The following is a 230,686-nucleotide window of genomic DNA, read 5'->3' on the forward strand; positions in this document are numbered from 1 at the left end:
GGCCGGCGCGGATTACCTGTTCAAGGAAATGACGTTCGCCCCGGCAAGCAACGCCGCGCCGCGCCGGTAAGCTCGGCGTGGTGGCCCAGGCAAGTACCTGATGGCTGCATAGATGATGGAGGTTGGCATGATGATGAGGCGTACCGTGTGGCAGGGACTGTGTTGGTTGGTCTATGTCGTCCTGACCGGCGGCCTTGGACTGGGGCATGAATCTGGTCGCGGAACGCCCGTAGCGCACAACGCGGTGACGGACGCGACCCGCTCCGCGTTGCGCATCACGGCCGATGATCCGCGTTTCTTTCCCCTCTCGGCCATTCGTCCCGGACTGGTGGGCGTTGGCCGGACGGTGTTTCAAGGCGACCGCGTCGAGGAATTTGGCGTTGAAGTGCTTGGGATTTTACCCGGCACGCCTAACCCCAAACAGTCGTTTGTCGTCGCGCGCCTGACCGGCTCAAACGTCGAACGAACGCTGGTCTTTGCCGGCATGAGCGGCAGTCCGGTCTTTATCGAGGGCAAGCTGGTTGGGGCAGTATCAGCGGCCTTTGCCTTTGCCAAGGAGCCGATTGCCCTCATCATGCCGATCGCCCACATGATTGAAGTGTTTGCCGAAAGCGACCAACCATCGCTGGCGCGGCAAACGAATCCCAATGCGCCAATTCCGGTTGACGCGGCGGCAGCGGCCCATCTGCCTGGACTGCGCGACGTTTGGCGGGACGGTGGGGCTTTTCTACCGATTGCGACGCCGCTGGCCGCGGCTGGATTCCCGATGGATGTGCTGACTCCCTTCAGCCCGACCTTCGAGCGGATGGGATTCCGCGTGGTCAGTGGCGGCAGCGCCCCGGCCCAGCCGGCGGCGCTGGGTTCCATTACGCCGGAAACCCTTGCCCCAGGGCGTACGGTATCCGTTGACCTCATGCGTGGCGATTTCGGCCTGAGCGCATCCGGGACGGTGACTTGGCGCGAGGGCGATGACATTCTGGCCTTTGGCCATCCCTTCTTCAGTCCGGGCGGGATTGGTGGCGTCAGTTTCCCGATGTCAGAAGGTGAGGTCGTGACGGTCATTCCCAACGTCGGCAACTCCTTCAAGTTGACGGTTCCCAAAGCCCCGGTCGGCGCGATGACCCAGGATCGGTCGGCCGCTATCCGTGGGCGACTCGGCGTTGCGGCCCCGATGATTCCCGTGACGGTCGAAGTCAAAAGTGCCTTGGGCGCGGCGCGGCGGTATCACTTTGAAATTGTCGAAGATGCCTTCCTCTCGCCCATTCTGGCGAACATCGGCGTTGCCGCCAGCCTGACGACGACCGAACGGAGCATTGGCGAAGCGACACTCCGCGCGGAGGGCCGAATTGAGCTGGACGGCGCCGCGCCCATTCGCTTTGCCCGCTCGATTGCGTCAAATTTCAGTCCGGCGACCGGCGTCGGCATCAGCGTGGCACAACCCCTGGCGACGCTGCTCAACAGTGGACTTGCCCAGGGCAAAGTGCGCGCCATTCATGTCACCGTGACGGCGCGTGACGCACGCCTCAATGCGGCGCTTGAAGGTCTATGGGCGGATCGGCTGCGGGTGCAACGGGGTGAGACCATCCACTTGACCCTCCTGGCGCGCAATGCTTCGGGTCAGACCCTGGTCGAGCGCGTTGCGGTGACCATTCCGGCGGATGCCCGGCCCGGCCCGGTTACGCTGCTGGTTGGCGATGGGCGCGCCATGGACACGCTCGACCCGATGAGCATTGGAAACGCCCAAACCCTCGGACAACTCGCGGCGGCGCTCAATCGCCTGCATCGGCCGGATCGGCTGTACGTTCGGCTGTATCGCAGTGAATCCGGGGCCGTCATCGGCGATGAAGCCATGCCGGCGCTCCCGGCATCCTACTTGGCGACGGTGAGCAGCTCACGCATCCGCACGGAAGGGCGCGCGCTGACGACCCTGACGCTCCTGAAACAGGAACTCCCCCCTGGCGAATGTGATGTGAGCGGTCGCCAGCAGCTCGACCTTGAAATCTTGCCGTAGCCATCCTGGCGCGCTGCGTGGGTTCCCGCCCTTGGGGAGGCGCACCAAAACTGATACGGAGGAAACCATCGGTGTCCACGGCAGCGACTCCGATGATGCGCCAATACCTGGCCATCAAGTCTCAGCACCCCGGCACGCTGCTTTTTTTTCCGGCTGGGCGATTTTTATGAACTGTTCTTTGACGACGCGCACATCGCGTCCCGGGAACTCGACCTTACGCTCACGGCCCGTCACAAGGACACCGCGCAGCCCGTTCCGATGTGTGGCGTGCCGCATCATGCGGCGGCCGGCTACATCGCGCGGTTGGTCGAGCGCGGATACCGCGTCGCCATTTGTGATCAAACCGAAGAAGCCACCGGCAAGACCAAGCTCGTCGAGCGCGCCGTCGTGCGCATCGTCACGCCCGGCACATCCATCGAAGACCAACTCCTGACCGGGGCTGAAAATCGCTTTTTGGCCGCCGTGGCCGGGAGCGCCCAAACCACGGCCGTGGCCTTTCTCGATGTCACGACGGGCGAGTTTTCCGTGACCGAAATCCGTGGGGACGGTCACTTGGCGTCGGGCCTGAATCTGCTGGAGCGACTGGCGCCGCGCGAAGTTCTCGCACCACAGTCCTTTGCCCCGTTGCTGGCCCCGGCCTTTCCAGCGCCCCCGTCCGATGACGCAGCCACGCGCCATCGGGACGCTCAGCCCCCGCGCTTTTCGGCAGTCCTCACGCTGGCCGAAGACTGGCGGTTCGCGGTGGACGCCGGCCAGGCGTTGCTCCTCAACCATTTCGGCGTCTCGTCACTGGCCGGCTTTGGTCTGGAAGGAAAAAGTCACGCAATCGGCGTAGCCGCGGCGGTTTTGCGATACGTCCGCGAAACGCAGATGAATGATGCGCGTCATGTGACGAGTATTACCTGGTTTGAAACGACTGCGACACTTGAGCTGGACACGCTGACGCTCAAAAACCTTGAAGTCGTCGAAGGAACGGCCGGTGGCAAGCATGATTCGCTGTTTGCCACGCTTGACGCGACCGTGACCAACATGGGTGGACGCCTGCTCAGGCAGTGGCTTCTGCGGCCGTCACTTGAGTTGCCGGTTATCGAAGCGCGTCTGGATGCGGTCACTGAGCTGCATCAGAACCCAATGCGGCGCGATGCCTTCCGGCAACGGCTACGGGCGATTCAGGACATCGAGCGATTGGTTGGACGCCTTTCACTCAACGTTGCCACGCCACGGGATGTCGCGGCGCTGCGCGCAAGCTGCGCCCACCTTCCGGCCCTCAAGCAACAGCTTCTGGAATGCTCGGCTTCGCTCCTGCTGACGCTTGGCGAATCGCTCGATGCATGCGCTGACCTGCGCGAACGCATCGAGGCGACCATCGTTGAAACGCCGCCGATCAAAATAGATGAGGGGCAAGTGATTCGGGCCGGCTTCAACGCCGAACTCGATGAGCTGCGCCACATACGGCACGACGCCAGCGGAGCGATGGCGTCCATCGAACAGCGTGAGCGCACGCGCACCGGGATTGCTTCGCTCAAGATTCGTTTCAACAACGTCTTTGGCTACTACATCGAGGTCACGAAAGCGAATCTCAAGCACGTTCCGGCCGACTATGAGCGCAAGCAAACCATCGCCAATGGTGAACGCTACACGACGCCGGAACTCAAGCAGCTCGAAGCGCGACTGCGCGACGCCGAACTGCGGCTGATTGCGCTTGAGACCCAGATTTTTCAGGAACTGCGCGCCTTTCTCGTCGAACATGCGCCACGCCTCCAGGCGGCGGCGCGCGTCGTTGGACTGCTTGACGCGCTGGCCAGCCTGGCCGAGGTTGCTGCCCAGCGGCGCTACGTTCGCCCGGAACTGCACGCCGATGACGAACTGCTGGTTGAAGATGGACGGCATCCGGTTGTTGAAACCAACGTCGCCCGGTTCGTTCCCAACGATGTGCGCCTGAACAACTCGACCGACCGGCTGCTCATCATCACGGGACCGAACATGGGCGGCAAGAGCGTGTATCTGCGCCAGGTTGGTCTCATCGTGTTGATGGCGCACATTGGCTCGTTCGTTCCGGCTCGACGGGCGCGCATTCCGCTGGTGGATCGCATCTTCACCCGGATTGGAGCTGCCGACAACGTGGCCCGTGGGCGCTCGACCTTCATGGTCGAGATGACCGAAACCGCCTACATCTTGAACACCGCAACGCCGCGCAGTCTGGTTTTGCTCGATGAGATTGGACGCGGAACCTCGACCTTCGATGGGCTGTCGCTGGCTTGGGCGGTGTGCGAATACCTCCACGACGACGCGCGGCACTCGGCCAAGACGCTCTTTGCCACGCACTATCACGAGCTTGTTGAACTGGCGCGCGTCCTGCCCGGTGTCTGCAACGTGCAGTTGGCCGTTTCTGAACAAGCCGGCGACATTGTTTTCCTGCACCGTGTCATTCCGGGCAGTGCCAGCAAGTCCTACGGGATTGAGGTTGGGCGACTGGCCGGACTCCCCGCGTCGGTGATTCAGCGCGCCCGCGAAATTTTGAATAACCTCGAAGCCAATGAACTCGACGTGCTCGGCAAGCCGAAACTGGCGCGGCACCTGCCATCCCGCCGGGGCAAAGCGCACCGTGACCAGCCAACCCTGTTTGAAGCGGTCAATGAAACCGTGATTGAAGAACTGCGGGCGTTGGATATTGGCGAGCTGACGCCGGAGATGGCGCTCCTGGTCCTGCGTCGCTTGCGGGAGCGGCTCATGTAGCCTGTCCCTTCAGCCCTGGCGGCCCGGCCCCGAACCCGAAGGTATCAGACACGTCCCAAGTCGGGGATGCTCCAAGCCGGTGGCTTGACAGGCTATGGCCAGGCATCTATGTTGCGCAACTTGACCTTTTATTTTTGAGTAAGGATTCGTCTGATGGCGATTGGTGTCAAGCTCACAACCACCCGCAACAAGAGAAAAGCTGAAGCGAAGGCGGCGGCAGCCCAGGCAGCCCAGGCTGCGGCGACGCCCCCGATGACGCCGGAACGAGAGGCGTTGCTGCGCCCACCGGCTTTTGACCTGTTTCTACAGCGCGTGCGCCAGTCGGTCGAAGAAACCGAGCTGCCGCTGGCCAAAATTGGGCTTGCCATCCTGATTGTGGCCGTCCTCTCCGGCGGGGCCTATTGGTGGTATAGCTACAATCAAGCCAAGGGCGAGCAAGCCTTTGCGGAAGCCCTGGCCCTCTACAACGCCGAGGTCAAAGAGCCACCGAAAGAAGGTGAACCAACCAAGGAAGATGACCCACCAGTCGCGGGCAAGAAAATCTATACGGATGAGAAAACCAAGTACACCGAAGCCGCAACGGCTTTCGACAAAGCCGCTGGCTATGCTTCACAGAGCTTCATGAGCCGTTACTATGCCGCCCTGAGCCGCCTCAAGCTCGATCCGGCCCAGGGCATCAAGGAACTGCGTGACCTTTCCGTCACGCCCGGCGCCGTCGGCCAACTGGCGACGCTGGCCCTGGCTGACGCCGTTGCGGCGGAAGGCAAGATTGACGAGGCAATCGAGCATTACAAGCAACTCCGTGAAAAACGAGAGCAAGCCGGGGCAAACGCTGTTGTCTCGCCAGAAGTCATTGCTTTCGCGCTCGGAAAGCTCTACGAAGCCAAGCAGGACCCAGCGGCAGCGGCTAAAGAGTACATGATCGCCGCCAAATCGCGGAGCGTGGCGCTGATTGGACAACAGGCTTACCAACGATTGGCAGCCATCGATCCAGAGCTGGCCCGCCAGCTTCCCGAACCAAAGCTGGGTGACGACGATTCCTTCTAAGGCGCTCGCCTCAGTGCAGTGCCGCGCACATGTCCAATCTCGTCTGGCGCGTCATCACGGCGCTTGTTGCACTGCCGTTACTGTTTTGGAGCATCTGGCTGCCAACGCCATGGCTCTTCGTAGCCATTGTTGTCCTAGCCACGCTCCTTGGCCTGGTTGAGTACTTTCATCTGGCTGAAAAACTTGGGTTTGTCCCCTTTGTCGTAATCGGTATCTGTGGCGTACTCGGTGTCCATGGCCTGTTTTACCTGCGCGCCATCGAGTTTCTCCCGGCACTGCTGGGACTGCTGCTGGGCGCGGCCATGGTGCAGGGTGTTCTCACCGAACGGGATTTCAAGAAGTCGCTTCCCTCCCATGCCGCAACCCTCCACGGCGTCGTCTATGTCGGCGTCCTGTGCGGCTTTTTGATCGGACTCAAGCGACTTGAGCCGACCGAACTCGGAAGCCGTTTCCTGACCTTCTTCTTCGTGGTCATCATGGCTGGTGACATTACGGCCTACTTTGTTGGTCGCGCGTTTGGCCGCCATAAGCTGGCGCCGCTGGTGAGTCCGGGCAAGACGATTGAGGGCGCAATTGGAAACGTTCTAGGGAGTTTGGCGGCAGCCGCCGTCGTTCACTATTGGTTTTTTCCGGCGCTTCCCCTGGCGCATGCCATTCCCCTGGCCATCGTGATGAACATCATCGGACAAATGGGCGACCTCTATGAATCGCTCCTCAAGCGTGGCGCCGGAGCCAAAGACGCGGCGGCGGTGCTGCCGGGCCATGGCGGGCTGCTCGACCGACTTGACAGTTTGCTCTTCAACGCGCCGGTGCTTTATTACTATGCGCAGTACGGACTGCCGCCCAGCTAGGACTTGGGACGGCGCGTGCCGCTACGACTCTCAGCGTCAGAAGGGCCGGCTCCCAGCGCCAGGTCCCGTGGGTATGCGATGAAACCATCCACCGCCGTGGCACTTGCCATTGCCTGTCTCGTGACCGGCTTCTTCATTGGCTTTGCTTACACCAACAGTCGCAACCGGGAGTTTATTCGGGAGCAAGCCGAAAAAGCCCGGGCTGAAGCCTTTTCAGCAAGTGGTCGTCCGGGTGGAGTTCCGGCCGGCGATTCCCCTGACGACGCCATTCACCGCAACCCGAATGTCGAAACGGCCATTGCGGAAGCCGCCAGCAAGCGAGGTGACTTTGATACCCAGACGAAGCTGGGCTTTTTCCTGGCCGAGAATGGCCGGATTCCCGAAGCGCGTGAGTGCTTTGAAGCCGCCGTCAAGCTTCGCCCCGAAGACTGGCAGGCGCTGGCGATCCTGGGACGGTTGCTTGCGGCAGAGTCCAAGTATCCAGAAGCCATTGCCCGCTTTGAGGCGGCTTACAAGCTCCAGCCCAACAATGGTCAGGTTGTCGTCGGGTTGGCCAATGCGCTCTTTGACGCCAAGCGTTATGAGGACGCCCAGAAGTGGTACGAAAAGGCTCTCACCTTCATGCCCAAGGATGTCAATGTCATTACCGACCTCGGACTGACCTATTACTTCCGACGCCCGCAGCAGTTGGACAAGGCCATGGATTACTTCAAGCAATCACTCAGTATTGACCCGAATCATACGCTGACGATTCAGAACTACGCGGTTGCCTTGCTCGACGCCAATCGCCCGGAAGAAGCCAAGCCGCTCGTCGCCAAGCTCGAACAACTTGCGCCGCAAAACGACATGCTGCCGGCTATCAAGCAACGCCTTGCCCAGGCCAATGTCACCGGAAACATCCCACCGCACTAGCAGGTCAGGCTGAACACTAACGCGGCACGGGCGTTCGCCGAACAATCTCAGCAATCACTTCGTCCGGGGTGATACCGTCAATTTGGGCCTCCGAGCGCAGCACGACCCGGTGGCGCAGCGCGGGCGCAGCGATGGCTTTGACATCATCGGGCGTCACGAAGGTTCGCCCGGCCATAGCGGCCTGCACTTTCGCCGTCAGCAACAGCGCCACGGCCGCCCGCGGACTCGCTCCCCAAGTCAGATTGAGCGCCGCCGGCGGACGAGTGCCCCGCACGATGTCCACGATGTAGCGCCGAATACCTTCCTCCGTCGTCACATCCCGGACGGCCGCGCGGCAGTGGAGGACAACGCTCAAATCCGTTAGGCACTCCAGCGGCACGGCATCGAGCCGGCGCGCGTTGAAGCCCAGGTTCCAGTTGGAAACGACCTGAAGTTCTTCCTCCAGCGATGGATAATCCACAATGATCTTCAGCAAAAACCGGTCAAGCTGAGCTTCAGGCAGCGGATAGGTTCCCTCATACTCAATCGGATTTTGCGTTGCCAGCACCATGAACAGCGGCGACATGCGGTGCGTCTCGCCATCCACCGTCACCTGCCGCTCCTCCATGGCCTCAAGCAAAGCCGCCTGCGTTTTAGGTGGCGTTCGATTGATTTCATCCGCCAGCAGCAAGTCAGTAAAAACCGGCCCCCGGCGAAAGGTAAAAAGCCCGGTCGCGGTGTTATACACATTCGTTCCGGTCACATCCGCCGGCATTAAGTCGGGGGTGAACTGAATCCGGTTGAAGTCCGCGCCAATCACGCGCGCCAGGGTTTTGACAAGCAGGGTCTTGGCCGTCCCAGGCGGACCTTCCAGCAGGACATGTCCTTCGGCAAACAACCCAATCAGAATCTGGTCAATAATGGCATCCTGGCCAACGATGACGAGATGCAGTTGCCGCCGAATGAAATCCGCAACATCCTGCACAGATGGTTCCATAAAACGAGGCTTCCTTTCCAACCGGGTACCGACCTACCTAGTTAACCATCCCGCTAGCGAAGCGTGCCAAGCGTATCAGTGAAATCGAGGTCACTCGTCGGCGTCAGACCAAAGAGGGTTTTGAGTGCTGGTTGCTGGTCGAGCCGCTGCCGAGCTTCGGCCAACAGCCGTTCGGCTTCCTCCACCGTCGCTTTCGTGTCGGCTATCCCACGCAGCGCCTGAGCAAAGCGCAACGCGGATGGCTCATCCCGCTGCGCCAACGCCACGGCGGAAAGCCGTACCAACAACGCTCGCTGTGCGGTCTGTCGCGCCGTTGCAGCCTCGCGGGCAGCAGACTCATACGCAACCGCTGGCGGCGTCCCCACCGGCTGGGTGTAAGCAAAGTTCAACGAAACAGTATCCACGGCACTTTCGGGAGAAAGGACTTGGACATTACTTGCCAGCGCCAATGCCAAAGCGGCTTGATTGGAGGCCAGGGCCGCGCGAATGACGTTCTCACGGTCAGATGAGCGGCTTTCGCGGAGGGCGCGCACATACACCTTTGCCGCTTCACCGGGTCGGTTCGTGCGCTCCAGAAAATTTCCCAAAGCGAGTTGCGCCGTGGTGGCATAGGGTAGCTGGGCGGCCTGCTCGAATGTTTTTTGCGCTTCGGTCGTCCGTCCCAGAGCATCCTGCAAGGTTGCCAGGACAGTCAGGTTTTCCGCGTCAACGGATGTGGATTTGCCAACCCAGGTTTCGCCAACGGATGGCTGTCGGCGCACAATGGCTACTAGCTGTTCCAGGCCGCGGGCGCGTTCTTCCGTGGATAGTCGCCGGTCCAGCGCCACGTCATACAGGTGGGTAGCCGCTGCCGCAATGTCGCCGGTACGCGCCAGCATCCGCGCCAGCTCGATCCGGTTTTCGGCATCGCCCGGAAACCGCTTGTAAAGCTGCTGACGCCACTGGAGGGCCGAAGCATAAGCGCCATACGTTGCCGCCAGCGCAGCGGCGTCACCAAGTGTTTGCGTCTGTGGGTCGCGTGCGACCAGCCGCGTAAGCTGCTGGAGCGCGGCATCCGTTTCCTGACGCATGAACTGGGTTTCGATTCGTCCCAGCGCGGTTGCCAAGCTGCTGTCCTGAACCGATTGCAAGCGATAGTACGTTTCCAAAAAAGCCAGGGCGGCCCCGGCTTGTCCCTCATTCAGTAGCAGGTAGTAGGCATGCCGCGCCCGTTGGCCGGCGTCATCGCTGCTCGGTTCGGCGTCATTAGTGGTTTCCTGCGACTCGGCGACGAAACGTTGCAGTCGTTCGACGGCGGCCGGGAGGCGGTCGCTGCGGATGTCCACCACGGACTGCGCCATCACCAGCCACTCCGGCGCAACCGCGAAATCCTCCGGCTTGGAAACGTAGAGGTCGGGGGGCGCATCCTCACGCATCCGCCCAAACAATGTTTCACGCAGGGTCGCCATGCCCCGCAGTTCCCGTTCAGCCTCGGTATAAGCTTTTGAAGCCACCAACGCCGCCGCCCATGCTTGCTGCACCTGTGATAGTGCGCCGGCCAATGTCTCGCCGTTGAATGAATCTTCAGTGTAAAGCTCGTAGTCGCCGCGCGAGTAAGCATTGAGAATTTGGTTGGCTAGCTGCTCGTTCACCAGCCGGTAACAGGCCGTCCGCATCCGCACCGGCAAGGCATCGGTCAACGTCAGGCGCAGTCCCAGCCGTGTGTCGTCCGGCACCGCCGCGATCACCCGGAGGAACAACGGCACAATGACGGCCTCGGCGGCCGGACGCTCGCGGGCCAACGTGGTTAGCAAGCCCACCAACGGTTCGTAAGCGTCTTCATCCGCGCGCTCACGAAGTTTGCCGATCAGAAACGCTTCGACCGGCGGCAGGGCGTCATTGAGCAGTCCATACCCCGCCATCACCGACAGAAAGGTGAGGTGGGCCTCTAGCGCCCCACGCCGGTTATCAAGTATCCGCCGCCAAGTCCCCAGCGCTGCGGGTTGGTTGCCCATCTCATAGAGCGCCGCGCCTTCGGCGGCGAGGGCTTCTGGGTTTTCCGGCGCCAGCTCACGCGCCAGACGAGCATGCTCAAGGGCTTCTGGGTAACGCTTGCGCGCCCGCAGAAAGTTTGAGAGCGCCGTTTGCGCTTCTGCTGAACGCGGCGCGGCCTCAGTTTCAGCTACCAAAAAACGCAGCGCGTCGGCTGCCCGCGCGTCATCGAGCGTCAACCAGATGCCGTAGTTGCGAGCGGTACGGAACCAGTCCTCGCCAATGACTTCACCCGCCGGATCAGGTTTCCGATTGGCTTGTTCACCAATCGGCCGGAGTCCGAGCACTTGCCGGTACATCGCCTCCACTTCTGGGGACTGGTTGCGGAAGTAGAGTTCGAGCTGCGCCAGCCGCGCCTTTTGCCAGGCAGCCGGTTGTCCGGCATTTTCAATGGCCAACCGCGCCAGCTCTTTTTCGCGCACATAGACGAAAAAGTTGATGACCTGTAACTGATAGGGCGAATAGCTCGCGGCCAGCCGCTGAAGCGCCGCCCGGTCGCCCTGCTGATGAAGTAACTGTAAAAGGCGCGTCACGAGCGGCTGCTCGTCGGAAACCAGTGCCCCGGTGCGTTGTCGGTAATACTGCTCCAGAACGCTTTTCTCAGCCGCCACGTCGCCAACGTTGCGGCAGAAATCGGCGCGCGCCGCAACGAAATCAAAGCTTCCCGGGAAACGGTCACGCGCTTCCTCCTCCGCCAACAGCTTGAGCGCGGCCGTGGTATCCAAGCGCGCCTGATAAAACGCCAGTAACCCACGGAGCGCGTTGACGTAGCCGGGGTCGGTGGCCGACCGACGGGCTGCCTGGGCGGCGTCCTTGGCGCGGATCAGCGCCGTTTCATACGCGCGGTAGAGGGAGGCATTGGCGGCAAGTGCGGTCAGCCGTTGGAAGTCGGGCGAGTTGACCACGGCGCGCATCAGGCGCTGCGCCAGTGCGTTGTCTAGTTCGGCAAGCTGGGCGGCCGTGGCATAGTCACGCACCAGCTTGGGGAAGCGCGCCGGACGAACGGTGGCGTCAAGAAGGTCGCGCCCACGGCTGGTCATCGAGGTTTGCGGCGCTTTGGCCAACGCCGCTGCGAGGGTTTCGAGCTTCCCAAGCGCGGCGACGGCCGATTCACGATACACGACCGTCCGCAGCCAGCGCGTGACATCCTCTTCACCAAAGACTTCTGAACCTGGTGACTTCATGACGCGCCCGAAGCCTTCGTCATAAAAGCCACCGGCTTCAGCCACGAAGCCGGCCGTGAGGAGCGCCTCGGCGGCTGAAAAGTAAACTTGCGCGGACAACTGCTTGCGCTTCGAGAATGACTCCCGCAGGGCAGCGACAGCCTGGTCGGGCTTGCCCTGTTCGAGATACACGTCGGCGGTTGCCGTGGCCCACACTGGGTTTTGCGGATCGAGTTCGGATGCGCGTTTGAGCGTGGCGAGGGCTTCGTCGTAGCGTCCGGCCTGACGGTAAGCGACCGCCAGCGCCTGCCTGAAGTCACCGCGTTGGGGTTCGTTGACAACGGCCCTGGCATATTGCGCCGCCACGCCTCCAAGATCGCCCTGAAACCGATAGATTTCGGCCAGGACGACATTCCAGCGATAGTTGCGATCAGCCTTCGTAGCTAAATCACTGTAGTAGCGGACAAGGCGCTCCAGCAGATTATGCTGCTCGGCGTACTGCAAAGCCGTTCGCAACCGCGCCAAGTCTTCCGGCTCACGGTTGATCAGCTCGATGTGCTGGTCAACCGCCTCGCCATGACGCCCCAGGCGCGTCAAAACGCGGATGTAGCCCCCGCGCAGTTGAGCCTCGTCAGCTCCGGCGGCCAGCGTGGCCAGCCCCTGCTTGTAGAGCGCCGCTAAGTCGGCATCCCGCTTGGTGTCACCCAGCAAGTCGGCGAGTTGGGTGAAGGCTTCGGTATCGGTTGGATTCGCCGCGTACCATTCCCGCAACGTGGCTTCCGCATTCGCCACCTGGCCAGCTTCGCGCTGCCGCTTGGCCAACTGGAGCGTGAGCGTCCGGCGATAATCCCCAACGGCAAGGCTCCGCGATGCCTGGGCCAGCGTCACAGCTTTGTCAATCGCGCCAAGTCGCCCGTAAAAGCTGCCAACCTCCTGCGCCACCCCAAGGTTATTGGGGTAATCGCGGGCAAGGCTGTCGAGCGTCCGCAGGGCATCCTCCCGCTGGTTGCGGTTTTCAAAAAAGGATGCCAGTTGAAGCCGATACTTGATGTTTTCGCGTTCATCACGCGCCAGCGTCACCAGCCGCTCCAGCACCCGACGCTCATCGGCAGCGCGCCCGGCACGGCGAAACTCATCACGAACAACGTCCAGAAATGGAAGTTCCGTACGCTGGGCAGCTTCGCGCGCCAGGAGGTCGAATCCGGCGTCGCGTTGCTCGGACTGCTTCAGGTAGCTGAAGTAACCCAGTACGAGGTCTGGGTTGTTTTGCTTGGCCAGTCGCGCCCGGAAGGTAGCTTCGATGCGGGCGGCGCCATCTTTCCGCCGGGACAAGGTTGCCAGCCGCGCAATGACCTGCTCGCGTTCTGGGCCGGCGGTGGTCAGCGCCGCCACATATTCCGCCAGCGCCAGGTCACGCTGCTGCCGCTCTTCGTAAAGTGCGCCAAGCTGATAGGCGTACAGCGTGTCATCCCGCAGCCGCTCGCGCAGCACGCGGAGTGTCTGAATCGCGTCATCGTAGCGGTAGTAGTCCCAGTACAGTGTGGCCAGCTCAAGGTAAGCCTCTGGATTGCCCGGCGCGCGTTGGATAAGTTGCTCCCAGTAGGCTTTCGCGCCCTCCCAGTCGCCGACCTCGGCCCGGACTTCGCCGGCCAGCGTCGGGAAGCGGCTTTCCGTTGGATAGACTTTGGACAGTCCTGCCCACACGCTGGCGGCTTCATCGCGCGCGGTTGGCAACACTGGCGCCAGCGAGCGCAGTAACGTTGCCAGCCGTTCGCTGTAATAGGCATCCCCAGGGTACTTCGCGGCCAGCTCCCGATAGGCTTCGATGGCTTCCTCATGCCGCGAGAGCCAGAGCGCGGCGTCGGCGGCAAATTGCCGATAGCTCGCGCTGGGTTGTGCCTTGGCCGTTTCGTAGCTCGCAGCCAAACGGTTCTTTTCGGAAAGATAGGCGAGATATTCGTTGCGCAGGGTCGGGTCGGCGAAATAGTACTGCCCGGCCAGCCGCGTCCAGTCCATCATGCGGTTCGTCGCCCGGTAGTAGGTCAGTAACCCGCGCACGAAAAACAAGTTGGTGGGAAAGCGGTCATGGGCAAACCGGAAAAGCTGCAAGTACAACCGCGCGTCGTTGTTGTTTTCGCCAAGTTGAACGTCCGCGAAGAACGCCTGAAGGTAAGCGGCCAGGTCTTCGTCATCGAGCGCGGCGACAAGTTGCTTCGAGTATTCGGCAAACGCAGCCTGGCGCTCGTTCCGCACAAACCACCGCGCCAGGCGATGCCGCCAAGTGTTGTCGCCGAAGCGTTGCACTGCCTGCCGATACGCCCGCAGTTGCTCGTCCACTAGGCTTTGCTGCCCTAGCCACCGCAGCAAACGCTCATACAACCCCTCCTCACGCGGATGCTTTTTGATTTCACCGTAGAGAAAGGCCAGCGTCGGATTGGGGACTGGTTTAGCGGCCGGAGCGCCAGCGGCGGACTCATTGGCGTTTTGGGATTCGGCGGCAAAGCTGGCGATGACGCGCTCCAAAACCGAAGCATAGGTTATGGTTTCTCTTGGCTCGACCGTCCGGCCGAGGTAGTCGCTTGGGTAATCGTAAAACTGGAAGTCGTCCTGGTCGTCGCTCTCGTTGGCGTCGGTTGGGTCATAGATGCGGTAGGAAGACGCCGTCAGCTCAGCCGAGCCGGATGGCAACGCCTCTGGGGTGAACACCCAGCGCCGCGCCGAAACCGGCATCAGTGCCTTTCCACGGGGGTGTTGCGCCGCCAACCGGTCGAGCAGCGCCACCAGTCGTTTGCGCTCGTCTGCTCGTCGCCCCAGCCGCGCTTCGGCTTCCGCCGTCTGCAAGGCAATCTCGGCAGCGTTTGACGCGGTCGGAAAGTCCCGCACAAACGCATCGCCAAGTTTGATGACGGTTTCATATTCGCCCATTGCCGAAAAGGCTTGAAGCAGCCTGGACTGGAGCGCCGGGAGCTGCGCCGACTGAGGGTATTCTGTCTGAAGCGCGGTAAAAAAGCGGTAGGCCAGCGCCCGGTTGAAGTATGCCGTTGCCGAACGGTTTGCCCGATCATATTCACGCGGGATGTTGTTGCCGGCCAGAATGAGCGACAGCACACCGTTGAGAAAGCCCGCGCCCTGGTCAACTTGGGCAATATCGGCGTAAAGCGACAGGTCGCCCGCGCTCAGTGTGACGCCGACATCACCGGCATCGAGCAGCGCGGCGGCCAGTCTGGCCAGCGTTGCCTCCCGCTCCGGCGAACCTGGAGTAGCCCCACCTGTGGCGTGCAGCGAATAGAGAAACCGGGCAGCCAAGTCGTACTGCCCGATGTTCATGCCCATGGTGGCGGCGCGGTCGAGTTCATCGCGTGACCAACCGGTTTGCGCGCGGCGTTTCTCCAGGTCCATCAGGGTCTGGGCCGCGGCTGACAGGTTTCCCTCATAGGCCAGCACATTGAACAACCTGGCAGCCGTATCGAAGTCGGTGGCTCCCTTGCGGAAACGCTCTTGAAGCTGGCGACGGTAAGTTCGGTAGCGACCATATCGCCGGAGGAACTCATACCAATCCCGAACGACCACCCGCGGCCACAGCGGGTCAAAAGCTCGGTCATAGACGGCAATGGCGGCGTCGCGTTCTCCGCGCCTGTCATACAGGCTTGCCCGTCGTTTGAGAAAATAGGCAGCTTCATCGGGATACTTTGGCTGCCACTCGTCAAGCGCGCGGAGCGCGTCATCGAACTTTGACGTTGCCTCCAACCGCTCCAGGTAACGCTTCAGGAAGGTTAGGTCTTCAGGGTATCGCTCGATGAGTTGCCGATAAAAAGCCGTGACATCAATGCCGCGCAGGGCATGGTTTTGCGCCAACGCCGCCAGGCGATCGGCAATGGCCTGGCGCTCGACAGGCGACGGCACGAGCAGCGCCAGACGTTGAAGCGTACGGGCTTCCTCGGCGTAGAGACCGCGTCCATGCTGGAAAGCCGCCAGACGGCGCAGCCCATCGGCTCCTTCAGGACGCAAGTTGGCATAGCGGGTCATCAGTTGGATGGCCTTGGGCGTGTTGCCCAGGTATTCGTTCAGACGCGCGCCATAGCGGAGCAGGCGCACGTCAGCCGGATATTTGGCCTGCAACGCCGCAATGGCCGCTTCGGCTTCCACGAATGGCAGGGGAACAAATGTCGTGCCACCAAAAAACGTCTCGGTGCGGTAGAGCGCATCCCGCAACTCGGCTGGCGTTGCCCGGCTGGCGTCAGTTGTCGGCTGGGCCGCCGGAGTTGTCGGCTGGGCCGCCGGCGGCTTGGACGGAGCTGGCTTTTGTGTGGGCGAACCAGGCGGTTTCGACTGCGCCGCCACCAGCCGGTATGGAGTCGGCCAGTGTGGAGCCGTCAACGTGAAAACCAATGCGGCAAGCGCGAACGCGCGCGCAAAGGGCAAAGGCCGCCAACCGGCTTGCCGAGCGTGACACAAACGATTCATGGGAGGCGCACCCCATTGAGTTAGCAGTCGGGCACCTGCTGAACGCGATGTTGAAAGCACGCCGGTATTTTGCTGGAATGACTTGCGAGAAGCAAAAGAAAAGCGGCGCGCAGTCAACCTGCCGCCGCTCAAGAAGCTTTTCAAGATGGTTGATGGAGACTTTGAAGCCAGCTCTGAGCAAGCTGGTTCAAGAAGCTGGTTGTTCAGGGACGTGGTGGATCGCTGCTGGCCGTTGGCGGCACATCCATCTGGCGCTTGACGATGCCGTTTGGCGTTGGCGTCAACGCAATCCGCTGGTGGCGAAAATCAATCTCGATTCGACAGTGCGTGAGGAAATCCCCGCCTAAAATACCGCTCTGCTCGAAACCAGACGACTCGTTCAACCGGCGCATGTCAATCACCGGCATCCGCACATCTGTTCGCACCAAGTCATAAATGCGGAGAGCATTGACCTGAAGCACCGGCACTTTCTCCGCGGCTCCGGCAGCGCCGACAATCCGCACGCTCTGGTTGGAGAGAATTTTCGATTGCCAGTTGTGGCGTTCAACGACCGACTGATCAACGACCGAGGCGCTCGCTCCCGAATCCAGAATAAAGTTCAGGATTTGCCCGTCATCGAGTTGTGTTTCCAGGCTGATGAGTCCGCTTTCCGTGACGCGGAAAGGCAAGCGCGTTGTTCCCTGGCTAACGGCTGGTTCCGCCCCATCCTTGAGCGTGCCCTCCCGGGGCGCATAGCGCAAGCCTAGCAAGTGCTGTGGATAGTCCAGTGTGATGGCAAAGTCAGATAACGTTGAAAGCCCGATGAACCCGTCCACACGGCTGCCATTTTCTGTGACGCTTTGAATATCTCGAAGATAGACCGGCACCGTGCCCAGCTTGATGGGTCCAATTTCGAGCGACTTGAGCACGCCATACACGATGGGAAACATCCCGTTCCCCCCAACCGCGCGCGCATAGCCACCCGCCGCCACGGAGCGAACACCAATTTTGGCTGCCGTTTCATTGGAAATCACGCAAGAACTGGCACCGGTGTCCAGAACGAAGTTGAACGGGCCCTTGCCATTGATCCGTACGTTGATGTGCGGACGCCGCCCCCGTAACTCGAAGGGAATAAACGCTTCGGCTTTTTCCTGAACGACGTTGATGCGCGACGTTCCAAGGTAGGTATAAAAACGGATGACACCCTCGATGCGTTCCCGGCGCTCGACGTCGGTCTTGGGTGCAAGACGCAGAAAGTTTCGCAAAGATTCGGCCGCAAAGTAGAAATTCTCCAACCGCGAGGCAATGCGGGCGGCAAGCAGGTAATAATCTGGTTCTTCCGGGCTTTCGTTGATGGCCGTGCTGATAAGCTGGGCTGCCAAGGCAAGTTGATTCTCATAGCAAGCCAGCTCGGCAATGCCGGCAATGGCAATCGGATTGTCGCGCTTGATGGCCAAAGCCGCCTTCAGGGACTCAAAACCGTCCCGAAACAAACCGGCCCGAACGAGCGCCAGTCCTGAAAGCGCCAGGGCGTCACTATGCTTCGATGGTAGTTGAAGCAACGGACGCAGTTCTTCATAAGCCGCAGCATGCTGCCGATTCTTGATGAGGACGTAAGCCAACCCGCAGCGAACCGTGGGCGCATTGGCGTCTAGCGCCAACGCTTGGCGGTAGGTCTGCTCCGCCGCTTCAAGCTCGCCGTTCCGCATCAACTTTCGCCCTTGCTTCACCAGGCTATTGACTTGGCTGCTCACTTGGCGTTGCGCACCCGGTGATTCATCTCCGCTCGCCGATGCTGGGTATCCCCAAGCTTGGGGGTTCAGTCCAACCGTGACAAGCGCCAAGCAGAGACTGACTGAGAAACAAACTCGCTTCTCAGTCCTTACCAGCAATCGGGTAGTCAAGAACCGAAGCCGCATGACTTATCCTCCCGTGGGTAAGCAGATGAGACAAATCCGTGCAGGCAAACGCATCACCAGGGGGAAGCGATGGTTTACACACCTAACAAGAGTGGAGAGGGTCAAAGCCGAGGGTGTCGGACGTCGAATGTCTTCTAGCCCAAAAGCCTTAGTGGGCGAAAAAACCTGAGTGGGCGAAAAAAGAAGAGAAACTAATCGTACTACCGGCTACTTTATGTTGCGTGGTGCTACTATAACTCAACTATCTCCTAGGTGCAAAACCTCTGTCAGACAAACCCGCGCCCGAAAATCGTGGCTTTCCTGGTGAGAGAATCTAGGCAGGGCTGAGACGGCATTTCCGGAAACGTGAGCCACCCAACACTTTTATACGAAACAATCCAGACTGCGGCTCAACCGGAATTCTTGTTTACCCACCAAGCTTGGATGGCTACGATGTAACCATCTTACGACGTATTGGGCTGCTCGATACTATCCACCGCTAGCCATGAAAATCATCTGCCCTGAATGTCAAACCGAAGCCGCGCCGGGCATGAAGTTTTGCCGGAACTGCGGCGAGAAATTACCAGAGAACGGGACTCCGTCAGATTCGGCAGCAACCGTCATCGGCACAGCCTTGCCTCCGCCCGACAGTGTCCAGACGGTTGTCAACGCTGCCGTTGCGCCGCCAAAACCGCCACCAGATGCGCTCAAAACCGTGGTCGGGCAGGCAATCACGCCGCCCAACCCCTCGCCAGATGCCCTCAAAACGGTGGTTGGGCAGGCGGTCATGCCACCCAAACCCTCACCAGACGCCCTCAAAACCGTAGTTGGGCAGGCAGTCACGCCGCCCAAACCCTCACCAGATGCCCTCAAAACCGTGGTCGGGCAGGCGGTCACACCGCCTACCCCCGCGCCCGAAGCTCTCAAGGCCGTAGGCGGGGCGTCTGCACCCAGCTCGTTAGGTGAAGCTCCGCAGGCAGTTCGGCCAACGCCGGAAAGCACGTCTGTGGCACATGGGGAGGATTCCGCCGACCGGAGCGGCAATCGTTTCGTTTACTTTATTCTGGTGCTGGCCGTTCTTGGCTTTCTGGCCGGGCTGGCCATATTTCTGACGGTTTATGTCTTTGGTGAAAAGCCCAATCCGGTTCCGGCAGCGACCAAAATCGGCACGGAGATTCTGGATTCCTCCATTACGCGGCTTGAGCTGTGCAGCTTTCGGACACTTCCAAATGAGCCGGATTCGTTTGATGCGCAAACTGTCGCCAATACGTTCCCGCCTGGCATTCGGGCCGTTGCCGTCCGAGTAACCGGACAGCCCCCAGTGAACGGTGATTACCGGATTGTTTGGCGACGACTTGAGTCACCGGCACCGTTGATGGCGCAGTCCATCCAATCCTTCACAGACACGCAACAGGCGGTTCGGTTGCTGTATCAGCCAGACGGCAAGCCACTCCCAGCCGGGAACTATGCGGTTGAAATCCAAGACAGTGACCGCCCGTTGGCGCGCGCCTATTTCACCATTGGCAGCGCAGCCAACCAACCGACATAGGCCTTGTGGAAGACTACCGACTGATTCAGGAGTTCGCCGAGGGGCGCTGACTTGCCGCAGCGCGTAACTCACCGACGGATGAAACGAGAACCCGGCTGGCTGAGTGAAGCAAGAGCAAAACTAGTCCGCTGGCGATAATCAGGTCTGGCCACGCCCGGCCGGTCAGCCACACCAACCCGGCCGCGGCCAGCACGGAGATATTGGCGGCGACGTCATTGCGGGAACACTCCCAAACAGAACTCATATTGATGTCTTCCTGCCGGTGCTGCCAGAGCAACCATAAGCAAGTACCGTTTGCAGCGAGACCAAGCAGGCTGAACAATCCCATCACTTCAAACAGTGGGACGGCCGGAGAGATGAGGCGCTGGACGATTTGCGCCCCAACCCCAACCGCCGCGAGGAAAATCAGGCCGCCCTTGAACAGAGCCACCCAGGCTTTGGCGGTTCGATCCCGCGACACCACATAGAGACTCAGTCCGTAGGTCAGGGCATCCCCCAGATTGTCCAGGCTATCGGCCAACAGGGCGGTCGAGCGCCCGTACAGCGCCGCTCCCGCAATGACACCAAACATCACCGCATTGATGGCGAGTGTGATTTGCAGCGTCCGGCGCTGGCGACCGCGCAGTGTTTCAATGGCGACTTCGTGATTACAGCAGCTTGCCATATCAAGCAAAGGTAATGGTCAGGGTGTCGCCGCTGTAATCGGCCCCAACGGCTTCTTTACTCCGCACTTCCGGCGGCAGCGCAATGTTGCGCTTGAAGTGTCCGATTTCAAGTACAAGCTCGCCAGCTCGGGTCACCAAGTCAAGCCGTTCCAACTCAAGATTGGGCAACTTCAGCTTGAGGGCCGACTGTCCATCCGAACCCGGTTCAAGCGTCATCAGTGGCGCCGGTGCGCTGTGTTCAAGTGGGTCCTGGGTTTTGAAAATCTGCTCGGCCAGAGTGGTGAGCGCCGAAAGACCGATGAGGGCTTCCGCTTGCTCCGGAATCTCGATGACCGGCAGCCCGTCCGCCTTGCGCTTGAGGAGCGCCATGCCTTCCTTCTGGACCGGCGACTGTGCATTGACGCGATTGACAAAGACCCGATCAACCGGACATTCGTAAAGATAGTGATACGTTGCAAGTCGAAAGCCATCCGTCACGGCCAGCGGTTCTGGTTGGGTTACGAGTCGGTGGGAAGTCACCTCTGGATTGACCAGCGCTGCCCGCATTTCGCTCACCCGCTTGCTCACCTCCGGGAGCATGTCCATTGGGTTTCGGCTTGGGAACAGCGCCTGCATGACCGGCGTCGCCAACAGCGACAGGCGGCGGTACCAGGTTTCAACGCTTGAAAGCAACCACTTGAGGCCTTCCGGCCCGGCCAGCAGGGTCATCATCCCGGCCGTCGGTGGCGTATCCACCACGACCACGTCATAGCTTCCCTCGCTGATCGCACGCCAAATTTCGGTCATGGTCGTCAGCTCTTCAAGCGCCGGAAACAGGACGACTTCCTGCACATAAGCCGATTTGCCCGTGCCAATTCCGCGCAAAATCGTGGCGACATAGTCCTGCACCTGCGACCACTGCGCGCGCATTTCCATCATGGCGCTGACTTCGCGCGCATCCAGATTGGGAGCAATCGAGGTTGGGGCGTGCCCGATTGAAGTTCCGATGACATCGCCGAGATTGTGTCCGGCGGTGACGCTCATCAGTAGCGTCTTGTGGCCGCGGGCCGCGCAGGCGAGCGCGGTGGCCACTGACAGCGTGGTTTTCCCGACGCCGCCCTTGCCAAAATACGTCACGATCCGCATAGGTTTTCCTTTGAGAAAAAGACGGTGGTGATCCTTTTCAACGATATGCCGACCAGAGATTGAATGCCACACCAAGGCGCAGCCTAGTGGACTGCCCCACCAGTCGCCCTACGCTTGCCACTGCACGCCAAGCACCGTGACATCATCCCGCTGGGCAGCCTCTTGACGGTACTGCTCAAACGTTTGAACCAACTCGGCTTGCTGAACGGCCGGGGGCAGCGCGGCAAGCCGTTCGAGCAGCGCACGGAAACGATTGGTCCCGAAGTTTCGGGAAGCAAGTACGCCGTTTTGATCCGTGAAGCCATCACTGGCAAGGTAAAAAGCGCGAATGGTGCTGAGTTGGGCTGACCATTCCAAGAAAGCCCGACGTTGTCCGCGCCGGTCGCCACCAATGCTGCGGCGCGTGCCTTTGATTTCCTGCAAAGCGCCATCCATCGGCACGACATACAGCGGGCGGCGCGCTCCGGCAAAGATCAGGCGCGCGGTGCCGTGCTCGATGTAACAAAGGGCGACTTCCATGCCATCGTCGGTTGCCGCCGGGCTGTTTTGCTCCTGCCGCAGGGCGCGGCGAACTGCTAGGTCAAGGCGTTCAAGCAAAAGTCCTGGCGCGGGCGTGTCCACGACCAGCCGGTTGAGCAGGTCAATGCCGATGAGCGCCATGAAGGCTCCGGGAACCCCGTGACCGGTACAGTCACCGACGCCCACATATACGCCGTGGGCGGTGTGGTGAATCCAGTAAAAATCACCACTGACGATGTCACGCGGAAGAAAGAAAACAAATGCCCCACAGCCGCCGATCCGCGCCAGGTCATCGGCTCCCGGCAACAACGCCTGCTGGATGCGTTGCGCGTAGGTCAGGCTGGCGGTGAGTTCGACTTGCTTTTGCTCAAGCGCATCGCGCTGCTGCGCGATCACTGCCGTCCGTTGCCGGACCTTGTCTTCGAGATTGTGGTTTAGGGCATCGAGTTCACCGTACACACGGGCAAAACGGTTAGCCAGCGACAGGGCCATCGAGAGCAAAATCGCTCCCAAACCAACGTGGGCAAGCGAAACCGTGGCATAGAGACCCAGTCGCACGCCCAGGATGTCGTTCAGGCTGCAAGCGACTGAGATCAGGAGTCCGATGCCGATGGTTCGCGCTTCTGGGTTGCCCCGTCTGGCTTCGACAACGACCAGTATCACTGACAGGAGCGGAAACAACAACGCCAACAACACCCGCGGCGTCGAGGTCAAAAGCGAAAACGTCACCCCTGGAATGATGACCACCGTGATGGCTGACAGCGTGAGCAACCACAGGTAAGCCTTGACGAACCACCCCATCTTCCGCCCAAAGAGTGTCCAGAGAAAGCAAGCCTGCGGCACAAGGAAAATAGCTATCGTAAAGCTGTTGAGCCGCCACAGCGTCACGTAATCAATCCACTCCGAAGCCCACCAGCGGGCGCCGGCACCGTACCAGTTGAGACCAAACAGGATGGCAAAGAGACCAAACCAGAAGTATTCCCGCTGTGAACGGCGACGCAAAAAGAAGAGCAAGTGAAAAAACCCGGCCAGCAGAAAAACGAGCGCAAGCACCAAATCACCTACCTGCGCTTGCTTGCGTTCCGCGATGGCCAGGTGGACCGCCTGCCCAACCTGCGTCGCATTTCCGAGCAGAAAAAGCCCGCCCTCAAAACCGCCACCCTGGGGAGTTCGGCGCATACTCGCCGGGAGTTGCCAAAAACGGATGGCAATGACCAGCGGCTGGTCCGGCACGATGACCTCAGCCGGCACGAAGAAGTACTGTGGATGGGGAATGGCAAAAGCATCGGTGGCAGCCCAACGCCCGAAGCGCCCGACCAAGTGACCATTCACAAAGACTTCATAACTTGCCCAGTCCACACCGGCGAGCGCCAACCCCAGCCCGGTGCCCGAACCGGGGGCGGCCGGCGGTAACGGCACGGTTCGGCGGTACCAGGCCACGCCGGCATACCCGCGATAGCCTTGCTTACCCCACGACTGCGCAACGCTGATCTGGGGCCAAGGGATGTCATCCCAGGACGACATTGCCCAACGCAGGTCGTCGCCGGTTTGAAATCGCCACCGTCCATCCAGTGATATTGGTTGCTCTAACCGTAAGCTGCGCGCAAGATGCTCTGGCGAGAACGACTCGAGTGCGAACACGCTGCCCTGTGAAGACAGCCAGCCCAACCAGAGCCAGATCATCCACCGGCCGCAGCGCAACCAATCACCTGAAATCAGACTGTGGTATGTCGAGCGCGCGGTTATCATTGTGAAAGCAAGCTAGCCGGTTGCACACCCGTCTGTAAGCGAGTCAACGCACGGATGCCTTCCCTTGCCGTCGTCATCATTGCCCGGAATGAAGCAGCTCGGTTACCCGCCGCGCTCGACTCGGTGGACTGGGCCGACGAGCGAATCGTTGTGGTGGACGCTTCGACGACAGACGACACGGCTGAGGTCGCGGCTTCACATGGCGCGCGCGCTGTTTTACATCCCTTCACTGGCTACGCGGCTCAACGCAACTTCGGCGACACGCTCACCACTTGCGACTGGGTCTTTTGCCTGGATGCCGATGAGCGGGCAACGCCCCAGCTACGTGACGTTATTGGTCAGGCTTTGCGCGCACCGTCTCCCTATACGGCTTTCACGGTCCGCCGCCGCAATCGTTACCTGGGTCACTGGGTACGACACGGCGGCTGGTATCCAGACCGGCAACTACGTCTTTACCGGCGTGGTGCGGGAGTGTGGCGCGGTGAGTTCATCCATGAATCTTTCAAAGCGGAGGGTTCGGTCGGGCATCTCGATGGGGACATTGACCATGAGGCTATCACTTCCCTTGCCGACCACCAGTCCAAAATGAACCGCTATACCGACCTGGCCGCCCAGGCGCTACGGGCTTCGGGAACGTCCATACCACTCTGGAAGCTGTTGCTTTGGCCACCGGCAACATTTTTCAAAACATACCTCCTGAAGCGCGGCTGCCTCGATGGGTTTGCCGGCTTGTGTATTGCCTGGTTCGCCGCGCACTACGTGTTTCTAAAATATGCCAAAGCGCGGACTCTCGCCGCGCCAAACGACGGTGTACACTCGACTAACGATGCAGCGGGTGAACAGGGGCGCGAAAAACGCCGCTCGCCGGTGCTACACTAGGCACGACCGCCGCCTGCTTGAAAGGGGAAACCGGTATGCCGATTTTATCCGAGTTGGCGCTTCCGACCATGGATGACCTCCCCAGCGAGTTTGAAGGAGAGGAAGCCTTGCCTGACGAGTTTCACGCTTTCCTGGCTTACTTGCTCATCGAGACCTTCCGTCCCCCCAAGTTCCTCCCCGACCGCTACTTCTCGGCACTCGACATGTATCTCTACTACCAGGCGCAGCCGACCTTGCACGGGCTGCGTCCCGACTGGTTTGGCGTCGTGGATGTGCCGCTGCTGCGCGAGGGGCGGCAGCGGACGAGCTTCGTGGTGTGGGAGGAAAAGGCCACGCCGCTCATCATCGTGGAGGCGCTTTCGCCCGGCACGACGCGGAATGACCTTGGCCGGGGGGCGTTGCCGGCGCAGGACAGCCCGACGAAGTGGGAGGTGTATGAGCAGCATTTGAAAGTACCGTACTACGTGACGGTGAATCACCATCGGCGGCCGGCGGAGGTGCGGTTTTTCCGGCACGATGGGGTTGGGTTGCGGGAGGTGACGAGTGGGGAGGGGCGGCTGTGGTTGCCGGAAGCCGGGTTGGGGATCGGGATTTGGCGCGGGCGGTTCAAGCGGCTGGAGGGAGATTGGGTGAGGTTTTACGATGCGGAGGGACGGTGGCTACCGACGGACGAGGAGCGGGCGGCGGCGGAACAGGCGGCAAAGGAGCGCGAACGAGCAGAGAAAGAACTGGCTTGGCGGCAAGCCGAGCAGGAGCGATTGGCGAAGGAAGCGGCTCTAGCGCGCGAGCAACAAGAACGAGCTGAGAAAGAACGCCTGGCGGCGAAGCTCCGCACGCTGGGCATTGACCCAGAAACCCCGTGAATCAAACGCAAGCCCTAAAATCAAGGAGCACTCACCATGCCTGCCTTATCTGAGTTGGCGCTGCCGACCATGGATGACCTCCCCAGCGAGTTTGAAGGAGAGGAAGCCTTGCCCGACGAGTTTCACGCTTTCCTGGCTTACTTGCTCATCGAGACCTTCCGTCCCCCCAAGTTCCTCCCCGACCGCTACTTCTCGGCACTCGACATGTATCTCTACTACCAGGCGCAGCCGACCTTGCACGGGCTGCGTCCCGACTGGTTTGGCGTCGTGGACGTGCCGCTGCTGCGCGATGGGCGGCAGCGGACAAGCTTCGTGGTGTGGGAGGAAAAGGCCACGCCGCTCATCATCGTGGAGGCGCTTTCGCCCGGCACGACGCGGAATGACCTTGGCCGGGGGGCGTTGCCGGCGCAGGACGGCCCGACGAAGTGGGAGGTGTATGAGCGGCATTTGAAAGTACCGTACTACGTGACGGTGAATCATCATCGGCGGCCGGCGGAGGTGCGGTTTTTCCGGCACGATGGGGTTGGGTTGCGGGAGGTGACGAGTGGGGAGGGGCGGCTGTGGCTGCCGGAAGCCGGGTTGGGGATTGGGGTTTGGCGTGGGCGGTTCAAGCGGTTGGAGGGGGACTGGGTGAGGTTTTACGACGCGGAGGGACGGTGGCTACCGACGGACGAGGAGCGGGCGGCGGCGGAGCAGGCGGCAAAGGAACGGGAGCGCGCGGAGAAAGAACGCGAGCGTGCCGAGAAAGAGGCAGCCTGGCGGCAAGCCGAACGGGAGCGCGCCGAGAAAGAGCGTGAGCGTGCCGAGAAAGAGCGTGAGCGTGCCGAGAAGGAACGCCTAGCGGCAAAGCTTCGCGCCCTGGGTGTTGACCCGATGGACTGATGACAGCCAACTGTTCGGAGACATCACTGGCGGGTGCGCCCAGCCGATGAATGGCGGCGCAGCACGGTAAACGTTCCCCGCTCGGAGACCCACACGGTGGAAAAGGCTTCATATCCTTCCGGACGCTGCTGAAGCTTCACGTCCAGCGCATCGCCGCGCCCGACAACCAGCCAGTCCACCGTCGCCGGGATGGACGACGCCAGCCCATGCCAGGACTGGCTGCCTTCGTGAACCACCTGAGCATAAGACAACCCACCTTCGGCAATGACCGACGACAACTCTCCGGCGAAAAGCGCGACCTTGGAAGTGATGGACTGAGACCGTAAAAACTGCGCCAGCGCGTGGCGTTCACGACCAATCGGCGCAAACTGTACCCGGTAGGCTTCTTGAAACACGGAAAGCTGATACACCCCATCCCGTAGCAGCCACACCGACTGCCCTAGGCAAAGCGAGCCGCCCAAGAGCACGACCTTCCATCGCCAATCAGGAAAACGCTGCTGGAGTGCGGCGACACTCACGGCAACCCCAAGTCCAAGTACCGGAAGCGCCCCCAAGCCATAGCGATTGTTCAAAAAGAGCGGATAGATCTGGATATTGCCCGAATACAGGCTGTAGCCAGTAAACAGCGGCGGTAGCGCCAAGAGTGCCAGCACAATCGCTGTCGCCCCCATCCGGCAGCGGTTTTGCGCGACATTGCGGGCTTGTGCGACATTGACGATGACGGTTCCGAAACCAACGAGGCCAAGCGCCGTCGTCATTGGCGTCGCGCAGATGACAACGGTGACGCCCAACACGATTCCAGCATAGAGCGGATGCCCAACGACGAAACTCAAGTAGCTCAACGCCTCCCGGTGGCGCGTGAAGTAGCCACGGGCTGAATAGAGGCCATCGAGGAACTCCAGCGGTCGTCCATAAATCGCCCAGTTATGCCACAACCAATACACGACACCGCTGCCGGCAATCCCCAACCAGACTCCGCCATCCACGAGCCGTAACCAGCCGCGATGTGGCGTTCGCCAGGCCACAATCACGAGACCAGCCGGGAGTAAAACCCAGCCTTCGTAGCGGGTGAGGATGGCCAACAACCCCCAGAAGGCAGCCCTGATGAGCAGGGCGCGCCGCGGCTCGACCATCCAGCGATGCAGATACCAGGCATTCCCAAGCAAAACGGCTAGAAACAGCGGCTCGGTCAGTGGCGTGGTCTGCACGTATAGCAGCGAAGGATTGAGTACGAAAGCCAGCCAACCAACGGCGGCGGCCATTCGGGATTGGGTGAGGTCAGCCGCCAAATGAAAGAGGAACGTGGCCGCAACAACAAAAGAGACCAGTGAAACCAAGCTTCCGGCAAGCCCCGTCCGCCACAGCCGATCGGAGGCTGTCAGCGGCGCGGCCAAGACGTGTGGCAGAGGAAGCCATGGACTCCCCAGTTGGATGTACCGCTCCCACAGGGATGCGCCGGGCGGCGCATCCACCAGTTTGCGGGCAATTGCCAAGTGCGCTTGCCCATCGCCATACAGGTTATGCCACCCAGCAGCATACACCCCAACCAGGGTAAGTCCACCGACGAGCAACGAAGCAAGTGCAATACCCCACGTTGTGTCAGACCGTCCGCTGACGCCGGACACACTCCCAGTCGAAGACCTGCCGGGCACGTACGTTTTCAGTTGCCACGGCCAGTGCCGAGACCAAGTCATCCTCGAACATACTGGGCTGGAACGTTGGGGTTGAGTGTCGGTCACGCCGGACCATGCGCCGCACGGGCTTGGGGGTAGGTGAAGTAGGGGATTTCAACGCATCGGGCACAAACTTAGTCGTCATGATTATTTCCTCCTTACCGACATCGCGCACTGTACGCCACGGCGGTCGTGAGGAAACCACCGCGCGTCAGGGCGCAGAAAAGGGCGATGGGGCAGGTCGCGTGTAAATGGCGGGAATCCTCCGTGAGGCGCAAGAAATGGCGACTGGCTCAATCAGCCGCCCACTATGGTAGGCCGCTCCAACCAAACCGGCAAGCGCTTCAGAGTCGTGGTGGATCAGGAGCCAGCCAGGCGCGGGCCAGACCGCATTGCCGTCTTCTGAACTGATGACTCCAGCAGCCGTGGCACGCTACCTTGACCCTTCATCAGCGTGGTGTTAGCTTCGCCGTCTTTGATGCACGGGGTTGCCGTTAGATTTTTTGGGTTCACGTTTTTGATTTGCAAAGGTTGCTGCGTGTCTTCTGAACTCCGCCAGTCACCACTCGATGCCCTACACCGTTCGCTTGGCGCAAAAATGGTGCCGTTTGCCGGTTGGGTCATGCCGGTTGAGTACGGCGGACTCGTCGGTGAACACCTGGCCGTGCGGATGGCTGTCGGCCTGTTTGATGTCAGCCACATGGGCGAAATTCTTGTTCAGGGACGCGATGCCCTGCGCTTCATCCAGCACACGACCTGCAATGACGCCGCCCGGCTGGTGGATGGTCAAGCACAGTATTCAGGACTTCTAACCGAACAAGGCACGTTCGTGGACGACATTCTCGTGCACCGCTTTGCCGAGGACACCTACTTCCTCTGTGTCAACGCGGCAAATACCACCAAAGACGCGGACTGGCTCACGCGGCAGGCGACCGGGTTTGATGTCAACGTACGTGATGTTAGCGCCGAGTATGCGCAACTCGCCGTGCAGGGCCCCCGCGCCGTCGCCTTGGTGCAGTCGCTGACGGTAGAAGACATCACGAGTCTTGGTTATTACCGATTTCGACGCGACGTCGTCGTGGCCGGCGTGCCAACGCTGGTGGCGCGGACAGGCTACACTGGCGAAGATGGCTTTGAACTGTACTGCGCGCCGGGTGATGCCGCGCGGCTCTGGACGGCCCTGACTGAAGCCGGAAACCCAACGCCCTGCGGACTCGGTGCGCGCAACACGCTCCGTTTGGAAGCGAAAATGGCGCTCTACGGCCATGACATTGATGACACCACGACGCCGCTCGAAGCCGACCTTGGCTGGATGTGCAAACTCAGCAAAGGGGACTTTCTCGGACGTGGCGCCCTTCAGCAACAAAAAGAAAGCGGGCTGACGCGCAAGCTGGTCGGCTTTGAGGTTGAAGACCGCGTTCCAGTGCGCGACGGCTACCCACTGGTCGCCGATGGACAGGAACTGGGGCGCGTCACATCGGGCAGCCCATCCCCGTTTCTCAAGAAAAATATCGGACTGGCGTATCTTCCGATTGACAAAACGGCGGTCGGGACGCAAGTGTTTGCCGTGGTACGTGGACGCGAAGTTCCCTGCCGTATCGTCCCAACTCCTTTTTACGCGCGTCCCAAATAAACACGGCGCGCCAACCATCCTGGCGAGGGTTTTTCATGGCGAACTATCCCGACGACTTGCAATACACCAAAGACCACGAATGGATCCGCATCACGGGTGACACCGGGCGGGTCGGCATTACGTTTTACGCCCAGGAATCACTGGGCGACGTTGTTTATGTGGACCTTCCAAAGGTCGGCACCACGGTCAAGGCCAATGAACCGTTTGGCTCGGTCGAATCGGTCAAGGCCGTGAGCGAGCTGTTCTCCCCAGTTTCTGGCGAAGTTATCGAGATCAACGCCAAACTCGCCGACGCGCCTGAACTCGTCAACTCGTCGCCATACGACGAAGGCTGGATGATTGTCATCAAGCTCTCTCAAACCAGCGAAGTGGACGCGCTACTGAGCGCGGCCGAATACGAAGACTTCATCAACGAGAAATGACGCGCTCCGGCGACCAGCCCACGCCCCCATCGGCTCGTCGCCCATAGCGTCTCCCGTGACCCATGCGCTACATACCCAACGCAACGCCGGACCAGCAGGCGGACATGCTTGCCACGCTTGGCGTGTCCACGATTGATGAACTGTTCCGGGGCATTCCTGACGAACTCAAGCTCAAGCGCCCGTTAAATCTTCCGCCCATGGCGAGCGAGGCGGAACTCACGAGCCTTTTTGAACGGCTGGCCGGGCAAAATAAGCGCCCGCAGGCGTCGTTTCTCGGCGCGGGCGTTTACGATCACGCGCGACCGCTCATCATTGACACGCTCGTGTCCCGGTCGGAGTTTTATACGAGCTACACGCCTTACCAGCCGGAAATCAACCAGGGAACACTCCAGGCGATTTTCGAGTACCAAACCTTCATCTGCCAACTGACCGGGTTGGATGTCTCCAATGCTTCGATGTATGACGGCGCGACCTCGCTGGCCGAAGCCCTGTTGATGGCCGCGCGGCTGACGAACCGCTATCGGGTCGTCCTGTCGGAAGGCATTCATCCCGAATACCGGGCCGTGTGTGAGACCTATGCGCGCCGGGCCGGGATCGAACTGGTCTATGTGCCCTTGGCCGAAGACGGCACGACGGCGTCGGTGGAAGCGCTGGTCAATGATGCGACAGCCTGCGTGGCCCTCCAGTCCCCGAACTTTTTTGGCTGCATCGAGGATGTCGCGCCGGTGGCGGCCGTCGCCAAACGGCATCAGGCGCTCACGGTAGCCACGGTTGCGGAGGCGCTGTCACTTGGTTTGCTGACCCCACCCGGTGAAGCTGGGGCCGATATTGTCGTTGGCGAAGGGCAATCGTTTGGCGTGCCGCCGTCCTTTGGCGGGCCGCACCTTGGTTTTTTTGCGGCTCGTGACAGGTTCGCTCGCCAGATGCCGGGCCGTCTCATCGGACAGGCCTTCGACGCGGAAGGCAACCGGGGTTTTGTCATCACCCTGGCCACGCGCGAGCAGCACATCCGCCGCGAAAAGGCAACCTCAAACATCTGTAGCAACGAAGGCCTCTGCGCGCTGGTTGCCAGCATCTTTCTAGCGACGGTGGGACGGCGCGGCCTACAGGAATTGGCACTGCGCAACCTTCAAAAAACGGCGTACCTGAAGAGCGTTCTCACCACGCTCCCCGGCTTCGGGCTACGCTACGCCGCGCCCGTGTTCAATGAGTTTGTCCTGACGACGCCGGTTCCGGCGGCCCAGATCGTGGATGAATTCCTGGCCGAAGACATCCTGGCCGGACTGCCGCTGTCGCGCTACTTTCCAGAGCGCACCCACGAGCTACTGGTCTGCGCCACCGAAAACACAACCCGCGCAGCCATGGATGACTTCGCCAGGAAGCTGGCGCGCTTCGGTGCTGGCTGACGGCAATGCGAACATTGGACGACCTCATCAAGCCGTCGGTGCGGCGGCTAGCAGCCTACACGCTGACGCCGCACCGCGTCCCTATCAAGCTCAATCAAAACGAAAACCCCTTTGGCGTTCCGTCGGCGATTGTCACGGAGACGCTCCGCCGCATCGCCGGACGGGATTGGGCGCGGTATCCCGACTTTGTCCCAACCGACTTGCAGGCAGTGCTGGCGCACTTTGCCGGCTGGCGGCCAGATGGGGTCGTCGTCGGCAACGGTTCAAACGAGATCATCCAGGCCCTGCTGACGATTTTGGTCAGCCCTGGCGTGGCGGTCATCCTCAGCGAACCCACCTTCACGGTCTATCGCCTCATGGTCGAAGTGCTGGGTGGAACGGTCGTCAACGTCCCTCCACGAGCGGATTTCAGCTACGACGTTCCGGCAATGCTCGATGCCGCGCGCCGCACCCAGGCCGCCGCCATGATTCTTTGCTCACCTAACAACCCAACTGGTGTGACCGTTGCCGAACCGGAGTTGCGGGCGGTGTTGTCCGGTTTCGATGGTCTGGTCATGCTGGATGAGGCCTACCATGAGTTTTGCAACCAGAACTTTGTTCCCTTACTGGCCGACTTTCCACGGCTGGTTGTGCTGCGGACCTTCTCCAAAGCCATGGCGATGGCAGGGGTGCGGATCGGGTACGGGCTGGTCGCGCCTGAACTGGCGGCAGAACTCACCAAAGCCAAGTTGCCCTACAACGTGAACTTCTTTTCTCTGGTCGCCGCGCAGGTCGCTGTCGAGCTATATGATACGGAGCTGCGTCCACTGGTTGAGCAGATTCTCCAGGAACGTGAACGGCTGACGGCGGCCATGTCCGACGTGACGTGGGTCAGGCTGCTCCCGAGTCACGCCAACTTTCACCTGCTGCATACGCCCCAGGTCACCCCGCACCGTCTCTTCGAGGCGCTGCTCGGTCGCGGCATCCTCATTCGCGATGTGAGCCGGTATCCGTTGTTGGGCGAATATGTGCGCTTCAACATCGGAACGCCCGACGAAAACAACGCTTTGCTAGACTTCTTCGCCAGTACCCACCCGGACGACTTCGACGAACGACGCAGGGGTGAGTGACAACCTTGAGCCTTCGCGTGGTAGAAGCCGGGTTCTACGCCACCGTACAGGACACCGGCCGCGCTGGATTTCAGCGCTTGGGCATCCATCGGAGCGGGGTGCTCGACTGGCTGGCCCCGGCGCTCCTCAACACATTGCTGGGCAACCCACTGCGTGCTGCGGTGGTCGAAATGCACTTTCCGGCCCCGCGTCTGCGGTTTGAGCAAGCGGCGGTCTTAGCCATCGGTGGGGCGGACTTTTGCCCGATGCTTGATGGCCGACCGCTGGCCAACTGGCGGCAATATCGTGCTGAACCTGGGCAAACCCTGACTTTCCGCGAACCGCGCCGGGGACGCTGGGCGTACTTGGCCGTTGCCGGTGGACTGGCCACGCCACGTTGGTTGGGAAGCGCCAGCATGACGCCCTTTGCTGGGCTAGTCGGGGTCCTGGGCCGCCCGCTTGAGGCCGGAGACGAGCTACCGCTGCCAACGCTGGCGCGGCTCGGAGACAACCGGCTGGCGTTGTCGCCGACGGTTCTTCCTCGATACACCTCCGATGAAAACTGCCCGATTCGGATTGTGCCAAGCGCGGAATTCCACAATCTCGACGACGCCAGCCAAGCGCGCCTACTGAGCGAAACGTTTGTCGTTGGCGCAGACTCAAACCGTATGGCCACCCGCTTGGAAGGCGTTGTGCTGCGCTTGACCGAACCGATTGAACTAGTGTCTTCGGCCGTTGCGCCGGGCGTGATTCAGCTTCCGCCGGACGGTCGCCCCACAGTGTTGCTGTCCGACGCCCAAACGACCGGGGGTTATCCGCGCATTGCGCACATCATCACGGCCGACCTGCCCGCCTTCGCGCAGCGCCGGCTTGGTCAAACCGTGCGTTTCACGCGCACGACGCAACTCGAAGCCGAACACGCCACCAGCAACCTGCGGCAAACGCTGCGGCGGCTTGCGGCGGCGGTTGCCGTCACCGGTGCAGCACATACAATCCAAAAACCAGCAGGTGCGCCGGCCACAAGATGACGGCCAAGCGCCACTGCATCCGCAGGACGGCATAGTTGTCTGCCAATCCATACAGCCCCACGGGCAGCAGATTGAAGTTTGCCGCCATCGGCGTGCAGAGCGTGCCGCAACTGCCGGCCGTGAGGCCGAGTATGGCAACCAAAGCCGGGTCCAGCCCAAACGGAGCGATGACGAGCGGGATGCCAATGCCGGTCGTGATGACCGAAAAAGCCGCGAAGGAGTTGCCGACCAGCGCCGTGAAAAGCGTCATGCCCAGAAAGTACGCCGCGGCCGCGCCCCAGACGTTGCCGGCTGGCACGACCCGGCCAACGGCATCCGACAGCAGCGCGCCGACACCGGCCGCCGTAAAGAGCAGTCCCAACGACGCCAGAAGTTGCGGCAGCAGGTGCAGCGGGCCAATGGCTTCGGTCAACTCGCATCCGGCGTCAAGCGCCGTCGAAAGGGGAAAGCGTCCGGCCACCAGCGCCACGCCAACGGCGACGACGCCCCCCAGCGCCAAACCAATGACCGCGCCCCGTCCGACATCGCCCCCGGCCAGCGCCGTCAGGCCGGCGACGCCGAAGGTGATCGCCGGAATCGTCAGGACGGGCCACAGCGCGCGGCTTCCTGGCTCTGCCGAGTGGGTGCCTGGCAAGGGCGTTGCCTGCCAGCGAACGCCACCGGCAGCCTCGATGCCGACCAGCCCCACGACCAGCACGCCGTCTATCCAGTAGGGCAGCCACGCCCCGCATCCAAACAAGACGCCCAGCGTGAACCAATAGGCGACGGCCGGCCAGCGGCGGACGCGGCAGCGGTCGAGCGCGATACGAATCGCATAGCTCCACAACAAACCGCCGATGAGCGCAAAGGCGACGTCGAATGTCGCCGGATGGGCAATGACGCGGGCCAGGCGCGACAGACCTTCAGCCATGGCGGTCGGCCTCACCCTCGGCGGACTGGGCGCGACTGAGTCGCCGCTCCAGCCAAAAAAACTGCACGGCCCCCACGCCAAGCGACACGGCGACAATTGGAATCGCACAGAGGGAAAGTTTCACGACATCCACCGGATACCCCGCGCCGCTCATCACGCCGGCGACAAGCAAGCAACCGGCGGACGCCGGAAAGAGGTTTTGACCGAAAAAGTTTCCGTAATTTTCTGCTGCCGCCACGGCCGCCTTGGCGTCAGCTTCACTGGACGCCGTCGGGCGCGGCAAGACGGCCGTTGCCATTGGCGCGACAATCGGACGACCAAAGGTAACATGGCCTTGCAGTCGCAACCCCAGCGCCCCCATGACCACCCGCGCCAGATGAAACCCAACGAGCACCCGCGCCAGTGAAACACTGGCGAGCTGTCCCATGAAGCGCGCCATGGCTGCGTGCAACCCCATGCGTTCAGCGAGACCAATCGCCGGTAATGTCAGCAAATAAAGCGTGATGACCCGATTCTCGACGAAAGCCTTGCCGAGCGTATCCAGCATGCCTGGACGCGCACTGCCAATGAGCGGCATCCCAGCCAGCCAAGCAGTGATGAAGCCGGCGCCGAGGACAACCGGACCGGTCGGCCAGCGCCGCGCCAGACCGACGACCAACATCACGACGCCAAGCAACTTCCAAGCCGGCCAGGCAAGCCATGCGTCCATAGGCGCTGTTTTCAGTTCAGGTCACGAGCAGCGGTCAGTGACCACCACACGAAGGTTTGCCTAAGTTGCTGGCTCTTCCACATACCGCTCAGGAATAAGTTCCCACTTCTCTGGAGAACGCCACAGGCTCGATAGAATCAGTTCGCGCATCAGCATGAATTCCTTGGGTAGCCGGTCGTACAATTTTTCAAATAATTCTTCGTGTGAAAGAATCTCCTGCTTCCAGGCCTCGCGGTCAACTTCCATCAGCTTATTGAACTGTTCCCTGGTTATTTCCAGTCCTGTGAGGTCAATATCCTCGTATCTCGGCATCCATCCCAGCGGAGATTCAAGCGCGGAAGTCTTTCCATTGACTCGGTCAATAATCCACTTTAGGACGCGCATGTTTTCGCCAAAGCCCGGCCACAGAAACTTTCCGTTTTCGTCTTTCCTGAACCAATTGGTGCCAAAAATGCGTGGCGGCACTGGAACGTTTCGCCCAATCTGGAGCCAGTGATTGAAGTAATCACCCATGTGATACCCACAGAAGGGCAGCATCGCAAAGGGATCGCGGCGAACTTGTCCAATTTTGCCAAATGCTGCGGCCGTCATCTCCGAACCAATCGTGGCCGCAAGATATACACCGAAATTCCAGTTCACGGCTTGGTACACGAGCGGGACGTTGCTGGCGCGGCGGCCGCCGAAGATGAAAGCTGAGATGCGTACACCTTTGGGATTTTCCCAGTCCTCGTCAATGGATGGACACTGCGCGGCGGCCACGGTAAATCGCGCGTTTGGGTGAGCAGCAGTTTTGCCGGTTTCTTTGGCTAGTTGTGGCGTCCAGACCTGGCCTTGCCAGTCCAGGCATTCGGCAGGTGGCTCACCGTCCATCCCTTCCCACCAGACATCCCCATCCGGGGTGAGGGCCACATTGGTGAAGATGGTATTCGCCTTGATTGCCTCCATCATGTTCGGGTTCGTCTGATAGGAAGTCCCCGGAGCAACGCCAAAAAACCCGGCTTCGGGATTGATGGCGCGCAGTTCGCCGTTTTCATCGGGTCTAATCCAGGCGATGTCATCCCCGACGGTCGTGACTTTCCACCCATCGAATGTTTTTGGTGGAATCAGCATGGCGAAGTTTGTTTTGCCGCAGGCGCTTGGGAAGGCCGCCGCCACATAATTTTTTGTGCCTTCGGGCGACTCAACCCCCATGATGAGCATGTGTTCGGCCAGCCAGCCTTCATCGCGCCCCATCACCGATGCAATCCGCAGGGCAAAGCATTTTTTGCCAAGCAGCGCATTGCCGCCGTACCCTGATCCATACGACCAGATGACACGTTCTTCAGGAAAATGCACAATGTATTTTTCTTTTGGATTGCACGGCCAGGGCACGTCTTCTCGACCTTCCTGAAGCGGTGCGCCGATACTGTGTAAACACTTCACATATTCGCCAGTTTCGCCCAATATGTCCCAAACAGCTTTGCCCATTCTCGTCATGATTTTCATATTGACGACAACATAGGGCGAGTCAGTTAGCTCAATTCCAATTTGTGAGATTTTTGAGCCAAGTGGTCCCATGCTGAATGGAATTACGTAGAGTGTTCGGCCGCGCATGCACCCATCATAGAGTCTTGTCAGGGTTGCTTTCATTTCTTTTGGATCGACCCAGTTATTTGTCGGGCCAGCATCCTGCCTACGACGGGAGCAAATATAAGTCCGGTCTTCCACGCGGGCCACATCGCTTGGATCCGACCAGGCTAAAAATGAGTTTGGGCGTTTCTCAGGGTTGAGGCGCTTGAATGTGCCGGTACGCACCATCAACTCGCAAAGTTCATCATATTCTTCCTGTGAGCCATCGCAGAATCGCACATTATCAGGCTTACAGAGTTCTACGACTTCACGAAGCCAAATCTTGAAATCGCCATTTCGTACATAGCTTGGAACTTCAACTTGAGACATGACGCTTATCACTACTGATAACTCCTTCTTGGTTTGTTTACCCTAATAATCTATTTCGAGCTAAGCTGCCCGCGGAGGCAGGGTCCGCAAGACCGGGCTGCGATGATGCGCTATGTGCCTCGGCCCGATCTTACAGCGCCTGCCGTAGCGAGTCAGCTTGAGCGAGGGGTTAGGCGTCGCTTCGCGCCTGACGTACTTGTGGAGGAAACTTGCGATGAAGGTTTGGTACGGCATGCCTTCCTCAAGCGCCTTCGCCTGGATGTCTAGAAGGTCCACCGAAGAGAGGCGGATGTTCACGCGCTTATCCTTGATCGCGGATCGCGGTAGCGCGTGCCGCGGCCCGCAGGCGCTGAAGTTCAGCCTTGCCAGTACTGGGCTTGAGCTTGCCGGCTTCGTAGGCTTCGAGGACCTCAAGCTCGTAGGGATCCAACTTAGACATCGTCTGCCTCCTGCGCGATGAAGTCGCGCGTAACTTTCCGGATGGGGATGATTGTCTTCAGGAAGAAGTGGTCATCTCCCTCAACGAAGGGTACCAAGTGGCGTATCCGAAGACTTCCACGACCATGATTTTCTGCCGAGGGTACTTCTTCTGATTCGGATGCGGCACAACATTGAGCAATGCTCCGGCTTTAACGGCAACGGTGACATCTTCAAAGGAGATTCCGCGTTCAGCCTTCAGAAGGTCGTTCTTGTCTGGCGGCCACCTAAACGGCTTCATGGCCAGCATGTTAGCAGAGCGTGTGCCGTTTGTCTTCAACGGCGGTGGGCTGCCAAGACGTGCGCCTTGCAACGCCTGACGCTCGCATTGAGCGGCGGCCGACGAGCGTAGCGAGGAGGGCACCGCAAGCAAGGCGCGCTTGCAGCCGTCCGCTCGAACGCAGGGTTAGAGCGCGGCGATAGAGGACCGCTACTCACGTCGGCGGACCCACGGAACCAGTGTTTGAGGTCGGGGCGCTGCCGGAGCTTACATCTGCCAACTGCTGAATATGCTTTTCGGGGCTTACCGCGTTAAACCTGAGGTGAGTAATGCTTACTTCGATCTCGGGCAATTCAAGTTCCTTCAGGAGCGACTCACGCAGCAGCAGCAATAACGCGCTGGTTGATGCGTAGTTATTCTTGCTCATTTCCTGTGTAAAGGAAACCGCTAAGCGAACCTGTTCGGGCGAACCCAACAACAACTGAATATCTGCTATTGCCGACTCAATATCATTCCAGGTTTCGCGCGGATCCCTAGGATTCGATCCCTTCTCTAGCCTTCTATACGCTTCAAGAAGGTACTTCGTGACCTGCTCTCGCCGTCGATTACCAAGATCTCGCCTTGCGGAAAAGTGATGCGCCACAAACCAGCCTATGACGGCGACGAGTGCCGGCATAGAAAGACTAACTCCGAACTTCCAGTCCCTGTGTGGGGACTCTGACGAATGAGCTCACCGGCGGCAATGGAGCGTAGCGGAAGTGCCGTCCGGTGCAGCGCCTTGTTAGCAAATTTATACTTTCTCCAGAAAATCATCTACCGTTATTCTTGCTTGTTTCAATATATGTGATAATGTTGACCTCTTTATAGGCTTATGTGTCGGAACTGTGATCTTTAAGATTTCATTTCCAAGATGTTTTTGTAGCCTGATATGAGAACCTTTTTGTCTAACTATCACCCACCCATCCCTTTGTAACGTCTTAGCGACCTTGTCATAATTCAGACTTGACTCATATTGCTAACTCTACTTCTTCTATTTGGGGAAGTGCTAAGATATCGTCTTCTACTGATTCTAAATAAAGTTCAATCGCCTCTCGAATATTTTTTAATGCCTCTTCTTTTGTATTACCCTCTGAAATACACCCTGGCAAAGAAGGGACTATGACTGTATATCCTCCTTCTTCACTTGGTTCCAGATATACCTTGATTTTCATACCTTCCTCCTATTTATATTGCTAACCGGTGATTAAAGTACACGATTAAGCTACATCGGTAGTGCATTCGCAAGTTTGCAATGATAAACGGCAAAAACAACCCATATTCAGCCCCTGCCGGTCATCTGAATGTGCAGATATTACCCTCCAGATCACAATTTAGTCAACTTATATCAAGTTTCCCTAAGCCCGGTGGGAGCCTCGGATAACATACAGTTTGCTAAGGATAACAGCAGGGATCCTCAGGAGTAGTTTCCCAAAGGTTAGTCCCAGATTTGATGACGTGCTGAGACCCAAGCAGATCCCATTAGCACGATGGTCCGAATGTCGGAAGTGGGTGCGCTTCTACCTGCATTTCTGTAACAAGTACGAGTACCAACCTGAAGCTCCTGGGCGTGTATCGCCTTTCATTGCCAAGCTGGCTTCTAGGGGACAAACGGTGGAATAAGCGGTCGTGAACAAGCCGGGAGTCTGTCCGGCGCTCATGGAGCAACTGAAAGATGGTGACTCGAATGTTCGCCAAGCAGCCGTCGCGGGTCTCGCGCCCTGTGCGCGTCAACCCGAAATCCTGAGCAGGCCGCTTGGCAACGACAGCAAGAAGGTTCGATAAGACACTCGTACTCGCTTATCGAGTTTTAAGTGGTGGTATCCGGGGCTTGGTCGGCAAGCCGCGCCAACGCGCCCCTGGCATCGCTGAACGGTCGTCAGCTTCTACAGCCTCCCCAAGCGCCGCCGCAGCCACCGCAACCTGCCTTTCTTCCACCGCGTTCCATTGCCAATGCTTGTCTGCGAACCCGAAACCGGTTCACGCCTGCCGCGCTCTGGATGACCCTATCCATCGTAGTACAGCGCCACCACCGGGTACATCGGCAGCCGAGTCGCGTAAGGTAGAACACCAGAACGGTCAGGGGTAAAGTCGGGTCAGCGCAATTCCGGCGTAAAAGTGCTTCAGAATCTGCTCGTGGGTATAGCCTTCAACCGCCAGTCCATACGCGCCGACTTGGCACATGCCGACACCGTGGCCCCAGCCCCGCCCAATAAGGCGGACGCCGGTTAGTTGCCCTGTGGCGTCGCGTTCGTGCTGAATGACAAACAAGGTCTCGCGCACCCCCAGAGCCGAGCGAATTTTGAGGCCGGTGACAACGTTTGCCCCATTGGTTCCACCAATCTGCAACCGCGCGACGCGCCCGGAATCTCCACGCGCCAGCGCCGTCAGCTCACGGATGTCCCCGACGTTGATGCCGACCTTGGCCAGTTGCGCCCGGAGTTCGGCCGCCGTCAGCCGGACATCCCACCAGGAAAACTGCGACGTACGGTCACTGGTCGCGCCATTCATCACCGGCGTTACTTCCAAATAACGCACCCGGTTGTCCTGGTCGGCATAGACACGCACGGTTTCTCCACCAATCAACTCAACGCGCTCAACCGGCAGGCATTCACCACCAAAGTTACGAAACAAGTGAACGTCCGGGGCAAGTGTCCAGCGGTGCTCCTCTTTGCCCTTACCCATTCGCAGCGTGAGCGCCGTGCCGTCGTACGGGCGGGCCGTCCCACTTTGCAGTGACGGCACGCCTCGCCCCACCAGTGAGCGGGCAATGAGGCTCAATGCCACACCGCGCGTCAGCGGTTGGTCGCTCATCGCCAGCCAAGTTGGCGGGAGGATTTGTTCCCGCATAAGGTAAGCGAGCGCCGGTTGGTCTGATGGGCGGAACTGCTCGGCGACCGGCCCGAGCCAGTACCGTGCGTCTTCCGGCGTCACCAGCCGACTCGGTGCTTCTGTACCGTAGAGCGCGGCCATGAGCGCCGGGACAAACCCGCCCAACCGGAGTATGTTGCCGGCCGGGCGTTCAGGTTCGCGGTTCTGCGCCAAGCGCGCTGTCAGGTTGAGCCAAAGCGTTACTTCCCGGACGGTCGCAGGGGCGGTCACATAGTCGCGGCGTGGTGGCTCTGGAAGGGTAAAACCCGCCAGACGCAACAGTATCCATTCCCGTGCCAGTCGTTGTAATGCCGGATCGCGCCAGTGTTCGACAGGACTGGTCGAAGTTACCCAGCGCGCAGTCCGCGCCTGGGGCGCAACCAAAACACTTTTCAAGTAAGGCTGGGGCGAGCCGAAGACGTATTCCGAGCTTTCCGTTCGTCCACCGGATGTTGAAGTGTATAGCGCATCAATCGGCTCGCCTTGGTAAGTGGCCACGATGCCTCGTGTTTCCAGCACAGCGCGGTCAGAGAGCGGATGTTCCGAGCCTCGCCCGCGATAGACCTGCGAGGCGGCCGTCGGGAGCAAGTCATACCCTTCGGCGGCGTACTTGCCACGATTTTTGAGGGCATAGGTGCGGGCGGCAATCGCCTGGGCCTTGAGGGCTTCCAGATGGGAAAACACCGTTGGCGACAGCTCATTCGGCACCACACCGCGTAAGTAGGCTTCAAGCGGCACGACATTGACGACCGTGAGCCGTCCGCGTCGGTTGAGAAAGACTTCAATTCGTCCTCGGTAGGCTTGCCCGGAAAACTTCAGTGGCGCGCGGTCTTCATCCAGCGCGACCAAGGCACAGGCATCAGCATCGCGGAGGAGGGATTCACCGCCTTCGGCAGTCACCCCCAAGCGTGGGGTCAGGGCGCGAGATGGCGCGGCCAGCCCATCGCGGGTGACGACCGGACGGCGAAAACCCGCATCCACGACACTGACCATGAGCGCATCGGCGTCTTCCGGGGCAGCGCAGTCACCCACGAGGACGACATAGGTCTGGTTGCGCGCGTCATAGCGGGTGGTGATGGGCCCGGTAACGCGCTCGCGCAGCCGGTTGGCGGCGGCTTCCGCCTCAGCGCGGTTTTTGAACGAAGCTGCTTCAACGCGGTAGCGTTCTGGGCTTTTCGGCGGACTGACCTCGAGTTGCACAGTTGCCTTGCGCGCGTTGACCGGCACGGCGGTCGCAGTAGCCGGGTCGTAGCGCGCCATCTCACCGTCACAGGTAATGGTCGCAAAATCGGCACTGGTCGCCAGCGCGATCCGAATCTCCGGTTCTGGAACAGACGCCGGTGCGACCGGTGCGGGCGATTCGGGAACCCGCCGCGGACGGGTCACTTGCGCCATCGTGGACAAGCCTCCGATGACCAGCCACAGGACGAGCCAGCCGCCCGCCATCCACGGCTTGGAATGCGACGGCAAATCCACCACCCGACCAACTGAAACGGTGTCCGGCGCGAGCTGAAAACGCGCCGACGACTGCGCACCTAAGCTCATACTGAGAGATTACGTGATACGTGACACCCGATGAAAGCCAAAGCCAGCTCAGGCCCGGCTTGCCACCATCCGCGACCGCGCCACCGGGCTGACCGACACCGTCTCCCCAGAAAGGCACAGCGGCGCTCATCGGGATCAGGCGTTCCCCAAACCGTTGCGCCTCAACCGGCCAGGACGGCCGCAATGGCCGACGTCACCTCGCCGACAGTTATTCGCCGGATGCACTCCGGTTCTGGAAAAGCATGGCACAGCGGGCCGGCGCAGGGGACGCAGGGCAGCCGATGCCGGACGACTTGGTGAGGCGCGTTCGTCCAGGGCGACCAGACCCGGTCATTTGACGAACCAAAGATGACGACCAGCGGGCGCTCAAAGGCTGCGGCGATATGTGCCGGGCCGCTGTCGTTCCCGACGAACAGCGCGCTTCCGGCAATGACGGCCATGGTTTCCGACAACGGCAAGTCGGTCAAAAACACGGCTCCTGGCACCGCTGGGAGGGACTGGCGGATGGCGTTGGCAACGGCTTCTTCACCGGGGCCGACAATGACGACCGGCTGCAACCCACGGCGCGCCAGATGGGCCATCGTCTCGGCAAAATGGCTTGCCGCCCACTGCTTGCTCGGAAAAGCGGCTGCCGGGTGGACAACGGCATAAGGACCGCTGACCCCCGCTTGACGCAGTCGAGCTGCCACGGCCGCCCGCGCTTTTGGCGCGCAGTAGAGCTTCGTCCGGGGAAGTGGCGTCGGGAGCGGCACGCCAACCATCTTCAGCAAGCCAAGTTGCTGTTCGACGCAGTGAATCGTTGGCTTTTGCCAAATTTCGGTTGGCGGGGGCGCAACCTGCGTCAGCAGCCAGCGCGTATTCGGCAAGGCGTAGCCGACCCGCTGCGGGATGCCGGCAAGACGCATCAGCCAGGCGGCGGTCGTGCCGCCGTGGAGGTTGAAGGCAATGTCAAACTTTCCGGCGCGCAGCACGCCAATCGAGCGCGCCCGCTCGCCCAGCCCCACCAGTCCCCGCCGCGCCCGTGGAATGACGAGCAGCTCATCCACCAGCGGATGCGGTTCGAGAAGCGGCGCGGCAAGCGGTTCGGTCACAACCGCAATCGGCAAGTTGGGCCGCCACGCCTTGAGGGCGCTGAGCAAGGGCGTCATCAAGACCGTATCGCCAATCGAACGCAGCCGAACTAAAACCGGTCGGTCACAAGACAAGGGCATAACCATTGGCGCTGCCTGCGGTTAGGTGTAGCCTTCCCCAATATCGGCAGTGAAGTACACGTGGCCGACCAGCTTTTCAAGTCGGGAACACCGACGCTAGGCAGTTGGATGTCAAGCTCAGACCCTACGCCCAACGTTGCGCCACCATCCACCCTGACGGGCCAGCCCAACCCACAGCGGGGGACGGTTGACCGTCCAACTGGACGGCGCAAACCAATCCAGCCAAAGCAGCGTTGGCGCTGGCTGTTGTCAGTGCTGGCGCTGCTCATCCTCTCTGACTACCCTGCGCCGGCGCAACGCCGTGAACCAGCCCCGCCCCGTCAACCGTCCGTTTCGCTTGCTCAACCACAGGACTTCGTCACCGAGCAAACCATTGCTGGCGTCAAGACACTGGTCAAACGGCGTCCGGGCAGCCAGACGGTGGCCGTCGGCTTGTTTTTCGCCGGCGGCGCCAGCCAGACCAGCCCTCAGCAAGCCGGGATTGAAGCGCTCACGCTGGCCGTGGCGACGGAAGCCAGCCGCCGCTTCCCACGCGAAACCTTGCGACAGGAAACCGCACGGCTCGGGGCCGGACTGAGCTACGTTGTCACCTACGACTACTCAGCCCTCACCCTGGCCACGACCCAAAAAACCTTTGAAACAGCCTGGAACCTGTTCGCGGATGTCGTGCGCCATCCTCGCTTTGAGGCTGAAGACGTCGTGCTCACGCGCGAACGGCTGCTGGCTTCCCTGCTCGATGACGAGGATGACCCGGAAGCCATCCTTCAGCAAACCCAGGCCAACGCCATTTATCGCCACCACCCCTACGCTGCCGCGCCACGGGGCACCACGGAGACCCTGACACGGCTTGGCGCGACTGACCTGCGCGCCCATTACGCCAAGCTCCTTACGACGAAACGCCTCTTGCTCGTGGTGGTCGGCGATGTCAGCCCAGATCGCATTGCCAAACGCGCGGCCAGGCTCTTTGCCGGACTCCCGGCCGGCACGGCAGCGCGGAGCGTCCCACCCCTGTCGTGGGAGCCGGCAGACGTGGTCATCGCGGCACGCCCCCTTCCAACCGACTACGTTCAGGGCGTCTATACGGCACCCGCCCTCACCGCGCCCGACTTCCCGGCACTGCGCTTGGCAGCAGCGATTCTGCGCGACCGGGTTTTTGAAGAAGTCCGGGTCAAGCGCAACTTATCCTACGCGCCGACGGCCTTTTTGAGCGCCCAGGGGGCGAACGTCGGCGGCGTGTATGTCTCGGCGGTGGATGCCAGACAAGCCGTTACCGTCATGCTCGATGAGATTGAACGACTCAAAAGCGAACTCGTCGAGCCAAGTGAGTTGCGCGCCACGGTGGCCCAGTTCCTCACGACCTACCATCTGGCCGAGGAAACCAACAGCGGACAAGTCAGCGCGCTCGCCCTCTATGAACTGCTCGGCGGCGGGTGGCGACAGGCGTTCGTGTCGCTCGACCGGTTGCAGTCAGTGACGCCAGAGCAAGTTCGGGACGCGGCGCGGCGCTACATGACGAACTTGCGCTTCACGGCGGTCGGAGAGGAAGCCCGCGTCCGTCGGCTGTTGAGTAACCCTGGCCCGAGCGCCGAATAGGTGGCTGCCCTCTAGGCCGCTAGGGGGTTCTCGCCTTTGACGTTGTCGGCACTTGCCCTTTTGTCGCACTTGTTTATACTGAACGACTTATTTTGGGCGCGCACGCGGGCGTGTCGTGATGGCCGGCGCCATTCGACACGCCCAACTGGTAGGCGCGCGGCAACGGGAGACACCGGTCAGCCGGTTGATGTTAGCACTGAGGGACCAAGCGTTGGATATTGCCGAAACCATCGAACACCTTGTGACGCAGGATGGGTTCGAGTTCGTTGTTTGTGAGATGAAGGGCACCGGGCGGCGGCGCCTGCTGCGGGTTATTGTTGATCACCCCAACGGTATTACGCTTGATCAGTGCGCCGCGCTGAGTCGGCGGATTGGCGACCATCTCGATGCGCTCGACGCCGTGCCGACCGCCTACACACTGGAAGTTTCGTCACCCGGTGTCGAACGTGGACTTTATCGGTTGACCGATTACCGACGCTTCGTGGGGCATCGCGTGCGCGTGCGCACGGCGACAACGCTTGACGGTAAGCGCGTTTTTCGCGGAAGGCTCCAGGAAGTTCGGGAGAGCGGTCCACCAGTGATTGTTTTGGCGGGTGACACCGGCGCGGAAGTGCCGATTGCGTTTTCCAATATTGCGCAGGCGCAACTCGAAGTCACGGACACCGATCTCTTCCGGGTAGCCGAAGAAAAACGCGCTGCCCGCGAGGGATTACGCGAGGGGACAGTGGATACCGCGCCATAAACGGGTCCAGGAGGCAAGTCAGTCATGTCATTGCTGTCAGAGCAAATTCAATCCATCAGTCGGGACAAAAACATTGACCCGCGCATCATCATCGAAGCCCTGCAAGACGCGGTCACAGCGGCGGCCCGGCGGCATTTCAAGTCCAACGAGAATCTCATCGCAATCTACAGCGAAGAAAGCCACCGCATGGAACTCTACGCGGCCAAGCGCGTCACCGACGTGGTGGTTTCACCAGAGACGGAAGTTTCTCTGGAAGAAGCCCTGCAAGCCGATGAAACGGCCGAGGTGGGCGACGTCCTGTATGAGCCACGGCAAGACCGCTTCGAGGAACTCGGCCGCATCGCGGCCCAGACGGCCAAGCAGATCATCGTCCAGAAGGTGCGGGAAGCCGAACGCGAAAACATCTACAACGAATACATTGGGCGGGTGAATGAGATTGTTCACGGCGTCGTCAAGCGGTTTGAGCGCGGCAACATCATTCTCGACATCGGGCGGATCGAAGTGCTCCTCCCCCGCTCCGAGCAGTCCCCGGCGGAATCCTTTAGCCAAAACGACCGGGTGCGCGTCGTGATTTCACAGGTCACGAAGGACGCCAAGGGGCCGCAGGTTCACGTATCACGCACCAGCCCAGAACTCCTCAAGCGCCTGTTCGAGATGGAAGTCCCGGAAATCTATGACGGAACGGTTTCGATCAAGGCCGCCGCGCGCGAACCCGGTGAACGGGCGAAAGTCGGGGTTGCCTCGAACGACCCCGATGTGGACCCAGTTGGCGCGTGCGTCGGGATGAAAGGCTCGCGGGTGCAAGCCGTCATCCGTGAGCTGCGCGGCGAAAAGATTGACATCATTCCCTGGTCTGAAGACCCCGTGGTGTTTGCCGCCAACGCACTGTCGCCGGCCAAAGTCAGTCGCGTCCAGATTACCGATTTCACCAACCAACGCCTCGAAGTCATCGTCGAGGAATCCCAACTCAGCCTGGCCATCGGCAAACGCGGGCAAAATGTGCGCCTGGCGTCCAAGCTGGTCGGGTGGAACATTGACATTCGCAGCGATGCCGAAATGAAGCGCGAAGTCGCCAGCCAATTCCAATCGCTTTTGTCGCGGCCGGATGTCCCGCTGACTGACCTGGATGTCATCAATCCAGCTTATGCCCAGTACTTGAGCAAAGCTGGCATCGCTACCATTGAAGAGTTGGCGCAGGCCAACGTCAATGACGTCGCCAGTATTCTCGATGTGAGCTTCGATGAGGCAGTCGCCATCATCGAGCAAGCCGGCCGGCTGTTACCGGCCGCTGCAACCACGGATGCCGCAACCGCACACGCCGCAGATGAAACCGCGGCTGACGAAACCAGGGCTGACGAGACCACGGATGCAGCACTGGGCGCGGCGGCCACCCCGGAAGCTCAGTCACCGGAACACGCCAGCGCCGCTGACACCGCCACACCGGAAGCAAGCGTCAACGAGACGGCTTCAGACCAGATCATGTCAGCCCAGATCATGGTGGACGAGGCGGCTTCGGCTACCCCGGTTTCAGCCCCGGACGCCCTTGTGGCGACGGACGACCTGACGTCGGCGACTCAGTCTTGAGCCTGGCCGGGGGCCGGCCTGAGACGGATGGCACTGGAACCGATGGGTAGGATACACGGGAGGGTTTGGATCACTTATGACGCCGACGAAAATCAGAATTTACGAGCTTGCCAAGGAACTCAAGGTAGATAGCAAGCGGGTCATCGAAGACTTGCAGCGGATGGGCATTGCCGGGAGCTATGTCCCTTCAAGCAGCATTGACCAAGCCATTGCCGAACGGGTGCGCGAGCGCTACAACCCCAACCGTGTATCCATCGCCAACACTCCGCCGCCAGCGCCCAAGCTGCGGAAGCTTCCGCCTGGCACGGTCATACCGAGTCTGCCGGTGCCCCCGGCTTCCACCGAAGCCACCCCACCAGTGACGAGCAAGCCAACCACGACGGTCACGGGCATCCGCCTGATCAAAAAGCTACCAGAGCCAAGCCTGGCCACCGACGGACCAACCAGTGCGACCTTGCCGACCAGCGCGCCAGAAACCGTCCCCCCAGCCGCGCCCACGACCGTCGAGCCATCCGAGCCATCCCTGCGGGTCGTGCCGCTTCCCAGTCCGCGAACAGAGCCAGCGCCATCGGTGCAAGCGACGGCCGCGGAGTCGAAGTTTTCTCCGGCCACGACCATCAAACCAATCGTCGTTCCACCGCCTGCCCTGCCGGCGAATGGTGGCGTGACGCCCCCAGCGGCGTCCCAAGCCTCGGCTCCAACCACGGCAACCACGGTCTCATCCCAGCCGGTCATTCGGAGCTTTACGGCGCCGGCCGTGCGGCCGCCGGCCACGCCACGCCCGGCTGACCTGCCGCCCCGCCCAGAGCGGGCCGGACAAGAACGCCCACCGGAAACACGCGAAGCCCGCGGCCCGCGGCCGCCGATCAGTCGCGTTCCATCCGTGGTTGATCCCAGCGCCCCACCGACGGCGCGTGTCACCTACGTTCCACCAGCCGGTGGCGAGCGGGGGCGCGGTGTGCGTGGCCGGCGTGGGGCAAAAGGACGCGCCGAGTCGGCCGGACGGAGCCGTGAGTTTGAAAAGAACCTTGCTCGTCCAGAACGCGCGACGGTAGCAGCGCCAAAAACCAAGCCGGTCTTCACCGAATTCAAACCGGTGACGGTGGTCGAGGGGACGACGCTCAAAGAATTGGCGGAAAAGATTGAAGTCAAACCCAAGGATATTGCCGCCGCGCTGCTCAGTCGGGGCATCATGGTGACCATCAACCAAACGCTCTCAGAAGAGGCGATGCGGGAAGTCGCCCGTGAGTTTGGCTACGAAGTCACCGTTGGCAGCCTTGAAGAAATCATCAACGACCAACAGGACACGCTTGCAATCGAAACGGATTCACTGGACGACATCGAGCCGCGCGCGCCGGTCGTGGCCGTCATGGGGCACGTTGACCACGGCAAGACGAGCTTGCTCGATGCCATTCGCAACACGCGCGTTGCCGCCGGTGAGGCTGGCGGGATTACCCAGCACATCGGCGCCTACAGCGTCGAGGTTCCAAATCCCGACAACCGCGACCAGATGCGCCGCCTCGTCTTTCTCGACACGCCGGGACACGAAGCCTTCACCATGATGCGCGCGCGCGGCGCGAAGGGCGCGGATGTGGCGGTCATCGTCGTGGCCGCCGACGACGGTGTGATGCCCCAAACCATCGAGGCCGTTGACCACGCGCGAGCGGCCAAGGTGCCACTGGTGGTCGCCATCAACAAGATTGACAAACCCCAGGCCAATGTCGAGCGGGTCAAGAAAGAGCTGGCCGACATCGGACTCGTCTGTGAAGAATGGGGCGGCGACACGGTCATGGTTGAGATTTCGGCCAAACAGCGCCGCAATCTCGACGCCCTGCTCGAAATGATCCTGCTTACGAGTGACATCCTTGACCTCAAGGCCCCAACCAAGCGTCTGGCGTCGGGCGTTGTGCTGGAAGCCCGCCTCGACAAAGGGCGCGGCCCGGTCGCGTCGGTGTTGGTGCAGCAGGGCACACTCAAGGTGGGCGATCCGGTGATCGTTGGCTTGCACTTCGGGCGCGTTCGCGCGCTGCTCGATGATCGCGGCCGCAACGTGACCGAAGCCGGACCATCCGTCCCGGTCGAAGTCCTCGGACTGCAAGGCGTTCCCAAAGCCGGCGACCTTTTCCAGGTCGTGGACGACCCGGCCCGGGCCCAGGAGTTGGCAACCTATCGGCAGTCGAAGTTCCGCATGGCGCAGTTGATGAGCACGGCAGCGCGCGGCCTCGAAGACATGTACGAACAAATGAAGACCGGCCAGCTCAAGGAGCTGCTGGTCATCCTCAAGGCGGACGTGCAGGGGTCAGTGGAAGTGCTGCGCGACACCTTGCAGAAGCTCTCCACCGAGCGGGTGAGCGTCCGGGTCATCCGCGCCGACGTCGGGGCGATTACGGAATCAGACGTGATGCTGGCTTCGGCCTCGAACGACATGTCGCACGTGTGCATCATCATTGGTTTCAACGTGCGACCGGCACCGCGCGTGGCCGAGCTGGCCAAGCAGGAGCGCGTGGACATCCGCCTGCACAGTGTCATTTACAAAGTCGAAGAAGAAATGCGCAAAGCCATGATCGGCATGCTCGATCCGCTCACCAAGGAAGTCGAGCTTGGGCGCGCCGAAGTGCGGCAAGTGGTCAAGGTGCCCAAGGTAGGTAACATTGCCGGCTGTTTCGTGGCGGAGGGGCTGGTCAAACGCACCGCCAAAGCGCGCCTGATTCGGGACTCGGCCGTGGTCTATGAGGGTGAAATCGCTTCCCTGCGCCGATTCAAGGATGATGTCTCGGAGGTCAAGGCCGGCTTTGAATGTGGTATCGGGCTGGAACGGTTTTCCGACATCAAGGTTGGCGACATCATCGAGTGTTACGCGCTGGAAAAATACGCCGCGACCGAGCTGTAACGACACGGAGACATCACCAAACGCATGCGCCGCCACGCCAATCCTGCCTCCCGACGCGCCACCGGCGACCGTGCCGGGCATTACCGGCGCGCGCGCCTCGCTGAAGCCTTTCGCACTGAAATCAGCGAGATCGTTCGATTCGAGCTGTCGGACGAACGGGTAGATACGGTCGCGGTGCATCACGTGGCGCTCAATGCGGCCGGCACCGCGGCGCGCGTGTATGTCAGCGGAGACGGCAATCCAGATATTGACTTTGCGTCCACGGTTCGGGCGCTGAATGAAGCCATGGATTTCATTCGCGGCTCGCTCGGGCAACGCCTCGGGTTGCATCGAGTGCCAATGCTCCACTTCGTGTTCGACAAAGCCTTGCTCTCAGCGGCTCGGATCGAAGCCATTTTGGATGAAGAACGTGTCCGCTTCGCGGAGCTTGAACAGCCCCCCCAAACGGCGTCCGAGGTTGTGGACGAGACTAGCCCATGACCGACTCGGAAACCTGTTCGCCCGGTTGCCGATTTGGTTAGATTCCCCACTATGGAGTTGAAGCCCTATGCTCAGTCAGGTGGTCGAACTCATCGAGTCGAAGCACCGTTTTCTGATCACTGGTCATGCCCGGCCCGACGGCGACAGCACTGGATCATCACTAGCCCTGTACTGGGGACTTCGCGCCTTGAACAAGGACGCAGTCGTGATTATGCGTGACCCCATCCCACCCGCCTATCAATCGCTCCCTGGCGTTGGGGATGTGCTGGTTCGCCCCACGATTGATGAGCTTTACGATGCGGCCTTTGTCATTGAATGCAGCGACCTCGACCGCCCCGGACTGCCCGGCCTGGAAAAGCAGTTTATCGTCAACATTGACCACCACACCACGACGGCACTCTTTGGGCACATCAACTGGATTGATGCCACGGCCGCGGCCGTGGGCGAAATGATCTATAACCTCTGCAAAGCGCTTGGCGTGACCATCCATCAGCCGATTGCCGAGTGCGTGTATGCCGCGCTGCTCTCCGATACCGGGTCGTTTCACTATGCCAACACGACCGAGCGAACCTTCAAAATTGCTTCGGAGTTGGTGCGGCGCGGCGCGCGCCCGGCGCATGTGGCGCGGGCGCTCTATGAGTCGTATTCATTCGGCAAGATCAAGCTGCTCGGTAGTGTGCTATCTACCCTGCGGCGCGACGAAAGCGGACGGGTGGCCTGGGTGACGATGACGCGCGATATGATGGAAGCGGCCGATGCGACCGAAGATGACCTCGAAGGTATCGTCAACCATCCACTTTCCATTCGAGATGTCGAAGCCGCCGTTTTCTTCAAAGAAATCAATCCGGGGCAGTTCCGCATCAGCCTCCGGTCGAAGGGGCAGGTTGATGTGTCAAAAATCGCGGAACGCTTTGGTGGTGGCGGGCATAAGTGCGCGTCTGGGTGCACCGTCGTTGGCAGTCGGGATACCGTCGAAGACCGCGTGCTTTCTTCCCTGCAATCAGAACTGGGCAGCGCCTCGCTGGCTGCCGACTAACGCCGAGCACGAGAACTCCACAAACCGAGAGCGCCGAGACTGATGCCAACGACTGATGCCCCTTCCCTTGACCGCAAGAATGCTTCCATCGCGCCGGCGACGCTCGCGCCGGTAGCACTCTCAAAACAAATCGTGGCCTGCCTGGCCGCCTGGCTGATTCCCGGACTTGGCCACGGACTGCTTGGGCGCTATGGGCGGGCCGTCCTCATCGGCGTGAGCATCTACACCATGGCCGGACTAGGTCTCCTCATGCGCGGGCATCTCTACTCCCCCATCGAGCTGGACGACCTGTTTTCCTTTCGAGACATTCTGTCGAAGGTTTGCCTCATCGGCCAGATGGGCATCGGGGTTCTCCAGCCCATCCTGCGCGCGCTTGGTGTTGGGGTCAGCTTCGACTTCAGAGCCGCCACGTATGAATACGGCACGTATTTTCTGGTCGTTGCTGGGCTACTCAACTACCTGACGATCTTTGACGTCTTCGACATTGCCAAAGGGCGCAAGTCCTAACCCGCCGGAGTGTCCCATGCACTTGCTTGCCATGATGGCCTTCGCCGCCCTGACCGCCACGGTTCTGGCGGCAATCACAAACGAAGCCGAAACGCCCCGTGAGCGCCTGATCTTCGGCCTCAAAACCTTCGGGTCCTTTATCGGGATCGGACTCGCCATCAGTTGGGTGATTTACTTTATTCCCTAAACCGCCGACCGCCACCAGACTGGCCGCCGCGTTGTTCGCCCTGGTGGCTAACTGGCTTGGTTGACCTGCTGACCCGGAGATGCGCCGTGAGTGACTGGCATCCGATGGACGACAAATTACGCGAAGAATGTGGCGTTTTTGGCATCTGGGGACACCCAGATGCCGCCCGTTTGACCTACCTTGGGCTTTACTCGCTTCAGCATCGCGGGCAGGAATCGGTTGGCATTGTAACCAGCGATGGGGAACGGCTTCAGGCCGTACGCGGCATGGGTGAGGTCAACGAGGTGTTCACGGAAGCCGTCCTCGACAAGCTGCCCGGAAACTGCGCCATTGGGCACGTCCGCTACTCGACGGCCGGTGAGGTCAGCCTCAACGAAGCCCAACCGTTCTCGATCAAGTGTCATCGCGGCGAAATTGCGATCTGCCACAATGGCAACTTTCCCTTCGCCGATGCCATGCGCGCCGAACTTGAACGGGAAGGCGCAATTTTTTCCTCGACGAGCGATACCGAAGTCGTCCTCCACAAGCTGGCTCGCTCCCGCCAAACCGACCTCGAGGCAGCCATTGCCGAAGTCTTTCGTCACCTTGAAGGGGCGTACTCGATTCTCATTCTGACCCCGGAGCGCATGTTCATCGTGCGCGACCCACGGGGCTTTCGTCCGCTCTGCCTAGGCGAACTCAACGGGGCGTATGTCGTGGCCTCCGAGACCTGCGCCTTTGACCTCATTGGGGCAACCTACCTCCGGGATGTCGCCCCAGGTGAAATTGTCACCGTTGACCGGGAGGGACTCCGGGGCACCTATCCACTTCCAAAACAAGCCCCAGCCTTCTGCATCTTCGAGCACGTCTATTTCGCGCGCCCAGACAGTCGCATTTACGGCCGCAGCGTCAATAAAAGTCGGCATAAAATGGGCAAACAACTTGCGCGCGAACAACCAGTCGAGGCGGACATCGTGGTTCCGGTGCCCGATTCCGGCGTGGCCGCGGCCATTGGCTATGCCGCTCAATCGGGCATCAACTTTCGGTTTGGGCTGGTTCGCAACCACTACATCGGACGAACGTTCATCGAGCCGGCGCAGTCCATCCGCAACTTTGGTGTCAAGGTCAAGCTCAATCCGGTGCGGGACTTGATCGAGGGCCGGCGGGTCGTCCTGGTGGATGACTCGCTGGTGCGCGGCACGACGAGCCGGAAAATCGTCGAGATGATTCGCCAGGCCGGAGCGCGGGAAGTCCACCTGCGGATAAGCTGCCCGCCAACGATTTCGCCCTGCTACTACGGCGTGGATACGCCATCACACACGGAGTTGATTGCCGCCAATCAATCCACCGAGGCAATCCGCCAGTTCATCAACGCGGATAGCCTTGGGTATTTGAGCCACGAGGGGTTATTGGACGCCTGCGGCGTGGACGAAGGTCTCCAGTTTTGTACGGCCTGCTACACGGGCAAGTACCCGCTGCCCGTTCCGTTGCGCGCGGCCGGGCGCAGCGGCAGCGCCAGCGCCTAGAGCAGCAGCGCCAGCGCCTAGAGCGGCAGCGCCAGCGCTTAGAGCAGCAGCGCGAGCGCTTGGGTTGACGGGCGCCACGCCGGTAGAAAATGTTTGCGCGGGCTGCCCCCGCGGTTGGTGGGCGTCGGTTTCTGGTGGAAAAGCCACGGTGAATCATCTAGTATCGCTTCACCAATAAGCAAAACCTGACTTCAACCACGCAACCGACCATATCCTAAAAGCATTTGATTTAGCGCCCTGGGGCAAATCCCAGCGCTCGCGTTGCCACACGACGGTGGACGTATGATTGGCACGTACCTACTCCACTACAAACTGCTCAAAAAAATCGGCGAAGGCGGGCAAGGCGAAGTCTATCAAGCGGAAGACACTCGTCTGCGCCGCATCGTGGCGATCAAGATTCTGCCGGCCGAGCTGGTCGCGGACGAAAAAACCCGCAAGCGCTTCCTGCGCGAGGCCCAACTGGCATCGGCGCTCGACCACCCCAACATCTGCACCGTTTATGAGATCAATGAGGATCGGGGTCTGCACTTCATCGTGATGCAGTACCTCGACGGCAAACGGCTCAAGCAGATGGTGCGCGGGCGCGCGCTCGACATCGAAAGCACCTTATCCATTGCTGTTCAACTGGCAGATGCCCTGGCCTCCGCGCACGAGCGCGGGGTCATTCACCGGGATGTCAAGGCGACCAATGTCATCGTCAATGACCGCGGACAGGCCAAGATCCTCGACTTTGGTCTGGCCAAAGCCACCACCAAAACGATTGGCGATGAATCGGTCATGGAACTGACGCAGGCGGGTGTTCCCTTCGGCACGGCGGGCTACATGTCGCCGGAGCAAGCCCGTGGCGGCACCATTGATGCCCGCTCGGATGTGTTTTCACTGGGCATCGTCATTTACGAGATGGCCGCCGGGCGATTGCCGTTTCAGGGCAAAAGCAGTGTGGATGTCATGCATGCCATCATGCATGAGCCGCTGCCGTTGTTGTCGTCCATCAATCCGGCTGTCCCGGAGCGGCTGCAAACGATTCTCGAAAAGGCCACGGCCAAGGAAGTCACGGCACGCTATCAAACGATGCGTGACTTTCAGGCTGAGTTGAAGCAGCTTCTCCGCGCCGTTCAGATGCAACTGGGGCAGCCGATGACCGATGACTCGCTGCTCCCGATGGTGGCGCCGCGCCACGAACGCAGCAACTGGTTGAGCGGGGGGGTCGTGGGCCGCCTCATCAGTCGCCTCCGGGGCGCGCCGGAGCGGCCGCCAACCAGCCAGCCAGCGACGCCGACGGTTTCACCGAGTCGCCCGGCCGACCCGCCGGCTGAGCTTGCCGAGAAGAAAGCCGAGGACATTGCCGACAAAGGCCAAGCGCTTCGGGACTCGATGCCCAGTTCGTGGCGGACGTCCGACAAACGCTCGATTGCCATTCTTCCCTTCCGTAACCTGAGTGGCGATGCCCAAACCGACTTTTACAGCTTTTCACTGGCAGACAGTGTCATCACCGAACTGGCCGGGCTGAAGTCCATTGTCGTCCGTCCGTCGAGCTACATGGCGAAGTATCAGGGCCGCGACCTCGACCCGATCTATGTTGGCAACGAGCTGCAAGTTGACGCCGTCATGACCAGCGCCTATGTCAAATCGGGCAATCGCCTGCGTGTGACACCGCAGTTGATTGACGTTCACACGGGCGAAATTCTGTGGAGTGACAAGATTGACCTCGACGCGCAGGACATCATCACCCTTCAGGACACCCTGGCGCAGAAGATTTGCGAGGAACTGCGCGTCCGCATCAGCCAAACCGAGCAGGAACGGATTGCCAAACCCTCGACGCGCAACGCCGAAGCGTTTGAGTATTACCTGCGTGGGCGCAACCAGTTGCAGCGGTTTCGCCAGACGATGCTCAAGGATGACTTCAGCGCCGCGACCGAGATGTTTGAAAATGCGCTCGCGTGCGATCCCAACTTTGCCCTGGCGCACTCCGGCATGGGGTTGTGTTATGTCGAGTATGTGCTGAAAGGTATTGGGGGTGGGTTGTACTTTGAGCGCGCTGCCGAGCGGTTTCGCCAGGCGTTGGCGCTGGATGATTCGCTCATCGAGCCGCAAATCAACATGGTGTATTACTACTTGCTCAAGGGCGAAAAAGCCCGCGCCCGCGAGCAAGCCCGGCGGATGCTAGCCATTGCTCCCAACGACCCGGCCGCGCACAACACGGCGGCCTATTTGCACCGCTGGGATGGGCTGTATGGACCCGCCCTGGCCGAATATGACGCCTGTCTGCGACTCGACCCGACAGACGTCGTGCGGGTGTCTTACAACCGCGCCCGGATTGCGCTCTATCAGGGTAACTACGAGGAAGCGCACGAGCACCTCGATGGGGCGCTCTTCGTCGAACCCAACCATCCCTTTGCCTCGATGGTGCTTGGACAAGTGCTCTACTACCAGGGCCGCCATGAGGAATCGGCGCGCACCTTCCGGGAACTCTTTGAACGCAATCCTGACTTGCACGCCTTTCGTCCGATTTATGCCCTGGGCTTTGTCATCGAAGGGCTTCCAGATCGCGCGCGTTCCCTCATCAACGACGCCGTGCGCGAAATTGCCAACGCTGATGGTGACGCGGCCTACTGGCTGGCAACGCTCTATGCCGCGCTTGGCGACGACGACGATGCTCTGCATTGGCTGCGGCGGGCAATCGCGCTGGGGAATGAAAATTACCCCTGGTTCATTTCCAACCCAGACTGGGCACACCTGCGCGAAACGCCAGCGTTTCAGGCCATTGTGGAACCGATTCGGCAAAGCTGGGAGCAGCTCATGCTGCCGTTTTTGGGTCCAGCCGCCGCGCGCCCAGGCCTCGGCAATGCCCCCGTGTGAACCGCTCTGTCAACCGGGCGCAGGTTGGCGGTTCGTTCCACGTGTTTTCTGAAGCCTTGCGTGTGCTTTACCTGCTCGACTCGCTGAACCGGGGCGGCGTCGAAACCCTGATATTGTCCGTCTGCCGGCAAGCCCAGGCCGTCGGCATCGAGCCGTACTTGGCTGGATTTGGTGACGGCGACGCGGCGGCGGCGTTCCGCGACCTGCCACGGTCGTTTTTCCGCACGCGGCACGCCCCGTTTGACCCATTTCTGGCACGCTGGCTGCGGCAACTCGTCCAAACGCAGCGTATTGCCCTGGTTCATGCCAACCAACCCGTCGAGGCGCTCCATGCCTGGTGGGCGCTGCGCGGCTTACCGGTCAAGCTGGTGCTGACCCTGCACAACCTGGAATACGATGCCAAAAACCGACGGGCGCTTGCTTTTCTTTTGCCACGACTCGACGCGGTCGCGGTCGTCTCGCAGGCGGCGCGGCAGTGGCACGAAGCATCCGGCGTGCTTCGCCGGATTCGTCCGCGGCGCGTGGCCGTGGTCCTGAACGGCGTCCCTGAGCCAAGCTTGTCCCCCCGCCCGCCGGCCAGTCCGGCAGCCGGCCCAACGCTCGGCATGATTGCCAACTTTACGCCGATCAAAGACCACGCGACCCTGTGTCGCGCCCTGCCGGACGTCTTTGACCGTCACCCACAGGCGCGGTGCCTCCTGGCCGGCGCGGCCCAGGATCGGCGGTTGTACCGCGAAGCGCAGGCCATGTGCGAACGCGCCCGACTCCTTGACCGCGTCTCGTTTCTGGGTTCGTGTCCGGCCGTGGAAGTCTTGCCCCGTCTGGACGCCTTCGTGCTTGCCTCACGAACCGATACCTTCGGATTGGCGCTGGTCGAAGCCATGCTGGCCGGGCTGCCCTGCGTGGCTTCGGATATTCCGGCCCTACGTGAGGTCACGGCGGATGGCACGGTCGCGGCCCTGTTTCGCCCTGGCGATGCGGCGGATTGCGCCCACGCGCTCAATCGGGTGCTCTCCGACGCGGCCTATCGCCACAGCCTGGCCGCGCGGGGACAGGCCCATGCGCGCCGGCACTACACGTTGGGCGCGTACCTCGACCGCTTGCGCCGGTTCTACGACACGGTACTTGGCTCGTGAGTGACGCAGTAGCCACCGATGGAGTCTTCGCAGTCGTGCCCTCGTACGGCCACGCGCCCTTTGTCGCGCGCGCCTTGCGCTCGATTTTTCGCCAACGCCAACCGCCATCCCGGCTGCTCGTCATTGACGATGGCTCGCCCGACGACTCGGCACGGATCATTGCCGCAACCTTGACCGAGTGTCCTTTTCCCTGTGAGTTCATCGTCCACGACCGGAACCGGGGTCTGTGCGCGACGCTCAACGAAGCGCTGACGCACTGCGATGCGCCGTTTTTTTGCCTACCTTGGCTCGGACGACCTGTGGTTGCCGGACTTTCTGGCAACGCGCACGGCCATGCTCCAGGCGCGGCCCGAGGCGGTACTGGCCTACGGTCACGCCTTCATCATCAACGCCGACGACGCCATCGTGGACGATACCCGCTGGTGGGCGCGCTACACGGACGGCGACGTGCGCGCCATGCTGCTGCGCGGTGGTGCGCCGATGAGCGCCACGGTGCTCTACCGCACAGCGGCCCTGGCGCGGTTTGGGTGGGATGAACGCTCGCGGCTGGAAGACTATGCGTTGTATCTGCGGCTCTGCTGCGTAGGTGACTTTGCCTTTGACCCGGAAGTTCGCGCGGCCTGGCGACGCCACGTGCAGAATACCAGCCACAACGTGGACTTCATGCTGCGGGAAACCCTGGCAGCGCAGGCCGCGGTTGCCGACCAGATGGGCTTGTCGGCAGCCGAACGTCGCCAGGCACAGGCCGAACTGACCTGGACCTACGCCGAAGCCTTTGCCCGCGCCGGCGCGCGCCGGCGCGCGGCGGCGCTGGCGTGGGCAAACTGGTTCGGCGCGCCCAACTGGTGGGCGCGCGGCAAAATGCTGGCCCGGTTGCTGCTGCCGGCCGCGGTCGAGCGGTGGCGACAAACTTGCCGGGCGCGCACCATTGCGCGCCGCTATGGCAAGCTGACCCTAGACTGATTGTCTTCGACGACCCCAACCCTGCCGAGGCCAGGCTTTGCACATGGAGGCAAGCTCGATGAAACCAGGCTCGATTGTCCGCTGCCGTGACCGCGAGTGGGTGGTTCTCCCGACCGACGCCGATGACATCATCGCGCTGCGTCCGCTGACCGGCGCCACGGAACAGGTCGTCAAGCTGCATCGCCAACTGATGAACTTGGTCGGCTATGCCCTGCCTACTGAACGCATCACGCCGGCCGCCTTCCCCCTTCCAACGGCGCAGGATGTTGCCGACGTGGCCAGTACCCATCTGCTGTGGCAGGCCGCGCGGCTGACCCTGCGCGAGGGAGCTGCCCCGTTGCGCTCGCTGGGGCGCATCTCCATTCGGCCGCGGGTGTACCAGTTCGTCCCGCTGCTGATGGCCCTGCGCCTCGATCCGGTCCGGCTTCTGATCGCTGACGATGTGGGCGTCGGCAAGACCATCGAGGCGCTCCTCATCGCGCGCGAACTCTACGACCGTGGCGAAATCCGCCGCCTGGCCGTCCTCTGTCCGCCCTACCTCTGCGACCAGTGGGCCCGGGAACTGCGCGAGAAGTTCGGGCTGGACGCCGTGATCATCCGCTCCAGCACCATCACGCGCCTCGAACGCCAGAAACCGGCCACCTGCCGCATCTACGACTACTATCCGATCCAGGTCATCAGCCTCGATTGGGTCAAGAGCGAGCGCAACAAGCATCAGTTCATCCAGTGCTGCCCTGAGCTGGTCATCGTGGATGAGGCGCATGGCGCCGCCGCGGCCGACCCATCCAACCGCAGTCAGCAGCAGCGGCACCACCTGTTGCGCGAACTTGCCCAAGACCCGGCGCGGCATCTCATCTTGCTCACGGCCACGCCCCACAGCGGCATCGAAGCCACCTTCCGGTCGCTTCTGGGGCTATTGCGCGCCGACTTTGCCGACCTCGATATGGGTGCGCTAACCGAACCCCAACGGGCCGAGTTGGCCCGGCACTTCGTCCAACGTACCCGCGCCGACATCACCCACGCCTGGGATACGGAGGACTGCTTCCCGGCGCGCCTCGGCGTGGATGTCACCTACGACCTCTCGGCGCCGTACCGCCACCTGTTCGACCAAACCTATGCGTTCTGTTCCGACTTGGTTCGGAGCGGCGAGCATCTGGAAGAACGCAAGCGTCGGGTGCGTTCCTGGGGCGCGCTGGCCCTGCTCCGGTGCGTCATGTCGAGTCCGGCGGCAGCCGTGGCGGCCCTGAACAACCGTGATCAACCCCTACCGGCGCTTGACGACGCGCTCGACGACGCCCCCGACTTCGGCCCGCTCGTCTTCGAGGCGACCGACGACGTCACCGACGACACAACCCCCACGCCCCCGATTGAACAGGCCGAAGCGCACCTGCCCGACAGCGAACGCCGCCGCCTGCGCGCCCTGCGGCACACGGCCCAGCAGTTGCTCCATACCCCACAGGACACCAAACTGGCCCGGTGTGTCGCCGTCATCCAGGACCTGCTGCGCGATGGGTTTCATCCCATCGTCTGGTGCCGGTACGTCGCCACGGCCGAGTATGTGGCGGAAGGCCTGCAAAAGGCGCTCGGCGATGCCGTCCAGGTCACGGTCATCACCGGTCGGCTCGGCGACGAAGAGCGACGCCTCAAGATTGACGACTTGGCCCTCGACCGGCCCCGCGTCCTGGTGGCCACCGATTGCCTGTCGGAAGGCATCAACCTGCAAGAGAAGTTCACCGCCACGCTGCACTATGACCTGCCGTGGAATCCCAACCGCCTCGAACAACGGGAAGGACGGGTTGACCGCTACGGGCAAGTTGCCCGCCAGGTCAAGGCCGTCCGCTTCTACGGCCGCGACAACCCCGTTGACGGCGCGGTGCTCGACGTCCTGCTCGACAAAGCCAAGCAGATTTACCATGCCCTGGGCACCTACGTGCCTGTCCCCGAAGAGGGCGAAAGCGTGATGCAGGCCGTGCTCAACTCGCTCTTCATCCGCCGCCGTACCCTGGAAACGCAACTGCGCCTGTTTGAGGAAACCCCTGACGTTCAGCAGCTCCACAGCCGCTGGGATGCCGCCGTCGAGCGCGAACAGCGCAGCCGAACCCGCTTCGCCCAGCGCGCCCTCAAACCCGAAGAAGTCCAGAAGGAGCTGGAAGCCACCGACACGGTGCTTGGCGATCCGCGTGCGGTACAGGAGTTCGTGCTGGCCGCCGCCCAACGCCTGGGCCTGTCGGTTCGACCCGAGCGCCGCCGGCCTGGGGTTTTTGTCGTGGACCTCTCCGAGCCGGCCACCGCGACGCTGCCCGACGTGGTGCGCGATGCCGCGCGGCGCGGCTCTACGGGTGACTGGCGCATCAGCTTCGTCTCGCCTACGCCCGAAGGGGCCGAGTATGTGGGCCGCAACCATCGCTTCGTCGCCGCCCTGGCCGGCTATCTCCTGGAAAATGCGCTCACCGGCGGACGGGACGCGCTCGCCCCCCGCTGCGCGGTGCTGCGCACCACCGGCGTGCCGCGCCTGACGAAGCTGCTGCTCCTGCGGACGCGCTACCTGGTGGACACTCCCGAACGCGCGCCGCTGCTTGCCGAAGAAATCCTCGTCCTGGGCTACCGGCTACTGACCGCCGAGGTTGCCTGGCTGGCCGAAGACGAGGCGCTGCGCTTGCTTGCCGAGACGACACCGGCAGCCAATGTTCCACGGGAAGAAAAACAGGAACTGCTCGCGGACGTCCTCACCGAACTCGGCCCCTGGCAGGCAGAAGCCCAAACCCCACTGCAAGCGCAGCTTCAGCAACGCATCACGCAGCGGGCCGCGGCGCTGGAAGACCGCTTCAAGCGCCTGCGCAAGGCCGTCTCGCTCCGGGTGCGGGACTTGCGCGTGCGGCCGCAGTTCCCGCCCGATCTCCTCGGCATCCTCGTCTTGCAACCGGTGGTGCGGCCATGAGTACGACCCTGAGAAGCTTTCCTGCCATCCGTGCCGAAGGGGGCTTGTTTGCCCCCGACCTCTTTGACCAACTGTTGGCCGGCGAAGCCCCCGGCCAGAAGCCATCAGACTTCGGACTGGACAACCGGCGCAAGCTGACCGATGCCATGGCGGCCACCTTTGGCGATGCGCAGGCGCTGTGGTCGGTGTTTCGCCGCCGGCTGGACCACCTGAACGAAACCGACCCGGGCGACGACCCTCACCCGCGACATCTGGATGGTTCCATTCCTCAGCCTGCTCGGCTACGACTTGCGCTACAACCGCCCGGCCCCGGTCATCGGCGGCCTGCCGTTCTCCATTTCGCACCGCGCGGGCGAGGCAGAGGACGCGCCCCCCATCCACATCGTCGGCGCGCGCCACGACCTGGACCGCCTTCCGCCGAGCGGACGCGCCACGCGCCTGGCTCCCCATTCGCTCGTGCAGGAGTTCCTCAACCGCACCGATGCGCTCTGGGGGATCGTCACCAACGGCCTGGTCGTCCGGCTGTTGCGCAACAGCACCTACATCCGCCGCCAGTGCTACGTCGAGTTTGACCTCGCGGCCATCTTCGACCAGCACCTGTTTCCAGATTTTGTCGTTTTGTATCACCTGCTCCACCGGAGCCGCCTGCCCCACAGCAGCGCCGATGCCCACCGGTGCCCGCTGGAGCGGCACTACCAGACGTCGGTCGAACAGGGCGGGCGCGTGCGCGACCGGCTGCGGGATGGCGTCAAGGCCTGCCTGACGCGCCTCGCCGACGGGTTCCTGGCGCACCCACAGAATGCGGAGCTGCGCCGACGGCTGACGTCCACCGCCGCCGACCGGCTCACGCCGGAGGCGTTCTACCGCCAGCTCCTGTGGCTGGTCTATCGGTTTCTGTTTCTGTTCGTCGCGGACGAGCGGGGCTTCCTCAGCCAGCATCCGCTGTATCTGGAAAACTACAGCGCCAGCCGCCTGCGCTCCTTGGTGGCGTTGCCCGCCGCCTACACCGACCATGACGACCTCTGGCTCTCGCTTCAGGCGCTCTGGAAGCTGCTCTCCGATGACACCCCGGTACAGCAGCTCGCCGGCCGGCCCCCTCGCCGCCCTGCTCGACCTGCCGGTGCTCAACGGCGCGTTGTTTGCGCCGTCCGCCTTTGACACCTGCCGGCTCACCAACCGCGACCTGCTTGCCGCGCTGCGGTTTCTAGACAGCTATCAGGAGTCGGACAAGGGCGCCACCCGGCGGGTCAACTACGCCGCCCTCGATGTCGAGGAACTCGGCTCGGTGTACGAAAGCCTGCTCGACTACCACCCGAACATCCCCACCACCGCGGGACGATTGCACTTTGAACTCAAGGAAGGGTTCGAGCGCAAGGGCACCGGGTCCTACTACACGCCACCGGAGCTGGTGGCGGAACTCATCAGCTCGGCGCTGGCGCCGGTCGTGGCGGAGCGACTGGCGCAGTTGCCGCCGACGGCCACGCCCGAAGAAAAAGCGCAGGCGCTGCTGGCGCTCCGGGTCATCGATCCGGCGTGCGGCTCGGGCCACTTCCTGCTGGCGGCGGCGCGCTGGCTCGGCAGAAAGCTGGCCGGCATCCGCGTCGGTACAGACGAACCGCCCCCCGAAGCCGTCCGGGCTGCAATCCGTGAGGTGGTGACGCACAGCATCTACGGCGTGGACAAAAACCCCCTGGCCGTCGAACTCTGCCGAGTGGCGCTGTGGATCGAGTCTTACTGCGCCGGCAAGCCGCTCACCTTCCTGGATCACCGCATCCGGTGCGGCAACTCGCTCGTGGGCGTCTTTGACCTTGCCGCGCTGAAACAGGGCGTCCCAGACGAGGCCTTCAGCCCAGGCCCAGACGACACCAAATCCATCGCCGCCGAGCTGAAAAAACGCAACCGGCAGCAACGCGGCGGACAGCGCAGCTTCTTTGCCGCTTTCGATGCGCCGGCCGAAGTGGCGCAGTTCTCCAAAGCAGCCCAGGCGCTGAACGCCGTTCCCGACGACACGCCGCAAGACATCCGCCGGAAGATGGAGCGCTACGAGGCCTTATCGGCACAGACCGCGCGCGACCGGCTGGCGTGCGACCTGTGGACGGCGGCGTTTTTTCAGCGCTTCACGCCGGGCGCGCCGCCGATCACCACGGAGACCGTGTGGGACGCGCTCGAGGCCACTTCGGCACACGGGCAAGTCGTCGGGCAGGCCCGGGCGCTGGCCGAACAACTCGGCTTCTTCCATTGGCCGCTGGCGTTCCCGGAAGTGTTCGCGCAGGGCGGCTTTGATGTTGTCCTCAGCAACCCGCCATGGGAACGAATCAAGCTCCAGGAAAAGGAATTTTTTAAGAACGAAGACGCCACCATCGCCAACGCCAAGCATAAAGCCGAGCGGGCGCGTTTGATGGCTGAACTTGAGCAACGCAACCTGAGCCTGTGGCGCAACTATCGCCAAACCCTTCACATTGCCGAAGCAACCAGCAAGTTCTTGCGTCGTGGCGAGCGTTTCCCGCTGACCGGTCACGGCGACGTCAACACCTACTCGGTGTTTGCCGAGCTGGCGTGGCAGCTTCTAGCCTCCCACGGACAGGCCGGCATCGTCGTCCCCACCGGCATCGCCACCGACGACACAAACAAGTACTTCTTCGGTGCAATCGTGAAAGGTCAAAACTTGGTGAGCCTGTTTGACTTTGAAAACCGCGAAAAACTGTTCACAGACCCTGACAGCCGCACGAAATTTGCTCTCCTGACTTTGAGCCGGGCAGCGGTGGAGCAGGCGACGTATGCCTTCTTCTGCACCCGCGCCGACCAACTCCACGAGAATGCGCGGTGCTTCACGCTCTCGCCAGACGACCTCGCGCTGCTCAATCCCAATACGCGCACCCTGCCGGTGTTCCGCACGCGCGCCGATGCTGAACTGACCAAGGCCATTTACCGGCGTGTGCCGGTACTCGTGAATGAAACGACGAACGCCAACCCGTGGGGCGTGAAGTTTCAGGTTATGTTTCACATGTCCAACGACAGTCACCGCTTCCGCTCGGCAAGTGAACTCCAGGCGCAAGGGTTCCACCGGGAAGGCAGCCGCTTCGTTCGGGGCGAGACGGTCTATCTGCCGCTTTATGAAGCCAAGCTTATCTGGCAGTTTGACCATCGCTTCGCCACCTATGATGAAGCCGGCAAGGAGACCCGCGACCTGACCATCGCGGAAAAAAGCGACCCGGCCACGCAACCGCTGCCGCGCTACTGGGTGGAGGCATCCGAAGTCAACGCGAAACTTTCCGGCTGGCAACGCCGGTGGCTCCTTGGCTTCCGTGATGTCACGAACGCGACGAATGAACGAACCGCGATTTTTAGCCTGCTGCCGCGTGTGGCGGTAGGGCATACCAATCCGCTCGTTCTTTCTGAAACCGTTGAAGCCACGGATAAGCTCCTCGTCTGCCTGGCAGCGATGAACAGCCTAGTTTTTGACTTTATCACCCGCCAAAAAGTAGGTGGAACACATCTGACCTTTACCGTTGTCAAGCAACTCCCCGTCCTGCCGCCCAACCACTACACCCCGACCGACTTGCGCTTCATCGTGCCGCGCACGCTGGAGCTGGTCTATACCGCCTGGGACCTGGCGCCCTTTGCCGCCGACCTCTGGCACGACGCCGACGAACCACTCCGCGCCGCCATTGACCAGTGGCGGCAGACCGCGCCCACCCACCCGGACACACCACCCCCTTGGCTCAAGGAAAGCCATCCCTTCCCGCCGTTCCAATGGGATGCCGACCGCCGGGCAGTCTTGCGCGCCGAACTCGACGCCTACTATGCCCACCTCTACGGCCTCACCCGCAAGCAGTTGCGCTACATTCTCGACCCGGCCGACCTGACCAAACAGGAACTGGCCAACATCCTCGACCCCACCGAAGAGGTCACCGACCCGCTCGACCCCGAAGGCTATGCGCGGCGCGTGAAGCAGTCGGACTTCCCCGGCGAGACCTTCCGCGTCCTCAAGGACAAAGAGCAGCGCCACTTCGGCGAGTACCGCACCCGCCGCCTCACGCTCGAAGCCTGGGCTGTGGTTGGGGAGAGAGGAGAGAGGGGTGAGGAGTGAGAAGTGAGGAGTGAGGAGTGAGGAAAGAGGAGTGAGGAAAGAGGAGTGAGGAGTGAGGAGTGAGGGGTGAGAGTGGGGAGTGGGGAGTGGGGAGTGGAGAGTGGGGAGGTGGGGCGCTCACCACGTGTCACAAGTCAAGCTGTGCTGAGGAGAGACTGAATGACGAATACACCGACGATCTTTGACCTGCACCAACACGTCCTCGCCGACTACCGCGACTTCGTCCAGTCCTTCATCCAGATTGCCGATGAGCGGGCGCGCGACTTCATCGAGCAGGCGCTCCGGCGCGAGGAACGCCTCTGGCCCGAGCCGCTCCTGCAACTGTCGCCCGCCTACCGGCGCGCCGCCAACGTGGATGACCTCGCGGCCCAGGGACTGCTGTGCGCCGAAACGGCCGCCATCTTCCGCCGACCCGACGGCCGCCCCTTCGAGCTTTACCAGCACCAAGTCGAGTCCGTCCAGAAAGCGGCCCGTGGCGAAAGCTTCGTCGTCACGTCGGGCACCGGTTCGGGCAAGAGCTTCTGCTACTTCCTCCCCATCCTCGACGCCATCGCGCGGGAGCCAAACCTTCAGCGCCCCCTGGCGCTGATCATCTACCCGATGAACGCGCTGGCCAACTCGCAGCTCGCAGCCCTGAACACCCTGGCCGAGAACTACCACCGGCGGACGGGACGCGCCTTCCCGGCACGCTTTGCCCGCTACACCGGCGAAACCCCGGAGGAAGAACGCCGGCGGCTCCGCGCCGACCCGCCCCACATCCTGCTGACCAACTACATGATGGCCGAGCTGATGATGGTTCGCCCGGATGACCGCGCGCTGTTGCGCCCCGGCGCGTCCAAACTGTTTCTGGTCTTCGATGAGCTGCACACCTACCGCGGCCGCCAGGGGGCCGATGTCGCCCTGCTGGTGCGCCGACTCAAGGCCCGCCTGAACCGTTCGCCAGTCCTGCACATCGGCACGAGCGCCACCATGGTGGCCGAGCCGACGGCAACCCCGGACGAGCGCCGCGCCGCCGTGGCCGATTTCGCCTCCCGCTTCTTCGGACACGCCATCGGCCCCGGTCAGGTCATCGAGGAAACCCTCGAAACGAACACCAAAGGCGGCCCGCCCACGCCGGACGAGACCCGAACGGCCTTCGATACGCCACTGCCGGACGAGCTGCCAGCCTTTCGGCGGCATCCCCTTGCGCGGTGGATGGAATACGCGCTGGGCGTCGCGGTCGAGCCGGACGGCAAGTTGCGCCGGCGGGTGCCACGCGCCTTGTCGGAAGCCGCCGCCGAACTCGCACGCCTGACCGGGCACGAGCCAGACCTCTGCCAGAAGACGTTGCGCGAAGTCCTGCTCCACGGCCTGCGCCTGGCGCCGCCACCCCAGGCGCCGGTGTTTGCCTTCAAGCTGCACCAGTTCATCAGCCAGGGGCGAGCCGTCTATGCCACGCTCGAACCACCCGACCAGCGGCGGTTTGCGTTTGAACACCAGTCGCCGGCGGAAGACGGCCCCGTATGGGCCCCGCTGCGCTTCTGTCGCGTCTGTGGGCAGGATTATTACCAGGTGATGCGGGACGGAGAGCACATTCAACCCTGGCTGCCGGAGGGCGAGGCCGCGACCGAGGATGTCCAGACCGGCTATCTCACCCCGGCGACAGACGAACTGCCCGAACTGGATGAGCTGCTGCCAGTGGCGTGGCGCGACCGCGCGGGACGGCTCACCAACCTCTGGCGGGAGCGCGCACCGCGCCGGGTGTGGGTGTGGGCAAACGGCGCCGTCGCCGCCGAACCAAGCCCGGAGGCAACCCCGATGTGGTGGCAAGGCGATGGCTTCTGGCTGTGCCTGCGCTGTGGCGAGCACTACACGGCGCGCGAGAGTGACTACGCCAAGCTGGCCGCCCTGACGACCGAAGGGCGGTCATCCGCCACAACCGTCCTGGCGACGTCCGTGTTGCGGCATGCCCGCCGGACCAGGGCGCTCGAACCCAAACTCCTCACCTTCACCGACAACCGGCAGGATGCCTCCCTGCAGGCCGGCCATTTCAACGACTTCGCGCAGGTGGCCACGCTCCGGGCCGCGCTCTACCGGGTCCTGCAAGCCAAGCCTGAACTCCGCTACGACACCATCGCGGCGGACGTCGTCCGGTACATGGCGTTGCCGCTGGCCCAGATCGCGCAGCAACCCGACCTGGACCCCGAGAGCCAGGCCGCCGCCCAAGTCTGGCGGGCCTTTGAAAAGCTGACCGAATATCGCCTCTACGAAGACCTCCGCCGGGGCTGGCGGGTCGTTCAGCCCAACCTGGAGGACGTCGGCCTGCTGCGCATTGACTATGCCGGGTTGGATGAGGTTGCCGAACGGGACGCGCTGTTTGCCGCCCTGCCCAGCTTGGCGGCGCTCCCGCCAGAGAAGCGCGCGGCGGTGCTGCGAACCGTCCTCAACGACTTTCGCCGACGGCTCGCCATTGCCACGCCGGTGCTCTGCGAAGACGAACAAAAGCAGTTGCAACGCCAGTCAAAGCAGATGCTCAATGACTTCTGGGGACTCGACCAGGACAGCACGCTCCTGCGCCAAGCCGGCGTCCTGATCCGCCCCGGCAGCGATAAACGCTTCCCCCGCAACACGGCCGGGAAACTCACGGCCCGGTCATCCCTGGGGCGGCAGCTCCAGCGGCGGTTTGGGTTGACGGGCGACCAAGTCGAAGCTTTGCTGGACGGCTTGCTCGACCTCCTGACCCGCCAGGGCTTTCTGACCGAACTGGCGCGGTTTCACGATCATCGGCAGTTCCAACTGGCGGCCGGCAGTCTCGTCTGGCGCCTGGGCGATGGCAGCGCACCGCCGCCCGACGCGCTCTGGGGGAAGTACGCCGGCGGCTACGCGCCCCCGGTCAACGCTTTCTTTCAGCGCTTCTACCAGGCGGCGGGCCAGGAGCTGGCCCATCTGGAAGCGCGCGAGCACACGGCCCAAGTCGTGACCGGCGGCGAACGCGAGCGCCGGGAACGTCGCTTCCGCGGCACCGAAGCCCCACCACTGCCCTACCTGGTCTGCTCACCCACAATGGAACTTGGCATTGACATTGCCGACCTCGACGCCGTGCACCTGCGCAACGTGCCGCCGACGCCGGCCAACTATGCCCAGCGCAGCGGGCGGGCCGGGCGGCAGGGGCAACCGGGCTTGATCGTGGCCTACTGCGGGGCCTACAGCCCGCACGACCAGTACTTTTTCCACCACCGGGCGGAGATGGTGGCCGGCAGCGTCCGGGCGCCCCGCCTGGATTTGACGAACGAAGCGCTCATCCGCGCCCACGTCCAGGCCGAATGGCTGGCCCAGGTAGGGCTACCGCTCCGCCAGTCGGTCGCCGAGGTTCTGGATACCGACCGGCCCGATACGCTCCCGCTGCGTGAAACCGTCGCACCGCAGCTCCGACTCGGCGAGCGGGAGCTGGGCGCGCTTCGGGCGCGGCTCGACCAGATCGTGGCCTACGACCGCGCCGAACTCGACCGCGCCGGGTGGTTCAGTCCGCAGTGGGTGGCACACGTGACGGAGGAAGCGCCCCAGACCTTCGACCGCGCCTTTGACCGCTGGCGGGAGCTGTACCGGTCGGCGACCGAGCAGCTTCAGCAAGCGCAGCGGCTGATGTGGCAGGCGAGCCACGAGGCGCAGGACAAAGCCAGGCGGCAGCAGGATGAGGCCATCCGCCAGCGCAACCTGTTGCTCCAGCAGGGTGTGGCGCGGGAAGAAGCCGACTTCTACCCCTACCGCTACCTGGCCAGCGAAGGGTTCCTGCCGGGCTACAACTTCCCGGCGCTGCCGGTGCGGGCCTGGGTGCCGCGGCGCGGCGGCGGCGAGTTCATTGCCCGCCCGCGCTTTCTGGCCATCCGCGAGTTTGGCCCGCAGAACGTCATCTACCACGAAGGGGCCAAGTGGGAGGTCTGCCGCCTGCAAGCGCCACCGGGTGGACTGGCACACCGGCAGATGAAAAGGAAAATCTGCCGGTGCTGCACGGCCTTTGCCAACGTTGAGGATGACCTGTGCGCGGTGTGCGGGAGCGGCTTGAACGCCACCACGAGCGAGATTGTCGCGCTGCTGGAGATGCCCAACGTGGTCGCGCGCCGCCGCGAACGCATCACCTGCAACGAAGAAGAGCGCATCCGCCAGGGCTATCACCTGCGCCTGGCCTACCGCTTTGCCCCAGGCGGCAGTGGGCGGCGGGTCGTCCTGGCTGAAGTACCACCGCGGCTGGCGCTCCAGTATGCCCCGGCGGCCACCGTCTTGCTCATCAACCACGGCTGGCGCGCGCGCCGGAGCGAAGGCTTCCTGGTCAATCTCGAAACGGGCGCGCTGGTTTCCGAGGACGAGCTTGAGCAGATGACGGACGCGCGCGAGCGCCAGGCCGTCGCGCGGGTCAAGCTGTGCGTCCAGGACACGCAGAATCTCCTCCGCCTGACGTTCCTTGAGCCGACTTGGCGCGACGACCCGGTGTTGGAGACCAGCCTGATGTACGCGCTGGAGCGGGCCATCGAGGCGACCTACCAGTTGGAAGACGCCGAGCTGGTGGCGACGACCGTTGGCGAAGCCGAGGGGCGGGGACTGGTGTTGTACGAGGCGGCGGAAGGCGGGGCCGGCGTGTTGCGCCGCCTGGTTGAAGAGCCAACGGCCCTGGCGGACGTGGCCCGCCAGGCGCTGGAGATGCTGCACTTCGACCCCGCGACCGGCGCAGACCGCGCCCCGGATGGACACCTGGCCTGCTACGAGTGCCTGTTGAGCTTTTCCAACCAGTTGGACGCGCACTTGCTCAACCGCCACCGCGTCAAGGACGCGCTGCGGGAGCTGGCGGCTGGCCGGGTCGAGCTGCGGCACGGTCAACGGTCACGTGAGGAGCATTATGCGTGGCTGCGGGCACGAACGGACGACCGTTCCGAGCTGGAGCGGCGGTTGCTGGATGCCCTCTCCGAGGGCGGATACCGCCTCCCGGACGACGCGCAACGGCGCATCGTGGCGGTAAACTGTGTCGCCGACTTCTTCTACGAGCCGAACGTCTGCCTGTTTTGCGATGGCGCGGTTCACGCCGCGCCGGAGCAGACGGCCCGCGACGAAAGAGTACGTACGGAACTCAGGCAGCACGGCTATCGGGTCATTGCCATTCGCCATGACCAACCCCTTGGCGAACAACTGGCGCGCTATGGCGAGGTGTTTGGGGGACAGGAACGTGGGAACTAAGCCGCCAGGCCGGCGCTGAAGCGCCCACCGCCACCCATCAACGGCCCGCTTCAGCCCGGCCACGCATCACGGCCAAGGCGGCCCGGCGCGCCCGACCGGAGATGGCTGGCCCGAACCAGGGTCCGCCAGGGGATGACTGGTCAAAGCGGACTGTTTCGATGCACTCTTCCAACGCCGAACATGGACACCTACGCGGGCATATCTGGACGCGCGACGACAAGGAGCAAAGCAATGTGGCACATCAGATTTGGGACGCGATGGATGGCGATGCTTGGCCTCCTCTGGCTTGGGCTGGTCGTGGCTGGCGCTTGGTCGCCTGTGCCTTGGGTCAGGGCGCAGGACGGGCGGCGCAGCCTGACCGAGCTGCAAGACCGGGAAGCCCGCCGCCGCGCCATCGAAGAACTCGGACGCTCCGGCGACGAACGGCAGATGGCCCCCCTGATTGACGCGCTGCGCAACGACCGGGACTTCATGGTGCGGAGCGCAGCCGCCGAAGCCCTGGGAAGCCTCAAAAGCGAACTCGGCCTGGCCGCCCTTGCAGCGGCCCTGGATGATTCGAGCGCCGACGTGCGCACCGCGGCCGCGCTGGCCCTGGCCCGGCTTGGTCGCCCGCAGGCCATTCCGGCGCTGCGCGCCCGGCTTCGAGACCAGGAGCCGACGGTCCGCAGCGCCGTCGCCCAGGCCCTGGGCAAGCTCGGCGACGCGCCGTCGCTGCCCAACTTGGTCGGACTGCTCGCCGATGCCGAAGCCGAAGTCCGCGCCAGCGCGGCCGAGGCGCTTGGCGCGCTTGGTCGCGCCGAGGCGACCGAACCGCTCATCCGCGCCCTGGGTGATGGGAACCTCTACGTTCGGAGTCGCGCCGCGACGGCCCTTGGCGCCATCGGCGATCCGCGCGCGGTCGCCCCGGTCATCGAGCTGCTCCGCGATCCGGAGCGAACCGTCCGCGCCAGCGCGGCGGAAGCCCTCGGACGCTTTCGTGATCGTCAGGCCGTCCTTCCCCTGCTCGATGCCCTGCGTGACCGGGAAGCCGTCGTCCGCCAGAATGCGGCCTTCGCCTTGGGCAAAGTCGGCGACGACACGGCGGCCGACGGGCTGACCGATGCCCTCCGCGATGAAGACCCGCGCGTTCGCGCCCGCGCCGTGGATGCCCTTGGGGCGCTGGCGGCGCCGCGGACGCTCGATGCCGTCACCGATGGGCTGCGGGACAGCGATCCCCTGGTACGGACGCTCACCGTGCAGGCGCTGGGCAACTTCAAGGATGACCGCGCCATAGATGTGTTGGCGCAAACGCTGGCGGCAGATGACGCGCTCTTGCGCCGGCGCGCGATTGAGTCGCTGGCCAAGGTGGGCGACGCCCGCGTGCTGCCGGCCGTCCAGGCGGCGCTATCCGACCCCAACCCGGCGGTTCGCGCCAGCGCCGTTGCCGCCCTGCCGCGCATCGGTGGGAACCAGGCCCTGCCGGCCCTGCTGGCAGCGTTTCAATCCGATGAGGCGGCCATGCGGAGCGCGGCCGCCTTTGCCCTGGCGCGGCTCGGCTCGGAAGAAGCGTTTGCCGGTGTCGTCGAAACCATCGGGCGCTGGTCGGTCGAGGACGCACTGGCGCGGCGCCAAACGCTGATCGGATTTTTCAACGCCGTGGAAGGCAGCGAGTCGAAACTCGAGGCCCGGCTGCGGATGCCACAGGGCCGCTTGCGGCGGGGTGCGCTCCTGGCCCTGGTCGCCATCTCGCCCTCGCCCAAGGCAGGTGATTACCTTGGCGCGTTGCTTGCCGACGCCGACCCGGACGTGCGGCGGGCCGCCCTCGAAGGCCTGGCGCGAACCGATTCAGCCCGGTTGGCCCAGGCCGCGCTCCAGCGACTTCCCGCCGAACCAGACCCGACCATCCGCGCCGACTGGCTGGCCCGGTTGGCCACGCTGCGCGACGTTCCACCCGAACTGGCCGCCGTCCTGCGCCAGACGGCCCAGAGCGACGCCGACCCGGACGTTCGGCAGGCAGCCGTGGCTGCCCTGACCCGGCTGCGGCTGCCGCAGGTCATTCTGCCCAGTCCGGCGGCAACCCCGCCCTTGCTGGCCACGCTTCCGCCTCCCCGCCTGCCCGATCTCAAATTTCGGATGACGTCTCCCGCCCCGCCGGACGATGTGGCGCGGCGGGAGATGCCACGCACCCGGACGAACGAAGCCGCGCGCGCCCTGCCAAGCCCCGTGCCGGAACGCCGATTGCCGCAACCGACTGTCGAACGCCTCCCCAGCACGGCCACCGAGATACCGCCCACGTCGCCAGCACCAACCCCGACACCACCGGTAGCGGCCACCGGCGCGCCCCCGGCCCGACCACCACGCCCGACGCCGGCGCCACGTACCACCCCGACCGGAACAGCCACCGCAAGCGCCGCCGGTCGTCCCACCCGCAGCTTGCCACGGCGAACCTCGCCCGCCGCCCAGGCCGCATCGGACTGGGTTTCACTGGAAAGTCTGCGACCGGCCGGCACGGCCAGTCTGGGCGACTTGATGGCCGGCAAGGAAGCCCTGGCCATCCGTCATCTGGAGCAGCTCGCGGCGGCTCAGATGGCGTTTCGGATGGCTTCGGGCGGGAGTTTTGCCACGCTGGCCCAACTCCGGGAGCAAGGCGGATTGGAAGACTGGACGGGCACCCAGGATTACCGATTCACCCTCTACGTTACGGAAGCCACGCCGTCCGGCCCGGCTGACTTTTTTGTGGTCGCGACGCCAACCGTTCCAGGGCTGACCGGGCGATATACCTTCTATGTGGACGCTTCCGGCGTCATCCGCCGTGGCGACAACTGGACGGGCTGGCTGCCGATGGTTCAAACCTGGTTGCCCATCAGCGTCCCGCCGGAGCGCCAGGCCGCCCTGCCGGGGACGGAAGCCCGCCCTGCCGGCTCCCCATCCACCACCCGGCACTGAATGCCAGCGTGGCGGTGAGCAGGATGATGAGCGCCTGGATCACCATCCCGCGCCGCGCGCGTTCGCGGCGGGCCTCGACCAGTTCGCGCAGTGGGTGATGCTCGCCGGTTGTCCGGTCGGCCGGAAAGCTCGGCGCGATGCTCAACTCACGGGTTCGGGTCAAACGCTCCTGGAGCGACGGCAGGGAAGGCAGACTGGCCGGTGGCGGGTCCGGAATCGGCGGATCGACACAGACGACCAGGGCGGTGAAATTGTCCTCTGCCCCGCGCTCGTAGCAGTACCGGTGAATCTCGTCGCAGAGTCCGTCGGGGTTATCCCGGAAGGTCGTCATCAGCCCTTCCAGTTCTTCATTGCTGATGTGGCGCGTCACCCCATCGGTGCAGAGCAGAAAGCGCGACCCAACCGTGAAGGCGAAATCCTGAACCTCGACTTCGACTTCGGGAAACACGCCCAGCGCGCGGCTGACTTCGTTCACTTTGGGAAGCTGTTGCGCCTCCGCCAGTGACAAGTCACCGCGTCGGACGGCATCCTGGAGCGGCGTGTGGTCTGTTGTCACTTGGGTCAGTGTGCCATTGGCAAAGTGATACAGGCGGCTGTCGCCGGCGTGCGCCACGCAGGCCGTGTCGCCGTCGAGGTGCAACGCCACCAAGGTGGTGGCCATCCCGGCCAGGTCGAGGTCATGCTTGGCCATTTCAAAAATGTCGCGGTTGGCGTAGTGGATGGCCCGTTCGAGCCGCGCCAGTGGGGAGTGGTCGTCAGGCGTGATGAAGGCGTCCCGGACGGTCTCGATGGCGGTTTGGCTGGCAATCTCGCCTCCCGTGTTGCCGCCAACGCCATCACAGACCACGAAGAGCCGGGCGTTGACTTCGGCCAGCGCCCGGTCCTGGTTGGAGGCGCGTTGTAACCCACGGTCACAGACACACGCAAAACGAACGGTGGGAGGCGCGGCCGGCGCGCTGACTTCACTTGCCATGGATGCCGTCAAGCCTTCCGCCGAATGATGTGAAAACCGTAGTAGCTTTCCACCTTGTCAATGTTGCCCGGACTCAAACCCTGGGCACACTTTTTGAAGCTCTCATCGAACACACCCTTTGGCGTGATCTCGTAAAAACCCGGAAAAGCATTGTACTTGCTGTCGTTCATCTTGTAGGGGTCGTCGCTGTACTCGATGACCAACTTGTTGAAGTCAGCGCAGTTACGGGCTTCTTGAAAGACTTTTTCCCACAGCTTGCGCGCTTCTTCCTTGGAACGGGTCACGTTGATCTGGGGGCTTTTGGCCGCCCCGCTGCCTTTGTAGGCAATCAAAATATGCTGGACTTCCAGCGACTCAGGAACGGTTTCCGGCTTGACCGGAATCAGGTCTTGGGGATCGCAGGGTTTTGGCGCTGGCTTGGTCGGCTTCGCTGCCTTGTCCTCGGTTTCTGGCTTTTCCGGGGGAGTGCCACCACAGGCCACACTCACCATGAGTCCGAGCGCCAGGCAGCCAACTTGGAATGAACGCATAATACCTCCTTCAAGGAAAGGGATAACCCATCTGAAGCATATTTCCACCCGCTGTCGGACATCGCTTGCCATACAGCCCGGCGTGCTCTGGCAACCAAACCTCACCGGTCTGATAGCCGTTGCCACTGGCGCTGGGAGCATGCGACATCAGGCCCATAGCAAGCCGAAGCGTCCATGACATCTGAAAACGTGGTTTGATTGTCACCATAAGGCGGATGGGATGCAATGCCATCGGTACATCTCGCGTCCGAGGCGATTGCCTCAGTAGGTCAGCACACCGGCGCAAACACCATGTTTCAACGAGATTTCAGCGTTTCGAGCCAGGTTTTTCAGACAAATGAGCGAGGTTTTTCAGACAACCAACACCAACGTGGCCGTTTGACAGTCCCTAGCCAACGCCATTAGCATCCGCGGCTACCAAGGAAGGAACAAAGGGCTATGCAGATTTATGATGTGACGGTTCCGGTTCATCCGCGGATGCCAGTCTATCCAGGCGACCCGCCGGTCGTGCTTGAACCACGCTCGCAAATGTCCAAGGGCGCTCCCGCCAATGTCTGCTACTGCGGGATGGGGACGCATACGGGCACCCATGTGGACGCCCCATTCCATTTCATTGAAACCGGACGCAAGTTGCATGAAATTCCGCTCAACCTGATGGTTGGACGGGTTCGGGTGGTCGAAGTGACTTCCCGTAAGATAGACGTTGAAACACTTGCGCGCCTGGACTTGGGTGAGCATATCCGGGTGCTGTTCAAAACCCGCAACTCGCAGTTGTGGCAGCAGGAAACGTTTAGTTCCGATTATGTGTTCATTACCCCGGAGGCAGCGGCCAAGCTCGTGGCGGATGGTGTCAAGTTGGTTGGGATTGACTATCTGTCCGTCGAAGAATATGGCAGCACGACCTTTCCAACCCATATCGAGCTTCTTTCCAATGGCGTCGTTATCCTGGAGGGTCTCGACTTGCGCCAAGTGGATGCCGGCGACTATGAGTTGTTCTGCCTGCCGCTGAAACTCATGGACAGCGATGGCGCGCCAGCACGGGTCATCCTACGTGGCTAAGCATGCCTACCCCGGACCTACTTCAGCGATTTTTCACCTATCGGATCATGGCCAGCCTGCGGGCAACTACGGCTGAAACGGCTGTGCAGTCGGCGCGCGCGGTCATCAAGGGTGGGATTCGCATCATTGAAGTGCCGCAGAGCACGCCGGGCGCCATGCGCGTGATTGGTGACATTCGGCATCAATTTGCCGACGAGGTCATCATTGGGATTGGCGATGTGCCCTCCATCGAGGTCGCTGACCGCGCCATCAAGGCCAACGCCCAATTCGCCACGCTGCCCTATGACAATACGCGGGTGGTGGAGTTTTGCCGAAAACACCACCTGCTGGTGATTCCGGCCGGGGCGACTCCGCGTGAAGTCGCACTTCTCGCCGAACGCGGGACTGCGCTCGTGAGAGTGTTTCCAGTGTCTTCGTTTGGCGGCGCGATGTACGTGGGTCACTTGCGCCGGGCGCTGCCGAGTGTGCACTTACTCGCGGCAGGTGGGATTGACCTCGCCGAAGTCACTACCTACTTTCGGGCCGGGGCCTCCGTTGTTGCAATTGGAAGCGGATTGTTCCCTCCCCACGCCGACGACCAGCCTGACTTTGAAGGACTCACCCAGCGCGCCCAGCAGTTGACGGCCACGCCCCGTCACTACTGACCTAGCGACCGCGGCTTTCAGGCGCTCCGCGCGCCGAGCAAGAAGGTAGATAGCTTTGACGCTTTTGGTTACATATCTTCTGTAGTTACACACTTACCCCTTTGAGGAAGCTTTATGAATCACCTCTTTTTCCGGGCCTGGGCCGTTCGTCGCTGCCTGATTGCCGGTGGGCTGCTCGTTGTCCTGCTTTTCTCTGGCTGGGAACCCACTGCGGCGCAGCGCACCCGCCGTCGGCCGGCACGGCAAGCCCCACCACCGCCAACCGTGACCGAAACCGCGCCGCAGACGGCACCACTGCCGCTGGCGGAATACCTCCCGGCCAATACCTTGCTCTACTTTGAAGTGGAGCGTCTCACGGATGCCGTGGACGAAGTCCTGGCCGACGCCAATCTCAAGAATTTCCTCGCTGCCGCTGACTCACCACTCCCGATTGACATCACCCGCTATGATGAAGCCCTCGTGGCGTTTGGGCTACCAGACAAGGCAACGCTGGCGGCCACGCGCATTGGGGTTGGACTGACACTTGCGCCAGGTAAGCCCAAAAAAGATACGATGGGGTTGCCCGCATTTCCTGACGCTGAGTTTGTCGTGGTGCTGATCGCGCCGGATGAAGCTGCGGCTGAACGCTACGCCCAGCTCGGCCAACAGTGGCTGCCCGCCTTCGTCACGAACAACAAGCGCGTCAAGCCGGTTCAAGGCCGCGCCGGACGCTTTCGGACAACGACGTTTCCGGCCAGCAAAGCCAGCGAGTCGGTCGTTATGGCGCGCGCTGGACAAGTGATTGCCGTTGGTTTTAGTCCGGTCATGACGCGCTGGTTGACACAGTTCGGCCAGCCATCCTTCGCGTCACTCGGCAAAAGCCAAAGCTTTGAAGAAGTTCAAAAACAGCTCACTGCGCCACACAACGGCTTGATCTATATCAATACGACGGCAACTGGCAGCTATGCGCGGACGCTTATCAGCGATATTTTCAAGCCGCGCTCATCGGGGGAAAAGTCCTCACGCGACCAAGCCAGAGCCGATGCGGAATTTGCGGCCAAGGTCAATCAGTTGCTCGAAATGTCCGGCATCGGGGCGCTTGGGGGCCTGGGCTACGCCTATGGCGTGCAACAGGGGCGCGTTACCCAACGCATCGTGGTCGGCGTTGACCGGGCCGCCAACGGGCTTTACCCGGCCTTTGCCGACGGTCCCCGCGTCAGCGGACGCGCGGCCGACTTCTTGCCGGATACCACACAGGGCTTTGCCACCTTGAGCGTCAACTCGACTCGTGTTTATGACACCCTGCGCCAGATGGCCGGCGTCCTCAGCGCCAAATACGAGACCGATGTTCAGGTTGCCGAACGCAAGTTTGGCGTTAATTTTCGCCAGGAAATTGCGGCCGCGCTGACCGGCGAAGTCACCCTTGCCTTTGGTGGTGTTCAACTAGGCGCCATCGCCAGCGACGGCTCGCCGCTGACTGAACAAACCCACGTCGCGGCCTTCGCGGTCAGTAACAACCCACAAGCGCTCCGCGAAGCCTTCGCCAAAATCTTCTCGGCGGCGGGGCGCAAGGCGGCTGACCGACGGGCGCAACAAGCCAACCTCAAGCCAGCGGAGGGAGAAGATATCCCCCGGGTCCGTCCGGTCTTCGATCCGCGCAGCCTGAGCTACGAAGGCGAAACCATCTGGCTGTTTGAAGGTGACAATGCCAAAGAAGAGGAAGCTTTTGCCGTTTCAGTCGTTGCCAACATCCTGGTCGCCGGCCGCACCAGCGACGTGAAATGGGTCATTGACAGCTACCGGCGTGGGCAGACGCTCGGACGGCGGGAGGATTTCAATGTGGGATTTGGCGCGCGTCCGGCCGACGCCATGGGGAGCGCCTATGTTTCTCAAGCATTTTTCGCCGAGATTTTGGATGAGCTACGCAAGGAAACCCCGGCGCGTTATCAGCCATTTCTCAACGCGCTGACACCATTTCCCTTTTTCACGCACATCGGACGGGACGGACGCAGCATCACCAGCACAGTTGACTTGCCATTGCCCTTTCTCGTTGGCTTGGCCGGGGCTGGTTACGGAGCAAGCACCGCGGCCGACGAGCGCCGCGCCAATGATCAGGCGGTGCGAGAGGTCCTTCAGTCCATTTACGAAGCCCAGATGGATTACGCCCGCAATGCGGGCAAGGGCTACTATTCGGATAGCTTGCCAACCCTGGCCAAACGCGCCGACGGTGGGCGCGCCTTCGCGGAAGAAGTCGAACTGATGACGCGCTTGCCATACCGTGGCTACGTGCTCGGGCCAATCGTCTTGCGGCCGGCAAGCGGGGACAAACCGGCCGGCTTTAGCGTCACGGCCTTTCCGGCAGTGCGAACCGGGCCAGACCGCACCGGCAACCAGACCTTCTACCTCGACGAGACCGGCTTCCTGCGTTGCCAGCCTCGCCCAACCGAGGACGCCAACGCTGAAAGTGCCGTTTGTGGGTCATTTGCCCAAGAAACCGGAGCCGACACGGTCACGCCACCACCACGCTGATGCTTTCGACCACGCTTGAACGCCGCTTTGAGCAGCGCCTTGCCGAACTTGCAACCCAGTGGCGGGGACAGACACCCCCGCCACTTTCCATGGCAGCCGCGGCCGTCGTCTGGGCCTTGGAAGCCGATCGGGAAATCACAGACATTCCCAAGCAGCTCGACGCGCTGGCGGATGAGCTATCGGCCTGGGCCATTGGCGAAGGGCTGCCACAACCACTGTCCATCGAGGCGGTGTCCAGGGGGTTTGTGGCGCTTGGCTTTCGTGGCGAGACCGACAACTACTATGACCCACGCAACAGCTTCTTAGCTGAAGTCATCACCCGTCGCGTGGGGATTCCCATCACGCTTTCCGTCATTTTCATTGAACTCGCCCAGCGCTTTGGGCTGACCTGCGAGGGTGTCAACTTTCCCGGGCATTTTCTTGTGCGCTACCGCGGAGCCGATGGCGTCGGCCACCTTGACCCGTTTCATGGTTGCCAATGGCTCGATGACCGTGGCCTCCAGCAGCTCCTGCATCGCGTTCGTGGAACGCAGTCCAGGTTGAGCGCCGAGGATTTGGCAACAGCCGGAACCGGCGACATTGTCGCGCGCATGCTACGCAACCTGTGCAACATTGCCCTCAAGGCCAAGGACTGGATAACCGCCCTACGGACACTTCGGATGCTTGTCATCGTCAACCCAGACGATGCGCAGGCAGGTCGGGACATTGGACTGCTCTACCTCCAGCTCGAACGTTGGGGCGAAGCACTGACTTGGCTTGAAAGCCATAAACGGCGAGTGGCATCTGACGCGGAACGCCAAAGCCTCGAACCATCCATTATCGAGGCCAAAAAAGCGCTAGCGCAGTGGAACTAAGCGCAAGCCTCGACAAGCTCAGTTTTCACTGCCATCCAAACGCGAAGCAAGATTACTTTGGTCGCGCCAACCGGGCGCCACGAACGAGCCCCCGCCCGGCAGCTTCGATGGATAGAGCGTCCCAAACACCCTCCGTTGGCAACGGCGTCCGCTGCATGCTCATGGTAGATGCATCCACTTCGGACGGGGCAGCGCCCAGGTACACCGCTACAGCGTAGGCCCGACTCCGCCCCGTCACCGTGCCAATGGCTCGCGCAGTTTCTGTGGCAGCTCCCTGCCCGGCCGAGCGCCAGGCCTCGGCCGACGGCGCTCGCCGGGCTACCTCGCGGAAGACACCCTCAACCGTTTCGATCACACGTGGGCCATCGCCAGGCCTGGTCTCGCCGACGAGCAACAGCTCTCCGCGCTGCAACGCTGGAGTAAACTTGACCGTCGTGTGAATGTCTTTTGTCTTCAACTGACGCGCCAACCAATGGGCCAGCACTTCCCAGCGCGCATCGGCTTCCCTCCCGCCAGGCGTTGCCAGCGCAAAAGCGACGACATCGCGCGTCCCAGTGGTAACTTCCTGCGCAAGCGGTGCATCAGCCGGTTGGGCAACGCGGGCCCGGAGTGACGTATCGGTTTCGCGCCGGACAAAGCCTTCCGTCACGTCCCGCGTCACAAGCGACGAGCCTTGGGTTCCACCGACGATGACGACAATGGGCAACTGCCGCTGGATGGTCGCGGCATACCAACGCTGCACGGCGGCTTCGTCCAGCTTACTCACCGTTCCCGCGACCCCAAGTGATGGAAAGCCATAGGGGTGGACTGGAAACAAGCTTCGCCGCGCCAGCCACGGAGCGAGCGCGTAAGCGTCGCGGGTCTGGCGCTTTTGCTCGGTGAGTAGGCGCTCCCGCTCGGCCGTGACGACCGGGGGATCGAAGTTTGGGCGTTCGGTCAAGGCAATCAAGCGTCCAAGCACGGCTTCGGCGTGACGGGCTAAAACGCATAGCTCAAAACCAAAAAAGTCACGCTCATTGACAATGCGTAGCTGACCACCAAGTCGCTCGATCTCATCCAGTATGCCATCGGGCGCGGATTTCACCGTGCTGCGGGTCATGACGCGCAGCATGAGTTCCGTCACCCCAGCGTTGGTTTCATCTTCAATGAAGCGTCCGCCTTGAAAGTACAGCCCGGCCGCCACCAGTGGGCGCGCCGGATCAGGCCGGACCAGAACCCGTGGACCACGCAGCGTGGCATATTCACGCACCGGCTCGGCCGGCGGCAAGACGGTCAACCCTTCGGCCTTGGTTTTTGGACGCGCTTTCACACTGACAACGACGGTTGCCGGCGCGTCGGTTGCGGCATCGGGTGGCAGCTCAAGCGCCAGGGTTGCCGGCACGAGCAGCCCAACCGTCTCAAAGAACTTCTCCGGCGTGAACGTGCGCGGCGGAGCGGTTGCGGCTTCGTACTCATGCACAACCAAGCGCGAGGCAACTAGGTGCTTGGCCGCGGCGGCGCGGACTTGTTCGGCGGTGATGCTCTCCAAACGGTCGAGGTCTTCCAGCCACGTCAGTAGCCCGGTTCCGGCTTCGACCTGAACAAGTTGCCGGGCCCAGCCGTCCACGCTATCGCCGGCCAGCCAGCGTTCCAACTCGAGCTGCGCTTTCGCGCGCTGGAGTTCGCCTTCTGAAAGCCGTTCCCGCCGCAGACGCTCGACCGCCTCCAGGGTCAGAGCCTCGGCCCGGTCGAGTAGCTCCGGCTCGATACTCAAACCGATGCACAGGCCGCTGCCCTTGGCGGTGACATCGAGGCTCGTCGTCACGGCCGACGCGATACGGCGATTTTCAACCAAGGCTTCGCACAGGCGCGACCGCCGACCAAGACCAAGGGCCGCCCGCGCCACCTCCAGCGCGACCCGCTCTTCAGGCGGCAAGACCGGCAAGACATACCCAAGGTGAACAAAGGTTGCGGCCGGCGCGCCACGCTCGGCTTGATAGCGGCGTCCGGTCGAGGTTGCCGAGACCGGGGCCGGTGGTTGCGGCTCGGACGCCGGTTTCCAGTCGCCACCGGCTTCGGACACAGCCCGCAGTGACTGAACGAGATTGATCTCGCCGGTCAACGCGAGAATCGTCTCGCGTGGTCGAAGGCGAGAGGCGTAAAAGTCGCGGGCCGCGTCGAGCGTCACCGCCTCGATGCGTGCCGCTTGGCTCTCGGCATCCGGTGTGGCCAGGCCGGTTCGCCCCATCGCTAGGGATAGCCAGGCTGACCGCCCAGCGCTTGCGGCTTGGGACAGCTTCCACGCCTGCGCGCGAACGGCACGCAAACGTCCAAGCCGAAGGTGATCTTCATCAAAGGTCGTCCGAGACAGGGCCCGCAGCAGCCGACCGACAACGGTGGTCGCCTGTGCGGTCGGGGCCGTGACGGTGAGCGTCGTTTCGAGACTCCCAACGTGAATGTCAAGCGTAGCCCCGGCAGCGTCCAGCGCGGCTTCGTCGGCTTCGGACAACAATCCATACGCCACCACCCAGGCAACGCCGGGCATGGACGCCGGTTCATCCATCTGACCAGCTTCAAATCGAACGGCAAAGCCTACGATTTCCGAGGCATACCGCTCCGCGCAGATCAGGCGCAGCCCATTGCTGAAGCGGGTGAAGGTCAGCTCGCCGCGCTGGACTTGCTCGACGATTCCCCGAATCGGCGCGACCTTTGGCGGCGTAGAGGGTGGGGCCGGCGGTGGCGTGCGGCGGCGAGTTTGCCCAACCGACAAACCAACCCAGAGCAGCATGAGTGACAGGAGGAGCGCCCAACGAAGATAAGGCATAAGCACATCTTGGCGCGCTCGAATGGAGCGCCACCCCCCTGACCGTAGCGATTTCTTCCCTGCGCGGCAAGCTCACGCGCGCCCGGCGCGTGGTTATTCCAGCTTGCAACGAACTGTTTCAGTCGGCGAACGCGCGTCCACCGACACCCTACAGTCAACGCTATGTGCCATAATCGAAAACGCCCGTTGACTCACCATGGCACTGGGGAACAAACCATGCGGTACTTCAACACGGCCGGGCCGTGTCGCCCGGACATTCACTACATGCTGTCGCCAGTGAAGCGGCTGCCGGGGTTGCGGCGGCTGATTGACCAGCAAGCGTACTTCGTGGTGCATGCGCCGCGCCAGGTCGGGAAAACGACCCTGATGCTGACGCTGGCGCAGCAGTTGACTGCGGAAGGGCGCTATGCGGCGGTCCTGCTCTCGCTTGAGGTTGGCGCGGCGTTCAACGCTGACCCTGACCGGGCAGAAGCTGCGATTCTGGGTGCGTGGCAGGTCGGGTGTCGCGCCTGGCTACCGCCGGCGTTGGGCTTGCCTGCCCTGGAAGCCAACGCGCCGGTCGGGCAGCGGTTGTTGTCGGCGCTGACAGCCTGGGCACAGACCTGTCCACGTCCACTGGTGCTTTTCCTGGATGAGATAGATGCGCTTGAAGACATGACGCTCATCAGCGTGCTGCGGCAGTTGCGGGCCGGGTATCCGAGTCGGCCGCAGGCGTTTCCGTGGTCGCTGGCGTTGATTGGGATGCGGGACGTACGGGATTACAAGGTAGCGGCGGGCGGCAGTGACCGACTGCGCACCGCCAGCCCCTTCAACATCAAGATGCGCTCCCTGACCCTGGGGAACTTCACCCAGGACGAAGTCGCCCAGCTCTATCGCCAGCACACGACCGAGACCGGACAGGTGTTTACCGACGAGGCGGTGGCTTACGCCTACGACCTGACCGCCGGGCAGCCCTGGCTGGTCAACGCCCTGGCCAAGGTCTGCGTTGAGGAACTGGTCGAGGACACGGGCCAGACCATCACCCGTGACGACATCGAGGCGGCGCAGTGGGTGCTGATCGAGCGGCAGGACACGCATTTGGACAGCCTGGCGGAGCGGCTGCGGGAGCCGCGCGTCCGCAACCTCATTGCGCCGATGCTGGCGGGTGATTTGCCGGGCGACCTGCCGGACGATGACCGGCGGTACGTGCTGGACTTGGGGCTAGTGCGCCGCAACCCAGACACGGGCGTGTTGGAAGTCGCCAACCCGGTGTACCGGGAGGTGCTGCCGCGGGTGCTGTCGGGCGGGGTACAGGATGCGCTGCCACGCCTTGAGCCGGTATGGCTGGATGGCGAAGGGCGGCTGGTGCCGGAGAAGTTGCTGGAGGCATTTTTAGGGTTTTGGCGGCAGCACGGGGAGCCGTTGCTGCGCGGGGTGGCGTATCACGAGATTGCGCCGCACATCGTGCTGATGGCGTACTTGCAGCGGGTGGAGAACGGCGGGGGGCGGGTGACGCGGGAGTACGCGATTGGGTCTGGGCGGATGGATGTGTGTTTGCGGTACGGTGGGGTGACGGTGGGGATTGAGCTGAAGGTGTGGCGGGAGGGGGCGGGCGACCCGGAGGCGGAAGGGCTGGAGCAGTTGGAGAGGTACCTGGCGGGGCTTGCGGCTGGGGCGGCGGGGTGGCTGGTGATCTTTGACCGGCGGGCTGGACAGCCGCCGGTGGCGGAGCGGACGCGGGCGTACCGGGCGGTGACGCCGGGCGGACGCGCGGTAACGGTGGTGCGCGCCTAAGCCAAAGCCAAGGCTTGACTGACGCCATCACCCAGGCAAAGTCGCGCCTTATCTCAGCCAACGGGCCGACGCCCAAAGAAACGCGCCGGGAACCCGTGCCTAGCCAAATCGCCCAGACAGGTAGTCTTCGGTTTGCTTCTGGGAGGGCGCGTTGAAGAGGACTTCCGTTGGACCAAACTCAACCAGCTCGCCAAGGTACATAAAAGCCGTAAACTCAGCGACCCGTGCCGCCTGCTGTAGGTTGTGCGTGACGATGAGTGATGTCACTTGCGACTTCAGTCGCCCCAGCAGCGCCTCGATGCTTGCCGTGGCGAGGGGATCGAGGGCCGAGGTGGGTTCATCAAAGAGCAGCAACTCCGGCTCAGTTGCCAGCGCGCGCGCAATGCACAAACGCTGTTGCTGTCCGCCGGATAGCGTGTAGGCTGAGTCCTGGAGCCGATCTTTGACCTCGTCCCACAGCGCGGCATCTTGCAGGGACCGCTCGACCCGCGCGCTGATCTCACGGGCGTCGCGCAGCCCGCGAATGCGCAGCCCATAGGCGACATTTTCGAAGATTGACTTGGGAAACGGATTCGGCTTTTGAAACACCATGCCGATGCGCATGCGCACTTCGATGGGATCGGTTTCCGGTCCAAGCAAGTTGATGTTGTCAGGATAAAGCCGGATTTCGCCCAGGTAGCGACAACCTGGGTAGAGGTCGTGCATGCGATTGAAACACCGTAGCAGCGTGCTTTTGCCACACCCCGAAGGCCCAATGAGTGCCGTGGCGCGGCGGTCATGCACCGGCAGCGTGACATCGCGCAACGCCAGCTTGTCACCGTAAGCAAAACTCAACCCACGGGCTTCAGCTTTGAGCGCTACGTCTCCGTTCCGATGCGCCGCCGGCTGGTCATTCGGCGCGATGGTTGATCGGCTCATGTGGGCATGGTCTCCTACCATTTGAGTTGACGACGCAGCCGATAGCGCAGCCAAGCCGCCACGCCATTCATTGCCGCGGTCAGGCAGGTCAAGGTCAGCGCCGCGGCTGCCGCATTGGCGCGAAAATCAGCGTTCGGACGCGAAGTCCAGTCAAAGGTCACGATGGGCAACGCCGTGAACGGCGACCAAATCCACTCAACGGACACAAAGGGGAACGAAGGGGATACCGGCGCGGGCGGCAAAAAGGCAATGAAGGTCACAGCGCCAATCGTGACGATCGGCGCCGTCTCACCGATTGCCCGCGATAGCCCGATGATGACGCCGGTCAGAATGCCGGGCAGCGCCGCCGGCAAGACGTGCTGCCAGACGGTTTGCCAGCGCGTCGAGCCGACGGCGTAGGAAGCTTCCCGGATGGTCGGCGGTACGGTTCGGAGCGCCTCGCGGGTCGCTACGACGACAATCGGCAAAATGAGCAAGCCGAGCGTCAAGCCCGCGGTCAGGACACTCGCGCCAAACCCCAGCCAGCGAACGAATAGCCCTAGGGCAAGCAGTCCGTAAACAATCGAAGGCACCCCGGCCAGGTTGACAATGTTGATTTCAATCAACGCCGTGAAGCGATTTGGACGGGCATACTCTTCCAGGTACACCCCGGCGGCAACGCCCAGCGGAACGGCAACGGCCGCCGTGACCACCATCACAACCAACGTCCCCACCCAGGCCGCGAGAACCCCGGCCTGGTCGGCCCGGCGCGAAGCAAATGTCAAAAGGAAATCGGGTTGCAGGCGTGTCCAGCCGGTGTGCAGCATGCTGGCAAACAGTCCGATGAAGACCGCCGCCAATGTTCCGAGCAGCAGCCAAGCTACACCGAGAAAGGCGCGCTCGATGCGTTTGGCCCACCGAATTCGCGTGGCAACCGGCGTCAGCGGTGTCATTGGCCAAGCCCCCGCAATCGCTGGCGACGGCGAACCCAATCCGCGGCCAGATTGAAGGCCAAGGTGAGTAGAAACAACACCAATGCGACGGCGAAAATCGTCCGGTAACTCAGCCCGCCGTGCGGAATGTCACCCTTTGCGACCTGGACGATGTATGTCGTCGCGGTTGCCGCCGGTTCAAAGGGATTCAGCGTCAACCGTGGCTGTTGACCCGCCGCAATCGCAACGATCATGGTCTCGCCAATCGCCCGCGAGACGCCCAGCACGTACGAGGCGGCAATCCCGGAAAACGCCGCGGGGAACACTACCTGCCAGGCCGTCTGGAGGCGTGTCGCGCCAAGGGCATAAGCACCTTCGCGCAAGCTCATCGGCACGGCCCGCAGAGCATCTTCACTTAGCGAGGCGACATAGGGGACGATCATGATGCCCATAACGAGTCCGGCCGAAAGCAGGTTGAAACTCGGCAGCGCCGGCCACAGCTTCTGGAGAAACGGCGTCACGGTATAGAGCGCAAAATAGCCAAGCACCACGGTTGGCACGCCGGCGAGCAGTTCCAAAACTGGCTTGATGCTTTCGCGCAACTGTCCGGCGGCAAACTCCGAGAGGTACATCGCCAGAATCGTTCCACTTGGGATGGCGACCGCCAGCGCCACGAGCGAGCTGGTGGCCGTTCCTGCCAGCAGCACGCCAATTCCGAAACGCGGCTCGGCAAAGAGTGGCGTCCACGCCGTATCTGTCAGAAAAGACCAGAGCGACACCTGCCGGAACAACGGCAGCGACTCTCCAACCAACACGGCCGCAATACCCAGCGTCGTGAGGACGGCAACCAGCGCCGCCCCGGCCAGGAGCCACTCAATCAGGTGTTCCCGCCAGCGCGCCCACGGCCGACGTGGCTGGTGAGTCACGGTTGCCACGGCCAACCTCCTGACGCCGCTGGCGCTAAAGCACGGCCGGCAGGGTAAGCAACTCCTGGATGGAGATTGCCACGGCCGGGCGGCGGTCAAAAATCGTGCCCACGCGCCGGTTGTCCAGATGCCGCCGAATACCGGCATAGGCGTCTGGCGGCAGTGGAACGCAGTGCACTTCTTCGGCGAGCTTGCCGCCCTGTTCGAGCCAAAAATGCACGAAAGTGGCGACTTCTGGGCGGTCCATGGCCCGCGCATTGACATACACGAACAAGGGGCGCGCCAGCGGGGCGTAGTCCCCCGCCAAAATCGTTTCAACGGTCGGTGTTACCGGTGGCTGCCCGGCTGCGCGGACAATCGGCAGGGCGCGCAGCTTGTCACGGTTTTCGTAGTAGATGTCGAAACCAAAGTAACCAAGCGCGTTGAGGTCGCCGGCAATGCCCTGCACCAGCACATTGTCATCCTCTGAAGCCATGTAGTCACCACGGCTGGCCCGCGCTTTGCCGTTGACGACCTCGGTGAAGTAGTCAAACGTCCCGGAATCCGTACCGGCCCCGTACAGGTTGAGTGGCCGGTCGCCCCACGCCGGATTGATGTCTGACCACCGGCGGATACGCCCCTGCGCTTCAGGCGACCACATCCGCCGCAGTTCCTCCAGCGTGACGGCTGAAACCTGAGCATTGCGGGGATGGGTCACGACGACAATGGCATCCATGGCAATGGGCAGTTCATAGTAGGCAAGCCCGGCCTGGCGACAGGCCTCGCGCTCGGATGGCGCAATGGGACGCGAAGCCGTGGCAACGTCGGTTTCCCCACGACAAAACTTTTTCATCCCGCCGCCTGTCCCAGAAACACCAATCGTCACCCGCACACCTGGGTGACGAAGCTGAAACTCCTCGGCGACGGCTTCGGCAAGCGGATAAACCGTGCTCGACCCATCCACTTTGATGACCGGGTAGCGGCTTCCCGGTGGGGCGCAGTGCGGCGCAGCCGCCAACCAGAGCGCCAGGCCGCCGATAAGCACTGACTTGACCGACATAGGCGCACTCCATCGCGGGAAGTACGCCATGGTAGGCAGTCTGACGTTACAAGCGTCTTTCGCCGATGTAACGCGCGCGCGTTATGTATTCACTGGGAAGGCCGCAGCCGCCGCGAGCGTGGGCGCAGCACGGCCGGAAGCCGTTCTTGCAGCGCTTGGCGCACGACATGCCCGCCCGGATTGAGGTGCTTCCGCATGTGGTTGATCATCAAGTAGCCGTCGTGGAACTTGAACGGCGTCTCGCCGGTCGTGTAATGCCCACAGTGCATCCACGCGGATTGGTAAGGCGCGCGATGGCGCTCGAATTCACTCATCGCATGGCGCGTCAGGTGCGGGAGAAACGTCATGTCGTAGCGTGCCGCAATCAGCAGGGTTTTCTTGCTCCGGTTCTCTGGACGACCGAGCTGCTCGATGTAAGGAAAGGGGCTGATTGGCAGCCAGTAATCGCGCAGGTCATGGCGCGTGACACGCGCTTCAAGTCCAGCGCGGACGTGGCTGGTTGAAATGCCCGTCCAAACCACGTCCGCAAAGTAGCTCGACACATGGTTGAAGGCGGCCACCTGCAAGCGGCGGTCAAACGTGTAGGCCAAAAAGGCGACGCACGAACCAATGCTCGTGCCGATAATGCCAAATCGGTCATAGCCCTGGCTTTCCAGCCAATCCAGCACCAGTCGCACTTCGTGAACCGCCTGCCGAACCGCCTGAATCGTCCGTCCGATGTTTGGGCTAACCATGTAGTCGGCGCGTACTTGGTGAACGGGTCGCCGGCTGCCGTGGTACGGCAAGCTCATGCGCACCGAAGCAATCCCAAAGGCGTTGAGACCCTGGCAGACAGACACGTGGCTGGCATGGTCGGCGTTCCACTGTGGCAGCACCAGGACGACTGGCGGGCGCGTGGTTGCCCCCGGACGCTCCCGAACCGGAAAGTAGCGTGCCCAGGCCAGATTGTTTGGCTCATCCGGTGTTTGGATCGAGCTTGGGAAGGTCAGCCATCCATCGTGGAAGTGCCACTCGGCGAGGGGTGGCGGCGTGAAGAACTGTGCCCCAACCGGCAGTGTCTGGCGCGCGTATTCCCGCAGAAAAGTCGGCGGATCGGGAAAGTCATCTGGCGCGAGCGGCACGGGTAGATGGGTGGTATCAGTGGCCAGGTGGTCAAGGCCCCAGGCAAAGGGCGATGCCCGTCGGTGACGATCCACTTTGGAAAGGCGAACTTCCCAGGCCTGAATAAAACGCTTGAGCATGTAGGGCGCGTCCAGTTCCTATGCTTCCTATGCCATTGCCGCCGACTCGCTGGTTCCACCCGTGACCGCCGCATCGCTGAAGATGACGAAGGTATCCTCGTCAATTGGCCCTAACCCAACATGCCGCTCGCCCTCAACCTCACGGGCCCACACCACGACCATCATCTCCTTGCGTTCGGCGTTAATGGTTGGAAGCGCCAGGGTCAACTTCTCGCCGAGCGCGACTTCCAACGGGGTGACCACACATGCGCCGCGCCGGCTGATTGAAACACACTGGGCGGCAACATCCTGCTTGAGACCATCTTTGTCCCACCCTTCCACCACGGCCGGCAAGCGACACGCCAGCCGGTTCTCGCGCCGCATCGTTTCAAACTTCGACTCATCAGTTTCCGTCATGTGTTTTGTGCTCTCCCTGTTGACCGTACGCTCTAACCTGACCTGCGCCAAGCCATGGCGGCCATTGCAGGCGTTTATCCAACCATAGTTGCGCATCCCTTTTCCAGCTTGCCGTCATCTCAGCCGGACAGTAAATTTCATCGGTTCGTCAATATTTTATTAGCTAACCTGGATTTACTCAACTTACCACCATGGTCCGTCGTTTTCGGCTAAGTCACCTTTTCAGTTGGGGTTGGCGTTGGCAGCCACTGCGGCAAATCACTTTTGGGCTGTTGCTTGGACTTTTGCTACTTGGCGGCACGCCAGCATCTGTTTACCCAGTCACCACCAAGGACCGCCCACCAAAGAGAAATGGTTTACAACACAACGCGCGGGTTTTCGATACCGTGTGTCAGTTGGTCGAGCGCAAGTATTATGACCCGAAGCTGCACGGGGCAAACTGGAGCGCCCTGACCCAGCAGTTTCGGCGGCAGGCGCTTGTGGCAACGAACGAAACCACACTCTACAACACCATCAACCAGCTTCTCAGCTACCTGGACGACCAGCACACGTTTGCCTTGTCACCCAGCCGCGTGCAAGAAGAGAAACAGGGCGCGCGCGTTGGGTTAGGTGTCCAGTTGCGCAAAGTCGAAGGCAAGTGGCTGGTCGCGCGCGTCCTTGGCGGCTCGGCGGCTCAGGAAGCCGGGGTGCGCCCAGGCTGGATTCTGGACGAGTTGGATTCGCGCCCTTTCGATGGGTTCAAGCCCGGTCAGCGCTTCGCAGTCGGGCAATCGGTACGGCTCAAGTTCCTGGACTCAAACGACAACCCGAAGCGTATCGAAATTTCTTGTCGCCCCTTTGCGACGACGCCAGAACAGCGCGCTCAATTTCTTCAAGGCAGCGTGCTCTACATTCGGTTCAGCGAATTCGCGCCCAAGACCGCCGACTGGATTGAGGAACAACTGCTCGCCAACCCGCGCGCGACAACGCTCATCGTTGACCTCCGTGAAAACACCGGGGGCTTGCTCGACACGCTGGCGGACTGCCTGCGGCTCATTTACCGCCAGGATGTGGTTTTTGGTGATTTCATTCAGCGCAATCAAAAGCCGCTCCGCCTGCGCGTCAGTGGCAATCGCCACGCCTTTACGGGCGAGGTACTGGTTATGATTGACGAAACCTCAGCAAGCGCGGCTGAAATTTTTGCGGCGGCCATTCAGGATACCGGGCGTGGTATTGCCCTGGGCCGGCGGACGGCCGGGGCGGTCCTGGCGAGCATTCAGGAATCCCTGCCCGATGGCGGCAAAGTCCAGATCAGCATCCGCGATTACCGCACCGTGCGTGGCGTCCGTCTCGAGGGGCGCGGGGTCACGCCGGATGTCATGATTAAGCTCACCCTTGACGACATTCGCCGGAACATTGACGTCGACCTCCAGCGAGCAATGCAGCAGCTCAACTTGAACCCCCAATCCAAGCGGTCTCCAGATGTTCCCGCGCCAGGGCAGCGCGTAACGACTTCGCTTGCTCAGAGTTCAGGTTTCGAGCTGGGCTTGACCTGTTTTTGAAACTGCAAAGCTTGACAGCCAGTAGTTGCCTGTGGCTAACTACGCGCTTGTTCTTACGGGCCTGTTCTTTTTGCACGTTCGTATGTCTCGTTCGTCTAGTGGCCTAGGACACCGCCCTTTCACGGCGGTAACACGGGTTCGACTCCCGTACGAGACACCACCGGCCGCCGGTTGCTCCGGCGGCTTTTTCGTGCGCTCGGCCTCGGTTAGTGGTCGCCAAAACTTCTGTGGGCGACGCCTGAGAGCGCGACTGAAAAGCCGCCTTTGACTGGGTACGGCGCGGGTGCCACATCGTATCTGGGCGAAAAACCTATCCACCTTTCCGACGACTTGTCGAAAGCCACCGACTTGTCGAAAGCCACGTCGCACGTCACCCACTGCCCACCGGTTGGAGGGCTTCCGGCAAGCTAGAAACCTATGTCGAAGACGGCGGAGCAGCTTTCATTTCTGCCAAAAACGTCCACGAATAAATGCTCTGATGGTTGTCGGCCCACGTCACGCCCAGGGCATAGCGACCCACATGGTGCATGCCGCTGATCTGGAACTTACGCACATCGCCCAGCATCGGAAGCCCACGCGAACGCGGTTTGGCTGCCGGTGGCGCTTCGAGCAACCCAGGGTGTGGGTTCTCCCCACGGGACTCGGCACAGGTTGCGCAGGGACACACCTGCCGAAGTTTCATCAACGGGACGGTCGTGGCCGTGCCATCCGGCCAAACAACGGAGAGCGTTCCCTCGGTGCGGTTGACATTGACGGCGCGTGGCAACAGTTCTGACATTGGCCTACCCAAGCTGTGCGTCGGTTTAGTAGGATGCGGTGACAGTATTTCACTCAACGGTACGATACGGCGCGGGCGTGCAAGCTAGCTACCCAGCTTTGCGTTTGCGTGCCGGATGACCATTCGCGGAGCAAACTCAACCTAGACCGTGCTCGAAACAACGCGACTCGCGCGTTTATTTACTTACGCTTTCATCATGACCAGTCCCACCACACCGCCGCTAGAAGCGCTGGCGGGGTATCCCGTCATCATTACCATTCCCGTTGCCTGGGGCGATATGGATGCCGCGCAGCATGTCAACAACACCGTGTATTTCCGCTACTTTGAAAGCGCCCGGATCGCTTACTTCGAGCGGATTGCCTTCGGCCTTGACTTTGCCCAGTCGGTCGGACCCATCGTGGCGCATACGCAATGCCGGTTTCGATGGCCGTTGACCTACCCAGACACCATTTCAGTCGGAACCGGGGTCAGCGGGCTGGGTGATGATCGCTTCGTCATGCGCTTCACCATCGCCAGCCACCGGCATGGCAAAGTTGCCGCCCAGGGCGACGGTCTCATCGTGTCGTATGATTACCGCAACCAGCGCAAGGCCCCGTTGCCGGCCGCCGTCCGCGCCGCCATCATGACCCTCGAAAGATTTGACCCAACCGCGCCGCCGTCGCTTCCCACAACCTAGCCGAGCGTCAGCCTGAGTGGCTCCCCACCCAACGCCTTGGCCGCGCTCGTTTCTTTTCGCGCTTGTTTATTTTTCTGAAGACTGGAGTTTCACCCATGCCCACCCAAGCTGCTGGAATCATCGGAACCGGGCGCGCCCTGCCAGAACGCACCCTGACCAATGCCGATCTCGAAAAGATGGTCGAAACGAGCGACGAATGGATTGTATCTCGGACGGGCATCCGTGAACGCCGCATCGCTGCCCCAGACGAAACCACATCTCATTTTGCCACCATTGCCGCCCAACGCGCCCTCGATGCCGCCGGAATCGCGCCCAACGACCTTGACCTCATTATCTGCGCGACGGTGTGCCCCGACATGATGCTCCCCTCGACGGCGTGCCTCATTCAGTCGAAACTAGGGGCCAGACGCGCCGCCGCCTATGACCTCGTGGCGGCCTGTTCGGGCTTCATCTATGGTCTGGCTACCGCACGGTCATTCATCGAAGCCGGACATTGTCGCCATGCGCTCGTGATCGGAGCGGAGTTGCTTTCTCGCTTCGTGGACTACACCGACCGCGCCACCTGCGTCATCTTTGGGGACGGGGCCGGGGCCGCCGTCCTTGGGCCCGTTGCCCCCGGACGTGGCATCCTGGCGCACCGGATTCTGAGCGATGGCAACTACGCTGATTTGCTTTACACGCCGGGCGGCGGCACACGCTATCCGGCTAGCCCGGAGACCATCGAGCAACGCCTGCACTACATCAAGATGCGCGGCAATGAACTCTTCAAAGTCGCGGTTCGAAGCATGTCCGATACCGTCGGACAGATTCTCGATGAGCTACGGCTGACGCCGTCCGATGTGGATTTATTCATTCCGCACCAGGCCAATCAACGGATCACCGACGCGGTTGCCAACCGTCTCGACATTGGGAGCGAGCGCATTTATGCCAACATCGAGCGCATGGGCAACACATCGTCGGCATCAATCCCCATCGCGCTCGATGAATGTGTCACAGCCGGGCGCGTCAAGCCAGGCAACTTGATTGTCTTTGCGTCGTTTGGCGCCGGAGTAACCTGGGGCGCCATGGCCGTCCGATGGTAGAACATGTTGAGATAAGGCGTCCTGGTCGCCGATCAGTACCGTGGTTGCTGGTGATTGGACTGTTGGCTGGAGGATTGAGTCCAGCCTGCCGGGAGACGCCGCGCCATGCGCATGAAAGCATCACCCGTCCGGCCCTGGCGGAGCGGATAGCGCGCGGGGAAGTCCGGATCGAACGCCTGGGAATGGCCCTGCGTCCAGAGCAGCCATTTTTTGGGCGTATCATTGAAATTTCGCTCCGCAACACCGGCAACAAGCCACTGATTGTCGTCATCGAGCCGGGGCAACTCCTACGTAGCCAGAGTCCTGACATCACCGACCTCGTTGTGACCAATCGAGAGGAGATTGCGCTGGATGCCGGACAAACGGCGCAGCGTAACATCGAAGTCTTCTCGCTCTCGCGTCGAAAACTATCCATGACGCGCGAAACGGTTTACACCCTTGGAAACCTGACCGAAGGCGATGTGTACGCATTCGTGACGTGCTTTGCGGCAAACCGTCCCCCCGAACCACCGCCGCCGCCGCCGGGGTCGGGCTTGCCACCCCAGAAGCTTGACCTGACACCGTTTCAGCTCGCGCTATGGTGTGTTGCCGACGGCCTTGACCGCCAGGCCTTGCTGGAAGGCGTGGCGCTCAACCCAGTGCTCAAGGGCGGCGAGTATGGACGTAGCCGCGACTACCTTGACGGCCAGGCCAAGTACGTCCAGGGACTGCTCGACAGTTGTGGGCTAGCGAAGTACAAGTTTTGATACGGTTGACGGTGCGCCATCACGAATTCAACCATTTTTGCATCCCCGATGAGGTTTTCTGATGACACCCCATGTCGCATCACAAAAAAATGTCTATCGCTTCATTGCCGGTAAAGCCGACGGGCACGGCGCGATGAAAGACCTGCTTGGAGGCAAAGGGGCCGGGCTGGCCGAAATGACGGCAGCCGGCCTGCCCGTTCCACCAGGCTTCACCATCACGACTGCGGTTTGCCATCGCTACTATGCGGCGGGCAATCAGTTGCCGGCGGATGTTTGGGAGGAATCCTGCGCGGCCCTGCGCGAAGTCGAAGCCGCCGTCGGCAAGACATTTGGTGACGCGACTAACCCGTTGCTGGTCTCGGTTCGGTCGGGAGCGAAATTCTCGATGCCGGGCATGATGGATACCGTCCTCAACCTTGGTCTGAACCACACGACCGCGCAGGGACTCATCCAACAGACCAACAACGAACGGTTTGCCCGTGATGCCCACCGCCGCTTCATCCAGATGTTCGGACGCATTGTTCTGGGGGTTCCCGGTGAGCGGTTCGACCACGCGCTCGAAACCTTGAAGGCTGAGCGTGGCATTCGGCAAGACATCGAACTCACTGCCGCCGACCTGCAACAGCTCGTCGCGCAGTTTGAAGCCATCGTCGAACGGGAAACTGGCAATCCGTTTCCATACGATCCTTACGAGCAACTCCGACTGGCCATCTGCGCGGTTTTCAACTCCTGGTATGGCAAGCGCGCCGTGGACTATCGCCGATTGAACAAGATTCCCGACGACCTGGGCACGGCAGTCAATGTCGTCGCCATGGTATTTGGCAACATGGGCGATGACTCGGGCACAGGCGTTGCCTTCACGCGCAACCCTTCAACTGGCGAGCCGGTGTTGTTCGGTGAATATCTGCCCAATGCCCAGGGCGAAGACGTGGTAGCCGGCATCCGCACACCGCAAAAGCTCGAAGCGCTGCGCGAAACAATGCCGGATGTGTACGCGCAGTTTTGTGAAGTCGCCGCGCGCCTTGAACGCCACTACCGCGATGCGCAGGATTTGGAGTTCACCATCGAACGGGGCAAGTTGTGGATGCTCCAGACGCGCAATGCCAAGCGCACGGGCGCGGCGGCAGTCAAAATTGCCGTTGATTTGGTGCAAGAAGGCATCATCTCGCCAGAAGAGGCGGTGTTGCGCGTCGAGCCGAATCACCTTGATCAGCTACTCCATCCGATGGTGGACCCCAAAGCCGACATCACGCTGCTGGGCAAAGGACTCCCGGCCAGCCCCGGAGCGGCCGCTGGCGCGGTCGTGTTTGACCCAGATGTGGCTGAAAAGCGCGCACAGTCCGGCGAGCGCGTCATCCTGGTGCGCGCGGAAACTTCACCGGAAGACTTTCATGGCATGGTCGCCGCCCAGGGCATTCTGACAGCTCGCGGCGGACTGACCTCCCATGCGGCCGTCGTTGCCCGCGGCATGGGCAAACCCTGCATTGCGGGTTGTGGCGAACTCATCCTCGATGCCACAGGTATGCGCCTAGGTGGCCAGACCCTGGCCGAAGGCGACTTCATTACCCTTGACGGCACAACCGGACGCATTTTGTTAGGCGATGTTCCGCTGGTGTCACCAGAAATCGGCGCTGAATTTGAAACCTTCATGCGCTGGGTGGACGACGCCCGGAAGATGCGCGTCCGAACCAACGCCGATACCCCGCACGACGCGCGGGTGGCGCGCAGTTTTGGCGCGGAAGGCATCGGACTCTGTCGCACCGAACACATGTTTTTTGAAGGAGAGCGAATTGATAGTGTCCGCCAGATGATCATGGTTTCGGGAACCTATCAGCGGCTCATCGCGGCTCTTGACAAAGTCGCTGGCGACTTGGAGCGCCTCAGGGGAGATGCCCAAAAAGTTAGTGCGTTGGAAGCCGAACGCGCGGCGTTGGAAGCCGAACTGGAAACACCCGCGCGGCTTTTCCGAGGGGCGCTTGAGGCGCTGCTTCCGATGCAACGCGCCGATTTCGTGGGTATCTTTGAAGCCATGGATGGCTTTCCGGTGACGATTCGGCTGCTGGACCCACCCCTTCACGAGTTTCTGCCCCACACCGATGAAGAGATTGCAGCGCTGGCGGCCAAGCTCAACCTATCGGTTCAAGATGTCCAGTCACGGGTCGCGGCCCTGCGTGAACACAACCCGATGCTTGGTCACCGTGGCTGTCGCCTCGGCATTGCTTACCCAGAGATTACTGAAATGCAGGTGCGCGCCATTTTTGAAGCGGCTGTCGAGGTGGCGCGGCGCGGCATAACCGTTCTGCCGGAAGTCATGATCCCGCTGGTCGGTGATGTCAACGAACTCCGTGCCCAGGAAGCCATCGTGCGGCGAGTGGCCGACGAAGTCCAACAGGCGGCCGGCGTGATGATTCCCTACTTGGTTGGAACCATGATCGAACTACCGCGCGCGGCGCTGACGGCCGACAAGATTGCAACCGTCGCCGAGTTTTTCAGCTTCGGCACCAACGACCTCACCCAAACCACCTTCGGCTTTTCACGCGACGATGCCGGGACGTTTCTCCCGATGTACGTCGAGCGGAAAATCCTGGCCGACGACCCCTTCCAGGTGCTGGATCGGGAGGGGGTCGGCGAACTCCTGCGCATCGGGACGCAAAAGGGCCGCGCGGCGCGGCCAACGCTCAAGGTAGGCATTTGCGGCGAACATGGCGGGGAGCCATCTTCGGTAGCATTCTGTCATGAGCTTGGCTTCGACTATGTGAGTTGCTCGCCATACCGCGTGCCGATTGCGCGTTTGGCAGCGGCACAGGCGGCGCTACGGCAACCTCGCGCATAGGCTGGTTTTGCCATTCTGCTGGTTTTGCCATTCTGATAGATGCGACCGAACACGTCGGTACAGAAAGATTCCTATGCCGGGTAAAGGAAAAGCTCCCCTGAGTGGCAACCAGCTCAAACAGCAAGTCGTTGCTTTGGCTCAGAAACTCGGACTAAACGCGCGAACTGAGGTAAAAGCGGCTAGAAGACTCTGGGGGCAGAAGCGCTTGATTGATGTCGTCGTTACCGATGGAAAAACCGGGAAGACACTGGGCATCGAATGCAAATTTCAAGCTACTCCGGGAACGGCAGAGGAAAAAGTGCCAGCGACAATTCAAGACATTTCACACTGGCCGATCCCTGGTATCGTTGTTCTTGCTGGAGAGGGTTTTTCAATGAATATGAAAGGCTACTTGATGTCCACCGGAAAGGCCGTATGGTTTGATGAGTTAGAAGAGTGGCTACGCCTGTATTTTGGGTTATGACATGGGCAACCTGACTGTTCCACGGCCATTTCTCAAGTGGGCCGGCGGCAAGGCACGCCTGGCCGCGGCTTTGCTGGAGCGCCGACCGACGGTGATGAGAACCTACCATGAGCCGTTCGTTGGCAGCGGAGCCCTCTTTTTTCGCCTCTATCGTGAAGGTCGTCTTCGGCATGCCAGCCTGTCGGATGTCAATCCTGAGCTGATTGATACTTACTTGGCCATCCGCGATGAGGTCACCGAGGTCATGCGACTTCTGTCTGAATTTCAGCACCACCGGGAATACTACTACGAAGTGCGCGCCAGAGACCCCTGGAGGCTGAGCCGACCAGAACGGGCCGCGCGCATGATTTACCTCAATAAAACCGGCTATAACGGCTTATACCGGGTCAATCAACGTGGAAAATTCAATGTTCCATTTGGGCGCTATGACTCGCCAACGTACTTTGACAAGGAGAACCTGTTGGCCGTTTCGGTTGCTCTCCAAAATGTTGACCTTATTTGCACTTCTTTTGAGACAGTTATTGGTCGGGTCAAACCAGGCGATTGGGTCTATTTCGATCCGCCTTATGTGCCAGTTTCACAAACATCCAACTTCACTGCCTATCATGCCGATGGCTTTGATTTAGCCAGTCAGAAAAAACTGCGTGATGTTTGTGTTGAACTGAGTCTAAACGACATCTATGTCATGATTTCCAACTCAGACACAGACGTTGTCCGCGCACTTTATGATACGCCAGATTTCGTGATTGATGAGATTCAAGCCGGCCGAGCGATTAACTGCAACCGTGGTAAGCGCGGCAAGATCACGGAACTGGTCATCACCAACTACCGAACCGACGGAACGAAGCAGTTGCGTCTCTTCGAGCGGCAACCGGAGCGGATGGCATTCCATGAGCCGGCCTGAAAGCATCCACATCGCGGCCCGGATGTTTGGTTTGCCTTACACCAGTTTGCGCTAGGTTGAGCAACCTAAGCTACTCGTTACCAACCCACGACTCGATGACGGCCACCATGGATACCCAACTTAGCCCAGAACAGCGCTGCGCCGTCGAAGCGCCCCTTCAGTCCTGCCTGGTTCTGGCCGGCCCCGGCACGGGAAAAACCCGGACGCTTGCCCACCGCGCCGTCTATGCCGTCAGCGCGCTGAACGTCCCGCCGGCGGCGATCCTGGCCGTCACCTACACGAACAAGGCGACCGAAGAAATGCGTGACCGGTTGCGCCGGTTCCTGCCTGATACGGCCGGACACCTCACCGTTGGCACCTTTCACGGCTTTTGCATCCAACTGCTGCGCCAGTACCCGGACAAGGTCGGGCTTCCCAAGCATTTTGGCGTGGCTGATGAAAAGACCCAGGTGGAGGCCCTGCTGCGGCTCAAACCCGGGATACAACCTTCCAATGCGCGCACCATCCTGGGTCACTTTTCCCAATGTCGCGTTGGCGACCGACGCCGACCGACATTTGCGCGGGAGCAGTACGCGGCCCTGCGCCAGGACAATCCGCTCTTTGCCGAGTATGAGGATTATCTGCGCCGGAACGCCCTCATTGACTTTGACGACATTCTGTTGCTGACGGAACGGCTGCTCGATGACGCGGACGTGTTGGCGGTCGTCCGCCAGCGACTCCAGATGATCCTGGTGGATGAATTCCAGGACACCGACCGGGCGCAATACGCCATTCTCAAGCGGCTGGCGCTTGACCTTGACCCACCGACGAAGGCTCGCCACAACGTCATTCCGGTCTTTGCGGTTGCGGATGACGACCAATCCATTTTTGCCTGGCGCGGCGCGCATCCCGAAAACATTCACCAGTTCTTCACCGAGTTTCTCGGCGGCCAGGACGCGGCGGTATTCCGGCTTGAAACCAACTACCGCTGTTCCGGCAACATCGTCGCGGCCGCAAACCGGCTCATGCGGCAGTCGCCGCGGCTGTTTGACAAAACACCCCGCGCCCACCATCCCCCAGGCGAAGCGGTGCGATTGTGCAGCTACGTCAATGCGGCAGAGGAAATTCGCGGCATTGCGGCCGAGATTCGCCACGCGCACTACCTCGGTGTTCCCTTTTCGGAGATGGCCGTCCTTTATCGCTATCACAAAACCGGCGAAGCCCTGGAAGCAGCACTGCTGCCGATGGGCATTCCGTGCCAAGTTGTCCGAAGGGTTAGCGTGTATGAAGCGCCGGAAGTCAAGCGCTTTCTCTTGTTGATGCGGGCAACGCTCAATCCTGACGACGACCTGGCCGTGGCCGAACTGATCGGCGTCCTGACCGATGACGCGACTCGCCGCACCTTTGAACAGCGCTGTCAACCGCTGAAGACCGCGAAGCAACCCCTCCGGCATGCGCTCTGGGTCGCGCTCGGCGACGAGGACGCCGGACTGCGCCGGGCAGCCGGGCGCGTCGTGAGCCTGTTGAGCCTGGGGAAAACCTACCTTGACAGCGCCCCCTGTCTCTCGGCGTGGATTGCCGCGGTAGGCGCGTTTTTTGAGCCTGACGCGGCGCAACCACCGGCGCTGACGCCACCAGCCGATGACCTCCACAAGGGCGTCAACTGGTTGGCGCGGCTCTCGGAAGTCGGCGGCGCGCTGGTGGTTGCCGCGTCCGCCCCGCTCCATGAGAAGACCGCGACCTACCTGCTGACCTACACCCTCGCCGGGCAAGCGGGCTTTCAAATTCTGCCCCGGAGCGCGCTTGGCGATGCGCTCCCAAAAGAGAAAACGGTTTTGTTGGCTTTGGATGCGACCGCGATGCAGGCCGCCCTAGCGCGCTGGAAGTTTACCGCGGTCATTACCTTGGGCAACCAGCTCGGTCCTCTCGCCCAACCGGCGCGCGCGCACCTGCGAATCGCGACCGACACGCTGCCGGTCAGTGAGCGGGGTGGGCAACCAAGCGGCTTCGTTGTCCTCTGGAAGCTAGCGCGCGCCTACCTTGCCCACACCCTGCGTCCGTTGTTTCGGGATTACACCGTCGTCGATTTGGAAACAACCGACAAAGACCCCAAACGCTGCGACATCGTCGAACTGGCAGCGGTGCGCGTCCGGGACGGCAACCTCACGGATGCGTCTTACAGCACGCTGGTCCATCCAACCCTGGAGCCGATTTCGCCAGGCGCGCAAGCGACACACCACATTACGCCGGAGGATGTGGCCGGCGCGCCAACCTTCGCCGAGGTGGCCGCCGACTTCCGCAACCTGATCGGAAATGACCTACTGGTGGCGCACAATGGGCTGGCGTTTGATTTCCCGATCCTCAAACGCCGCTTGCGGGAGGTAGGGCATACCCTCGACAATCCACTGTTCGACACGCTGTTGTTCGCGCGTCAGCTTTACGCCGGCCACCCAACCGTCAAGCGTTTTCGCCTGGAAGACCTCGCCGCCCTGCACGGCATTGACACCGGAACCGCACACCGCGCCCTAGATGATGTCAAAACGCTGGCCGGTGTGTTTGAACGCCTGCAAGCGGATTACAACGAGCGCCGGAGCGCAACCCTTGGCACGGACACACTGGGCATCCTGGCGCTGGCCATGCTGCTGGAAATGGACGAAGCCCAGGCTGAAGCGTCGGACCTGTTTCAGTCCGGCGCGGCAATGTGGAAGACCTCCGGCGGAGGAGACCTCATGCGGTGGCTGGCGGATGATCCGGCAGGAAGCCACGCCTTAGCGGTGTGGCGACGCCGGGTCGGCGCGGCAGCCGGCACCCCCCTGAGCCGTCCGGCCATGACGCTGGCCGCGCTTGCCAAACGCTACGACGACCTGCCAGTTCGGGAGGGCATGACCGGACTCCTGGACTTCACGCGCCTGTTCACGGCGGCCGATACTTGGCGCGACTGTGACGCTGTCACCCTGATGACCATCCATGCCGCCAAGGGCCTGGAGTTTGCTTACGTGTGGTTGCCGGCGCTTGAAGAGCCACAACGACCAAATGAGTTCAACGGCGCGCCTTCCAAACCCAGCTCCGACAAGGAAGCCAAGCAACTTGAAGAAGAACGGCGGTTGCTCTACGTGGCCGTGACGCGCGCCGAGCGCCAACTTTCGCTCTCCTGGGCGGCCCAGCGCAGTGCGCCAGACACCGGCAGCCTCCCCCAACCCACCCAACGCCTGCGCTTCCTGGCTGAACTTGACTGTCAGGAAACGCGGTTTCCGCCCGGCGAAGATGGCTTCGTGCCACGCCCCGATCTGACCTAACATACCTTATCGGAACTATCCTGCTCGGCAACGCCCTATGCACCGGTGCGCCCATGCCCCACGCTGAAATCATCGCCATTGGCTCGGAACTCCTGACCCCGTTCCGGAGTGATACCAACTCGTTATGGCTGACCGCCGAACTCAATGCACTTGGCATTGCGGTTCGCCGCAAAACGGTTGTTGGCGACGACGAACCCTTCCTGGAGGAAACGCTTCGGGACGCGCTGCGTAACTCGCCAATCGTGATCACGACCGGCGGACTCGGGCCAACCGAGGACGACATCACCCGCAAGGTCGTCGCCCGCGTCATGCAACGCCCGTTGGTGCTGCAACCTGATATTCTCGACCGCATTCGACATCAGTTTGAAATCCGTGGCCTGCCCATGTCGCCGAACAACGAGCGCCAGGCCCTGGTGCCACGCGATGCGACGCCCTTGAGCAACGACTATGGGACGGCGCCGGGTCTCATCCTGCGGGAAGGCGACCGGCAGTTGATCGTCCTGCCCGGCCCGCCCCGTGAGATGCGGCCGATGTTTACACAGCAGGTCCGTCTTCACCTGGAGCCACTGGCCGGTCATGTCCGCTTGCGCACCCGTACGCTGCGGGTGGCCGGCATGGGCGAATCACAGGTGGATAGCCTGATTGCGCCGATTTACACCCGCTACACCAACCCGACGACGACCATTCTGTTCAACAACACCGAGGTCGAACTGCACTTCACAGCCAAAGCGCCCTCCGATGATGAAGCCGACACCCTGCTGGATGAGCTGGTCGGACAAGTTGAGGACGTGCTGGGTGCAAATGTGTTTTCCCACCGTGGGGAAACACTGGAGCAAATTGTTGGACTGCGGCTGACGGTCAAAGGCTACACCATCGCCACGGCCGAAAGCTGCACCGGCGGACTCGTCGCCAAACGCCTCACCGATGTGCCGGGCAGCTCGCAGTACTTTCTTGAAGGCGTGGTGGCGTACTCCAATGCCGCTAAAACCCGCCTTCTGGATGTTCCGGCAGAACTGATCAGCGAGCACGGCGCGGTGAGCGCCGAAGTCGCGGAAGCCATGGCCGCTGGTGTGAAAGCGCGCGCCGGCACGACCATTGGCGTTGGCATCACCGGTATTGCCGGTCCCGACGGCGGAACCGACGAAAAGCCGGTCGGACTGGTCTATGTCGGCATCGCCGGTGACTTCGTCGTCACGCACCGGAAGTTCATTCTACCGGGCGACCGCGACCGCATTCGTCACCTCGCTTCGCAGGTCGCACTCGATTTGGTCCGGCGCACCTTTCTGCTCTAGGCACTCAGGAATTCGATGCGGTAGTCCTCGATCACCGGATTAGACAGCACCTCACGCGCAAAGCGCTCCAACTCGGCACGCGCCGCGGCCGGATCATCGCCGTCGGACAGTTCTACCTCAAAGAACTTCCCCTGGCGCACCTCCGCAATGCGAGTGAAGCCAATAGCCTCACTCGCCTGCTGAATGGTTTGGCCCTGTGGGTCCAAAACCCCTGGCTTGAGCGTCACATGCACGGTCGCTTTCATGGGCTTGGCTGGTTCATGGGCTTGGCTGGCTTGGCGCTATGACGCAACCGACTCACCGGCTGGTGGATGCTCATCCGGGGTCGTCGGCTTTGGCGCATCAGACACCACACTCACCTTGATCGTCGCGGCGACATCACGGTGCAGTTTGACCGTCACTTCATAGTCGCCAAGGGCTTTGATGGCTTCCTTCAGGACGATCCGCCGGCGATCAATCTCAAGCTGCTGGGCCGCCAGCGCCTCGGCAATGTCCATGGATGTGACCGAACCATAGAGCGTCCCGTTTTCACCGGCCTTGCGCTGGAAGGTCAGCGTCGTGGCGTTCAGCTTTTCACCAAGCGACTGGGCCGCAGCCAACTCCGCCTCGGCCAGCTTGACCAGCCGTTGCCGCTCCCGCTCGATGAGCTTGACGTTGGCGCGGGTGGCCATCAGTGCCAGCCCCTTGGGAATCAAATAGTTGCGCCCATAGCCAGCCCGGACTTTCACGATGTCGCCCCGGACGCCGAGGTGCTCGACATCTTCCTTCAGTAGTAGTTCCATTATCGCCATCGGTTGTCACCCTGCCTTTCGTTTGGAGCGGCTACTCTTCGCCTTCTGGTTCAGCGCCGTTGCTTTCCGATGCGCGCCGTGCCGCCCGCGCTTGCAGGCGGCTATCACGCCGTGCCTTGATTTTCTGGGCGCGCTTGAGGTCTTCATCCACCCGTACGGTCAAAAAGCGAATGACCGGATCGAGCACGCGCAGCCGCCGTTCCGTTTCAGCAATTTCGCGCCCCGTGCCGTTGACATGGAGCAGCACGTAAAAGCCTTCGTAAAACTTACGGCTTCCCTTACGAATCATGTAAGCCAGCCGCTGACGACCGATCTTTTCTACCTTATTGACCACACCGCCCTGTCCGCTGATCTGGCCGGAAAGCGCCTCGACAATCTTGTCGGTTTCTTCCTCTGCCAGATCAGGGTCAAGCACAAACATGACTTCATACAAACGATCAAGCTTCGTATTCACTCGTAACTCCTTTCGGACTCAGCCTCACGACTGACGCCTCCGCTCCAGTGACGGAAGCAAGGAATGGTCGGCGCGCCAAGACGCCGGTAACGTTCAGGCATTAAACCGCGCCATGGCTGGCTCGATGCCCTGCTGAACCCAGGCCTCAACGGCGTCAGCAGCGCGGGTCGTTAGTTCAGGCAAGGCGGCGCGCTCCGCCGCCGAAAAATTGCCAAGCACGAAATCTGCCAAGTTGCGAACCGGATGCTCCGGCCCGATGCCAATCCGCAGGCGGGCATAGTTCTCGGTTTTGAGCTTTGCCGCCAGCGACTTCAAACCATTGTGTCCACCGGCGCTGCCCTTGCCGCGCAAGCGCAAACGACCAAACGGCAGCGCCACATCGTCCACGATGGCAAGTAAATCCTGCTGTGGGTTGACGCCATACTTGGCGCACAACGGCGCAACGGCTTGACCGGAAGCGTTCATGAAGGTCTGGGGCTTGACGAGCAAAACCGACTCAGGCCCGACGGTCATACGCCCTGTCAACGCTTCACACTCAAGCAGCTTAACCGGCTTGCCGGCGCGCTCGGCCAGGGTATCTACCACCAAGAAGCCGATGTTGTGGCGCGTCAGCGCATAGGGCGCGCCCGGATTGCCGAGTCCCACCACGCACTTCACAGACAAGCTACTTCTTGCCTTTCTTCGGAGCTTCACTGGCCGCGGCCGCCGTCGCTTCCGCCGAAGCGCGCGTCCCGACCAACGACGCCACAAGCTGTGTCGCGGGAGACAAAAGCTGCGCGCCGTCTGGAAGCGGAATATCACGGGCATAAATCCGGCCACCAATCTTCAAGTCGGCAATATCAACCACAATTTCCTTGGGCAATCGGGAAGTCAAGCACTTGATGGTCAGCGTGCGCACCCCGCGTTGCAGCACCGCACCTTGCCGAACACCCAACGGCTCACCCTGCAACCGAAGCGGCACCGGCGTCTTGACCGGTTCATCCAGTGCCACCCGGAAGAAATCAAGATGTTCAATAGACCCCCGAACCGGGTGGGTTTGGACTTCCCGAATGATCACCGGAACGAGACCTTCCTCTGGCAGATTGATGTTGAACACTGTCGCCCGGCTGATGCCGGTGCGCACAAAGGCAGCAAAGGCTTTGCGATCCACCAAGCCGTTGAATGATGGCTGCTTGCGACCATACACGTTGACCGGGATCGAACCTGCCCGCCGATTGCGGCGCGCTTCATTTGAACCAAGCTTCTGACGCGGCTGCACTTCAATAACTGTCTCAGCAATCATGACGACGTACCGATTCCCTTTCCTCTCTGCTTCCAATGGTCAAACGTTTCTTACGAAAAACGTTTCATACAAAAAGACGACTGACCGACGTTGCCGTGTGAATCGAACGAATGGCTTCCGCAAGCAGCCCGGCCACGCTCAAGACCCGAATCTTGGCCAGCGGCAGGTTGGGATGCGGAATGGTGTTGGTGACAACGAGTTCCTCAATCGGCGACTGTGCGATGCGTTCGAGCGCCGGACCAGAAAGCACCGCATGGGTACAACAGGCGTAAACGGACGTTGCGCCCTGATCGGCAATCGCCTGCGCCACCTGTGTCAACGACCCAGCCGTATCCACCATATCGTCCACGATGAGGGCCGGCCGGCCCTTGACGTTCCCGACGATGTTCATCACCTCAACCGTGTTGGCCTGCTCTTTGTCGCGGCGCTTGTCAGCCAGGGCGAGATCAGCATCCAGGCGCTTGGCATAGGCCCGCGCGCGTTCGACGCCGCCGGCGTCAGGCGCGACGACAACTAGGTTATCCAGCATTTTCTTGGCGAAGTAATCGAGCAGCACCGGAGCGGCGTAGAGGTGATCCACCGGAATATCAAAAAACCCCTGAATCTGCCCAGCGTGCAGGTCCATGGTCAACACTCGCGTTGCCCCGGCGGTGGTGATGATATTCGCCATCACTTTGGCCGAAATGGGCACTCGCGGGCGGTCTTTCCGGTCCTTGCGGGCGTAGCCAAAGTATGGAATGACGGCCGTGATGCGTTCAGCCGAGGAACGCCGAAAGGCATCGAGCATGATCAGTAGTTCGACAACGTGGCTATCTACCGGCGGACAGGTCGGCTGAACAATGAAGACATCCGCCCCACGGACGTTTTCATTAATCTGATAATTGAACTCGCCGTCACTGAAGCGCGTCGTGTTGGCATCGCCAATTTGAATGCCAAGGTAGCGACAAATTTCTTCCGCCAGGGGACGATTGGCGTTGCCGCAGAACACGCGCATCCCACTCATGACTAGTTAACCTCATCCCCCACTGACGAACACGTGCGACGCTTCGCTCACCACGGAGCCAAACGTCGCACGTGATGCGTCGCAAAGACTGGCTGGCAGACAAGGACTCGAACCTTGATTCAGCGCTCCAAAGGCGCTTGTCCTACCATTGGACGATCTGCCAACGAAATTACGAAGGTGGATAGCTTCCAGTCACCCCAATCCGTCGAGCATACGTTTCTCGACCAAGCGCGGGCGAAGTCCAAGCGAGCCACCCAGCCTCCAAGCAAATCTGCCGCGCGGCTTCACCAGCCGCCGCATCCTCGAAGAGACCAAAAACCGTGCTACCGCTGCCTGACATCCGCGCCAGATGCGCACCCAGCGCACGGAGCCGGTCGCGCACTTCCCGAACCAGTGGAAAAGCGCGAAAGACGACCGCTTCGAGGTCATTGCCTGCCGCCAACCAATTGATGTTGTCTGGCGAGCAAGCGGTCAGTGTATGGATAGTTAGCTCATCTGTCAACTCTGCTTGTAAGCCGCGGAAGACCGGGCCGGTTGGTATCGCCACCTTGGGGTTCACGACGACGATGGTGGGAAGATTGGCGTCTGGGAGCGGCGTGATGCGGTCGCCGCGCCCCAGCCCAAGGGCCGTCCCGCCAACCAGAAAGAATGGCACGTCAGCCCCAAGCTGCGCGGCCAGGCGCTGGCGGGTGGCTACCGACAGCGCAGCCCCCCAGAGCTGCTCCAAGGCCAGGAGCGTGACGGCGGCGTTGCTGCTGCCACCGCCGAGTCCGGCTTGCATGGGAATACGTTTTTGAAGGTGGATACGCGCCCCGTGGGTAACGCCGGCAGTGGATTGCAACAACCGCGCCGCGCGCACCACCAGATTTTGGTCATCACAGGTCAGCGTCGGATCGTCGCAGGTGAGCGCAATCGAAGGGTCCGCCGTGACTTCGATTTCCAACAGGTCATGTAGCTCGATGGTTTGAAAAACCGTCCGTAGCTCGTGATAGCCGTCGGAGCGCCGCCCGATGACTTCAAGGGACAGGTTGACTTTGGCAAAAGACGGGAACAGAGCCGGCATGAAAACTTCTCGCGTGGCAGGTGTCTTGCGCGCTGGTTCGGTAGCTTGACGAAGCCGCTCGAAAACGACAAGCCGAGCGGACGCGCCACGCGCCGGACTGGCCGTTCCGGCATAAACCGCAGTCAGACGTTGGCGTTCAGGTAACTTTCCAGGATAATCGCCGGTGGCGAGGACAAAGCATGTTTCCTGAACTGTTTGAAATCCCCGGCACGGGTTTCATCGTCAATACCTATGGCGTTTTGCTCGCCATTGGTTTTCTGAGTGGCATGTGGTTGGCTGGCCGGTTTAGCGTCCAGGACGGCTTGCCGCGTGGCACGGTGCTCGACATCGTTCTCTACTCCCTGATTGCCTCGCTGCTTGGGTCGCGCCTGCTCCTCGTCATTGTCGAGTGGCACAACTTCCGCCATGACTGGCGGGCGATATTCTCGCTCGATGTCTTGCGCTCCGGGGGTGTCTTTTACGGCGGCTTGTTGGCGGCTCTGCTTGCCAGCATCCTGCTCACCCGCCGGCACCGCCTCGACTGGTGGCGGGTTGCCGATGCGTGCGCGCCGGGCATTGCGCTCGGACAGTTTTTCGGCCGCCTGGGATGCTTTGCCGCTGGATGCTGCTGGGGTCGCCCAACCACTGCCTGGTGCGGGGTTCGTTTTTCTGAGCGCGGCCATGAGTTGACTGGCGTTCCCTACGACGTGGCGCTTCACCCGACACAACTTTACGAGAGCGCCGCCACGCTGGCCCTGTGCCTGGGGCTGGGGTGGCTTTTTCACCGCCGCCACTTTCGCGGCCAGGTCATCCTGGCTTATTTGTTTGGCTATGCCGTCATTCGGTTTGTCATCGAAATCTGGCGCGACGACCCACGCGGCGCCGTTGGGCCGTTATCAACCTCGCAGTTCATTGCACTGGGCTGCGCGGCCTTTGTGGCTGGTGCGTGGATGCTCCGCCGACGGAAAACCATATCGTCGCCGGCCGTGACCGAGACGGCTACGACAACGAGCACGCCGCCCCCGACGGCCTCGCTACTTCCTCCTGAATCCTGAAGCTGTTCGACGAAGCCGTTCCCCGACATGTCCAACGCACAAGCTAGTTCAACGTCGCCGCTGCTCGCTCGTGATGAGCGAAGGGAAAAGTTTGACAAGAAAGCCGCAGCCAAAGACACGGCCCGCCTGATGGCCAAGTATGGCGCGCCGTATGTTCCTTACTTTGCCCTGGCTTTTTTCTGCCTGGTTGGCGCGGGAAGTTTGGCGCTGATTTACCCGCTTTTCGTCGGGACGCTCTTTGGCTCAATTTTCTCGCCAGACAAGCCATCCGCCCTTGCGCCGCTGCTGGCAGTTGTTTCCGGTCTTTTGAATCGGCTCTTTCCCGGCTACCAGCTTTCGCCCCTTGACCCCGTGCTGGCGCTCTTGACGGGCATTTTGGTAGTTCAATCGGTTCTGAGTTTTGGGCGAACCTACTTGCTCAACTATGTTGGTGAAAAGCTCGTGGCTGATGTGCGCCGCGACCTTTACCGACATTTGCTTTCACTGGATGTAACTTTTTTTGCGAATCGGCGCACGGGTGAACTCACCTCGCGCATCGCATCGGATGTCACAGCCATTCAAAACAGTGTCACGTTGAGCCTGGCCGAAGCCATGCGGCAGGTCATCGTCTTCACCGGCGGAACGGCGTTTCTCTTTTGGATTGACTGGCGGCTGGCCTGCCTGTTGCTGGCGCTCATTCCGGTGCTGGTCGTGAGCTTTGCGTTTTTTGGGCGAAACATCCGCCGGCGCAGCACGCGCGTCCAGGACGCCCTGGCCGAGGCAACGGCCATTTTGGAAGAAACCATTGCCGGTATTCGCACAGTGCAGTCCTTTGCCCGCGAACCCTACGAAGTGAATCGCTACGAAACGCATATCACCCGCTCGCTGCGGGAAGCGCTGGGTCGCGCGCTGGCGCGGGGACTCTTCAACGCTGCCATTGTTTTCGTCCTCTTTGGAGGCTTTGTCGGCTTGCTGTGGTACAGCGGGAACCAGGTTCTCGCGGGCAAGCTGACGGCAGAACAGCTCATTCAGTTTTTGTTCTACGCGGCGTGGGTCGGCGGCGCGCTGGGCACGCTGGCCGAGTATTACGGAGAGTTCAACCAAACCATTGGCGCGTCACGGCGCGTCGTCGAACTCTTTGAAACGAAGCCTGCCATTTGCGACCGGCAGGACGCACAGCCGGCGCAGCCGGTCAGTGGACTCGTCGAAGTCAAAGACGTTCACTTTACCTATCCGGGACGGACTGAACCGGCGCTGGACGGCATCACGATCACGGCCCGGCCTGGGGAGGTGATTGCGTTGGTCGGACCGAGCGGGGCCGGAAAGTCAACGCTCATCTCGCTGTTGCCGCGTTTTTATGATGTCACGTCGGGCGCCATTTGCGTGGATGGAAGGGATGTTCGCGCTTGGAAGCTGGCCGATTTGCGTTCCAACATCGGCATCGTTCCGCAGGAAACCACGCTCTTTAGTGGCACCGTCTATGACAACATTGCCTATGGCAAGCTCGATGCGACCCCCGACGAGGTTGAACGCGCGGCGCAGGCAGCCCATGCTCACGCCTTCATCACGGGCTTTCCGCAGGGCTACCAAACCATCGTGGGCGAACGCGGCGTCAAACTCTCCGGCGGACAACGGCAGCGAATCGCCATTGCGCGGGCCTTGCTCAAAAACCCACGAATTCTGATTCTGGATGAAGCGACGAGTTCGCTCGACTCCGAATCGGAGCGTTACGTCCAGGAAGCGCTCGACGTTTTGATGGAAGGGCGCACGACCTTCGTCATTGCGCATCGGCTTTCGACCGTTCAACGGGCGACGCGCATCGTGGTCATGGCGCACGGACGCATCATCGAGGAGGGAACGCACCAGGATTTGCTGGCGCGGGAAGGCATGTACAAGAAACTCTACAAGCTTCAGTTCCGCGATGTGCCGGAGTGGATTTTACAGGAAGAAGCTGGAGCGCGTGGCGCAGCGCCCCAGCTTCAAGTCGCGCGGACGGCACTTCCCTGAACCCAGACCTTGCAAGGGCTAGCTGTGCGCTGCGCCGTTGAGACCGATGTTGAGGACAACGCGCCCGTTGATTTGGCCGTGCTTCATGCGCTCAAACACCGCGTTGACCTCTTCAATGGGCTGGAGTTCAACATTTGGCTTGACCTTGCCTTCGGCAGCAAAGGCCAGGCTTTCCTGCAAATCCTTGCGGGTTCCGACAATCGAGCCACGGACGGTCAGGCGGTTCAAAACGACATCAAAAATGGGAAGCGGAAAGTCGCCTGGTGGCAGGCCAACCATGGAACACGTCCCTCCGCGCCGCAGCATCGCAATTGCCTGCCGAAAGATTGAAGCCGATACGGCCGCGACCACGACTCCATGCGCCCCGCCGGTCTGACGCTGGATGGACGCCACCGGGTCTTCTTCCTTGGCATTGACCGTAACATCCGCGCCGAGCTGCCGGGCAAGCTCGAGCTTTTCAGGTGCAATATCCACCGCGCCCACGTGCAGGCCCATGGCTTTGGCATACTGAACAGCCATGTGACCAAGTCCACCAATGCCGACCACGACCAACCATTCACCCGGACGCGCCTGGGTTTCCTTGATGGCTTTGTAGGTCGTCACGCCGGCGCATAGCACTGGCGCGGCCGTGACAAAATCCAGTCCTTCGGGAATGTGCCCGGCGTAGGCCGCCGGCGCCAGAACATATTCGGCAAAACCGCCATCAACTGAATATCCGGTGTTGTGCTGGTGATGGCAGAGGGTTTCCCAACCGGTCAGGCAATGCTCGCATAGCCCGCAGGCATCGTGCAGCCAGGGAATCCCGACGCGGTCACCTTCCTTGATGGCCGTGACGCCCTCTCCGACCGCCGCGACGTAACCAGCGCCTTCGTGGCCCGGCACAAGCGGTAGCTTTGGTTTAACGGGCCAGTCGCCATCTGCGGCATGCAGGTCGGTATGACAGACGCCACTGGCCATGACCTTGACGAGAATTTGCCCTGGACCCGGGCGCGGCACATCCATTTCCTCAATGGCAAGCGGCTTCCCAAACTCATGAACAACGGCAGCTTTCATTTTGCTAGGCAGCATGTGAACCTCCTTGCTCTATTTTCAGAGCTTTTTTCAACGCTCCATCCGTAACCACGCCAGTGCGTCAAACGGTCAGGTCCGTCAACCCGCTAGCGAGTCCAGCCAAGCGTGAGAATATGGTTGTCGTGGTAGTGTGAGACAGGGGGGGAACGTGAGTTTCGATACAGTACACTACTTCGGCCAGGCGGCCAAGCCTGCGAGTGGGCAGCCAAAATGAAATTCGGTTGGCCGTGGCTTAGTACTCCCGCCGCAGGGGGCGTCCCATGACTTCGGCCATGGCGTCACGGACGCGGCGTCCCTCGTAAAGCACCTGGTACATGCCGCGCGTCATGGGCATATCCACCTGGTGTTTCTGAGCCAGGGCATGGATCGCCTTGGTGGTCTTGACCCCTTCGGCAACGTTGGTCATGCCGGCCAGAATGTCATCGAGCTGGCGTCCCTTGCCGAGTTCGACGCCAACGTAGCGATTGCGCGAAAGCGTTCCGGTCGCCGTCAGAAAAAGGTCGCCAACGCCGGCCAGCCCGGACAGCGTTTCAACCCGCGCTCCGAGGGCAACCGCCAGCCGCGTAATTTCAGCCAGCCCACGGGTGATGAGTGTGACGACCGTGTTGTGGCCGAAACCCAACCCCACCATGACACCGGCCGCAATGGCGATGACGTTTTTTGAGGCGCCAGCAATTTCGACGCCGGTGATGTCCTGGTTGTAGTAAAGCCGAAAGTTGGGCGTACTGAGTTCGCCCTGCACGTATTCTCCCCACCGTGGAGCAAAGGCGGCGACGACGGTTGCCGTGGGATCGCCTTTGGCGACTTCGTAGGCGAAGTTTGGACCCGAAAGCGCGACATAACGCGGCTCAAAACGGTCATGCCAGACATCAAAGGCCACCTCCGACATGCGCATGAGCGTATCGGTCTCGATGCCTTTCGTGGCACTGACAAACACCATTGTCGGCGTGACGTAAGGGCGCATGGCAAGCAGTGTCGCGCGGGTGACATGCGACGGGACAACCAACAGCACCATCTGTGCGCCGTCCAGCGCCGCCGCCAAGTCAGCCGTTGGCCGCAAGTTGTCAGGAAAAGGAAAGCCGGGCAAATACAAGCGGTTTTCGCGCTCGGCAGCCAGTGAGGCAATATGTTCCGGGCGGTGTCCCCACAACGTCACCAAGCGCGGGACGTGATTTGAGGCCGAACGCGCCGCGGCAACTAGCGCCAGGGCTGTCCCCCAGCTACCGGCTCCAATCACGGCAATCCGCTGGCATTGCTCCATAACGATATCGGTGGCAAAACAAACTGTGGAATGGCTATCAAAGCTTAGGGCTAGTTCAGGAAAATAACTGGTTGCCTGACGGCTGGGAAGTGCTGGCTTGTCAGCGCAAGTAGAGCTAGTGTTTACTTGCCAACCATGCAGCTCACGGATTTCGCGGCCGTCATTTTCGACATGGACGGTTTGTTGATAGATACAGAAACCATCTACTGCCAATCCTGGCAGCGGGCGGCGGCCGATTGCGGGTTTATTATCACACCGGCCTTTTATGGACAGCTTGTCGGGCGTTCACGCGCCGATGCCCTGCGGATCGTGCTCGACCACTTTGGCGACAGGGTTCCAATGCCAGCGTTTCAGGAATCGGTTCTACACTACGAGACCGTCTGCTTCAGCGAAGAAACTATCCCAATCAAACCAGGTGCGCTGGAACTCATCCGGGCCGTTGAAACGCGCGGACTGCCCAAGGCCCTGGCCACATCAACCCACCGTCCTGCGGCAACGCAGCGCCTGGCGCGCACCGGACTTGACCGCCACTTCCCTATTACCATCACCGGGGATGACGTGCCGCGCCCGAAACCTTCGCCCGACATTTACCTGATGGCATGTGAGAAGTTGGGCGTCGCGCCGCAGGATGCGCTCGCATTTGAGGACTCGGATCCGGGCGTCCAAGCGGCCCATGCGGCCGGGGTTACGGTCGTGATGGTGCCCGATTTCAAAGCGCCGTCGCCTGACGCACACACCCGCGCCGCGCGGATTTTCCCTTCACTGCTGACGGCACTCGTCGCCCTCGGTGCTTGAGGTGAGCCGACCAGCGCGGCCACCCGACAGGCGGCTAGGCTTGGAAAGCGCGTCACATGCCATGACGACGGGAGGATTTCAAAGGCTTTTTCAGCAACCTGAATGGTGTTTTGGCAGCTTAGGGGCCGCCGGAGCTGGCTGGCTGTGGTTTGTTCTGACACGCCATGGGATTGGGCTTTCGCCAGATTCGGTTGGCTACCTGGCCGTTTCACAGCATCTTGTCGAAGGACATGGGTTAGTGTCCTACCAGGGAGACCCTTTCGTTGTCCAGCCGCCACTTTACCCATTATGTATCGCTGGTCTTGGCTACCTATCTAATCTTTCGCTCCCTTCGTCTGCTCTGGCACTCAATGTTGCGCTTTTTGGTCTGGTAATTCTTTTATCAGGAAAACTTACTTTTCTAGCGACAGGCTCATTAAAGTTTTCAATTTTTATTTGCTTTTCTATAATCTTCGGAATACCGATTTTTTGGATTTCATTGTTCGCGTGGAGTGAATTACTTTTTATTTTATTTTTACTTTGTAACTTCACAGAATTTCACAAACTTATCTCTAAAAATAAAAATGTTTATATTTTCTCGTGCCTGGTGTTCGCTAATCTGGCTTTTTTGACCCGTTACGTCGGCTTCTTGCTTATTGTTTCCAATCTTTTGATATTGTTCATTTTATTCATTAAGAAAGGAAAGAACTTTTTTGTTTTGCTTTATTTTGCTGTGCTCTCAGTTTCGATTCCGTCAATCTTTGTCCTTAGAAATTACGCAGTTTCCGGGACATTCTTTGGACCCAGGACGCTGTCCTCAATACGGATCAGTGAAAATTTATTGCTTTTTTCCGATGCTTTTTTCAGTTGGGTCATCGCCCCACTTGGTAATCTCATTACTACGCCAATTCTAATTGTTGGGGCAATTATACTCATTTTTGTTTTACTTATTAACTATCTCTTTCATACCTTACGTCTTCAAGAATTGGCAGTTTCAAATTTGATTTTGTTCATCATAGTATATTTGTCTTTCATACTTCTATCTTCTACTCGAATTGCATACGACCCAATTGATAACCGGCTACTATCCCCGATTTTCATACCGCTCTCTATCGTCTTGATACATTTTTTTTCTAAAACGATTTATTCAAACTTGCGTGCCAAACTACCTGAACGGACAGAGCGGTTGGCGGTCACGGCAGGAGTGCTGATTTGGTTTACTTATCCAGTGGTTTCAACGGTAACGCTTGCCATTGAAGTCTGGCAGGATGGAAAAGGCTACCATAGCCTGCGCTGGCAAACGAGTGAGACCCTGGCCTACGTTCGCAAGACCCACAAACAACTCACGCAGCTTCCGATTTACACCAATGATCCAGAGGGAATGTACTTCCTGGCTCAAACCCGTGCCGCGCACTTACCTTTTCGCGTACGGGCAAGCTGGCCCGAACCCGGATGCGCCTATGTCGTACGCTTCAAGCATGCCTATCGGGGCGAATGCCTGGAACTGCTTGAGCAACTGCGCAGCGTGGCCGACATTGTGACCCACAAGCAGTTTTCCGACGGTGAAATTTACATTGTGACCCGCAAAGCGTCTTGAAACCGCAGCCTCGCCGTGCTCACCGCACCATGGGCCGCAGTTGCTCGATTCGCTGGCTGATTTCGGCCGGAGACATATGCCGAAAGGCTTCCGGCAACATGTCGCGCGAGGTTGCCTCGCGTACCGCCACCAGGGTTTGATACTCGATGGCAACTTCATCCCGTGCCGGTGTGAACTCTTGCGCCACCAGACGCACATCGTCGTGGGAGACTTCTTTTCGTCCGGCCTGACGGGCAATGCGCCGGCAGCGGATGAGCATGGACTCAATATCCGCGCCGGACAGTTTCATCTCGCTGCGCACAATCGGCGACCAGTCCGTTACTTGGTGCACAATGCGGTTTTTCTTGATCATGGCCTCAACAATAGCCATCCGGTCGGCTTCCGACTCTGGATAGAAGAGCGAGATATGCTCTTCGCATCGCCCCTGGCGCTTCAGGTCAATTGGGAGCAAGTCAGGACGCGATGTCATCAGAATCCACAGAATCCGCCCCCGATTGTCGGTGTCGCCCATGGCAGAGGCAATTTTCGAGAAGATACGCTTATCCACGCCACTGTCACCACCGGAGTCGCGGTTGCCAAGCGTGGCATCAGCCTCATCAATCAGGACGACAATTGGCGCCAATGTTTGGATGAGTTTGAGAATCTTTTCCAGGTTGGACTCCGATGATCCAACCCACTTATCACGGAAGTTTTTGAACTCAACGACATTCAACCCACAGTCTTTGGCGAAAGCTTCAGCCAAAAATGTCTTTCCAGTTCCGACGGGGCCAGAGATCAGAATCCCCATGGGAGCTTCCTCGGTTTCGCCGTTGCGAATGACATCGGCAATGTTGCGGAGATAGGTTTTCGCTTTCTCAAAACCGCCAACGTGATCAAGTCCGTATTTTGGCGTTACGAACTCAATCAAGCCCACGCATTCTGACTCGATGATGGATTTTTTCTTGGCGCGAACGAGATCAAGCGTCAGCCCTTCATTGTTGAGGGTGGCTCCCTTGAGAATAGATGCGATGTGCACGCGATTGAGACCGGACGTAAGGTTGGCAAGCTGCTCGTCGCTCACCTGCATTTTCAAGCCGAGCACACTGTTTCCCAGCTCAGACTTCATCTTTTCAAGCTGTTCATTGAACTTCTTCGTTTCTTCATTGAGCCGATCGACGCCTTCTTCCCGGAGAATGCGTTCCGCCTTGGCTCGAAAATCGGACTTGAGTTGTTCGACTTCTTTTTCCGAGCGGCCGTTGCGCCGCTTGGCAATGTCGGCCAGCTCATGGCGAATGTAATCGAGGCGCTCGTTGTAATCTGGATAGGGAACCTGAATTGCCGTGATGCGCGAATTCTCGCGTAGCCGCTGCGCGACATCCGAGAGGCTCTCGGTGAGGAAGATGACGATGTTATCGGAGTTGAGCAAGCGCGCGCTGGTTAGCCAGCGCTGCATCATGACGAGCAAGTTGCGTTCGTCACTGCTCAGATGCGTCATGTCACCCGCCGGCACGAGCGTTTCAAGAAAGTTGATGATGACAGCAACTTGGTCTCCACTGTACAGGAAACGCTCGATGAGACTAAGCGCCGGCACCGGGTCACGGGGTAAGGTTGCCATGGTTTTGGCGTCGGCCAGTGGGTTGGCAACCCGCAAGGTCGCCAGGAATTGGCGCTCCGCTTCCTGCGAGCCGAAGGAGATGCCCTCACTCCGGTTGTAGAGCACGATGTGCTTGTTGCCGAGCATCTCTTGTTGAAGAAACGTCACCAGCCCAACGTAGCCACGTTTTGACCGCGCCACGTCATAGACGTTGTGATGAAGCAGAAAATGGCTTGCCTCACCGGAAAAATACTTTCGCCCCATTTCGGCCGCCCAAGGCGGAAGCTGATTGAGTTCATCGAGCGTGAGCAGGTGACGAGTAACTGACATGGCGAGATTCCTTTTATAGTCCCTCAAATCCGATCTGGGATGGCGCGCTGGCACAGAAGCACCACGGCTTGTACGGCAATCGCTTCCCGCCGACCAACGGCGTCAAACCCCTCATTGGTTTTTGCCTTGATACTCACCGCGCTGGGATCGAGTTGCAGGTTCGTGGCGAGTCGCTCCCGCATGGCCGGGATGTGTGGCCCGAGCTTGGGGCGCTCAGCAATGATTGAAGCGTCTAGATTGCCGATTTCAAAGCCCTGCGCAGCAACCAATGTGACAACGTGGCGCAGAAGCGCCAGACTATCGGCATTGGCCCAGCGCGGATCGGTGTCGGGAAAGTGTGACCCAATATCGCCTAGCGCCAGCGCCCCAAGCAGCGCGTCGGTTATCGCATGGGCCAGGGCATCAGCGTCGGAGTGGCCGAGCAGTCCCCGTTCATAGGGAATCGTCACGCCACCCAAAATCAGCGGGCGGCCTTCCACCAAACGATGGATGTCATAGCCCGTCCCAACCCGAAATGCGCAACGGTGCATCGTACAACGTCCCTACATCAACCTATCCGAAGACGGCACCGGATAGGGGACAAAGCAGTGGCGGCAGCGCGCCTCATACAAGCCTTCGGCGCCAACGACGACCCGGCGCTCATCGGCAATCAACCGTTGCGAGAAGTTTGCCGGATGCCCACACACCACGCAAATCGCCTGTGGCTTGCTGACATATTCAGCCACGGCCAACAGGTGTGGGATTGGCTCAAATGGTTCACCCCGGTAGTCGAGGTCGAGCGCCGCGACAATGACTCGTCGCCCTTCGTCAGCCAACCGGCGACACACGGCAACCAAGCCCAACCCCAGAAATTGCCCCTCGTCAACGCCAACCACTTGGGTATTCGGCAATAGGCAATCGAGAATATCCTCAGCCTGCTCGATAACGTGGGTTTCAATCCGAAGCTGACTATGAGAAACGATAAAGTTCGCTTCGTAACGGTCATCCAGCCGGGGCTTGAAGGCCTGGACCGACTGCCGCGCAATGAGCGCCCGGCGCAAGCGCGTGATAAGCGCTTCGGTTTTGCCTGAAAACATGCCTCCGGCAATGACTTCAATCCATCCACGTGGACGTGAAAGGCTGTCGGTTGCGCTAAGTTCCTGCAATGGCTGACTGTCCTTCAAGGGCTTCGACGAACCGGCGGCGTCGGCGCTTTAGGTTGTGGAGAGAAGACCGCCACAATGATGACCGCCATGACAGACAGCAGCAGCGTGGCGACAAACCACACAACATACTTGTTGATAAACTGGCGGATGCGCATCCGCCACCGCCGCGGTAGGCGCAGTGTCGGCTGGGCCTGGGGCGGCACTTCCTCGAATTCGAAAACCGGAGCCTCCGTCACGAGGGGAATCCGCGAGCGAACTTGGTTATCACGCGCCACGGTGTCTGGAAAAACGAGTTGCCGCTTGGCCGTGAAGCTCACCGGGTCTTTCGGCTCTGGAACTTCAGCGTCGGGATGAGGTGAATCGGGCATCAGTGACCCTTCCGCGTCTATAAACTAGACGGTCTGTAGTTTAGGTGAGTCGTCCGGTCGCGGCCAAGAACTCGGCATTGAGCAAGGTCGCCCCGGCGGCTCCACGTACTGTGTTGTGACCGAGAATCGTCATCTTGACATCAAACAGGGGGTCTTCGCGGACGCGCCCGACAATGCTCGCCATGCCGCGCTCGAGATCACGGTCCAGCCGCGGCTGTGGACGATCCGGCTCTGAGCGCAGGACAATCGGGCGACTCGGCGAACTGGGGAGCGAACGCGCCTCGGGCACGCCACGAAATTCCACGAGCGCCGCGCAGACATCCTCCACCGGCGCGGACTGCCTGAGCTTGACCGAAACCGCACAGAGGTGGCCGTCCGTCACGGCGACGCGGTGGCAGTGGGCGCTGAGGCGCAGCGGCGCCGGTTCAACTTGGTCGCCGGACAGGCGGCCGAGAATTTTGCGCGGCTCGGTTTCGACCTTGGTTTCCTCGCCGGCAATGTAGGGGATGACATTGTCCACGATGTCAAGCGAGGCAACGCCTGGATACCCGGCCCCAGAAATCGCCTGCATGGTGGAAACCACGGCCAGCTCCACCCCAAACGCTTGTTCGAGAGCGGCCAGCGGCAGCACGAGCGCCAACGTTGTGCAGTTGGGGTTCGTGACCAGAAAACCCCGAGTCCAGTCGCGGCGCTGTTGCTGTACAGGGATGAGCCGCGCATGCTCGGCATTGATTTCGGGAACGAGCAACGGCACGTCAGCCGCCATCCGGTGGGCGCTCGAATTGCTGATGACCGGGTATCCGGCCGCCGCAAAGGCGGCTTCTGTTTCGCCTGCCATCTCCCCCGGCAGGCTCGAAAAGATCACGTCGCAATCAAGCGGCGGACGACACGCGCCCAGCGTCAGTTCGGCAACCCGCGCCGGCAACGGCGTCGGCAGTTTCCAGGCCACCGCGTCGCCATACCGCTTCCCTTCCGAGCGATCCGAAGCCGCCAGCGCCGTGATCGTAAACCACGGGTGCGCTTCCAGAAGTTGAATGAACCGCTGCCCGACCGTTCCGGTCGCGCCCAAAATCCCAACCCGCCATTGTTTCATCGTGATGTCGAGTGTCTTCCAGCTCGCCGCCACTCACGGACGAGGAAAAAGATGAAGGCAACATTGCCAATGAGGTAGCGCCGCCACAACCGCCGCGGTTCCTGGAGCAGCCGAAAACACCACTCCAGCCCGCTGCGCTGCATCCAGCGGGGCGCACGCTTGCGCTTTCCGGCCAGAATGTCGAAATACCCTCCAACGCCAAGCGCGAAGCGCACGCCGGTGAGCGGGCCGAAGCGCGCAATCCACAGCTCCTGCTTGGGAGAACCCATCGCAACAAACAGCACGTCGGACTCACTGGCACGAATCGCAGCCGCCACTGCAACTGACGTGGATTCGCCAACATAACCGTTATGCACGCCAACCACCAGCAGCTTTGGAAAACGTCGTTCCAGGGCCGCGCGCGCGGCTACCACCACCTCCGCCGTCGCGCCCAGTAAGTACACCCGATAACCCCGTTGCTCACAGTGCGCGACAACAGCATCCATGACATCCGGCGCGGCCACCCGGGCAACCAGCCGCCCACCGAAGACCGACAGCCACCGCGTCGCCCACACCACCGACATGCCATCGGCCGTAACCAAATCTGCCGTTGCCAACAGCTCCCGAAACGAACCATCCCGTTCGGCGTCAAGCAGGATGGCCGCATTGACAACGGCCATACGGTGAAAACCAGGCTGCTCCAACCAGGCGGCAATGCGCGTCATGGCTTCAGAAAGCGTGACGTTGGCAATGCGAATGCCACTCAGGGTTGGAGACGGACGCGCCACCATCATGCTTCGCCGTCGGCCAGCACCTGCTCCATCAAGGCGCGCAAGGTCGGCAGCCGCCGATCCTTGTCAGAAACCACCGGCGACTGCACCCCCCAGTCAATGCCCAGTTCGGGATCATTCCAAACGATGCCGATTTCATCCGTTGGATCGTACAGCGCCGTGCACTTGTAGAGGACTTCCGCCGTTTCGCTCACTACGCAGAAGCCATGGACGAATCCCGGCGGGACATAGAGCTGGCGAAAGTTCTCGGCCGATAGCGTCACCCCAAGCCAACGCCCAAATGTCAGCGATGATGGGCGGATGTCCACGACAACATCAAAAATTTCGCCACTGACAACACGCACTAGTTTCCCCTGCGGTCGGCGGCGCTGCGCATGCAACCCGCGGAGCGTTCCCCGGACTGACTTCGAGTGGTTGTCCTGCACGAAGGTCACATCCAGACCGGCCTGAGCAAACTTTGCCTGGTGATAGCTTTCAAGAAAAAAGCCGCGGTGATCCCGGAAGACCTGTGGTTCAATCATCACCACGCCCGGAAGCTCAGTCGAAATGAAGTTCATCGCTGATTGGTCACCGCGGCCCGCATAGCCGCAACCAAGTTTGAAGCGGTATGCAGGCTCTCAAACGTGCCGGCATCCGTCCACCAGCCATCCAGCACTTCCCAGGTCAATTCACCCTGCGCAATGTAGGCATTGTTGACATCCGTGATTTCGAGTTCACCCCGCTGGCTCGGCTTGAGGGTTCGGACAATGTCAAACACCGTCGCGTCGTACATATAGATGCCGGTCACAGCGTAGGGCGACGCCGGACGGGACGGCTTTTCATCAATCCGCACCACCCGCGTCCCCTCCAGGGTTGGAACCCCAAAACGCTGCGGGTCAGGAACTTCCTTGAGCAAAATCTTGGCTCCGCGCCCTTGCTCGCGGAAGCGCGCCACCGGGCCGGCGATGCTTTTCTCGATAACATTGTCGCCCAGAATGACGACAATCGGGTTGCCATCGGCAAAGTCTTCAGCCAAGGCAAGCGCGTCGGCAATGCCGCCCTCACCCTGCTGGTAAGTGTAACTAAGGCGCTTGAGGCCGTGTTCTTTGCCGTTGCCCAGCAGTTGCAGAAAGTCACCCGCCTTATTCCCCCCGGTTACAAGCAACACATCATCCACGCCGGCTTCGACCAGGGTTTGCAGTGGGTAGTAAATCATCGGCCGGTCATAGACCGGCAACAAGTGTTTGTTTGTTACCTTCGTCAGCGGGTACAGCCGTGTGCCGAGTCCGCCGGCGAGGACAACCCCTCTCATGCGCGCTGATTCTCCCATCAAAACGTTACTGCCAGCCGCCTATCATGCCGCAAAACGAGCGTGAAAGAAACCCGGAAGCAACCTCATCAGGCGGCTCCCTTCCCCAGCATGCGGCGGAATGGAAGCCGGACGATGAACGTCGTACCTTGCCCCGGATGGCTCACCGGTTCGATGGTGCCGCCGTGATCGGTCACGATTTGCCGAGTGACGGCCAGCCCGAGGCCAATCCCAGTCTCTTTCGTCGAAAAGTACGGATCAAAAATATGCTTCAATTCATCGCGGGAGATACCGGTTCCGGTGTCACTGACCTCGACCAGTTGCCCGGTTGACGTGTCCCGGATATGGATGCGCAACCGTCCACCGTTTGGCATGGCTTCAATGGCGTTGATTACGAGGTTGGAAAAGCAAGACTTGAGGGAATCCGCGTCGGCTTCGATCGTTGTGCCCTGGGTGTCGTCCACGCAGATCAGTTCAATCTGCTGGGCTTCGGCTTTGGAGCGGGCGACATCGAGCACCGCAGCGATCAAGTCACTAAGCTTGACCGGACGCAGTGCCAAAATGGCCGGGCGACCAACCCGCAGAACGTTCGTCACCAAGGTGTTGAGGCGCGCGATTTCATCCTTGACGGCGGTAGTCAGTCGCTCAAACGTGGCCCGCTCGGTCGGGTCAGACGGCGCATGGCGTGTGCGCACATGATCCATCGTCAGGTTGATGAAGTTGAGCGGGTTGCGGATTTCATGCGCGATCCCAGAAGTCAGCCGACCAACCACGGCTTCGCGTTCCAGGTCGCGGGCCTCACGCAACCGCGCCACCATGGCATTGAACCGCTCGGCCAGAAGACCGATTTCATCCCGCCGGTTCAGCGTCAACCGCACGTCCAAATCGCCTTCCTCAATCCGGCGGGTGGCCTTGACGAGTTCGCCGATGGGCTGCGTAAAGCGCCACACCAAAGCGACCGCCACCACCAGCGCCGCCAGCAAAGCACTGCCCGTGACGAGCAGCCGTTGACGTGAGGTCTGGGCAATCGTCTCGGTCAAGGTTTGCGCCGAAATCGTTACGACGACGTAATTCCGCTCCGGCGAACCATCCTTTCCCAAAGCCTGGAATGGAATGAAAATCGTCCGGGCCAGTCCGTTTTCGGCATCGCTGGCAGCCAAGGGATCGCCCTCCTTGACCAGGGCTTCATCGCTTGGCGGATGAATATGCTGTCCACGTTCCGCGCGCAGCGTGCTGTCCGTCACGAGGCCGTTGGCATCCACGATGGCAATGCGCCGGATGCGCTGGAGTTGCTTGGGCGTAAGCTGCCGCGACCGGATGAAGTCATCCAGGTAGTCGCTCGTGCTGATGCTCTGCAAGCCAAGTTCCAAAGCGGTGGTGAGCTGGGCCGTTTGCGCTTCCACCTGCGCCAGGATTTGGCGCTCGGCGCGGCGGTTGAGTTCGTACAACACGGCCACCATGCCAATAATGACCACCGAGAGCAGTGTTGCCAGCCGAAAACGAAGGTCCAGATAGCGCGGCATTCGCAAGGCCCACTGACAAAGCCGGCGGTGCGTCGCGCCGGGCTTCGTTGACATGCCACCGCTTAGAACCAGAGCGCCATGGTCGCTGAAAGCACGACGTTGACAAGCGCGAGCGGCAGCAAAAACTTCCAGCCGAAGTCCATCAGTTGGTCATAGCGCAGGCGCGGCGACGAAGCCCGCAACCACACGTAGAGAAACAGAAAAAACGCCATCTTCAGGATGAAGTACACCGGCCCCAGCCACGGCACCTGGGCCACGCCCGGACCCTGCCAGCCGCCCAAAAACAGCGTGGTCGCCATCGCGGCGGCCGTGACCATATTGGCGTATTCCGCGATGAAGAACATGGCAAACTTCATCGAGCTGTATTCGGTGTGAAAGCCGGCCACGAGTTCGCTTTCAGCTTCGGGCAAGTCGAACGGCGCGCGGTTGGTTTCCGCAATCATACTGATCAGAAACACGAAGAAACCGATGGGCTGAAACCAGAACACGTGCCACCCCAAGCCCCACGCGCCACTTTGCCGCTCAACGATGGTCACGAGGTCAAGCGAGCCGGCTTGAATCAACACACCAATGATGGAAAGCGACATCGCCAGTTCGTAGCTCACCAGTTGCGCCGAGGAACGCAGCCCACCCAGCAGACTATACTTGTTGTTTGAGGCATAGCCGGCCATGACGATGCCATACACGCCCATCCCGGTCATGGCGAGCACCGCCAAAATGCCAACATTGATGCTGGTGACATGCAGCGCCACGGGCCGGTCGAGAAACGGCAACGTCACTTCGCCACCGATGGGAATCAACGCAAACGTCATCAGGGCCGGCACCAGCGACAGCGCCGGGGCCAGCACATACAGAAACTTGTCGGCATCGAGCGGAACGAGGTCTTCCTTGAAAATGAACTTCAGCCCATCCGCAATGGGCTGGAACAATCCGAAGGGTCCGACCCGGTTGGGACCGTAGCGCATCTGAATGAAAGCCAGCAGGCGGCGCTCAATGAGCGACAAATACGCCACCGTCGTCATGAGCAGAATGAACCCAACGGCAATCTTAATGCCCCATTCCACCAACTGTTCAAAGGCAGGCATCGGCTCGACCAAGCGTCCGGGACGACCGGACGCGCTTTGAAAAGTACAACGTACGCTGCCATACCCTACCACCATGGGCATCGGATACGAAACAGTTCCCTGACGGAGGGCGTCTGACGCTCAGTATGCCTAACCCACATTCGGTGGCAGCCCGCGCCGAAGCGCCTGGACAGCCGACCCACCGGCGCAACGCGGAGCAGTCCCAGGGGCGATATAGTCCGGCCTTGTCCAGAACTAGTTGTTTGAAATCGTCATGCGGCGCATACTTGGCGTATCCCCACAAGACTTTTGCTCGTTGTTATTTGTTTCTATGTCTGCCCTTCTTGTGGACGAACTGACTGAAACGACATCTACGGTAGCGGCTACGCCAGCAACGGTGGTGGTCACGGAAACGTTCTGGCACTGGCGACACGGGCGCATTCGAGTTTGGGAAACGGACCCACATCCGTCTGGCAAGGCCATTGTTTTACTTCACGGCTATGGCGCGATGGTCGAGCACTGGCGCAAGAACATCCCGGCGCTCGCGGCTGACGCCACGGTGTATGCGCTCGACCTGCTCGGCTTTGGCAAAAGCGATATGCCGGACGCCCACTACAGCGCCCGGCTCTGGGGCGAGCAGGTGCGGGATTTCCTCGACGCCCGCCGGATCGCCAAGGCAACCCTGTTCGGACACTCGATGGGGGGACTGGTGGCAGCGCAGTTTGCCCATGACTACGCCGAACGGACGGATGGACTCGTCCTGGTCGATCCAAGCGGCTACCCGCCCCGGACACCGTCCGACTTCATGTTCCGCACGCTGCGGTTTGCGGCAGAAAACCCCATTCTCCGCGATCTTTCCTACTGGCTTTTTGCGACGCCAGACATTGCGCGGCAGGGGTTGACTTCAGCCTATTTCGACCCCAGGGCCGTGACGCCGGAACTGGTTGAAACCTTTGTCGCCCCACTCCGGCAACCCGGTGCAAAGTATTCCTACTTGGCCGTCGCTCGGCGTCCCGGCGACTTTTTCGTCAATGCCCCGAACGGTATTGCGGCCCCAACGCTCCTGGTCTGGGGCGGTCGTGACCGCTTGTTGCCGCCGCGCTTGCTCAAACCATTCCGTGAACTGATCCCGCACGCGGAGTCGGTCGTCATCCCAGATACCGGACACTGTCCGCAGGATGAAACACCCAGCGCGTTCAATGCCGTCACGCTGCGGTTCCTGAGAATGAACGTTTTCAACGAATGAACGTTTTCAACGCCGATTCATCGCCGTCGCGTCAGACGGCATTGTTGTGAGGTGGTCTATGAATGCACTAGCGCCTGCTTTGCGCCCGGAATCCACCACAAAACCCATTGCCTATGACCCTTCCCCACGCCGAATCAGTTACAGCATTTGGCTGGGTGTTACCTTGCTGTGGTCATCGTTCTTTTTCATCACGGCCCTGGCGGCGCTTCAGTGTGCGGCGATGCTCCTTGGTTCGCCACTCAACCTGACCCACCTTGGCTTCGCGTTTGGACTTCACGTCGGATTTGCCATCGCCCTGGCCTTTGGGATCGGCTTCCTCAACCGGCAGCTCGACCCAAATGGCGAGAAGCGCGCCCGGCGCAATGCCGAGATTCAGGCCAAGTATGCCGGGAGGGTCCCGACGTTTGTTTCGCTCCCGGGAAGTCTGGCTTCGGCTTGTCTCTTTTTTGGCACGACCGTCACGGTTATGCAGATCGCCGGACTCAACCTGGACTGGAAAATGATTGGGTTGGGGTTGGTCATCAACCTTCCGGCCGCGTTCGTGGGGGCCTTTCTGACCGGCGTGGTGTTGCGCAGCATCCAGGCGCGCCGAGCGCGGTGAGCCTTGCCGATGCGCTGCCCTGGACACAAGCTGACGATGCCGGTTCGTGCAACTTGGTTTAGCCTAGTACTGTGTGGCGTGGTCCTGTTGAGCGCCGGCCATCCGGCCGCCATCCGCTGTTGGTGTGCCGTCCCGCCAACGGCATCGCCCTTCCTAACAAACTCGCCTTCCACTATGACACCCCCTTACTCCGTATCGGCGGCGGTTCTTGCCCGCGATGCTCGCTACCAACGTGATATTGCCGACCTTACCCCGAAGCTCATCGAAACCCGCCGTGACCTGCATCAACACCCGGAGCTATCCAACCGCGAGGAGCGCACGGCCCGGGTCGTGGCTGACCGCCTGCGGGCGCTGGGGCTTGAAGTCACGACCGGGATCGCGCACCACGGTGTCATCGGTGTGCTGCGGGGCGGCAAGCCGGGTAAAGTCATTGCCCTTCGCGCCGATATGGACGCGCTCCCCATCGAGGAAACCCGCGACACGCCCTACACATCGCGCACGCCAGGCGTCATGCATGCCTGTGGGCATGACGTACATACGACGGTCGCGCTGGGCGTGGCGGAGGTACTCTCGAAGTACCGCGCCGACCTTCCCGGCACCGTGAAGTTCATCTTTCAACCAGCCGAAGAAGGGCCGCCACGCGGCGAACGGGGCGGGGCGAAAATGATGCTCGAAGAGGGCGCGTTTGACGCACCCACGCCAGACGCCATCTTCGGACTGCACTGCATGCCCACGATCGAGGCCGGGTCCATTGGCTACTGTGAAACGTCTGCTATGGCCAGCGCCGACCGCTTTCTCATCACGGTTCGTGGCAAAAAGGTTCATGGGGCGTATCCCCACGAAGGCATTGACGCCATTGTGACTGCGGCGACGGTCATCGAGCAGTTGCAAACGATTCGGAGCCGGCGCATTGATACCCAATTACCGCTGGTGCTTTCGATCGGAAGCATCCACGGCGGCAACCGCTTCAACATTCTGGCCGATGAAGTCCGCATGGAAGGCACGGTGCGGACGCTCGACCCAGACGTTCATGCCCGCGTCGAGCCGCTCATGCGCCAGATTCTGAAGGGCGTGACAGAAAGCCACGGCGCAAGCTATGAACTCGATTACGAGCGGATCGTGCCGGTCACGGTCAACCATGCGCCGCTGGTTGCGCAAATGCTGCCGACCATTCGGCGGATCGTCGGGGATGCCCACGTGCTGGCAACCCGGCCCCAAATGGGCGCCGAGGATTTTTCCTACTTTGCCAATCGCGTACCGGCTTTTTTTTACTTTCTTGGCGTTGGAAACAAAGCGAAGGGGCTAACCGCCATGTTACATACGCCTGACTTTGACGTGGACGAAGCTTGCCTACCGGTCGGCGTATCGGTCATGGCAGCCATGGCAACCGACTGGCTTGAAGCCGCCGCGCGACAGTCCTGAACTGCGCCCGGCGCGTCGAATCCAGCCGAAATTCTCATGCGCTTCAACCAACGAAAATCCGCGCGTGCCGCATCTTGAGATGCGGCACGCCACCGGACATATCAATTTCTTGACAGAACAAGGTTCAGCATGATGCTTCCAAATCGTTCCTTGATCGCAACTGTGAGCTTGGCGTTCGTTCTGGCATTTTCTTTTTCCCTGCCAACCGATGGGCAGCAACGTTTCAGCGGGCGACTTGAAAACTTGGCCAATCAGCTCGTTCGCCAGTCACGGGACGTGGCGGACCGCCTTGAACGTGATTACCGGCGTGGCTTCAACAATGGCCGACGCGATGTCCAGCAACTTTACCAAGCTCGGATGTTCGTGGCCGGCGCTGACTTGCTGGCGCAAATGACCCGCGAAGGACGCCCCGAAAACGAACTCAACGACGCGGTTGAATTTCTTCGCAGTCAGGTCAACTTTGAACCTGGGTGGGGCAATCTGCGCGGTACGCTCGATGACTTGAGTCGTGAGTTACGCTTTAGTGGACGTGACCCCGGACGCGATCCCGGCGGTGGACGCCAGGGCGGGCGGCGAAACGATGGGGGATGGAATGATGGGCGCGTGACCGGGCGCATGCGCTGGTTTGGGCGGGTGGATGATGAAATCTACATCTACGTCCAAGACAACGTTGCTCGCACCGAACTCATTTCCGGGCAACCGACGCTCAACGAGCGGTTTTCCTTTACCAGTCCCTTGCCCCGCCGGACCGTGAGCGTCAGCGTCAACCGCCTGCGCGGGCGTGGGCGCGTCGAAGTCTTCCAGCAACCATCGGTGAACAACAACTTTACGGCTGTCGTTCGGATTACCGATCCTGGGCGTGGAGCAACCGACATGGAGTTTGAACTGATTTGGTAAGGCTTCAATCGGGGGGGTGCCGTCCTTGGGTCGGGAGTCATCCTTCCGCGACTTGTCTGGCCGGCTGCCGTTCGGGGGGTCCGCATCGGTTGCCGCTTACCCACACCCCCTTGGATTTGAGAGCTAAGTTGATGTCAGCGCATACCAGCTCCAGGCAGCCCGACGTTGGCGCGGTTCGATTGCTTTCACGAACCTTCTTTCATCGGGGACGGGTCTTCGAGACCTCACACGACGCGATTCAGTTAGCCTCTGGGGTGCGGCTCGAACTTGACGTCATTCACCACCTCGGTGGCGCGGCCGTGCTCCCAATCTTTGACAATGACGATGTCCTGCTCATCCGGCAGTACCGCCATCCAGCCGGGCAAGTCCTGCTCGAAGCGCCAGCCGGTCGCCTGGAGCTTGGCGAAGTACCCGAAGCCGCCGCTCGGCGTGAACTACTCGAAGAAACCGGCTATCAGGCAGAAACCTTCACCTTTGTGACGAAGTTTTACGCGCTGCCCGGCTACAGCACCGAAGTGCTTTACTGTTTTTCAGCGACCGGACTGACGCCCGGCGCGCAATGCCTGGATGCCGATGAAGACATCCGCACCGTCCGCCTGCCATTGGCTGAAGCCCTGTCACTTGTCCATCGTGGCGGGATTGTTGATGCCAAAACGATGATGACCCTGTTGCTGGTTGATGCTCAACGGCGGGAATCAGCATTCTCTGCCGAGCAACGCCGGACGGCCACCTCGCCACTTCCCGATTGCCTGCCGGGGCCCGGTGACGGACGCGGCGGAAGCTAACCTCAGGCCGAACTCAATCAAGCTGCCGACATGGTTTGCCGACACGAAGGCCAGTCGCTACCCTTGCGCGCTGGTGAAACCGTAGCGCCAGCACGATTCTCTTCCAAGGCGAGTGGCGATGTATAGCCTGCAATTTGAAACCATTTATCCCATCGTTGAACTCAAGGCCAAAAAGGGCGTCACGGTCACGGAGGTTGACCCGGACGGCCTTGGCGCAGTCGTGGGGCTTCAGCCGGGCGACCGAATTCTTGCGGTCAACGGGCGCAAGGTGCGGGACTACTTGGATTTTCAGTTCTACAGCGGCTCAGAAGACATCGTCGCGCTCACAATCGCCAACAGGGATGGGACAACCCGGCAAGCGGAGGTCGAAGTTGGCGAGGGCGACATCTGGGGCCTCGACTTTGAAGCCTTCAAACCACGCCAGTGCGGCAATGAGTGCCTGTTTTGTTTCTGCGAGCAAAACCCGCCGGACGCCCGCCCATCGCTGTTTTTCCGGGATGAAGATATTCGCCTGTCGTTCCTGCATGGCAACTACACGACCATGACGACGCTCACCGCGGAGGAGTTCAACCGGATCGTCGAGCAGCGTCTTTCGCCACAGTACGTTTCCGTTCACGCCACCGATCCGGAAGTCCGCCGTCATTTACTGGGCCGCAAACAGGCCGACGACATTCTGGGCACGATGCGGCGGCTGCTGGCCCACGGAATCGAGCTTCATGCGCAGGTCGTCCTCTGCCCGACGATCAACGACGGCGATATTCTACGGCGTACCATCTATGACCTAGCGGCGCTCCATCCCGAGGGCGTCAGTTCGGTGGCAATTGTTCCACTGGGACTGACCAAGCATCACCGGAACCGGCACTTGCTCGTCGCCCCAACCGATGCGTGGGAAGCAAGCATCATCGAACTGGTCGAGCCGATCCAACGCGAGCTGAAGCGTCGCTACGGGACGAGCTTCGCCTTTCTGGGCGATGAGTTTTACGTCCGCGCCGGCGTTCCGATTCCATCGGCGCGCCACTATGGGGATTATCCCCAAATCGAGGATGGGGTTGGGATGATCCGGCGGTTCATGGATGGCTTTCAAAAAGCCGTCCGGCGCGCGCGGAAGCGCCCACCAACCGGAACGTTTCCCACGACGACGGTCGCCACCGGAGCACTCTTTGCTTCGCAGTTGTCCCGCCTGGCCGAACAGCTCAACGGGATATTCGGCACGCGCCTGCGCACCGTAGCGATTCCGAATGAGTATTTTGGTCACGAGGTCAACGTGGCCGGGCTGGTGACCGGCAGTGACCTCATTGCCGCGCGCGACGCCTTCCAGGGTGAGCGGCTGCTCATCCCGAATGAAATGGTGATGGGCGAGCGCCATCTTTTCCTCGATAATTTGACGCTTGAGGATGTGCGTAACCGCCTTGGCATGAAGGTTCAACTGGCCGGCGTCACAGGCGAGGACTTTGTCAAGGCAGCACTTGAAACTGGTCACTAACCCCGCAAGCTGGCCGCCTGGGCGTTGGCCGTACCAGCCGGCTCGAACGCCCCGAAGCTGGCCGAGCAGCCTGCCCGTAGTGGCTCACAACGACGACCCACCGCTGTTTGCGCGCCGCCGGACGAGATAGCCATCCCGCGCCTTGACTTTGACATTTTTGCGCGTGACGACCTTGACTTCAATCTTGCGATAACCGGGTGTGTCAGGGTCTTGTGGCTCGTAGGACAGTAAATAATAGCGCCGCGCGGCCTGGTCAATCCGCTGAAAGGCGCGCTCCAGGTCAATGACCTTCTGCGGAAAGGCAACGTCGCCACCGGTGCGCGTGCACAACTTGCGCAGTTCTTGGTCGTCTTCGCCAGCCACCATCCCTGCGCCCGTCCCAAAGAAACCGGCATTTCGCGTGCTGATGCCAAAGATCAGCACTTCGTAGCGCTGGGCAATCTCAATGGCTTCCTCCAGGGTATGTTCACTCGCCGTATCCGCGCCGTCTGTGATGATGATGATGATTTTGCGCGGCGTCGGCACGTTGTACATCTTTTCTTCGCAAACTCGGTACACTGCGTCATAGAGCGCCGTATCACCACTCGCCTTGACATCCGTGATGGCCTTGGCCAGCAGGTTTGTGTCATCCGTGAAATCCTGCCGCAACTGAACGGTTGAATCGAAGGTCACAAAGAGCGCCTGGTCCTTGCGCCGCCGAATGATGGTCTGAAGAAACGAAATCGTCGCCTCTTTTTGAAACTTCAGCTTTGGCTTGATGCTGGCGCTGGTGTCCATGAGGATGGCAACAAACAGCGGCAGGTCAGTTTTGTCTTCAAACGACTCAATCTTTTGCTTTTTCTTGTTTTCGTAGATTTCAAAGTCATCCTTGGACAGCTTGCTGATGAAGCGGTCATCCTGATCGGTCACGATCACTGGCACGGTGACGTTCGTAATGCGGATGATGTCATTGTCTTCCAGGTTCTGGGGTGCGGACTGGGGCGCCGTTGGACGTTGCGGCGCCGGTTGCGCTCGCAGGGGAAGCGCCGGAAGCCCGGCCAACGTCATCCCAAGCAGCAGGGTGACGGTTAATCTCAAACGTAAGTCGCACAGATAGTTCATCACTCGATTGGCCATAACGTCGTTCATCTTACATAAAGTCAGCAAGACTCATACTCTCGCACGGCGGCACGACTCGATAACGGCCCGGGCGGCGTATCTAACCCGGCAGACGACGCCGAATTGGGGCCACGCGCAAGCTGGGTCTTTTCGGCATGGCGAGCAAGCGCCAAGTCAATGAGTTGGTTGAGTATGGAAGGCAGCGACCGCCCACTTGCCTCCCACAGCTTGGGATACATACTGATGCGCGTAAATCCTGGCATCGTATTGATTTCATTGACCATAATCTCACCGGTCTGGGGCAGCAGAAAGAAATCCACCCGCGCCAGGCCGGCGCCATCCAGGGCTTGAAAAGCGCGAACCGCCAGCGCACGAATCGCCGCCGTCTGGTCTGGCGTAAGCCGTGCCGGGATGACCAACTGCGATTGGCTGTCGGGTGAGTACTTGTCGGCGTAGTCATAAAACGCGGCCGAGCTGATGATTTCCCCCGGCAAGCTGGCTTCTGGATGGTCATTGCCGAGTACGCTGACCTCAATTTCACGGACATCGTAACCTTTTTCAACAATGATGCGGCGGTCGTACCGCGCGGCCAGCTCAACGGCTGATTTGAAATTCGACACATCGTCCACGCGGGTGATGCCGACCGACGAACCCAAGTTGGCTGGCTTGACAAATAATGGAAAGCCAAGCTCTTCAACGATACTGTCGGTCAGGCGCTGGGCGTTCGCTACCCACTCGTGACGCGCAAACCACCGAAAGTCAACGACAGGCAGACCGGACTGCCGGAACAACTGCTTCATGACAATCTTGTCCATGCCGGTTGCTGACGCCAACACGCCACAGCCAACGTAGGGCAAGCCTAGCATTTCAAATAGTCCCTGAATCGTTCCGTCTTCACCATAGGTTCCGTGCAGCACGGGAATGGCGACATCCAGTTGGGGAAGCACGTCCGCCAGCGCCGTCAACACCTTGGCAGGCGGCGCAAGCGCCGGGGCGTCCGTGTCAAGCGCAGCGACCGCATCCGGCGACGATGTGGGACTGAGCATCTCAGATGCGGCCGGGCCGGTCACCCACTGTCCGGCGCGTGTGATGCCAATCGGTAGGGGGTTATACTTTTCTGGGTCAAGTGCCGAAAGAATCGTCGCCGCCGAGCGAAGCGACACTTCATGCTCACCAGAGCGTCCGCCAAAAATAACCCCAACCGTTTGTCGTTGTTGCACAAGCATTCTCCTTCCCAGCTCTACGCTGGTGATGTCTGGTCACGCTGCCGAGACGCCATCGAGCGCCTGGGAGTTGCGCCCACCAGGCGGCTAAGATAGCGTTTTGCCTTTCACATTTCACCTGTGATTTCGTCTGATTCATAACCAGCGTCTTCAAGTCTTCCCATCCACCAGCGACTTCACTTATGTCACCTCACCGACCGTTCCAACGCTACCGATTTTCCGTGCTTGCGGCGCTCGTTATCCTCGTGAGCCAGATGGCTTGTTTGAAAACCGCCATTGGCGGTAGCAAGCTCGACGATGGTGTCGTCATTTCCGAGCGCGTGGATATGTTCAACTCGACGGCTCTGGTCAACTCTAAGGTCGGACAGCTCGAGAAAGGCGATGACGTCGCCATTTACCACCAGGCCGAGGTCAACGGGTTGGAGTGGCTCAAGGTTCAGCGGCTGAAGGATGCCAAAGTCGGCTGGGTTGAGGCCCGCCATGTGGTATCGCGCAAACTCCTCGATGCCTGCCGCGCGCTCGATGAGCAAAGTGCCCACATCCAGCCCCAGATTGGGGGGCGGCTCAAACGGGAAACTCGTTTACGCGCTCAACCAAGCCGCGATTCTGACGTCATTACCATTCTCAAGGGAGGAACCGAATTCGACATCCTCAAACGCCAGCGCGTTGAGCGGCGAACCGCTGGAACCGATGAGTCGGAAAGCCCCAATACAAATACAGATGAACCAGATGTCAAATATGACACCTGGTACCTTGCCCGCTTTCCAGAAGGCTCGATTTACCGGATCGGGTGGCTTTATGGTGGCTCAGTCGAAATTGTCGAGCCGCCCGCCATTGCCGGTATCATTGGCAGCGGACGGCGCATGGTGGGGGCGATTCCCTTTGGCACCACCCTCGACAAGAGCGGAATGGCGCTGAAAAACTACTTCATTCTCGACAAGCAGATCTTCAGCCGTGATCCAACCATAGACTTCGACCGCATCTACGTTGTTCGGATTGATCAGAAGTCGGGCAACTACACGGCGGCCTACTACGAACTATCCGTTCGGGGAGTGTATCCGGTGACCTATCAGAACGATAGTGACACCGTAGCGACGTTCAAGGTTCCTTTGCTCGACAAAAGCGGCAACTTGAGCCAAGTCGAATACACCGCTGGGCTGGTCAACAACGTTTGGACCGTTACAAAAGGCAAACTTCCCTCACCCACCGAGACGCCCCGGAGAGGACGGCGCTAAACAGCCGTTGCATAGCGCCTGAGGTGGAACTCGCCAACGAACCTGACCGACAACACTAACGAAAAAATAAACCAAGCCACCGAACAAAGCCAATGAGCGTGGCCACGATGGCAACCCCGGCTAACGCCAGAACAAGCATGCCGGCAAACACGATATAAAACCGTAAGCCTGGCATATCGTCTGGATTCTGGTTGTTCCCAAGCACGAAGTCGCGCAGTAGCTGCTTGAAGCTTTCCCCCTCGTCCGAGCTGGCAGGGCTGTCGGCAAGTGACTCGCCCGGGCGCGCGGCAACACGTTCATCAGGCAGGGTTTCCTCACCAGAGACGACCAGGGCAGCGGCAGAGGTGGCCGGCGGCGGCGCGACAACATCTGGTGTATCCGGGATTGGCGTCGGCATGGCGGGCCTCACGATTCCTGTTTAGTCTTGGACACATCGCCCCTGTAACCAAGCTACGGCGGCGGCCAGTGCCGTAGCAAGCTCTGTCTGATGCTTGTCAAAGAAATGATTGGCTCCCGGCACGAGTGTGAGACCCTTGGGTTCTTGGCAACGGGACAGCAAGCTCTCAACGATCGCGGCCGGACCAAACTCATCCGTGTCGCCTTGAACAACCCACGTTGGCAGCGTCACAGCCGGCAGAAATGAAAAATCAAAGCGGGCCACCGGCACGCCCACCCCTAATCGTCCGACAACTTGCGGACAATTCCGAGCAGCCTGAAACCCAACCCAGGAACCAAACGAAAAACCCGCCACAACGAGCGGGTCATGTGGGTAGTTCTTTTGCAGATAGGCCAACGCGGCCGCGGCATCCGCCTGTTCACCAATGCCACCGTCATAACCGCCCCGACTGGCGCCGACGCCCCGGAAGTTGAAGCGCAGCACATCCGCTCCGGCCGCCAAAAAGGCCTTGGCTATCCGATAGACGACACGATTGTGCATCGTGCCCCCAAACACCGGATGCGGATGACACACCAATGCCGCCCAGCCCCGTGGGTTTGAGGCGCGACTGTGCAGCGCCTCCAATGGGCCCGCCGGGCCGTCGAGTAAAAACGTCATGGCGCGCCCCAAGCCGCGCGCATCTCGAATACACCCAACCTAGGCGATTAGGCCGCCGGGGCGGCCGGCTGCGGCTGCATCAATGTTGAAATCAGCGCAATCGCCCCTTCAGCCAAGGTCTTGAGCAATGCCCCAAGCGCCTCGACCAGGCCTGAAATAAGGTCCCCAAAACTCTCGGCATAGTTGTGAAACGCCCCACCGAGATACCCCTCATACGGTTCACGCACATACTGTCCCATAAGTTCCTCCCAACATTGCGTGCAGATACGCGGCATCAGCCGCTGAAGTACACCGTGGCGACAGCCATCGCCAACCCAACCGGCAGCGCAATTTTCAGCGCCTGTCCATTGGTCAACGGACCTTCGGACGTGCGCAACCCGAAGCGCGCAAATAAAAAGCCAATCGCAACATAGGCGACGACATAGATAGTAAACTCAATCCAAGGCATGGGTTCCTATCACTCGCGCTTGCAAGCGCTTGAGCCAAGCGCTCACGGGGATGACGGCCGGAAATGTGTTTGGGGACAAAACTGGTGGCAACCCAAAGCCAAGCTAGCACGTGCAGCGCGGTCGCTGGTCAATGGCGGCTTCACATGGACACGAGCTTGGCTTCATAAACCGTATCAGCGCCAACGCTTCCCGCGACTTTGATGGTGCTACCGAGCTTGGCGGTCACATCCAGTGGGCGCGGCTCAGTATCCTTGAGGTGAATCGGGTTCTCGAACAACTGATACACTTTACCTTCAGGCGTCTTGATCTCACTGGCGCCAATCACTTCACCGGTTACGGTTCCATACTCAAGCAGGGTCGCTGATTTCTTGGGTTTCTTACCAAAAAGCATATTATACCTCCGCCCTTGCGTCTGCCCTGTCCGCCAACGGTATGGCATCCTCGCCCGCTTGGAGAAGGCGAATCATACGGACGTTATCCAAGTTGATCAGCCTTCCCTGATCCACAGCCAGCCACCGCGCCTGCGCCAGCAAAATGCCAAGCGCATCCACGTTCTCGACTTCCGTATCCAAACGGACATCTATTGGCTCGACACTTCCAATGAACCAAACGTGAAGTTGCATGCGCTTTACCCGCGTCCATTTCCGGGTGACGAAGACACTACCAAGTGACCTATGGTTTTTCCGGGGGACACCAAATCAGGGCCGTTAGCCTTCATTTCTGTTTTTCTTAGCACTCGTCGCCGCCAGTAACAAGAGCCGATAGCCAAAAAGGCTACCAGTACCACTCTACTGCGTTCAGCCACCATCGCCAACGGTCGTTTGCCAAGTGCTTCGAGCCAAAAGCCGGCTTCAGGCTAGCGGAAAGAACCAACTAGGGAAAAATAATCTGCGCCTTGAGGACATCCTGCGCTTCGGCCATTTTGCGAAATCCAAGCGCAGTATCCTCGATAGTGTAGCGGTGGGTGACAAGCTTCTCAGCGGTCAGGACCCCATTGGCAATCGCATCGAGCGCGGCTCGTGTGTCGTCCGGGCCGCAGGAATAGCTCATCACCAAGTCAATCTCATTGAAGTACAAATGGAACGGCTCGATGGCGAGCATTTCGCCGGGCGACGACCCCATGAACAGCACAACCGTTCCGCCCTTCCCGGCGCAGCGAATCCCAAGCTCCATGACCCGGACGCTGCTCGGCCCGACAATGACCACATCGGCGAGTGCGCCGGCCGTAAGTTCGGCCAGGCGCTCAACCAGGTCTTCACGTGCTGGGTTGATGACGGCATCCGCGCCAAACTCCAGCGCCTTGGCGCACCGCCAGTCCACCAAGTCCGCGCCAATGACCCGCTCCACGCCAGCGTGTTTAGCCAAAAGGACATTCATCTGCCCCATGATGCCCAGCCCGATGACCAGGACGGTATCCCGCGGATGCAGGCCTGCCTTGCGAATGGCCTTGACCGAACAGGCGGCCGGCTCGACCAGCGCCCCATCTTCAAATGACATGGTCTCTGGCAAGCGCAGGGTGTCGCGCCGGTTGACCTCCGGCACGAGAAAGTATTCGGCCACCGCGCCCGGAACGATATGCGAGGATTTCCAGGTGGCGCACTGCACGTACTCGCCCTTGGCGCACAGCTTGCACACGAAGCAAGGCGCATGGTGGTGGGCAAACACTGGATCACCAACGCGAAAGTCCGTCACCTCTGCGCCGACCTCAGCCACGATACCGGCTGGTTCGTGACCAAGGACCTTGCCGGCCTTGCGCTTGATGTACCACGGCGTCACATCGCCAGAGCAGATGCCGCTGGCTTTGACTTGAATGAGTAGCTCGCGTGGGCCGACCGTCGGGCGCGGCATCTGCTCAATCCGAACATCGTCGAAGTCGTAAACTCTGGCAACTTTCATTAGTGACGCCGTCATGCCACCTGCCCTAACTGCTTGAATTGTTGGGTGGAATGTGGCGAAGTAGGCGCTGGGCGTCAAGTCGCAGCGCCCCAGTGCAGCACGTTACGACGTTGAACGCATCCACTCAGGCCACATGACTGAATCCACCACCCCACGCAAACACATCGTCGTCCTTGGCGCTGGGTTTGGCGGCGTTGCCTTTTGTCAGGCATTCCCTGAAGGCCTGGCGGACATCACACTCGTTGATCGCAACAACTACCATCTGTTTCAACCGCTGCTTTACCAAGTGGCTACGGCCGATCTCTCTCCAGCCGACATTGCCGAGCCAATCCGCACGATTTTCGACCGCCGCCGCGACATCAAAGTTCTCATGGATGAAGTTAGCGGTATTGACCTTGCCAAGCGTACGGTCACCATGCAGCGGCGAACGCTCACCTATGACTACCTCGTGCTGGCGGTGGGAGCGCGCACCGGATACTTTGGCAACAACGAATGGGCGCGCCATGCCGGTGGACTCAAAGGCATTGACGACGCCCTCAACATCCGCAATCGCGTCTTGACGGCATTTGAAGAGGCTGAAAACTGTCTCGACCCGGAACAAGTCAGGCGCTTGACCACGTTCGTCGTCGTGGGCGGCGGGCCAACCGGCGTCGAGCTGGCCGGGGCACTGGGCGAACTGACCCGGCGGGTGCTCCGGCGGGACTTCAAAAACATCGACACTTCCCAGGCGCGGGTTTTTCTTATCCAGGGGGCGTCGCGGCTGCTGCCGCCCTATCACCAGGCGCTTTCTGAATATGCCCGCCAGAAGCTGGTGAAGTTGGGGGTGGACGTGCGCGTCTCGGCCCGTGTCACCCGAGTCGGACCGCAGCGCGTTGAGCTAGACAACGGGAAAGTCATCGAAGCGGCGAACATCATTTGGTGCGCTGGCGTTGAAGCGAACCCCTTGACTCGAAAACTCGGACTGCCAACGGATCGCACTGGACGGCTCAAGGTCGAACCCGACCTCCGGCTGCCCGGACACCCCGAAGTCCTGGCCATTGGTGACATTGCCGCCCTCACCGACGCCCGGGGCGTTGACGTGCCGGGGGTGGCACCGGCCGCGCTCCAGATGGGGAGATACGCGGCCAAGGTTATCGAGGCGCAACTACGCGGCAGGACGCCGCCGCGGCCGTTCGTCTATTTTGACAAAGGCAGCATGGCGACGATTGGCCGCGCGGCAGCCGTGCTGGAAGTCGGGCGTCTCCGCATGACCGGATTTTTTGCCTGGATGGGCTGGCTTCTCGTGCACTTGGCCATGCTCGTCGGCTTCAACAATAAAGTGAGCGTTCTCACGGAATGGATTTTTCGCTATATAACGTACCGCCAGGGCGCGCGAATCATCACGACGCCCCGGACCGATGAACTCCTCCGCGACGCGACGTAGGCCACCTCACGCCTCGTCCCACCCTACGCCGCGCAGGCTAACGCCATCAGGCGGATTGAAAAATTTCTGTATGGGTATCCTTCAAGAGTTCAAAGACTTTGTTGCGCGCGGCAGCGTCATTGACCTGGCCGTTGGCGTGATTATCGGTGGCGCGTTCGGCAAGATTGTTGCCTCATTTGTCGAAGACATCATCATGCCTCCGGTTGGGCTACTGACCAGCGGGGTCAACTTCACCGAGGCAAAGCTGGTGCTCAAAGAAGCCGCCAAGGCTGGCGATCCCGTCATTGCCGTCAAATATGGCAACTTCATCCAGGTTGTCATTCAGTTTGTGATTGTGGCGGCAGTCGTTTTCCTGATGGTCAAGACCATCAATCGTCTCCGCCGCCCGGAACCAACCGCGCCGCCGCCGGAGCCAACCAACGAGGAAAAATTACTGACCGAAATCCGCGACCTGCTCAAACGGTAGCCGAAGTGTTGACGCGATTCGCCTACGGTGTCGGTTTGGAAGGATTCGATTTCATCTTGACCGATGTTCGTGAGCGCGTTTTCTTCGTCGGGTAGAGTCGGCGCAGCACCGCGCCAATCCGCTTTCCCCAGTCACCTTCGGTGTGCTTGCCGCCCCGGACTTCGCGGTAGAACAGGTCTTTATTCAACGTCCATCCGTATTCGGCAAGCAAGTCGCGCATCTGCCGCAAGTGCAGGATACCGGATCCCATCTCGCGGGTGCCCATGTCGAGCCAAACGCGGATGTCGGGCTTGCGCTTCAGGTGGCGCACCAACCGAAAAGCCACGCCATGGTCCCACCACAGCGAGGGTGAGAGCGCCGCAATGCGGCCGAAATGCTCTGAATAGTGCAATCCAAGCAACAATGCCGCCAGTCCACCCAACGATGAACCGCCGATGCCGGTTCGGTCGCGGGACGGATCGGTGTGGTAGGTTGCATCGACAAAGGGCTTGAGTTCCTCGACGATGAAGCGTCCGTACAACGGCAGCCCACCACCCTGCTTGACATTCGGGTCGCGGGTCGGCGTGTATTCATCCATCCGATGCACTCCGGTGTTCCAAATCCCCACGATGATCAGCGGCTCGATTTTCTTTTCAAGGATCAACCGCTCTGCCGTCCGCGCCATTTTCCAGTCATGGCCCCGCACGTATGCCGTGTCGCCATCGAAGAGATTTTGCCCATCGTGCATGTAAAGCACCGGATAACGCGCGGACGGATCATCACCGTGTCCGGGTGGCAAATACGCAATAATGTGTCGCTTTTGTGCCAAATGCCGAGACGCAATACTGGCATGAACCCGAAAGCTCCCGGCGTAGGTTGATGCGTCGCGTGGGATCGAAGGGACGAATAATGCCTGACTAGACGGAGGGCGTTTTGACATGAACAAAGAAGCGGTCAGGCAGCCATTGGGCAATGAAATATGTGTGCTGAGTGGCGCGGAATATGCCGCTTGTTGGAACGAGAAGCAAGAGATGGCTTGCGGCTTATTCTGTTTCCGACATAATTACGCCTTCACTTCATGCACCTACTGAGGGAAAACGCCCGATGAAACGCAACGTTGGAACGCTCCTGGCGGCAGTATGCGTCTTACTGGCCGGACTGCTGCCCACAACCGGATGTCAGGACAGTTCAGCGGCAAACGACGCCGGCAAAGCCAAGTCAACCGCCATATCACCGGAATTTGCTGCTCGCTTGGGGCAAGATGATGGCTTTGCCTTCTCACTGCTTTTTGGGGCCGATGTTCAGGGCAACCTCAAGGACTGCGGCTGCCCCAAGCACCCGCAAGGGGGACTGGCTTGGCGCATGGGCTATGCCGACGGACTCAAGCAGATGGCGCCAGATGCACCATTCCTACAGATTGACGCGGGACGGATGTTTGCCCACTCGGTGGGTTACGTTCAGCCCTATGACCGCACGCGCAACGAGTGGATGCTACGCGCCTATGGCGAAGCTGGGTTTGCCGCGGCGAACATGAGCTATTTTGACATGCCAATGCTGGCCGAGCTGCTTTACAAGTCTGAGGTTGAAGCCAAGCGTCAGGCGTTTCCGTTTCTGACGCGCCTGGTCTCGGCCAACATTCGGCCAGCCAAGCCGGAGCTAGTACCGCCAACCCCGTACATTATCGAAACCGTGACCAGCAAGCGCCTTCCAAAGCCGGTCCGGGTGGGCATTACCGGAGTCACCATGGCGAATCCCAATCCCGGCGCGGAAACGCTCAACTTCACCATTGACGACCCAGCCGAAGCTCTCAAGCGCGTTATCCCAGAACTGCGCGCCAAGTGCGACTTTGTCGTGGTGATGTCGTATGGTCCAGAGGCCCAGACCGACAAGGTGACAAAAGTGCCCGGCGTTGACCTCGTCGTCGTGGCGAATAACCTTGGCGCCATGATTCTTCAGGTGCAAAAGGTCAATGATGTGTCGGTCGTCCAGGCGTTTTCCCAGACGAAGCTTCTGGGTGATTTACGGTTTTACTACACGCCGGACGGCACACTTCGGGAAATGCGGCTCTCCATGCCGAGCCTCGACAAAGACATCCCAACCGACCGCCGCTGGGAGCAGATGGTCGTGGATGCCCAGAAAGCGATTGATGAAGCCACGAAGGCGGTGGTCAATTCCCCGCCGAGCGAAGCCGCCGGTCCGGTCAGCGCCCAGCCACGAAACAACTGAGGCGACACGGCCGAGTGAACAGGTTGCCGACCCGCTTCGGGATCAGGATAAAACCCGCACATAGCACTTGCCGGGCAGCTCACGCAGCGCGCCACAGAGCGTCAAGTTGAGGAGAGCGGCCAGGGTGCGTGGCTGCCCAAGCCCACTTTGCATGATCAGCCCGTCCACGTAGATGGGCTGATCGTAGCCAATGAGCGCCAGAACCGTGCGTTCATCCGGGCCCAAGTCAAACGGCAAGGGAGGTTCTGCAAGCTTGGGTGGCAGTTGTCCTTTTCGGAGACGCTGGCGTATGTCGTACGAAAACTCTGAAATGACATCCTGCCAATCCATGACGAGCTTGGCGCCGTCTTGAATGAGGCGATTCGTTCCAACCGACTTTCCTGACGTGATATTCCCCGGCACGGCAAACACTTCCCGTCCCTGCTCAAGCGCCAGCCGCGCCGTGATGAGCGAGCCGGAATGCTCCGCGGCCTCCACCACCACCACACCCAGACAAAGTCCGGCGATCAGGCGATTGCGATAGGGGAAGTTCTTGGGCATTGGCGGTTTTTCAAAGGGGAATTCAGTCACGAGCGCCCCAGTCTCCGTGATGCGCTCGGCAAGTTTGGCATTTTCCCTGGGGTAAATATCATCCAGCCCCGTGCCCAACACGGCGACGGTGCACCCATGGGCTTCAAGGGCAGCTTCGTGCGCGGCAGCGTCAATCCCACGCGCCAAACCGGAAACCACCGTCACGCCGTTGGCGGCCAAATCCCGCGCCAGCTTGGCGGCCGCGTTCCGTCCGTAGGTTGAGCACGCCCGCGAGCCAACCACGGCGATACAGGGTTGCGCCAGGACCGCTCTCCATGCCCCTTTCACAAACAAAACCAGTGGAGCGTTGTGGAGTTCACGGAGCAGCGCCGGGTAATCGGCGTCCGCAAGCGTCAGGACTTCTCCACCAGACCGTTTCAGCGCCGCCACTTGCCGATCGGCATCGGCAGCCGCAGCATCGTTTACCATCGCAGTGACCGTATCATCCGCCACACCAAGGTCACGAAGTTCGGCCCGCGACGCCCGCAAGACAGCGGCTGGGGTTTTAAAGTGTTCCAGCAGTTTGCGTCCGGTGACCGGTCCGACGCCAGGCGTAAGCCACAGCTTAAACCAGTCTCGGAGATCATCTGGCATGGGTATCCACGGCAGATGCCGCAGTGGGCGGCGTCCTATGCTTGATGGCGTCCCAGATGGCATTCATTTCCACCGGGTTGCTCTCGGTGAGGGTTTTACCCTGGGCCGCCAGGGTTTGTTCGACAGCGGCAAAGCGCCGCCGAAACTTTTGATTGGCGACTTTGAGCGTAGCTTCCGGGTCAAGGCCGAGCTTGCGCGCCAGATTGACCAAAACAAAGAGCAAATCACCGACTTCTTCAGCAACTTGGCGCTGGTCGGGCGCGGGCAGCGCCAATGCCGCGCGGAGTTCCTGGGTTTCTTCGGTCAGTTTATCGAGCACGGCCTGGGCGTTGGGCCAGTCAAAGTCATAGTAGGCTGCACGTTCCGTCAGTTGGCGGGCTTCGATCAGGGCCGGCATGGCAGACGCAACGCCATCGAGTACGGAAGCCGCTGATTCAGCCTTCCCGGCAGCCGCTTTCTCCTGCGCTTTGATGGCTTCCCAGTTGCGCGTCACTTCGCGGGCGTCCTGCGCGCGCGCATCGCCAAACACATGCGGATGACGGCGGATGAGCTTCTCGCGCAAGGCGTCAATCACGTCATAGACATCGAAGCGGTTTTCCTCAGCCGCAATCTGGGCATGAAAAACCACCTGAAGCAAGACATCGCCAAGTTCCTTGCGCAGTTCCACATCATCGCCTTCATCAATCGCGTGGAGCACTTCGTAAGCTTCCTCGATCAGGTATGGCTTGAGCGTCTGGTGCGTTTGCTGCCGGTCCCAGGGGCAGCCAGCGGGCGCGCGGAGTCGCGCCATGACCTCGACCAATGCCTGAAAACGTTCATCTCGCCCGGCATGTGACGCAGATTGTGCCATGAAACTGCTCCTGATTATTTCGTGCTCATCTGTGAACTTCTAGCAAACATTGACTTTCACGCTCCAGCAGGTCAAGCCGGAAGCGCGCCTAGGTTGGAAATTTTGGAAAAGCAGTGGTAGGTTGAAACACGACTTCTATTTTTTGTCTCAACCTGCCCGCATCATCGGCAAGCCTTGGGAAGCTTGGCAAGGACTTCAAAAATAAGACTATGGATGCCAAATCACCAACGCCTCCATCTGGGGCGTCGTCACAAAACCTTCAGGACACCTTCCTCAACCAAGTGCGTCGTGAGCGCGCGATGGTGGCTATTTATCTGGTGAGCGGGGTTAAGCTCACCGGCCGCATTCGTGGCTTCGACAAGTACTCCGTCGTCCTGGAAGCTGGCAATCAGGAGCAGCTCATCTTCAAGCATGCCATTTCGACGATTTCAGTCCTACGAAGCGGTCCAGGGCGCGGCCCGTCGCCAGCCACCCCGCCGGAGAATCCGGCCGGCGGCAAAGCAGACGACGCGGACACCACAAGCCCCTGACAGCGAAACCCAAGCAAGCTACGCCAATGGGACTATTCATTAGCTTCGAGGGGGTTGATGGTTGTGGAAAGACGACCCAGGCCATCCGGCTTGCGGAGCGACTGCGGCAGCAGGGATGGGCAGTCGTTCAGACGCGCGAGCCAGGTGGGACGCCGCTCGGCGAGCGCGTACGGCAACTGCTCCTCGGCGTTCAGGATGCGCCACCGACGGCCCGCGCCGAAGTCTTACTCTTTGCCGCCGACCGCGCCCAGCACGTTGATACGGTGATCCGCCCGGCGCTGGCGGCTGGAGCGATGGTGCTTTGCGACCGTTTTGCTGATTCCACCCGCGCTTACCAAGGTTATGGTCGCCAACTCGACTTGGGCTTGATCGAGGATGGCATCCGGTTGGCAACCCAGGGACTCGAACCACATATCACGTTTCTGCTTGACCTTCCCATCGAAGCCATGGCTTCGCGCCTTGCCCACCGTGGGGCGGCAAGCAACCGCTTTGAGCTTGAAGGAGGGGACTTTTACGCCCGCGTGCGCCAGGGCTTCATGGCCCTGGCGCGGATGCACACGGCCCGCATTTGCGTACTTGACGCCCTGCAATCCCCGGATGTCATTCACGCTGCCGCTTGGCAGCGGCTGTTGCCACAGCTCAGTCCGCCACCTCAGTCACAGATAGCCCCCGTGTCGTGAGACGAGCATCGAGGACTTGTCCACCGGCCGCCGACAGAGCGGCGCTTACGTTGGCTTTCTGGCCGTCGGCCACCACAAACACGACACACCCGCCGCCGCCCGCGCCACAGACCTTCCCGGCCAACGCCCCGGCTCCCCGCGCCACATCCATCAGGCGCTCAATCATCGGCGTGGAAACTCCTTCCGCCAGTTGACGCCGATGCTCCCACTCTTGCCGGAGACACTCCGCCACCCGTGGAAGGTCACGGTCGAGCACGGCCGCGTGCATGGCTTGGGCCAAATCGCGGATGCGGGCCAGTGCCGCCTGCGTCGCCGTGTCGCCGTCAATGTGGCGTTTGAAAACCTCCCAGTTATTCGTGCCGGAAAAGTGGGCTTGTCCCGTGTGACACACAACCACGCGCGCATCGAGCCAGGGGAGCCAATCCGAGACCAACGACTCGTGACGAACACCCCCAACTTCTAAATGAATGGCGCTGATGCCGCCATAGACGGCCGGGTAGTAATCCTGCACGCCGGCCGGAACGCGAATGACCTGGGTTTCAACGGCCGGTGCCAGCGCCAACAGTTGCTCCGGTCCGTAACCGGCCGCCGTCAGATGGTTGAGCGCCCCGGCGAGCGCAATGACCAACGCCGATGAGCCACCCAGCCCCGAACCTGGCGGGGCCGCGCAAGCCGTGACGACTTCTACCCCGTGAGTTGGCGCGAAGAAAGCCACCATTCGCGCCAGGAGTTGCAGCGGTGTGTCAAAGCGTACGTCAGCCCGCGAGGCATAGACCTCGCGTCGCCCAATATCGAGCGACTCAAGGATAACCGTTGTGTCGGCGCGCGGCCTGATTTCACAGGTTGCGGGCAAGTCGAGGGCAACATTGACGGTCACGGCGCCGGGATGAAACAGATGCAGCGGCGGCAGATCGAGTGTTCCACCGGCCAAATCAATCCGCGTTGGCGCCGTTGCGATAATTGTCTTGGCAACGTTTTGGCTCATGACACCGTGGACTTCGCCTTGACATAGCGCAGCCGTTCCACCGGCGCGTCGCCTAGCAGGTGGTCGTGAACAATCTTCGGCGCATCCTCGACCGTGACACGGCCATACCAAACTTGTTCGGGATAAACGACGACCATCGGTCCATGGCCGCACTGCGCCAGACAACCAGACTTGTTGACCCGGATTGCATCGAGTTTTCCACAGGCTTTGACCTCATCACGGAGCGCTTGCCAGACGGCTTCACTGCCTTGGGTAGGGCACGTCTTGCCTGAAACGCAGACAAACACGTGCTTTTCGTAAATGCTCATAGCGCAAGTTCCTTTGATTCAACATTGGGTTGGCGCATCTTGGCGGAAAGTCCAGAGCTTGGGAAGCCGCGCTTGCATCGCTCGCCCGGTTGTTTTGGATTGGACGGCGCGTATAAAGTAGCGCCAGCGCCGTTTGGGGTCGCTATCTTCACTTGTTGATAAAACCGCCATGTCGAAACATCGCCTCCCTGACTCGCCGATGCGGGTGACGCCACAAACTCCGCCCGGCAGCAACAATGGACAAGACCCGAAGCTTGCGCCGCCAACATCGCAGTCCCAGGAAGACATCAAGCCACCGGAGAAACACACTTCCTTACTCAAGGCAAGCGCCAGTGTCGGCATTGCGCTTGGCATCGCCACGGTCGGCAGCTTTCTCCTCTTTCGTCTGCTCAACCGGATGAAGGTCGAGGGACTTGAAAACATTCCGGACTCCCATGAGAACGTTCTCTACTGCCCCAATCACTCGTCCATCCTCGACAACTTCGCCCTGGGCGTTGGGCTATACATTCCCCGCATGCTGTTTCGTCCGGAGTACATCCCCATCAACTTGGCGGATCGCAAAAACTTTTTTGGCGATCCATCCTCGCGGCGCTTAAAGGATCGCGTGCTGCGCGCCTTGGGAGAGTATTTTTTCAAGAATCTGCGTACCTTTCCGGTGGACCGACGCGGGGCCGGACTCGAACAGGTTGACCAGTGGGTTGACATGCTCCGGCAAAACATCGTGATTGTCTTCCCCGAAGGAACCCGCTCCCGCACCGGCGAGATCGGACGCGGGCGGGCGGGCGTCGGCAAGCTCATCTATGACGCTCGCCCAACGGTCATCCCGGTACGGCTCATTGGCACGGATGAAGTGCTCGGCGTCGGCAAGCTCATCCCGAGTTTTTTCCGCACCGTTCGCATCATCATTGGCAAACCACTCGACCTGACGGATTTGATTGACCAGCCGCTCCCGCAGGAAGAACGCGCCCAATACGCTCTGTACCGTGCCATTTCCAACCGGGTGATAGAGTCCATCCGGTCGCTCGGTGACGGACGCCCACTTCCTCTGGATCGGCAACCAGATGCTACGGAAGCCACCGAGGACACCGAACCCGAAAGCAGTGAAGTTTCGGAAGCCAAACCCGAAATGACGCAGGGGTGAAGCTCGCGGGGCTGCCCCGCCAGCCTCACCCAACCGTTGTCACCGCCTGGCACCCACAGCCCGCCAAACGGCTACTTGACAGTGATCTGGAGCGTCTTGACGAGAAACGCCCAGATGTCGGCCGCTTCTTCAATTAGCTTGGCAGTCGGCTTGCCCGCGCCGTGGCCGGCTTTGGTTTCAATTCGAATCAGCACCGGCGCATCGCCCTTGTGGGCTGCCTGGAGCGCGGCCGCGAACTTGAAACTGTGCGCCGGGACGACACGGTCGTCATGGTCGGCAGTGGTCACGAGCGTTGCCGGATAGCGCGTCCCTGGCTTGAGGTTATGCAGTGGCGAGTAGGCATACAGGGCTTTGAACTCCTCTGGATTTTGCGGCGAACCGTAATCCGATTCCCATGCCCAGCCAATGGTGAACTTGTTGAAGCGCAGCATGTCCATGACGCCGACGGCCGGCAGCGCCGCGCCAAACAGCTCCGGGCGCTGCGTCATGCAGGCGCCGACCAGTAAGCCGCCGTTGCTACCACCCTGAATGGCCAGCTTGGCCGGGGACGTGTACTTTTCCCTGATCAACCACTCGGCAGCCGCGATGAAATCATCAAAGACATTCTGCTTGTTGAGTTTCGTCCCGGCCTGATGCCAAGCTTCGCCATACTCGCCACCGCCGCGCAGGTTTGGAATGGCCAGCACGCCGCCCATTTCAAGCCAGGCAATGCGCGCTGGCGAAAAAGCTGGCGTGAGTGAAATGTTGAACCCACCATAGCCATACAGCAGGGTCGGACGTTTTCCGTCCCGCTTGAGTCCCCTGCGGTGGGCGATGAACATTGGGACGCGCGTTCCATCCTTGCTTTTGTAAAACACTTGCCGGGCTTCATAGTCATCGGGGTCGAAGGCAACCTTGGGCTGCTTGACTAGGGTGCTTTTTCCGGTCGCCAGATCGTAGCGGTAGATGCTCGTCGGCTGGGCAAAGCTCGTAAAGGCATAGAAGGTTTCCGTCGCGTCCGGCTTGCCCCCAAATCCGGCCGCCGTACCAATGCCCGGCAGTTCAACCTCACGAACTGGCTTTCCATCGCGGTCAAAAACCCTGACTTGGGTTTTGGCGTCAGCCAGATACAACCCGATGAACTGCCCGCCAACAAAGCGAACGCCTTCCAGCTTGTTGTCTGTCTGCGGAATAATTTCACGCCAGTTCGCCGGCTCAGGGCGGGTAATGTCAATGGCAATCAGACGCCCCCGCGGAGCTTCCCAATCGGTACGGAAATAAAACATCGTCCCGTCATTCCCAACCGGCGTAAAATCCGCGATAAAGTCGGGGATGAGTTCGACGACCTGGGCTTCTGGATTCGTCAAATCCTTATAGAAAATGAGGTTTTTAGGGCTGGTGCCCATGGTGACGGCAATCCCGAGATACCGCCCGTCATCGGTGACGTAGCCGCCGAAACCCCATTCCTTGTGATCCTTGCGCTCATAAACGAGTTGGTCTTCGGACTGCGGCGTCCCGATGCGATGGTAGTAAAGCTTCTGGTAGTAGTTTGTGGATTGCAGCAGGTTGCCTTCTTTTGGCTCATCGTAGCGACTGTAGAAAAAGCCCTTTGAATCTTTGGTCCAGGAAGCGCCGGAAAACTTGACCCACTGGATGCGATCGGGCAAATCCTCGGCGGTTTCCACATTGCGGACTCGCCATTCATTCCAGTCAGAACCGGCGGTCGCCAGGCCGTACGCGAGCCACTTGCCATCGTCGCTGACGGCGTACCCGGTCAGCGCCACCGTGCCGTCGGACGACAGCCGGTTGGGATCGAGCAGCACACGGGCCGCTGAGCCATCCGGGTTGTTTCCGACATAGAGCACGCTTTGATTTTGCAGACCATCGTTGCGCGTGAAGAAGTACTTGCCGCCTTCCTGAAAGGGAACGCCAAACTTTTCATAGTTCCACAACTGCGTGAGTCGTTCCCGGATGCGCGCCCGTTCAGGAATGCCTTCCAGAAAACCGAACGTGACCTTGTTTTGCGCCTCAATCCAGGCTTTGGTGTCGGGCGAGTCGGCGTCTTCAAGCCAGCGGTACGGATCGGCGACGTTGACACCGTGATAGTCATCCACCTGTTCGACTTTCTTCGATGGTGGGTAGGTCAGTGGTGACTTGGAAGCTTTCATGCTGTTGGAGAAACTCTGCGCAGAAAGTGGCAGCGGAGCGGACAGGATCAACGCCACCGCGCTGACCGTCAATCCGTGCTTCCACGCTGATTGTTTAGGCATCGGGTCAGTCCTCATGAAGTGAAATCCTGCCAGCCCGGCACGAGCCGACGGTCAGCATTCGATAGAGAAGCTTTCGCCGTCCGCCTGGCGCGCAGGTGCTGGCAGTCTAGCAAAGTTGACGATTATGGCTACTGACGAATGGATCGCACCTGCTCAGAAGAATTGAACTGGACCAATTTCTCCCAGTTTATAGCTCCATCACATTCGCAAAACTTTTCTATTTTACATCATCAAAGTTTAATGGATTCATAGCAAATAAACTTCAAGTGGTTTTATGTGCTTTTGAACGATTTCAAAGTAGTGAGGCATGATTTCTATTCCAATCGCATTTCGTCTCAGACGGTTGGCCACAATCAGCGTCGTCCCCGAACCCATAAAAGGATCAAGTACTGTATCTAGTTCTTTGGTAAATAGCTTAATGAACCATTCAGGTAAGCTTTCAGGAAAAGCAGCGCTATGACGCTTGTTACTGCATTCTGTCGCCAAATGAATAACATTGGTTGGATAAGCTATTTCCCTACTCATCCAATTAGATATATTCTTTCCAAATCCACTACCGACGCGGGAATTATCACGAATCTTGTCAGTTTCTGATAAATTTCTTAGGCGCGTGTTTTTCCACTCGCCCATTGGAACCATGACTGATTCTTGATACATATTGAATTTATGATTTTTATTAAATTGCAATAGTCGCTCCCATGCATCGCGGAAGCGATTAGGCCATTTACCTGGATAGCAATTTTTTTTGTGCCAGATAAATTCCTCAGTCCATAGCCATCCTTGTTTACGCATGTTCAGAATAAGTTCTAAAACATAAGTACTTCGCTCACCGTTGACGACCTTTTCCTTGATATTGAGAATAAATGTTCCCGACGGCTTAAGGATTCGAAGCAAGTTTTCTGATATAGGTAAAAACCAGTCAACATAATCATCTGGATGGATACCGCCATAAGTCGCCTTGCGCTGGTCAGCATACGGTGGCGAAGTAAAAATCAAATCTACTGAATCATCAGGCAGCAACCAGAGCTTTTCTCGACAATCACCCAAGTGCAGTTCCGTTCGGACTTCCATATTACTTGTGACTTCCTTGTTTTCCGATAGCTAGAAGCAAGGGAGGCTAGGCTGGAGACAGTGCGCATGGCTCGGCCGTCTGTGTAGGCGCTAGTGGCACGTTTTGCCACACCGTCACCCAAACAGCAACTTGCCGCCGGCGACCACGAGGACGAGGGATAGCGCATACGCGATGGCGCGTGGGGAAAAATGCCGACTCCCAACATAGGACCCTACCCACCCACCGACCAGCGCCGCGACAAACAGTGGCCACGCAAAGACCGGCAGCGGTCCGGCGCTGGCCACATACCCTAGCAATCCGGCCAGTGAGTTCCCCAGAATGAAGGCGGCCGAAACAGCAGAAGCTACCTTTGCCTCTGCCCACCGGGCGAACAGCAACAGCGGGGTCAGGAAGATTCCACCACCGGTTCCCGTAAGACCCGACAGCAACCCAATGACCGCGCCGCCAAGTAGCGCGGCCGTTAGTGGTGGAAGCCGAACCGCTCCTTCCGCCGGCTTTGGCAACCATAAACGCGCGGCTGAAAACCACAACACACCGCCGACCAGCCATCTGAACACTTCCGGCGGCGCTGTCAGATACCCGCCGACGAACGCCGACGGCAGGGCCGACAAGGCAAACGGCCAGAAGCGTCGCCACTCGAAATAGGGGGCGAAGTGCCACGTCGCCAGAACCGCTACAAGGACATTGAGCATCAGGGCCAACGGTTTGATGACGGCCGGGCCAAGTCCGGCCAAGGTCAGGATGGCAATGTAACCAGACGCCCCGGCATGGCCGACTGAGGCATAGAGTGCGGCAACCACCAGGACGCCAGCCGTCACCCACAGAAGAACGTCGAGCGGCATGACCTAGGGCAGTGGGTCAAACTTGGGTTTGGTGGCGCTGATGCGACGATAAAGGCCGGCAGCCGTCACGTTATGGCCGAACCCGCAAACGCCATCCTGCGTCACGACCAACCGCCCGCCGGTAAAGCGCAGCGTGATCTGGCACTCCGGGTCGTCGTCACCCATCGGGTTGAACGTTGCCGTATCACCCTCGATGAAAGCGATGCCATCGCCCGTTCCGATATTGGCCGTTGGCGTGCCGTCCGGGAGACGGTATGCATACACGCCGTCAAAGGCCACGCGCAGGCGCTGCCGGCCGAGCGCCAACACCTTGAGCGCGCTGCCGTCTTTCCGCCGCCAGGTGCCGTTGACCTGCGCGGCCGTGACAATCGTCTGTGGATTCGCCGTCACCTCTGGCAGGAGAACACAGGTTGAAAGCGTAAGCCATCCAGCCAGGACAGCCATTAGTGGTGCGAAAGATCGCATGGTGGTGACTCCGTTTCGAGCAAGGGCGTGTCGAACATCTGGCCATCCTCGGCATCCTTGGCGGGATACACAAAACGCCCGGCATGCAGTTGCTGCCGGTGGGCCGGGCCGTTCACCAAACCCGGTTTGGTCGTGGTGACGAAGGTTTGGGCCTTGTCCTGCAAGTAGTCAAGCAGGGTAGCAATCCGCCCTGCATCGAGTTCGGCGTCGAGGTCGTCCAGCAGGAACACGGGGGGTTCTGCGCAGCGTTCGCGGTAGAGCGCCAGTTGCCCCAGCGTGAGCGCAAGCAAGGCACTTCGCTGCTGACCGGCGCTGCCGAACCGCGCGACATCCCGGCCGTCCATTAGAATCGCCAGGTCGTCCCGGTGCGGACCGACCAACGCATGCCCGGCCGCCAGTTCGGCCGGCCGGCGCCGCGCCAGTTGTTCCAGCATTGCCGATTGGAAAGCCTCGGCCGTGGCCGGCAGACCATCCGCCACCGACGAACGATACCGAATGGTGATCTGCTCCGCACCGAACAGTTGTCGGGTGAGGCGCGCATCGAGGCATTCGGCGTACCGGGCGCGTTCGATGTGCAGCTCGGCGCCGAGCGTGACAAGCTGCGTATCCCAGGCTTCCAGCGACGCCAGCCAAGTCCGTCGGTCGGCTTGCTCCGCAACGGCCCGCAACAGGGCGTTTTTCTGCTTGAGGACCCGATTGTAATCGGACAGCGCCTGGAGATACGCCGGTTTGAGACTCAGCACGCCCCGGTCAAGAAAACGTCGCCGCTCGCCGGGTTCGCCACACACCACATCGAGCGCTTCACGCCCGTAGGCAAAGACCACGAGTTGGCCCAGGTAGTCGCCAAGTGACACTCGTTTGCCGTTGACCAGCAGCGTCTTGCGCCCGGCTTCGAGGTGGAGGTCAAGGGTCACCGGAATGGACCGCCGCCGGACTTCCGCGCGGAGGTGCGCGGCGGACGCACCAAAGGCGATGAAGTCTTGTGGCTGGTGCGTCCGAAAGGATTTTGTCGTGGCCAACAAATACATGACTTCCAGCCAGTTGGTCTTACCCTGTCCGTTATTGCCCCAAAGCACATTGAGGCCGGGGCGTGGCTGCAATGTTCCGGCAAGGTTGCGAAAGCCATCTACCGTGACCGATACAATTTCCATGCTGATGCGCGCGCTCCGGGGTGTAGCTACTTCAGCGCCGCCACGCCGGGCAGTTCCACGCCAGAGAGAAACTCCAGGCTTGCGCCGCCGCCGGTCGAAACGTGCGTAATCCGGTCGCCGAGTCCGGCCGCATTGATGGCCGCAACGCTATCCCCGCCGCCCACGATGCTCACGGCGTCGGCCGCCGCCACGGCGGTGGCAATCGCGTTGGTGCCTTCGGCATAGCGGGGCTGCTCAAAAATTCCCATCGGCCCATTCCAAACGATCAAGCGCGCCGCGGCGATTTCAGACCGGTAGGCCGCGACGGTTTCCGGCCCTATGTCGTACCCGGCCAGATCGGGTGGCGTTGCCGTCACGGCGACCGTTTGCGGTTCAAGTTCCGGCCGCGCCAAATCCCCCACAACGTGGTCGGTCGGCAAGCAAAGCCGAACGTTGCGCGCCTGGGCTTTCGCCTCCAGGGCCCGCGCCATATCCAGCTTATCGTCCTCGACCAGCGAGCGACCAACTTCGACGCCGCGCGCCTTCAAAAACGTGTAGGCCATGGCGCCGCCGATCAGAACGGCGTCCGCCACCTCCAGCATCTTGTCAATGACCTCGATTTTGTCGGAAACCTTGGCCCCGCCCAGAATCGCCACGTAAGGGTGCTCCGGCGCGTGGAGCGCCTTGCCAAGGTAGTCAAGCTCGCGCTCCATCAATAGTCCGACGCCACGCTCCACAACCAGCGCGGCCATGCCGGCCGTCGAGGCATGGGCGCGGTGTGCCGCGCCAAACGCATCGTTGACATAAACATCGGCCAGGGCTGCCAACTGCCGTGAAAACGCTTCGTCGTTTTTCTCCTCACCGGTGTGGAAACGGAGATTTTCGAGCAGCAGCACGTCGCCGGGCTGAAGTTCCGCCACGTGGGCTTCGACTTCCGGCCCAACGCAATCCGGCGCAAAGCGAACGGTCGTGCCAAGCTGCCCCTCCAGCACGCTCACGACCGGACGCAAGCTGTACTTGGCTTCGGGCGCGCCTTTGGGGCGGCCGAGGTGTGAGGCCAGAATGATCTTTGCGCCCTGTTCGCGCGCCAGTTGAATCGTCGGGACGGCAGCGTGAATCCGCGTGGCATCTGTCACGTGGCCGTCCTTGATGGGAACGTTGAAATCTACGCGAATGAAGACGCGGCGACCGCGCAGGTCAAGGTCTCGAATGGTGCGCATGGTTGGCTCAAGCTCCTGGGGGCATCAAAGTTAGTGCTGCGCGCATGTATAGGCGAATCGCGCCGACGAAGCTACGTTCCCAACACAACCGGCAGCAGGGCTTCAACCCACGCGGCGTACATCCGGCCCGATGGGTGCAACCCATCCGCCGCCAGCCAAGACCGATCCTGGGCCGCGCGCCGGGAAATCGAGGTGACCTCCACATAATGCGCTCCAACGGCCAGGGCTTCTTCGCGGTTGACGGCGTTGAACTGGTCAATGCTCGAACCTTCATCCTGGCGGTGTTGCGCGGCGGCAAAGGGCGTCACGCACCAATCTGGAATCGAGATGACGATCACGCGCGCTGCCCGGCCGCCCGCAAATTCAACGGCTTGAGCAAGCACCGCGCGAAACTGCGGACGGTACTCTTCTGGCGTCCGTCGCCGGTACTGATCGTTGACGCCGATGAGCAATGTCACCAGATCAAACGTCCCGGATGGACGGTCGGCAGCTATGGCGGCGGTGAGTTCATCGGTTGTCCACCCGGTGCGCGCAATGACTTGCGGCGGAGCCACGGTGCGCCCCTGCCGCCGCAGCGCAGCGCAAAGCTGTTCGGGAAAGCGTTCCGAATCGGCAACGCCTTCGCCAATCGTGTAGGAATCCCCCAGGGCCAAATAACGCATGGCAGACGCATCCTTTGATGTCATATCCCCGGCGGATAGGGGGTGCGCGGTCGGGACGGAACGACAGCCAACCAGCAGGACGAGGCACAGGCACGCGCCAATCCACAGCCGCCACGGTTGGGAACCCAGCGCCGGCCGCCTCACTCCCCGGCCGGTCATGGCATGGTTTCCAACAGGCGGCAGCCGCCGGCGATAAAGACCAAGTTGACCCAGTAGCGCAGGCACACCAGCAGTTGACCAAGCAAGCACAGGAAGGCCGTTGTCGTCCAGGTCAGCGGCGCAACCGAGCTTGCCAGCCAAGTCAGCCCGCCGACGACCACCAGCCACAGCCCGGTCGTCAGAGCATAGAACCCAATCGCCGCGACCGGATAGCGGACCAGGAGGCCCAATCCGGCCTTGATTTGCCCTGACCAGGACCGGCGCGGACCGTGGACGACCAAGGCCAGCCTGACGTAGTCCATCACCAGCCGGATCGACCAGAAGATCAGAAGTCCACTGCCAAGCCAAAGCCATTGCATCAGGTCGCTCCGCCAGGGCGTTGTTTGACCCTCGGTGACACTGGCATAGAGCCAGGTTCCGCCGACGGCCAGCACCAGCCCCGCCAGGGCTTGAAGCGCAAGCGTTGCCATTCCCGCAACGAGCAACGGGAGGAAATAGCGGCGGCAATCTGCCCAGAAGGCACGGGGTACTTCCTGGGGGACAAACGAAGCGATGATCCCGCCGGCAAGCAGCGTAGCGACGAGCGCGCCAACCAACCAGACCAAGCCGGAAGCTACGGCCAGGCGGATGGGAAAGGCGCTTTTTCCGATCCGCAGCGCAACCACTAGCCACTCGATGTCGAGGGTGGGCTTGAGGAGGCGTTCGCCAAAGAGCGAACGTCCGTTGACCGTGTCTAGCCACAGGACGACCGGCAGGAGCGCCAGCAGGGTCAGGCCCAAGTTGACGCCGGTGAGAAGAAATGCCCACTTCAGATTGGCCGTCGCCCGGCGCAGGCTGTCGGGGAGCAGCGTTTGGAACATCATTGAGATCACAAGGTCAGGAAGTCCTGACGGAACATTGACCGGCAACTTGCGGACGATGACGACAGCGAGCACCAAATGGCGTAGCGAAAGGGCCTTTTCCAGCTCGATGGTGAAAGGCAACCAGAAAAGAAGTCCACGAGCGTGATGCCGAAGGTCCGATTACGGATTTTTGTCATTTTACAGGTTCTTGCCTCCGAAGCGTTCAATCCGGCGACAGGGTGTCGTCCTCAGCCTTGGCTTCGGTTTCTGCCTCTACCTCGCCTGCCATCTCGTCCCGTGCCGACGCCTCAATCTGGATGAAACGCAGCTTGACGGCGGCCACATTGAGGGCATCGCAAGCAACCTCAAAAACTTCCCAGCCAGATTGCTCAGCGAGTATGGCTTGTAGAAGCTGCTCGGCTTCGCGCAGATGCGCCTGGGCCTCAACCATCAGTTGGCGATGCTGTGGACTAAAAGACATGTTCGATTGGCGCTTCAGAAATCCGTTCATAGAGCGCCGTCGGCGTTTTGACGCATTTCGTCTCCGGCACGTTCACCACCCGAACGACAATTTGCCGCTTGCCTAAACGAAGGGTCAGGCAGTCGCCGGCTTTGATGGAACGCGAGCTTTTGGCCGGCAGGTCGTTGACCAGGACGGCCCCGACATCGCATAGATTCTGCGCCACGGTTCGGCGTGGCACCAGGCGGCTGACTTTGAGAAACAGGTCTAATCGCATGGGAGCTTGGCTAAGACATCTGCGTCAGTGGTGTTGCCAGACTGGCTTTCGCTTTTCACGGAAGGCGCGCAGTCCTTCCTGGACGTCGGCATAGCTCATCAACTGGTTGAGATACTGATCTTCAATCGCCTGCATGGCGGCATCAATGTCGTGGAAATAGGCGGTGTGCAGCGCCCGCCGGGCAGATTCCAACACGGGCGCGCTCCAGCCGTGCAAGATGGCGAGCAATTCTTCAGTCTTGGCAGGCAACTGGTCCTGGGGCACGACATAGTCCACCAGTCCTGCCCGCTGCGCTTCCGCGGCGTCAAGCACCTCTGACAACAGCACCATGCGGGTAGCCCGTCGCCAGCCAATGATGCGTGGCAGCAGGACGCTGGCCGTTGGCGGGTAAAGCCCCAGGCGGATTTCGGGTTGCCCAAAGGTCGCCGTTGTCACGGCGATGACCAAGTCGCAGTAGGCGACCAGTTCGCAGCCCATGCCAAAGGCCTGCCCCCGGACGACCCCCACCACCGGCTTGCCGAGCACGCGCAGGTTTCGGTAGATGGCATGAAACTCCTGAAGTGTCTGATAGGCGGTGGATGGCTGGTGGTCCTCGACGGAAATACCAGTTGAAAAAGCCGTACACTCCGGGGCAGCGGCGATGACAATCGCCTGAAAACCGTTGGATGGCTGCCTTCCCAAATCATCCAGGCACTGGTTGATTTCACGCATCATGGGGAGCGTCAAAATGTTGAGTGGTGGTGAAGCCAGCGTGAGAAAGGCAGTCCGTTGCTCGATGCTAAACTGTATGAGCGACATAGTGGTTTACCGTGTCATCAAGCGTTTCTGCGCCCCGGCCAGGAGGCGTTCCACCTGGACAATGGCGCGGGCATGGTCGCCTGCCCCGATTTTACCAGCCGGATCAAAGGCTTCGACCCGAAAGCGATGTAGCTTACCATCAAAGCCAAGGTAAGTTGCGGTTGCGGTAACGGTCGCGCCGACCGGGGTCGGCGCCAAGTGCGTCACATTCACCTCCACGCCAACGGAAAGCTCGCCTGGTTGTTGCACGCTTTCAAGCAGTCGTCCGCAGGCTAGCTCCATGAGCGCAATCATCCGAATCGTAGCGAAGACATCAAGGTAGGCGTCACGGTATCGCTCATCTTTCCAGGCAAACGATAAGCCGTGCGCGGTATCTTCCTTTGTCACGGTGTAGGTGACATGTTCGGTTTGTCCGATAGAAAGCATAAAGCACTGACTCCTCAGCGCGCGCCAGGGCCATCGGCGCGCGGCTCACTGCCAATAGCTCCGGTCAAGGCTGCGGTACTGAATGGCCTCAGCCACATGATGGGCAGCAATGCCAGTTGCGCCCTCAAGGTCAGCTATGGTCCGACTGACTTTCAGGATGCGGTCATAAGCGCGCGCCGACAGACCCAGCCGGGCTATGGCGGTTTCCAACATGCGCGAGCCGGCGGCGTCCAACTGACAGTAGCGGCGAAGTGCGCGGGGCGGCATGTGGGCATTGCAGAATACAGTCGGCTTGGCATTGTCGCGGGCTTTGAAGCGTCCAAGCTGGATTTCTCTGGCGCGTATGACGCGCGCCCGAATCGTCGCCGAGTCTTCGCCCGGCACGTCACTGACCAGCTCCTGAAACCGGACGGCCGGGACATTCACATGGATGTCAATCCGGTCAAGCAGCGGGCCGGAAATTTTGGCAACGTAGCGTTGGATTTGAACCGGCGTACATTTGCATTCGCGCGTTGGATCGTTGAAAAAGCCACAGGGACAAGGGTTCATTGCTGCCGCCAACATAAACCGCGCCGGAAACGTCAGCGACATGGCCGCGCGTGAAATCGTCACTTTGCCGTCTTCGAGTGGCTGGCGGAGCACTTCCAGCGCGTTGCGGTCAAACTCTGGGAGTTCATCGAGGAAGAGCACGCCGTGGTGCGACAGGCTGACTTCGCCCGGACGCGGGGTCGCCCCCCCGCCGATGAGGCCGGCGTCGGAAACCGTGACGTGTGGGTTGCGAAAGGGACGCTCGCACACCATGCCCTGGCCCTGCGTCAATCCGGCGACACTGTGAATGCGTGTGACATCCAGTGCTTCCTCGAAGGTCAGCGGCGGCAGGACGGTCGGAATCCGCCGAGCGAGCATGGTTTTGCCTGAGCCGGGCGGTCCAATCATCAAGATGTTGTGTCCGCCAGCGCAAGCGACCTCGATGGCCCGTCGAACGTGGAGTTGCCCGCGAATGTCCCGAAAGTCGGCACTGCCATCCGTGGGCGTTGCCAGCAAGGCGTTTGTATCTACCGTGAAGGGGGCCGGCAGGGTGTCACGTTCCAGCAAAGCAATGACATCGGCGAGTGAGTCAACCGGGTACGTTGCCACGCCACTGACGACAGCAGCCTCCGGGGCATTATCACGCGGGAGAATCATCCGCGCCTGGCCGCTTTCGCGCGCTTTGAGCGCCATCGAGAGCGCGCCTTTGACCGGGCGCACCTGTCCATCCAGTGAAAGCTCACCGACAAAGAGGGTATCGGGGACATGTCGGTTGCGGATGTCGCCCATTGCACCCAAGACGCCGACCGCAATCGGTAAATCAAAACCGGAGCCTTCCTTGCGCAAGTCGGCCGGGGCGAGGTTGACCGTGACCCGTTGGTTAGGAAACAGATAACCACAGTTGGTGATGGCGGCCCGGATGCGCTCACGGCTTTCCCGAACCGCCGCGTCCGGCAAGCCAACCATGGTGACAATGGGTTGACTTTCACCACCGTGCGGCGTCAGGTGAACTTCCACTTGTACAAGATGCGCGTCAATGCCAAAGACAGCCGCGCCAAACGTCTTGAAAAGCGCCATGACATCACAACAGATGAGCTGGGTTATCGGCGACTGAACCTACGTGTTTTCAGGCCAAGCGCGCAAGCTGAAACCTAAAAAAATAAAGCCTTGGTTGCGCGGCCGACCACGAGTTTGGTTGAATCATCAGCTATCGGTTTTCAGTTTTCTGAACGCTGAACAAATGGAAGAACATGACGAGGCATGGTGGCCAACCCGACGGCTCTGGGGGGGCTGACCGGTTGTGCCTGCCCAGCCAAGGCAATCAAACTGGTGGCTCCAGTGGTTTTTGAGCATATCCAATGGAAAGCGTCGTTATCGGCACGGCCGGCCACATTGACCACGGCAAAACTGCGCTGATTCAAGCGCTCACCGGAACCAACCCAGACCGGCTCCCTGAAGAACAACAGCGTGGCATGACCATTGACTTAGGCTTTGCCGACTTGCCGTACGCCGGGCGTCGGTTTGCTTTCGTGGATGTTCCCGGCCACGAACGGTTCATCAAAACCATGCTCGCCGGCGCGCAAGGGATTGACCTAGTGCTGTTTGTCATCGCCGCCGACGAGGGGGTGATGCCACAGACCACTGAGCACCTGGCAATTTGTCACCTGCTCGGTCTGTCACATGGGGTCGTGGCGCTTACGAAATCCGATCTCGTAACGGAAGATTGGCTCGCGCTCGTCCGCGAAGACGTGAACCAGCTTACGCAACGCACCTTCCTGGCAGGCAAACCACGGCTCCCGGTCAGCGCCAAAACCGGCGCGGGCCTGAGCAAGTTGCTGGTGGAGCTTGAACGGGAAGCCCGACAAGTCCGCCCCCGGGATGCCGCGCGCCCACCCCGCCTGCCGGTTGACCGCGTGTTCAGCGCGCGGGGCTTCGGGACGGTCGTCACCGGCACGTTGATTGCTGGAACCTTCAGCGTGGGCGATGAAGTCAGCATCGAACCTAGGGGATTGGCGGCGCGAATTCGCGGAATTGAAGTTCACGGTGAAACCCGGTCGTCTGTCCAGGCCGGTGAACGAGCCGCGCTCAACCTGTCGCCCATCAGCGTCGAAGATGTCCGGCGTGGCAGTGTCGTCACCCCGGCCGGGCGCTTCCAACCAACGTCGCTGCTGGACGTCCAACTCGAAGTTCTCGCCGCCGCCCCACAGCCACTCGCCGATGAAGCCCGGATTCGTTTTCACCATGGCACGAGTGAACTGATGGCGCGTGTGACTCTGCTTGATGGCGCACGCGAACTTGCGCCGGGAGAAACCGGTTTCGGGCAACTTCGGCTCGAAGCGCCGGTGCTGGCGCTCCCCGGCGACCGGTTCATCATCCGGCGCTATTCACCGGCGGGCACACTCGGCGGCGGGGTGGTGCTCGACGGGCGGCCGCCCAGGCGGCGCGGCCGCTTACGAAGTGTAGCCAACTTCCTCAGCCAACTAGCTGAGGGACCGGAGTCACGGCGGATGGCGTTCATCAGCCGGGCCGGGGCACGAGGACTGACCTTGCGCGAGCTTGCCCAACTGACGGGCGAGAGCGACGCCGAACTCGAAACCTTTGCGCAACGCGCCACCGGGTTGACATACTTCGTGGCAAGCAAGCGACTGGTTGACCAATCCGCCCTCACCAACTTCGGTCAGGAGGTTTTCCTTGCGCTTGAAGCGGCTCACCGGGAGCAACCTTTTCAGTCCAACTTCCCCCGTGAGGACATTCGCCAGCGCGTGGCAGCGACCTTCCCGACGGAAGTTTTCCAACACGCCATCAGCCAACTCATCAACCAGGGCCGCATCGTCGCGGATGCGCGCGTCATGCGATTGGCGGAGCACCGCGTTGAGCTTTCCAACACGGAAGCTGCGTTGAAACACCGGGTGGAGGACCTCTGCCGTCAAGCCGGTTGGCAACCGCCAACGCTGGCTGGACTTTGTCGCGCACTCAATATCTCGCCTCCGCAAGCGCAAACCCTGGTGCGGTTGCTGTTAGCCGAGCGCAAGCTGTATCAAATTACCGACTTTTTTCTGCATGTCGAAGCTGCGGAAGCATTGGTTGCGCGGCTGCGCGCGGCATATCCATCCGGCGCGACGCTCGATGTCGGCGCGTTCAAGACATTGTGCGACCTGCCCCGAAAGTTTGCGATTCCACTTCTCGAGTGGCTTGATCAAACCAACGTTACACGGCGCTACGGAAACACCCGCGTCATGATTTGATGTTTGGCGTAGGTTCAACCTGGGTCGGCGACTGGGTCGAGACATTGGCCTCAGAAACTGGCACGGCGGTGGGCAGATCATCCTGAGCCGGTGGCTTGGGTCTGAGCCTGATGATGTCATGGGCAGCCCCATAGGCGCGTAATGCCGGGATAACTTCGGTTTGAAAGTCCGCGACGGTGGCATAGCGAGTATCCGGCTCACGGGAGAGCGCGCGGGTCAGTACGCGCTCCAGGTGTTTAGCTTCTGGGCTTGTCCCAAGCGCCAACTGATTCGCTTGGTTCGTGACGGCAAGGACATAGGTGTTGAAGTTTTGGCGTGAAAACGGCAGGCTCCCCGTCAGGGCCTCAACCAGCATCACCGCCAGGGAGAAAATGTCGCTGCGGGCATCGGTTTCGCGCCCCAGTGCTTGTTCTGGGGCCATGTACCCAACCGTTCCCAGGACCATGCCAGGACGTGTAATGCTCTGCCCATCGCCTGTGCCGGCTTTAGCCAATCCAAAGTCGAGAATTTTGATGACGGTTTGGCGCGCGTCGGCTCGGCATACAACAACATTTTCAGGCTTCAGGTCCCGGTGGACGATGCCAGCGGCATGCGCCGCCTTGACCCCCTCGAAGACTTGGTCAAACCAGTCGGCAGCGGTGTATCCATCCAGCCCACCTTGCTGACGCAACTCCGCCCGTAGCGACCGTCCCTGAACGACCTCCATGACCAAGTAGGCCCCATCGGCCCCGGTTCGTCCAAAGTCAAACACGGCCACAAGGTTGGGGTGGCGCAGCGCGGCAGCGACCCGCGCCTCACGTTCAAAGCGCCGCAGCGCGGTTGTATCGCCAAACAGATGCCCTAGGATCACCTTGACCGCAACCGAACGCTCAAGCCGTAGGTCATGAGCCAAGTACACCGCGCCCATACCGCCTTTGCCCAGAAGGCGTTCAAGCCGGTACTTGCCTTCGATAACCCGTTCGATGGGGAGCGATAAGGTAAGCTCCGCCCGGTCATCCACGCACAGGTTGACGCTGGCGTCATAGCACCGGCCGCACACGGGGCACTCTTTGACAAGATTGATTTCCTGCTCATCCAAACGCGCCAAGACCTCACGGCGCATCCGCTCAACGCGGTCAACATGCGCCTTGAGACGCGCGTTATCATGAATGACGCCAACTTGCGCGCCGATGGCTTGCAGCGTTTGACGGTCAAGCATGGAATAAGGCTCTTCAGATTGCTTCTCGCCGAGCAACATTAGGCCCACCAACCGTCCGTCGGCGTTTTTTACCGGAACAATCAACGCCGTCTGGGACTGTTCGAGGAGCGCCAGCTCGAAGGGGCTGAGTTGCACTTCGGGCGGCAGGGGGACATCCTGCGCCCCACTGGCCAACTGCATGTAGGCCGCCAGCGGGGACTGTTCCGGCAGCGTCAGGTAGCGACTGGGCTTCTGGGTTTCGGCCAAGGTGACCTGCCCGACGGTGGACGAGAGAAAGCTCAGACGAAAGGTTTTTGGACGCAGCGCCGCCGCAACTTCCCTTGCCACGAGGTCGGTTAGGTCATCGAGTGAAAGTTGCTCCTGGAGCTGCTCGAGCAACCCGACCAACAGGCGCTCACGGTCGTACTGCTCACGGAAGAAGCGCCGGTCAATCCACTGTTGCAGTGACACGCGAAAGCGCAGGCCGAGCGCCCCACACAGACCGAGCACAATCGAAAGCGGGTTTTCGAGGAAAAGCTCACGGATGGTCAAGTCGGCATTGAGAAAGGCCATCAGCCCCAGCCACCCAAGGGGGGCCAGCACAAAAAACGTCAGCGCTTGTTTGGCAAGGGCATACTGCACACCGCGCCGAACGATGACCCGCACATCAAAGAGCTGGTGACGGATAATGGTGTAGCCCAACGCGACCGGCATGGCAATTGGTGCCAGCTCTGAGGCGACGGTCAACAACTGATACGCTGGATTGGCCGCCAGTGCCTTGCGGTAGGCGCCAAAGGCCACCTCAACCGCCACCAAAACGGCAAAGGGAACGACACCAACCAAGGTGCCATAAACCGCCCAGATGATTCGTCGGCGGTCGCCCGGCTCGGTCAACCGCCGGTAATTGCCAGTGACGACGACGACCAGAACCACGAAACCAGCCAGCAGGTAGATCAGAGTCAACTCATCGAGTGCCCGGAAGACCGTCTCGGCCTGAGCAAACAGCCGCAGGGCTTGCTCTTTGCCGTGCAGCGTCGCCCAATCCAACCACCGATACCCAAGTCCCAGCACGGCTCCGGCGGCGTAGCCAAGGACAATGGCCGGACGCCACACCGTAGCCAACCCCATCCGTGAAGGAAACAGCGCGTAGAAGTGCACGCCTAGCGCCAGAAACACCGGATAGGGCGTCGCCACCGTGTAAAAGATCGCCAATCCGAACGGTGAAAACAGCGGGGCGATGGGCTCGAGCATGCGGAAGTACGGAATCCCGGCAGTGGCAAATGCCGCCAGCGCCGCCAGGCGGGCTAGCCGATCTGCCGGCCGCAAAAACCCAAGAAAGAGTGCCAATCCAGCAAACGACAGGCTCACCAGTCCGTAGGAAAGGGACTGCCACAACTTGCTCCATTCCCAGCGTTGGCGCGCACTCAACGTCAGTTCCCGACTCGCTTCGCCCTGCGCCAGGCGTAACGTGTAAGGCTGGTCTGGCGCAATGTCCCGCAGGTGCAGCCACAAGATCCGGTCGCGGGCAATACTCGACAACCGGGAGTCCCCGTTGATGGCCATCACCCGCCAACCATCTACCGGCCGGAGGACATCATCTTCAGCGACCAAGCAGTAGTGGTCGGCTTCAAGCCGGACCGTCCAGCCAAAAACCTTTTCCGAGCCGCCATAACGCCACAGCGAAATCACGGCAAACGCCGTGTAGAACAAGGCGAGCACAGCCATCGTGCTGGCAACCAGCGTGAAGGGATGGCGGGTGGAACGTAACTGCATCGTGCCAGCGTTGCCTCATGATAGTCCGCGCACAGGGGACGGCTTGTGGTGAGCTTGATTTCGATCAAAGACCGAGCCAGCGTTCAATCTGGGCCATATCGAGTGATATACGTAACGCATCTGCCAGGCGGTTGAGTCGTTGGTATCGCGCCAGACGGTACTGTCGAACATTCGTCGCCGGAAGTAAGTTACGCAGACTACGGATGGCAGCGATGAAGCCATGGCGGAAATCGTCGTCATCAAACAAACCGTGCAAATATGTTCCGATGACATTTCCATTGCTCGACACCGCGCCATCCCGCACCGACTCGCCGGTTGCGCGCTCCAGGTCAAAGAGCGCCGTGGCGTCAGTCGCATAGATGGTCGTTCCCAAGTGAATTTCGTAGCCGGTGACACGTCGGCACGTCAGAGGACGGCCAAACAACGTCGGCACACGCAACTGCCCGATGGCTGGTGTCGTACACTTTTCGCGTTGCAAGATGGTGACAATGGGCAAACAGCCAAGCCCATCGTCAGTGCCGCCACCCTCGGCGCCATGCGGGTCTTCAATCCGCTGTCCGAGCATTTGCATGCCGCCGCAAATTCCGATCAGGGGTTTTATCCTGGCGTGCGCCAGTAGCGTTTCGGCAAATCCCCGGGTGCGGAGATAGCCCAAGTCGCGCAGGGTTTGTTTCGTGCCCGGTAGGATGACGACATCAGCCGCGGCAACCTCGGCAGGGTGCTCGATGAAGGCGAGCGCCACCGATGGCTCGGCCGCCAAGGCGTCGAAATCGGTGAAGTTGGACATGGAGGGCAGGGCGATGACGCCGATCCGCAGCGGACGGTCTGGCGTCTCAGGCAGGTCGCGCCAGGTCCGCGCAGTGGTTCGGCGACCTTCGAGCGCCACGCTGTCTTCCTCGTCTAGGTCGAGGTTGGCCAAGTACGGCACGACGCCGACGCACGGCCGCTGGGTATGCGCTTCCAACATTGCCAGCCCCGGCTCGAGCAAGGCTTGGTCGCCGCGAAACTTGTTGATGACCGTTCCCCGAATCCGGGCGCGGTCGGCGTCTTCAAGCAGAACGAGCGTCCCAACCAGCGAGGCAAAGACGCCGCCCCGGTCAATATCGCCGACCAGCAGGCAGGCGGCATCTGCGGCATGTGCCATGCGCATGTTGACAATATCCCGGTCGCGGAGATTGATTTCCGCCGGCGACCCCGCGCCTTCCAGCACGATCAGGTCAACCTGTGCGGCCAGCCGGGCATAGCTTTCCAAGACGCGCGGGAACAGCTCCCGAACGCGAAAATCAAAGTAATCCTGCGCCGTCAAGTTGCGCCAAACCTTGCCTTGGACGACGTACTGGGCAGCGTGATCCGATGCCGGCTTGATGAGAATCGGGTTCATGTCGGTGGTTGGCGGGATTCCACAGGCCTCGGCCTGAAGGGCTTGGGCGCGGCCGATCTCGCCCCCATCGGGGGTAGCCGCCGAATTCAGCGCCATGTTTTGGGCTTTGAACGGCGCGACCCGGAGACCCTGTTGCTTGAAGATGCGGCACAGTCCGGCCGTCAGGATGGACTTCCCGACGTGCGAGGCCGTTCCCAACACCATAAGGGCTTTGGCTGCCATAGCGTTACCAGGCTCCCATCCACCACAGATGACGGGCCGGCAACCGCCGGTCACAGGAACGACCAAAGCGGATACCGGCCCGGCCACACGTTATCCCAAAACCACTGCGCTGCCATCAGCTTGTCCGGGAGGAATCAGGCGTTGGGGATGGCCGCGTGGCCGACCGAACTACGGGGGTGAAAGACAAAGTTTAGTTGACCGGCGCGCGACCGAAGGACTTCGACCTCTACGCCAAACACGTCGGCTAGCAGCGTTGGTTCAAGAACTTCACCGGTTGCGCCCTGCGCCACACACTCACCGTTCCGTAGAACGGCAACCTGATCGGCGTACCGGGCTGCCGCGTTCAGATCGTGAACCGCCATGACGATGGTCTTCCCCTCATCGGCCAATCGCCGGCATAGCGCATAGGTGTCGAGCGCATGGGCGACATCGAGGCTGGCCGTCGGTTCATCGAGCAAGATGATCGGCGCTTCGGTCGCCAGCGAGCGCGCCAGTAGGACCCGCTGCCGCTCGCCGCCGGATAGCCCCGTGACCAGACGCGCTTTCAGGTGCAACAGGTCAGCGCGCGCCAGGGCCATCTCAATCACCGACCGGTCATGCGGGCCTTCGGGCTGGAAGCGGCCCAGGTGCGCATGCCGGCCCATGGCCACGATGTCCCGCACGGTAAAGGCAAAATCGAGGTGCGTATTCTGCGGAACAACGGCTACCTGCCGAGCAACGGCGCGCCGCGACCATTGCGCTAGGCTGCGCCCGTCCAACCGCGCGACGCCGCGGGTCGGACGCAGGAGACCCGCCAGCAAGCGCAGGACGGTGGTTTTGCCAGAGCCGTTCGGGCCAACCAGGGCCAAGAAGGTACCGCGGGCTGGCGACAACGCGATGTCGCGGACAATCGTCACGCGGTCAACCTCAAACCAGACCCGGTCCAGTTCCAGCATGCCCATATCGCCTACATTACCAGCGCGCGCTTGGATTTCATCAGCAGGTAGAGAAAAAACGGCCCGCCGCAAAGCGCCGTCACAACCCCCGGCCGCAGTTCGGATAGCGAACCCAACCGGCACACTAGGTCGGCAAGCACCAGAAACAAGGCCCCACCCAAAAAACTGGCTGGCAGCAAACGCCGGTTGTCCGGTCCCAGCGCCAGCCGCAAGAGGTGAGGAATCACCAATCCGACGAACCCAATCGCGCCCACCACGGCCACCGTTGCCGCCGTCACCAACGACGCCCAGACAATCAAGTTGCGGCGAAGGCCCGGCACGTCCACGCCCAACGACGCGGCCGATTCCTCGCCGGTCAACAGGACATTGAGTTCCTGGCCGTGCAGCGCCAACCAAATCGCGCCGATAAGGACCAGCGGAAACACCATGGCGACATGTCCCCACGACCGGCCTTCAAAATCGCCCATCAACCACGAGAGCATCTGCCGCCCAACTTCCCACTGACGCAGTGACAGCGCCAGCACGAAGGAAGTCAAGGCTGAAATGATGCTACTGATGGCAACCCCGGCCAGCAGCAGCGTCGTGACCGACAGGCGCCCTCCCTGGTGCGTAGCAAGCCAGTAAATCGCAACCGTGCAGGCCAATGCCCCCAGAAATGCGCCGGTGGGCACCAGAACCATGGAAAAGCTGGCCGTCCCCCAATAAAGCGTGACGACCGCGCCGAATGCCGCGCCGGATGACACGCCAATGATGCCTGGCTCAGCCATGGGATTGCGAAAAAGCGCCTGCATCACGGCCCCCGTCAGCGCCAACCCACCGCCGACCACGGCCGCAACCAGTACCCGTGGCAGCCGGATCCACAGCAAGACCGTCCGCTGCCAGGCTGGGTAGTCCCCTGGCTCACCCGTCACGGCTGCCCAGATGATGCGCAGGCTTTGCGTCGGCGTGACGTTGGCTGTCCCAAAGGCAACGGCCAGGAGCATGACGGCGCCTAGCAACACGGAAAGCGTTCCAAACGTAACCAAGTCGCGGCGTGTCATAGGTGCTATTCCTGAAAGCGTTCGGGGTGCAGGGTGCGAGCCATCGCCCAGCCTGTCTGAACGATGTAGTGCGAATTGCACAGCAAAAGCCGCGGCGGAAGCGCCATGACGCGACCTTCACGCACGGCGCGTACGTCTTGCCAGCAGGGGTCATGTTCAAGTGATTCGAAGGGAACGACCGACCGTGCCCCCACCGCGCCATGCGGCTTGCCCCCGGTATCGGGCACGAAAATCACGTCTGGATTCATTTCAATGACCGTTTCAAGCGAAATTTTGCCCCACGCTTGAACACCTGCCTCACGGGCAGCGTTGCGCGCTCCCGCAGTCTGCAACAGCTCGTCCGTGTAGGTGCCAATGCCGGCCGTGTAACCGTAGCCACTCCCGACATAGAGCGCCCGGGGCAAAGGCGCGCCGGCAACCAGCCGTCGGATGGTGGCAAGCTGGCGGTTCATTTCCGCCACGAGCGACACCGCCCGCGCCGGTTCGCCGACCGCCTGACCGATGGTGCGGATATTTTCCTGGATTTCAGCAATCGTATAGCCCCGGCCGATGGCAACAACCCGCGCCCCGCCAAGTTCGAGCAGCGCTCTGGCTTCGGCCGTGCAACTGCTGCCAACCAGTACCAAATCCGGTTCAAGGGCCAGGATTTGTTCAACGCGCAGCGGTGATGACGCCACCCGTCCCGGAACCTGCGCCGTGCGCTCCAGGATGTTGCACAATCCCGGATTGTCGGCATCCTGACTCAGTGCGGCAATCCGCTCCGGCGCGACCAAATCCATGAGTATTTCGTTGATGTTGTACTCGGTCGAAACGATTCGGGATGCGCTAACTGGCGGCTTCCGCGGCGCTCCGGCCACGAGGCGACTCGGTTGCCGGTCAAACCCGTAGGCCCCGAGCAGCGCGGAGGTCATCAGCGCCAGCGGCAAGAGCCACAAGCTAGAAGCCCACTTCCTCATGATTTGGCCTCGGTGCGTTTTTCAGCGCGCCATTCCCCAGGCGACGCCGAATCGAACACATGCCGGTTGAAATGGCGCGCGGCCAGTGCGCCACCGGGCGGCACATAACGACCGGCATCGAGCATGGCTTCCAAGTAATCAAAGACGGTTGACACTGCGTCAGCGTCGTTGATGGAGTGCAACCAGATGGTTTCGCCGCCAAACAAAATGAGAATGACGTTGGCCAGCGGGCAGGGGCCGAGGCAGCCGGTCACCGTGAGGTGAATCCGCAGCCGCAGCCCCCGTTCCTTCCACTGGCGCTTGTATTCATCTAGTGGAACGGCCGGAAATCCACGCTCCGTCTGCCCACAGCAACAACCCTGGCAAACGAACAACTGTCCTTCGATAACGCGCAACTCTCTGACGACACCATCGGCGCGCGTGACATCGAGGAAGCGGTTGGGTTGCGTGGACGCCATGGCGGCTTTGCTTCCGGTCAGAACTGGAAAGCGACCCCGCCGGTGCCGACTACGCCCGGCGCAAGCCAACCGTTTCCGGTGAAGTAGCGGCGGTTGAACATGTTTTCGACCTTGCCGTACACCCGGAGCGAACGGTCATTGCCAACCGGAATCGTGTAGCCTCCCATCACATCCGCCTTGACAAAGCCGGGCACTTCAAAGGCCCGTGACCGGTTGACGGCAAACAGCGAGGCATAAGTTCCGCTGTAGGCAACCATGTCGAAATTGACATTGAAGCGTTTGCCGATGGCTTGATTGGCGACGAGGGTAAAGGTGTGGGCGGCGACTCCGAAAATGCGGAAGAAGCCACGCACTGAAACGTCGCGGTCGGTTCCGGCGCTGGTGTGCGTGTATGACCCGTTGAGGGTGAGGGTCGCCGTCGGACGCGCGTTGAAACTCACCTCAACGCCGCGCGAAATCCCGCCGGAGCCGTTGATATAGCCCGATGACCGACCGTATGGATCGGTTGCTGGATTCAACACGCCACTCGAATCAAAGGCCGTAATCTGAACGACACGGGTGTAAAACACCGTCAACCCGACTTGCAACCGGTCGCGGAAAAAGTACTGATCCACGCCCCCATCGAACGAGTTGTAGCGGTCTGGGGACAGAAACGGATCGCCGTAAGGGGTAAAGTTGACGAGTCCGGTGACCGGGTTGTTGAAAAAGCCACCGCCAAACCGCTCATAAAGCGCCGGCGCGCGATAGGCATTGCCAACGTGCGCCCGCACCTTGGTTTTACTGGTTGGGATCAGGTACGACGCCGAAATATCACCCGTGAAGGCGCGGGGCGGCGCTTTGAGCTGCACGTTGGCATAGGCATTGGTCGTGCCGGTCGCCAGAAATGTGGGACGATTCAACCGGAACCCCTGTGTCCGCCCAGAAAGCGAAAGCTGCAAGCGGTCTTCGAGCAGGCGGAACTGCGCCTGAAAGTAACCGGCATGGGCGTTCTGGCTGATGTTGGTTTGCACATCCACCCGGCGGCGGGGATCGGGCAGCCGGTTGTCCTGCCGGTCGAAATAGGCTTCTCGCTCGAATTCGTAACCGGCCGTAAACGTCAACCACCGGGTTGGCTGTAAATTGACGCGCGCATCAACCGTGTCAATATCTCCGACGTAGTTGAGAACATTGCTCGTCACTGGCTGAAAGCCAAATCCACCCGGGCCATTTTGGAAGACGCGCGCCGTATGCACCCGCTGCCAGGCAACCCGGTAGCTAACTACCGGATTGATGATGTGGTTGAAGATGACCGCGCCCATGGCAAAGTCTGAGGTGCGCCGATTGTCCGGGTCCTGCCGGTTTGGAATGACAGTCGTATCGCCCCAGACAATTTGGGAGGCCGGGACACCGCTCATCAGGCGGCGCACTTGGTCGGACGGCAAAAAGCGCGCCGGAATGACGCCGGTCGTGGGAAAATTCGCTGCCGGGATGCCGCTCGTCGTCGGGCCGATCTGGAGCGCCACGAAGTCATCGGAGGCATTCACCCGTCCGGTCAGCGAGATGTTCGGGGTGAAGTCATAGCGCAGCGTCCCCTGGACGCCGGTGCTGCGCGTCGGAGTCCAGCCGTTGACACCACGGGTGACGTTGAGGTGGGTCGTGGCAAAGCTGTAGGTAAAGCGGTCTTGCGCCAGTCCGCCTTGTAACTGGAAGCGTCCACGAAACAGCCCCAACCCGCCGCCTTCAAGTTGCAGCGAGCCGGTGGTCGGTCCGCCACCCGTGCTCGAAACGACATTTACTACGCCGCCAACCGCATTCGTCCCGTAGAGCGACGATCCCGACCCACGCAGGAACTCGACCCGCCCGAAGTCCACGAAGTTGAGGTTCGACATAAACGACGTGGCGTCGCCCTGGGTCGTCGAGGCATCCCGGAAGCGCAAGCCATCGTAGAGAATCGCCGTCGCATCCGGGCGCAGTCCGCGTGTCCGCAGTTGGGTAAACGCGCCAGGACCGCCGTTGTTGAGCACCTGAATGCCAGGCGCCGTCCGCAGAATTTCGTGTAGCGCGTACTCATTCCGGTCGAGGATTTCCTGACGGTCAATCACCGTGACGGCTTTCGAGACCTCATCCACGGTTTGGGGCGCTCCGGCAGCCGTGACGACAACCGTATCTGATACGCCGTCCACCCGCAGCGTGATGTCCGCCGGATCGCCAACCGTCAGGCGGCGGGTCACGCGGGCAAAGCCAAGGGCTTCGACTTCGACGATGTAATCCCGCCCGGCCAAGCCTTCAAAGGCATAGCTGCCATCCGCGCCGCTCACGGCGCTGAGGCGAACACCAGCCTCGCGCGTCTGCAGAACCACACTGGCGTTGGAAACCGGATTGCCCTGCTCATCCAGCACGCGCCCGCGCAAGGCGCTTGACTGGGCCAGCACCGGGGACAGTCCGGCGTGGGCCAGCCACAAAAACAAGGTCAGGGCAGCAAGTCGCAGAAAGCTTGACATACATAACTCTCCTATAAGGCATCAGAACGGAATCAGAATTTTCCTATCTAGTCAACTCGCGCTGCCGTACCGTTTCAAGCCACCGCACCAGCAACCCAATCAAGTGGGCGTTGGCCGTGTCATCCCGGACGGCTAGGCGAAGAAACTGATCATCCAGCCCTACGAATTCCGCGCAGCGCCGAATGAGGACGCGGTGGGGTTCGAGCCAGCGGGCAAGGTCCGCGCCGGTGCCGGAGGGCAATCGCACGAGGAGAAAGTTGGCAGCGCTCGGAAAGACCGTGCAGCCAAGTTCTTCAAGCGCGCGCGCAAACGTTCGCTTGGCACATTCATTTCGGATGCGTGTCTGGCTGGCAAAGGCTTCATCGGTGAGCGCCGACCGCGCGGCTTCGAGCGCTGGCGTGCCGACGGGCCAGGCAGCCGTCTGGCGACGGAGTTCATGGGCGAGTGGTGGGTAGGCAATGGCAAAACCGACGCGCAGCCCTGGCATGGTGTAGAACTTTGTCGGCGAGCGCAGGACGACGACGTTTGGGATGTGTGCCGCCTGGCGAGCCAGCGACTCCTGCGGCGAGTAATCGGAAAACGCTTCGTCAAGGACGACCCGCACACTGTGCTGGGCAACGGTACGAACAAAGGGCAGCAAATGCTTGAGTGGGTAGCTGGCTCCGGTTGGGTTGTGTGGGTTGTTGAGCAGGATGGTGTCCACCCGCGATGCGCGGATGAACATGGCCAAGTCGGTCCAATCCGGTTGGAAGCCGGTCTCGGCGCGCAGTGGTTTGGTGACCAAGCAAGCATTGACCGCCACGAGGGCGCGGCGGTACTCGGCAAACGAGGGTTCGAGCAGGAGGACCCGCCGCGGTCGCCAAACCCGCAGCGTGTCAAAGAGCAGGCCGGCCGTCCCGTTGCCGACCACCACGCTTACCGGGTCGAGCTGATGCCGCTCGGCAAAGGTGGCCCGCAGCGCCGTATCGTCTGGGTAATGCGTCCAATCAGCTCGCGCCACTGCCGCCTTGACCGACGCCGGTGGTCCCCACGGGTTGAGATTGGCGCTGAAATCAAGGATGTCGGAAGGTGTCACGCCCCAGCGGCGGGCGGCCTCAGCCACCCGCCCGCCATGGATGCCTAACCACGGAGAAGGATTCATCGCTGCCCCCATAAACAGATGACCAACCCGATGACCAAGCCGAGCCATGACACCCGTGAAACGAGCCGCAGCGCGGCTTGTACGGCGGTCAGGTCCAGTGCCCGCCGTCGGTCGCCAATCAGAGGCGACCAGTGGGGAACACCGTCGTATGTGTTGCGTCCGCCGAGCTGAACCCCAAGCGCTCCGGCCATGGCGGCTTCTGGATGCCCGGCATTGGGGCTGGCATGGTGGTGGGCATCCCGCCGCCAGATGCGCCATGCTTCGCGCCAGTCCTGTCCGCCAAGCCAGGCCGCCGCAACCAGGAGTAGCGCCGTCAAGCGCGCCGGGAAGAAGTTGGCGACATCATCGAGCCGCGCGGCGAACTTTCCGAACCAGAAGTTGTGGTCATCGGTGTGGCCAATCCGTGAATCAAGTGTATTGATGGCTTTGTAGGCGAGCGCCGCCGGGACGCCGCCAACCGCCAGGTAAAACAACGGCGCAATGATGCCATCCGACGCGCTTTCGGCGAGGGTTTCGACCGTGGCGCGACAGAGTTCAGGTTCATCCAGGTGGTGCGTGTCGCGTCCGACGATCCGGGCAACGCGCTGGCGCGCGCCGGGAAGGTCATGATAGGCGAGCCGTTCTACGACGGCCGTGGCCTCATCCAGAAGGTCTTTGGTTGCCAGGGTTGTGGCGCCGAGATAAACCAGCGCCACGGCGCCAAGCGTCGGGTGGGCTTGGGCCAGGGTGTGGAGCGCCAGCCAACTGCCGCCGCAAAAGAGTCCGACGGTCAGCAGGGTCAGCCCGGCACCGGCGGTAAAGGCAAGCGCCGGGGGTGCGTCCAACGGTCGCAGCCACTGCTCGCCCAACGTGATAACCGTTCCCATCCAGCGCACGGGATGGGGCAGCCACGGCGGGTCGCCCACCAGTCGGTCGAGGGCATAAGCAGCGAGGAGCAGCACCGGCGACATAACGCGGCTTCCGCCACGGCAGGCATCCTTGACCACCGCAGCATCACATACGTCTGGGGCGCAGACGTATGACCATGGCCACGCGCACCGGAAAGCAAACAGGGGGAAGCGCCTACGCCACAAGGCACAGGACAGGCTGTCGGCCGCGCCGCTTCCTCCGCGAGAAGCTTCCGGGCGCGCAGTTTTGGGCAGGTCTCCTGACTTCGCCGTTTTACGCCAAGCCTTCCCACGCTCTGACGAGCGCAGTGGCGGTTGTTTGAAGGGCGTAAACCTACAGTGGCGTCACAGTGGCGGGACCGTGCGGGATTTGCACCCGCTTCCCTATTCTCCCAGCGTGCCGATCAACAGCAGTGGGCACCCAAAACCAAAGAACGTATTGCTGATTACTAACCTACTGCCGAATCTGGGCAGGGCCAAGTGGTTTTTCTGTTCTAATGGCCTCCGCGAGGATGATTGTGCGCTTGAAGCCATCCGCTGGCCGCTCAATCACCAGAACCTTGACCTTTCAGACGCGCTCTCAAAGCCCGGTCAACCGATCGGCAATGTATTCTTCGGCATAGTCTTCAGCCGACTCAGGCACAGCCGATGTGCCAAGCGGCGGGGCCGACACAGATGGTCCATGGCTATGACCATTGGTGAAACGCTGCCCGGTGGCGGCTACCGCATAGGTTGGGCGGGCCTGCACGGCTGGCGGTGGCAAAAGTGCCGGCGTTTCTATGACCAAATCTGCCTTGCCACGGTGCTTGAGCGCTTCGATGAGGAAGTTCTCAAACATTCGGCGTCCATCGCGGCTTTCGTTGCGGTGCTCCCATGGGCTGGGAAGTTTGCGCCAGTCCTCGAACGACTTCTCTAAATGAAACTGCACGCCATAGAGCAGTTGCCCGTCGCTACGCTTGACCATGATCTGGTTTCGGGTCAGCTCGCTCTTGGCCAGAAGCGAAAAGCCAAGTGGCACGCGCTCCAGCATCAGGCCGTGGTTTTGCCAGACCCGCAGGGTGTTTTTTGGCAACCGCCGTCCGCGTTCGGTCAGGATGCCGGCAAAGAGTGGGTCCTGCGGACGCAGCACGTTGATCAGATAGTATTGATACTCGCGCATCCGTTCGGTGCGCTTTTCCCAGGGGTTCAGTCCATCGAGCGTCACAACCCGCGCGCCAAACGCCTGTCCCATGATCTGGTGACCACCACAAATGCCCAAAACCGGAAGCGTCGTTCGTTGAAGGAAAGACTCCAGCTTCGCAATCAGGCTTGGATGGTAGAGGTCGAAGTCGCGCAGTGTGCCGCTGATAATGACGGCGTCGGGATCGAAATCGGCAACCTTGGCGTCGGTGAGTTCATTCAGGCGCGCAACCAACCAGTGAGGCTTGACGATCAGGTTGTTGATGTTCTGGGTGATGTTGCCCATGGCGAAGCCGGCTATCTTGCGCTCTTCGGCAACCCAGGCCTCGGCATCGAAGTTGGCCTCATGCTTGGCTTTATCGCTCAGATCAGATGTACAGGCGATGAGGTTGTCCACGATGAGCACACGCATGTACTCGATGCGCTGCAAGATAGGCTCAAACTCACAGTAGTCTTTCCACTGTCGCGCCATAGGTTTTCGCACCTCTCCTGCTGTGGGGACGCCGTTGGAAAACAATGTAACAAACTTCAAACTAGATTCTTACACGCTAGTCAATCCGTGGCGGATTTGTCAAAACGCGGCGCGCCCGACATCCACCCCGCGGTCGGGATTGCGCCATTCCACCATCACGATTACTCTACTTCGTCACAGCCCCATTCCAAACACTCCCAAAACCTGAACTCACGTTCGAGATAACTTACCATGTCTGCGCCTGCTCCTGTACCCACGACGCCTCCGGTGACGGCCGAAGCGCTACTGCGTGACGCCCGCGCCCGCCGCGCAACCTTCCCGGATGAGCACTTTCACGGGTTCACGGCAACCGTGACCTTCCACGAAGGCAACCAAACCTTCTCCGGCCAACTGGTCTTGAAAAACGTCCGTGACCTTGCGCTTGACCTTCCCGGCGTAAGTCTTGAGAGTCAATCGTGGCTCAAAGATGTCTTGGCAATGAACATCGCCCACCGGCTGGAACGAACCGGCGGCATGCCGGTGCCGACCAACTATCCGGTGTCCATTGCCGAAGCTGAGGAAAACCCCCTGGGCGTCAAGATTGTTTTTGAAGGCGACCCACTCGGCTCGAGCTATCGCATCCGGGATGGCGTCATCACCGAAGTGAATCGGCAGATGCACGGCTCGCGGTTCACGATCACGACGCTCGAAGTGGTCACCGGTGACGACGGACGCCTGATGCCCAAGCACTATGTCGTGACCTACTTCGACCCGGAAACCGGCCGGTTGACGGGCGTGGCGCAGTACACCGAGTTGTACGAAAAAGTCGGCGCGATGTACCTTCCCAGTTACATTCGTGTCATCGAAACCAAGCCCGGCGAGGCCAGCCTGGGCAGCTCACTGGTGCGGGTCGTTGAACTCACAGACCTTGCGCTCCTTGCGGCGGAAACCCCATGACGATTCGTGAACGCCTCCTTGCCGACCTCACAACGGCACTCAAAACCAAGGACACCGCCCGCCTTGAAGCCCTGCGGATGGTCAAGGCGGCCATTCAAAAGCAAGAAATCGAAGTCCAGCACCAGCTTGACGACGCAGAAACCACGGCGCTGCTTTCGACACTCATCAAACAGCGCCGTGAGGCGACCGATGCCTTTGTCAAGGGCGGACGCGAGGACTTGGCAGCCAAGGAACGCGCCGAAGCCGAACTACTGGAGAGCTACTTGCCGCCCCCCATCGGCGTGGCGGAGCTTGACGCGCTGGTGACATCCGCCATTGCCGAAACCGGCGCCGGCTCACCCAAAGACATCGGACTGGTCATGAAAGCCGTCATGGCCAAGCTTGCCGGACAGCGGGTGGACGGCAAAGCCGTCAACGAACTGGTCCGCGCCAAACTTTCCAACCAGCCTTCCAGGTGAAAGGCCGGCAGGGACGCCCCGCATGAGCGACACAGCCACTTCCAGCGAACACCACCTCGTCGTGGACAGCCTGACCGAAGGCCTGGCCCGACTCGTGCTTTACGGCAACGACCACATCTACTTCGACTGCCCGGTGGCGCTGCTCCCGGCCGGGCTGCGGGAAGGCGATCACTTGCGTCTGACCTTGACCCGTGATGACGTGGCGCGTTTGCAGGAGCAAGCCGAAGTCAAAAATTTGCTCCGCGAGCTGACGCAGGGCAGCGACCCCGACCAAAAAGACTTTTACCTCTGACGAGAACCCCGTGATTACGTACCGTGACGCCGGTGTGGACATTGCCGCCGCCGATGAAGCCAAGCGCCGGATTGGCAGGTTGGCGCAGGCCACCTTCAATGCTCAAGTCCTGAGCGCGATTGGTGGCTTTGGTGCGCTCTTTCGCCCCAACTTCGGAAACGCGGCCGACCCCATCCTGGTTGCCAGCGCGGACGGCGTCGGCACCAAGCTCAAAGTCGCGTTTCTGACCGGTACGCATGACACGGTCGGCTATGACTTGGTCGCGCACTGCATCAACGACATTCTGGCGCAGGGCGCGCGTCCGCTCTTTTTCCTGGATTACATTGCCACGGGCCGGCTCGATCCGGGCATCGTGGCAGATGTGGTAGAAGGGTTGAGCCGCGCTTGTCGGGAGTTCAACTGCCCGCTCATCGGTGGCGAGACGGCCGAGATGCCCGGCTTTTACGCCGATGGTGAATATGATGTCGCCGGCTTCATTGTTGGCTGGGTCGATCGCGCCCACATCATTGACGGGAAACGCATCACCGTGGGCGATGTCGTGCTTGGGTTGCCCTCCGTCGGCTTGCACACCAACGGCTACAGCCTGGCCCGCAAGCTGTTTTTCGAGACGGCCGGCTACGAAGCCAAGACGGTAGTTAGGGACCTAGGCTGCACCGTCGCGGAAGAACTCCTCAAGCCACACCGCTGTTACTTGCCGGTCCTTGACGGCCTCTTGGATGGCGGCCGGTTGAAGGGACTCGCGCACATTACCGGTGGCGGACTGCTTGACAACTTGCCCCGCATCCTGCCGGAAGGCTGCGCCGTGGCGTTACGGCGTGGGAGTTGGCCAGTCCTGCCTGTTTTTTCACACCTTGTTGAACTAGGCCAGCTCTCCGAAGAGGAAAGTCACCGTGTTTTCAACATGGGCATTGGGCTGGTCATGGTTGTCGCTGAAACTGATGCCGAGGTCGTTCGCCGGACGATCGAGCAGCAAGGCAGCGAAGTGTTCACCATTGGTCGTGTCGTCGCGGGCCATCGAAGTGTTCATCTCGCCTAGCCGACGGACGTGACGGCGGCCCGGCGACCGTGGGAAAGGGAGACACCAGATGCCACTTCATCCACAAGCTGAAGCCTTTCTCAACCAAGTTGCAGCCCTTGGCAACCCGCCTCTGTGGACGCTGGCCCCGGAGCAAGCGCGTCAGGCTTTTTTGGCGCTGCGTGCGCTGGCTGGACCGCCAGAACCGGTTGCCAAGGTGGACCACCGTCTGATTCGGGGTAGTCAGGCCAGTTTCGTCATTCGCACCTATACCCCGGAACATGACGGACCACTTCCCATGACCGTCTATTTCCACGGCGGAGGCTTTGTCATCGGCAACTTGGATAGCCACGACAACGTCTGCCGCGCGCTGGCCAATCGGACGCCAACGCTCGTCGTTTCGGTGGACTACCGACTGGCCCCGGAACATCCTTTCCCGGCCGCACCGATTGACGCTTACGATGCCGTGCAGTGGGTCGTGGCCCATGCCGAAGAACTGGGTGGTGACCCGGCGCGGGTGGCGGTCGCCGGAGACAGCGCGGGCGCGAACCTAGCGACAGTGGCGGCGCTGATGGCGCGCAACCGCAAAGGCCACCTGCCGATCTTTCAGTTGTTGGTGTACCCGGTCACGGATGCGACCCACAGTCAACCTTCCTACGAAGAAAACGGTGAAGGCTATTTTCTCACCAAGGAAGCGATGCAGTGGTTTCTGGGTCATTACGTTCCACCAGACCAGGACAAACGCCATCCTTACCTTTCACCGCTTTTCGAGAAAGACCTGTCTGGACTGCCACCGGCGCACATCATTGTGGCTGAATACGACCCACTGCGCGACGAAGGCACGGCCTACGCTCAGCGATTGGAGCAGGCGGGCGTCGCGGTTTCGGTTTCCCACTACGCCGGCATGGTGCATGGTTTTTTCTCGCTGATAGCACACTTCGATGACGCCCGACGCGCCCTCGACGAATCAGCCGCAGCGTTGCGCCAGGCGTTCACGGGGTGAAAGATGCCACGGTTGCTGCAACGCTTCCTGAATGCCATCCAACCACCTGACCAAGCGTTTGCCGAGCAAGCGCTGGCGCGTCAAGCGCAACTCGTCAAGCCGCCGGGAAGCCTTGGGCAGCTCGAAACGGTGGCCGCCCAGATGGCGGCCATTCAAGCGACCCCGACACCACAGACCAGCCCCCGCACTATCGTCATCTTTTGCGCCGACCATGGGGTTTGTGTTGAAGGTATCAGTGCCTTTCCGGCTAGCATTACCCACCAACACCTGCGCAACTTCATCACTGGCGGCGCGGCAATTGCCATCCTGGCTGAGTTGACCGGCAGTCAACTCCTCATCTGTGACGTTGGCGTTGACGCCGACTTGTCTGATCTGCCGGGCATTCGGCATGGCAAGGTTCAGCGTGGCACCCGCAATTTCCTTGTCGAACCAGCCATGACAACAGCGGAAGCAGAGCAGGCCATCCGGTTTGGATTTGAGACCATCGGTGAGTTGGCTGAGCAGGGACAGCGAGTCGTGGCCATCGGCGAAATGGGCATTGGTAATACGACGGCCGCGGCGGCGGTTACGGCCGCGTTGACCCAACGTCCACCGGAAGAAGTGACGGGACGCGGCAGCGGTCTTTCCACGACGGGCGTGACGCACAAGGTCGCCGTCATTCGACGTGCGCTTGAACATCACCGACCCAACCCGAACGATCCCCTCGATATCTTGGTGAAGGTCGGTGGCTTCGATCTGGCCGCGATGTGTGGGGCATTTCTGGGTTGTGCGGCCAGCCGGGTGGCAGCCGTGGCAGATGGCTTTGTGTCCACGGCAGCCGCCGCCCTGGCGGCTGCACTGGCGCCAATGGCGCGCGAGTTCATGCTTTTCGGGCATCGTTCTGCCGAACCAGGGCATCAAGCGCTTCTCGACGTTTTGCAAGCGACGCCCCTCTTACAGCTTGACATGCGGCTCGGCGAGGCCAGCGGCGCGGCTTTGACGTTTCCAATTCTCGACGCAGCGTGTAGGCTGCATGCGAGCATGGCAACATTTGCTGAGGCAAACTTGGGATAATGTTCTGAAACGACTCTCCCCGCACCCAAAGACAAGGTAAGAACCCAAGCATGACCAACCCGATTTCACTCAGCACGACATCCCTCGTCGGTCAAGTCATTGACGATAAGGTGCAGTTGGAAGCCATCCTGGGTCAGGGCGGCATGGGGGCGGTGTATCGCGGACGCCACCTGTTGCTGGAGCGAACGGTTGCTGTCAAAGTTCTGCGGCCGGAAATCCTGACGGTTGAGGGCGCACTTGAACGCTTCTTTCGGGAAGCGCGGATGGCAGCCGCAACCGAGCACCCCAATATCGTCACCGTGTACGACTTCGGCAAGCTGGTGGATGGGGGCGCTTACCTGATTTTGGAATTCGTCGAAGGCAAGAACCTACGTGCCACCCTCCAGGAGCAAGTGGTCATACCACCCTCCCTGGCGATTCCGATTTTGGGGGAAGTCTGTGCGGCGGTTGAGTTCGCGCACCGGCGGAATGTCATCCACCGGGACCTCAAACCGGACAACATCATGCTCAAGCGGCGCGATGACGGCAGCACAACGGTCAAAGTCCTAGACTTTGGACTGGCCAAAACGGTTGAAGAAGCGGAAACGTCGTCGAGCATTACCCGCACCGGTGAACTCGTCGGCACACCGGCCTATATGTCGCCCGAACACTGTAGTGGCGAAGACCTTGATGCTCGGTCAGACCTCTACAGCCTGGGCGTGATTGCGTATGAAATGCTCACTGGGCAGCCACCGTTTCGCGGCCGGGTAGCGGCGATTCTCACGGCGCAAATTCAACGGCCGCCGGCACCACTCCGTGACCTGAACCCCAATCTCCCGCCGGTGCTAGAGGAAGCCGTGCTGGCGGCGCTCGCCAAGAAACCCTACGACCGCCCGACTTCTGTCGCCGAGTGGTGGAATCGCCTTGAAGCCGCTTACGTCGCAGCTTATGGCGAAAAGCCTAGCACAACGGTTCCCCTTTCCCTGCCCGAGCCAGCGCCATTTGTCGCCACAGCCGCGAACGGGACAACTTCTTCGGCAGTCAACCAGAAACATCCATCGCAGGGATCAACGCTTCAGGTCAGCAACACACTGTTACCCAGCCCAGCGGGAGAAACCGTTGGGCTGGTTGCGCCGCCAGGCACCGGCGAACAGAAGCTGGCGGCATCTTCCAAGTCAAGTCTGTCAACCCCGCAGCCGATACCTCGCGCCGGAACCGGCACCCTGGCAATTGGTGCAGCATCAGCTCAAGTGGAAGAACCAGTCACGGTTCAAACCGTTGTGGTGAGCGCGGCTCCGAACCCGCCCAAGCTAGGTAGCCTGCACCGGCTTGGTCTGGTTGTGGGCGGCGTACTGGCCCTTGTGACAGCCGGGGGGATCATGGCCACAAGCTGGATGCGGAGCGCTGCCCCGGTCACGCAACCGGTGCAATCCCCGGTCATTGCCCCCGCAGCGGGTGATGTCACGCCGCCGCCGGCGTCGCCTACAGCCACGCCGGTGACGGCCGGACCCGTCACCGCCCCTCCGGCTTCTCCAGCCGACACGCCGTCACGGCGTCCATCAGCCTCTAATAAAGCCAGCGACAACGCGGACTCAGCCCCAGCTCGCCCCTCCGACACAGCCCGTGGCGACCGTGATGGACAGCCGCGACGCGAAAGTCCATCCCCGGACTCCCCCACCGCCTCCACACCCCGCCAGCCGACGGAAGCGCCGCGAACGCCACCACCCGGCCCGCAACCCCGTTCCAGTCCGGGGGCTGGAACGGGGCGCAACCCAAGCGCCAGCAGACCGGAGCGGGGCAAACCGGACGAGCGCCGCTGGTGGCAAGTCTGGAAAATCGGACGCGACAAGGACAAAGATAAACCCCGCCGTCCCCGCGATTAGTGCCGCCATGGTCAAGCTCGTCGTTACCGGCGCGACTGGATTGCTGGGGCGTCATGTGACGGACGCCTGCGACCGGTTCTACGATATTGTCGCGCTTGCGCGCTCTGACCTGGACATCAGCGACGCCAACGCCGTCTCAACCTGCCTGAACATCCATCGGCCGGCGGTCGTCATCAACTGCGCGGCCATGACCAATGTGGACGCCTGCGAAACCGACCGTGCGGCAGCTTTCCGCCACAACGCCGAGGGTCCGCGTCACATGGCCGAGGCCGCCGCAGCCATCGGAGCGTACTTCATCCACATCAGCACGGATTATGTCTTCGACGGCACGAGTTCCCTTCCCTACCAAACGACCGACGCACCACATCCCATTTCCGTGTACGGTGAATCAAAGCTGGCCGGCGAACGCGCGGTTCAGGCCGTGTCGCCCAACTTTGCCGTTGTGCGCGTCGCCGGGCTGTTCGGACGCGGCGGCAAAAACTTTGCCAGCGTGATCGGCGACCTGCTGACCCGCCCTGGCGTGGTCAAGGGCATCACGGACAACCGCATCCTTCCCAGCTACGCGGCAGATGTCGCCACCTATCTTCGTTCCCTGGCCAATGCCCGCGCTGGTGGTCTGTTCCATGCCGTGAGTTCAGGGACACCTTGTAGCTGGTATGACTTCGCCACCCTGGCCAGTGCGTACCTGGGGACAAGGGCGCAGGCAACGGTGGTCGGTGTCACCGAAGCCGAACTAGGCCGGCCGGCCAAACGTCCGATGTCCTGTGTCCTAGCCCACTCGGCAGATGCGGCCCCTGGGCTGCCTGTCTTGCGCGATTGGCGTGATGCGCTCCAGGAGAGCTTAAGCGCATGGAAAACCTGACCCTGACGGCCATTCCCGGCATCCGCGTCGGACACTTCACCGAAACCCGGCGTCCGACGGGCTGCACGGTTGTGTTATTTGACGTGCCGGCCGTGGCGGGCGTGGATGTGCGCGGTGGCGCGCCGGGCACCCGCGAAACCGACGCGCTTGCGCCCCTCAACCTAGTTGACCAGACTCACGCCATCGTCCTGGCCGGCGGGAGCGCCTTTGGGCTGGACGCGGCAACGGGTGTCGTTCGCTATCTGCGCGAACGGGATATTGGTTTTGATGTCGGCGTCGCCCGGATTCCAATTGTTCCGGCAGCCATTTTGTTTGACCTCCACACTGGCGACCCAACGATTTACCCAGACGCCGACGCCGGCTACCGAGCTTGCCTTGCCGCCACGGATGCGCCAGTGACGGAAGGCGCGGTCGGGGCTGGGGCTGGAGCAACGGTCGGCAAACTGCTGGGCATTGAACGCGCATCCCGCGGCGGCAGCGGAAGTTTCGCATTCAAGCTGCCAAGCGGCGTCCAGGTTGCGGCGTTGGTTATTGTCAACGCCGTTGGGGATATACGTCACCCGCAGACTCAGGCGATTCTTGCCGGGGCGCGCCAGGCTGACGGCAGTTTTGCCGACTTGGCAGCCCGCATTCGCGCCGGCGATATTGCGCGTTTCGCGCCCCTTCCACCGGCCAGCCACACCACGATTGGGCTGGTGGCCGTCAACGTGCCACTGACCAAGCCGGAACTGACCAAGGTGGCCCACATGGCCCACGACGGACTGGCGCGGACCATCTCACCGGTTCACACCTTGTTTGACGGCGACACCCTGTTTGCCGTTTCCGTGCCGGACCCGGCCCTGGCTGGCGCGACCGACACGAGCTGTCTCGGCGCACTGGCGGCGGATGCCGTGGCGGAAGCCGTGGCGCGGGGCGTGATGTCGGCAACATTTCCGGCATAGCGCATTGCGTTAGTTTCGGCCTGGTCGGCACAATCCCTTTCCCCCCGTATGTGTGGCGACTCAAGGAGAAGCACTCATGCCAACGTATGAAGGTCTAGTCGTTGTTCTTGGGGCAAACGGCGGCACTGGGCGCGAAGTCGTCGCCCGCTTGGCGCACCATGGCGTAGCGACGCGCGCGGTAGCCCGCTCAGAGCGTAAATTGGCGGATATTGTCAAGCCGGGCACTGAGACGGCAGTTGCCGATGTCCGGGACGTAGAGAGTCTTGAAAATGCGCTGCGTGGCGCGCGGGCCGTGATCAACTGCATTGGCACGCGGGTTGGCTTTGCCAATACCGGCAAGGGTGTCGCCGATTTCTTTGGCTTTGGCGAGGATGGCGCGGATGCGGTGGATAACCGCGGCACGGTCAATGTGCTGAACGCCATGAAGCGCGTCGGCGCGGAGCACTTGGTCATTGTCACCTCGATGCTCATCAATCAGCCGCTCAATCCGTTCAGCTTGATGATGAAACCCTTTGGCGACATTCTGACCATGAAGGACAAGGCTGAAAAAGCCGTCCGCGCATCAGGCTTGCGCTACACCATTGTTCGGCCGGGGGGGCTGACGAACCAACCGCCATTTCAGAAAGGCATCAAAGTAGCCCCGGCTGATGCGCTCTCCAGCGGTTCGATTTCGCGCGCCGATGTGGCCGAAGTCTGTGCGCAAGCGCTCTGGACGCCGGCGGCTTACGGCAAGACGCTTGAGATCGTCGCGGACGACACCGCCCCGGTCAGTGACTGGGGAGCGTTTTTTGCTTCGGTTCCACCGGATGCCATACCCGCGCAGGCGACAGCGGCCGGTGTCTGAACCAAGCCTGTAGCAGTGGGCCGCAGCGGATGGACTGTGGATGCGGCGGTGGCGTCACTCAAGCGGTAAGCACCGTGATGGCTAGCTTGCCGTAATCCGCCGCCGACAGGATTCGCAAGCCAGCCGTTTCCAGGGTGTCGTTCAGCAGTTGGCGGGTGAAAAATGTCAGTCCGCCCATCGCGGACAATGCCGCCCGGATCACCAATGGTGGGTCGAGCTGATTCATGATGAAATAGCGCCCTACCTCCGGGCGCAACACGCGCCGCCCTTCCCTCAGCACGGACCGTGCGTCACGGTACTCATTGAGCGAACCACCGCACGCGATGCCCAATACGGTGGCATCGTTGAGCGGTGTCGCGGACATGTCAGCCCGCAACCAAAACATCGCCTCGGCAACTCCCTCCCGGACGGCATAGGCGCGCGCTTCTTCGAGCATCCGCCTGGAAAGGTCAATCCCGACCACCAGCGAGGCGTCACGCCCGCGCTCGAGGAGCTGCCGGGCGATGGGACGGCCGTAGTAACTTGTCGAGCAAGCCGCATCCAGCCACAAACCATCTTCGGTGAAGGTTGGCTCGAGCGCATCGAGCAGCAGACCGATTTCACGCTCCGGCGGAAAGTTCTCGCCTGACAGCAGCGACAAGGCGCGCGTTCGCCAGAGCCGCTCATAGACGGTCGCCGTGAGCTGCCACTGTCCGGTCAACTGGGCAAAGGTCAGGGCTGGATTCCCGTTCGGCAGGAAGTCAGCAACACCATCCCGCACTGGGAAATGGGCGCTGCACTGGCCACAGGCAAACGCTCCTTCGCGCCGGTCACCCTGAAGCGTCAGGCTGACCGAGGCGCAGACCGGGCACCGCAGCCGCGGTAACAATGTCGCCAGTCGCGTATCCACCGGGTTACTCCTGGCGCTCGAACGCAATACGAACGAATGGCGCTTCGGCAAAACCGGCCGCCAGGCCGGCAGCGTCGAGTTGCCAGCAGTCATCGCGCGCCATAACCCGCAGCGGACGCGGTTCGGGATTGAGCGCGTCACCCTGGAGCCGTGCCGACTCCGGTCGGATGCGGTAGGCCGGTGGCGGCAAGGTCACGCAGGGCATGACGGGCAAAGCGACCGCGGCATCGCCAATCGGCACGAGCAGGAGTTCTGCGCTCGTTTCGTCAGCGCGCCAAAAGCTCACCACCTGCGGCAGATTGGATTCAGCGTGGCAGTAGTCGCCCTGCCGGAAGATGGGCTGCCGGGCAATCCCCAGCAAGCCGGCAAAGTAGCTGCGTAAGGCACGGTCGGGTTCGTGATGATGCAGCGGCCAAACACGTTGAACCGGAATCTTTTCCGTCATCCCATCCATTTGCCCCTGATGAATGAGGGCGGCGCCCGGCAGCAAGCACACCAGGGCAGCCGCTCGGCGGTGAGCCAGCGGCGACAAACGCGCGGCTGCCCGTTCCTCGTCATGATTTTCAACGAAGCGAATGGTGTTTTTGAGGAAAACTTCGGATACCGAACGCAATCGCTCGGCAACGGCCTGGGGTGCGTCATGCGCAACCAAGCAATCCAGGAATCGCTTGTCGTAAGCGTAGTCGAAACCTAGTGAGATAAGATGCAGTTCGGTGTCCCAGTAGGCTTCGGCAATGACTTTGAAATCAGGATTGACGCGCTTGGCTGCTGCAATCGCTTCATCCCAGAATTCCGCCGGCATTGCCCGGTCAAAGACCTCCTTGGGAAGACGTGGATACCACTGGCGGTAGATTTGGTCGCGCAGGACCAGCATGGCCATGTCGCATCGAACACCATCGCAGAGCGTGGCCAGCCGCGCTAGCGTGTCCCGCATGTGGGCGCGTGTCGCGGCAACGGTGTAGTCAAGCTGAACCGTATCATTCCAGCCGGCAAAGTATGGGTCTTTGCCATGCGCCAGACGCCGCCCCGATGGATGCCAGTAGTAGTCATCACCATACTCATCACGCCACTCCGGGTTACTGTGCATGAAATACTCCGGGTGCGTCAGGATGAGCGGCGTGTCTCGGGCAAAGTGGTTTGGAATGAAGTCGAGCACCAACGCCAGCCCATGCCGATGGGCCCGCTTGCGCAGCGCGGCGAAGTCCTCTTCGCTGCCGAGTTCTGGGTTGAAATGGTAATCACTGATGGCATAGGGCGACCCAACGAAGTCGGGCGCGTAACGCTTTGACATCGCCACGCCTTCCGGCCCAATCGCCCAAACGCCCATCAGCCATAGGGTGTCAAAGCCGAGTGACGCATACCACTGAAGTTGGGCATCCTGTATCTGAGCAAAGCGTTGCCCATTCAAGCGAGCGTTAATTTCGTAGAGCAGCATCAAGCATCACCGGCCAGCAACAAATCAGGTTGGGACTTACTTGGGGGATGTCGCCTACGATAAAAAAATCTCCCTTGTCTGGCTACTCTTTTTGCAGCATCAGCCAGTCAAAAGCCGCCTTGGCAACCGTTGCGCCGTCGCCAAAAGCGGTTGACAGGCTCGACAGGAGCGGACGGGTGGTATCGCCACAAGCCCAAACGCCCGCGCACGAGGTCGCGCCATGGCGGTCGGTCAGAATGTATCCGTCAGCATCGCAGGCCAATTGTCCGGCAATGAGTTCCGTACCGGCGACAACCCCGAGCGCGAGGAAAACACCCGCGACTGAAAGCGTCGTCTGAAAGGGCGATTCGCCTGGTCGTGATGTTTCCGTAATAACGCGCTCGACGCTAGCTTGACCTTCAATCGCCAGCAGCCGGGTATGCGTCATGACGCGAATGCGCGGATGCTGCAAAACACGGTCGCGGTAGAGCGGCCGCGCGCGAAACGTTGCCGAACGGTGAACCAACGTCACCTGACAGCCGGCTTGATCGAGCATGAGCGCTTCCTCACAAGCGCCGTCTCCGCCCCCAACAATGATGACCGGCTTTCCAGCATATCGCTCCTTGTCGCGGGTGGCGGAAGTACTGACACCACGCCCGACGAACTCCCGTTCACCGGGCACACCCAGCCACCGTTTGCGGACGCCAAGCGCCAAAACCAAGGCGTCTCCAACAAATGCTTCTCCGCCCTCAATGATCGCGCGGCGTGTGGCACAGTCCACGTTGGTGACTGGCGCATCGGTTTTGAAGCGCACGCCTTCGCGCAAAAGATGAACGGTCAGCCGTTCGGCGATGTCCGCGCCGACCAGTCCATAAAAACCAGGGCAGTCCACCGAGCGGTTGTAGCTGCGAAGCAACTGACCGCCAAGCTGGGCGCTGGCTTCCAGCAGCAACGGCTCCAACCCAAGCCGCTTGCCCCACAGGGCGGCGGCAATGCCGGCCGGCCCGCCGCCAACAATCAGAAGCTCCGTCTGGTTACTGCCCTCGGCCATCGTCGTTGTCCGTTTCGCTCAATCGGCGAGCAGTAGCTTCGCAATGGTGTTGAGCTGCATGAACGAGGTTCCCTCGTAAATTTTCCCAATCTTTGAGTCGCGGAAGTACTTTTCGACCGGGTATTCCTTGGTGAAACCATAGCCGCCAAAGATTTCGACGACCTGAGAAGTCACGCTTTCCGCCACTTGAGACGTAAACCACTTCGTCATTGCGGCTTCCTTGACAAAAGGTTGCCCAGCATCGCGCAACCGCGCGGCATTATAGACCATCAAGCGCGCGGCTTCGATGTGGGTGGCCAGTTCGGCAATCTGGTGCTGAATGGCTTGGAAGTCGGCAATTCGCTTGCCGAATTGCACCCGCTCCTTGGCGTAGCGGATGCCGTGTTCGAGCGCGCCCGCGGCGACGCCGACCATCTGTGCGCCGATGCCGATCCGGCCCTCGTTCAGCGTTTCAATGGCAATCTTGTAGCCCTTGCCGACTTCGCCCAGAACGTTGGACTTCGGCACCCGGCAACCTTCCAGAATCAGTTCGCATGTCGAAGACGCCCGAATCCCCAGCTTGTTTTCCTTCTTGCCAACGGAAAAGCCGGGCATGTCGCGTTCGACCAAAAAGGCCGTGATGCCCTTGTAGCCGGCTTCCGGGTTGACCGTTGCGAAGACGATAAACAGACCGGCTTCGGCTGCATTGGTAATCCAGAGCTTGCGGCCGGTCAGTTCCCAGCATTCGCCTTTGTCCACAGCGCGGCAACTCAGGGCGAACGCATCGCTACCCGAACCGGCTTCCGAGAGCGCATAGGAAGCCAGCATCCGCGTCGCCAGTTTTGGGAGGTAGTGCTTTTTCTGGTCTGGCGTTCCCCAGCGCAGGATGGCGTTGTTGACGAGGGTGTTCTGCACGTCCACGATGACGGCAGCCGAGGCATCCACCTTGCCCAGCTCCTCAACGGCCAGCGCCGCCATGAAAAACGAGCCACCTGAACCCTCATACTCAACCGGAATCTCGACCCCCATCAGCCCCAGTTCAAAACACTGGTCAAGCAGTGAGGTTTCAAAAATCCCCGCCTCATCCATGCGTGCCACATGGGGACGAATGCGCTCGCGGGCAAAATCCGCCACGCTATCTCGAAACAGACGTTCATCATCCGAAAGCATCGTCAGGGCTGAGATTGGGGACGCAACCGAAACAGGGGCAGCAGCAGACATCGCGGAACTCCTTCTATAAACCTAACGTGAGATAAAAAACGTTTTGTCTGTATAGCACGGCCAGCCCCCAAAAACCGAGCTGCGGACGGCGATGATGACGCGCCACAAGGCCGGCGCGTGACCTTGCCGGTTGGGCCAACGGGGACTTTCAGGTACGCTCTCTTGCTTGCTTGCGCCTGCCTCATCACTCACGGCATCATAGCTGCCTCTGACGCTTGCTTGAGCTGGCGCTTGCTTGAGCTGGGCGTTGAAAGGAGGTGGATTATGCCCCACGGTCCAGTTGCCATCATGGTTCACCTAAAGGCCCGCCCTGGGTTTGAAAACAACATCCTTGGCGCGGTCGCGGCGCTGATTGACCCTATTCGCCAGCATCCACACTGCCAATACTATGATTTTCACATTCACGCTGATGACCCGACCCGCTTCACTTCCTATGAGGTCTGGTCCAGTCTGGAGGCGTTTCGCGCCCATTTGGCATCGCCCTTCATTCAAGCCATGCAGGATGCGGCTCAGGAGTTTCTTGAGCGCCCACTTGAATATGATGTGCTCCAGAGCATTCAGCCCGTCAAAGCCAACGAAACGACACCAATCCGGCCAACCCCCTGATAGACGTTCTGGTTCACTGTGAATCCCCAGGTGTATGCTGCCAAGCAGCATCTTTACAAATACCGCCAAGCGCTCCTGCAAGCCATTCGTGAGGTGACGGGCCGACCACTCGAAGCGCCATCCATGTTTGAGCCAACCAGGAGCTACGCTGACAGTTGGCACGAAGTTGGCACGCTGGCGCTGCTGGTGTGGCAGATGAGCGCACTCGACAGTGATCGCTTCGATGCCAATCCGCGTTGGGAAGCCACTGCCAATGAGACGATTCGCTTTTTGTCGGAACACTGCGCCGGCTGTGGGAAACAACTGACACGGCCCACCATCCAGATTTGCCAAGCCTGCCTGACGGGACTCGATGCCCCGACTCGTCAGGCTTTGCAGGCAAGCGAGGTCACGCGCCAAATTCAGGCCTACTTGGTTGAGCACATGGGGACGGTCCTGGCAGATGCCGATGCGGACGATGCCAACCTGGATGACGCATGAGGCGACCTGTTCAAGACCCACGCACCGGAACCTTCACCTATGCTGAAGCTCCGCCACCGAGCCTGGCGCCGGGTGGCGCGGTGATTCGCGTTACTGGCTGCCTACTCCACGCGGCAGCCGCGTTACCGGCGACCGAGGCGCAGGCCACGCCATCGGCCCTCGTCCCAGCATCCGCTGCCAAGCCGGGTCTGGTGCGGCGCGTGTGGTCATCGTTTCGGCAGTCAGGTCTCAAAAAGGCTTATGAAACGTTCGTCACGCGCAAGGTCATACTGCGTTCGATTGAGTATGGGGGCATCGGCATCATTGCCGCGGTTGCGCCGCGCAGCGGTTTCCGGGTCGGACAGCGGGTTGCCTGGGTTGGTTACGGACAGGACTTGCCGGCGCCGATGGTGTTTGTGTCGGCGGCGCGCTTGATTTCCGTGCCCGACCACACGCCGGATGACCTCGCCCTGCTGGCGCTGCCAGGCGGGATGGCCTGGCGCGCGGTCGAAGCAGCCGACTTGCGCCTGGGGCTGCCGGTTGGCGTCGGCGGACAAAATCCGGTTGGGCTGTTGTCTCGCGGACTCTGCCGCCTGTCCGGTGGCGACCTCCACGACCTTGACGCCACCCCACAGCCAGACTGGCGGCTGGCAGCTTTGATTGTGACCAGCTTAGCAATCGCCGAACGGATCGCGCCCCAGCTTTCACACATTGCCTTGCCCCAAGCGCGACTGGTGGCCAGCCTGCCGACACTGCCGGCGGCAGTTTGGTCACACTGTCGCGCCCAGGAAATGCAGGTACGATTTACGTGGGTGGGTGGCGGCGGCGAACAGGATCCACTGGCCACCGCCGCCTCTCCACTTCCGGCGATGGAAGCCTTCTTGCGATTGGCGGATGACCTCCCACGCGACGGCCGCCCAGCCATCGAAGGCCACGACTTTGACGCCATTGACGCAGCCGTGGACGCGGCGTTTCGCGCCGATGCTCCACCTGGGCAAGTCGTCGTCGTGAACTATCCGACCTCGGTCGAGGCTCATCCGGTAACGCGCTTTGACGTTGGGGGAGCGCGGCCCAAGCTAGCCGGGACGGTTGGGCTGGCGCTTGTGACCGACACCAGTGACGAAACACTGAGCGACATCATTCCAGCCAAGCAGGTTCGTCTCACCGGACTCGTGGCCGGCCATCCGGAAACGGCCAAACGCCTCGCGCAGACATTCGACAGTGAATATGGCACGAATGATGTATCACCGCTACTTTCCGATGGCAGAACGGATGCCGTTCTGATGGGTGGCGCGGCAGATGGCCTGCGTTTTGCCGGTGACATCCTGCGCGGACGACTGCCGCTTTTTCTCACCACCCTCCCAACCGAGGACGAAAGTGAACTGGAAACATTGTTCCAGTTGGCAATGACGCATGACGCGCCATTGATGATCAACTTCGCGCGACTCGCGACACCGGCCTTTGCCGAGCTAAAAAAGCTGCGGACAAACGCCACGCCCAGTTGGATGCAATATGACTTTCAAGATACCCGACCGATGCCATCGGCCGATGCGACCTTTCGCTTGGCTGAAGCCATTTTGATGGCCATGGTGTTTACTGGAAGCATTCCTGAACGGCTTTATGCCCAGGAAGTCAATCAGGAGCGCCTAACCACGCTGGCCGTGATGCTGGCGCTCTCAGATGGAAGCAGCGCCCAGATTAGCGCCTCATTCGGCGCTGAACGCCAACAAGAGCGCCTATCCGCCAGAACGACCGCCGGACAAATCGAGCGCGAAGATGTGACGCCCTCGTTGGCAAGCCAACGAACTTACTTTGAAAATTTTCTCAAGCAGCTTGCCGCCGGAGAAACGCCCACGCCTACCACGACCCAGATACAACAGGCCATTCGCACGGCGCTGCGCATTCGTGATTCACTCGCGTTTGGGACGGTGATCGGACTTTCAGCCTCGAACTGAGGGTTCAGTCACCGACTTGCTTCCAGCCGTTTCATCAAGAGGAAGATTTCGCGCGCCGCGAGCGGCTCTTTTTCAGGGGCGGGGCGTCGGCTGCCTTGACAATCCGGGCTTGCGGCGTCGTCGGTGGCGGGCTGCTGGGTGGAGCCGTTGTGCCGGGAACGGCGGCTGGCAACGCCGCCGAAGCGCTGCCGGCAGTCGCGCCGGCAGGAGCCGACTTCGCGGTTTCCTTGGCTGAAGCTCGTGCCGCTTCGGGGGTCAGCGTGGGTGGGTCGTCATCCAGCGCGGTGGTGCCGGCATCGGATGCGCCAAAACTGAGCAGTGCGGCATCTTCATCGGTCCATAGGTCGAATACGCTGTCGAGTTTTGAGACGGTGAGAATCTGGCGCACTGCTTGGGATGGATTCAAGAGCTTGAGCTTTCCACCAGCCCGTTCCGCATGGTGATAGCACTCGATGAGCGAGCCGACACCGGTACTGCTGATGTAGCTGACCCCGCGTAGGTCAATCAGAAAATTCACATGGCCCGACGCAATGAGGTCGTCCACGCGCGTGGTCAATTCCTCCTGTGCCGTGCTGGGGGCGAGGCGTCCGACGACTTCCAGGACGCAGACGCCATTGACTTTTTTATCCAAGCGATAGCGAGTTGGCCGTCGCGCCAGCGGGCGACCGGCTCCCCGCTCCCCATCGTTTTCAGAAGATTTCATGTCTCACACGCGGCTTGGGCGAAACCAAGCCACCCTGCCCGGCTTTTGAAAAAGCTCGCCTACTGAATCACTGTATGTTTCTAGGCTGTGTGCTCCTAGAGTAGCCTTGCGTAATGCAGCGCGTCAACCTCTTCACCGAGAAATCATCGGCTTGGCGCAGAAAAATCACCCGCTGGAGTCCATTTTTCCATCCGTGCGCTTGATAGCACCCAACTGCGCCAGCAGGCCACGTTGGCGGTCGAGGGTGAGCGATCCAGGTTAAACTGGCTTCTCAACGTGGGACACCCTGGCGTGAACAACCATCTGGGGGCGAATCGGCTGACCTACGCCCCCGACGAACCAAATTCGGCAAAACCGTTATTTGGCTTCCTTGTATTCCACATGCCGACGGACTTTGGGGTCGTACTTCTTCAGGACAAGGCGCTCATTGGTATTTTGCTTGTTTTTTTCCGTGTAGTAGCAGTGCGAACTAGCCGAACTTTGCAACTTGATATTGATACGCTTGCTTGCTTTTGCCATGGCTCAACGTTTCCTTTCTCTTGGCTCTTCAGCTTCTGTTGGCTCTTCACGTTCCCAAGCCAAAACAATCCTGAGAAAAAATGAAGTCTGCGAGTGTGGCTATTTTGGCCACATGGGTCAAGTCTTTTTCAACGCTCGCCCATGGGCTGTCGTGAGAAGCTCGGAGATGACGACGCCGGCAATTGTCAGTGTGCCACCCGCCAGTTCACGCAATCCAAGCCGTTCAACCCCAACGCCAAAGGCAATCAGCGCGGCAAAGACCGGCTCCAACGTCAACGTCAGTGCCGTCTGCGTCGCGGATACGTGCCGCTGCGCCCAAGTCTGCAACCGGTAGCAAATCATCGTGCCAAAAATGACCAAGTAGAGTAGTTCCCACGCTTGGCGCCCTGTCAGCGACAGCGGGCGCAACTCTGGGGCCAGGACTGGTGGCACCGGCAACCCAAGGGCAGCCCATCCGGCCAGAGACAGCCATCCGGCGGCGGCTACCAGCACGGAGACACCAAGCTGGACGATATTGAGCGTGTCCACATCGGACCGCTCGGCGTAGCGTTCCATAAGGACAATGTGGATAGCAAACGGCACGGTGCAACCGAACGACACGGCGTCGCTCCACCGCCAGCCACGTGCCTGGTCATCGGGAAAGCACAACAGTGTGAAACCAACGAAAGCAATGACCAAGCCAATCAGATTTGCGGCGGTGGGGCGTTGTTTTCCAAACCACGCCCCAAACAACGGCACGAGCAGCACGCTCGATCCAGTAATGAAGGCGGCCTTGGATGGACTGCCACTCCAGGCCAGACCCTGCGCCTGCAAAACGTACCCAAGCCCTAAAAAAATCCCTAGCCGGACGCCATGCCCAACGGTTTCAGCCGGGATGTGCCGTAACCGCCAACCCCAAATAAGCAGCATGAAACCAACGGCAAGACCAAACCGCACCATGATGTAGCGCATTGGCGCGAGACTCGTTGGGTGCGCCGGATTGGTGACGTCTTGCGCGACGACAAACGTACTGCCCCAAATGGCATTGGCCAGGACGAGACCCAGCAATGCCCAGCGGTGGAGCGTCCAGGTTTCCATACCCAACTATTCCCTTCCCGACGGCCGCCCACGGATGAAGCCAGCCGCGACCCCGCGCCGGGGATCGCGCAGACGGACGGTGGGAGCGATGTTCGAGCCGCACGGCAAAGGACTGTCGCCACAACGTGGGAATATGCCAGGTTGCGGCACGGGCTGATAGAGCCGCATGCCGTTGACCTGCTGGATAGACACCGGTGTTGGGGTCAGGCGCGGCGGACGCCAGAGTGGCACACTGGCCGGAAATGGCAGCAACGTTACCAGTCCAGCGCCTAGCAGCGCCGGAACCCAGCGCGGTAAGTGGGTTGAAAAGTACGCCAACCCGAGCGCCGGCGGGATGACGAAATACCCGACCCCAAACCGGAGCGAAGGCGCTTGCAGGAGCACGTAGGCGCTTCCGAACCATCCCAACCCCAGTACCCAGCCCCACCCGACAACTGACTGGCGACGGCCCAACAGCATTGCCAAGGTTGCGACGACGCTGGCGGCTAACAGCCCAGCGGCAACCGGTTCGTGAGATGGCCATGCCGGCAGCCAACGCCAATCAAGCAGCCCATCGAGTGGTCCTTGGCTATAGCGCGGCGAGGCCAGCGCGCCCCAATCCCAGCGGGCTTGGTCACGAATCGCTACGGTCAGTTCGCGGGGGGTGCCGTCTGCCATTTGCCAGGGGTTCATGTCATAGCGCCACGCGACCGGCAACGCGCACAGCTTTGATGGAAAAAACGGATGGCCCGACGCCATCGCGCGCACCACGGTTACTGGCAGGAGCAAGCCGATGACCATGACCGCCAGGCTCAGTGCGGTCTTCCATTTCCACCCAGATGCCCGCCAAGCGAGCCAGCCGGCGACGACCAGCACGGGTGCGGCAGTGAGCTTGATGCTCAGGGCAACGGCCGCCAAGGCCGCGGCTGTCCAGCCTGACCTGGGTTCCGCCGCCGGCCGCTGACCAAGGAGTACCCAGGCAATCGTGATGATGAGCGCCGCCGTTGGCACGTCTGGCGACGACGACGCCAACAACCCGTCTAGCGTGCTCACTGCCCCGACGCCCAGGACGGTCGCCCATACCAGGAACCAATCGGTGGGCTGTCCGTCGCCCCGGTAAATCCGCAGACCGGCGAATCCGGCGCTGGACAGCCAAAGCGCCAACGCCAAACCACTCCCAAGGGCCGCGGCGCGGGTCTTCATGCCGCCGTGCAAACAGGGCGCAAAGAGCGCGAACCACGATGAGGCGTAGCCAAGCTGAACATCGAGCAAGGCCGTCCCCTTGACAACGCCGTATTCGGCCAGCCACCGCGCTGCCGGATAGTGGTAGATGCCGGTGTCAATCAGCGTCACCGGCGCCACCGCGACAACGGCTGCAACGATAGAAGCAAGGCCAACCGCAAGCGCTAACGTCCAAGCGTCCGGCGCGAGGTCACGCCCCAACGTGGCGACGCGCAGTCGAAAGGGCTTCGTTTGGATGATGACGCCAAGCAACACGGCCGCCGTCAGAATGGCTGTCACCGGAGAAAGCGGAAGCCACAGCGCCACGGTCAACCAACCGTTAGACAGAATGCCAGCGCCCAGCCATAGGTTCACAACCAGCCGCTCCGCCGGGCTTGAGCCTGACGTCATCGAGAAGTAGCCCGCGCCAATCACGCCGGCAAGCCCGGCAACAACAACCCAGATGGCTAACGTGATGAGCATGGCGCGATGTTAACCCAAAGCGCGCGAAGGCACAGGGCTTCGTGTTCACAAATTGCCCAAGGCGCGCTTTCAAAAGGGTAGAGTCGTGAGCCTCTGCCACCCCAGGAATTCTTGAGACAGCCCTGACTCACGGAAACAGCGGAGACCCGACAACCCGAAGGGCAACAACAAGCGGTTTTTTGGCGGCCCGATGCTTTTCAGACGCGCTAGCCGGTCGGACGCAGCAAAAGCCGTAAAAAGTAAGGAGCGCCGATGATGGCGGTCACAATACCCAGCCGAACTTCTTCTGGACGATTGATTGTCCGCGCCAGCAAGTCGGCACCGACCAGGAATGCCGCGCCGACCAAGGCACAGGCCGGAATCAGCGCCCGATGACGTGGACCAACCAGCAACCGGACGGCATGGGGAATGATCAAACCAACAAAACCGATGATGCCGCCAACGGCCACGGCAGCGCCGGTCAACAGCGCCGCGGACAGCAGAACGACCCAGGTTGCCCGCCGGGTTTCGACGCCGAGCGCCCGCGCGTCCTCATCACCGAGAGACATCACATCTAGTTCTGGCGCATAGGTCAGCGCCACGCCGAGACCAAAGAGAAAGCAAGGAACTAACAGCCGCACATGCAGCCAAGTGCGGCTGTCAAAGCCCCCCATCAACCAAAAAGAGATTTCCTGAGCTACTTCCCACCGCTTCCACGCCAGCGACACCACCAAGGCGGTGAACGCTCCACACAAGGCCCCAATCGCAACGCCGGCCAGAAGTAAGGTCGTGACCGGTGCGCGCCCGGCGCGCGCCGTCAGGGCGTAAACGGCCGTGAGCGCCAGGGCACTGCCCACAAAAGAAAAGAGCGGAATATAAAACGGCGACTGGGCCGCCAAACCGGCCGAAATGGCAATGACCGCGCCTAATGCGCCACCGGCGCTTGTGCCGACAATATCCGGCGACGCGAGCGGATTCCGAAACAAACCCTGCATTTGCGCCCCGGCAACGGCCAGGGCCGCCCCGACCAGCGCCGCCACCAGCACGCGCGGCAAGCGCATGGCCCAGACAATCGCTTCCTCGGTCGGCGTGAAGTCCCCTACGCCAAGCCATGGAAACAACTTACCGACCAAGACGGCAAGAACGGACGACGGCGGCAACGGCACACTGCCAATCGCCACGCCGAACACAACCGCCGCCGCCAGGAGTCCAAGCGCCAGCGTGAAGAACAATGTGCGCGATACCAAGCGATTGGAGGTGAGCATAGGCGGGAATAGCGCGCTAGCCGGTTCAAGCCCATCACCGACGCCCGGTACGACGGCCGGCATCGCCACATACACCAACGTTAGCCGAAGCCGTCCGCACCGACTTCCTTGCTTTAGGTGGGGCCAAGCCCGACTCAACGACGGACGGTAGCCCTCTACAGCGCCGCCGCGCCGCTCACCACCTCGATGATTTCATTCGTGATGGCCGCCTGACGGATGCGGTTCATGGTCAGCGTCAGGTTGGCAATGACTTCACCGGCATTCCGGCTGGCGGAATCCATCGCCGCCATACGCGCGCCATGCTCGGACGCCACCGACTCCAGCAAGGCTTGAAAGATGCAGGTTTCCACAAAGCGCGGCAGCAGGCGTCCAAGAATTTCCGCCGGTGGCTGTTCATAGATGTAATCTGGGCCGGCGGCCGGCGCATCAGCGGCGTCAGACGGCCCGGCGGCCGGCTTGCCAACCGGCAGGAGTGGCTCGATCCGAACGACCTGGGAAATAGCCGACCGGAACTCGGCATAGACCAGCAACACCCGGTCAGGACGCGCCGCCAGCACGTCTTCCTCGGTCGCCACACCTTCGTAGATGTCCATGATGTCTTGGGCGATACTCACGGCAACATCATAACCAAAGGTTTTCGCCGTGACGTTGATATACTCCTTGCGGATCGGCACCGTTCGCCGGCGAAAGAAATCCCGCCCCTTGCGCCCAACGGTAATCAACTCGATGCGTTCACTGGGGTGGTCGGCAATGTATTGCTGCACGGAGCGAATGAGATTAGCGTTGAAAGCGCCACACAGTCCCTTGTCGGCCGTCATGAGAACCAACAGCGTACGGTTCCCCGTCCGTTCTTCCATCAGCGGACTGGTGAAATCCGTCACGGTCGCGGAAAGGTTATGCAGCACTTCCCGTATCTTGCGCGCATAGGGACGAGTTGCCGTCACCCGCTCCTGCGCGCGGCGGAGCTTCGACGCCGAGACAAGTTTGTATGACTTGGTAATTTGGCGCATGTTCTTGACGGCTTTGATGCGCCGTCGCACGCCCTGCAAATTCGGCATGGAAACCTCTTATCACGCCCCAGGCTCAAGCGTGGACAACAAACGTTTGCTTGAAGGCATCAGCCGCAGCTTTCATTCTGGACTTGATGTCGTCCGTGAGTTCCTTTTTCGTGGCAATGTCGTTCAATAGCCCGGCCTGGTTATTTTTGAGATACGTCAAAAGCTCAGCTTCAAAACGGCGCACTTCTGAAACTGGAATATCATCCACATAGCCATTCGTCGCGGCCCAAATCACAAAAACCTGTTCTTCGAGCGGCATGGGGACATACTGTCCCTGCTTGAGGATTTCCGTCAGCCGCTGCCCACGAGCCAGCAGGCGCTGAGTAGCTTTGTCCAGGTCGGAGCCAAACTGGGCAAAGGCCGCCAGCTCGCGGTACTGCGCCAGTTCGAGCCGCAGCGTCCCGGCGACCTGTTTCATTGCCTTTGTTTGCGCCGAACTGCCGACCCGTGAGACGGAGTTTCCGACGTTGATGGCCGGGCGAATCCCGGCGTTGAACAAGTCGCCTTCGAGAAAGATCTGACCATCCGTAATCGAAATGACGTTGGTCGGGATGTAAGCCGAAATGTCACCAGCTTGGGTTTCGATGACGGGCAAGGCAGTCAATGAGCCACCGCCGCGCTTGTCGTCATACTTGGCAGCGCGTTCCAGGAGGCGCGAGTGCAGGTAAAACACGTCGCCCGGATAGGCCTCGCGCCCTGGCGGTCGCCGCAAAAGCAAGGAAATCTCGCGGTAGGCGACGGCGTGCTTTGACAAGTCATCGTAAATACAAAGGACGTGCTTGCCGCGATCCATGAAGTATTCGCCGATGGCAGTTCCGGCATAGGGCGCAATGTATTGCATGGCGGCCGGGTCTGATGAAGACGCCGACACAATGATGGTGTAGGCCATGGCGTCGTTCTCTTCGAGACGCTTGACCAACTGCGCGATTGACCCTTTCCGCTGACCAATCGCCACATAGATACAAATCAGGTCCTTACCCTTCGAGTTGATGATGGTGTCAATGGCAATCGTGGTTTTGCCGGTTTGACGGTCGCCAATGATGAGTTCGCGTTGCCCACGCCCAATCGGAATCATGGCATCAATGGCTTTGATGCCGGTCATCATCGGTTCTTTGACCGACTTCCGTTCGACGATGCCAGGGGCAATGCGCTCCACCGGATTGAAACCGTCGTTGGCGATTGGGCCGCGTCCGTCAATTGGTTCACCCAGCGCGTTGACGACCCGGCCTAAAAATCCGTCGCCGACCGGGACCGACATGATGCGCTTGGTCCGCTTGACCAAATCACCCTGCTTGATGGCATGGTACTCGCCAAAGAGCACCGCCCCAACCTTGTCTTCTTCCAGGTTGAGCGCAATGCCTTTGACCTCGTGGGGCAGATCAAGCAGTTCGCCGGCCATGACATTGTCAAGACCGTGTATTTCGGCAATGCCATCGCCCACTTTGATAACCGTCCCAACCTCGGCGACGGTGACACCAGCTTGAAAGTTTTCGATTTGTTCGCGGATAAGTTGACTGATTTCGTCGGCTCGAATGGCTTCCATGTCATTCCTCAGAACGTCCCGGCCGCTAGGCGCGCCGGGCGAGTCGCTCTCGTAATTCAACAAGTTGGGTTCGGACTGAACCATCGTAGTAGGTGCTCCCGACACGGGTGACAAGTCCCCCGATCAGGTCAGGCGATTCCCGGTAGGTAACACGAATGTCGCTGCCAATCGCCTCTTTCAATCGTCGTTCAAGCACCCGGCGCTCGCTCACACCCAGCGCCATGGCACTGGTCACTTCAACCGGCACAATGCCGGAGCGCTCATCTACGACGGCTTCAATTGCCGACTGAATATCACCCAAAGCCGCCATCCGCTGGTTGCGCAGCAGCACGCCCAAAAAGTTGGACGTAACCGGATGCGGCTTGAGTCGCGCACACAAGGCCCGGAGCAGTCCTTCCTTTTGAGCCAGCGGAATGGTGGGATTGGCCAAGGCGTCGGCCAGCTCGGTGTGCGTCGTCACGAGTTGATGAAAAGCTTTTATCTCGGTTGCAACCGTTGGTAGGTCAGCCCCAGCGGCGTCAGTCAGGGCACGAGCATAGCGATTGGCAAGTGAACTCATACAACAACAGACTTTGTTCCGTAGTGTCGCATCCTTTTGTCAGAGCTAAACACGCTGTTTCCCAAGCTGATTCGTGTAGCTTGCAACCAGTCGGGACTGGTCGCTCGACGACAGCTCGCGTCGGATTAGCGATTCGGCTAGCTCAACCGCAGTGGCGGCCGCAAACGCCTGGAGTTCAAGGCGAGCCGCCTTTGTTGCGCCTTCGATTTCCATTTTGGCCAGCTTTCGCAAGCGTTCCGCATCGGCCTCGGCCGCGGCCACAATCCGGTCATGCTCTGCCTGTGCCGCCTGCTCCGCTTGCTGGCGAATGTCGGCCAACTCCGATTCAAGTCGCGCAAAACGGTCCTCCAGCTCGCGCAGCTTGGTTTCAGCCAGTGCGCGCTCCTGCCCAGCCCGGTCAAGGGCTTCGAGAATATTTTGGGCGCGTTTGCGCAAGCCTTCAGCAATTGGCTTGGCAAGAAAAAACGCGAGCAAGCCGGCGTAAATTGCAAAGTTGAGAAACTTGGCCCAGAGCGGGATGCCAGCGGCCCAAAAAACCATAGTGGCAAGCGTCATGGTCATCGTGGCGTTCCAATCTGGCGACCCAGAATCGTTCCGGCGATGGAAGCGGCCAGGTGCTCGGCGTCACGGGCAAGCGTTTCTTTTACGGCCGCCACCTGCGCGGTCAAGGCCTGTGTCGCCGCCGCCACTTCGGCCGATGCAGCTTGTTTTGCCGACTCGATAATCTCGCTCCGCCGTTGGAGGGCGGCGGCCCGGCGCTCTTCGACAAGCTTGGCGGCAGCCACTCGCCCAGCCCGGAGCGCGGCTTCGTACTCAGCCAAACGCTGGTCATAACCACCGAGCATCTGGCGAATGCCGCCTGTCCGGCGCGCGCGTTCGTCCAGAACCGCCAAGACTGGCTTGAACACCAAGACGTTGAGCAGGTAGGCAACCAGCAAAAAGACGCCGACTGTGACCAGGAGCGACCAATCAGGCGTCAGTAAGCTACTCTCAGCAGCCAAAAAGTAGCTTGCCTGTAGATTACTCACACCAAATGACGACTCGAGCATAAACAAAAGCGAAATGGGCGAACGCCCCAACACGCCGAAACAGGGTTTGAAAAGCAAGCTGCGAAGTTACTCGTGCCTCTGGTCACTGTCAACCAGGAAAGCGCAGAAATACCCGCCGCCGGCGACAAGGGTGCGCACGACCGAGCAGGTGTCCCTAGCAGGGGGCAGCCGAACCGGAAAAACCTAACGTGGGAGGCAGTGGAAAAACAGTGGGGCGAGTGATGGGACTTGAACCCACGACCTCTTGAGCCACAATCAAGCGCTCTAACCAACTGAGCTACACCCGCCGTCAAACAAGGCGCGGATGATAACGCGCGGCCCTTGTCAATGCAACGCCTGCCTGGATGATTTCGTATGGGCATCGGGACAACTCAGACAACTAGGTTGAATCATCATCCTTTGCGTTGTCCAAGCCAAAGACTTTCCCTACCAACGACTGCAATCGCCGACCGGTGGCAACACGCAGACTGCCCGCTCGTGGGGTCATCGTCCGCTTTGCTCCAAGCGCCTTGCGACGTTTCTTGAGTTCGGGATGCTCCGGCGCCAATGAAAGCCCCTGGTCGAGGCACTCAATCGCGCGGGAATCAAGCCCAAACTTGATGTATAGGTCAGACAGTTCTATGAGAAGTTCGGGGACTTCATCCGGGTCTCGGCAGAGATCGATTGCCGTGAGAAAAGCTTTCTCGGCCTCTTTGTTGCGCCCTGGGATCCGCAAAAGCACACGCCCCAGCATCGCTTGATAGTCAGCATTGTTGGGACGCTGCTCCACGGCCCGGCGGATGGATTGATAGGCCCGCTCGACATCCCCATTCCCCATGTATTCCACGGTTTTCAGGTATAGCTCTGAAGCTGGAACAGCCGGCGGCTCCGGTGGCAGGCTCGACGGCGCTTTTGGGTATGCGCCGGTTGGCATCCGGGGTGGTGGCGTAGATGGTGGACCACCGTTTGATTGCGCCGTCGCCCCGGTTGCTGCGGTGACGGGCGGCGGGGTTGGCGGCTTGAGCGTTGGCGGCGTTGGCGCGGGAGGCTTCGGGATTGGCGGTGATGCTGGATGAGCGCCAGTGCTGGGACGCTTAATGGTTGGTGGCGTCGGGAAACTGGCGCTTGCCGGTGGCTTTGGCGGCAGTGGCGGCGATTTGGGCGTCACCGTCGGACGCGGCGTGTCTCCCGATGGTGGGCGCACCGGCAGCGTGGGCGGCACTGGCGGACGTGGCGGCGGCGCGGCCGGCGGCTTCGGCGCAGGCCCAAACGACGAGGGCTGTCCCCCCGGTGGACTCGACGGCGTTGGACGCGCGACCGGATAAGCCCCGGTCGGAAAACGATTTCCGCCAGGGGTTGAACGGGCGGTGTTTCCGGTAATGGTCAGGTCATACTTGCGCCGCTTCTCCTCGTCGTTCAGCACATCATAGGCCTGCTGGATGGCAATAAACACCCGCTCCAACTTGGCTTTCACCTGAAAATCAAACGCTGCGAGCTGGGAATGGCGGTCGGGGTGAAACTTTTTGGCAAGTTCCCGATAGGTTTTCTTGAGCTCGTCCGAGGTAAACCGACGATTGATCCCCAAAACTTGGTAATGCGTTCCGCCGGACTCAACGACTCGCATCTTTTCTTCCAGCTCAAAACATATCTCGGCGGCGTGCGCGGCATCGATCTCACCGGACGTTTTGCCTGCTGGGGCCGACGGGCTTGGCATCACCTCGATGACGGGCGAAGGGTCACCGTCTGCGAAACTCACGATGCCAGCCATGGCAAAAGCGCACAACGCCCGGAGCACGCGCTCTTCTGGCAATGGCGTGGCCAGGCAGGCATCTTCGATACGCAGCGGTGCGTCAAGCCGCGACAGGACAAACGCCTCTTCCGGGGTGAGCGTTACACCAGGCAAGCTCACTTGCTTCGTGGACACCGGCTTGAGACAGCGGTGCATGCCCCCCAACCAGCGGCGGATGAGTTCCATGTCCGACAGACTACGAATGCCATCGAAAATGAGGCTCACCGGCGACAGAGATTGCTCGAAGCCCGCCACTTTAATCTTCTGCGCCTGAAAGCGATACTCGCCCGTCGTCCAGTGGAAAAGCGAATGCACCAAATAGGTGACATGCCCCACCAGCATTGCTTGCAAGTCCGTCGCGGCGAGGTAGCCAAGTTCAACCAAACAAGCCCCCAAGCGCTTCCCTTTACTGGTTTCAGCGATTGCCCGCGCAAGCTGTTCGGGAGAGATACAACCCAGCGTGCACAGCCGCTCACCAAATCGCTCGGAAACCGTTTCACTTGCCGCATAAACGATTGAGCCGTTTTCGAAATATACGTGGCGCACCAGGTTCGGCTGCGTAAGCGTGAGTGTCCCGCTCAACTGCTGCTGGTAGCAAATGCCGATGAGTTGTGGAACACAAGTACCTTCGAGTCGCTGTGTCATTCAAACGACTCCCACATCTAGAAACATGTGCGGGGCATCGCACCAAAGCTTGGCAACAATGGCTACGATGTCAAGAGTATTCAACGGCCTCCAGTATTTGGCAAGTGGCAAGCCAGTGGGTAGGGCACTCATCGCGCGCCAGCTCAGGCATACTTGCCGCCAGCCCAGGGGTTCGGTGGCATAGGGCTGGCGCCAAGCCTGCGGGACTGGAATCAGGCTTGAGTGACCGGGATTCAGTCCAGGATAAGTGAAGACCGGTTAGGACCACATCATACATCGAGGTTTTTCACATCGAGCGCATGTTCCTCGATAAACCGGCGACGAGGCTCAACGGCATCGCCCATCAACACGGTGAACACCGCGTCGGTTTCAACCACGTCATTGATGCGAACCTGAAGCAGCGTACGTTTCTCGGCATTGAGGGTCGTTTCCCAGAGTTGTTCCGGGTTCATTTCGCCCAACCCTTTGTACCGCTGAATGGTGAGGTCGCGCTTGGCGAGTGTCAGAATTTGGTCGCCCAACGCCGCGCGTTGCGCAACGGGGGTGGTGACCGAGCCTTGGGCAACCGTGTAAGGACCGGTCATGGCATCCCGCCACTCGGCATAGATCGTGACACACTTTTGGAACTCGGCATGGGTTGCCAGTTCCCAATCCACGGCGATGGAAAGGTTCGGCTTCGTCACGACCACCCGAAACAGCGCATGCTCCTCATCGCGGTTGAGCGTGGCGTCGTACCCGGCCGCGGCCAGGGTATCCACCAAACGGCGCGGCCAGTCTTCGGTCTCAAACAACGCATGCAATTTGCGGCCGGGCTTATAGCCACCGTCACCGGTACACGCTTGCAGCACCAGCTCCATCAGCCGCGCATCGCGCTGCAACCGCCGTTCGAGCTTGGGCGCAAACATCTCAAACTCCAGCAACTTGTCGAGAAACTTGGCCAACTCGCGTCCGGCTAACACGCGCTGGGTCGGCTCGACCGTGACGTGCACATCCTCGGTAGCCCGCTTGAGTAAGTATTTGTTCAGCTCTCGGTCGTCAAGCAAGTACTGCTCGGACTTCCCTTTCTTGACCTTGTAGAGTGGCGGTTGGGCGATGAAGACGTGTCCGCGTTCCAGCAGTTCCGGCATTTGGCGGTAGAAAAACGTCAGCAGCAGCGTCCGAATGTGCGAGCCATCAATGTCGGCGTCGCAGAGCAAAATGATTTTGTGGTAGCGCAGCTTATCAATCGAAAAATCTGATTTTCCGACGCCAGTGCCAAGCGCCATGATGAGCGCCCCAATCTCGCTGTGGGATAGCATCTTGTCATAACGCGCCTTTTCGACGTTGAGAATTTTGCCCTTGAGGGGCAGGATGGCCTGGGTTCGCCGGTCGCGTCCCTGCTTGGCGCTACCGCCGGCGCTATCGCCCTCAACGATGAAAAGCTCAGATTTTGATGGGTCACGCTCAGAACAGTCTGCCAACTTGCCTGGAAGCGTCAGGCTGTTGAGCGACGACTTACGCGAAATCTCACGCGCCCGCCGCGCCGCCTCGCGCGCCCGCGCCGCGTCAACCGCCTTCATAATGATGCGTTTGGCAATGGCGGGATGCTCGCCGAAGTAGGTTTTGAGCTGTTCCCGAAGGATGGAATCCACCATTCCCTTGACATCACTGTTGAGCTTGTTCTTGGTTTGCCCTTCAAACTGCGGCTGTGGAATCTTCACACTCACCACCGCCACGAGGCCCTCCCGCACATCATCGCCTGTCAGGTTTTCCTTGAGCTGCTTGCTCAGTCCTTCACTCAGCGCGTAGGCGTTGATGCTGGCCGTCAGCGCCGTCCGAAAACCCGACAGGTGGGTGCCGCCGTCCACGGTGTTGATGTTGTTGGCAAAGCTGAAAACTTTTTCGTCGTAGCCGTCATTGTACTGAATAGCCACCTCAACGGTCACTTCGCCCTGCGTGGCTTCGCAGTAGAACGGCTCCGGCATCAGCACGGTCTTGTTCCGGTTGAGATGCGCGACAAATTCGGCAATGCCACCACGATAGAAAAACTCTTGTCGCCGTTCCTGCTCGCCACGCTCGTCGGCGAGCGTGATGGTCAGCCCTTTGGTCAAAAAAGCTTTTTCGCGTAAACGTTGAGCAAGGGTGTCAAAGTCATAGGTCGTCGTGGTGAAAATCTCGCCATCTGGCTTGAAACTGACGCGCGTCCCACGCTTGGTCGTTTTACCGGTTCTGGTCAGTGGCGCGACCGGAATGCCGCGCTCAAACTCCTGTTCGTGTACGTAACCATTGCGGTACACCTCGACCCGCAGCCATTCCGACAAAAAGTTGACGCAGGAAACCCCAACCCCGTGCAGCCCGCCCGAAACCTTGTACGTGTTGTCCTCACCAAACTTGGCTCCGGCATGCAGTTCCGTGAGGACGATTTCGACGGCCGAGCGCTTTTTGGGGTCATCCTGCTTGACATCCACCGGGATGCCGCGCCCGTTGTCAATCACGGAAATGGAGTTATCCGGGTGAATGATGACCTCCACCTGCGTGCAGTGGCCGGCGAGCGCTTCATCCACTGAGTTATCAACGACTTCGTAAACCAGGTGGTGCAGTCCTAACTCGCCGTTGGAGCCAATGTACATGGCTGGGCGGAGGCGCACGGCGTCACGCCCAGAAAGCGAGGTGATGGAATCAGCCGTGTAGGTTTCAGCCGCCGCGTTGAGCAACGCGGCTTCGGATTGGGGTTTGGGTGTCATCATGGAGGTTGTCTGGTTCAGCCTTTCAAAAAAATACGTTGCCACAAGGCCCCGGCGGTGTTTTTTGTTTGCGACGCTCAAGCCGGGCGCACCGTGAAAAACAAACTACGCGCAAAACAGGTAAACTGACGTTCATTGTCCACGTATTCGGTCGTTTCGGCCGATACTTTCCCAATCCCGGCACGCTTGAACGGCTGCCGACGGCTGGCTTTAGTCAGCCCCCAAATCGGATCGAGAACCCGCGCCAAGGCATAAAAATCACGATTGACAACCGCCATGGACGGGAGCGAAGCCAGTAGCCAGTCGCCCAAACGGGTATGGTTTTCAGCCGCGAGCAGCCCTCGCTGCGCACCAAGGCAGGAGTAGTCAAAGCCATCGGCGCGAATCCGCAGGTGCGTGGCCAGCGTCGGACCGAACAAGTCAATGACGGCAACTTCTTCATCAGCCGTGTAAAGCTCCTCGCGTTCCGCCTTGGCCCGCCGCGCTGTGGACTCGCGCGCCAAGACCTGACGAAACCGGAGCACCCCAAAGACCACGAGGGACACTTCATTCCAACTCAGGCGCAGCAGCATCGCCTGATCGGTTCCCCACGCTTCAAGGAAGTCGCCCGCGGCAACCAGCGCGCGCGCGCGGCGTGGCGGGTGCAGGGGCGACAACTGTGCGTCAGACAAAATCAGCGTGCGCAATCCCGACCGCGCCAATCGCTGGGTCAACAGCGTGGCGTCGTGGGGTGTTGTCGCGCGCGCAATCGGAACCGGAGCCGGCGACGCCAAAAGTGCGGCGGCCTGTTCGGGGGTGAGGCGTCCGACCGCAGCTACCTCCTCAACGGCGTTCGGCGCGGGCGGATTGCCTGGGAGAAAGATGACGTTGTAGCCTGGCTCGATGTCTTCCGCATTCCGTAAGTTCGGCAGCGCCTGGCTTTCCTGTCCGGGAATCCGTAGTGGCTGACCACAAAAGAGGCACGTTGTCCGGTGCGTCCCATTCGGACGACCGCATTGGGGACAGGCTACTACAGGCAGGCTATTTGTTGTCATTATCGTCTCTACGTCACCTGATGTACATCCCTGAATGCGATTTAGTTTATCATTCCAGCGGCGCCGGCGCAGGACGAGTTGCCCACCGGCCCGGTGGACAGGTGGGACCCACCTCGTCATCAACTTTACTGCCTGTGGATTGAAAGTCTTTGTGAAGCACCTGACCGTGGCCATTACCGGCGCAAGCGGGGCCATTTACGCCCAGCGATTGCTGCACTACCTCGACGCCAGCCTGGAAGTCGCTCAAATCAACTTGGTTATCAGCGCGCTGGGCGCGACGGTCATTCGGGAAGAACTCGACTTGCCCATCACGGGCGCCAAAGCCAGCGACGTGGAAGCGCTGCTTGGGCGGCCGACAACCAAGATTACCCTGCTGCCGGTCAAGGATGTCGGCGCAACGATTGCCAGCGGCTCCTACCCCTGCGATGGCATGGCCGTCGTGCCGTGCAGCATGGGCAGCCTGGGCTACATTGCGGCCGGCATCGCCCGCGACCTGATCCACCGGGCCGCGGACGTTATGCTCAAAGAACGGCGGCCGCTGATTCTGGTCCCCCGCGAAACGCCTTTCAACGCCATTCATCTTGAGAACATGCTGCGCGTTGAACGGGCCGGAGCGCTGATTTTGCCGGCCTGTCCCAGCTTTTATCACCGGCCGCAATCCGTACAAGCACTGGTCGATCACCTGGTGTTTCGCATCATGGCGCACCTTGGCGTTTCCCATCCAACCGACACCACCTGGCGCGGACGACGCGCGCCGTCATCCGAGCCGGCATCAGGCCAGGTGTAAATCTTCCAGGATCTCCTGCCGCCCGTAGCCCCGCTGCCGAAGTTCCCGTCCCCAGCGCACATCGGCCGCAATGAGCCGCAGATCAAGCAACGGGAACTTGGCGCGTAGTTCAAGGATGGACTCTTCCGGAGAGGGCAGGCGGATGGCCTCGAGCAAAGCGCTAAGGTACTCTTGCGTTGTGGAAGCTGGCATGCGCAGTCCCTCGCTCCAAGCTTGTGTCTTCACGCCCGATGCTTCCCGTCACGCTGGCGGAAAGGGTACATCTGGCGGAAAAGGTACATGACGATATGCGCCTTGAATGCTACACGTTCTCACGGCGCGCTTCAATTCAGTGTACAGTCCGGTTAGATGGCGGTCTCTGGTTGGCAACCCAACCATGACGGGTTTCCTGAGCTATGAAACGCGACGACTATCGGCGCGAGTTTGCGGCTTTTCAGGCGGCACGGGCGCAGGCCAGGCAGATGGCGTGGCGTGCCGCCTCCGGTTTTGAGCCGCTTCCGGCGCGACTTCAGGATCGATTCAGTGACTTGTGGTCGGCGACGGCTGTGGCCGATTTGCGCCGCGAAAGTCAAGCTGATGCCTCGCGCTCCGAAACCGAACGGCGTGGCGGACAATCACTCCTTGATTTTGCGGAAACCTGGTTCATTCGGACGCAAACGCGGGAACTCGACGCGGAACTCCACCGGGCCCTCACCACCCCACTCATCCCGTGGCGCGGACAACGCCAATCGGCATCCGCGCTCCGGCCGCATCTGGCCGCCGAGTCAGACCCGGCGCACCGCCGCGAACTTCAGGGCAAACTCGCGGCGCACGACGCCAGCTTGGTTGATCTTCGAGAGCAGCGCCGGGAGATGCTGGGCGCAGCCGCGCGCAGCTTGGGTTACGGTCACTTGGCGGAGCAAGTCACCGCACAGCTTCACCGGCGGACGGGCGAGGACATCTCCGCGTGGACGGACACCTGCGAGCGGTTTTTGGTCGAAACGGATACCCCCTATCGTCGCGTGGTTGCAGCGCATGCCGCGGCCGCGCCGGCGACTGACCCTTTTGGTGACCGCCAGCCTCGGCGTGTGGCGGAAAACCTGTTACGTGGCTTTGGGATACGTCCGTGGCAGCAAACCAATGTGACGACCGCCTGGCGCTTCACCGGCCCGTCCGGCGTGTTTCGGGTACGCATTCCAGAAGACATCCGCTGGATGGTGGCAGAAGCATCCAACTGGCAAACTTGGCGGCGCTTTCTGGGCGAGCTGGCCCGCGTGCAGCAAGCGGCCTGGACGTCGGCCAAGCTGCCGGTCGAACTTCGTTCCCACGGCGATCCGGCGGTGGCTGAAGCTTGGCAGTGGCTTTTTGCCGATTTGCTCATTGACCGGCGCTGGGTCGCTGGCGCGCTGGATATTCAGCCGCCTCCGGTCATTCGGCATGCCCTGCTAGCTGCCCGTTGGCAGCTAGCGCGGCGGGCGGCCCTGCGATTCGTGGCCTGGCATGGGCGCGAAACCGGTGGCTGGGCGCTCGACCGTGTACGCGCTGAGTTTGCGCAGCACCTGGACACAACCCTTTCAGACTGGGAATTGCACGATGAACTTGACGCGGCACCTCAGGCCCTGGCCCAACTGCGCGGCGCGTGGCTGGCCGCCGCGCTGAACGACTGGTTGCGCACGAAATACGGTAACTGGTTCGCCAGCCGCCGCGCTGGCGATGACTTGATTGACCTGTGGAACACTGGCTTTCGCTACACGGCCGGCGAACTCGCCGCCTTGGTCGGCGTCGGACCGCTCACACCGGACGCTTTCTTGGCTGGCTCAGACCCGGTCAGCAAGTGACCAGGGTGCGCCAAGTACCATCTCAGTGGTTGCTGCTTCCGGTGGCACATGGTAGTGTTTTCTAACTTAGTGGCTTTTCTCACACTCAGCAGTCCAGCCATCATCCCAAGTCACGATGACATCCCAGCACGGAGGATTTCTCGCCATGTCTGAAAGCTCGAACAAGATTACCTATTTCCTGGCTGGCGCCAGCATCGGGGCGCTGGTGGCGCTACTGTTCGCGCCAAAGTCGGGGCGTGAGCTGCGCGGCGACATCAGTGACGCGACCCGGCGCGGCATTGACTACACGACGGAAAACGCCAAGGCGCTCGGTGAGAAGGCCTCCCATCTGTACACGAGCGGGCGCGAGAAGACCTCGGAGTTGTATGCCTTGAGCAAAGAAAAAGCATCGCACCTGCTTGAATCCGGGCGCGGGTTGCTCGATGAACAACGCGACCGTGTGGCGGCTGCCATCGAGGCCGGTAAGCAGGCGTACCGCGAAAAGAAAGCCGAAGCCCTGGCGATTGACAACAAGGAAGCTGCCGACGGCGAACCTACGGCGTAGTCACCCAAATGACTGACCTAGCCACGCCTTCACCTTCAACCTGTACCGCTCGCTGTGGCTGCTCGCCGAGTGGCAACTGGCGGCTCTAGTTGAGAGTCCTGAACCCGTGATTACGAACGAAATCTTCCAAACAATCATCAGCGTTTCCCTTGTCGTCGTCTTTGTCGTGCAGTTGGCGCTGCTCTTGGTTATCTACCGGTTGGTCACCAAAGTCATGGGCTTGATTGAGCAAGCCCGGACCAAAACTGATCCGGTGGTTGAACAAACCCGCCAACTCTTGACATCGGCCAAGCCCATTATCGAGAAAGCGCAAACCACCGCCGAAGCCATTACCCCGATTCTGGTTCGGACGAATGAACTCCTTGGCGTGGCACGCGAAACGACCGTGCTGGTGCGCGACACCACGGCAACGCTCAAAACGGAAGCTCAGGCCTGCCTTGCGGCGGTGACGGCGACCACCAAGGAGCTTTCCCGCTTGACCACGGAAAGCGCACAGGAAGTTTCGACGCTTGTCAAGGACACTTCTGAACAACTCCGCACCCAAGTGGACACCTACGCGCATGTCGCGTCGCGGACGGCGCTCCGCATTGATGACACGGCCTCGATCATTCAGCAAGACGTGCTGCGGCCCGTGCAAGAGATTTCAGCCATGTTGTCTGCGGCAAAGACGTTCCTATCGGTCTTGCTGACACCAGAGCGCAAGACGGTTGACCGTGCCTACCAGGACGAAGAGATGTTCATCTGAACGGATGCGGTCAAACCGTTTGGGCGCGCCTGAAGGCGGACATTCCCGCGTGTCCCAGGCGTGCCACATCGCCCACGCTTTGGCCGGTGTGGCTTGAAGAGTTCGATGACTTTTCAGGTACATTCTTGGAAAAAACAATTTGGCGTCGCATTATCCTTCCGCTAGGTTTCCAAGAGTACAGTCAGTCCTAATTTGTGGTTGGTGAGCGTTCTGGAATGTCCCAAATGCTTTCTGGAGGTTTGTTAATTGACAAGCCTCCCAATGCCACCTCACATGATGTCGTCGCGCTGGTTCGGCGTTTCATCGGCATCAAGCGTGTCGGTCACACCGGCACACTTGACCCCTTCGCTACCGGCTTACTCGTTCTCTGCCTAGGGCCGGCCACCCGGCTCTCACGGTTTCTGACCGATACCTCAAAAAGCTATCGAGCGGTTCTTCGATTTGGTTTTGCTACGGATACCCAAGACCTGACCGGACAACCGCTCACACCACCGCGCGCCACCCAAGGCCTGACCGAAGACCAGTTGCAAGCCGTCGCGCAGACGTTCCTGGGCAAGCAAATGCAGACACCGCCAATGTATTCGGCCAGAAAAATTGACGGGGTGGCGCTCTATCAACTCGCGCGCGCCGGCAAAGTGGTCGTCCGGGCAGCGACGCCGATTGAAGTGTTTAGTTTCAACTTCTTGCCTGACGCCCAGGGGCGCGTCATTCGGCAGGACCAACAGGGCGCACCCATCGTGGAATGCGAGGTCACATGCTCATCGGGAACGTATATCCGTACCCTTGCGCACGACATTGGCGAACGCATCGGCTGTGGCGCACACTTGGTCGCCCTTCGACGAACAGCCGTAGATGGCTTCACCGTTGACGAGGCACTGACCCTCGAAGACCTGCAACGGTGTGTCATGAGCGGCGAATGGTCGGGACAAGTGCTATCGCCCCTTGATCTCCTGCGGGGCTGGCCGCGCGTCCGACTCGGTCAACCGCTGGCGAACCGGTTTATCTGTGGGCAGGCGCTGGACATCTCGCCAGATGACATTACGCCTGACAACCGCCGCCCATTTCCTGTTGCCCCAGAAGTAGGCGTCGCCGTCACGGATGAAGCCGGATACTTTCTAGGCGTGGGACGCTATGACCACCGGACGGGTTGGCTTCGTCCGCAAACGGTGATGCCCACGGCACATTGAGCCAGCCAGCCACAGGATTCACCATGACGCCAGAGGAAGCCCGCGAAAAGTTTGGGCGCCGCGCCCAGCGGTGCGCCGGCTGCTATGTCGCATTTTTGGTCAGAGACCTGTGGTGGGCCGACGATGGGAATTATTACTGCGCCCATTGTCACAGCGACCATCCGGGCATTGCCGTCCATTTCTCAGACTATGCGGATGGTTTTGATTTCAGCCAGTTGCCGAGCTTGAATGAGTAAGTCGTTGCGCAATCGCGGCGACAACCCGGCGCGGCACAACCGTGGCATTCTTCATGTGAAGTTCACGGGTTAGGTGCCCGACAACGTAGAGTCCTGGCACGCTGGTTTCATTGGTTTCGGGGTCATAGACCGGTCGCTCGTCGGGGGCGATGGCAACGCCCGCCGCCGCCAGCAGCGAGACATCCGGCGCGGCCCCTAGCAGGGCGAAAACATGGGCGCAGGGGACTTCCAGAAGGCTTCCAGCTTGGCATCGGAGTCGCGCGGACGTAGGCAGTATTTCAACACAAGTCGTCGCGTAGTGAATGGTTAGCTCACCGCGCGCGACACACTCACGCAGCGGGGCGCGCACCCAGGGCTTGATGCCAACGCGGTCGGCATCTTCCGGGCGTGGGTCAAGTGATGGTCGGCGCAGTGACCAGTGAACCTCTGCGCCAGCTTGGCATAGGTCGAGTGCGGCTTCGGCGGCTGAGTTGCCTCCTCCCACGACCAGGACGGTTTGCCCGGCGAAGGGGAAGGCCTCCACGAATCGGTACGACACCCGCGCCGGTGTTTCACCACGCGCGTTCAGCCGGTAGGGACGACCAAATCCACCAGTGGCAACGATGACCCGGCGCGCTTGATATACGTTCTTGGCAGAGATGACCTGAAAGCCTCCGCCGGTTGGGATGATGGCCTGGACGGCTTCATAGGTATGAATCGCCAACCGCAACTCGCGCGTCGCCAGCCGCGTGTAATAGGTCAGGACTTCTTCGCGGGTCGGTTTCGGGCCGGCCTTGGGTTTGAGCGTGCCTGGGATGAGTTCGACTTCATCCGGCGTCGAAAACAAGGGACGCCCAATTGGGTACTCCGCAACCGTCTGGGCAATCGCCCCCCGCTCCAAAACCAGATAAGCCAAGTTGGCCTGCTGGGCGGCGTAGGCGGCTGTCAATCCCGCCGGTCCAGCGCCAACGATGATGAGGTCATAGGTCATATAACATGCGCCGTCGAAACAACCGGATCGAGTCTGACATCCTATGGTGTCTGCTAACGAGGCGGCAAGCCGCCCTTCCCAATCGAAAACTTCAAGGAGCGCCGCCGTTTTTGCGCATGGCTTTTCATCCGGGGATAGTCCAGAAAGCTTCCTGATGGGTTGTGCTTGATGTCTTTTGAAACCACGCCCTTCAATCGGATTTCAATACCTGGCATGACAAAGCAGCCAAGACTCCCCGCGAACGCGCGCCGGTGGACGGGCAAATTGCCAAAGTACCGTCCAGCCCGTCCTTGAAATCTACCATCAGGGCGTCGAAACTACCGAAACCAACCAGACGGTTACCGCGCCTCGCGGCTCAACGAGGCCGACACCGGCTGGGAAACCGCTGTTGACAAGGATACTCGTCCATGGTGCGCCTTTCACGCTTGCTTCGTTTGGGATTTGTCGCGCTGTTGATCACCGGGCTATCGTCGCTGCCGTGGGCGCGCTTGGCCGAGGTCGCCCCGGCCGATGCGGCTGTTGAAGCCAACCTTCGTCGCCATATCGGCTACTTGGCCTCCAACGAACTTGCCGGACGCCTGCCTGGCACGCCGGGCGCGGAAAAAGCGGCGCAGTACATCACCGCTCAGTTCCAACGCGCTGGACTCCGCCCGCTCGGCGACCGTGGCTACCGTCAAGCGTTCAGCTTCGTGGCGGCCGTTCGCCTGGGGCGGCGCAACCACCTAACGGCAACCGTTGCCACATCGCGCCTCACGGCGGTGCCAGACACCGACTTCCGGCCACTGGGATTCACGGCCAACGGCAGCGCAGAGGGCGATCTGGTCTTTGCCGGGTACGGCATTTCCGCTGCCAAGGACGCCCAGTACGACGATTATGCCAACCTCGATGTGAAAGACCGCATCGTGCTGACGCTTCCCTACAGCCCGGCCGGGTCGAATCCACACACCAAGTTTGGCCCGTTTCTGTCGCTGCGCTACAAGGCAACGACCGCCCGCAACAACGGAGCGGCGGGGCTGCTGGTCATTGCCGAGGATGATGATTTCGGACGTTCCCAAATCGCCCGGCTGCGCTATGACGATGCCTTTGGCGACGCCGGCTTTCCATGCGCTGTCGTGAGCCGCGCCTGGGCCGCCAAGCTGCTCGGCGTCCCGGTCGCCGACCTGGAAAAAACCATTGCGGCCAGCGGTCAGCCGGCGTCCAAATCCCTGGCCGGTGTTCGCGCGCGTCTCCAAACGGAGGTCGTCAAGGAGCGTCAAACCGGGTACAACCTCCTTGGCTGGCTCGAAGGGAGCGATCCCGTTCTGAGCCAGGAAGTGGTGGTGATTGGCGCGCACTACGACCACCTGGGCCTTGGCGGGCCCAACTCACTCGCACCACGGGAGGGCGATGTTCACCCTGGCGCCGATGACAACGCTTCCGGCACGGCCGGACTCATGGAACTCGCCAAGGCGCTGGGCAACCAGACGGCGCGACCCAAGCGCAGCTTGCTGTTCATTGCGTTCTCGGCCGAAGAAAAGGGACTGATCGGTTCAGCGTACTTTGTTGACCATCCCACGACCCGCGGCAAGCGCATCGTGGCCATGATCAACATGGACATGATCGGTCGCCTGCGCGAAAACCGTCTCACCATCCAGGGCGTTGGCACGTCATCGGTTTGGCGATCGCTGTTGACCGAAACCAACCAACGCCACGCGCTCACGTTGTCACTTGGCGAAAGCGGCTTTGGGCCAAGCGACCATGCGTCGTTTTACAAACGAAACATTCCGGTGCTGTTTTTTCTCACTGGCAGCCACCCGGACTACCACCGCCCGTCGGATACGGCCGACAAGATCAACTACGCCGGGGAGCGGCAGGTGCTCAGCTTCGTGAGCGACGTGCTCCGGGCAACGGCCAATCTCCCGATGCCGCCGGACTTCATCGCGCCGCAAGCCAGCGATCCCGCCGAACGCGCGCGGGGTGGCTTCCGGGTTTCCCTCGGGACGATTCCTGACTACGCGGCCGAGATTGCCGGGGTGAAGCTTTCCGGCGTGCGCGAGGGCAGCCCGGCGGCTACGGCTGGGCTGCAAGCCGGTGACATCATCGTGGGGCTGGCCGGACGCGACATCAAGAGTGTGTATGACTACACCTATGTCTTGCAGGAGCTTGAACCGGACAAGGAAGTTGAAGTTGTCGTCGAGCGAAATGGTCGGCGGTTGACGTTCAAGCTTACGCCGATGCGGCGGTAAGGGTGGAAGGCGGCTCGCCGTCACTGAGGCAGCGCAGGCGAATGTGCTTACTCAAGCCAATGATGCGCATGCCTTCGCGCGCCTGAATCCGACAGGAAAGCGCCGGGCGTTCGCGGTCTTCACCGGGCCGGCAGTACCGAATCTGGCAGTTCGTGCAGTCGCCGTTCCAGCAAAAATCGCCGTAGGAAATGCTTTCCATGTCAAGAAACTGAAAGCCGCGCAAGACGACGTTGTGCTCTGGGACGTGAAGGATTCGCCCCATTACTTCGATTGGAATCAGGCGTTCGTAAGGCTCGAAAATTTCTGTCGGGGGCGTTGCAAACATAGTTTGGTGAGAATCAGCTAAAGTAAGTGCAATGGCCCTTTCAATCGCATGCGTTGACGACGCAAAGCAAGTCGTTTCGGTGTAGCGCAGTGGCACGACATACCTTTTACCTTGGCTTGGGCAGTAATCTGGGTGACCGGCAGACGTTGCTGGAACGTGCCATTGATCGCCTGACCAGCCGGGCCGAACGCTGGCGGCGCGCGCCCTGGTACGCCACCGCGCCGGTGGACTATCTGGCGCAGCCGTGGTTTCTCAACACGGTGCTCGAAGTGACAACGGACATCGCGCCCGCCGAGATGCTGACCCTGGGGCTTCAACTCGAAGCCGACGTTGGACGGGTTCGCTCGATTCCAAAGGGAGCGCGGCCGCTCGATGTGGATGTCCTACTATGTCAAGCCCTGGACGGACAGTTTCTGGTTTCGGACGACCCAACGCTGACGCTGCCGCATCCCCGCCTTCACCTGCGACGGTTTGTTCTCGTGCCGTTGTGTGACCTCATCCCAACGGCCGAGCATCCACACTTCAAACAAACCTTCGCGGCATTGCTCGCCGCGTGTCCAGACAACAGCCCGGTTCACGCCTGGGATGCATCCGCAGTTGACTCCGCAGCTAACTCCGCCGCCGGCGACCAGTCGGAGGCGTAGCCGTCGGCAGCCGCAGGTCTTCCGGCTCCAGCGTTGTTCCTTCGCAGAGAATACAGGCGCGCTCGATGCAGTTTTCAAGCTCACGGATGTTGCCCGGAAAGTCATACGCCTGAAGCGCCTGAAGCGCCGCCGGTGAAAGCGTCAGCTTGCGCCGGCGGATTTCACGCCCATACTTTTCGGCAAAATGGGCGGCCAGGGCCGGAATATCCTCGCGCCGCTCACGCAGGGGTGGAATCTCAAGGGTAAAGACCGCCAGCCGGTAAAATAAGTCCTCGCGGAAGATTTTTGCCGCCACGGCTGCCGCCAGGTCACGGTTGGTTGCGGCCACGATCCGCGCGTCAACGCTGATTTCCTGCGTGCCGCCAATGCGCGTGATGGTCCGGGCTTCCAGCGCACGCAAAAATTTGGCCTGGACGATCAGCGGTAGCTCGCCAATCTCATCCAGAAACAGCGTGCCGCCGCGCGCCAGCTCGAACTTGCCGACCTGGCGGCCGTCAGCTCCGGTAAACGCGCCTTTTTCGTGGCCGAAAAGTTCGTTTTCGACGAGCGTTTCGGGAATCGCCGCGCAGTTGACGGCCACGAAGGGCTCCTGCCGGCGGCGGCTCAGGTGGTGAATGGCGCGGGCGAACAGTTCCTTGCCAACGCCGGACTCGCCTAACAACAACACGGTCGCATCGGTTGGCGCGACCTGCTGGAGACGCCGCCCGACCTCCTGTAGGGCTGGGGAGTCGCCAATCATGCGCGGGAAACCATACCGGCGGGCATACTCCTCGCGCATCAAGATGCAGGCGCGCCGGAGCTGACGAGTCTCAACCAAGCGCTCCAGCGCCAGCAGCAAGTGATCGGGATCAACTGGTTTTTGCAGAAAGTCTTCCGCGCCGTCCTTCATAGCCGCCACCGCTTCCTCAACCGAACCGTAGGCGGTCAGCACGACAACCGGCGTGTCCGGATCGAGTGCCTTGGCCGCGCGCAGCACGTCCAATCCGGTGCCATCCGGGAGCCGCAGATCGGTCAACACGACCGTGGGGGGCTGCCGACGCAGCGATTGGCGAGCCTGCTTGACATCGGCGGCTTCCACGACACCGTAGCCGGCCCGCTCCAGTGTCAAGCGCCACATCTGGCGCAGGGCGTCCTTATCTTCGACAATCAGAATATCCGCGCGACTCACGGTCATGACCGACTGACGCCTGGCTCAGGGCTGGGGCTGGGATGGCTGCTCGCGGTACTGCTTGACTTTCCCTTCTTCGAGCAAGCGTCGAATGGCTTGCCGCGCCTTGACAACCCGCAGTGTCGCATCCTGCTCTGGCAGCGGCGGGTTGTCGGCGTTGTCCTGGCGCTGTTTCTCAGCTTCGGCCTCGCGCAGTTCGTTGCGGGCGGCCTCGAGCGCCTGTCGCCAGGCTTCCTCCGGCGATGGCATCGCTTCAGACGTTTCCCCGTTGCTTTCTTCAACGTCACCTCGCGCCGGGGGAGCGTCAAAGTCCTCGTTACTCAAGGCGCGTGAGCGTGACTGGCGGCCGGAACCTCCGGATGCCGGGGCAGTTGGTGTCGGGCTTGTTTGTAAAAGGTCTTGCGCGCCCAGCGGTAGGTCGTCCAAAGCCGGACGGCTCGTTTCCGGTGGCGGTGCCTGCCGTGGCGACCGCCGTGATCTTTTTCGACCCGGCGCGGACGGCGACTGGGACGGCGACTGAACCGCCGCGCCATCGGCAACGGCCGGCTCGCGTTCAGGGGTAGCCCAACCCAAACTACCTGCCAGCATCAAACTCAACAGAACGCTCATGACGAACACCTCACGCTTCGGCACTCAGGTACAAAGGCAGCGACACCCGAAACTGCGCGCCGCCACCGGGAAGGTTTCGGGCTTCGATGCGCCCATTGTGACCGACAACAATCTTCCGAACAATGGCCAACCCCAAGCCGTGTCCTTGTTTTTTGGTCGTGAAAAACGGGACGAACAGATTTGAAGCGACCTCTGGGGGAAAGCCACGACCGGAATCCTCAACCAACAGTGTCACCTCTCCCTGGCCGATCTCAGTCCGTATCCGAACCTCTCGCACGGTGGCGTCTTCAGGAATGGCTTCCAGGGCATTGCGCAGCAAGTTCTCAAGCGCGCGTCGCAGCAAAGCCGCGTCCCCGGCAACGGTTGGCAGTGCCGATGGCAATACCAGCGTCACGTCACGCCGGGTGGACTCCGGTTCGAGCGCCTGTGCGACTTCTTCAACCACGCTCATCAGGTCAACGGGGCCGGCAGCCAGCCGCAGGGGACGGGCAAAGGTCAGAAACTCCGACACGACCTGCGTCAAATGTCGCACTTCATCCCGGAGCGCGGACGCCGCTGGACTGTCGGGCGCGTCCTGGGCAAGCAATCGCGCATAGCCATCCATCGTCGCCAGTGAGTTTTTGAACTCGTGCGCGATCCCCGCTGCCATTTCACCGACATTCGTCATGGTTTCCTTGGCATGCGCCGTGGCGCGCAGCGCGGCCAGTTCGGTGATGTTGGCAACCAGACATAAGACGCTTGCCGCGCCTGGGATCGGCGAAACGCTCGCGTCGAGCGTTCGCTCATGTCCGCCAATCGTGGCGGTGATGTCAGACTGGCGGCAAACTTGGCTGCTCTGCAAACTATTCACGACCAAATCCCTGAGCGCCGGAACATCGGCAAAAAACACGTCGAGGGGGACGCCCGGCGACCGTCCAAACAAGGTTTGCGCCGCCAGATTGGCAAGCACGACCGTACCATCCGCCGACGCCACGATGAGCGCATCGGGAATGCTGGCAATCAGCCGGTCGCTGAACTCAGCCTGGGCAACGGCCCGGTGCTCGGCGTCGCTGCGTAGGCGTTCAAGCTCGCGCCCCGTGGATTGGAGGCGATCAATGACCTCCTGGTAACTTTCCAGAACGAACTCGACCGGCGCGGCCCGTGCATCGCGGGCCGGTCGAAGCGAAGTGCCAGTCCGTAACAAGGCATGCATGAGCCATAGGCCGGACGCCGTCACGGCTAGCCACAACGGCAGTTCGTAGCCAAGGCGGGTCAGGGCCGTCGAGAGGCGCGCCCCACGGTGGCGGGCGCTCAGGTAGAGGCCCCCCATCAGCTTCCCATCGTCTTTTTGCAAGGGGAGTGTCATGACCCAGGCCTCCTGGACATACACGCCGGTTTCCTGGCGGAAGCTGCCTGCATCAAGCCGCTCCGGCAAGGTCAGTTCGCCGGTTGGGTCATTGCGCGACGCCATGGCGTGCCGTCGCCCGGCGTGGTCATACAACGCAACGGCGGCCGTCAGATTTGGCGGAAGCCGGTCTGCGGCAAGCTGTGTCGGCAGCTCGGCTTGCGCCAGCACGTCGGCCATAATCAGTTGGGCAGCCAACCGCGCTTCGGTCTGGGTACGGTGCTGCGCCTCACGCTCATAAGCGTTCCGCAGCGCGTATGTCATCCACAGCCCGATCAGACAAACCCCGGTGAGCAGGGCCACGAGCGCCACGGCCAGGGCCTGGCCAGACCGGATGCGCCGTCCGACGCGAAGGCGCGCGCGGCGACAGTCACCTGCCCGGTCACGGGCCAATGAGCGTCGGGGCGCTGTATGGATCATCATCCGACGGAAAACTGTTTGGCACGACCTTTGGGAAGCCACGGCTATCCAAAACAGGTGTCTGGGCAAGGTATTCGGCCAGGCGCACCGCCATGTCACGGGCTGTCGGGCGCAAAGCCGGGTCTTTTTCAAGGGCTTGAGCGACGATGTCGCTCAACGCTGCCGGTATGTCAGGCACGACTTGCTGCACCGGCCGGGGGCGATGCGTCAAATGCTGGAGGGCAATGCCCACAAAACCGCTGGCGCTGTCAAAGGGCAGTTGCCCGGTCAGCATTTGGTAAAGCGTCACGCCCACGGCATAGACATCTGATTTCCCATCGTAGGACAGGTGATTGATGCGCTCCGGCGCCAGGTAGGCGGCCGTGCCAACCACGGCGCCGAGCACGCTGATGGTCTGCTCCTTGAGCGTATCCTCCCCTACCAGCTTGGCCACGCCGAAATCCACGACCTTCACGATTTCGCTATCCTTGGTCTGGTGAAGAAAGATGTTGTCAGGCTTGATGTCCCGGTGAATGACTCCTTCGGCATGGGCCGTGTCGAGCACGTCGAGGACGGGAATCAAAATCTCGGCACAGCGCGCTGGCGACAATGAGCCATAGCGCCGGAGTTCATCCGTGAGGGTATAGCCTCGCAGCAGTTCCATGACGATGTAGGCAATACCTTCCAACGAGACGCCGGAATCAAGAATGGCGACGGCGTTCGGGTGGTTGACGCGACAGGCCGAAATTCCTTCCTGCCGGAAGCGCTCCAGGGCTTGCGGTGAATCATTGCCTGCCGCCGGACGAAAAACCTTGACGGCAACTTTGCGGTTGAGTGCCAGTTGGGTGGCTTCATACACCACACCAAAGCCACCGGTGCCAATTTTGACATCCAGTTGGTACTTGCCATCGAGGACGGTGCCCGGCAGCGCCTTTGTGAGCGCACTGAAAACCAGGTCAGTTCGGCGCTGCGCCTCGGCGAGTTCGTCGTTTTTGCGCGCCAGATCACGATTGGCAACCACGAGTTGGTCATTCTTTTCGGCCAGGTTTTGATTGAGCGCGGCCAGTGCGGCTGTCCGCTCGGCAACCTTGGCTTCGAGTTCGAGCGTCCGCTTGCGCAGCAGGTAAACGCGCCACTGCATGATGCCCAGGCCCAGCGCGACAAAGGCCAGCGCATACAACCCAAAAGCCCACCACCGCGCCCACCAGGGGCGGCGGATAGTCAGCGAGGCCGTCGTGATTTCCTGAACGGTGCCGAGGTAATCCCGGCTGCGAATCCGAAAGGCGTAGGTGCCGGCCGGCAAGCTGGCAAAGGTTCGGCGCCGATCCAACACCCAGGGCGTTGGTTGGGACTCATAACCAATCAGTTGGGTTGAGTACTGGGTTTCGGCGTTGCGGAAAAAGTTCAACAGCTCATACTCGAAGCTCACTTCGTTCTGGTCATGGGACAACACCAAGTTGGTGGTGAGGCGTTGTTCCTGACCGTTGATGAGAATCCGCACGATGCGCGGTGGGACGGTTTCCCCCCTGGTAATTTCAAGCCGGTCGTCAAACATGGTCAGTCCGGCGATGGTGCCCGCCCAGAGACGCCCTTCGGAATCACAAAGCGCCGCCCCACCATTGCACTCGTTGCTGGGCAGTCCATCTTCAGTCGTGAAGGTTTCCAGCGTCGGAAGTCGCCAGGCCTGGGTCTGGCTTGGCGTCAGGCGCGCCACACCACGATTGGTGAAGAGGTACACCCGCCCCTGGCGATCATGGCGGACTTCATAAACGACATTATTCGGCAGCGCCGGCTCGGTGCTATCCGACAGCGTGTGCCACTGAACCTCGCCGGATTGCAACGCCCCGATGGCGACGCCGGCATAGGTGCCGGCCCACAGGGTCCGGGTTCCGTCCTTTTCCAGCAGGTGCAGCGAGCGCACGATGTCGCTGGGCAACGTGCCGTTGGCGCGGTTGTACAGGGTCCAGCGCCCCCGGTGCAGCCTGGCAATCCCGCCGCCAAACGTCCCAAACCACAGGCACTGACTGCCGTCCGGCTCGCGGATGGCCAGCATCGCCGTGACGTACTCACTGGTTATTCCCGACGCTTCTAGTGGAAACCGGCTCCATTGCCCCTGCTTCCAGACGGCGACGCCTTTTTCCGTCCCGACGAGTAGTTGCGGCGTCCCGGCGTCGTCCGTCGTTTCCAATAAGCTCCAGATGCCATCGTCCGGGAGGCTGCCCTGCTCACGGTTGAAGATCGTCCACTGCCGGTTTTGAAGCCGCGCCAAGCCGCCCGTCGCCGTTCCCAGCCAGACTGCCGGACCATTGGAAACCTGCTCCGTTTTGAGCATGCAAGAGACGAACCGACTTGGAAGCGGGCCGTTTTCCATCTGGAAGACTTCCCACCGTCCCTGGCGAAAGCACGCCGCGCCGTGATTGCGTGTCCCGATCCAAAAGGCGCGTGAACCGTCTGGTTCGACGTATTCGAGCAAGGACTTGACGCCAACCAGTGGGATCAGGTCGGTTGGAAAGTGCAGGCGGTGCCAGGCGCCAAACCGCAATCGGGCCAGTCCCCCGCCGTTGGTGCCAACCCAGAGCAGCGGCGGGCCGTTGCCGGTCTGGGTTTGATGAATGGAGGAAACTTCGCTATTGGGAATGGTTTGCGTATCGGTGTTATACAGTGTCCACCGGCCGGCGTGATAGGCGGCCAGACCGCCGCCGTTGGTGCCGACCCAAAGCGTCACGGACTGGTCCGGGCCATAGGTTGCCGCCAGGCTGCGGATTTGCTTCGTGCCGTTGAAGTCCTCCCGCATCATCCGCCACTGACCATCGCGGTACATGGCCACACCGTGGTTGGCAAAGCCAGCCCAGAGCACGCGCGCGCCGTCCGGTTCACGCACCTCAACCATCGCCCGAATGTCGTCGCTGGGGAGTTGTCCATTCGCCGTGCTGTAGAGTCGCTGCACGCGCCGGTCCTGCCACTCGACCAGTCCGTGGCTCGTCGCCACCCAAAGCACCGGTTGACCGGCACGCTCGGTCACGAGGAGCGCGCGAATCGCATCGCTGGGTAGGCCGGCATTGGCCTGGGTGAAGGTTTCCCAGCGCTTGCCGTCAAAGCAGGTCAATCCACCGCCGGCCGTCCCGGCCCAGAGGATCGTGCGGCCATCCGGTTCGGGGACTTCGGCAAGCGCCGTCACGGTGTTGTGGGGAAATCCGGCTTGCCCGGCGTGGTAATGCTGAACGAAGCTTCCCTGGTGCCAAATGAACACACCGTCTGCGTTAGTGCCAAACCAGAGCCGACCATCCCGCGCCAGCAACATCGTCCGCACCCAGTTTGAACTTCCCTTCTCCGGCAGGTCGAAACGTTGCCACTGGTTGCCGTCATAGCGGGCGGCACCATCCTGAGTGCCAACCCACAAATACCCATCGGCATCGGTGGTCATGGCCATGACGGAGTTTTGGGGTAGCCCATCAACATCGGTGAAGATACGTGACGCCGGCAGAGCAATGAGGTCTGGTTGAATGGTCGGCGCATCGGCTCGCGTTCCAGAAGCAGACAGGCGCGGCGGAACAGGTTGGGCCCACGTGCCGGCCAGAAACAGCAGAATGAGCAGGGTGTGCAGGACGCGCCGGCCAACTGTTTGCCAACACAACCGATGGATGCCTATCGTCACGTCAAACCCCACTCACGGCAAGCCGATGCGGTGCGCGAAGCAACGCCCCGCTAAATAACGCGAGGAACTTTGAAATGCCCGTGTCCGGCCTCTGGCGCATTTGCCAAGGCGACATCCGACCCGGGCGGTGTATGCGGCGTGTCGGGTCGCAAAGCCGTGTCGCCAACTGCCGTGCAGTGGGCCATGGGTGGCAGGTCAGTCGTATCCAGTTCATTGAGGCGGTCAAAGTAGCCAACGATGGCATCCATTTGGGCCGCGAGACGGTCGAGGTCGGCCGGGGAGGGACGCAGGTTAGCAAGCTGGGCAATCTTTTCTACATCCTGAGTTGTGATGGACATAGGGAGGTTCCTTGTGAAGGTGGACAAGCTAGCGACTACTCGATGACCGGATCGGTTGCGGAGGCGCGGCCGCCGCGGCGGTCACTGCCACGCAACTTCCCAGTTTGGTCAATGAAGTAAGACATCCGCCCTGAAGCCGGATAATCGGTTGGGGTACTGTAACACCCAAAGGCATTCTCTGAAGCCTCGATGAAAAATTGCGACATCCGGGCTTCGGACGGATCGTTTGGCAGAAAACCACCATCCACGAGTTCCGCCAGTGAGCCATAGCGCCCATGCGCCGCATGGAAAGACGACTGGACGCGGGCAATCGTGAGCATACTGGCCCGCGTGGCATTGTCCCGCGATGACTGGCTCGCGGCCACCACGACCTCATCCGGGCGTTCCTGCTTCTTGCAGGCTGGACTTGAAGCCAGACCGATCAGCAGACCGATCAGTACCTTTCCCACAGTAACGACACACGGCCTGGACAGCACTTGCATAGGTTACCCCTCGGTGATCACACGCAAAGGAAGTTGAAGGCTTGGTAAGCGACGAGGACAAGTCTAGCTCACTGTAGCCTCAGCTTACACCAGTTGAAGCCGCCGAGACATCGGCTTCGGTTGGAATTCGCTGTGGGTTGACTTCGACCACGGGGAAATCAATGACGAAGGCTGCCCCGCGCGGCTGGTTGGGTTCGTAACGAATGCTTGCCCGGTGGTCGGCCAGGATGTGCGCCACAATGGCCAGGCCCAGTCCAGTTCCGCGCTCCCGAGTCGAAAAATACGGCTCAAACAAGCGGTTTCGCGCTTCCGGCGAGATGCCAACGCCAGTGTCCGAAACGCGCAGCCGGACGGTTTCCGTGGCAGCCAAGTAATGGGTCGTTATCTGGATTTCTCCGCGGGCGGGTTTCTCCCCGCTCGCCTCGATAGCTTGCAGGGCGTTGTCAATCAGGTTGACCAGGCAACGCTTGATTTGCTCGGCGTCAAGCAGCAATGGCGGCAGGTTGCCGGCGAGATGGGTGATCAGTTGCACCGAACCAAGTCGTTCGGCGTACAGGATGGCAGTGCGCTCAACAATGTCATCCAGCGATTCTGGAACGAGTTTGGCATCGGGCAGCTTGGCAAACCGCGAGAATTCGTCCACCAACCGCTGAAGCGTTGTAACCTCACCGATGATGCTTGCCGCGCACTCCTCGACCGTGGCCTGCAGACGCGGCAGGTGGCTCGCTTGTCGCGCGACCTGCCGCGCAATGCGTTCCGTGGAAAGCTGAATGGGTGTCAAGGGGTTCTTGATTTCGTGGGCCATGCGGCGGGCAACTTCGCTCCACACGGCATTCCGCTGCGCCTGCATGATGGGCGAGATGTCGTCCAGCATCACGACCACGCCGGTTACTTGACCGTCCGTATCGGAAAGGGTCGCTGCCGTCAGCGCGACTTGCAGGGACGGACGCTCCGGCAGGCGGATTTCCGTCTCCAGACTGGTTTGCCGAACCCGCCGCGCGCGCCGTAGTAGGCGCTCGAAATCACTTCGGTTGGGCGGCGGAACGTGTTTCAAAAACTCGTCCCCGGTGACAATGGTCGTGCCCAGCATGTTGCAGGCCGCCGGGTTGACGGTTGTCACGCGCCCTTGCGCGTCGAGTGAGACGATGCCGGTGCAGAGGCTGCCCAGAATGGTTTCGATATAGCGCCTTCGCTCGTCCAGTTGCGCCCGGTTGACGCGCAACTGCTGCGCCATGGCGTTGAAGGAATCCACCAGGACGGCCAGCTCGTCATGCGCTTCAACCCGCACAACGTAGTCGAGATTGCCGCGCGCAACGGCTTCCGTCGCTTCCGCGAGCGCGCGCAGCGGCACCACCACAACCCGCGCCGTCGTGACGGCAAACCACATGGCACCGAACATGAGAAAGAGCGTCACGAAACCCAGAATGAGCAAGTAGTTGAGCTTGAGCATCCGGGATTCGGCCACAAGCGTGGCGCGCTGATTGGCGACGCGCGTCAGCTCGGCAATTTTCTGATCGAGAACGGGCGGCATGGTCCGCATCACGACCAGCACCTCAGATGTCTTTTCGAGTGGCACGGCAGCCGCGATGAACGTCATGGACTCACTTCCCAGATGGCTCGTGGGGAAGGGATCGCTCGCCACGCGCCGCCGCAGATCGGCGATGAGGGATGGCGTCAGCGCCGACCAATCGCCAAACACCGCCCGCCGCTCTCCGTTCGAGTCTAACCACTGTCCTGCCTCGATCCCCAGCGCTTGGGATTCATCCACAAAAAGTCGTTCGACTGGAAGCGAGGGAAGGGCCTTGGTTGGCGGCTGAAGATGCGCCATCAGACGGCGCGCGACGGCCCGCCCATCGTCGTGCAGCGAGCGCATTTCACGGGCCAAGACAAGCTGCTGAAGCGCGACCGCGCTCTCACGATAATGCTCGGCCGGAAGGTTGAACCACTTGTCCAAGCTGCGATTCAACAGCCCATAGGCAAAGAAAAACAGCATCAACAGCGGCAGTGCCGAGACGATCATTGACGCTGTCACCAGGCGCGTCTGAAACGACGTCCCTAGGGTTCGTTGTCGCCGCTCCTGCTGGAGCTTCACGATATTGCGAATGAGCAGCGCCAGCAGGATGACGAGCGCCAGGAAGTTCAATGCCGAGAGCGCATACAGCAGCCAAGTCGCCGAGACATTGCGTGGTGACAGCACCGGTAACACATTGAACGCCGCCTGGATGACCAACGCCCCACACAACACGATCACGATGATGAGCAGCGACAAGGTCCGCACCCGGCGCAAACGATAGGCGCGCAGCGCGCGGGCAGCTTCCTGGGGGTTGACAATGCTCACCGGACGGTCAGACGACATGGCAATATCCAACTGAACAGTATGCCTTCTTGTAGCATAGTTTATTCGACTAACCTGCATCTGCCGGCCGCCCGGCGACACCGGTGACCGACGACCACACCGCAATGCACTCCGAACGGGACTTCATCCGACAAATCCAGCAGCAAGCCAGGCGGGCGCGCCCGGATATTCAACTTGGCATCGGGGACGACGCCGCGGTTCTCATCCCGGCAGATGGCCGCCACCTCGTCGCCATGAGCGATGCGCTGGTCGAGGATGTCCATTTCCGGCGGCGGTACGTCCCAGCGGAAGCCATCGGGCACAAGGCCCTGGCCGTCAATCTCAGCGACTGCGCGGCCATGGGCGCAACGCCCCGGTTTGGCTTGGTTTCGCTGGCTCTTCCGCCGGATGCCCAGTTTATGGCCGAAGGCATCTTGGCTGGATTGCTGGCTCTGGCCGACCAAGTGAACGTCGCGCTGGTCGGCGGCGACACCAGCGCCAGCCGTCACGGCCTGTTCATAGATGTTTGTCTCATCGGCGATGTCCCTCCCGGCCGCGCGGTCAGGCGCTCCGGCGCGCGCGCCGGTGACGTAGTCTTTGTCAGTGGATCCCTCGGCGCGGCGGCGGCCGCGCTCCAGGCATTTGAACGGCAGCGTCCACTGCCTGACCCCGACGCCCGGAACCGGCTGCTTTTTCCAGAACCCCGCCTCGCGCTAGGTCAGTATCTCGCCGAACAGCGCCTGGCCACAGCCATGCTCGACCTCAGCGACGGGCTATCCCTTGACCTTGCCCGCCTATGCGAAGCCAGCCGGGTCGGGGTCAGCCTCGATGCCCTGGCGCTTCCCATCGCGACGGCGGCCTACACCGTCGCCGACCACCCGGAAGCCGCCCGGCAGTTGGCGCTCGATGGCGGCGAAGACTACGAACTCCTTTTCACCGTCCCGCCGGAGCGCGCCGACACGGTAGCCGCACTGAGTGAAGCGCCAGCGGTGGGTGGCGTCCGCCTCACCCGGATTGGAAACATCACTCAAGA

At 60.9% G+C, this 230,686-nt stretch carries 199 protein-coding genes, 3 tRNA genes, 2 pseudogenes and 1 riboswitch (2 of these 205 only partly in view); of the genes and pseudogenes, 90 read left to right on the forward strand and 114 right to left on the reverse strand.

Going from position 1 to position 230,686, the window contains the following annotated elements; all coding sequences use genetic code 11:
- The 7 genes and pseudogenes from J8C06_RS06180 to J8C06_RS06205 all read left to right on the forward strand — a co-directional run.
- On the forward strand, positions 1–70 hold the end of the coding sequence (locus tag J8C06_RS06180; protein ID WP_211427856.1) for a S46 family peptidase. 2,135 nt of this gene lie to the left of the window's left edge; only the last 70 of its 2,205 coding nucleotides appear in the window; its start codon lies beyond the left edge, outside the window; it ends in the stop codon at positions 68–70.
- Between the two features lie 57 nt (positions 71–127).
- Entirely contained in the window at positions 128–2,011 is a 1,884-nt protein-coding gene (locus J8C06_RS06185; protein WP_211427857.1) for a hypothetical protein, read from the forward strand.
- A gap of 71 nt (positions 2,012–2,082) precedes the next feature.
- Positions 2,083–2,181, forward strand: coding sequence for a MutS N-terminal domain-containing protein (locus J8C06_RS15295; RefSeq protein ID WP_455423683.1), 99 nt, complete (start codon positions 2,083–2,085; stop codon positions 2,179–2,181).
- A pseudogene (gene mutS / locus J8C06_RS06190) lies at positions 2,153–4,747 on the forward strand (DNA mismatch repair protein MutS); the annotation flags it as partial. The gene J8C06_RS15295 and the pseudogene mutS, both read left to right, overlap by 29 nt.
- Positions 4,748–4,900: 153 nt before the next feature.
- On the forward strand, positions 4,901–5,794 hold the full coding sequence (locus tag J8C06_RS06195; protein ID WP_211427858.1) for a tetratricopeptide repeat protein: 894 nt from the start codon (positions 4,901–4,903) through the stop codon (positions 5,792–5,794).
- A 29-nt stretch (positions 5,795–5,823) separates the two neighbouring features.
- Entirely contained in the window at positions 5,824–6,645 is an 822-nt protein-coding gene (locus J8C06_RS06200; RefSeq protein WP_211427859.1) for a phosphatidate cytidylyltransferase, read from the forward strand.
- Between the two features lie 78 nt (positions 6,646–6,723).
- Positions 6,724–7,557: a tetratricopeptide repeat protein gene (locus J8C06_RS06205; RefSeq protein WP_211427860.1), complete on the forward strand. Its 834-nt coding sequence runs from the start codon at positions 6,724–6,726 to the stop codon at positions 7,555–7,557.
- Between the two features lie 16 nt (positions 7,558–7,573).
- Here J8C06_RS06205 and J8C06_RS06210 read toward each other — a convergent pair whose 3' ends face one another.
- The 3 genes from J8C06_RS06210 to J8C06_RS06220 all read right to left on the reverse strand — a co-directional run bounded on the left by J8C06_RS06210 (position 7,574) and on the right by J8C06_RS06220 (position 17,879).
- On the reverse strand, positions 7,574–8,533 hold the full coding sequence (locus J8C06_RS06210; RefSeq protein ID WP_211427861.1) for an AAA family ATPase: 960 nt from the start codon (positions 8,531–8,533) through the stop codon (positions 7,574–7,576).
- Between the two features lie 53 nt (positions 8,534–8,586).
- Positions 8,587–16,191, reverse strand: a complete 7,605-nt coding sequence (locus J8C06_RS06215; protein WP_211427862.1) for a tetratricopeptide repeat protein — start codon at positions 16,189–16,191, stop codon at positions 8,587–8,589.
- A 203-nt stretch (positions 16,192–16,394) separates the two neighbouring features.
- Positions 16,395–17,879 carry an aspartyl protease family protein gene (locus tag J8C06_RS06220; protein ID WP_211427863.1) on the reverse strand — a complete coding sequence of 495 codons (1,485 nt, stop codon included), beginning with the start codon at positions 17,877–17,879 and terminating at the stop codon, positions 16,395–16,397.
- A 694-nt stretch (positions 17,880–18,573) separates the two neighbouring features.
- Here J8C06_RS06220 and J8C06_RS06225 point away from each other — a divergent pair.
- Entirely contained in the window at positions 18,574–19,617 is a 1,044-nt protein-coding gene (locus tag J8C06_RS06225; RefSeq protein WP_211427864.1) for a zinc ribbon domain-containing protein, read from the forward strand.
- A 25-nt stretch (positions 19,618–19,642) separates the two neighbouring features.
- Here J8C06_RS06225 and J8C06_RS06230 read toward each other — a convergent pair whose 3' ends face one another.
- The 3 genes from J8C06_RS06230 to J8C06_RS06240 all read right to left on the reverse strand — a co-directional run bounded on the left by J8C06_RS06230 (position 19,643) and on the right by J8C06_RS06240 (position 23,609).
- Positions 19,643–20,281 carry a cation transporter gene (locus J8C06_RS06230; protein WP_211427865.1) on the reverse strand — a complete coding sequence of 213 codons (639 nt, stop codon included), beginning with the start codon at positions 20,279–20,281 and terminating at the stop codon, positions 19,643–19,645.
- Between the two features lies 1 nt (position 20,282).
- Complete coding sequence (locus J8C06_RS06235) at positions 20,283–21,407, reverse strand: ArsA family ATPase (protein WP_211427866.1); 1,125 nt, start codon at positions 21,405–21,407, stop codon at positions 20,283–20,285.
- A gap of 108 nt (positions 21,408–21,515) precedes the next feature.
- Positions 21,516–23,609 (reverse strand): SpoIIE family protein phosphatase, encoded by a 2,094-nt coding sequence (locus J8C06_RS06240; protein ID WP_211427867.1) that lies wholly within the window; start codon positions 23,607–23,609, stop codon positions 21,516–21,518.
- Between the two features lie 120 nt (positions 23,610–23,729).
- Here J8C06_RS06240 and J8C06_RS06245 point away from each other — a divergent pair, with 120 nt between their 5' ends.
- Genes J8C06_RS06245 through J8C06_RS06255 form a run of 3 tightly spaced genes read left to right on the forward strand, consistent with a single transcriptional unit; the run spans position 23,730 to position 26,299 of the window.
- Positions 23,730–24,554, forward strand: a complete 825-nt coding sequence (locus J8C06_RS06245) for a glycosyltransferase family 2 protein (protein ID WP_211427868.1) — start codon at positions 23,730–23,732, stop codon at positions 24,552–24,554.
- Between the two features lie 35 nt (positions 24,555–24,589).
- Positions 24,590–25,417, forward strand: a complete 828-nt coding sequence (locus J8C06_RS06250) for a Uma2 family endonuclease (protein WP_211427869.1) — start codon at positions 24,590–24,592, stop codon at positions 25,415–25,417.
- A gap of 36 nt (positions 25,418–25,453) precedes the next feature.
- On the forward strand, positions 25,454–26,299 hold the full coding sequence (locus J8C06_RS06255) for a Uma2 family endonuclease (RefSeq protein ID WP_211427870.1): 846 nt from the start codon (positions 25,454–25,456) through the stop codon (positions 26,297–26,299).
- A gap of 23 nt (positions 26,300–26,322) precedes the next feature.
- Here the strand turns inward: J8C06_RS06255 and J8C06_RS06260 are convergent, their stop codons facing one another.
- Together J8C06_RS06260 and J8C06_RS06265 are read right to left on the reverse strand one after the other, a co-directional pair.
- Positions 26,323–27,924: a glycosyltransferase family protein gene (locus J8C06_RS06260; RefSeq protein WP_211427871.1), complete on the reverse strand. Its 1,602-nt coding sequence runs from the start codon at positions 27,922–27,924 to the stop codon at positions 26,323–26,325.
- On the reverse strand, positions 27,899–28,117 hold the full coding sequence (locus J8C06_RS06265; protein WP_211427872.1) for a hypothetical protein: 219 nt from the start codon (positions 28,115–28,117) through the stop codon (positions 27,899–27,901). Before J8C06_RS06265 ends, J8C06_RS06260 begins: the two co-directional genes overlap by 26 nt.
- 393 nt (positions 28,118–28,510) lie before the next feature.
- Here J8C06_RS06265 and gcvT point away from each other — a divergent pair, with 393 nt between their 5' ends.
- The 5 genes from gcvT to J8C06_RS06290 all read left to right on the forward strand — a co-directional run bounded on the left by gcvT (position 28,511) and on the right by J8C06_RS06290 (position 33,549).
- Positions 28,511–29,605 carry a glycine cleavage system aminomethyltransferase GcvT gene (gcvT, locus tag J8C06_RS06270; protein ID WP_246601992.1) on the forward strand — a complete coding sequence of 365 codons (1,095 nt, stop codon included), beginning with the start codon at positions 28,511–28,513 and terminating at the stop codon, positions 29,603–29,605.
- Positions 29,606–29,640: 35 nt separating this feature from the next.
- A complete protein-coding gene (gene gcvH / locus J8C06_RS06275) occupies positions 29,641–30,027 on the forward strand; it encodes a glycine cleavage system protein GcvH (RefSeq protein ID WP_211427873.1) in 387 nt (128 codons plus the stop codon).
- 62 nt (positions 30,028–30,089) lie between these two features.
- The gene (gene gcvPA / locus J8C06_RS06280; RefSeq protein ID WP_211427874.1) at positions 30,090–31,433 is read left to right on the forward strand and encodes an aminomethyl-transferring glycine dehydrogenase subunit GcvPA; all 1,344 of its coding nucleotides are present in this window, start codon (positions 30,090–30,092) and stop codon (positions 31,431–31,433) included.
- 5 nt (positions 31,434–31,438) lie between these two features.
- Positions 31,439–32,542, forward strand: coding sequence for a histidinol-phosphate transaminase (gene hisC / locus J8C06_RS06285; RefSeq protein WP_211427875.1), 1,104 nt, complete (start codon positions 31,439–31,441; stop codon positions 32,540–32,542).
- Entirely contained in the window at positions 32,539–33,549 is a 1,011-nt protein-coding gene (locus J8C06_RS06290; protein ID WP_211427876.1) for a 5-oxoprolinase subunit C family protein, read from the forward strand. The genes hisC and J8C06_RS06290 overlap by 4 nt, the downstream gene beginning before the upstream one ends.
- On the opposite strand, the gene J8C06_RS06295 is transcribed toward J8C06_RS06290, so the two are convergent.
- The 8 genes from J8C06_RS06295 to J8C06_RS06330 all read right to left on the reverse strand — a co-directional run bounded on the left by J8C06_RS06295 (position 33,494) and on the right by J8C06_RS06330 (position 39,014).
- Positions 33,494–34,459 carry a 5-oxoproline transporter, DUF979 family subunit gene (locus J8C06_RS06295; RefSeq protein ID WP_211427877.1) on the reverse strand — a complete coding sequence of 322 codons (966 nt, stop codon included), beginning with the start codon at positions 34,457–34,459 and terminating at the stop codon, positions 33,494–33,496. The two genes, J8C06_RS06290 and J8C06_RS06295, sit on opposite strands and share 56 nt — an antisense overlap.
- Positions 34,452–35,168, reverse strand: a complete 717-nt coding sequence (locus J8C06_RS06300; protein WP_211427878.1) for a 5-oxoproline transporter, DUF969 family subunit — start codon at positions 35,166–35,168, stop codon at positions 34,452–34,454. Before J8C06_RS06300 ends, J8C06_RS06295 begins: the two co-directional genes overlap by 8 nt.
- Before the next feature lie 60 nt (positions 35,169–35,228).
- Entirely contained in the window at positions 35,229–37,106 is a 1,878-nt protein-coding gene (locus J8C06_RS06305) for a phosphoenolpyruvate carboxykinase (GTP) (RefSeq protein ID WP_211427879.1), read from the reverse strand.
- Between the two features lie 301 nt (positions 37,107–37,407).
- On the reverse strand, positions 37,408–37,545 hold the full coding sequence (locus tag J8C06_RS15485; protein WP_343216840.1) for a hypothetical protein: 138 nt from the start codon (positions 37,543–37,545) through the stop codon (positions 37,408–37,410).
- Between the two features lie 57 nt (positions 37,546–37,602).
- The gene (locus tag J8C06_RS15345) at positions 37,603–37,956 is read right to left on the reverse strand and encodes a hypothetical protein (RefSeq protein ID WP_343216841.1); all 354 of its coding nucleotides are present in this window, start codon (positions 37,954–37,956) and stop codon (positions 37,603–37,605) included.
- A 61-nt stretch (positions 37,957–38,017) separates the two neighbouring features.
- Positions 38,018–38,479, reverse strand: a complete 462-nt coding sequence (locus tag J8C06_RS06320) for a hypothetical protein (RefSeq protein ID WP_211427880.1) — start codon at positions 38,477–38,479, stop codon at positions 38,018–38,020.
- Positions 38,480–38,593: 114 nt separating this feature from the next.
- A complete protein-coding gene (locus J8C06_RS06325) occupies positions 38,594–38,803 on the reverse strand; it encodes a type II toxin-antitoxin system HicA family toxin (RefSeq protein ID WP_211429848.1) in 210 nt (69 codons plus the stop codon).
- Between the two features lie 7 nt (positions 38,804–38,810).
- The gene (locus tag J8C06_RS06330) at positions 38,811–39,014 is read right to left on the reverse strand and encodes a type II toxin-antitoxin system HicB family antitoxin (RefSeq protein WP_211427881.1); all 204 of its coding nucleotides are present in this window, start codon (positions 39,012–39,014) and stop codon (positions 38,811–38,813) included.
- Positions 39,015–39,468: 454 nt separating this feature from the next.
- On the opposite strand from J8C06_RS06330, the gene J8C06_RS15420 reads away from it, so the two are divergent.
- Positions 39,469–39,624, forward strand: coding sequence for a HEAT repeat domain-containing protein (locus J8C06_RS15420; RefSeq protein ID WP_407064899.1), 156 nt, complete (start codon positions 39,469–39,471; stop codon positions 39,622–39,624).
- A 294-nt stretch (positions 39,625–39,918) separates the two neighbouring features.
- Here J8C06_RS15420 and J8C06_RS06335 read toward each other — a convergent pair whose 3' ends face one another.
- Both J8C06_RS06335 and J8C06_RS06340 read right to left on the reverse strand, forming a co-directional pair.
- A complete protein-coding gene (locus tag J8C06_RS06335; RefSeq protein ID WP_211427882.1) occupies positions 39,919–42,255 on the reverse strand; it encodes a SpoIID/LytB domain-containing protein in 2,337 nt (778 codons plus the stop codon).
- A 161-nt stretch (positions 42,256–42,416) separates the two neighbouring features.
- Positions 42,417–43,466: a glycosyltransferase family 9 protein gene (locus tag J8C06_RS06340; RefSeq protein WP_211427883.1), complete on the reverse strand. Its 1,050-nt coding sequence runs from the start codon at positions 43,464–43,466 to the stop codon at positions 42,417–42,419.
- A gap of 108 nt (positions 43,467–43,574) precedes the next feature.
- On the opposite strand from J8C06_RS06340, the gene J8C06_RS06345 reads away from it, so the two are divergent.
- The 14 genes and pseudogenes from J8C06_RS06345 to J8C06_RS06405 all read left to right on the forward strand — a co-directional run bounded on the left by J8C06_RS06345 (position 43,575) and on the right by J8C06_RS06405 (position 61,886).
- Complete coding sequence (locus J8C06_RS06345) at positions 43,575–45,059, forward strand: M16 family metallopeptidase (protein ID WP_211427884.1); 1,485 nt, start codon at positions 43,575–43,577, stop codon at positions 45,057–45,059.
- A 187-nt stretch (positions 45,060–45,246) separates the two neighbouring features.
- Positions 45,247–45,801: a ribosome maturation factor RimP gene (locus tag J8C06_RS06350; protein WP_211427885.1), complete on the forward strand. Its 555-nt coding sequence runs from the start codon at positions 45,247–45,249 to the stop codon at positions 45,799–45,801.
- Positions 45,802–45,825: 24 nt separating this feature from the next.
- The gene (gene nusA / locus J8C06_RS06355; protein ID WP_211427886.1) at positions 45,826–47,385 is read left to right on the forward strand and encodes a transcription termination factor NusA; all 1,560 of its coding nucleotides are present in this window, start codon (positions 45,826–45,828) and stop codon (positions 47,383–47,385) included.
- 76 nt (positions 47,386–47,461) lie between these two features.
- A complete protein-coding gene (infB, locus tag J8C06_RS06360) occupies positions 47,462–50,275 on the forward strand; it encodes a translation initiation factor IF-2 (protein ID WP_211427887.1) in 2,814 nt (937 codons plus the stop codon).
- A 24-nt stretch (positions 50,276–50,299) separates the two neighbouring features.
- Positions 50,300–50,755, forward strand: coding sequence for a 30S ribosome-binding factor RbfA (gene rbfA / locus J8C06_RS06365; protein ID WP_211427888.1), 456 nt, complete (start codon positions 50,300–50,302; stop codon positions 50,753–50,755).
- A 67-nt stretch (positions 50,756–50,822) separates the two neighbouring features.
- Positions 50,823–51,791 carry a DHH family phosphoesterase gene (locus J8C06_RS06370; RefSeq protein ID WP_211427889.1) on the forward strand — a complete coding sequence of 323 codons (969 nt, stop codon included), beginning with the start codon at positions 50,823–50,825 and terminating at the stop codon, positions 51,789–51,791.
- Positions 51,792–51,833: 42 nt separating this feature from the next.
- Positions 51,834–52,298 (forward strand): DUF6677 family protein, encoded by a 465-nt coding sequence (locus tag J8C06_RS06375; RefSeq protein WP_211427890.1) that lies wholly within the window; start codon positions 51,834–51,836, stop codon positions 52,296–52,298.
- Between the two features lie 16 nt (positions 52,299–52,314).
- Positions 52,315–52,485, forward strand: a complete 171-nt coding sequence (locus J8C06_RS06380) for a hypothetical protein (protein ID WP_211427891.1) — start codon at positions 52,315–52,317, stop codon at positions 52,483–52,485.
- 104 nt (positions 52,486–52,589) lie between these two features.
- Positions 52,590–53,990 carry an amidophosphoribosyltransferase gene (gene purF, locus J8C06_RS06385; RefSeq protein WP_211429849.1) on the forward strand — a complete coding sequence of 467 codons (1,401 nt, stop codon included), beginning with the start codon at positions 52,590–52,592 and terminating at the stop codon, positions 53,988–53,990.
- A 282-nt stretch (positions 53,991–54,272) separates the two neighbouring features.
- Positions 54,273–56,849, forward strand: coding sequence for a serine/threonine-protein kinase (locus J8C06_RS06390; RefSeq protein WP_211427892.1), 2,577 nt, complete (start codon positions 54,273–54,275; stop codon positions 56,847–56,849).
- A complete protein-coding gene (locus J8C06_RS06395) occupies positions 56,846–57,985 on the forward strand; it encodes a glycosyltransferase family 4 protein (protein ID WP_211427893.1) in 1,140 nt (379 codons plus the stop codon). The genes J8C06_RS06390 and J8C06_RS06395 overlap by 4 nt, the downstream gene beginning before the upstream one ends.
- 35 nt (positions 57,986–58,020) lie before the next feature.
- A pseudogene (locus tag J8C06_RS15425) lies at positions 58,021–58,203 on the forward strand (glycosyltransferase); the annotation flags it as partial.
- Between the two features lie 43 nt (positions 58,204–58,246).
- Complete coding sequence (locus J8C06_RS15160) at positions 58,247–58,948, forward strand: glycosyltransferase family protein (protein ID WP_246601993.1); 702 nt, start codon at positions 58,247–58,249, stop codon at positions 58,946–58,948.
- A gap of 58 nt (positions 58,949–59,006) precedes the next feature.
- Entirely contained in the window at positions 59,007–61,886 is a 2,880-nt protein-coding gene (locus J8C06_RS06405; protein ID WP_211427895.1) for a helicase-related protein, read from the forward strand.
- Between the two features lie 104 nt (positions 61,887–61,990).
- On the opposite strand, the gene J8C06_RS15350 is transcribed toward J8C06_RS06405, so the two are convergent.
- Positions 61,991–62,137: a hypothetical protein gene (locus J8C06_RS15350; RefSeq protein ID WP_343216842.1), complete on the reverse strand. Its 147-nt coding sequence runs from the start codon at positions 62,135–62,137 to the stop codon at positions 61,991–61,993.
- 4 nt (positions 62,138–62,141) lie between these two features.
- Here J8C06_RS15350 and J8C06_RS15355 point away from each other — a divergent pair, with 4 nt between their 5' ends.
- From J8C06_RS15355 to J8C06_RS06420, 4 genes are all read left to right on the forward strand, one after another.
- On the forward strand, positions 62,142–63,044 hold the full coding sequence (locus J8C06_RS15355; protein WP_343216843.1) for a hypothetical protein: 903 nt from the start codon (positions 62,142–62,144) through the stop codon (positions 63,042–63,044).
- Positions 62,947–65,976, forward strand: coding sequence for an Eco57I restriction-modification methylase domain-containing protein (locus tag J8C06_RS06410; protein WP_343216844.1), 3,030 nt, complete (start codon positions 62,947–62,949; stop codon positions 65,974–65,976). The genes J8C06_RS15355 and J8C06_RS06410 overlap by 98 nt, the downstream gene beginning before the upstream one ends.
- A gap of 159 nt (positions 65,977–66,135) precedes the next feature.
- Positions 66,136–71,181 (forward strand): DEAD/DEAH box helicase, encoded by a 5,046-nt coding sequence (locus J8C06_RS06415; RefSeq protein ID WP_211427896.1) that lies wholly within the window; start codon positions 66,136–66,138, stop codon positions 71,179–71,181.
- Positions 71,182–71,412: 231 nt separating this feature from the next.
- Positions 71,413–74,106, forward strand: coding sequence for a HEAT repeat domain-containing protein (locus J8C06_RS06420; protein ID WP_211427897.1), 2,694 nt, complete (start codon positions 71,413–71,415; stop codon positions 74,104–74,106).
- On the opposite strand, the gene J8C06_RS06425 is transcribed toward J8C06_RS06420, so the two are convergent.
- Both J8C06_RS06425 and J8C06_RS06430 read right to left on the reverse strand, forming a co-directional pair.
- Positions 74,024–75,079, reverse strand: a complete 1,056-nt coding sequence (locus J8C06_RS06425; protein WP_211427898.1) for a PP2C family protein-serine/threonine phosphatase — start codon at positions 75,077–75,079, stop codon at positions 74,024–74,026. The genes J8C06_RS06420 and J8C06_RS06425 overlap by 83 nt on opposite strands.
- Before the next feature lie 8 nt (positions 75,080–75,087).
- Positions 75,088–75,609: a peptidylprolyl isomerase gene (locus J8C06_RS06430; RefSeq protein ID WP_211427899.1), complete on the reverse strand. Its 522-nt coding sequence runs from the start codon at positions 75,607–75,609 to the stop codon at positions 75,088–75,090.
- 438 nt (positions 75,610–76,047) lie between these two features.
- Between J8C06_RS06430 and J8C06_RS06435 the strand changes: the two genes are divergently transcribed.
- The 4 genes from J8C06_RS06435 (at position 76,048) to J8C06_RS06450 (ending at position 80,674) form a co-directional block, all read left to right on the forward strand.
- Positions 76,048–76,668, forward strand: a complete 621-nt coding sequence (locus J8C06_RS06435) for a cyclase family protein (protein ID WP_211427900.1) — start codon at positions 76,048–76,050, stop codon at positions 76,666–76,668.
- A gap of 2 nt (positions 76,669–76,670) precedes the next feature.
- On the forward strand, positions 76,671–77,312 hold the full coding sequence (locus J8C06_RS06440; RefSeq protein ID WP_211427901.1) for a bifunctional 4-hydroxy-2-oxoglutarate aldolase/2-dehydro-3-deoxy-phosphogluconate aldolase: 642 nt from the start codon (positions 76,671–76,673) through the stop codon (positions 77,310–77,312).
- A 114-nt stretch (positions 77,313–77,426) separates the two neighbouring features.
- Positions 77,427–79,820 (forward strand): hypothetical protein, encoded by a 2,394-nt coding sequence (locus J8C06_RS06445; RefSeq protein WP_211427902.1) that lies wholly within the window; start codon positions 77,427–77,429, stop codon positions 79,818–79,820.
- On the forward strand, positions 79,820–80,674 hold the full coding sequence (locus J8C06_RS06450; RefSeq protein ID WP_211427903.1) for a SirB1 family protein: 855 nt from the start codon (positions 79,820–79,822) through the stop codon (positions 80,672–80,674). The genes J8C06_RS06445 and J8C06_RS06450 overlap by 1 nt, the downstream gene beginning before the upstream one ends.
- 52 nt (positions 80,675–80,726) lie before the next feature.
- Here J8C06_RS06450 and J8C06_RS06455 read toward each other — a convergent pair whose 3' ends face one another.
- A complete protein-coding gene (locus J8C06_RS06455) occupies positions 80,727–83,477 on the reverse strand; it encodes a M16 family metallopeptidase (protein WP_211427904.1) in 2,751 nt (916 codons plus the stop codon).
- A gap of 216 nt (positions 83,478–83,693) precedes the next feature.
- Between J8C06_RS06455 and J8C06_RS06460 the strand changes: the two genes are divergently transcribed.
- Complete coding sequence (locus tag J8C06_RS06460; RefSeq protein ID WP_211427905.1) at positions 83,694–85,250, forward strand: ATP-binding protein; 1,557 nt, start codon at positions 83,694–83,696, stop codon at positions 85,248–85,250.
- A gap of 99 nt (positions 85,251–85,349) precedes the next feature.
- On the opposite strand, the gene pstB is transcribed toward J8C06_RS06460, so the two are convergent.
- The 6 genes from pstB to J8C06_RS06490 all read right to left on the reverse strand — a co-directional run bounded on the left by pstB (position 85,350) and on the right by J8C06_RS06490 (position 90,681).
- Positions 85,350–86,168: a phosphate ABC transporter ATP-binding protein PstB gene (pstB, locus tag J8C06_RS06465; protein ID WP_211427906.1), complete on the reverse strand. Its 819-nt coding sequence runs from the start codon at positions 86,166–86,168 to the stop codon at positions 85,350–85,352.
- Positions 86,169–86,182: 14 nt separating this feature from the next.
- Entirely contained in the window at positions 86,183–87,100 is a 918-nt protein-coding gene (gene pstA / locus J8C06_RS06470; RefSeq protein WP_211427907.1) for a phosphate ABC transporter permease PstA, read from the reverse strand.
- Positions 87,097–88,014: a phosphate ABC transporter permease subunit PstC gene (gene pstC / locus J8C06_RS06475; RefSeq protein ID WP_246601994.1), complete on the reverse strand. Its 918-nt coding sequence runs from the start codon at positions 88,012–88,014 to the stop codon at positions 87,097–87,099. Before pstC ends, pstA begins: the two co-directional genes overlap by 4 nt.
- A gap of 25 nt (positions 88,015–88,039) precedes the next feature.
- A complete protein-coding gene (locus J8C06_RS06480; protein WP_211427909.1) occupies positions 88,040–89,044 on the reverse strand; it encodes a PstS family phosphate ABC transporter substrate-binding protein in 1,005 nt (334 codons plus the stop codon).
- Between the two features lie 89 nt (positions 89,045–89,133).
- Entirely contained in the window at positions 89,134–90,285 is a 1,152-nt protein-coding gene (locus tag J8C06_RS06485; protein ID WP_211427910.1) for an RcgR family putative quorum lactone hydrolase, read from the reverse strand.
- 27 nt (positions 90,286–90,312) lie between these two features.
- Positions 90,313–90,681 carry a PilZ domain-containing protein gene (locus J8C06_RS06490; protein ID WP_211427911.1) on the reverse strand — a complete coding sequence of 123 codons (369 nt, stop codon included), beginning with the start codon at positions 90,679–90,681 and terminating at the stop codon, positions 90,313–90,315.
- 191 nt (positions 90,682–90,872) lie between these two features.
- Between J8C06_RS06490 and J8C06_RS06495 the strand changes: the two genes are divergently transcribed.
- Positions 90,873–92,222, forward strand: a complete 1,350-nt coding sequence (locus J8C06_RS06495) for a S41 family peptidase (protein WP_281423808.1) — start codon at positions 90,873–90,875, stop codon at positions 92,220–92,222.
- An 84-nt stretch (positions 92,223–92,306) separates the two neighbouring features.
- Positions 92,307–92,382 (forward strand) — tRNA-Glu (locus J8C06_RS06500).
- A gap of 255 nt (positions 92,383–92,637) precedes the next feature.
- Here J8C06_RS06500 and J8C06_RS06505 read toward each other — a convergent pair.
- Positions 92,638–93,000, reverse strand: a complete 363-nt coding sequence (locus J8C06_RS06505; RefSeq protein WP_211427913.1) for a DUF971 domain-containing protein — start codon at positions 92,998–93,000, stop codon at positions 92,638–92,640.
- Positions 93,001–93,196: 196 nt separating this feature from the next.
- Between J8C06_RS06505 and J8C06_RS06510 the strand changes: the two genes are divergently transcribed.
- From J8C06_RS06510 to J8C06_RS06545, 8 genes are all read left to right on the forward strand, one after another.
- A complete protein-coding gene (locus tag J8C06_RS06510) occupies positions 93,197–93,676 on the forward strand; it encodes an acyl-CoA thioesterase (RefSeq protein ID WP_211427914.1) in 480 nt (159 codons plus the stop codon).
- A gap of 95 nt (positions 93,677–93,771) precedes the next feature.
- On the forward strand, positions 93,772–94,758 hold the full coding sequence (locus tag J8C06_RS06515; protein ID WP_211427915.1) for a beta-ketoacyl-ACP synthase III: 987 nt from the start codon (positions 93,772–93,774) through the stop codon (positions 94,756–94,758).
- 50 nt (positions 94,759–94,808) lie between these two features.
- Positions 94,809–95,504 carry a hypothetical protein gene (locus J8C06_RS06520; protein WP_211427916.1) on the forward strand — a complete coding sequence of 232 codons (696 nt, stop codon included), beginning with the start codon at positions 94,809–94,811 and terminating at the stop codon, positions 95,502–95,504.
- Positions 95,505–95,565: 61 nt separating this feature from the next.
- Positions 95,566–98,337, forward strand: coding sequence for a pyruvate, phosphate dikinase (gene ppdK / locus J8C06_RS06525; RefSeq protein ID WP_211427917.1), 2,772 nt, complete (start codon positions 95,566–95,568; stop codon positions 98,335–98,337).
- A 73-nt stretch (positions 98,338–98,410) separates the two neighbouring features.
- Complete coding sequence (locus J8C06_RS06530; RefSeq protein ID WP_211427918.1) at positions 98,411–98,800, forward strand: PD-(D/E)XK nuclease superfamily protein; 390 nt, start codon at positions 98,411–98,413, stop codon at positions 98,798–98,800.
- Between the two features lies 1 nt (position 98,801).
- Positions 98,802–99,704 carry a DNA adenine methylase gene (locus J8C06_RS06535; protein ID WP_211427919.1) on the forward strand — a complete coding sequence of 301 codons (903 nt, stop codon included), beginning with the start codon at positions 98,802–98,804 and terminating at the stop codon, positions 99,702–99,704.
- A gap of 107 nt (positions 99,705–99,811) precedes the next feature.
- Entirely contained in the window at positions 99,812–102,979 is a 3,168-nt protein-coding gene (locus tag J8C06_RS06540) for a UvrD-helicase domain-containing protein (protein WP_211427920.1), read from the forward strand.
- A gap of 53 nt (positions 102,980–103,032) precedes the next feature.
- Entirely contained in the window at positions 103,033–104,271 is a 1,239-nt protein-coding gene (locus J8C06_RS06545) for a competence/damage-inducible protein A (protein WP_211427921.1), read from the forward strand.
- On the opposite strand, the gene purS is transcribed toward J8C06_RS06545, so the two are convergent.
- The 8 genes from purS to ispE form a co-directional block, all read right to left on the reverse strand.
- Positions 104,268–104,516, reverse strand: coding sequence for a phosphoribosylformylglycinamidine synthase subunit PurS (gene purS / locus J8C06_RS06550; RefSeq protein ID WP_211427922.1), 249 nt, complete (start codon positions 104,514–104,516; stop codon positions 104,268–104,270). The two genes, J8C06_RS06545 and purS, sit on opposite strands and share 4 nt — an antisense overlap.
- 36 nt (positions 104,517–104,552) lie before the next feature.
- The gene (gene rplI, locus J8C06_RS06555; protein WP_211427923.1) at positions 104,553–105,053 is read right to left on the reverse strand and encodes a 50S ribosomal protein L9; all 501 of its coding nucleotides are present in this window, start codon (positions 105,051–105,053) and stop codon (positions 104,553–104,555) included.
- A gap of 40 nt (positions 105,054–105,093) precedes the next feature.
- Entirely contained in the window at positions 105,094–105,516 is a 423-nt protein-coding gene (rpsF, locus tag J8C06_RS06560; protein ID WP_211427924.1) for a 30S ribosomal protein S6, read from the reverse strand.
- A 93-nt stretch (positions 105,517–105,609) separates the two neighbouring features.
- The gene (gene pth / locus J8C06_RS06565) at positions 105,610–106,173 is read right to left on the reverse strand and encodes an aminoacyl-tRNA hydrolase (protein ID WP_211429850.1); all 564 of its coding nucleotides are present in this window, start codon (positions 106,171–106,173) and stop codon (positions 105,610–105,612) included.
- 7 nt (positions 106,174–106,180) lie between these two features.
- The gene (locus J8C06_RS06570; protein WP_211427925.1) at positions 106,181–106,798 is read right to left on the reverse strand and encodes a 50S ribosomal protein L25; all 618 of its coding nucleotides are present in this window, start codon (positions 106,796–106,798) and stop codon (positions 106,181–106,183) included.
- Positions 106,799–106,862: 64 nt separating this feature from the next.
- Positions 106,863–107,792, reverse strand: coding sequence for a ribose-phosphate diphosphokinase (locus J8C06_RS06575; protein ID WP_281423853.1), 930 nt, complete (start codon positions 107,790–107,792; stop codon positions 106,863–106,865).
- Between the two features lie 98 nt (positions 107,793–107,890).
- Positions 107,891–107,964, reverse strand: a tRNA-Gln gene (locus tag J8C06_RS06580).
- A gap of 6 nt (positions 107,965–107,970) precedes the next feature.
- A complete protein-coding gene (ispE, locus tag J8C06_RS06585) occupies positions 107,971–108,864 on the reverse strand; it encodes a 4-(cytidine 5'-diphospho)-2-C-methyl-D-erythritol kinase (RefSeq protein WP_211427927.1) in 894 nt (297 codons plus the stop codon).
- Between the two features lie 179 nt (positions 108,865–109,043).
- Between ispE and J8C06_RS06590 the strand changes: the two genes are divergently transcribed.
- Positions 109,044–109,898 carry a prolipoprotein diacylglyceryl transferase gene (locus J8C06_RS06590; protein WP_211427928.1) on the forward strand — a complete coding sequence of 285 codons (855 nt, stop codon included), beginning with the start codon at positions 109,044–109,046 and terminating at the stop codon, positions 109,896–109,898.
- A 27-nt stretch (positions 109,899–109,925) separates the two neighbouring features.
- Positions 109,926–111,884, forward strand: a complete 1,959-nt coding sequence (locus tag J8C06_RS06595) for an ABC transporter ATP-binding protein (protein WP_246601995.1) — start codon at positions 109,926–109,928, stop codon at positions 111,882–111,884.
- An 18-nt stretch (positions 111,885–111,902) separates the two neighbouring features.
- Here J8C06_RS06595 and adhP read toward each other — a convergent pair whose 3' ends face one another.
- Together adhP and J8C06_RS06605 are read right to left on the reverse strand one after the other, a co-directional pair.
- Positions 111,903–112,952, reverse strand: coding sequence for an alcohol dehydrogenase AdhP (gene adhP, locus J8C06_RS06600; RefSeq protein WP_211427929.1), 1,050 nt, complete (start codon positions 112,950–112,952; stop codon positions 111,903–111,905).
- Positions 112,953–113,187: 235 nt separating this feature from the next.
- Positions 113,188–114,216, reverse strand: a complete 1,029-nt coding sequence (locus J8C06_RS06605) for an NAD(P)H-dependent glycerol-3-phosphate dehydrogenase (protein WP_211427930.1) — start codon at positions 114,214–114,216, stop codon at positions 113,188–113,190.
- Positions 114,217–114,351: 135 nt separating this feature from the next.
- Here J8C06_RS06605 and J8C06_RS06610 point away from each other — a divergent pair, with 135 nt between their 5' ends.
- Complete coding sequence (locus J8C06_RS06610; protein ID WP_211427931.1) at positions 114,352–115,011, forward strand: HAD family hydrolase; 660 nt, start codon at positions 114,352–114,354, stop codon at positions 115,009–115,011.
- Between the two features lie 61 nt (positions 115,012–115,072).
- Positions 115,073–116,587, forward strand: a complete 1,515-nt coding sequence (locus J8C06_RS06615; protein WP_211427932.1) for a hypothetical protein — start codon at positions 115,073–115,075, stop codon at positions 116,585–116,587.
- Positions 116,588–116,606: 19 nt separating this feature from the next.
- Here J8C06_RS06615 and J8C06_RS06620 read toward each other — a convergent pair whose 3' ends face one another.
- From J8C06_RS06620 to nuoH, 10 genes are all read right to left on the reverse strand, one after another.
- Positions 116,607–118,490 (reverse strand): ATP-binding protein, encoded by a 1,884-nt coding sequence (locus tag J8C06_RS06620; protein WP_211427933.1) that lies wholly within the window; start codon positions 118,488–118,490, stop codon positions 116,607–116,609.
- 23 nt (positions 118,491–118,513) lie between these two features.
- Positions 118,514–119,020 carry a 2-C-methyl-D-erythritol 2,4-cyclodiphosphate synthase gene (gene ispF / locus J8C06_RS06625; RefSeq protein WP_211427934.1) on the reverse strand — a complete coding sequence of 169 codons (507 nt, stop codon included), beginning with the start codon at positions 119,018–119,020 and terminating at the stop codon, positions 118,514–118,516.
- 12 nt (positions 119,021–119,032) lie between these two features.
- Positions 119,033–119,635, reverse strand: a complete 603-nt coding sequence (locus J8C06_RS06630) for a thymidine kinase (RefSeq protein WP_211427935.1) — start codon at positions 119,633–119,635, stop codon at positions 119,033–119,035.
- 14 nt (positions 119,636–119,649) lie between these two features.
- Positions 119,650–120,003, reverse strand: a complete 354-nt coding sequence (locus J8C06_RS06635) for a hypothetical protein (protein ID WP_211427936.1) — start codon at positions 120,001–120,003, stop codon at positions 119,650–119,652.
- Between the two features lie 40 nt (positions 120,004–120,043).
- Positions 120,044–121,096 carry an aspartate-semialdehyde dehydrogenase gene (gene asd / locus J8C06_RS06640; protein ID WP_211427937.1) on the reverse strand — a complete coding sequence of 351 codons (1,053 nt, stop codon included), beginning with the start codon at positions 121,094–121,096 and terminating at the stop codon, positions 120,044–120,046.
- Positions 121,093–121,869, reverse strand: a complete 777-nt coding sequence (locus J8C06_RS06645) for a WecB/TagA/CpsF family glycosyltransferase (protein ID WP_211427938.1) — start codon at positions 121,867–121,869, stop codon at positions 121,093–121,095. Before J8C06_RS06645 ends, asd begins: the two co-directional genes overlap by 4 nt.
- Entirely contained in the window at positions 121,866–122,423 is a 558-nt protein-coding gene (gene rfbC, locus J8C06_RS06650) for a dTDP-4-dehydrorhamnose 3,5-epimerase (protein ID WP_211427939.1), read from the reverse strand. Before rfbC ends, J8C06_RS06645 begins: the two co-directional genes overlap by 4 nt.
- Entirely contained in the window at positions 122,420–123,157 is a 738-nt protein-coding gene (locus J8C06_RS06655) for a sugar phosphate nucleotidyltransferase (RefSeq protein WP_211427940.1), read from the reverse strand. The genes rfbC and J8C06_RS06655 overlap by 4 nt, the downstream gene beginning before the upstream one ends.
- Positions 123,158–123,243: 86 nt before the next feature.
- Entirely contained in the window at positions 123,244–124,731 is a 1,488-nt protein-coding gene (locus J8C06_RS06660) for a sensor histidine kinase (protein ID WP_211427941.1), read from the reverse strand.
- An 8-nt stretch (positions 124,732–124,739) separates the two neighbouring features.
- Entirely contained in the window at positions 124,740–125,762 is a 1,023-nt protein-coding gene (nuoH, locus tag J8C06_RS06665; RefSeq protein ID WP_211427942.1) for an NADH-quinone oxidoreductase subunit NuoH, read from the reverse strand.
- A gap of 310 nt (positions 125,763–126,072) precedes the next feature.
- Between nuoH and J8C06_RS06670 the strand changes: the two genes are divergently transcribed.
- From J8C06_RS06670 to J8C06_RS06695, 6 genes are all read left to right on the forward strand, one after another.
- The gene (locus tag J8C06_RS06670; protein ID WP_211427943.1) at positions 126,073–126,987 is read left to right on the forward strand and encodes an alpha/beta fold hydrolase; all 915 of its coding nucleotides are present in this window, start codon (positions 126,073–126,075) and stop codon (positions 126,985–126,987) included.
- Between the two features lie 58 nt (positions 126,988–127,045).
- A complete protein-coding gene (locus J8C06_RS06675; RefSeq protein ID WP_211427944.1) occupies positions 127,046–127,588 on the forward strand; it encodes a hypothetical protein in 543 nt (180 codons plus the stop codon).
- Positions 127,589–127,762: 174 nt separating this feature from the next.
- Positions 127,763–129,010: a M20 metallopeptidase family protein gene (locus tag J8C06_RS06680; protein ID WP_211427945.1), complete on the forward strand. Its 1,248-nt coding sequence runs from the start codon at positions 127,763–127,765 to the stop codon at positions 129,008–129,010.
- A gap of 129 nt (positions 129,011–129,139) precedes the next feature.
- Entirely contained in the window at positions 129,140–129,907 is a 768-nt protein-coding gene (locus J8C06_RS06685) for a hypothetical protein (RefSeq protein ID WP_211427946.1), read from the forward strand.
- 131 nt (positions 129,908–130,038) lie between these two features.
- The gene (locus tag J8C06_RS06690; RefSeq protein WP_211427947.1) at positions 130,039–130,692 is read left to right on the forward strand and encodes an NUDIX hydrolase; all 654 of its coding nucleotides are present in this window, start codon (positions 130,039–130,041) and stop codon (positions 130,690–130,692) included.
- 118 nt (positions 130,693–130,810) lie between these two features.
- Positions 130,811–132,175 carry a DUF512 domain-containing protein gene (locus J8C06_RS06695; protein WP_211427948.1) on the forward strand — a complete coding sequence of 455 codons (1,365 nt, stop codon included), beginning with the start codon at positions 130,811–130,813 and terminating at the stop codon, positions 132,173–132,175.
- An 84-nt stretch (positions 132,176–132,259) separates the two neighbouring features.
- Here the strand turns inward: J8C06_RS06695 and J8C06_RS06700 are convergent, their stop codons facing one another.
- Together J8C06_RS06700 and J8C06_RS06705 are read right to left on the reverse strand one after the other, a co-directional pair.
- Positions 132,260–133,291, reverse strand: coding sequence for a VWA domain-containing protein (locus J8C06_RS06700; RefSeq protein ID WP_211427949.1), 1,032 nt, complete (start codon positions 133,289–133,291; stop codon positions 132,260–132,262).
- A 23-nt stretch (positions 133,292–133,314) separates the two neighbouring features.
- On the reverse strand, positions 133,315–134,499 hold the full coding sequence (locus tag J8C06_RS06705; RefSeq protein WP_211427950.1) for a D-alanine--D-alanine ligase family protein: 1,185 nt from the start codon (positions 134,497–134,499) through the stop codon (positions 133,315–133,317).
- A 179-nt stretch (positions 134,500–134,678) separates the two neighbouring features.
- Between J8C06_RS06705 and J8C06_RS06710 the strand changes: the two genes are divergently transcribed.
- Positions 134,679–135,731, forward strand: coding sequence for an SH3 domain-containing protein (locus tag J8C06_RS06710; RefSeq protein WP_211427951.1), 1,053 nt, complete (start codon positions 134,679–134,681; stop codon positions 135,729–135,731).
- A 55-nt stretch (positions 135,732–135,786) separates the two neighbouring features.
- Here J8C06_RS06710 and J8C06_RS06715 read toward each other — a convergent pair whose 3' ends face one another.
- From J8C06_RS06715 to J8C06_RS06745, 7 genes are all read right to left on the reverse strand, one after another.
- Positions 135,787–136,128, reverse strand: coding sequence for a hypothetical protein (locus J8C06_RS06715; RefSeq protein WP_211427952.1), 342 nt, complete (start codon positions 136,126–136,128; stop codon positions 135,787–135,789).
- A 21-nt stretch (positions 136,129–136,149) separates the two neighbouring features.
- On the reverse strand, positions 136,150–136,785 hold the full coding sequence (locus J8C06_RS06720) for an alpha/beta hydrolase (RefSeq protein ID WP_211427953.1): 636 nt from the start codon (positions 136,783–136,785) through the stop codon (positions 136,150–136,152).
- Between the two features lie 47 nt (positions 136,786–136,832).
- The gene (locus J8C06_RS06725; protein ID WP_211427954.1) at positions 136,833–137,024 is read right to left on the reverse strand and encodes a hypothetical protein; all 192 of its coding nucleotides are present in this window, start codon (positions 137,022–137,024) and stop codon (positions 136,833–136,835) included.
- Between the two features lie 35 nt (positions 137,025–137,059).
- Positions 137,060–137,233, reverse strand: a complete 174-nt coding sequence (locus J8C06_RS06730; protein ID WP_211427955.1) for a hypothetical protein — start codon at positions 137,231–137,233, stop codon at positions 137,060–137,062.
- A 140-nt stretch (positions 137,234–137,373) separates the two neighbouring features.
- On the reverse strand, positions 137,374–137,625 hold the full coding sequence (locus J8C06_RS06735) for a hypothetical protein (RefSeq protein WP_211427956.1): 252 nt from the start codon (positions 137,623–137,625) through the stop codon (positions 137,374–137,376).
- 1 nt (position 137,626) lies between these two features.
- Positions 137,627–137,857 (reverse strand): hypothetical protein, encoded by a 231-nt coding sequence (locus tag J8C06_RS06740; protein WP_211427957.1) that lies wholly within the window; start codon positions 137,855–137,857, stop codon positions 137,627–137,629.
- A 250-nt stretch (positions 137,858–138,107) separates the two neighbouring features.
- Positions 138,108–139,130, reverse strand: coding sequence for a zinc-binding dehydrogenase (locus tag J8C06_RS06745; protein WP_246601996.1), 1,023 nt, complete (start codon positions 139,128–139,130; stop codon positions 138,108–138,110).
- A 133-nt stretch (positions 139,131–139,263) separates the two neighbouring features.
- Between J8C06_RS06745 and J8C06_RS06750 the strand changes: the two genes are divergently transcribed.
- Positions 139,264–140,553, forward strand: coding sequence for an NAD(P)/FAD-dependent oxidoreductase (locus J8C06_RS06750; protein WP_211427959.1), 1,290 nt, complete (start codon positions 139,264–139,266; stop codon positions 140,551–140,553).
- Positions 140,554–140,623: 70 nt separating this feature from the next.
- A complete protein-coding gene (gene mscL / locus J8C06_RS06755) occupies positions 140,624–141,019 on the forward strand; it encodes a large-conductance mechanosensitive channel protein MscL (protein WP_281423810.1) in 396 nt (131 codons plus the stop codon).
- Between the two features lie 22 nt (positions 141,020–141,041).
- Here the strand turns inward: mscL and J8C06_RS06760 are convergent, their stop codons facing one another.
- On the reverse strand, positions 141,042–141,938 hold the full coding sequence (locus tag J8C06_RS06760) for an alpha/beta hydrolase (RefSeq protein ID WP_211427960.1): 897 nt from the start codon (positions 141,936–141,938) through the stop codon (positions 141,042–141,044).
- A 164-nt stretch (positions 141,939–142,102) separates the two neighbouring features.
- On the opposite strand from J8C06_RS06760, the gene J8C06_RS06765 reads away from it, so the two are divergent.
- On the forward strand, positions 142,103–143,224 hold the full coding sequence (locus tag J8C06_RS06765) for a bifunctional UDP-sugar hydrolase/5'-nucleotidase (RefSeq protein ID WP_211427961.1): 1,122 nt from the start codon (positions 142,103–142,105) through the stop codon (positions 143,222–143,224).
- A 42-nt stretch (positions 143,225–143,266) separates the two neighbouring features.
- Here J8C06_RS06765 and dprA read toward each other — a convergent pair whose 3' ends face one another.
- Positions 143,267–144,388 carry a DNA-processing protein DprA gene (gene dprA / locus J8C06_RS06770; protein ID WP_211427962.1) on the reverse strand — a complete coding sequence of 374 codons (1,122 nt, stop codon included), beginning with the start codon at positions 144,386–144,388 and terminating at the stop codon, positions 143,267–143,269.
- On the reverse strand, positions 144,378–145,238 hold the full coding sequence (gene mazG, locus J8C06_RS06775; protein ID WP_211427963.1) for a nucleoside triphosphate pyrophosphohydrolase: 861 nt from the start codon (positions 145,236–145,238) through the stop codon (positions 144,378–144,380). Before mazG ends, dprA begins: the two co-directional genes overlap by 11 nt.
- 209 nt (positions 145,239–145,447) lie before the next feature.
- Here mazG and hfq point away from each other — a divergent pair, with 209 nt between their 5' ends.
- Both hfq and tmk read left to right on the forward strand, forming a co-directional pair.
- Positions 145,448–145,768 carry an RNA chaperone Hfq gene (hfq, locus tag J8C06_RS06780; RefSeq protein WP_211427964.1) on the forward strand — a complete coding sequence of 107 codons (321 nt, stop codon included), beginning with the start codon at positions 145,448–145,450 and terminating at the stop codon, positions 145,766–145,768.
- Positions 145,769–145,794: 26 nt separating this feature from the next.
- Positions 145,795–146,448, forward strand: coding sequence for a dTMP kinase (tmk, locus tag J8C06_RS06785; RefSeq protein ID WP_211427965.1), 654 nt, complete (start codon positions 145,795–145,797; stop codon positions 146,446–146,448).
- Here the strand turns inward: tmk and J8C06_RS06790 are convergent.
- Both J8C06_RS06790 and J8C06_RS06795 read right to left on the reverse strand, forming a co-directional pair.
- Positions 146,408–147,433, reverse strand: a complete 1,026-nt coding sequence (locus tag J8C06_RS06790; RefSeq protein WP_211427966.1) for a GHMP family kinase ATP-binding protein — start codon at positions 147,431–147,433, stop codon at positions 146,408–146,410. The genes tmk and J8C06_RS06790 overlap by 41 nt on opposite strands.
- The gene (locus J8C06_RS06795) at positions 147,430–147,741 is read right to left on the reverse strand and encodes a (2Fe-2S) ferredoxin domain-containing protein (RefSeq protein ID WP_211427967.1); all 312 of its coding nucleotides are present in this window, start codon (positions 147,739–147,741) and stop codon (positions 147,430–147,432) included. The genes J8C06_RS06790 and J8C06_RS06795 overlap by 4 nt, the downstream gene beginning before the upstream one ends.
- A gap of 169 nt (positions 147,742–147,910) precedes the next feature.
- Here J8C06_RS06795 and J8C06_RS06800 point away from each other — a divergent pair, with 169 nt between their 5' ends.
- On the forward strand, positions 147,911–148,882 hold the full coding sequence (locus J8C06_RS06800; protein ID WP_211427968.1) for a lysophospholipid acyltransferase family protein: 972 nt from the start codon (positions 147,911–147,913) through the stop codon (positions 148,880–148,882).
- 71 nt (positions 148,883–148,953) lie between these two features.
- Here J8C06_RS06800 and J8C06_RS06805 read toward each other — a convergent pair whose 3' ends face one another.
- From J8C06_RS06805 to J8C06_RS06865, 13 genes are all read right to left on the reverse strand, one after another.
- Positions 148,954–151,131 (reverse strand): prolyl oligopeptidase family serine peptidase, encoded by a 2,178-nt coding sequence (locus J8C06_RS06805; protein WP_455423684.1) that lies wholly within the window; start codon positions 151,129–151,131, stop codon positions 148,954–148,956.
- A gap of 246 nt (positions 151,132–151,377) precedes the next feature.
- Positions 151,378–152,202 (reverse strand): DNA-methyltransferase, encoded by an 825-nt coding sequence (locus tag J8C06_RS06810; RefSeq protein ID WP_211427969.1) that lies wholly within the window; start codon positions 152,200–152,202, stop codon positions 151,378–151,380.
- A gap of 114 nt (positions 152,203–152,316) precedes the next feature.
- Positions 152,317–153,045, reverse strand: coding sequence for a sulfite exporter TauE/SafE family protein (locus J8C06_RS06815; protein WP_211427970.1), 729 nt, complete (start codon positions 153,043–153,045; stop codon positions 152,317–152,319).
- A 3-nt stretch (positions 153,046–153,048) separates the two neighbouring features.
- Complete coding sequence (locus J8C06_RS06820) at positions 153,049–153,510, reverse strand: hypothetical protein (protein ID WP_211427971.1); 462 nt, start codon at positions 153,508–153,510, stop codon at positions 153,049–153,051.
- Positions 153,489–154,661, reverse strand: coding sequence for a DNA replication/repair protein RecF (gene recF / locus J8C06_RS06825; protein WP_211427972.1), 1,173 nt, complete (start codon positions 154,659–154,661; stop codon positions 153,489–153,491). Before recF ends, J8C06_RS06820 begins: the two co-directional genes overlap by 22 nt.
- Before the next feature lie 26 nt (positions 154,662–154,687).
- On the reverse strand, positions 154,688–155,860 hold the full coding sequence (locus J8C06_RS06830; protein WP_211427973.1) for a phosphoglycerate kinase: 1,173 nt from the start codon (positions 155,858–155,860) through the stop codon (positions 154,688–154,690).
- Between the two features lie 71 nt (positions 155,861–155,931).
- Positions 155,932–156,681 (reverse strand): SGNH/GDSL hydrolase family protein, encoded by a 750-nt coding sequence (locus tag J8C06_RS06835; protein WP_455423685.1) that lies wholly within the window; start codon positions 156,679–156,681, stop codon positions 155,932–155,934.
- The gene (locus tag J8C06_RS06840) at positions 156,678–157,664 is read right to left on the reverse strand and encodes a hypothetical protein (protein ID WP_211427974.1); all 987 of its coding nucleotides are present in this window, start codon (positions 157,662–157,664) and stop codon (positions 156,678–156,680) included. Before J8C06_RS06840 ends, J8C06_RS06835 begins: the two co-directional genes overlap by 4 nt.
- Positions 157,665–157,746: 82 nt before the next feature.
- Positions 157,747–158,004 (reverse strand): hypothetical protein, encoded by a 258-nt coding sequence (locus J8C06_RS06845; RefSeq protein WP_211427975.1) that lies wholly within the window; start codon positions 158,002–158,004, stop codon positions 157,747–157,749.
- Positions 157,994–158,260, reverse strand: coding sequence for an RNA-binding S4 domain-containing protein (locus tag J8C06_RS06850; protein WP_211427976.1), 267 nt, complete (start codon positions 158,258–158,260; stop codon positions 157,994–157,996). The genes J8C06_RS06845 and J8C06_RS06850 overlap by 11 nt, the downstream gene beginning before the upstream one ends.
- 24 nt (positions 158,261–158,284) lie before the next feature.
- On the reverse strand, positions 158,285–159,058 hold the full coding sequence (locus J8C06_RS06855) for an enoyl-CoA hydratase/isomerase family protein (protein WP_211427977.1): 774 nt from the start codon (positions 159,056–159,058) through the stop codon (positions 158,285–158,287).
- A gap of 6 nt (positions 159,059–159,064) precedes the next feature.
- Positions 159,065–159,484: a thioesterase family protein gene (locus J8C06_RS06860; protein ID WP_211427978.1), complete on the reverse strand. Its 420-nt coding sequence runs from the start codon at positions 159,482–159,484 to the stop codon at positions 159,065–159,067.
- Between the two features lie 45 nt (positions 159,485–159,529).
- Entirely contained in the window at positions 159,530–161,089 is a 1,560-nt protein-coding gene (locus tag J8C06_RS06865; protein WP_211427979.1) for a YifB family Mg chelatase-like AAA ATPase, read from the reverse strand.
- Between the two features lie 281 nt (positions 161,090–161,370).
- On the opposite strand from J8C06_RS06865, the gene selB reads away from it, so the two are divergent.
- On the forward strand, positions 161,371–163,257 hold the full coding sequence (selB, locus tag J8C06_RS06870; protein WP_211427980.1) for a selenocysteine-specific translation elongation factor: 1,887 nt from the start codon (positions 161,371–161,373) through the stop codon (positions 163,255–163,257).
- Here selB and J8C06_RS06875 read toward each other — a convergent pair.
- The 10 genes from J8C06_RS06875 to J8C06_RS06920 all read right to left on the reverse strand — a co-directional run bounded on the left by J8C06_RS06875 (position 163,247) and on the right by J8C06_RS06920 (position 177,358).
- Positions 163,247–166,207: a serine/threonine-protein kinase gene (locus J8C06_RS06875; protein ID WP_211427981.1), complete on the reverse strand. Its 2,961-nt coding sequence runs from the start codon at positions 166,205–166,207 to the stop codon at positions 163,247–163,249. The genes selB and J8C06_RS06875 overlap by 11 nt on opposite strands.
- 64 nt (positions 166,208–166,271) lie before the next feature.
- Complete coding sequence (locus J8C06_RS06880; RefSeq protein ID WP_211427982.1) at positions 166,272–167,810, reverse strand: cobyric acid synthase; 1,539 nt, start codon at positions 167,808–167,810, stop codon at positions 166,272–166,274.
- Positions 167,811–167,944: 134 nt separating this feature from the next.
- Positions 167,945–168,745 (reverse strand): ABC transporter ATP-binding protein, encoded by an 801-nt coding sequence (locus tag J8C06_RS06885; protein WP_246601997.1) that lies wholly within the window; start codon positions 168,743–168,745, stop codon positions 167,945–167,947.
- An 11-nt stretch (positions 168,746–168,756) separates the two neighbouring features.
- The gene (locus J8C06_RS06890) at positions 168,757–169,785 is read right to left on the reverse strand and encodes a FecCD family ABC transporter permease (RefSeq protein WP_211427984.1); all 1,029 of its coding nucleotides are present in this window, start codon (positions 169,783–169,785) and stop codon (positions 168,757–168,759) included.
- Positions 169,786–169,790: 5 nt separating this feature from the next.
- On the reverse strand, positions 169,791–170,720 hold the full coding sequence (locus J8C06_RS06895; protein WP_211427985.1) for an ABC transporter substrate-binding protein: 930 nt from the start codon (positions 170,718–170,720) through the stop codon (positions 169,791–169,793).
- A gap of 17 nt (positions 170,721–170,737) precedes the next feature.
- A complete protein-coding gene (locus J8C06_RS06900) occupies positions 170,738–171,199 on the reverse strand; it encodes a (2Fe-2S) ferredoxin domain-containing protein (RefSeq protein ID WP_211427986.1) in 462 nt (153 codons plus the stop codon).
- 17 nt (positions 171,200–171,216) lie between these two features.
- Positions 171,217–173,679 (reverse strand): TonB-dependent receptor, encoded by a 2,463-nt coding sequence (locus J8C06_RS06905; RefSeq protein ID WP_211427987.1) that lies wholly within the window; start codon positions 173,677–173,679, stop codon positions 171,217–171,219.
- A gap of 43 nt (positions 173,680–173,722) precedes the next feature.
- Positions 173,723–174,820, reverse strand: a complete 1,098-nt coding sequence (cobD, locus tag J8C06_RS06910) for a threonine-phosphate decarboxylase CobD (protein WP_211427988.1) — start codon at positions 174,818–174,820, stop codon at positions 173,723–173,725.
- Complete coding sequence (gene cbiB / locus J8C06_RS06915) at positions 174,817–175,770, reverse strand: adenosylcobinamide-phosphate synthase CbiB (protein WP_211427989.1); 954 nt, start codon at positions 175,768–175,770, stop codon at positions 174,817–174,819. Before cbiB ends, cobD begins: the two co-directional genes overlap by 4 nt.
- Positions 175,771–175,940: 170 nt before the next feature.
- Positions 175,941–176,147, reverse strand: a riboswitch (cobalamin riboswitch).
- 140 nt (positions 176,148–176,287) lie between these two features.
- Positions 176,288–177,358 (reverse strand): type 1 glutamine amidotransferase, encoded by a 1,071-nt coding sequence (locus J8C06_RS06920; protein ID WP_211427990.1) that lies wholly within the window; start codon positions 177,356–177,358, stop codon positions 176,288–176,290.
- A 231-nt stretch (positions 177,359–177,589) separates the two neighbouring features.
- Between J8C06_RS06920 and J8C06_RS06925 the strand changes: the two genes are divergently transcribed.
- The 10 genes from J8C06_RS06925 to J8C06_RS06970 all read left to right on the forward strand — a co-directional run bounded on the left by J8C06_RS06925 (position 177,590) and on the right by J8C06_RS06970 (position 186,624).
- Positions 177,590–178,294: a DUF3386 family protein gene (locus J8C06_RS06925; protein ID WP_211427991.1), complete on the forward strand. Its 705-nt coding sequence runs from the start codon at positions 177,590–177,592 to the stop codon at positions 178,292–178,294.
- A complete protein-coding gene (locus J8C06_RS06930) occupies positions 178,291–178,752 on the forward strand; it encodes a GatB/YqeY domain-containing protein (RefSeq protein WP_211427992.1) in 462 nt (153 codons plus the stop codon). Before J8C06_RS06925 ends, J8C06_RS06930 begins: the two co-directional genes overlap by 4 nt.
- A 22-nt stretch (positions 178,753–178,774) precedes the next feature.
- Complete coding sequence (locus J8C06_RS06935) at positions 178,775–179,044, forward strand: DUF3006 domain-containing protein (RefSeq protein ID WP_211427993.1); 270 nt, start codon at positions 178,775–178,777, stop codon at positions 179,042–179,044.
- Positions 179,045–179,054: 10 nt separating this feature from the next.
- Positions 179,055–180,080: a phosphoribosylformylglycinamidine cyclo-ligase gene (gene purM / locus J8C06_RS06940; protein ID WP_211427994.1), complete on the forward strand. Its 1,026-nt coding sequence runs from the start codon at positions 179,055–179,057 to the stop codon at positions 180,078–180,080.
- A gap of 49 nt (positions 180,081–180,129) precedes the next feature.
- Positions 180,130–181,062, forward strand: coding sequence for an alpha/beta hydrolase (locus J8C06_RS06945; RefSeq protein WP_211427995.1), 933 nt, complete (start codon positions 180,130–180,132; stop codon positions 181,060–181,062).
- A 3-nt stretch (positions 181,063–181,065) separates the two neighbouring features.
- The gene (gene cobT, locus J8C06_RS06950; protein WP_211427996.1) at positions 181,066–182,115 is read left to right on the forward strand and encodes a nicotinate-nucleotide--dimethylbenzimidazole phosphoribosyltransferase; all 1,050 of its coding nucleotides are present in this window, start codon (positions 181,066–181,068) and stop codon (positions 182,113–182,115) included.
- Positions 182,116–182,165: 50 nt separating this feature from the next.
- Complete coding sequence (locus J8C06_RS06955) at positions 182,166–183,977, forward strand: serine/threonine-protein kinase (protein WP_211427997.1); 1,812 nt, start codon at positions 182,166–182,168, stop codon at positions 183,975–183,977.
- Between the two features lie 7 nt (positions 183,978–183,984).
- Positions 183,985–184,839: a dTDP-4-dehydrorhamnose reductase gene (gene rfbD, locus J8C06_RS06960; RefSeq protein ID WP_211427998.1), complete on the forward strand. Its 855-nt coding sequence runs from the start codon at positions 183,985–183,987 to the stop codon at positions 184,837–184,839.
- Positions 184,827–185,780 (forward strand): P1 family peptidase, encoded by a 954-nt coding sequence (locus J8C06_RS06965; protein WP_211427999.1) that lies wholly within the window; start codon positions 184,827–184,829, stop codon positions 185,778–185,780. The genes rfbD and J8C06_RS06965 overlap by 13 nt, the downstream gene beginning before the upstream one ends.
- A gap of 76 nt (positions 185,781–185,856) precedes the next feature.
- Positions 185,857–186,624 carry an SDR family oxidoreductase gene (locus J8C06_RS06970; protein ID WP_211428000.1) on the forward strand — a complete coding sequence of 256 codons (768 nt, stop codon included), beginning with the start codon at positions 185,857–185,859 and terminating at the stop codon, positions 186,622–186,624.
- Between the two features lie 58 nt (positions 186,625–186,682).
- On the opposite strand, the gene J8C06_RS06975 is transcribed toward J8C06_RS06970, so the two are convergent.
- The 4 genes from J8C06_RS06975 to J8C06_RS06990 form a co-directional block, all read right to left on the reverse strand.
- Complete coding sequence (locus tag J8C06_RS06975; RefSeq protein ID WP_211428001.1) at positions 186,683–187,513, reverse strand: methyltransferase domain-containing protein; 831 nt, start codon at positions 187,511–187,513, stop codon at positions 186,683–186,685.
- Positions 187,514–187,517: 4 nt separating this feature from the next.
- A complete protein-coding gene (locus J8C06_RS06980) occupies positions 187,518–188,948 on the reverse strand; it encodes an alpha-amylase family glycosyl hydrolase (RefSeq protein WP_211428002.1) in 1,431 nt (476 codons plus the stop codon).
- An 82-nt stretch (positions 188,949–189,030) separates the two neighbouring features.
- Complete coding sequence (locus J8C06_RS06985) at positions 189,031–189,978, reverse strand: NAD(P)/FAD-dependent oxidoreductase (RefSeq protein WP_211428003.1); 948 nt, start codon at positions 189,976–189,978, stop codon at positions 189,031–189,033.
- 18 nt (positions 189,979–189,996) lie between these two features.
- Entirely contained in the window at positions 189,997–191,178 is a 1,182-nt protein-coding gene (locus J8C06_RS06990; protein WP_211428004.1) for an acyl-CoA dehydrogenase, read from the reverse strand.
- A gap of 264 nt (positions 191,179–191,442) precedes the next feature.
- On the opposite strand from J8C06_RS06990, the gene J8C06_RS06995 reads away from it, so the two are divergent.
- The 3 genes from J8C06_RS06995 to J8C06_RS07005 are packed head-to-tail and all read left to right on the forward strand — an operon-like array spanning position 191,443 to position 194,198.
- Positions 191,443–191,784: a putative quinol monooxygenase gene (locus J8C06_RS06995; RefSeq protein WP_211428005.1), complete on the forward strand. Its 342-nt coding sequence runs from the start codon at positions 191,443–191,445 to the stop codon at positions 191,782–191,784.
- An 18-nt stretch (positions 191,785–191,802) separates the two neighbouring features.
- Positions 191,803–192,264, forward strand: a complete 462-nt coding sequence (locus tag J8C06_RS07000; protein ID WP_211428006.1) for a hypothetical protein — start codon at positions 191,803–191,805, stop codon at positions 192,262–192,264.
- Positions 192,261–194,198 (forward strand): hypothetical protein, encoded by a 1,938-nt coding sequence (locus J8C06_RS07005; protein ID WP_211428007.1) that lies wholly within the window; start codon positions 192,261–192,263, stop codon positions 194,196–194,198. The genes J8C06_RS07000 and J8C06_RS07005 overlap by 4 nt, the downstream gene beginning before the upstream one ends.
- 34 nt (positions 194,199–194,232) lie before the next feature.
- Here the strand turns inward: J8C06_RS07005 and J8C06_RS07010 are convergent, their stop codons facing one another.
- The 14 genes from J8C06_RS07010 to J8C06_RS07075 form a co-directional block, all read right to left on the reverse strand.
- On the reverse strand, positions 194,233–194,901 hold the full coding sequence (locus J8C06_RS07010) for an STAS domain-containing protein (RefSeq protein WP_211428008.1): 669 nt from the start codon (positions 194,899–194,901) through the stop codon (positions 194,233–194,235).
- A 357-nt stretch (positions 194,902–195,258) separates the two neighbouring features.
- Positions 195,259–195,420, reverse strand: coding sequence for a 50S ribosomal protein L33 (gene rpmG / locus J8C06_RS07015; protein WP_058866422.1), 162 nt, complete (start codon positions 195,418–195,420; stop codon positions 195,259–195,261).
- 117 nt (positions 195,421–195,537) lie between these two features.
- Positions 195,538–196,497, reverse strand: coding sequence for a DMT family transporter (locus tag J8C06_RS07020; protein ID WP_211428009.1), 960 nt, complete (start codon positions 196,495–196,497; stop codon positions 195,538–195,540).
- 6 nt (positions 196,498–196,503) lie between these two features.
- Positions 196,504–198,180, reverse strand: a complete 1,677-nt coding sequence (locus J8C06_RS07025) for an LIC_10190 family membrane protein (protein WP_211428010.1) — start codon at positions 198,178–198,180, stop codon at positions 196,504–196,506.
- A 206-nt stretch (positions 198,181–198,386) separates the two neighbouring features.
- Entirely contained in the window at positions 198,387–199,487 is a 1,101-nt protein-coding gene (locus tag J8C06_RS07030; protein WP_246601998.1) for a FecCD family ABC transporter permease, read from the reverse strand.
- Between the two features lie 92 nt (positions 199,488–199,579).
- Complete coding sequence (atpG, locus tag J8C06_RS07035; RefSeq protein ID WP_211428011.1) at positions 199,580–200,482, reverse strand: ATP synthase F1 subunit gamma; 903 nt, start codon at positions 200,480–200,482, stop codon at positions 199,580–199,582.
- A gap of 25 nt (positions 200,483–200,507) precedes the next feature.
- Complete coding sequence (atpA, locus tag J8C06_RS07040) at positions 200,508–202,025, reverse strand: F0F1 ATP synthase subunit alpha (protein WP_211428012.1); 1,518 nt, start codon at positions 202,023–202,025, stop codon at positions 200,508–200,510.
- A gap of 25 nt (positions 202,026–202,050) precedes the next feature.
- The gene (atpH, locus tag J8C06_RS07045; protein ID WP_211428013.1) at positions 202,051–202,584 is read right to left on the reverse strand and encodes an ATP synthase F1 subunit delta; all 534 of its coding nucleotides are present in this window, start codon (positions 202,582–202,584) and stop codon (positions 202,051–202,053) included.
- Between the two features lie 45 nt (positions 202,585–202,629).
- A complete protein-coding gene (locus tag J8C06_RS07050; RefSeq protein ID WP_211428014.1) occupies positions 202,630–203,139 on the reverse strand; it encodes a F0F1 ATP synthase subunit B family protein in 510 nt (169 codons plus the stop codon).
- Between the two features lie 2 nt (positions 203,140–203,141).
- Complete coding sequence (locus tag J8C06_RS07055) at positions 203,142–203,585, reverse strand: ATP synthase F0 subunit B (protein WP_211428015.1); 444 nt, start codon at positions 203,583–203,585, stop codon at positions 203,142–203,144.
- Between the two features lie 258 nt (positions 203,586–203,843).
- Positions 203,844–203,920: transfer RNA gene (locus J8C06_RS07060), tRNA-His, on the reverse strand.
- Between the two features lie 92 nt (positions 203,921–204,012).
- Positions 204,013–206,046, reverse strand: a complete 2,034-nt coding sequence (locus J8C06_RS07065; RefSeq protein ID WP_211428016.1) for a DnaJ domain-containing protein — start codon at positions 206,044–206,046, stop codon at positions 204,013–204,015.
- Between the two features lie 269 nt (positions 206,047–206,315).
- Positions 206,316–208,772: a DNA topoisomerase (ATP-hydrolyzing) subunit B gene (gene gyrB, locus J8C06_RS07070; RefSeq protein WP_246601999.1), complete on the reverse strand. Its 2,457-nt coding sequence runs from the start codon at positions 208,770–208,772 to the stop codon at positions 206,316–206,318.
- A gap of 74 nt (positions 208,773–208,846) precedes the next feature.
- Complete coding sequence (locus J8C06_RS07075; RefSeq protein ID WP_211428017.1) at positions 208,847–209,803, reverse strand: zinc ribbon domain-containing protein; 957 nt, start codon at positions 209,801–209,803, stop codon at positions 208,847–208,849.
- A 151-nt stretch (positions 209,804–209,954) separates the two neighbouring features.
- On the opposite strand from J8C06_RS07075, the gene J8C06_RS07080 reads away from it, so the two are divergent.
- Positions 209,955–210,590, forward strand: a complete 636-nt coding sequence (locus tag J8C06_RS07080; protein WP_246602000.1) for a UbiX family flavin prenyltransferase — start codon at positions 209,955–209,957, stop codon at positions 210,588–210,590.
- Here the strand turns inward: J8C06_RS07080 and J8C06_RS07085 are convergent.
- The gene (locus J8C06_RS07085) at positions 210,576–210,782 is read right to left on the reverse strand and encodes a hypothetical protein (protein WP_211428019.1); all 207 of its coding nucleotides are present in this window, start codon (positions 210,780–210,782) and stop codon (positions 210,576–210,578) included. The two genes, J8C06_RS07080 and J8C06_RS07085, sit on opposite strands and share 15 nt — an antisense overlap.
- A gap of 203 nt (positions 210,783–210,985) precedes the next feature.
- Here J8C06_RS07085 and J8C06_RS07090 point away from each other — a divergent pair, with 203 nt between their 5' ends.
- The 5 genes from J8C06_RS07090 (at position 210,986) to J8C06_RS07110 (ending at position 215,119) form a co-directional block, all read left to right on the forward strand.
- On the forward strand, positions 210,986–212,407 hold the full coding sequence (locus J8C06_RS07090) for a hypothetical protein (RefSeq protein WP_211428020.1): 1,422 nt from the start codon (positions 210,986–210,988) through the stop codon (positions 212,405–212,407).
- Between the two features lie 145 nt (positions 212,408–212,552).
- Positions 212,553–212,951, forward strand: a complete 399-nt coding sequence (locus J8C06_RS07095) for a YtxH domain-containing protein (protein WP_211428021.1) — start codon at positions 212,553–212,555, stop codon at positions 212,949–212,951.
- A gap of 106 nt (positions 212,952–213,057) precedes the next feature.
- Positions 213,058–213,696: a hypothetical protein gene (locus tag J8C06_RS07100; RefSeq protein ID WP_211428022.1), complete on the forward strand. Its 639-nt coding sequence runs from the start codon at positions 213,058–213,060 to the stop codon at positions 213,694–213,696.
- A gap of 224 nt (positions 213,697–213,920) precedes the next feature.
- On the forward strand, positions 213,921–214,883 hold the full coding sequence (gene truB, locus J8C06_RS07105; protein ID WP_211428023.1) for a tRNA pseudouridine(55) synthase TruB: 963 nt from the start codon (positions 213,921–213,923) through the stop codon (positions 214,881–214,883).
- Positions 214,884–214,906: 23 nt separating this feature from the next.
- Positions 214,907–215,119 (forward strand): hypothetical protein, encoded by a 213-nt coding sequence (locus J8C06_RS07110; RefSeq protein ID WP_211428024.1) that lies wholly within the window; start codon positions 214,907–214,909, stop codon positions 215,117–215,119.
- Here the strand turns inward: J8C06_RS07110 and J8C06_RS07115 are convergent.
- Entirely contained in the window at positions 215,091–216,089 is a 999-nt protein-coding gene (locus J8C06_RS07115; protein WP_211428025.1) for an NAD(P)/FAD-dependent oxidoreductase, read from the reverse strand. The genes J8C06_RS07110 and J8C06_RS07115 overlap by 29 nt on opposite strands.
- Positions 216,090–216,496: 407 nt before the next feature.
- Between J8C06_RS07115 and J8C06_RS07120 the strand changes: the two genes are divergently transcribed.
- Positions 216,497–218,314, forward strand: a complete 1,818-nt coding sequence (locus tag J8C06_RS07120) for a M20/M25/M40 family metallo-hydrolase (protein WP_211428026.1) — start codon at positions 216,497–216,499, stop codon at positions 218,312–218,314.
- Here the strand turns inward: J8C06_RS07120 and J8C06_RS07125 are convergent.
- Positions 218,295–218,639: a hypothetical protein gene (locus J8C06_RS07125; RefSeq protein WP_211428027.1), complete on the reverse strand. Its 345-nt coding sequence runs from the start codon at positions 218,637–218,639 to the stop codon at positions 218,295–218,297. The genes J8C06_RS07120 and J8C06_RS07125 overlap by 20 nt on opposite strands.
- An 89-nt stretch (positions 218,640–218,728) precedes the next feature.
- Here J8C06_RS07125 and folK point away from each other — a divergent pair, with 89 nt between their 5' ends.
- Positions 218,729–219,283: a 2-amino-4-hydroxy-6-hydroxymethyldihydropteridine diphosphokinase gene (folK, locus tag J8C06_RS07130; protein ID WP_211428028.1), complete on the forward strand. Its 555-nt coding sequence runs from the start codon at positions 218,729–218,731 to the stop codon at positions 219,281–219,283.
- Here folK and J8C06_RS07135 read toward each other — a convergent pair.
- The 7 genes from J8C06_RS07135 to J8C06_RS07165 form a co-directional block, all read right to left on the reverse strand.
- Complete coding sequence (locus tag J8C06_RS07135) at positions 219,249–220,457, reverse strand: sigma-54-dependent transcriptional regulator (protein WP_211428029.1); 1,209 nt, start codon at positions 220,455–220,457, stop codon at positions 219,249–219,251. The two genes, folK and J8C06_RS07135, sit on opposite strands and share 35 nt — an antisense overlap.
- Positions 220,458–220,475: 18 nt before the next feature.
- Positions 220,476–221,060 (reverse strand): hypothetical protein, encoded by a 585-nt coding sequence (locus J8C06_RS07140; protein WP_211428030.1) that lies wholly within the window; start codon positions 221,058–221,060, stop codon positions 220,476–220,478.
- A gap of 10 nt (positions 221,061–221,070) precedes the next feature.
- Positions 221,071–222,867 (reverse strand): sensor histidine kinase, encoded by a 1,797-nt coding sequence (locus J8C06_RS07145; protein ID WP_211428031.1) that lies wholly within the window; start codon positions 222,865–222,867, stop codon positions 221,071–221,073.
- Positions 222,827–226,498, reverse strand: a complete 3,672-nt coding sequence (locus J8C06_RS07150; RefSeq protein ID WP_211428032.1) for a protein kinase domain-containing protein — start codon at positions 226,496–226,498, stop codon at positions 222,827–222,829. Before J8C06_RS07150 ends, J8C06_RS07145 begins: the two co-directional genes overlap by 41 nt.
- A gap of 50 nt (positions 226,499–226,548) precedes the next feature.
- Entirely contained in the window at positions 226,549–226,836 is a 288-nt protein-coding gene (gene gatC, locus J8C06_RS07155) for an Asp-tRNA(Asn)/Glu-tRNA(Gln) amidotransferase subunit GatC (protein WP_211428033.1), read from the reverse strand.
- 35 nt (positions 226,837–226,871) lie between these two features.
- Positions 226,872–227,285, reverse strand: a complete 414-nt coding sequence (locus J8C06_RS07160; protein WP_211428034.1) for a hypothetical protein — start codon at positions 227,283–227,285, stop codon at positions 226,872–226,874.
- A gap of 112 nt (positions 227,286–227,397) precedes the next feature.
- Positions 227,398–229,674, reverse strand: coding sequence for a sensor histidine kinase (locus J8C06_RS07165; RefSeq protein ID WP_211428035.1), 2,277 nt, complete (start codon positions 229,672–229,674; stop codon positions 227,398–227,400).
- Positions 229,675–229,757: 83 nt separating this feature from the next.
- On the opposite strand from J8C06_RS07165, the gene thiL reads away from it, so the two are divergent.
- Positions 229,758–230,686, forward strand: partial view of a thiamine-phosphate kinase gene (gene thiL, locus J8C06_RS07170; protein WP_246602001.1) — the 5' portion only. The gene runs 115 nt beyond the window's last position; the window shows 929 of its 1,044 coding nt (coding positions 1–929); its start codon is at positions 229,758–229,760; its stop codon lies off the right edge, out of view.

The sequence above is a fragment of the Chloracidobacterium validum genome, from assembly GCF_018304825.1.
Lineage (GTDB): Bacteria > Acidobacteriota > Blastocatellia > Chloracidobacteriales > Chloracidobacteriaceae > Chloracidobacterium > Chloracidobacterium validum.

Coding starts and splice junctions, on each gene's coding strand:
- J8C06_RS06185 (WP_211427857.1), top strand. CDS start 128: ATGATGATGAGGCGTACCGTGTGGCAGGGACTGTGTTGGTTGGTCTAT.
- J8C06_RS06195 (WP_211427858.1), top strand. CDS start 4,901: ATGGCGATTGGTGTCAAGCTCACAACCACCCGCAACAAGAGAAAAGCT.
- J8C06_RS06200 (WP_211427859.1), top strand. CDS start 5,824: ATGTCCAATCTCGTCTGGCGCGTCATCACGGCGCTTGTTGCACTGCCG.
- J8C06_RS06205 (WP_211427860.1), top strand. CDS start 6,724: ATGAAACCATCCACCGCCGTGGCACTTGCCATTGCCTGTCTCGTGACC.
- J8C06_RS06210 (WP_211427861.1), bottom strand. CDS start 8,533: ATGGAACCATCTGTGCAGGATGTTGCGGATTTCATTCGGCGGCAACTG.
- J8C06_RS06215 (WP_211427862.1), bottom strand. CDS start 16,191: ATGAATCGTTTGTGTCACGCTCGGCAAGCCGGTTGGCGGCCTTTGCCC.
- J8C06_RS06220 (WP_211427863.1), bottom strand. CDS start 17,879: ATGCGGAACGGCGAGCTTGAAGCGGCGGAGCAGACCTACCGCCAAGCG.
- J8C06_RS06225 (WP_211427864.1), top strand. CDS start 18,574: ATGAAAATCATCTGCCCTGAATGTCAAACCGAAGCCGCGCCGGGCATG.
- J8C06_RS06230 (WP_211427865.1), bottom strand. CDS start 20,281: ATGGCAAGCTGCTGTAATCACGAAGTCGCCATTGAAACACTGCGCGGT.
- J8C06_RS06235 (WP_211427866.1), bottom strand. CDS start 21,407: ATGCGGATCGTGACGTATTTTGGCAAGGGCGGCGTCGGGAAAACCACG.
- J8C06_RS06240 (WP_211427867.1), bottom strand. CDS start 23,609: ATGATCTGGCTCTGGTTGGGCTGGCTGTCTTCACAGGGCAGCGTGTTC.
- J8C06_RS06245 (WP_211427868.1), top strand. CDS start 23,730: ATGCCTTCCCTTGCCGTCGTCATCATTGCCCGGAATGAAGCAGCTCGG.
- J8C06_RS06250 (WP_211427869.1), top strand. CDS start 24,590: ATGCCGATTTTATCCGAGTTGGCGCTTCCGACCATGGATGACCTCCCC.
- J8C06_RS06255 (WP_211427870.1), top strand. CDS start 25,454: ATGCCTGCCTTATCTGAGTTGGCGCTGCCGACCATGGATGACCTCCCC.
- J8C06_RS06265 (WP_211427872.1), bottom strand. CDS start 28,117: ATGACGACTAAGTTTGTGCCCGATGCGTTGAAATCCCCTACTTCACCT.
- gcvH (WP_211427873.1), top strand. CDS start 29,641: ATGGCGAACTATCCCGACGACTTGCAATACACCAAAGACCACGAATGG.
- gcvPA (WP_211427874.1), top strand. CDS start 30,090: ATGCGCTACATACCCAACGCAACGCCGGACCAGCAGGCGGACATGCTT.
- hisC (WP_211427875.1), top strand. CDS start 31,439: ATGCGAACATTGGACGACCTCATCAAGCCGTCGGTGCGGCGGCTAGCA.
- J8C06_RS06295 (WP_211427877.1), bottom strand. CDS start 34,459: ATGGCTGAAGGTCTGTCGCGCCTGGCCCGCGTCATTGCCCATCCGGCG.
- J8C06_RS06300 (WP_211427878.1), bottom strand. CDS start 35,168: ATGGACGCATGGCTTGCCTGGCCGGCTTGGAAGTTGCTTGGCGTCGTG.
- J8C06_RS06305 (WP_211427879.1), bottom strand. CDS start 37,106: ATGTCTCAAGTTGAAGTTCCAAGCTATGTACGAAATGGCGATTTCAAG.
- J8C06_RS15485 (WP_343216840.1), bottom strand. CDS start 37,545: ATGTCTAAGTTGGATCCCTACGAGCTTGAGGTCCTCGAAGCCTACGAA.
- J8C06_RS06320 (WP_211427880.1), bottom strand. CDS start 38,479: ATGCCGGCACTCGTCGCCGTCATAGGCTGGTTTGTGGCGCATCACTTT.
- J8C06_RS06330 (WP_211427881.1), bottom strand. CDS start 39,014: ATGAAAATCAAGGTATATCTGGAACCAAGTGAAGAAGGAGGATATACA.
- J8C06_RS06335 (WP_211427882.1), bottom strand. CDS start 42,255: ATGAGCTTAGGTGCGCAGTCGTCGGCGCGTTTTCAGCTCGCGCCGGAC.
- J8C06_RS06340 (WP_211427883.1), bottom strand. CDS start 43,466: ATGCCCTTGTCTTGTGACCGACCGGTTTTAGTTCGGCTGCGTTCGATT.
- J8C06_RS06345 (WP_211427884.1), top strand. CDS start 43,575: ATGTCAAGCTCAGACCCTACGCCCAACGTTGCGCCACCATCCACCCTG.
- J8C06_RS06350 (WP_211427885.1), top strand. CDS start 45,247: ATGTTAGCACTGAGGGACCAAGCGTTGGATATTGCCGAAACCATCGAA.
- nusA (WP_211427886.1), top strand. CDS start 45,826: ATGTCATTGCTGTCAGAGCAAATTCAATCCATCAGTCGGGACAAAAAC.
- infB (WP_211427887.1), top strand. CDS start 47,462: ATGACGCCGACGAAAATCAGAATTTACGAGCTTGCCAAGGAACTCAAG.
- rbfA (WP_211427888.1), top strand. CDS start 50,300: ATGCGCCGCCACGCCAATCCTGCCTCCCGACGCGCCACCGGCGACCGT.
- J8C06_RS06370 (WP_211427889.1), top strand. CDS start 50,823: ATGCTCAGTCAGGTGGTCGAACTCATCGAGTCGAAGCACCGTTTTCTG.
- J8C06_RS06375 (WP_211427890.1), top strand. CDS start 51,834: ATGCCAACGACTGATGCCCCTTCCCTTGACCGCAAGAATGCTTCCATC.
- J8C06_RS06380 (WP_211427891.1), top strand. CDS start 52,315: ATGCACTTGCTTGCCATGATGGCCTTCGCCGCCCTGACCGCCACGGTT.
- purF (WP_211429849.1), top strand. CDS start 52,590: ATGGACGACAAATTACGCGAAGAATGTGGCGTTTTTGGCATCTGGGGA.
- J8C06_RS06390 (WP_211427892.1), top strand. CDS start 54,273: ATGATTGGCACGTACCTACTCCACTACAAACTGCTCAAAAAAATCGGC.
- J8C06_RS15160 (WP_246601993.1), top strand. CDS start 58,247: ATGCGCCGTTTTTTTGCCTACCTTGGCTCGGACGACCTGTGGTTGCCG.
- J8C06_RS06405 (WP_211427895.1), top strand. CDS start 59,007: ATGAAACCAGGCTCGATTGTCCGCTGCCGTGACCGCGAGTGGGTGGTT.
- J8C06_RS15350 (WP_343216842.1), bottom strand. CDS start 62,137: ATGTCGCGGGTGAGGGTCGTCGCCCGGGTCGGTTTCGTTCAGGTGGTC.
- J8C06_RS15355 (WP_343216843.1), top strand. CDS start 62,142: ATGGTTCCATTCCTCAGCCTGCTCGGCTACGACTTGCGCTACAACCGC.
- J8C06_RS06410 (WP_343216844.1), top strand. CDS start 62,947: ATGACACCCCGGTACAGCAGCTCGCCGGCCGGCCCCCTCGCCGCCCTG.
- J8C06_RS06415 (WP_211427896.1), top strand. CDS start 66,136: ATGACGAATACACCGACGATCTTTGACCTGCACCAACACGTCCTCGCC.
- J8C06_RS06420 (WP_211427897.1), top strand. CDS start 71,413: ATGTGGCACATCAGATTTGGGACGCGATGGATGGCGATGCTTGGCCTC.
- J8C06_RS06425 (WP_211427898.1), bottom strand. CDS start 75,079: ATGGCAAGTGAAGTCAGCGCGCCGGCCGCGCCTCCCACCGTTCGTTTT.
- J8C06_RS06430 (WP_211427899.1), bottom strand. CDS start 75,609: ATGCGTTCATTCCAAGTTGGCTGCCTGGCGCTCGGACTCATGGTGAGT.
- J8C06_RS06435 (WP_211427900.1), top strand. CDS start 76,048: ATGCAGATTTATGATGTGACGGTTCCGGTTCATCCGCGGATGCCAGTC.
- J8C06_RS06440 (WP_211427901.1), top strand. CDS start 76,671: ATGCCTACCCCGGACCTACTTCAGCGATTTTTCACCTATCGGATCATG.
- J8C06_RS06445 (WP_211427902.1), top strand. CDS start 77,427: ATGAATCACCTCTTTTTCCGGGCCTGGGCCGTTCGTCGCTGCCTGATT.
- J8C06_RS06450 (WP_211427903.1), top strand. CDS start 79,820: ATGCTTTCGACCACGCTTGAACGCCGCTTTGAGCAGCGCCTTGCCGAA.
- J8C06_RS06455 (WP_211427904.1), bottom strand. CDS start 83,477: ATGCCTTATCTTCGTTGGGCGCTCCTCCTGTCACTCATGCTGCTCTGG.
- J8C06_RS06460 (WP_211427905.1), top strand. CDS start 83,694: ATGCGGTACTTCAACACGGCCGGGCCGTGTCGCCCGGACATTCACTAC.
- pstB (WP_211427906.1), bottom strand. CDS start 86,168: ATGAGCCGATCAACCATCGCGCCGAATGACCAGCCGGCGGCGCATCGG.
- pstA (WP_211427907.1), bottom strand. CDS start 87,100: ATGACACCGCTGACGCCGGTTGCCACGCGAATTCGGTGGGCCAAACGC.
- J8C06_RS06480 (WP_211427909.1), bottom strand. CDS start 89,044: ATGTCGGTCAAGTCAGTGCTTATCGGCGGCCTGGCGCTCTGGTTGGCG.
- J8C06_RS06485 (WP_211427910.1), bottom strand. CDS start 90,285: ATGCTCAAGCGTTTTATTCAGGCCTGGGAAGTTCGCCTTTCCAAAGTG.
- J8C06_RS06490 (WP_211427911.1), bottom strand. CDS start 90,681: ATGACGGAAACTGATGAGTCGAAGTTTGAAACGATGCGGCGCGAGAAC.
- J8C06_RS06495 (WP_281423808.1), top strand. CDS start 90,873: ATGGTCCGTCGTTTTCGGCTAAGTCACCTTTTCAGTTGGGGTTGGCGT.
- J8C06_RS06505 (WP_211427913.1), bottom strand. CDS start 93,000: ATGTCAGAACTGTTGCCACGCGCCGTCAATGTCAACCGCACCGAGGGA.
- J8C06_RS06510 (WP_211427914.1), top strand. CDS start 93,197: ATGACCAGTCCCACCACACCGCCGCTAGAAGCGCTGGCGGGGTATCCC.
- J8C06_RS06515 (WP_211427915.1), top strand. CDS start 93,772: ATGCCCACCCAAGCTGCTGGAATCATCGGAACCGGGCGCGCCCTGCCA.
- ppdK (WP_211427917.1), top strand. CDS start 95,566: ATGACACCCCATGTCGCATCACAAAAAAATGTCTATCGCTTCATTGCC.
- J8C06_RS06530 (WP_211427918.1), top strand. CDS start 98,411: ATGCCGGGTAAAGGAAAAGCTCCCCTGAGTGGCAACCAGCTCAAACAG.
- J8C06_RS06535 (WP_211427919.1), top strand. CDS start 98,802: ATGGGCAACCTGACTGTTCCACGGCCATTTCTCAAGTGGGCCGGCGGC.
- J8C06_RS06540 (WP_211427920.1), top strand. CDS start 99,812: ATGGATACCCAACTTAGCCCAGAACAGCGCTGCGCCGTCGAAGCGCCC.
- J8C06_RS06545 (WP_211427921.1), top strand. CDS start 103,033: ATGCCCCACGCTGAAATCATCGCCATTGGCTCGGAACTCCTGACCCCG.
- purS (WP_211427922.1), bottom strand. CDS start 104,516: ATGAAAGCGACCGTGCATGTGACGCTCAAGCCAGGGGTTTTGGACCCA.
- rplI (WP_211427923.1), bottom strand. CDS start 105,053: ATGGAACTACTACTGAAGGAAGATGTCGAGCACCTCGGCGTCCGGGGC.
- J8C06_RS06570 (WP_211427925.1), bottom strand. CDS start 106,798: ATGATTGCTGAGACAGTTATTGAAGTGCAGCCGCGTCAGAAGCTTGGT.
- J8C06_RS06575 (WP_281423853.1), bottom strand. CDS start 107,792: ATGCGCGTGTTCTGCGGCAACGCCAATCGTCCCCTGGCGGAAGAAATT.
- ispE (WP_211427927.1), bottom strand. CDS start 108,864: ATGCCGGCTCTGTTCCCGTCTTTTGCCAAAGTCAACCTGTCCCTTGAA.
- J8C06_RS06590 (WP_211427928.1), top strand. CDS start 109,044: ATGTTTCCTGAACTGTTTGAAATCCCCGGCACGGGTTTCATCGTCAAT.
- J8C06_RS06595 (WP_246601995.1), top strand. CDS start 109,926: ATGTCCAACGCACAAGCTAGTTCAACGTCGCCGCTGCTCGCTCGTGAT.
- adhP (WP_211427929.1), bottom strand. CDS start 112,952: ATGCTGCCTAGCAAAATGAAAGCTGCCGTTGTTCATGAGTTTGGGAAG.
- J8C06_RS06605 (WP_211427930.1), bottom strand. CDS start 114,216: ATGGAGCAATGCCAGCGGATTGCCGTGATTGGAGCCGGTAGCTGGGGG.
- J8C06_RS06610 (WP_211427931.1), top strand. CDS start 114,352: ATGCAGCTCACGGATTTCGCGGCCGTCATTTTCGACATGGACGGTTTG.
- J8C06_RS06615 (WP_211427932.1), top strand. CDS start 115,073: ATGACGACGGGAGGATTTCAAAGGCTTTTTCAGCAACCTGAATGGTGT.
- J8C06_RS06620 (WP_211427933.1), bottom strand. CDS start 118,490: ATGTCAGTTACTCGTCACCTGCTCACGCTCGATGAACTCAATCAGCTT.
- ispF (WP_211427934.1), bottom strand. CDS start 119,020: ATGCACCGTTGCGCATTTCGGGTTGGGACGGGCTATGACATCCATCGT.
- J8C06_RS06635 (WP_211427936.1), bottom strand. CDS start 120,003: ATGCCCGATTCACCTCATCCCGACGCTGAAGTTCCAGAGCCGAAAGAC.
- asd (WP_211427937.1), bottom strand. CDS start 121,096: ATGAAACAATGGCGGGTTGGGATTTTGGGCGCGACCGGAACGGTCGGG.
- J8C06_RS06645 (WP_211427938.1), bottom strand. CDS start 121,869: ATGATGGTGGCGCGTCCGTCTCCAACCCTGAGTGGCATTCGCATTGCC.
- rfbC (WP_211427939.1), bottom strand. CDS start 122,423: ATGAACTTCATTTCGACTGAGCTTCCGGGCGTGGTGATGATTGAACCA.
- J8C06_RS06655 (WP_211427940.1), bottom strand. CDS start 123,157: ATGAGAGGGGTTGTCCTCGCCGGCGGACTCGGCACACGGCTGTACCCG.
- J8C06_RS06660 (WP_211427941.1), bottom strand. CDS start 124,731: ATGTCAACGAAGCCCGGCGCGACGCACCGCCGGCTTTGTCAGTGGGCC.
- nuoH (WP_211427942.1), bottom strand. CDS start 125,762: ATGCCTGCCTTTGAACAGTTGGTGGAATGGGGCATTAAGATTGCCGTT.
- J8C06_RS06670 (WP_211427943.1), top strand. CDS start 126,073: ATGTCTGCCCTTCTTGTGGACGAACTGACTGAAACGACATCTACGGTA.
- J8C06_RS06675 (WP_211427944.1), top strand. CDS start 127,046: ATGAATGCACTAGCGCCTGCTTTGCGCCCGGAATCCACCACAAAACCC.
- J8C06_RS06680 (WP_211427945.1), top strand. CDS start 127,763: ATGACACCCCCTTACTCCGTATCGGCGGCGGTTCTTGCCCGCGATGCT.
- J8C06_RS06685 (WP_211427946.1), top strand. CDS start 129,140: ATGATGCTTCCAAATCGTTCCTTGATCGCAACTGTGAGCTTGGCGTTC.
- J8C06_RS06690 (WP_211427947.1), top strand. CDS start 130,039: ATGTCAGCGCATACCAGCTCCAGGCAGCCCGACGTTGGCGCGGTTCGA.
- J8C06_RS06695 (WP_211427948.1), top strand. CDS start 130,811: ATGTATAGCCTGCAATTTGAAACCATTTATCCCATCGTTGAACTCAAG.
- J8C06_RS06700 (WP_211427949.1), bottom strand. CDS start 133,291: ATGGCCAATCGAGTGATGAACTATCTGTGCGACTTACGTTTGAGATTA.
- J8C06_RS06705 (WP_211427950.1), bottom strand. CDS start 134,499: ATGCTTGTGCAACAACGACAAACGGTTGGGGTTATTTTTGGCGGACGC.
- J8C06_RS06710 (WP_211427951.1), top strand. CDS start 134,679: ATGTCACCTCACCGACCGTTCCAACGCTACCGATTTTCCGTGCTTGCG.
- J8C06_RS06715 (WP_211427952.1), bottom strand. CDS start 136,128: ATGCCGACGCCAATCCCGGATACACCAGATGTTGTCGCGCCGCCGCCG.
- J8C06_RS06720 (WP_211427953.1), bottom strand. CDS start 136,785: ATGACGTTTTTACTCGACGGCCCGGCGGGCCCATTGGAGGCGCTGCAC.
- J8C06_RS06725 (WP_211427954.1), bottom strand. CDS start 137,024: ATGGGACAGTATGTGCGTGAACCGTATGAGGGGTATCTCGGTGGGGCG.
- J8C06_RS06730 (WP_211427955.1), bottom strand. CDS start 137,233: ATGCCTTGGATTGAGTTTACTATCTATGTCGTCGCCTATGTTGCGATT.
- J8C06_RS06735 (WP_211427956.1), bottom strand. CDS start 137,625: ATGCTTTTTGGTAAGAAACCCAAGAAATCAGCGACCCTGCTTGAGTAT.
- J8C06_RS06740 (WP_211427957.1), bottom strand. CDS start 137,857: ATGCAACTTCACGTTTGGTTCATTGGAAGTGTCGAGCCAATAGATGTC.
- J8C06_RS06745 (WP_246601996.1), bottom strand. CDS start 139,130: ATGAAAGTTGCCAGAGTTTACGACTTCGACGATGTTCGGATTGAGCAG.
- J8C06_RS06750 (WP_211427959.1), top strand. CDS start 139,264: ATGACTGAATCCACCACCCCACGCAAACACATCGTCGTCCTTGGCGCT.
- mscL (WP_281423810.1), top strand. CDS start 140,624: ATGGGTATCCTTCAAGAGTTCAAAGACTTTGTTGCGCGCGGCAGCGTC.
- J8C06_RS06760 (WP_211427960.1), bottom strand. CDS start 141,938: ATGTCAAAACGCCCTCCGTCTAGTCAGGCATTATTCGTCCCTTCGATC.
- J8C06_RS06765 (WP_211427961.1), top strand. CDS start 142,103: ATGAAACGCAACGTTGGAACGCTCCTGGCGGCAGTATGCGTCTTACTG.
- dprA (WP_211427962.1), bottom strand. CDS start 144,388: ATGCCAGATGATCTCCGAGACTGGTTTAAGCTGTGGCTTACGCCTGGC.
- mazG (WP_211427963.1), bottom strand. CDS start 145,238: ATGGCACAATCTGCGTCACATGCCGGGCGAGATGAACGTTTTCAGGCA.
- hfq (WP_211427964.1), top strand. CDS start 145,448: ATGGATGCCAAATCACCAACGCCTCCATCTGGGGCGTCGTCACAAAAC.
- tmk (WP_211427965.1), top strand. CDS start 145,795: ATGGGACTATTCATTAGCTTCGAGGGGGTTGATGGTTGTGGAAAGACG.
- J8C06_RS06790 (WP_211427966.1), bottom strand. CDS start 147,433: ATGAGCCAAAACGTTGCCAAGACAATTATCGCAACGGCGCCAACGCGG.
- J8C06_RS06795 (WP_211427967.1), bottom strand. CDS start 147,741: ATGAGCATTTACGAAAAGCACGTGTTTGTCTGCGTTTCAGGCAAGACG.
- J8C06_RS06800 (WP_211427968.1), top strand. CDS start 147,911: ATGTCGAAACATCGCCTCCCTGACTCGCCGATGCGGGTGACGCCACAA.
- J8C06_RS06805 (WP_455423684.1), bottom strand. CDS start 151,131: ATGCCTAAACAATCAGCGTGGAAGCACGGATTGACGGTCAGCGCGGTG.
- J8C06_RS06810 (WP_211427969.1), bottom strand. CDS start 152,202: ATGGAAGTCCGAACGGAACTGCACTTGGGTGATTGTCGAGAAAAGCTC.
- J8C06_RS06815 (WP_211427970.1), bottom strand. CDS start 153,045: ATGCCGCTCGACGTTCTTCTGTGGGTGACGGCTGGCGTCCTGGTGGTT.
- J8C06_RS06820 (WP_211427971.1), bottom strand. CDS start 153,510: ATGCGATCTTTCGCACCACTAATGGCTGTCCTGGCTGGATGGCTTACG.
- recF (WP_211427972.1), bottom strand. CDS start 154,661: ATGGAAATTGTATCGGTCACGGTAGATGGCTTTCGCAACCTTGCCGGA.
- J8C06_RS06830 (WP_211427973.1), bottom strand. CDS start 155,860: ATGCGCACCATTCGAGACCTTGACCTGCGCGGTCGCCGCGTCTTCATT.
- J8C06_RS06835 (WP_455423685.1), bottom strand. CDS start 156,681: ATGACCGGCCGGGGAGTGAGGCGGCCGGCGCTGGGTTCCCAACCGTGG.
- J8C06_RS06845 (WP_211427975.1), bottom strand. CDS start 158,004: ATGTCTTTTAGTCCACAGCATCGCCAACTGATGGTTGAGGCCCAGGCG.
- J8C06_RS06850 (WP_211427976.1), bottom strand. CDS start 158,260: ATGCGATTAGACCTGTTTCTCAAAGTCAGCCGCCTGGTGCCACGCCGA.
- J8C06_RS06855 (WP_211427977.1), bottom strand. CDS start 159,058: ATGTCGCTCATACAGTTTAGCATCGAGCAACGGACTGCCTTTCTCACG.
- J8C06_RS06860 (WP_211427978.1), bottom strand. CDS start 159,484: ATGCTTTCTATCGGACAAACCGAACATGTCACCTACACCGTGACAAAG.
- J8C06_RS06865 (WP_211427979.1), bottom strand. CDS start 161,089: ATGGCGCTTTTCAAGACGTTTGGCGCGGCTGTCTTTGGCATTGACGCG.
- selB (WP_211427980.1), top strand. CDS start 161,371: ATGGAAAGCGTCGTTATCGGCACGGCCGGCCACATTGACCACGGCAAA.
- J8C06_RS06875 (WP_211427981.1), bottom strand. CDS start 166,207: ATGCAGTTACGTTCCACCCGCCATCCCTTCACGCTGGTTGCCAGCACG.
- J8C06_RS06880 (WP_211427982.1), bottom strand. CDS start 167,810: ATGGCAGCCAAAGCCCTTATGGTGTTGGGAACGGCCTCGCACGTCGGG.
- J8C06_RS06885 (WP_246601997.1), bottom strand. CDS start 168,745: ATGCTGGAACTGGACCGGGTCTGGTTTGAGGTTGACCGCGTGACGATT.
- J8C06_RS06890 (WP_211427984.1), bottom strand. CDS start 169,785: ATGACACGCCGCGACTTGGTTACGTTTGGAACGCTTTCCGTGTTGCTA.
- J8C06_RS06900 (WP_211427986.1), bottom strand. CDS start 171,199: ATGGCGTCCACGCAACCCAACCGCTTCCTCGATGTCACGCGCGCCGAT.
- J8C06_RS06905 (WP_211427987.1), bottom strand. CDS start 173,679: ATGTCAAGCTTTCTGCGACTTGCTGCCCTGACCTTGTTTTTGTGGCTG.
- cobD (WP_211427988.1), bottom strand. CDS start 174,820: ATGAATCCTTCTCCGTGGTTAGGCATCCATGGCGGGCGGGTGGCTGAG.
- cbiB (WP_211427989.1), bottom strand. CDS start 175,770: ATGTCGCCGGTGCTGCTCCTCGCTGCTTATGCCCTCGACCGACTGGTG.
- J8C06_RS06920 (WP_211427990.1), bottom strand. CDS start 177,358: ATGGCGCGACAGTGGAAAGACTACTGTGAGTTTGAGCCTATCTTGCAG.
- J8C06_RS06925 (WP_211427991.1), top strand. CDS start 177,590: ATGTCTGCGCCTGCTCCTGTACCCACGACGCCTCCGGTGACGGCCGAA.
- J8C06_RS06930 (WP_211427992.1), top strand. CDS start 178,291: ATGACGATTCGTGAACGCCTCCTTGCCGACCTCACAACGGCACTCAAA.
- J8C06_RS06935 (WP_211427993.1), top strand. CDS start 178,775: ATGAGCGACACAGCCACTTCCAGCGAACACCACCTCGTCGTGGACAGC.
- J8C06_RS06945 (WP_211427995.1), top strand. CDS start 180,130: ATGCCACTTCATCCACAAGCTGAAGCCTTTCTCAACCAAGTTGCAGCC.
- cobT (WP_211427996.1), top strand. CDS start 181,066: ATGCCACGGTTGCTGCAACGCTTCCTGAATGCCATCCAACCACCTGAC.
- J8C06_RS06955 (WP_211427997.1), top strand. CDS start 182,166: ATGACCAACCCGATTTCACTCAGCACGACATCCCTCGTCGGTCAAGTC.
- rfbD (WP_211427998.1), top strand. CDS start 183,985: ATGGTCAAGCTCGTCGTTACCGGCGCGACTGGATTGCTGGGGCGTCAT.
- J8C06_RS06965 (WP_211427999.1), top strand. CDS start 184,827: ATGGAAAACCTGACCCTGACGGCCATTCCCGGCATCCGCGTCGGACAC.
- J8C06_RS06970 (WP_211428000.1), top strand. CDS start 185,857: ATGCCAACGTATGAAGGTCTAGTCGTTGTTCTTGGGGCAAACGGCGGC.
- J8C06_RS06980 (WP_211428002.1), bottom strand. CDS start 188,948: ATGCTGCTCTACGAAATTAACGCTCGCTTGAATGGGCAACGCTTTGCT.
- J8C06_RS06985 (WP_211428003.1), bottom strand. CDS start 189,978: ATGGCCGAGGGCAGTAACCAGACGGAGCTTCTGATTGTTGGCGGCGGG.
- J8C06_RS06990 (WP_211428004.1), bottom strand. CDS start 191,178: ATGTCTGCTGCTGCCCCTGTTTCGGTTGCGTCCCCAATCTCAGCCCTG.
- J8C06_RS06995 (WP_211428005.1), top strand. CDS start 191,443: ATGCCCCACGGTCCAGTTGCCATCATGGTTCACCTAAAGGCCCGCCCT.
- J8C06_RS07005 (WP_211428007.1), top strand. CDS start 192,261: ATGAGGCGACCTGTTCAAGACCCACGCACCGGAACCTTCACCTATGCT.
- J8C06_RS07010 (WP_211428008.1), bottom strand. CDS start 194,901: ATGAAATCTTCTGAAAACGATGGGGAGCGGGGAGCCGGTCGCCCGCTG.
- rpmG (WP_058866422.1), bottom strand. CDS start 195,420: ATGGCAAAAGCAAGCAAGCGTATCAATATCAAGTTGCAAAGTTCGGCT.
- J8C06_RS07020 (WP_211428009.1), bottom strand. CDS start 196,497: ATGGAAACCTGGACGCTCCACCGCTGGGCATTGCTGGGTCTCGTCCTG.
- J8C06_RS07025 (WP_211428010.1), bottom strand. CDS start 198,180: ATGCTCATCACGTTAGCCATCTGGGTTGTTGTTGCCGGGCTTGCCGGC.
- J8C06_RS07030 (WP_246601998.1), bottom strand. CDS start 199,487: ATGCCGGCCGTCGTACCGGGCGTCGGTGATGGGCTTGAACCGGCTAGC.
- atpG (WP_211428011.1), bottom strand. CDS start 200,482: ATGCCGAATTTGCAGGGCGTGCGACGGCGCATCAAAGCCGTCAAGAAC.
- atpA (WP_211428012.1), bottom strand. CDS start 202,025: ATGGAAGCCATTCGAGCCGACGAAATCAGTCAACTTATCCGCGAACAA.
- atpH (WP_211428013.1), bottom strand. CDS start 202,584: ATGAGTTCACTTGCCAATCGCTATGCTCGTGCCCTGACTGACGCCGCT.
- J8C06_RS07050 (WP_211428014.1), bottom strand. CDS start 203,139: ATGACGCTTGCCACTATGGTTTTTTGGGCCGCTGGCATCCCGCTCTGG.
- J8C06_RS07065 (WP_211428016.1), bottom strand. CDS start 206,046: ATGACACAGCGACTCGAAGGTACTTGTGTTCCACAACTCATCGGCATT.
- gyrB (WP_246601999.1), bottom strand. CDS start 208,772: ATGATGACACCCAAACCCCAATCCGAAGCCGCGTTGCTCAACGCGGCG.
- J8C06_RS07075 (WP_211428017.1), bottom strand. CDS start 209,803: ATGACAACAAATAGCCTGCCTGTAGTAGCCTGTCCCCAATGCGGTCGT.
- J8C06_RS07085 (WP_211428019.1), bottom strand. CDS start 210,782: ATGCCAGCTTCCACAACGCAAGAGTACCTTAGCGCTTTGCTCGAGGCC.
- J8C06_RS07090 (WP_211428020.1), top strand. CDS start 210,986: ATGAAACGCGACGACTATCGGCGCGAGTTTGCGGCTTTTCAGGCGGCA.
- J8C06_RS07095 (WP_211428021.1), top strand. CDS start 212,553: ATGTCTGAAAGCTCGAACAAGATTACCTATTTCCTGGCTGGCGCCAGC.
- truB (WP_211428023.1), top strand. CDS start 213,921: ATGCTTTCTGGAGGTTTGTTAATTGACAAGCCTCCCAATGCCACCTCA.
- J8C06_RS07110 (WP_211428024.1), top strand. CDS start 214,907: ATGACGCCAGAGGAAGCCCGCGAAAAGTTTGGGCGCCGCGCCCAGCGG.
- J8C06_RS07115 (WP_211428025.1), bottom strand. CDS start 216,089: ATGACCTATGACCTCATCATCGTTGGCGCTGGACCGGCGGGATTGACA.
- J8C06_RS07120 (WP_211428026.1), top strand. CDS start 216,497: ATGGTGCGCCTTTCACGCTTGCTTCGTTTGGGATTTGTCGCGCTGTTG.
- J8C06_RS07125 (WP_211428027.1), bottom strand. CDS start 218,639: ATGTTTGCAACGCCCCCGACAGAAATTTTCGAGCCTTACGAACGCCTG.
- J8C06_RS07135 (WP_211428029.1), bottom strand. CDS start 220,457: ATGACCGTGAGTCGCGCGGATATTCTGATTGTCGAAGATAAGGACGCC.
- J8C06_RS07140 (WP_211428030.1), bottom strand. CDS start 221,060: ATGAGCGTTCTGTTGAGTTTGATGCTGGCAGGTAGTTTGGGTTGGGCT.
- J8C06_RS07145 (WP_211428031.1), bottom strand. CDS start 222,867: ATGATGATCCATACAGCGCCCCGACGCTCATTGGCCCGTGACCGGGCA.
- gatC (WP_211428033.1), bottom strand. CDS start 226,836: ATGTCCATCACAACTCAGGATGTAGAAAAGATTGCCCAGCTTGCTAAC.
- J8C06_RS07165 (WP_211428035.1), bottom strand. CDS start 229,674: ATGTCGTCTGACCGTCCGGTGAGCATTGTCAACCCCCAGGAAGCTGCC.